The 212231-nt window shown below is 49.9% G+C and carries 184 protein-coding genes, 1 tRNA gene, 1 other RNA gene and 2 pseudogenes; 84 read left to right on the forward strand and 104 right to left on the reverse strand.

The features are described 5' to 3' along the window. Positions 1–128 precede the first annotated feature (128 nt). Both H6G21_RS26190 and H6G21_RS09895 read right to left on the reverse strand, forming a co-directional pair. A pseudogene (locus H6G21_RS26190) lies at positions 129–609 on the reverse strand (signal transduction protein); the annotation flags it as partial. Positions 610–951: 342 nt separating this feature from the next. Beyond that, a complete protein-coding gene (locus tag H6G21_RS09895) occupies positions 952–1530 on the reverse strand; it encodes a thioredoxin family protein (protein ID WP_190573244.1) in 579 nt (192 codons plus the stop codon). A 211-nt stretch (positions 1531–1741) separates the two neighbouring features. Here H6G21_RS09895 and H6G21_RS09900 point away from each other — a divergent pair, with 211 nt between their 5' ends. The 3 genes from H6G21_RS09900 (at position 1742) to H6G21_RS09910 (ending at position 3813) form a co-directional block, all read left to right on the forward strand. After that, positions 1742–2146, forward strand: a complete 405-nt coding sequence (locus H6G21_RS09900; protein WP_190573245.1) for an NIL domain-containing protein — start codon at positions 1742–1744, stop codon at positions 2144–2146. Between the two features lie 130 nt (positions 2147–2276). Further along, positions 2277–3056 (forward strand): DUF6816 family protein, encoded by a 780-nt coding sequence (locus H6G21_RS09905; RefSeq protein ID WP_190573246.1) that lies wholly within the window; start codon positions 2277–2279, stop codon positions 3054–3056. Positions 3057–3495: 439 nt separating this feature from the next. Next, the gene (locus H6G21_RS09910) at positions 3496–3813 is read left to right on the forward strand and encodes a hypothetical protein (protein WP_190573247.1); all 318 of its coding nucleotides are present in this window, start codon (positions 3496–3498) and stop codon (positions 3811–3813) included. Positions 3814–3883: 70 nt separating this feature from the next. Here the strand turns inward: H6G21_RS09910 and H6G21_RS09915 are convergent, their stop codons facing one another. The 13 genes from H6G21_RS09915 to H6G21_RS09975 all read right to left on the reverse strand — a co-directional run bounded on the left by H6G21_RS09915 (position 3884) and on the right by H6G21_RS09975 (position 17947). Beyond that, a complete protein-coding gene (locus H6G21_RS09915) occupies positions 3884–5998 on the reverse strand; it encodes a DNA polymerase III subunit gamma/tau (RefSeq protein WP_190573248.1) in 2115 nt (704 codons plus the stop codon). Between the two features lie 70 nt (positions 5999–6068). Next, positions 6069–7316, reverse strand: a complete 1248-nt coding sequence (locus H6G21_RS09920) for a glycosyltransferase family 4 protein (RefSeq protein ID WP_190573249.1) — start codon at positions 7314–7316, stop codon at positions 6069–6071. Beyond that, a complete protein-coding gene (locus H6G21_RS09925) occupies positions 7313–8143 on the reverse strand; it encodes a methyltransferase domain-containing protein (RefSeq protein WP_190573250.1) in 831 nt (276 codons plus the stop codon). Before H6G21_RS09925 ends, H6G21_RS09920 begins: the two co-directional genes overlap by 4 nt. Before the next feature lie 80 nt (positions 8144–8223). Next, on the reverse strand, positions 8224–9210 hold the full coding sequence (locus tag H6G21_RS09930) for a hypothetical protein (protein ID WP_190573251.1): 987 nt from the start codon (positions 9208–9210) through the stop codon (positions 8224–8226). 89 nt (positions 9211–9299) lie between these two features. Then, positions 9300–10358 carry a pseudaminic acid synthase gene (gene pseI, locus H6G21_RS09935; protein ID WP_190573252.1) on the reverse strand — a complete coding sequence of 353 codons (1059 nt, stop codon included), beginning with the start codon at positions 10356–10358 and terminating at the stop codon, positions 9300–9302. A 40-nt stretch (positions 10359–10398) separates the two neighbouring features. Beyond that, a complete protein-coding gene (locus H6G21_RS09940; protein WP_190573253.1) occupies positions 10399–11088 on the reverse strand; it encodes a WbqC family protein in 690 nt (229 codons plus the stop codon). A gap of 20 nt (positions 11089–11108) precedes the next feature. Further along, positions 11109–11708: a class I SAM-dependent methyltransferase gene (locus H6G21_RS09945; RefSeq protein ID WP_190573254.1), complete on the reverse strand. Its 600-nt coding sequence runs from the start codon at positions 11706–11708 to the stop codon at positions 11109–11111. A gap of 67 nt (positions 11709–11775) precedes the next feature. After that, positions 11776–12387: a class I SAM-dependent methyltransferase gene (locus H6G21_RS09950; RefSeq protein WP_190573255.1), complete on the reverse strand. Its 612-nt coding sequence runs from the start codon at positions 12385–12387 to the stop codon at positions 11776–11778. A 27-nt stretch (positions 12388–12414) separates the two neighbouring features. Continuing rightward, the gene (gene pseG, locus H6G21_RS09955) at positions 12415–13479 is read right to left on the reverse strand and encodes a UDP-2,4-diacetamido-2,4,6-trideoxy-beta-L-altropyranose hydrolase (RefSeq protein WP_190573256.1); all 1065 of its coding nucleotides are present in this window, start codon (positions 13477–13479) and stop codon (positions 12415–12417) included. Further along, positions 13476–14219, reverse strand: a complete 744-nt coding sequence (locus H6G21_RS09960) for a glycosyltransferase family protein (RefSeq protein ID WP_190573257.1) — start codon at positions 14217–14219, stop codon at positions 13476–13478. Before H6G21_RS09960 ends, pseG begins: the two co-directional genes overlap by 4 nt. Beyond that, a complete protein-coding gene (gene pseC, locus H6G21_RS09965) occupies positions 14216–15382 on the reverse strand; it encodes a UDP-4-amino-4,6-dideoxy-N-acetyl-beta-L-altrosamine transaminase (RefSeq protein ID WP_190573258.1) in 1167 nt (388 codons plus the stop codon). The genes H6G21_RS09960 and pseC overlap by 4 nt, the downstream gene beginning before the upstream one ends. After that, complete coding sequence (gene pseB / locus H6G21_RS09970; RefSeq protein WP_190573259.1) at positions 15379–16368, reverse strand: UDP-N-acetylglucosamine 4,6-dehydratase (inverting); 990 nt, start codon at positions 16366–16368, stop codon at positions 15379–15381. The genes pseC and pseB overlap by 4 nt, the downstream gene beginning before the upstream one ends. A gap of 409 nt (positions 16369–16777) precedes the next feature. After that, positions 16778–17947: a type IV pilus twitching motility protein PilT gene (locus H6G21_RS09975; RefSeq protein ID WP_347278005.1), complete on the reverse strand. Its 1170-nt coding sequence runs from the start codon at positions 17945–17947 to the stop codon at positions 16778–16780. Between the two features lie 747 nt (positions 17948–18694). On the opposite strand from H6G21_RS09975, the gene H6G21_RS09980 reads away from it, so the two are divergent. Next, positions 18695–19843 carry a DUF58 domain-containing protein gene (locus H6G21_RS09980; protein ID WP_190573261.1) on the forward strand — a complete coding sequence of 383 codons (1149 nt, stop codon included), beginning with the start codon at positions 18695–18697 and terminating at the stop codon, positions 19841–19843. Between the two features lie 96 nt (positions 19844–19939). On the opposite strand, the gene H6G21_RS09985 is transcribed toward H6G21_RS09980, so the two are convergent. Beyond that, positions 19940–20488, reverse strand: coding sequence for a Uma2 family endonuclease (locus H6G21_RS09985; RefSeq protein WP_190573262.1), 549 nt, complete (start codon positions 20486–20488; stop codon positions 19940–19942). A 108-nt stretch (positions 20489–20596) separates the two neighbouring features. Here H6G21_RS09985 and H6G21_RS09990 point away from each other — a divergent pair, with 108 nt between their 5' ends. The 9 genes from H6G21_RS09990 to H6G21_RS10030 all read left to right on the forward strand — a co-directional run bounded on the left by H6G21_RS09990 (position 20597) and on the right by H6G21_RS10030 (position 30713). Further along, positions 20597–21055 (forward strand): DUF309 domain-containing protein, encoded by a 459-nt coding sequence (locus H6G21_RS09990; RefSeq protein WP_190573263.1) that lies wholly within the window; start codon positions 20597–20599, stop codon positions 21053–21055. 188 nt (positions 21056–21243) lie between these two features. Then, positions 21244–21813, forward strand: a complete 570-nt coding sequence (locus H6G21_RS09995; RefSeq protein WP_190573264.1) for an LptA/OstA family protein — start codon at positions 21244–21246, stop codon at positions 21811–21813. 158 nt (positions 21814–21971) lie between these two features. Further along, entirely contained in the window at positions 21972–22697 is a 726-nt protein-coding gene (gene lptB, locus H6G21_RS10000; RefSeq protein WP_190573265.1) for an LPS export ABC transporter ATP-binding protein, read from the forward strand. Positions 22698–22884: 187 nt separating this feature from the next. Beyond that, positions 22885–24048 carry an LptF/LptG family permease gene (locus tag H6G21_RS10005; RefSeq protein ID WP_190573266.1) on the forward strand — a complete coding sequence of 388 codons (1164 nt, stop codon included), beginning with the start codon at positions 22885–22887 and terminating at the stop codon, positions 24046–24048. A 369-nt stretch (positions 24049–24417) separates the two neighbouring features. Next, positions 24418–25566, forward strand: coding sequence for a hypothetical protein (locus H6G21_RS10010; protein ID WP_190573267.1), 1149 nt, complete (start codon positions 24418–24420; stop codon positions 25564–25566). A 354-nt stretch (positions 25567–25920) separates the two neighbouring features. Further along, the gene (locus tag H6G21_RS10015) at positions 25921–26241 is read left to right on the forward strand and encodes a DUF2605 domain-containing protein (protein ID WP_190573268.1); all 321 of its coding nucleotides are present in this window, start codon (positions 25921–25923) and stop codon (positions 26239–26241) included. A gap of 164 nt (positions 26242–26405) precedes the next feature. Beyond that, a complete protein-coding gene (locus tag H6G21_RS10020; RefSeq protein ID WP_190573269.1) occupies positions 26406–26744 on the forward strand; it encodes a DUF2973 domain-containing protein in 339 nt (112 codons plus the stop codon). A 36-nt stretch (positions 26745–26780) separates the two neighbouring features. Next, a complete protein-coding gene (locus H6G21_RS10025) occupies positions 26781–28454 on the forward strand; it encodes a GTPase (protein ID WP_190573270.1) in 1674 nt (557 codons plus the stop codon). 342 nt (positions 28455–28796) lie between these two features. Further along, positions 28797–30713: an ATP-binding protein gene (locus H6G21_RS10030; RefSeq protein ID WP_190573271.1), complete on the forward strand. Its 1917-nt coding sequence runs from the start codon at positions 28797–28799 to the stop codon at positions 30711–30713. Positions 30714–30817: 104 nt separating this feature from the next. Here the strand turns inward: H6G21_RS10030 and H6G21_RS10035 are convergent, their stop codons facing one another. The 4 genes from H6G21_RS10035 to H6G21_RS10050 form a co-directional block, all read right to left on the reverse strand. Continuing rightward, positions 30818–31300 (reverse strand): anthrone oxygenase family protein, encoded by a 483-nt coding sequence (locus H6G21_RS10035; protein WP_190573272.1) that lies wholly within the window; start codon positions 31298–31300, stop codon positions 30818–30820. 127 nt (positions 31301–31427) lie between these two features. Next, on the reverse strand, positions 31428–32279 hold the full coding sequence (fghA, locus tag H6G21_RS10040; RefSeq protein WP_190573273.1) for an S-formylglutathione hydrolase: 852 nt from the start codon (positions 32277–32279) through the stop codon (positions 31428–31430). Between the two features lie 49 nt (positions 32280–32328). Then, on the reverse strand, positions 32329–33438 hold the full coding sequence (locus tag H6G21_RS10045; protein WP_190573274.1) for an S-(hydroxymethyl)glutathione dehydrogenase/class III alcohol dehydrogenase: 1110 nt from the start codon (positions 33436–33438) through the stop codon (positions 32329–32331). Between the two features lie 351 nt (positions 33439–33789). Beyond that, complete coding sequence (locus H6G21_RS10050; RefSeq protein ID WP_190573275.1) at positions 33790–34860, reverse strand: fatty acid desaturase; 1071 nt, start codon at positions 34858–34860, stop codon at positions 33790–33792. Between the two features lie 496 nt (positions 34861–35356). Between H6G21_RS10050 and H6G21_RS10055 the strand changes: the two genes are divergently transcribed. After that, positions 35357–35683 carry a Uma2 family endonuclease gene (locus tag H6G21_RS10055; protein WP_190573276.1) on the forward strand — a complete coding sequence of 109 codons (327 nt, stop codon included), beginning with the start codon at positions 35357–35359 and terminating at the stop codon, positions 35681–35683. A 167-nt stretch (positions 35684–35850) separates the two neighbouring features. Beyond that, positions 35851–36918: an ABC transporter permease gene (locus H6G21_RS10060; RefSeq protein ID WP_190573277.1), complete on the forward strand. Its 1068-nt coding sequence runs from the start codon at positions 35851–35853 to the stop codon at positions 36916–36918. Between the two features lie 34 nt (positions 36919–36952). On the opposite strand, the gene H6G21_RS10065 is transcribed toward H6G21_RS10060, so the two are convergent. After that, on the reverse strand, positions 36953–37870 hold the full coding sequence (locus tag H6G21_RS10065; protein ID WP_190573278.1) for a response regulator: 918 nt from the start codon (positions 37868–37870) through the stop codon (positions 36953–36955). A 398-nt stretch (positions 37871–38268) separates the two neighbouring features. On the opposite strand from H6G21_RS10065, the gene pip reads away from it, so the two are divergent. Further along, on the forward strand, positions 38269–39219 hold the full coding sequence (gene pip, locus H6G21_RS10070; protein WP_190573279.1) for a prolyl aminopeptidase: 951 nt from the start codon (positions 38269–38271) through the stop codon (positions 39217–39219). A 475-nt stretch (positions 39220–39694) separates the two neighbouring features. After that, a complete protein-coding gene (locus tag H6G21_RS10075; protein ID WP_190573280.1) occupies positions 39695–39994 on the forward strand; it encodes a ferredoxin in 300 nt (99 codons plus the stop codon). A 181-nt stretch (positions 39995–40175) separates the two neighbouring features. Here the strand turns inward: H6G21_RS10075 and H6G21_RS10080 are convergent, their stop codons facing one another. The 3 genes from H6G21_RS10080 to H6G21_RS10090 form a co-directional block, all read right to left on the reverse strand. Next, entirely contained in the window at positions 40176–41762 is a 1587-nt protein-coding gene (locus tag H6G21_RS10080) for a glucose-6-phosphate isomerase (RefSeq protein ID WP_190573415.1), read from the reverse strand. Positions 41763–42048: 286 nt separating this feature from the next. After that, positions 42049–42381 carry a cytotoxic translational repressor of toxin-antitoxin stability system gene (locus tag H6G21_RS10085; protein WP_242041754.1) on the reverse strand — a complete coding sequence of 111 codons (333 nt, stop codon included), beginning with the start codon at positions 42379–42381 and terminating at the stop codon, positions 42049–42051. Beyond that, positions 42378–42629: a hypothetical protein gene (locus H6G21_RS10090; protein ID WP_242041755.1), complete on the reverse strand. Its 252-nt coding sequence runs from the start codon at positions 42627–42629 to the stop codon at positions 42378–42380. Before H6G21_RS10090 ends, H6G21_RS10085 begins: the two co-directional genes overlap by 4 nt. Positions 42630–42864: 235 nt before the next feature. On the opposite strand from H6G21_RS10090, the gene H6G21_RS10095 reads away from it, so the two are divergent. Together H6G21_RS10095 and H6G21_RS10100 are read left to right on the forward strand one after the other, a co-directional pair. Further along, positions 42865–43971, forward strand: coding sequence for a branched-chain amino acid ABC transporter permease (locus tag H6G21_RS10095; RefSeq protein WP_190573418.1), 1107 nt, complete (start codon positions 42865–42867; stop codon positions 43969–43971). A gap of 131 nt (positions 43972–44102) precedes the next feature. Continuing rightward, on the forward strand, positions 44103–44861 hold the full coding sequence (locus H6G21_RS10100) for an ABC transporter ATP-binding protein (RefSeq protein ID WP_190573281.1): 759 nt from the start codon (positions 44103–44105) through the stop codon (positions 44859–44861). Positions 44862–44885: 24 nt separating this feature from the next. Here H6G21_RS10100 and lpxD read toward each other — a convergent pair whose 3' ends face one another. From lpxD to H6G21_RS10125, 5 genes are all read right to left on the reverse strand, one after another. Continuing rightward, complete coding sequence (gene lpxD, locus H6G21_RS10105; RefSeq protein WP_190573282.1) at positions 44886–45923, reverse strand: UDP-3-O-(3-hydroxymyristoyl)glucosamine N-acyltransferase; 1038 nt, start codon at positions 45921–45923, stop codon at positions 44886–44888. A gap of 72 nt (positions 45924–45995) precedes the next feature. Beyond that, on the reverse strand, positions 45996–47879 hold the full coding sequence (locus H6G21_RS10110; RefSeq protein ID WP_190573283.1) for an ATP-binding protein: 1884 nt from the start codon (positions 47877–47879) through the stop codon (positions 45996–45998). A 471-nt stretch (positions 47880–48350) separates the two neighbouring features. After that, a complete protein-coding gene (locus H6G21_RS10115; RefSeq protein WP_190573284.1) occupies positions 48351–48836 on the reverse strand; it encodes a hypothetical protein in 486 nt (161 codons plus the stop codon). Between the two features lie 207 nt (positions 48837–49043). Beyond that, positions 49044–49487 (reverse strand): hypothetical protein, encoded by a 444-nt coding sequence (locus tag H6G21_RS10120; RefSeq protein ID WP_190573285.1) that lies wholly within the window; start codon positions 49485–49487, stop codon positions 49044–49046. A gap of 411 nt (positions 49488–49898) precedes the next feature. Next, positions 49899–50993, reverse strand: coding sequence for a hypothetical protein (locus H6G21_RS10125; protein ID WP_190573286.1), 1095 nt, complete (start codon positions 50991–50993; stop codon positions 49899–49901). A 1209-nt stretch (positions 50994–52202) separates the two neighbouring features. Here H6G21_RS10125 and H6G21_RS10130 point away from each other — a divergent pair. After that, a complete protein-coding gene (locus H6G21_RS10130; RefSeq protein WP_190573287.1) occupies positions 52203–52481 on the forward strand; it encodes a hypothetical protein in 279 nt (92 codons plus the stop codon). Between the two features lie 192 nt (positions 52482–52673). Here H6G21_RS10130 and H6G21_RS10135 read toward each other — a convergent pair whose 3' ends face one another. From H6G21_RS10135 to H6G21_RS10160, 6 genes are all read right to left on the reverse strand, one after another. Continuing rightward, positions 52674–53261, reverse strand: coding sequence for a hypothetical protein (locus H6G21_RS10135; RefSeq protein WP_190573288.1), 588 nt, complete (start codon positions 53259–53261; stop codon positions 52674–52676). A 459-nt stretch (positions 53262–53720) separates the two neighbouring features. Further along, positions 53721–53939, reverse strand: coding sequence for a hypothetical protein (locus H6G21_RS10140; RefSeq protein WP_190569303.1), 219 nt, complete (start codon positions 53937–53939; stop codon positions 53721–53723). A 521-nt stretch (positions 53940–54460) separates the two neighbouring features. After that, the gene (locus H6G21_RS10145; protein ID WP_190573289.1) at positions 54461–56080 is read right to left on the reverse strand and encodes a cyclic peptide export ABC transporter; all 1620 of its coding nucleotides are present in this window, start codon (positions 56078–56080) and stop codon (positions 54461–54463) included. A 309-nt stretch (positions 56081–56389) separates the two neighbouring features. Next, positions 56390–56941 carry a hypothetical protein gene (locus H6G21_RS10150; protein WP_190573290.1) on the reverse strand — a complete coding sequence of 184 codons (552 nt, stop codon included), beginning with the start codon at positions 56939–56941 and terminating at the stop codon, positions 56390–56392. Positions 56942–57011: 70 nt separating this feature from the next. After that, positions 57012–58424 carry an aminopeptidase P family protein gene (locus tag H6G21_RS10155; protein WP_190573291.1) on the reverse strand — a complete coding sequence of 471 codons (1413 nt, stop codon included), beginning with the start codon at positions 58422–58424 and terminating at the stop codon, positions 57012–57014. 121 nt (positions 58425–58545) lie between these two features. Next, complete coding sequence (locus tag H6G21_RS10160; RefSeq protein ID WP_190573292.1) at positions 58546–58827, reverse strand: acylphosphatase; 282 nt, start codon at positions 58825–58827, stop codon at positions 58546–58548. A gap of 137 nt (positions 58828–58964) precedes the next feature. On the opposite strand from H6G21_RS10160, the gene H6G21_RS10165 reads away from it, so the two are divergent. After that, complete coding sequence (locus H6G21_RS10165) at positions 58965–59339, forward strand: DUF1823 family protein (RefSeq protein ID WP_190573293.1); 375 nt, start codon at positions 58965–58967, stop codon at positions 59337–59339. A gap of 152 nt (positions 59340–59491) precedes the next feature. On the opposite strand, the gene H6G21_RS10170 is transcribed toward H6G21_RS10165, so the two are convergent. Further along, the gene (locus H6G21_RS10170) at positions 59492–60583 is read right to left on the reverse strand and encodes a glycosyl transferase (protein WP_190573294.1); all 1092 of its coding nucleotides are present in this window, start codon (positions 60581–60583) and stop codon (positions 59492–59494) included. 993 nt (positions 60584–61576) lie between these two features. Here H6G21_RS10170 and H6G21_RS10175 point away from each other — a divergent pair. The 3 genes from H6G21_RS10175 to H6G21_RS10185 all read left to right on the forward strand — a co-directional run bounded on the left by H6G21_RS10175 (position 61577) and on the right by H6G21_RS10185 (position 69214). Beyond that, complete coding sequence (locus tag H6G21_RS10175; RefSeq protein ID WP_190573295.1) at positions 61577–66796, forward strand: PAS domain S-box protein; 5220 nt, start codon at positions 61577–61579, stop codon at positions 66794–66796. A gap of 362 nt (positions 66797–67158) precedes the next feature. Next, entirely contained in the window at positions 67159–67377 is a 219-nt protein-coding gene (locus H6G21_RS10180) for a hypothetical protein (protein ID WP_190573296.1), read from the forward strand. Between the two features lie 94 nt (positions 67378–67471). Next, on the forward strand, positions 67472–69214 hold the full coding sequence (locus tag H6G21_RS10185) for a phospholipase D-like domain-containing protein (protein WP_190573297.1): 1743 nt from the start codon (positions 67472–67474) through the stop codon (positions 69212–69214). Between the two features lie 98 nt (positions 69215–69312). Here H6G21_RS10185 and H6G21_RS10190 read toward each other — a convergent pair whose 3' ends face one another. After that, complete coding sequence (locus H6G21_RS10190) at positions 69313–71736, reverse strand: tetratricopeptide repeat protein (protein ID WP_190573298.1); 2424 nt, start codon at positions 71734–71736, stop codon at positions 69313–69315. Between the two features lie 191 nt (positions 71737–71927). Between H6G21_RS10190 and H6G21_RS10195 the strand changes: the two genes are divergently transcribed. Further along, positions 71928–72701, forward strand: a complete 774-nt coding sequence (locus H6G21_RS10195) for an HAD family hydrolase (protein WP_190573299.1) — start codon at positions 71928–71930, stop codon at positions 72699–72701. A gap of 41 nt (positions 72702–72742) precedes the next feature. Beyond that, entirely contained in the window at positions 72743–73138 is a 396-nt protein-coding gene (locus H6G21_RS10200) for an MGMT family protein (RefSeq protein ID WP_190573300.1), read from the forward strand. On the opposite strand, the gene H6G21_RS10205 is transcribed toward H6G21_RS10200, so the two are convergent. Beyond that, the gene (locus H6G21_RS10205; protein ID WP_190573301.1) at positions 73135–73560 is read right to left on the reverse strand and encodes a hypothetical protein; all 426 of its coding nucleotides are present in this window, start codon (positions 73558–73560) and stop codon (positions 73135–73137) included. The two genes, H6G21_RS10200 and H6G21_RS10205, sit on opposite strands and share 4 nt — an antisense overlap. Positions 73561–73853: 293 nt before the next feature. On the opposite strand from H6G21_RS10205, the gene H6G21_RS10210 reads away from it, so the two are divergent. Beyond that, a tRNA-Gln gene (locus H6G21_RS10210) sits at positions 73854–73925 on the forward strand. Positions 73926–74087: 162 nt separating this feature from the next. On the opposite strand, the gene H6G21_RS10215 is transcribed toward H6G21_RS10210, so the two are convergent. Together H6G21_RS10215 and H6G21_RS10220 are read right to left on the reverse strand one after the other, a co-directional pair. Then, a complete protein-coding gene (locus tag H6G21_RS10215) occupies positions 74088–74756 on the reverse strand; it encodes a hypothetical protein (protein WP_190573302.1) in 669 nt (222 codons plus the stop codon). A gap of 4 nt (positions 74757–74760) precedes the next feature. Continuing rightward, positions 74761–75810, reverse strand: a complete 1050-nt coding sequence (locus H6G21_RS10220) for an ImmA/IrrE family metallo-endopeptidase (protein WP_190573303.1) — start codon at positions 75808–75810, stop codon at positions 74761–74763. Between the two features lie 371 nt (positions 75811–76181). On the opposite strand from H6G21_RS10220, the gene H6G21_RS10225 reads away from it, so the two are divergent. Genes H6G21_RS10225 through H6G21_RS10235 form a run of 3 tightly spaced genes read left to right on the forward strand, consistent with a single transcriptional unit; the run spans position 76182 to position 80566 of the window. Beyond that, positions 76182–77150: a site-specific DNA-methyltransferase gene (locus H6G21_RS10225; protein ID WP_190573304.1), complete on the forward strand. Its 969-nt coding sequence runs from the start codon at positions 76182–76184 to the stop codon at positions 77148–77150. A gap of 17 nt (positions 77151–77167) precedes the next feature. Beyond that, positions 77168–79180 carry a DUF87 domain-containing protein gene (locus tag H6G21_RS10230; RefSeq protein WP_190573305.1) on the forward strand — a complete coding sequence of 671 codons (2013 nt, stop codon included), beginning with the start codon at positions 77168–77170 and terminating at the stop codon, positions 79178–79180. A 30-nt stretch (positions 79181–79210) separates the two neighbouring features. Continuing rightward, positions 79211–80566 carry a NurA domain-containing protein gene (locus tag H6G21_RS10235; RefSeq protein WP_190573306.1) on the forward strand — a complete coding sequence of 452 codons (1356 nt, stop codon included), beginning with the start codon at positions 79211–79213 and terminating at the stop codon, positions 80564–80566. A 140-nt stretch (positions 80567–80706) separates the two neighbouring features. Here the strand turns inward: H6G21_RS10235 and H6G21_RS10240 are convergent, their stop codons facing one another. The 4 genes and pseudogenes from H6G21_RS10240 to H6G21_RS10255 form a co-directional block, all read right to left on the reverse strand. Continuing rightward, positions 80707–81417 (reverse strand): response regulator transcription factor, encoded by a 711-nt coding sequence (locus tag H6G21_RS10240; RefSeq protein WP_190573307.1) that lies wholly within the window; start codon positions 81415–81417, stop codon positions 80707–80709. 58 nt (positions 81418–81475) lie between these two features. Beyond that, a pseudogene (locus H6G21_RS26195) lies at positions 81476–81658 on the reverse strand (histidine kinase dimerization/phospho-acceptor domain-containing protein); the annotation flags it as partial. A 594-nt stretch (positions 81659–82252) separates the two neighbouring features. Further along, the gene (locus tag H6G21_RS10250; protein ID WP_190573309.1) at positions 82253–83512 is read right to left on the reverse strand and encodes a GAF domain-containing sensor histidine kinase; all 1260 of its coding nucleotides are present in this window, start codon (positions 83510–83512) and stop codon (positions 82253–82255) included. 114 nt (positions 83513–83626) lie between these two features. Then, entirely contained in the window at positions 83627–84610 is a 984-nt protein-coding gene (locus tag H6G21_RS10255) for a DMT family transporter (protein ID WP_199307142.1), read from the reverse strand. Positions 84611–85076: 466 nt separating this feature from the next. Here H6G21_RS10255 and H6G21_RS10260 point away from each other — a divergent pair, with 466 nt between their 5' ends. Then, positions 85077–85559 carry a DM13 domain-containing protein gene (locus H6G21_RS10260; RefSeq protein ID WP_199307143.1) on the forward strand — a complete coding sequence of 161 codons (483 nt, stop codon included), beginning with the start codon at positions 85077–85079 and terminating at the stop codon, positions 85557–85559. Positions 85560–85971: 412 nt separating this feature from the next. Here H6G21_RS10260 and H6G21_RS10265 read toward each other — a convergent pair whose 3' ends face one another. Continuing rightward, the gene (locus H6G21_RS10265; protein WP_190573311.1) at positions 85972–86565 is read right to left on the reverse strand and encodes a peroxiredoxin; all 594 of its coding nucleotides are present in this window, start codon (positions 86563–86565) and stop codon (positions 85972–85974) included. A gap of 365 nt (positions 86566–86930) precedes the next feature. Here H6G21_RS10265 and H6G21_RS10270 point away from each other — a divergent pair, with 365 nt between their 5' ends. After that, positions 86931–88313, forward strand: coding sequence for a tetratricopeptide repeat-containing serine protease family protein (locus H6G21_RS10270; RefSeq protein WP_190573312.1), 1383 nt, complete (start codon positions 86931–86933; stop codon positions 88311–88313). Positions 88314–88371: 58 nt separating this feature from the next. On the opposite strand, the gene H6G21_RS10275 is transcribed toward H6G21_RS10270, so the two are convergent. From H6G21_RS10275 to H6G21_RS10300, 6 genes are all read right to left on the reverse strand, one after another. Next, the gene (locus tag H6G21_RS10275; RefSeq protein ID WP_190573313.1) at positions 88372–88866 is read right to left on the reverse strand and encodes a hypothetical protein; all 495 of its coding nucleotides are present in this window, start codon (positions 88864–88866) and stop codon (positions 88372–88374) included. Positions 88867–89024: 158 nt separating this feature from the next. Then, positions 89025–90359, reverse strand: a complete 1335-nt coding sequence (locus H6G21_RS10280) for an O-antigen ligase family protein (RefSeq protein ID WP_199307144.1) — start codon at positions 90357–90359, stop codon at positions 89025–89027. A gap of 10 nt (positions 90360–90369) precedes the next feature. Next, positions 90370–91659 carry a glycosyltransferase gene (locus tag H6G21_RS10285; protein ID WP_190573315.1) on the reverse strand — a complete coding sequence of 430 codons (1290 nt, stop codon included), beginning with the start codon at positions 91657–91659 and terminating at the stop codon, positions 90370–90372. Beyond that, a complete protein-coding gene (locus H6G21_RS10290; RefSeq protein WP_190573316.1) occupies positions 91656–92810 on the reverse strand; it encodes a glycosyltransferase in 1155 nt (384 codons plus the stop codon). Before H6G21_RS10290 ends, H6G21_RS10285 begins: the two co-directional genes overlap by 4 nt. 57 nt (positions 92811–92867) lie before the next feature. After that, a complete protein-coding gene (locus tag H6G21_RS10295) occupies positions 92868–94178 on the reverse strand; it encodes a glycosyltransferase family 4 protein (protein ID WP_190573317.1) in 1311 nt (436 codons plus the stop codon). A gap of 336 nt (positions 94179–94514) precedes the next feature. Continuing rightward, a complete protein-coding gene (locus tag H6G21_RS10300; RefSeq protein ID WP_190573318.1) occupies positions 94515–96323 on the reverse strand; it encodes an ABC transporter ATP-binding protein in 1809 nt (602 codons plus the stop codon). A 1386-nt stretch (positions 96324–97709) separates the two neighbouring features. Between H6G21_RS10300 and H6G21_RS10305 the strand changes: the two genes are divergently transcribed. From H6G21_RS10305 to H6G21_RS10335, 7 genes are all read left to right on the forward strand, one after another. Next, a complete protein-coding gene (locus H6G21_RS10305) occupies positions 97710–98711 on the forward strand; it encodes a glycosyltransferase (RefSeq protein WP_190573319.1) in 1002 nt (333 codons plus the stop codon). 575 nt (positions 98712–99286) lie between these two features. Then, positions 99287–100522 carry a class I SAM-dependent methyltransferase gene (locus H6G21_RS10310; RefSeq protein ID WP_190573320.1) on the forward strand — a complete coding sequence of 412 codons (1236 nt, stop codon included), beginning with the start codon at positions 99287–99289 and terminating at the stop codon, positions 100520–100522. A 194-nt stretch (positions 100523–100716) separates the two neighbouring features. Then, a complete protein-coding gene (locus H6G21_RS10315; RefSeq protein WP_190573321.1) occupies positions 100717–101880 on the forward strand; it encodes an NAD-dependent epimerase/dehydratase family protein in 1164 nt (387 codons plus the stop codon). Next, positions 101880–103217 carry a UDP-glucose/GDP-mannose dehydrogenase family protein gene (locus H6G21_RS10320; protein ID WP_190573322.1) on the forward strand — a complete coding sequence of 446 codons (1338 nt, stop codon included), beginning with the start codon at positions 101880–101882 and terminating at the stop codon, positions 103215–103217. Before H6G21_RS10315 ends, H6G21_RS10320 begins: the two co-directional genes overlap by 1 nt. 68 nt (positions 103218–103285) lie before the next feature. Then, complete coding sequence (locus tag H6G21_RS10325; protein WP_190573323.1) at positions 103286–104599, forward strand: DUF4910 domain-containing protein; 1314 nt, start codon at positions 103286–103288, stop codon at positions 104597–104599. Positions 104600–104734: 135 nt separating this feature from the next. Beyond that, on the forward strand, positions 104735–105517 hold the full coding sequence (locus tag H6G21_RS10330) for a glucose-1-phosphate cytidylyltransferase (protein WP_190573324.1): 783 nt from the start codon (positions 104735–104737) through the stop codon (positions 105515–105517). 65 nt (positions 105518–105582) lie between these two features. Continuing rightward, positions 105583–106236, forward strand: a complete 654-nt coding sequence (locus tag H6G21_RS10335) for a PIG-L family deacetylase (protein ID WP_190573325.1) — start codon at positions 105583–105585, stop codon at positions 106234–106236. A 79-nt stretch (positions 106237–106315) separates the two neighbouring features. Here the strand turns inward: H6G21_RS10335 and larE are convergent, their stop codons facing one another. From larE to H6G21_RS10370, 7 genes are all read right to left on the reverse strand, one after another. Then, positions 106316–107170, reverse strand: a complete 855-nt coding sequence (gene larE, locus H6G21_RS10340; protein ID WP_190573326.1) for an ATP-dependent sacrificial sulfur transferase LarE — start codon at positions 107168–107170, stop codon at positions 106316–106318. 314 nt (positions 107171–107484) lie between these two features. Beyond that, on the reverse strand, positions 107485–109788 hold the full coding sequence (locus H6G21_RS10345) for an ATP-binding protein (protein WP_190573327.1): 2304 nt from the start codon (positions 109786–109788) through the stop codon (positions 107485–107487). 87 nt (positions 109789–109875) lie between these two features. Then, the gene (locus tag H6G21_RS10350) at positions 109876–110655 is read right to left on the reverse strand and encodes an ABC transporter permease (protein ID WP_190573328.1); all 780 of its coding nucleotides are present in this window, start codon (positions 110653–110655) and stop codon (positions 109876–109878) included. A gap of 166 nt (positions 110656–110821) precedes the next feature. Next, on the reverse strand, positions 110822–111877 hold the full coding sequence (locus H6G21_RS10355) for a DUF5357 family protein (RefSeq protein WP_190573329.1): 1056 nt from the start codon (positions 111875–111877) through the stop codon (positions 110822–110824). Between the two features lie 316 nt (positions 111878–112193). Then, positions 112194–112757 (reverse strand): filament integrity protein FraC, encoded by a 564-nt coding sequence (gene fraC, locus H6G21_RS10360; RefSeq protein ID WP_190573330.1) that lies wholly within the window; start codon positions 112755–112757, stop codon positions 112194–112196. Between the two features lie 167 nt (positions 112758–112924). Next, positions 112925–114208 (reverse strand): glycoside hydrolase family 10 protein, encoded by a 1284-nt coding sequence (locus tag H6G21_RS10365; protein ID WP_190573331.1) that lies wholly within the window; start codon positions 114206–114208, stop codon positions 112925–112927. A gap of 281 nt (positions 114209–114489) precedes the next feature. After that, the gene (locus H6G21_RS10370) at positions 114490–114699 is read right to left on the reverse strand and encodes a hypothetical protein (RefSeq protein ID WP_190573332.1); all 210 of its coding nucleotides are present in this window, start codon (positions 114697–114699) and stop codon (positions 114490–114492) included. Between the two features lie 262 nt (positions 114700–114961). Between H6G21_RS10370 and H6G21_RS10375 the strand changes: the two genes are divergently transcribed. Together H6G21_RS10375 and H6G21_RS10380 are read left to right on the forward strand one after the other, a co-directional pair. Continuing rightward, the gene (locus H6G21_RS10375; RefSeq protein WP_190573333.1) at positions 114962–116095 is read left to right on the forward strand and encodes a cob(I)yrinic acid a,c-diamide adenosyltransferase; all 1134 of its coding nucleotides are present in this window, start codon (positions 114962–114964) and stop codon (positions 116093–116095) included. A 409-nt stretch (positions 116096–116504) separates the two neighbouring features. After that, complete coding sequence (locus H6G21_RS10380; RefSeq protein WP_190573334.1) at positions 116505–117194, forward strand: hypothetical protein; 690 nt, start codon at positions 116505–116507, stop codon at positions 117192–117194. A 369-nt stretch (positions 117195–117563) separates the two neighbouring features. Here H6G21_RS10380 and msrB read toward each other — a convergent pair whose 3' ends face one another. Together msrB and cax are read right to left on the reverse strand one after the other, a co-directional pair. Beyond that, positions 117564–117974: a peptide-methionine (R)-S-oxide reductase MsrB gene (gene msrB / locus H6G21_RS10385; protein ID WP_190573335.1), complete on the reverse strand. Its 411-nt coding sequence runs from the start codon at positions 117972–117974 to the stop codon at positions 117564–117566. A 128-nt stretch (positions 117975–118102) separates the two neighbouring features. Then, the gene (gene cax, locus H6G21_RS10390) at positions 118103–119221 is read right to left on the reverse strand and encodes a calcium/proton exchanger (RefSeq protein WP_190573336.1); all 1119 of its coding nucleotides are present in this window, start codon (positions 119219–119221) and stop codon (positions 118103–118105) included. A gap of 313 nt (positions 119222–119534) precedes the next feature. Between cax and H6G21_RS10395 the strand changes: the two genes are divergently transcribed. The 3 genes from H6G21_RS10395 (at position 119535) to H6G21_RS10405 (ending at position 121992) form a co-directional block, all read left to right on the forward strand. Beyond that, a complete protein-coding gene (locus H6G21_RS10395; RefSeq protein WP_190573337.1) occupies positions 119535–120590 on the forward strand; it encodes a DUF1611 domain-containing protein in 1056 nt (351 codons plus the stop codon). A gap of 141 nt (positions 120591–120731) precedes the next feature. Continuing rightward, positions 120732–120908: a hypothetical protein gene (locus tag H6G21_RS10400; RefSeq protein ID WP_190573338.1), complete on the forward strand. Its 177-nt coding sequence runs from the start codon at positions 120732–120734 to the stop codon at positions 120906–120908. A gap of 121 nt (positions 120909–121029) precedes the next feature. Further along, entirely contained in the window at positions 121030–121992 is a 963-nt protein-coding gene (locus tag H6G21_RS10405; protein WP_190573339.1) for a DUF362 domain-containing protein, read from the forward strand. 86 nt (positions 121993–122078) lie between these two features. Here H6G21_RS10405 and H6G21_RS26005 read toward each other — a convergent pair whose 3' ends face one another. Next, positions 122079–122201: a hypothetical protein gene (locus H6G21_RS26005; protein ID WP_277875277.1), complete on the reverse strand. Its 123-nt coding sequence runs from the start codon at positions 122199–122201 to the stop codon at positions 122079–122081. A 412-nt stretch (positions 122202–122613) separates the two neighbouring features. Here H6G21_RS26005 and H6G21_RS10410 point away from each other — a divergent pair, with 412 nt between their 5' ends. Next, positions 122614–122853 (forward strand): hypothetical protein, encoded by a 240-nt coding sequence (locus H6G21_RS10410; RefSeq protein WP_190573340.1) that lies wholly within the window; start codon positions 122614–122616, stop codon positions 122851–122853. An 88-nt stretch (positions 122854–122941) separates the two neighbouring features. On the opposite strand, the gene H6G21_RS10415 is transcribed toward H6G21_RS10410, so the two are convergent. The 3 genes from H6G21_RS10415 to H6G21_RS10425 form a co-directional block, all read right to left on the reverse strand. Further along, positions 122942–123526 (reverse strand): hypothetical protein, encoded by a 585-nt coding sequence (locus H6G21_RS10415; protein ID WP_190573341.1) that lies wholly within the window; start codon positions 123524–123526, stop codon positions 122942–122944. A 107-nt stretch (positions 123527–123633) separates the two neighbouring features. Beyond that, positions 123634–124758 (reverse strand): bifunctional diaminohydroxyphosphoribosylaminopyrimidine deaminase/5-amino-6-(5-phosphoribosylamino)uracil reductase RibD, encoded by a 1125-nt coding sequence (gene ribD, locus H6G21_RS10420; protein WP_190573342.1) that lies wholly within the window; start codon positions 124756–124758, stop codon positions 123634–123636. 87 nt (positions 124759–124845) lie between these two features. Next, positions 124846–125346: a hypothetical protein gene (locus H6G21_RS10425; protein ID WP_347278004.1), complete on the reverse strand. Its 501-nt coding sequence runs from the start codon at positions 125344–125346 to the stop codon at positions 124846–124848. Positions 125347–125744: 398 nt separating this feature from the next. Between H6G21_RS10425 and H6G21_RS10435 the strand changes: the two genes are divergently transcribed. The 3 genes from H6G21_RS10435 (at position 125745) to H6G21_RS10445 (ending at position 126708) form a co-directional block, all read left to right on the forward strand. Then, positions 125745–125999 carry a 2TM domain-containing protein gene (locus tag H6G21_RS10435; RefSeq protein WP_190573345.1) on the forward strand — a complete coding sequence of 85 codons (255 nt, stop codon included), beginning with the start codon at positions 125745–125747 and terminating at the stop codon, positions 125997–125999. Positions 126000–126164: 165 nt separating this feature from the next. Further along, positions 126165–126470 carry a DUF3181 family protein gene (locus H6G21_RS10440; protein WP_190573346.1) on the forward strand — a complete coding sequence of 102 codons (306 nt, stop codon included), beginning with the start codon at positions 126165–126167 and terminating at the stop codon, positions 126468–126470. A 46-nt stretch (positions 126471–126516) separates the two neighbouring features. Beyond that, positions 126517–126708, forward strand: coding sequence for a hypothetical protein (locus H6G21_RS10445; protein WP_190573347.1), 192 nt, complete (start codon positions 126517–126519; stop codon positions 126706–126708). Here the strand turns inward: H6G21_RS10445 and H6G21_RS10450 are convergent. Next, positions 126679–127734, reverse strand: coding sequence for a dipeptide epimerase (locus H6G21_RS10450; protein WP_190573348.1), 1056 nt, complete (start codon positions 127732–127734; stop codon positions 126679–126681). The genes H6G21_RS10445 and H6G21_RS10450 overlap by 30 nt on opposite strands. Before the next feature lie 79 nt (positions 127735–127813). Then, positions 127814–128587: a DUF362 domain-containing protein gene (locus H6G21_RS10455; protein ID WP_190573349.1), complete on the reverse strand. Its 774-nt coding sequence runs from the start codon at positions 128585–128587 to the stop codon at positions 127814–127816. Between the two features lie 185 nt (positions 128588–128772). On the opposite strand from H6G21_RS10455, the gene H6G21_RS10460 reads away from it, so the two are divergent. The 4 genes from H6G21_RS10460 (at position 128773) to H6G21_RS10475 (ending at position 132166) form a co-directional block, all read left to right on the forward strand. Continuing rightward, positions 128773–129273, forward strand: coding sequence for a hypothetical protein (locus H6G21_RS10460; protein ID WP_190573350.1), 501 nt, complete (start codon positions 128773–128775; stop codon positions 129271–129273). Further along, positions 129263–129880: a shikimate kinase gene (locus H6G21_RS10465; protein WP_190573351.1), complete on the forward strand. Its 618-nt coding sequence runs from the start codon at positions 129263–129265 to the stop codon at positions 129878–129880. Before H6G21_RS10460 ends, H6G21_RS10465 begins: the two co-directional genes overlap by 11 nt. Before the next feature lie 101 nt (positions 129881–129981). Next, a complete protein-coding gene (gene argB, locus H6G21_RS10470; protein ID WP_242041757.1) occupies positions 129982–130860 on the forward strand; it encodes an acetylglutamate kinase in 879 nt (292 codons plus the stop codon). A 262-nt stretch (positions 130861–131122) separates the two neighbouring features. Further along, on the forward strand, positions 131123–132166 hold the full coding sequence (locus H6G21_RS10475; protein ID WP_190573352.1) for an alpha/beta fold hydrolase: 1044 nt from the start codon (positions 131123–131125) through the stop codon (positions 132164–132166). A 3-nt stretch (positions 132167–132169) separates the two neighbouring features. Here the strand turns inward: H6G21_RS10475 and H6G21_RS10480 are convergent, their stop codons facing one another. Continuing rightward, a complete protein-coding gene (locus tag H6G21_RS10480; RefSeq protein ID WP_190573353.1) occupies positions 132170–133651 on the reverse strand; it encodes an alpha-amylase in 1482 nt (493 codons plus the stop codon). Between the two features lie 249 nt (positions 133652–133900). Between H6G21_RS10480 and H6G21_RS10485 the strand changes: the two genes are divergently transcribed. After that, entirely contained in the window at positions 133901–134491 is a 591-nt protein-coding gene (locus tag H6G21_RS10485; RefSeq protein ID WP_190573354.1) for a Uma2 family endonuclease, read from the forward strand. Between the two features lie 39 nt (positions 134492–134530). Then, on the forward strand, positions 134531–134821 hold the full coding sequence (locus tag H6G21_RS10490) for a hypothetical protein (protein WP_190573355.1): 291 nt from the start codon (positions 134531–134533) through the stop codon (positions 134819–134821). 43 nt (positions 134822–134864) lie between these two features. Here the strand turns inward: H6G21_RS10490 and ssrA are convergent. The 4 genes from ssrA to H6G21_RS10510 all read right to left on the reverse strand — a co-directional run bounded on the left by ssrA (position 134865) and on the right by H6G21_RS10510 (position 140653). Then, positions 134865–135253, reverse strand: a transfer-messenger RNA (tmRNA) gene (gene ssrA, locus H6G21_RS10495). A 79-nt stretch (positions 135254–135332) separates the two neighbouring features. Next, the gene (locus tag H6G21_RS10500; protein ID WP_190573356.1) at positions 135333–136040 is read right to left on the reverse strand and encodes a hypothetical protein; all 708 of its coding nucleotides are present in this window, start codon (positions 136038–136040) and stop codon (positions 135333–135335) included. 166 nt (positions 136041–136206) lie between these two features. Beyond that, entirely contained in the window at positions 136207–138957 is a 2751-nt protein-coding gene (locus H6G21_RS10505; protein ID WP_190573357.1) for a DEAD/DEAH box helicase family protein, read from the reverse strand. Between the two features lie 31 nt (positions 138958–138988). Continuing rightward, on the reverse strand, positions 138989–140653 hold the full coding sequence (locus tag H6G21_RS10510; protein ID WP_190573358.1) for a site-specific DNA-methyltransferase: 1665 nt from the start codon (positions 140651–140653) through the stop codon (positions 138989–138991). Between the two features lie 75 nt (positions 140654–140728). Here H6G21_RS10510 and H6G21_RS10515 point away from each other — a divergent pair, with 75 nt between their 5' ends. Then, positions 140729–140929, forward strand: a complete 201-nt coding sequence (locus tag H6G21_RS10515) for a type II toxin-antitoxin system VapB family antitoxin (protein ID WP_190573359.1) — start codon at positions 140729–140731, stop codon at positions 140927–140929. A gap of 8 nt (positions 140930–140937) precedes the next feature. Further along, the gene (locus H6G21_RS10520; protein WP_190573360.1) at positions 140938–141330 is read left to right on the forward strand and encodes a PIN domain nuclease; all 393 of its coding nucleotides are present in this window, start codon (positions 140938–140940) and stop codon (positions 141328–141330) included. Between the two features lie 7 nt (positions 141331–141337). Here the strand turns inward: H6G21_RS10520 and H6G21_RS10525 are convergent, their stop codons facing one another. From H6G21_RS10525 to H6G21_RS10550, 6 genes are all read right to left on the reverse strand, one after another. Further along, a complete protein-coding gene (locus tag H6G21_RS10525) occupies positions 141338–142015 on the reverse strand; it encodes a hypothetical protein (RefSeq protein ID WP_190573361.1) in 678 nt (225 codons plus the stop codon). 57 nt (positions 142016–142072) lie between these two features. Beyond that, positions 142073–143824 carry an AIPR family protein gene (locus H6G21_RS10530; protein WP_190573362.1) on the reverse strand — a complete coding sequence of 584 codons (1752 nt, stop codon included), beginning with the start codon at positions 143822–143824 and terminating at the stop codon, positions 142073–142075. Then, entirely contained in the window at positions 143824–146688 is a 2865-nt protein-coding gene (locus H6G21_RS10535; RefSeq protein WP_190573363.1) for an SNF2-related protein, read from the reverse strand. Before H6G21_RS10535 ends, H6G21_RS10530 begins: the two co-directional genes overlap by 1 nt. Before the next feature lie 92 nt (positions 146689–146780). Then, positions 146781–148991: a GAF domain-containing protein gene (locus H6G21_RS10540; protein WP_190573364.1), complete on the reverse strand. Its 2211-nt coding sequence runs from the start codon at positions 148989–148991 to the stop codon at positions 146781–146783. Positions 148992–150097: 1106 nt separating this feature from the next. Continuing rightward, the gene (gene dusB, locus H6G21_RS10545; RefSeq protein WP_190573365.1) at positions 150098–151132 is read right to left on the reverse strand and encodes a tRNA dihydrouridine synthase DusB; all 1035 of its coding nucleotides are present in this window, start codon (positions 151130–151132) and stop codon (positions 150098–150100) included. Between the two features lie 4 nt (positions 151133–151136). Further along, positions 151137–152180 (reverse strand): DUF2325 domain-containing protein, encoded by a 1044-nt coding sequence (locus H6G21_RS10550; RefSeq protein ID WP_190573366.1) that lies wholly within the window; start codon positions 152178–152180, stop codon positions 151137–151139. A 491-nt stretch (positions 152181–152671) separates the two neighbouring features. On the opposite strand from H6G21_RS10550, the gene H6G21_RS10555 reads away from it, so the two are divergent. Further along, positions 152672–153856 carry an aldo/keto reductase gene (locus H6G21_RS10555; protein WP_190573421.1) on the forward strand — a complete coding sequence of 395 codons (1185 nt, stop codon included), beginning with the start codon at positions 152672–152674 and terminating at the stop codon, positions 153854–153856. Positions 153857–154032: 176 nt separating this feature from the next. Here H6G21_RS10555 and H6G21_RS10560 read toward each other — a convergent pair whose 3' ends face one another. The 4 genes from H6G21_RS10560 to H6G21_RS10575 all read right to left on the reverse strand — a co-directional run bounded on the left by H6G21_RS10560 (position 154033) and on the right by H6G21_RS10575 (position 157514). Then, positions 154033–154644, reverse strand: a complete 612-nt coding sequence (locus H6G21_RS10560) for a M23 family metallopeptidase (protein WP_190573367.1) — start codon at positions 154642–154644, stop codon at positions 154033–154035. Between the two features lie 439 nt (positions 154645–155083). Beyond that, positions 155084–155803, reverse strand: coding sequence for a DNA/RNA nuclease SfsA (gene sfsA, locus H6G21_RS10565; RefSeq protein ID WP_190573368.1), 720 nt, complete (start codon positions 155801–155803; stop codon positions 155084–155086). An 89-nt stretch (positions 155804–155892) separates the two neighbouring features. Beyond that, positions 155893–157314, reverse strand: coding sequence for a caspase family protein (locus H6G21_RS10570; RefSeq protein WP_242041758.1), 1422 nt, complete (start codon positions 157312–157314; stop codon positions 155893–155895). A 59-nt stretch (positions 157315–157373) separates the two neighbouring features. Continuing rightward, positions 157374–157514, reverse strand: coding sequence for a hypothetical protein (locus tag H6G21_RS10575; RefSeq protein WP_190573369.1), 141 nt, complete (start codon positions 157512–157514; stop codon positions 157374–157376). Positions 157515–157844: 330 nt separating this feature from the next. Between H6G21_RS10575 and H6G21_RS10580 the strand changes: the two genes are divergently transcribed. The 3 genes from H6G21_RS10580 (at position 157845) to H6G21_RS26200 (ending at position 158766) form a co-directional block, all read left to right on the forward strand. Next, positions 157845–158063 (forward strand): hypothetical protein, encoded by a 219-nt coding sequence (locus H6G21_RS10580; protein ID WP_190573370.1) that lies wholly within the window; start codon positions 157845–157847, stop codon positions 158061–158063. A 188-nt stretch (positions 158064–158251) separates the two neighbouring features. Then, on the forward strand, positions 158252–158482 hold the full coding sequence (locus tag H6G21_RS10585) for a hypothetical protein (protein ID WP_190573371.1): 231 nt from the start codon (positions 158252–158254) through the stop codon (positions 158480–158482). Then, positions 158479–158766: a putative toxin-antitoxin system toxin component, PIN family gene (locus H6G21_RS26200; RefSeq protein ID WP_190573372.1), complete on the forward strand. Its 288-nt coding sequence runs from the start codon at positions 158479–158481 to the stop codon at positions 158764–158766. Before H6G21_RS10585 ends, H6G21_RS26200 begins: the two co-directional genes overlap by 4 nt. Before the next feature lie 57 nt (positions 158767–158823). Here H6G21_RS26200 and H6G21_RS10595 read toward each other — a convergent pair whose 3' ends face one another. From H6G21_RS10595 to H6G21_RS10610, 4 genes are all read right to left on the reverse strand, one after another. After that, the gene (locus H6G21_RS10595; RefSeq protein ID WP_190573373.1) at positions 158824–159105 is read right to left on the reverse strand and encodes a helix-turn-helix domain-containing protein; all 282 of its coding nucleotides are present in this window, start codon (positions 159103–159105) and stop codon (positions 158824–158826) included. 63 nt (positions 159106–159168) lie between these two features. After that, positions 159169–161544, reverse strand: coding sequence for a tetratricopeptide repeat protein (locus H6G21_RS10600; protein ID WP_190573374.1), 2376 nt, complete (start codon positions 161542–161544; stop codon positions 159169–159171). Between the two features lie 11 nt (positions 161545–161555). Next, positions 161556–162047, reverse strand: a complete 492-nt coding sequence (locus tag H6G21_RS10605) for a hypothetical protein (RefSeq protein WP_190573375.1) — start codon at positions 162045–162047, stop codon at positions 161556–161558. Between the two features lie 93 nt (positions 162048–162140). Next, positions 162141–163004: a DMT family transporter gene (locus H6G21_RS10610; RefSeq protein WP_190573376.1), complete on the reverse strand. Its 864-nt coding sequence runs from the start codon at positions 163002–163004 to the stop codon at positions 162141–162143. On the opposite strand from H6G21_RS10610, the gene miaE reads away from it, so the two are divergent. The 3 genes from miaE (at position 162989) to H6G21_RS10625 (ending at position 165040) form a co-directional block, all read left to right on the forward strand. Next, a complete protein-coding gene (gene miaE, locus H6G21_RS10615) occupies positions 162989–163615 on the forward strand; it encodes a tRNA isopentenyl-2-thiomethyl-A-37 hydroxylase MiaE (protein WP_190573377.1) in 627 nt (208 codons plus the stop codon). The genes H6G21_RS10610 and miaE overlap by 16 nt on opposite strands. Positions 163616–163653: 38 nt before the next feature. After that, positions 163654–164148, forward strand: a complete 495-nt coding sequence (locus H6G21_RS10620) for a GNAT family N-acetyltransferase (protein WP_190573423.1) — start codon at positions 163654–163656, stop codon at positions 164146–164148. Positions 164149–164293: 145 nt separating this feature from the next. After that, positions 164294–165040, forward strand: coding sequence for an SDR family NAD(P)-dependent oxidoreductase (locus H6G21_RS10625; RefSeq protein WP_190573378.1), 747 nt, complete (start codon positions 164294–164296; stop codon positions 165038–165040). 42 nt (positions 165041–165082) lie between these two features. Here H6G21_RS10625 and H6G21_RS10630 read toward each other — a convergent pair whose 3' ends face one another. Further along, a complete protein-coding gene (locus H6G21_RS10630; protein ID WP_190573379.1) occupies positions 165083–165883 on the reverse strand; it encodes a Coq4 family protein in 801 nt (266 codons plus the stop codon). Between the two features lie 268 nt (positions 165884–166151). On the opposite strand from H6G21_RS10630, the gene H6G21_RS10635 reads away from it, so the two are divergent. The 5 genes from H6G21_RS10635 (at position 166152) to rppB (ending at position 171843) form a co-directional block, all read left to right on the forward strand. Further along, positions 166152–166829 (forward strand): DUF305 domain-containing protein, encoded by a 678-nt coding sequence (locus H6G21_RS10635; protein WP_190573380.1) that lies wholly within the window; start codon positions 166152–166154, stop codon positions 166827–166829. A gap of 112 nt (positions 166830–166941) precedes the next feature. Continuing rightward, on the forward strand, positions 166942–168123 hold the full coding sequence (locus H6G21_RS10640) for a cysteine synthase family protein (protein WP_190573381.1): 1182 nt from the start codon (positions 166942–166944) through the stop codon (positions 168121–168123). Between the two features lie 38 nt (positions 168124–168161). Beyond that, positions 168162–169661: a hypothetical protein gene (locus H6G21_RS10645; RefSeq protein ID WP_199307145.1), complete on the forward strand. Its 1500-nt coding sequence runs from the start codon at positions 168162–168164 to the stop codon at positions 169659–169661. A gap of 7 nt (positions 169662–169668) precedes the next feature. Continuing rightward, the gene (gene rppA, locus H6G21_RS10650; protein WP_190573382.1) at positions 169669–170370 is read left to right on the forward strand and encodes a two-component system response regulator RppA; all 702 of its coding nucleotides are present in this window, start codon (positions 169669–169671) and stop codon (positions 170368–170370) included. A 114-nt stretch (positions 170371–170484) separates the two neighbouring features. Further along, positions 170485–171843, forward strand: a complete 1359-nt coding sequence (gene rppB / locus H6G21_RS10655; protein WP_190573383.1) for a two-component system sensor histidine kinase RppB — start codon at positions 170485–170487, stop codon at positions 171841–171843. Positions 171844–171871: 28 nt separating this feature from the next. On the opposite strand, the gene H6G21_RS10660 is transcribed toward rppB, so the two are convergent. After that, positions 171872–172525 (reverse strand): DUF4231 domain-containing protein, encoded by a 654-nt coding sequence (locus tag H6G21_RS10660; RefSeq protein WP_190573384.1) that lies wholly within the window; start codon positions 172523–172525, stop codon positions 171872–171874. Positions 172526–172714: 189 nt separating this feature from the next. Here H6G21_RS10660 and H6G21_RS26205 point away from each other — a divergent pair, with 189 nt between their 5' ends. From H6G21_RS26205 to H6G21_RS10680, 3 genes are all read left to right on the forward strand, one after another. After that, positions 172715–172981: an IS1 family transposase gene (locus tag H6G21_RS26205; protein WP_190573385.1), complete on the forward strand. Its 267-nt coding sequence runs from the start codon at positions 172715–172717 to the stop codon at positions 172979–172981. Between the two features lie 215 nt (positions 172982–173196). Then, on the forward strand, positions 173197–174156 hold the full coding sequence (locus tag H6G21_RS10670; RefSeq protein WP_190573386.1) for an orange carotenoid-binding protein: 960 nt from the start codon (positions 173197–173199) through the stop codon (positions 174154–174156). Positions 174157–175196: 1040 nt separating this feature from the next. Beyond that, positions 175197–175523, forward strand: coding sequence for a hypothetical protein (locus H6G21_RS10680; protein WP_190573388.1), 327 nt, complete (start codon positions 175197–175199; stop codon positions 175521–175523). Positions 175524–175670: 147 nt separating this feature from the next. Here the strand turns inward: H6G21_RS10680 and H6G21_RS10685 are convergent, their stop codons facing one another. From H6G21_RS10685 to H6G21_RS10695, 3 genes are all read right to left on the reverse strand, one after another. Then, on the reverse strand, positions 175671–177890 hold the full coding sequence (locus H6G21_RS10685; protein ID WP_190573389.1) for a tyrosine-protein kinase domain-containing protein: 2220 nt from the start codon (positions 177888–177890) through the stop codon (positions 175671–175673). A gap of 229 nt (positions 177891–178119) precedes the next feature. Then, entirely contained in the window at positions 178120–179208 is a 1089-nt protein-coding gene (locus H6G21_RS10690; RefSeq protein WP_190573390.1) for a glycosyltransferase, read from the reverse strand. A 325-nt stretch (positions 179209–179533) separates the two neighbouring features. After that, entirely contained in the window at positions 179534–181024 is a 1491-nt protein-coding gene (locus tag H6G21_RS10695) for an SLBB domain-containing protein (protein WP_199307146.1), read from the reverse strand. Positions 181025–181860: 836 nt separating this feature from the next. Here H6G21_RS10695 and H6G21_RS10700 point away from each other — a divergent pair. After that, positions 181861–183660 (forward strand): hypothetical protein, encoded by a 1800-nt coding sequence (locus H6G21_RS10700; RefSeq protein ID WP_190573391.1) that lies wholly within the window; start codon positions 181861–181863, stop codon positions 183658–183660. 247 nt (positions 183661–183907) lie between these two features. Here H6G21_RS10700 and H6G21_RS10705 read toward each other — a convergent pair whose 3' ends face one another. Continuing rightward, positions 183908–184642 (reverse strand): nitroreductase family protein, encoded by a 735-nt coding sequence (locus H6G21_RS10705; RefSeq protein WP_190573392.1) that lies wholly within the window; start codon positions 184640–184642, stop codon positions 183908–183910. 409 nt (positions 184643–185051) lie between these two features. Between H6G21_RS10705 and H6G21_RS10710 the strand changes: the two genes are divergently transcribed. The 4 genes from H6G21_RS10710 (at position 185052) to dusA (ending at position 187968) form a co-directional block, all read left to right on the forward strand. Further along, entirely contained in the window at positions 185052–185231 is a 180-nt protein-coding gene (locus H6G21_RS10710; RefSeq protein ID WP_190573393.1) for a hypothetical protein, read from the forward strand. Next, positions 185191–185619, forward strand: a complete 429-nt coding sequence (locus H6G21_RS10715) for a SufE family protein (RefSeq protein ID WP_190573394.1) — start codon at positions 185191–185193, stop codon at positions 185617–185619. Before H6G21_RS10710 ends, H6G21_RS10715 begins: the two co-directional genes overlap by 41 nt. Positions 185620–185684: 65 nt before the next feature. Then, complete coding sequence (locus H6G21_RS10720) at positions 185685–186803, forward strand: alpha/beta hydrolase (protein WP_190573395.1); 1119 nt, start codon at positions 185685–185687, stop codon at positions 186801–186803. Positions 186804–186975: 172 nt separating this feature from the next. Further along, positions 186976–187968, forward strand: a complete 993-nt coding sequence (gene dusA / locus H6G21_RS10725) for a tRNA dihydrouridine(20/20a) synthase DusA (protein WP_190573396.1) — start codon at positions 186976–186978, stop codon at positions 187966–187968. Here the strand turns inward: dusA and H6G21_RS10730 are convergent. From H6G21_RS10730 to H6G21_RS10750, 5 genes are all read right to left on the reverse strand, one after another. After that, the gene (locus H6G21_RS10730) at positions 187942–189051 is read right to left on the reverse strand and encodes a tetratricopeptide repeat protein (RefSeq protein ID WP_190573397.1); all 1110 of its coding nucleotides are present in this window, start codon (positions 189049–189051) and stop codon (positions 187942–187944) included. The two genes, dusA and H6G21_RS10730, sit on opposite strands and share 27 nt — an antisense overlap. 56 nt (positions 189052–189107) lie before the next feature. After that, the gene (locus H6G21_RS10735; RefSeq protein ID WP_190573398.1) at positions 189108–189842 is read right to left on the reverse strand and encodes a 16S rRNA (uracil(1498)-N(3))-methyltransferase; all 735 of its coding nucleotides are present in this window, start codon (positions 189840–189842) and stop codon (positions 189108–189110) included. Positions 189843–189875: 33 nt separating this feature from the next. Beyond that, a complete protein-coding gene (locus tag H6G21_RS10740) occupies positions 189876–190148 on the reverse strand; it encodes a YciI family protein (RefSeq protein WP_190573399.1) in 273 nt (90 codons plus the stop codon). A gap of 74 nt (positions 190149–190222) precedes the next feature. Continuing rightward, a complete protein-coding gene (locus H6G21_RS10745) occupies positions 190223–193330 on the reverse strand; it encodes a CHAT domain-containing protein (RefSeq protein WP_190573400.1) in 3108 nt (1035 codons plus the stop codon). A gap of 54 nt (positions 193331–193384) precedes the next feature. Beyond that, the gene (locus H6G21_RS10750; protein WP_190573401.1) at positions 193385–194104 is read right to left on the reverse strand and encodes a hypothetical protein; all 720 of its coding nucleotides are present in this window, start codon (positions 194102–194104) and stop codon (positions 193385–193387) included. 1 nt (position 194105) lies between these two features. Here H6G21_RS10750 and H6G21_RS10755 point away from each other — a divergent pair, with 1 nt between their 5' ends. Further along, a complete protein-coding gene (locus H6G21_RS10755; protein WP_190573402.1) occupies positions 194106–194321 on the forward strand; it encodes a hypothetical protein in 216 nt (71 codons plus the stop codon). A gap of 12 nt (positions 194322–194333) precedes the next feature. Here H6G21_RS10755 and H6G21_RS10760 read toward each other — a convergent pair whose 3' ends face one another. From H6G21_RS10760 to rppA (H6G21_RS10770), 3 genes are all read right to left on the reverse strand, one after another. Further along, the gene (locus H6G21_RS10760) at positions 194334–194930 is read right to left on the reverse strand and encodes a hypothetical protein (RefSeq protein ID WP_190573403.1); all 597 of its coding nucleotides are present in this window, start codon (positions 194928–194930) and stop codon (positions 194334–194336) included. A gap of 82 nt (positions 194931–195012) precedes the next feature. Further along, on the reverse strand, positions 195013–195906 hold the full coding sequence (locus tag H6G21_RS10765; RefSeq protein ID WP_190573404.1) for a hypothetical protein: 894 nt from the start codon (positions 195904–195906) through the stop codon (positions 195013–195015). Positions 195907–196225: 319 nt separating this feature from the next. Further along, the gene (gene rppA, locus H6G21_RS10770; RefSeq protein WP_190573405.1) at positions 196226–196933 is read right to left on the reverse strand and encodes a two-component system response regulator RppA; all 708 of its coding nucleotides are present in this window, start codon (positions 196931–196933) and stop codon (positions 196226–196228) included. Between the two features lie 46 nt (positions 196934–196979). On the opposite strand from rppA (H6G21_RS10770), the gene hisG reads away from it, so the two are divergent. Further along, positions 196980–197630, forward strand: coding sequence for an ATP phosphoribosyltransferase (hisG, locus tag H6G21_RS10775; RefSeq protein WP_190573406.1), 651 nt, complete (start codon positions 196980–196982; stop codon positions 197628–197630). Positions 197631–197702: 72 nt separating this feature from the next. Here the strand turns inward: hisG and H6G21_RS10780 are convergent, their stop codons facing one another. Then, positions 197703–197954, reverse strand: a complete 252-nt coding sequence (locus tag H6G21_RS10780; RefSeq protein WP_190573407.1) for a Nif11-like leader peptide family natural product precursor — start codon at positions 197952–197954, stop codon at positions 197703–197705. A gap of 319 nt (positions 197955–198273) precedes the next feature. On the opposite strand from H6G21_RS10780, the gene H6G21_RS10785 reads away from it, so the two are divergent. Both H6G21_RS10785 and H6G21_RS10790 read left to right on the forward strand, forming a co-directional pair. Beyond that, a complete protein-coding gene (locus tag H6G21_RS10785; protein WP_242041760.1) occupies positions 198274–199158 on the forward strand; it encodes an alpha/beta hydrolase in 885 nt (294 codons plus the stop codon). A gap of 967 nt (positions 199159–200125) precedes the next feature. Further along, positions 200126–202288, forward strand: a complete 2163-nt coding sequence (locus H6G21_RS10790) for an EAL domain-containing protein (RefSeq protein WP_190573408.1) — start codon at positions 200126–200128, stop codon at positions 202286–202288. A gap of 59 nt (positions 202289–202347) precedes the next feature. On the opposite strand, the gene mutS is transcribed toward H6G21_RS10790, so the two are convergent. Then, positions 202348–205152 carry a DNA mismatch repair protein MutS gene (gene mutS, locus H6G21_RS10795; protein ID WP_190573427.1) on the reverse strand — a complete coding sequence of 935 codons (2805 nt, stop codon included), beginning with the start codon at positions 205150–205152 and terminating at the stop codon, positions 202348–202350. A gap of 241 nt (positions 205153–205393) precedes the next feature. Between mutS and H6G21_RS10800 the strand changes: the two genes are divergently transcribed. Next, on the forward strand, positions 205394–206044 hold the full coding sequence (locus tag H6G21_RS10800) for a GNAT family N-acetyltransferase (RefSeq protein WP_190573409.1): 651 nt from the start codon (positions 205394–205396) through the stop codon (positions 206042–206044). After that, the gene (gene lnt / locus H6G21_RS10805) at positions 206044–207729 is read left to right on the forward strand and encodes an apolipoprotein N-acyltransferase (protein ID WP_242041761.1); all 1686 of its coding nucleotides are present in this window, start codon (positions 206044–206046) and stop codon (positions 207727–207729) included. Before H6G21_RS10800 ends, lnt begins: the two co-directional genes overlap by 1 nt. 259 nt (positions 207730–207988) lie before the next feature. On the opposite strand, the gene H6G21_RS10810 is transcribed toward lnt, so the two are convergent. From H6G21_RS10810 to H6G21_RS10820, 3 genes are all read right to left on the reverse strand, one after another. After that, on the reverse strand, positions 207989–208201 hold the full coding sequence (locus tag H6G21_RS10810; protein ID WP_190573410.1) for a hypothetical protein: 213 nt from the start codon (positions 208199–208201) through the stop codon (positions 207989–207991). A gap of 131 nt (positions 208202–208332) precedes the next feature. Further along, a complete protein-coding gene (locus H6G21_RS10815; RefSeq protein WP_190573411.1) occupies positions 208333–209256 on the reverse strand; it encodes a bestrophin family ion channel in 924 nt (307 codons plus the stop codon). A gap of 55 nt (positions 209257–209311) precedes the next feature. Next, positions 209312–209746, reverse strand: a complete 435-nt coding sequence (locus H6G21_RS10820) for a hypothetical protein (RefSeq protein WP_190573412.1) — start codon at positions 209744–209746, stop codon at positions 209312–209314. A 338-nt stretch (positions 209747–210084) separates the two neighbouring features. Here H6G21_RS10820 and H6G21_RS10825 point away from each other — a divergent pair, with 338 nt between their 5' ends. Further along, positions 210085–211524: a phosphoglucomutase/phosphomannomutase family protein gene (locus tag H6G21_RS10825; RefSeq protein ID WP_190573413.1), complete on the forward strand. Its 1440-nt coding sequence runs from the start codon at positions 210085–210087 to the stop codon at positions 211522–211524. A gap of 253 nt (positions 211525–211777) precedes the next feature. Further along, a complete protein-coding gene (locus tag H6G21_RS10830) occupies positions 211778–212041 on the forward strand; it encodes a DUF1049 domain-containing protein (protein WP_190573414.1) in 264 nt (87 codons plus the stop codon). The last annotated feature ends 190 nt before the right edge of the window (positions 212042–212231 follow it).

Consider the following 212231-nt stretch of genomic DNA (forward strand, 5'->3'; position numbering starts at 1 on the left):
ACAATGAGTTTGATTAACTGAAGCATTGGTTAGATCGATCTCTTTTGATCTATGAGCTAGCTGAGCTCACGTTACACTTAGAGCTTAACTTTCATTAGATCTTGTCCAAACACTTGGGTCCACCGCAAGGTTTGAAAGGCCACGTAACTGAGGAGATCCTCCCGCCGCTGCACATCGAGTTTCTTATAGATTTGATCGCGTTGAATATTTCGCTTTGCATCCCATTTCTTGAGGAGGATCCGAACCCCTTCTTCGTAGAGGTCTGCCCGTCGGCTCGGAAAGTCGCCTTATTCCCCAAACACTAAGCACAGCAGGGTTAAGAGGAGCGGACTACTCGCCAGTTCCCAAATAGGTTCGCTCTCCTCTAGTCGTTGAATAAATCGAGTCGCTTTGGGGAGATCCTCCTTGGCTCGGAACCAGTTTTCAACAAAGGTGGTGATTTGGTCATGGTCAAAATCGGCGATTTCGACTTCTGTAAAGCGTTCAAAAGTGTACTCCTTTTCCTGCACTTCATCGAGCCCATCCAAGAGCACTAATGCGCGTCCCATGGCCAGGAGTTTTTCCACGTATGGCCAGATATTTGAGAAAGGTGGTTTTGCCTGCACCGGGTTTGCCGAGAACGATTAGCCCTCGCATCATGCCACAGTAATCCTGAATCAGCGGATGGATTGCGTCACGGAGTTGCTGAACCAGTAGATCTATGGTTTAAATTGATAGTTTTACTGTTACTTAAACTTATTGGTTGAATTATTTGCACTGTTGGTTTAACCGTTAGTTTTAACGTTGTTTACATACTGTCAGGTGGTTGTGTATTGCTAGATGGTTGCATGTTGCTAGATGGTTACATATTGCTAGATCCATATTGTTCGCCCCATACCATGTCCGATGACCTTCGTTGTCTTTTTGGGAAAGTCTTTGCTATCGAAGAGTTGGTATAGGGCTATGTTGGATCTAGGAATTTTTGACCTGTGCGCCGTGGCTGCGGGGATCGTCCTGAGTCGATTTTGTAGCCGCAGCGGGTGGTTTATAGTCACTAGTCTGACCAATGCCAGCTTGCAGGTAGGGCAGCGGCTGACCTTCTGATAATGCGACGAGGTTAGCTTCCATCACACCCTTGGGTTGCTCGCCGATCGCCTCAGCAACGGCATCCCCTTGATCACTGAGGTAAACAAAATGGGGAATGCCATCGACTTTATAGTGAACGATTTCCGGCAGCCACTTGTCGTTATCTACGTTCAGCATGACAAAGTTGACGCGATCGCCGTATTCCGTTTTTAATGCTTGCAAATCCCCGGCCATGGCCTGACAACTTGTGCACCAATTGGCATAGAATTCCACCAGCGTTGGTTTGTGATTACTCAAGGCAACTTCGTAGGAAATTGCGGTTTTGGCCATGCCATCGAGGGAAGCTGGGGTGGTATTCGATCGTAATCCCAGAGCGACCAGGGTCGAGAGGACGATCGCTACGATCGCAACTATAATATTGCGTAGTTTGCTCCCGGTGTTGGTTTCAGAGGGTGTACTAGTCATAATCCTTCCAGAGTTTGCGCTAAGCCTTTCCATTGCCCAGTTTAGCTGACGACGGAAAGCATCGCCCGGTTTATCCCAAAATGGAGATCGTGGTTGTGGAAGAATCTCGTCGCTCCGGGTTGCCCCAGCGTTTTATTTCTACGTTCTGTTTCTACAATAGAGACAACTGACTCCAGTCAGGTCTGACCCCGCCGACCTATCCAAAACTACTGTGAAAAAACGAGTCACCCTTACGTTCCCTCGTCGTTATGTTCAGATGCCAGTTACCTATCGTCTGGCGAAGGATTTCAACGTTGCCGCTAATATTATTCGGGCGCAGGTGGCTCCGAACCAGGTGGGCAAGTTGGTCGTGGAGCTATCTGGAGATATTGATGCCCTGGATGCCGCGATCGACTGGATGCGCACACAGGAGATTACCGTTTCCTTTGCGAGCAAGGAAATCACGATCGATGAGGATGCCTGTGTTCACTGTGGTTTGTGTACGGGGGTGTGTCCGACCGAAGCGTTAACGTTAGATTCACAAACCTATTTGTTAACCTTTACGCGATCGCGTTGTATTGTCTGTGAACAATGTATTCCGACCTGTCCCGTTCAAGCAATTTCCACTAACTTCTAATGAGTCTATAACGGGTTACTCGAGTCACGATAAATTATTTTTGAAATTTTCTTTTAATATGGCTTTCAGTGATTTGTATGGATAGATCGCCTACGATTAAAATTGTGTTGTTTTAAATTGTAGAACTGCCATGAAGCACATTGTGATTGGAGTCCTGATTGTGATAGCTAGCTTGGGCTGGGTCGATCGTGCGTTGGCGGAAAGCTTGAGCGATCGGGTGGTAACCTTTCCCCAATGGCAGCACTTGCCCACCGTTCAAGCCCCCGATCGGGAAATTGCCTTTCCCCAGTGGATCGCTGGAACGTGGCATGTCAAAAGTACGCTGGTGGACTTAGCTGCGCCCCTCGCGCCGGACATTGTGACGCCGGGGTTTGAAGGGAACCGGGCGTCGCTCAATCAACCGATCGAATTTGATGTGCGGTTTGTTGAGCAATCAGTGATCAAGACAACCGGCCCAATTCCATCAACGGCAAATCAAATTGTGGTCGATCGGGCCTTTAATGGATTAAATATTGCTCGGGCTTATCTGGGAGATAACTTTGTGAAATCAGTGACGGTCAACCCCAAATCTCCCAATGAACAACGCACGCTGTTACAGGGCGATCGGGACTTAATTTCCCGCATCACGGGCCGCAATACCGAGCAACCCAATTCTGAAGAATTCATTACGACAGAACTCTTTCAGCAAATTTTTCGCGGTAGTTCCTCTCCCTACCTCAATCAAGTGGAAACCACCACAGACTATCGCCTTCAGCCTTCAGCCGCGATCCCAGAGACTCCAACGATCGTGGCGGATCAGTTTACAGCGATTTATCTCTCTCCCCAGGATCCCCAATATTTTCGTGCTCGGGAAACCCCCGTTGCCCTCTATCGCTACCGCCTCGAATTATTCCCAGTGACGGCAAAATAGTCGGGTCGATCGCCACGGCTTCCTCGATTTTCTCTGAGATGGCGCAATGGATGACTTAATGAGTTGCGGTTGGGCAATAAACTTACAGGTGATGCTTGCCCAGCCTGGTTTACCAGCTACCTGACTTTAGTGACATATCGCAATGGTTTCCGTATAGATACGTAAACTTTAATATATTTGGTTGTGGAGAGGGCTTGTCCTTTGCTACTCTCTTGCAATAATAGATTTAAATCAAAGCATCGAATTAATTAGTCACATTCTTAGGTAACCAAATTCGCGAGTTATAGGATGGATTGGGAGAGACGAATGGGCTGATGAGGCTCTGTTCCCAGCCGCATAGCTAGGCTAATGAAGGGTTACTTGATGGCGTTCTAATTGGTGTGGCAGTTGCCACGCAGGGTTGCTTTATCCACTTTTCTAAGGCTCAGACAATTGCGCTATGAATCACTATTGCGAACAGTGGATCGCCGACTGGTGTTTGGAAAATGGCTGGAGTGATTGGTTTCGCGATCGCTCCCGTTATTGGGCCTTTCCGCCGAATGCCGTCATGCCTGTGCCGATTCCCCAGCAGGTCTTACAAGCTATCAAAGCGGAAAAGGGTCTGAGCGCCGATGAACGATTTTGGTGCATCTTGGCAACCAGCGTTTTTGTGGTCTCGTTAGTCCTCAGTTGCGCGATCGCGGCTCCGATCCCCTTGGTGGCGGGGTTCGCCTTTTGCGCGATCGTGGTAGGCAGCTTAGATGACGAAGAGATTTAGCCACACAGCTCCCTCGAAGTAACGGATTCCTCGAATCAAAATCGCGGGATCTCCTCCTGCGCTGAGATCCCTAGAAAGGCACATCATCGTCGTCCTCCGAACTCTCTCCATCCTCAGCCAAGATCTCGGCCACCGTTGGCGTGGTTACTGTTGGCATAACAGGCATCACAGTCGGCATAGGTGCTGATTGCCTAGGATCTTGGCTGATTTGATCCGGAGGCGTCTGAGTTTCTGGCTCCTCTACCTCATCTTCAAGATTGACAACCTGGCCATTGAAAGCTTCGGCCAAACTTTTAGTAGCGCGGCTCAATTCATCTAAGTCATAGCCGGTTCCCGCAGCTGAGGGCAGATCTCCAATGGGCGCGGTTCCGCTGGATGGAGCCGTTCTGTCCGCTGGGACTGGGGCAGAGCTAGGGATGCGGGGGGCTGGAGCTGCTTGGGGGCTGGCTGGCTGCGATCGCGGGGGAGGTGCGATCGCGGGGGCAGACGGGGCTGAAAAGCCTGGAGATCGGGGTTGGCTGGGTGCGCCGGAATCCTGGGGCATCCCTGGGGGGGAAGACATTAATTTGCCATCCACGGCGACCCAAACCAGCTTGACATTGGCTTTACAGGCTTTAGCACAGGCTTTGCCCAGAGCGGGGGATTGTTTTTTGACGATCGCCAGCATGGTTTTGACAACGCCGATCGTAATTTCTTGGCCATCGAATTTCAGCAGTTGGCAGTTGGGCCGAATCATCCCCAAGGCCGGAGCCGAATCAATGTGCCCCAGAATTTGCTGCCACAGCGTTTCTAGATCGGGGTTTGTGAGTGGCTGACTAGCTGACGAATCAGCTGACGAATCTGAGTGTGCAGCCGACTGGTGGGCTGATGGGGCAGGTGCTGGAGAGGGATCGATCGCTGAGACGGCAGGGGGCGGTTCTGGAGTCGGTGTGTTAGGGGGAACTGCTGTGGGAGCCACTGTCGATCGCGGGGGCGTCGGAGCGGCTGTGGGTTGAGGGCTGGGTTTGGGCGCGGTTTTGGCGGAGGGCTGGGGCGCGACCGATCGGACTCCCTGCTGCACCGCAGAGGTTTGGGTCGCAATGCTGGAAGTCGCGATCGCTGAAGGCAACAGGCCCATCAGGGTCACTTCTAGCCAGAGCCGGGGTTGGGTCGTGTTTTTAATTTGGACTTCGGCGCTGCGTAGATGTTGCTGTCCGGCCAGTAACCAGCCAATGTCCACCGATTGTACAAAGGCGGTCATTTCCGCCCAAGTGGGGGGCGTGATGGCCACTAGATCATTGCGCTGGGGGGCCGTTTTGGCGATGAGTAAATCCCGGTAGAAACTGGCTAAATTTTGCAGCACAATTAACGGCTCGCGACCCCGATCCATTAGGCGACGGGTGTGATCGAGCATGGTTTCGGGATCATCCGTCGCGATCGCCTGCACCAACGCCATCAAATCCCGCTCCGGTACCGCCCCCACCAGATCCCAAACTTTTTCGACGGTGACTTCGCCTGCGAGCAAGCTGAGCTGATCCAGCAAACTTTCGGCATCCCGCATCCCGCCCTGGGAAATCTGAGCCACCAGTTGCACCGCATCGGGGGCGATCGCGATCTGCTCCTGTTGGGCAATTTGCCCCAAGTGTTGCACCATCGCTTCCAGGGGAATGCGCCGAAAATCGAAGCGCTGGCACCGGGAAATAATCGTCGGCAAAACCCTTTGGGGATCGGTGGTTGCCAAGACAAAAACGACCCGTTCCGGCGGTTCTTCCAACGTTTTCAGCAACGCATTAAAGGCTGCATTGCTGAGCATATGCACCTCGTCAATGACATAGACCTTATAACGGCAACGCACTGGAGCAAATTGTGCCCGTTCAATCAGTTCACGAATGTTATCAACCCCTGTATTGCTGGCCGCGTCGATTTCGATCACATCTAAGGCAGACCCTTGCGTGATTTCGCGACAGGTTTCACATTGGCCGCAGGGGTGGGGCGTCGGTTCTGAGCCTGCAATGCAGTTGAGGGACTTGGCCAAAATGCGCGCACTGGAGGTTTTTCCGGTTCCCCGTGCGCCCGTGAACAGGTAGGCCGGAGCAATGCGTTTTTGGGTCAGGGCGTTGCTGAGGGTGGTCGCGATCGCTTCCTGTCCCACCAATTGCGCAAAGGTTTGAGGGCGATATTTATGGTGCAGAGGAATGTAGGACATAGGGACGATCGCGACTCAAGTCAGGGTGAACCGGGATCTATTGTAAGCCCCATTTCCCCTTTCCCTGGAATTAGGACAAAAGTTCTTGAAACAGCTTCTGGTAGCGCTGGGCTTGCTGGGTCAGGGCGAAGGATTTTTCAGCATGGGCACGGGCTTGGGGCCGCAACGGTTGATCGGTCATCAGCACCCAACGAATCCCCTGGGCTAAGTCCTGGACGCGATAGGGTTGGGCCAGATATCCCGTTTCACCGGGAATAATCATATCCGGCATCCCACCAATTTTGAAAGCCACGCAGGGGGTACCACAGGCGAGGGCTTCTAAGACCGTATTGGGCAAATTATCTTCCAGGGACGGTGCGACAAACACGTCCGCTGCGGCATAGGCCAGGGAGAGGGAAATTTCATCGCCCAAGGTGCCTAAGTAGTGGGTGGGAAAGCCCAAATCCGGCGGAACTTCGGGCCGTGATGCACCAAAAATCACCAGTTCAGGCCGTTGGGGCCACGATTGTTGGCTCAAACTTTGCAACGCAGCTTGCAATACATGGAACCCTTTACGTCGATCGCGGGTCGCATCCGCCGCACCAAAGAGAATTAATGGTACATCCAACGGTAAATTCAAGATTTGGCGAACGAGGGCGCGATCATCAACGCGATCGTAGGGGCGATACCGTTGTAAATCGAGGCCATAGGGAATCACGGTAATGCGGGAATTCTTAAGCAAAGAACTTTGGGCAGCGCATTGGGCTAACCAGCGGCTGGGCGTCACGACCGTTAGATTGAGTCGTTGCCAAGCCCGCTGCTTCCGCTGCCAAATCCAATGGGAGAGATCTCGTTTTTTGGAGCTACTAAGCTTTGGGCAAGCACCACAGGTCTGCTCGTAGCGATCGCAGCCATCGCTGTAGTGACAACCGCCGGTGAAGGCCCACATATCGTGCATCGTCCAGACGATCGGTAGCCGGAGTTTACGCAACGTTTCCAGCCGCAGGAAGCCACTGCCCACCCAATGGAGATTGACAATATCCGGTTGAAGGGCGGTAATTTGCTGGTTGAGAGGTTCCGGTAACCAAGCGGGGGAATAGCGATCGATCTGCCGTTGCCGGTAGAACCCTAGGGGCAAGCCATCAATCCCAGGCCGCAGGAAGGCAATAGTTTTCTGCACTTTGCTGCGGGGGGCAATCACGGTTCGATCGTCACTGGCTTTGTTTTGTACCAGCATTTGGGAGGCTAAGCCGATTTCCTGCAAACCCTGGTGTAAGCGATAGGCCGCCCGTGCTGCGCCTCCGGTGATGTCGTACGTGCTGAGCAAGAGCGGTTTCATGGTTTGACCGCCTCCATAAACAATGAATCGGGTTTGCGGATCTGTCCTTGCAGAATGTCTAGCCCAAAGTCATTAAAGTTAGGAATCCGACTTTCCGTTGCCTGACAGACCTGAATTTCTATAAATCCCGTTTGGCTGAGTAATTGCTGAAGGGAAAAGCGATCGTACATCCAGCGGTGAAGTTCTCCGGAATTACGAAAGAGACCTTCCTGGAAACCTTTCTGAGCCTGCTTTCCGGCAATGAGTAAGACGAACAATTCAGCAATTTTGATCCGAATTTTTTGAAGATACCAAGCAGGTCGTTTAGATTTAATTTTTTGCCATCGAGTTAGTTGTTTTGCTTGATAATAGTTATCGATTTCTGCGCCCATGCGCGATCGCACAAAGTCTAGGGTTAAGTCTGCATTGGGAGCATTGAGTCGATCGAGATACTGTCCCATCTCTCCCCCGCCATGGGTCCGGGTCATTTGGTCTAATAGTTCCAAAAGCATCCAATCATACTGCGCGATCGCTTGAGAATCACCAGATAGAGATTGTTCTAACGTTGCTAAGTATAACCGTGCAATCTGTTCTAAATCCGGTACTATGACTCTCAAAATTCCACCGGGTTTCAGTACTCGAAAGGCTTCAGCAATTAAAAAACTTGCTTGGGCTGGCTGCAAATGTTCCAAAACGTGGGAGCTGTAGCACACGTCACAGGTTCGATCGGCAAAGGGCAAGCCGCGCCGAATATCAAACGATCGAACGGCTGACGAACTGGGGACTAAGTCGAGATTAATCCAATCTGGGTGTAAAGTTTGGCCGCAGCCAATATTAATCAGTTTCATAGAACCAGGGGAATTCTCAAATATGTCAATCTAACTTCCCCGTCTTTTTCAGGGGGAATCGGATTGATAGCATTGATTAGTCAATGGCGGTTAGCGAGTTTTGCAGGAAACACCGATCGAATCTTTCTAGTAACCCGCGCAGTATAGCCTGATATTTGCTGTTTTGGTCGCCAACCCAATAACAGTACTAATTCCTCCGGTGTTTTCTGATAGTTAGAACCCACGGTTTGCCTGCCCCAAGCTTCATGGGAGGTCGCCTCCATCGGTGAGACAAAAAACTGAGGAAAGCGTTGGCGGATTTGGGTTTCGTGGAAGATTTCTAGATGTTTTTGTAAGAGTTCTGGATATAAGCGATACCAAGGATCATGCTGGAATTCGCTCATCTGGGGGGATGCATATTTGCCATCGATCGACACCCGACAACCAGAATAAGCAGCATAGGCAATGTGAGAACCGATGACATTGGAAGTCACGCAATCAAAGCTACGGAAAATAATATTCATCCGAATTAGTGCATTGCGATCGTCGGTAGTTGCTCCGGTAATCCAAGGAATTTGATAGTGATCTAGAACAGGAATCCAATATCCTTTCTCTATGCAGGAACCATGGATGCAAAATACAATATCTGAAAAATCGGTTTTCCATTGTAAGATATGTTTTACATAGTCTTCCTGATCAACCTGCTGTTCCGTATAGGCAGAGGAATGGGAAGGCATGACCAGTAGGGTGTTAGGCTTGCGATCGACGGCTTGTAAGTTGCCGTAAATGAAGGGTAAACCGGCTGCATAAACCCGCTGAAAGCCGAATTTCTGAAGGATTTGGACTTGGTCTTGGGTGGTCACTAAAACGGTGTCTTGCGGCTGCCCCCAAAAGGTGAGTTCGCGGGGATGGGTAATCGGATCGGTGTAAATCCAACCATGGAGCCAGTGGGCAAAGCTGCGGGGTGGTTTGGGCCGATCGACGGCCTGGGCAATCAAATGGCTAATGCCGTAATAATCCGGTTCGCTGCGGAGCCGAATCCGTTCAATAGGAGGTAATTGTTTTGTTAACCATTCGATCGAAGCCATGATTCACATTCCTTGCCCTACTGCCTAGCCAATTGATACCGCCGTAATTGTGATACCGCCGTAATTGTGAAGCCTCTAAGCTAAGAGTTCTAAGCTAAGAGTTCCCAATTCATCGGCGTTCCAGCCTTGACTGCGCAACGAAGGGATTTGCCTAAAAGCTGATCGTAGTATTTGGGCGGCAGACCTAAACCGGGGCGGATCGATCTCAGGTTTTCCGGCGTTAAGACCGCTCCGGGTTGCAAGTCCTGGGTGATGTAGAGCGATCGACGAAACTGGAGGGACTTGGTTTCTGCTGCGGTGGGGCCGTAGCTGATTTGACCGAGGGCCAGGGCGGCTCGCTCCGTTTCAGTGACGAGTTGTGCCATCTCCTCCGGTTCCATGGAAAAGGCCGCATCGACGCCACCGTCCGATCGTCGCAGGGTGAAATGTTTTTCAATCACCGTCGCGCCCAGGGCCACACTGGCCACAGCCACCCCAATGCCCAGGGTGTGATCCGATAAGCCCACTTGCACGTTAAATAACTCCCGCAGGTGCGGAATCGTGAGCAAATTAGAATTTTCGGGGGTGGCGGGATAGGTGCTGGTACATTTCAGCAAAATTAAATCCTGACAACCCGCCTCCCGCGCCGTTCTGACCGCTTCATCCAATTCCGCGATCGTCGCCATGCCCGTGGACATAATCATCGGTTTTCCGGTTTGGGCGACTTTGCGAATTAATGGTAAATCAATATTTTCAAAGGAGGCAATTTTGTAACAGGGTACAGCAAGCGATTCCAGAAAGTCCACCGCAGTGGCGTCGAAGGGTGAACTGAAGCCAATCATACCCAAGTCGCGACAGCGCTGAAAAATTGGCTCGTGCCATTCCCAAGGGGTGTAGGCTTGCTGGTACAGGTTGTACAGGGAATTGCCCTGCCAGAGGCTGTCGGCGTCGTGAATCCAGAATTCCCCCTCCGCCAGATCCAGGGTCATGGTATCCGCAGTGTAGGTCTGGAGTTTGAGGGCGTGGGCACCGGATTTTGCTGCTGCTTCGACGAGTTCCAAGGCCCGATCGAGGGATTGGTTATGGTTGCCCGAGAGTTCGGCAATAATAAACGGCGCGGTGTGCGATCCGATCGACCGACTTCCAAGGTAAATTCTTTCTAGTGACATTTCAGATTCCATTTGTTCAGAAGGACTTATGAATGGCGTGTTACGGGTTCATAGTTTTTCCTGTGAGCACATATTCTGAGGCTCGCTCCCAACCCAAATTAGCAATCACATCAACTATGGATAAGTGACTGATAAAATGAGCTGTTTTCAATTGTGGATAGGGCTGAGGATTATAATCTTGGAAAATCAATCGAGTTGATGATGCTTCAAAAACCCGGTCTGCAATAAGATACTCTTGAGACCCAATCGGACTTAAATATTCATCACATTGACAAGCTTCACACAGGTTGTAGAGATGCTGTGATCGTTTTCCAGATACTCCAACTTCACTAGCACGGATGATTTTAGGATTTAAATTTAGTTGATTTGCAATCCAGGTAATAATCTGAACATTGAGATCCACCAAAAGTTTAAATGATTCATTGAGAAGAATTTCTGTCAAACCGATCAAACAATCAGCATAGGGAGCTTTGGAATAAGCTTGACTAATTGTTTGAATATGTTTTTTTCGCCATTTTTGTCCATTATCTAATTGAATCGTCGAAATAGATTCAACTCCATACTGAGAATGAACAGGAACGGTAAGCCAGCATTCTTGACCGTTTAATAAGATCCGATTCCGACTTTGCCAGGATCTCCGCTCAAACTGAACATCATCCAAAATGATGAATATATCAGCCTGAGTCATCAAGTTAAAATAACCTGCCCAAGGAAGATAAGTTGGCTGCATAATAACGCATCGCATCATTCTTACCGACGATAGATATAAGTTGTGAACTCAAAGGGGATGATACCTGGTTTCAGTTGGTAGTCATTGCGTAAGACCACGTAGGGAGATAGGTGCTCCTTAGCGAACTTAAAAACGACCTCAGGATATTCATAAAAAAGTCCTTGATCATAGTAGTCAACATAATGACTTAGTAAATTAAATGCCAATCCTTTACGAGCGCGGGAAAAACATTCTGTGAGAGTGGACTGGTAAAATAGACGGTTATTTTCAACCAAATTGTTGAAAACGCCACTAATCAGAACATAATCAAATTTCTCTGAGGGGGTAATTTCATCCATCTGACAAAAACGAAACTCAGGATATTTTTTCTGGCCACACTGAAGTACTTCAGACACAATATCCACACCAGTATAATTAACGGAAATCTCTCTGGATTTTAAATAGTTTGCTAGATGTCCTGTCCCACAGCCAAAATCTAGAATGCTTTGGTCATGGAGGTCAGCAATTTCTGTAAGAATTGCAAAACGATTTTCTTGAGTCTCTCGATCGCGCCATTGGGATGCTTCTGGTGAATCTCCATACTGGAGAAAAAGGTTGCGATAGTGTTCTACTAGATTCATACTACCTCAATAATGAATTGGATTTTTGAAGTTTATATTTGCTGGTTGAAAATCCACTTGTTAAAGTTTACTTTTTCAAGGTGATCAGAAAATCATTGGATTGAAAGGTCTGATTTTGAAATGTTGTGATGTATCTATCTATGTATAAAAAATTAAGATTCAATGGTTTGAAAATTGACTCAACCTCTACTTGAGAGAAGCCATGTAATCCCAGGGTATTGTTCTGCTGAATCCTAAAATCAACCTCGCTAGCAAACAGAAAAAATCCTAGTCCCCCCGATCGAAGAACTCGATAAATTTCCCTAATGCCTTTTTGTACAGTTGCTAATCCAGCAGCTTCAAATACGCTACAACTGATAATTAGATCGAAAAAATCATCCTCGTAATTGAGTTGGTCGAGGCTAGCTACCTGTAAATCTGCCACAAGACTAGCAGACTGCAGCCGCGATCGAGTGTTGGCGACCCCAACCTCAGAGATGTCACAGCCGTAGGCTTGAAATCCCTCCGATGCTAGGAAATGGGTATGGACTCCGCTGCCGCAGCCAAGATCTAGGACGCGGGTCTGAGCACGATCGGCGATCGGAAAATTCCGAAATACGAATTGAATTACTTTTTCATGGGGGTACTTAGGCCCTTTTGACTGATTCCAGGAATTCCAGATATGCTGATGTTCTTTCATTAAACTTTCCATTGAAAACTCTCCAATTTATCTAGTTAGTTGGTGAATCTTTTCGATTACTCGTGTGACTCCTAATCCATCAATAAACTGCTGGCCTTGAATTGACATCGCCCCTAGATGAAGTGGATCACTTAGAAACTGAGTGATTTGCGCTGCTAAGGATGGAACAGTTAAGCCAGAAGCTTCTCCCAAAAAATAGTTAATCCCGTGATTATGCATCGCTTCAGCGACCCGAATTTGTGTAGGATGAGTCGCAATAATCATTGAAGGAACCCCTATGCAGGCTAACTCATATACTGTAAAACCACCTGCACTGATAGCTACATCTGCCCAATCCATTTGTGATGCCATATTAGAGATGTCGTGCAGGCAGGTTATAGTATGTTGAGGAGCTGCATTAATTTGTAATTGAATGTCTTCCCAGTATGGACAACCAATGCCGATAACAACTCTAACTTCTAGCGATTGATTAATAGATTTCAGTGCTTTTATAACAAGAGAAGTCATGTTGCTGGGATCGCTGCCGCCCATAGTAATTAATAGTGTCTGGGCGACATTGCAACGATTTTGTCTGTGATTTTGTCTTTGAGATCGTGTTTGCCAAAACTCCGATCGCAGTAAAAGATAGTCGATTCCCAAGAGTTGGAGACAGTGACTAGGTAACAGCGATTGGTATTGGGCATGGCGATCGTCAGCAAGATTTTGATCTAGTAGTAAGTCACAGTCATGATCACGATCTGCCAAATCATCCAGGACTAAAATCTTTTTGATATAAGGACGAATCAGTTGTTCCCACGATCGACCAATTTGATAGTGATCAACAATCAGCCAGTCAATTTCGCTTGAGTATTGCTGAATTACTGAAATGGTGGCTTGTGCATCGACAGAATGATTCCAGGCTACGCATCCTCCTAGCCGAACTACCTGAAAACCTTGATTTCTGATTTTATGCTCAAGATTTTCCAACAGTGTTTTACAGATAAAAAAGACCTCAGATCCCTGGAATTGTAATGCTGTTGCTAGTGTCAGACAGCGCATAATGTGCCCTGTTCCAATTTCTACAGAAGCGTCTGCACGAATTGCTACTTTCACACCACAGTCTCCATCAACGGCTTTTGTCTAACATGAGCATTAATCGCCACTAATTCTGGCTTTTGCTGAAGTAAATCAATGATGCTATGTAAATTAAATTGAGGCTTGGCTGAATACAAGTGTTCTAAAATGCAGCGAATTAATTCAAAATCTTCTGAAGTATCTACAGTTAATCGATAGGGGGCGAGTAAGCAATCCTGGATAACGGTATAGATATGATATCGAGAGGGCTGTTGGTAGATAAACGGTGTGACATGTTCTCGATGAGTAGGATGGGTTGCTTCTTTATAGGTTCCTTCTAGAACCCGCATTGAAAAAACTTCGACATCCATTCCCCGTGGATAACTCACTTCATCGGTTACAATATAGTCCAAGTTGGGAGCGTTTTGTTGATAAATGGCAATTACTCGATCGATCAGTTCTGGATCAATCAACGGGCAATCTGAAGTCACTCGCACAATGACCTCTGCGGCAAATTGCGTAGCGGCTTCATAGTAGCGGGCTAGGACATCCTCTTCTGAACCACGATATGTGGGGATGGAGAGGCGATCGCACAGATCAACGATCGGCTGATCCGTTTCATTGACCGTCGTCGCAATCACGATCTGATCCGCCAGAGAAACCCGCTGAAGTCGCTCCAGTTGATACTCCAGTAACGGTTTCCCCAGCACTGTTTTCAACACCTTACCGGGCAAGCGGGTTGAAGTCATTCGAGCTTGTACAATGATGACGGTTTTCATTGCAACACCTCGTGTAAGATGCGAATGACCTGATCCTGCATTGCATCCGTTAAGCCTTGGTGCATTGGTAAGCTAATCGCCTCGCGGTAATACTGCTCTGCCTGCGGGAAGTCGCCCCAGTGAAAGCCTAACTGTTGATAATAGGGCTGGGTATGGACGGGAATATAGTGAAGTTGTACGCCAATGCCCCGATCGCGCAATGCTTGGAAGACTTCTCGATGAGACTTTTGCAGATGCTCTAGTTGCAATCGAATCACATAGAGATGATAGCTAGAGTGCGTATCTGGATGTTGATAGGGGAATGTAATTGGTAAATCTTGTAATTGCTGGCTATAACGCTGAGCTAAATACCGCCGCCGATCGAGGAACTGCTCTAAACGCTTCAACTGACTATATCCCAGCGCCGCTTGCAGATCGGTCATGCGGTAGTTAAAGCCTAGTTCCTGCTGTTCGTAATACCAAGCTCCAGGTGCGTCCTGGAGTAACCGATCGGGATCCTGGGTAATGCCATGGGAACGGAGTCGCCGCAACTTTTCTGCTAAATCCGCCCGATTGGTTAAAATCATGCCGCCCTCACCCGTCGTGATCATTTTGACTGGGTGAAAGCTAAAGACCGTCATTTCTGAAAATTGACAGTTGCCGATCGGTTGGCCTTGGTAGCGTCCGCCGAGGGCATGGCTGGCATCTTCAATGATTTGAAACCCATATTGGTCAGCAAGTTCTGCTATCTCTGCCATCGCACAAGCTTGGCCGGAAAAATGCACGGGCACCACCACCTGGGGTAAGCGATCGCCCTTGGCCGCCTGTTCCAATTTTTCCCGTAGTGCGGCAACACTGAGGTTATAGGTGTGCGGATCAATATCCACAAAGTCAACCGTCCCCCCACAATACAATCCACAGTTCGCCGACGCCACAAACGTATTCGGCGAAGTCCACAACCGTTGTCCTGCTTGCAAATCCAAGGCCAAACAAGCGATGTGCAGTGCTGCCGTGGCATTGGAAACCGCGATCGCATACTTCGCGCCGCAGTAATTCGCCACCGCCTGTTCAAACTGCGCGATCGCGGGGCCTTGGGTCAGCCAATCGGAGCGCAGCACCGCAACCACCGCCTCAATGTCCTGCTCGGAAATGCTTTGTCGCCCATAGGGAATGTAAGCACTCACGCTGTGAGAATGTCTAAGAGTTGTGCTGGAGTTAGCCATTGCTCGTTGTTATCTGAACTGTATTGGAATCCTTCCGGCACGGGCCGTCCTGTTTCACCGATCGCATTCACCGAAAAATCGTGAGCGGCACTAAAGCTAATGGCCGGACAAATCACATAGTGATCGGCAAATTCCAAGGTGAGGTGATAGTCATCCGCCGGACACATGACCTCGTGTAGCTTTTCCCCAGGCCGAATCCCCACCACCTTGGTCGGCACCCCCGGCGCGATCGCCTCTGCCAAATCCAAAATTCGCATGGACGGAATCTTCGGGACGAAAATTTCGCCCCCCTGCATCCGTTCAAAGCTCTTGAGCACTAAATCCACCCCTTGGGGCAGGGTGATCCAAAAACGGGTCATGCGGGGATCCGTTACTGGAATCTCTGTCGCACCTTGATGAACCAGCTTTTGAAAAAAAGGAACGACGGAACCCCGCGAACCCACCACATTGCCATAGCGAACCACCGCAAACCGCGTCACCCGATCGCCCGCAATGTTGTTCGCTGCAACAAATAACTTATCCGACGCCAGTTTGGTCGCACCATAGAGATTAATGGGACTAGCAGCCTTGTCAGTGGAGAGGGCAATGACTTTTTTAACGTCATTCTCCAGCGCGGCATCAATCACGTTATTCGCGCCGTTAATATTGGTTTTGATGCATTCCATGGGATTGTATTCCGCTGCGGGCACCTGCTTCAGCGCCGCCGCATGAATCACATAGTCCACCCCCCGCATCGCCAAGCGTAGGCGATCGGCGTCCCGCACATCCCCAATAAAAAAGCGCATCACCGGATCGGGGAATTCCTGTGACATCTCATACTGCTTCAGTTCGTCGCGGGAGTAGACAATCACTTTCTTCGGCTGATAGCGTTCCAACAGCGTTTTGACACACTGTTTCCCAAAGGAACCCGTACCACCGGTGATTAAAATCGTTTGCTGATCAAACACAAGGGACTCCAACAAATTCGGCAAACTAGGGGGCAAGCGCAGGCGTCAATGCACGGGCGACAGCCCAGACCGGAGTCACGATCGTGACTGTCCAAGAGCTTTGCAGCCAATCTCAGCTGCCAATCCCGGTGCAAGGTATCTCTAAGATGCCCCTGCCAATGGCCAAACCCATCATTTTGCTACCGGGTAATTTACGCTAAATGTTAAGATTTTTCCGCCAAAGTGATGAGTTGGCCCCACACCCTACAGGCTGGCCCAACCAGCCCAAAACCCTGTCAATCGCAAAGGCTCATCAAGCAGATGCGACTTACAGGGTTCTTAGGATCAGGGTTCCTAGGGCGAGTGGTTGAAATTAGACTGCGATACTAGGTCGATCGACGCGATCGACCTAGCCCGACGAGATTGATCCCTAGACTGGGTGATAATCGCGAGCATTGGTGCCTTCAAAGGCATCCCGCGTCGAAGCGCGACCGGGATCGAACCCTTCGTTCCGCACTCGGCGGCGCAGGTCGCCCGCATCGGGACTGGATTTCACTGCGTCATCGGGGCTGATCCGACCCAACAACACCAGTTCACACAGCGCTTGGTTCATGACCTGCATACCTTCGGAACCATCGGTTTCCATCAGGCGGAAGGCTTCCGTTTCATCCCCCTTCAGGAGGTAGTCGGCCATGGCTGGGGTATTCACCAGAACTTCGTGGACAGCAGTCCGACGACCGTCCGTGGTGGGCAGCAGTTGCTGGGAAATCACGGAAATTAAGGATTCCAGGATTTGCACCCGCATCGAGGCTTGCTCATCTGGGTTGTAGATGTTGAGCAGACGGTTGAGGGTTCCGATCGCGCTCTTGGTGTGCAGGGTTCCCAGCACCAAGTGCCCCGTTTGAGCCGCCTTCAACGCGGTATCCACCGTAACACGATCGCGCATTTCCCCAATCAGAATCACGTCGGGATCTTCCCGCAACACGGCTCGCAGCGCGTGGGCAAATTCCTTGGTGTGCAGTCCCACTTCCCGTTGGCTGATCAGGCATTTATCAGACTGGTGCACGTACTCAATCGGGTCTTCGATCGTCACAATATGGCGCGTATCTGACTCATTGAGGTGACGGATCATCGCCGCGATCGACGTCGATTTCCCTGACCCCGTTGGCCCGGTTACGAGAATTAATCCTTGGGGTTGGGCAATAAAGTGCTTCAGCACCTGGGGCAGTCCCAAACCATCGATCGTCGGGACATCCAAGGGAATCAACCGGAACACGATCGCGCCTCCGGTCAAGCTATCAAAGCAGTTGACCCGACAACGTAGGAAGCCGGGATAATAAATCGCCGTATCCAGTTCCTGGGTCTCCTCAAAGATTTCTCTTTGCCGAGGATTGAGAATTTCGTTTAAATACTGTTGAAAAATTTCTGGCGTGACTACGGAATATTCCCGCTGCTGCACCATTTGTCCCCGCACGCGGAAGCGGGGCATTTCACCCACCCGGATGTGAATATCTGAAGCGTTTTTGGAATGGGCATCCCGCACCATCTGCTCGATCGTATCCACCGTAGCCGAAGCTTTGACGGTTGCAGGGTCTGGCATGGGAGGGGCTGGCCGAGTGCGCGGAGCCATGGGATTGACAGGAGGCGGGGGCGGCGCAACGGGTTCAGCTTGGGCACGCGGAGGCGGGGGAATGGGGACAGTCCTCGAATATTCCTGTTGGTTTTGCTTGTCCGGAGAGTTAAATTGATTCATAGAAAGCCTATTCCAGTAATACGCCCCTAACCTCAGTGACTAAGAGACTGGTTGGATAGAAACCCAATTCAAATCCTGCTTACAAGGAAATCTTGACTGGGCATTTGCATAGAAACAAAGATAACCAATGGGTATGACGGTTAAGTTCGGGTACAACCGACGACTAGGCTGAACCCACGGCGATACCTAAGCGACAAAACCTAGGCTGCAAAACTTAAGGTGTAAAGCTTAAGGTGTAAAACTTCAACCGTCACGGTTCCCTATATATTAACGGCTTCCTAAAAATGTACCTAAAAATTCCTGCGATCGCGGAGGATGGATGGGGATTCTTCATGTTTGATGAGTCTAATTGAGCTCAAATTTCTTTCAGGTTAATGATTTCATTAAAATTTTGGGCTCTTTAAAACCAAGACATTTTAGGAGGTGGAATTTCTGCTTTTTTTGGGATGTCTCCAGTCGCATCTATCGCAATCTAGACATTACATGTTGAATTTGAGAGTTGAGTTTGCGAATAGGTTGTTGCCATCTGCATTAAATGTTGCAGTTTGTGAATTTTTGTAATTTTTCTGTTTATCCACCTGCCAACCAAAACCTATGTATCTGGGTCAGCAATGGTTCGATCGTCTAGAACGTCGTTGGGCAAAGCCCGCCTATAGTGGGGGTTTACTCGGCTGTCTTGCGATTTTCTTTTTTATCGCTGCAACAAATACGCTTTCCGGCTGGCTGTATGTGATGAGTGGCGTACTGTTTGCGCTATTAGGATTGGCAGTGCGGCTGGTTATGCAGAATGTGCAAGGAATTCGGGTCGATCGCCATGCCATGGAACCCGTGACCGCAGGGGAACCCTTGCAGATCCGCCTAGAGGTTTGTAATACGACGCGCCGACCTAAGACGTTAATTAAGGTGGAAGACCGCATTCCCCCCGCATTAGGTCAGATCCAAGCACAGGTTCTGGAAACCTTAGCCCCCCGATCGAGCCAGACCCTGACCTACGAGCAGCCCACAAGCCAACGGGGAATCTATCGCTGGCAGGCTGTGGATCTCCTGACGGGTGCTCCCTTGGGGTTGTTCTGGGCAAGGCGACCCCAACCCTGCCCCACGATGGCGATCGTGCATCCGATGGTGCTGTCCCTACAACGCTGTCCGATGATCGATCAACTGGGGCGTGACATGAGCCTTCAGTTTAATAGCGATCGACGGATCCAATCTGCCAACGAAGGTGTGACGCGATCGCTGCGGCCCTACCGTTGGGGGGATCCCATTCGGCTGATCCACTGGCGTACTAGTGCCCGCTATGGCGAACTACGGGTGCGGGAGTTAGAGCTATTTACCGCTGGGCAGGAAGTGGTGATTTGTTTGGACAGTGCTCGATCGTGGTCTCCCGAAGACTTTGAGCAAGCGGTGGTGGCTGCGGCTTCGCTCTATTTCTACGGGCAACGGCAACAATTGCGGATGTCTCTGTGGACCGCAGGCACGGGGCTAGTCCAGGGCGATCGGGCGGTTCTGGATACCCTAGCGGCCACCAATCCCAATGAACTGGTCTACGCGGAAAGTCTGCCGGATTGCCCGATTATCTGGCTAACGCCCAATGGGGAGAGTGTTAGTACCTTACCCCCCAGTAGTCGCTGGATCCTCTGGTCTAGTCAGGCTGCTTCCTCAAGCCAAGTGCCAACTGCTGCCCATCCGGGGCTTTGGGTACAGCCCGATCGGCCGCTGGTTCAACAATTGCAGGCGGAGCTATAGATTTATCGCAAATACAAATAGATTCATTACAAATAGATTCACGGCAGAACCGGGGATGCTCACTCCACCAGCGCTACTCATGCTCCAAAAGCAGTCCTAACTAAACAATCGAGGAACTTCGACGGCGATCTCAGGAAAGGCTAGAGGCGCGATCGTCCCTTGGGTCAGCGTTAGGTCAGTGGCGTACTGCTCTGTTTGGAGATCTCGAAAGACCCGCAGATGAAAATCCTGGAGATTGACCACCCAGTATTCTTGAATGCCCGCTGCTGCGTAAATTTGTTGCTTTTGCCCCAAATCCTTTGCCAGGGTCGACTGGGCATATTCAATTACCCAAAAGATATCCTCAGGATAGGGATAGTGGCTACGATAGACCGAGCCCAACGGTTTGACGATCGCTAAGTCTGGCTGAGGTTCAGACGCATTCGGCAAGGTGACGGGTTTGGCATCTCGAATCTGGGCTCGATCGCCGAGTAACCGCCGGAGATAGTCTGCGGCATCGCTACTAAAGGCTGCATGGGCGGTTCCTTCCGGTGCCATATCAACCAGATCTCCTTGGAGTAATTCCACCGACTGATCATCAAAAACCCCCGCCGCGATCGCGGTGTGATAGCGTTCGATCGACCACTTGTAGAGGCTTCCTGTCATACTGGCGAGGGTTTCACCTAATTTAGGGTTTTACCTAGTTTCTAAATTTGACGCCATCTTCCCAGGCGATCTATCCTGCATCCATTACAACACGAGGCGGTTTTTCCCATGGGGGATGCATTTCCGGCGGAACTGTGGCAAGGGATTGAGGCGTTCAACCAGGGACATTTCTATGCTTGTCACGATATCTTAGAGGCGATCTGGTTTCAGGCGGAAGAAGAGGACAAAAAGTTCTATCAAGGCATCTTGCAGATTGCCGTGGGACTGTACCACTTCGGCAATGGCAACTGGCGTGGTGCAGTCATTTTGATGGGAGAAGGTCTGAGTCGGCTGCAAGGCTATCTACCGGACTATGCCGGGTTGGACTTAGAACAGCTCACCCAGGACGCTGGCGACCTGTTGAGTACCTTGCAAAACCTAGGGGCCGATCGGGTTGGAGATCTGGTGCTGTTGGCTCCAGAGGATGATGCCGCGATCGATCCTGCTACAACGGATAAAACTTTACAAGAAAAGGTCATTCGATCTCGCCCCATCATCCAGAAAGTAGCCCCCCTTGGGGAAGAATGAAGATAGGATCACTCAGCCATATCCATTATCAAAGTCCTCATATAAAGTCCTCATCTGGCACCTTTATCCCGGAGAAACTTTATTCTCAAGCGTCGCGTCTCAGGGAATCAGTGGCTGTGTTAGTATCCCTTTGTACTGAAATTGCTATGCAATCGCTTCCTCACCCGTCGCCATCGCGTCAAACCACCATGCTGTCAAAGCTTCGCTCAATCTCCACTCGTTTTAGCCTACTGCTCCTCCTGCCGATCGCTACATTATCCACAGGAGTCGTGCTGCCTAATGCGATCGCCGCATCCCAAACTGCGCCCGCCAGCAGTGGCCCGCAAAATCCCCAGGCCATGCAGCTCAAAGCGAACGTGACCGAAGCGAATGCCAAAACGGGGGTTGTCGTAGCCCGAGGCAATGTGCAGATTAACTACCCCGCCCGAAAAATTCAAGCCACCGCAGCCCAAGCCGTGTACTTCAGCAAAGAAGGACGGATTGTCCTTAGTGGGGATGTGTATATCCTGCAAGAAGGAAATAGTCTCCGAGGGGAAACGGTGACGTATCTAGTCAATGAAGGACGATTTGTTGCATTACCGGAACAAAATCGCCAAGTCGAAGCCATTTACCTCGTTCCAGAAACCGCCAATGCGGCTCCGGCTCCGGCTCCGGTTCCCGTCAACCCAGCTCCTGTCAAACCTGCAAAAATGCCGTTCCCAACCGCGCCCAAGGCAACTCCAGTGACGCCCGCAACCAAACCGTCTCCTAACTCCTAAAGATGGATGGGTGCATGGGGTAACCCGTGGCGGATTGATGGCTAAACCCATGCCTGAGTCGGCTAGTTGTGCCTATACCCTCTCGTTCAGGGGGGATATGGGGCATAATCAGAGACGTGTGGCGGCCCTTAACAGCACGATCCGTTTAGGAGCGAGACTTGAAGCTAGTACTCGAAAATGTCCATAAGTCCTATGGCGCACGGTCGATCGTCAGCCGTGTTAACTTGTCCGTTGCCCAAGGTGAAGTGGTGGGTCTCCTAGGCCCCAATGGAGCCGGAAAAACGACGACGTTCTACATGGCGACCGGGCTGGAAAAACCGGATGGCGGCAAAGTTCTACTGAACGATGCAGAGATTACTCAGTTACCGATCCACCAGCGAGCTAGGTTAGGCATTGGTTATTTGGCCCAGGAAGCCAGTATCTTTCGTTATCTCACCGTTCAAGAGAATATCCGCCTAGTTCTAGAACAAACCAATGTGGGACGGAACCGGGAGGCTCGCCTCTGGGAACTGATTCAGGAATTTCGGCTGGAGAAAGTGGCGAATACGCTGGGGATCCAGGTGTCCGGGGGAGAACGACGACGCACGGAATTAGCCCGCGCTCTGGCGGCTGGCCCCGATGGCCCTAAATTTCTGCTCTTGGATGAACCGTTTGCTGGGGTAGATCCGATCGCGGTTGCGGAAATTCAAGACATCATTGCTAAACTGCGCGATCGCCATATCGGCATTCTGATCACGGATCACAACGTGCGGGAAACCCTAGAAATTACCGATCGGGCCTACATCATGCGCGATGGGCAAATTTTGGCCTCGGGGAGCGCTGAGGAACTTTATGCCAATCCCTTGGTTCGTCAATATTATCTGGGGGATAACTTTCAGCCGTAGGCGATCGGCCCTGTCGAATATCTATCACCCATCCATCGTCTGCAAGTTGTGTTTTCGCAGTATCCCGTTCCGTTTAAGTCTAGGGGGAACTCACTAGCGTAGTTCTGGCTGGTACCCTATCTAGAATCCCTTTGATCCTCCCTGCCCATCCTGTGTGCCCTATTTGTCCTGACTTGTCCTGCCAACCATGACTGCAACTCCGTCTTTTCGTCCTGCTTTTCCGGGCATTGCTGTCCTCGATCGCTATTTAGCTACCCAGTTGACAATGCCTTTCCTGTTTGGAGTGGGGGCATTTTCTTCGATCGGGGTCTCCGTCGGGACACTCTTTGACCTAATCCGCAAGATGACAACGATGAACCTGCCGTTGGATATCGCGGTGCAGGTGTTCTTTTTGCAGTTGCCCTACTACATTAGTTTGGCGCTGCCCATGTCTACCTTGCTGGCCACGCTTATTCTTTACAGCCGTTTGTCTACGGATAGTGAATTAATTGCGCTGCGCAGTTCGGGGATCAGCCCCTATCGCTTGGTGCTGCCTGCGGTGGCGTTAAGTTTTTTCATTACAGGTATGAGCTTTGCCTTCAGCGAAGCGATCGTGCCAGCGGCGAAGTATCGCGCTACGGTGACCCTGGAACAGGCTCTGAATGAAGATAATCCTAAATTTCAGGAATCGAATATCCTCTCACCCCAATTTGAAGAGGTCAAACAACCGGATGGCAGTAAAGATCGCATCCTGACCCGATTATTCTACGCCAGCAAATTCAATGGCCGGGAAATGCAGGGGCTCACGGTGCTCGACTTTTCCAAAGAGGGCTTAAACCAAATTATTGCAGCCCAGTCGGCAATGTGGGATAACAAGCAGGGAACTTGGGATTTCTTTAATGGGACGGTGTATCTCGTGGCCCCGGATGGCTCCTACCGGAACATCGTTAAGTTCCAGCAGCAGCAATTACAACTGCCTCGCACACCGTTGGATTTAGCCAACCGCAAGAAAGATTGGGAGGAAATGACGGTTACGGAATTGCGGGAAGCGCAGGATCTGTCTGCCCAAAGCGGAGATGATAAACAAGTTCGTAAGTTTGATTTACGAATTCAGCAGAAATTAGCGATCCCGTTTATTTGCTTGGTGTTTGGGTTAGTGGGGGCAACTTTAGGGATGCGGCCTCAGCGGCGATCGGGTAAAGGCGCTAGCTTCGCGATCAGTGTCCTAATTATTTTTGGCTACTATATTCTGCTGTTTCTCTGCGACGCCATGGGAAATTTGGAAATCTTAGCCCCTGTGGTCGCAGCTTGGTTACCGAATCTGATTGGTCTGAGCATTGGCGGCTTTCTGCTAACTCGCACTGCAAAATAACATTATCAGGTAGCACTTTTCTGAATCTTGTTGCTGAATTCCACTGATTGTAATTTCTGGATTGTTTCAATGAAGTTACATCATTCACCAAGACATTCTCTAGGATGTCATTAATGTACTAACTATCCCATTGTTTAATTTGAATGGTTCTCACAAATCGCTTGAATGATTGAACGATCCCTTGACTACATTTGACTTGTCTCTCCGTGCAATGGGCCAAGCTTGGGCGAAGGGCACGATGGCAAATGTTGCGGTGATTCAGCATTGGGGGTGGAAGTTGGAGACTGGTATGTTGTTTGATGCATCGCTGGCGGGCAAGCTAAGATCAAACTAACCGGGCTGCCGGAGTTCGTTATCCTAGCTTCTCCTATGCGTTCACCCCAATCTCCCAAAACAGTACGGTACTGGCAAGCTCGGCTACGATCGCTACGAGATCCACGGGTTTGGGGGACAGCGATCGCCGTAGGACTCGCAGCCACCTTTGGTTGGATAGCGTGGCAAAATCCAGAAACCCTGGAATTCTCCCAATCCCCTCGTTCCGAGACTGATTCAGAACAACCGATGACGGATGCTGGAGAAACGGAAGACTTAGCGATCGGGGCAGATATTGATAACTTGTCGGTCTTGTTCAATCAAGTGAACAATCCCAACGCCCCAACCCTCAACCTTCTCCAGCCCCCCAAAAAAGCCGCAAACGCTCCTCAACCCAGCAGCGATTCCGAAATCTCCTCTACCCTCTCGCTCCTTGCAGCCGTCTCCCCTCCCCCCAAGAATCCTAGTCAAGCGGAACTGAATATGAGTCAGTTAGCGCTGTTGGGAAGTTTACCCGGCGATCGAACTCGCCCTGCTGCTCGGGATGGGTTAACAGGGCGGCCCGTGCTGGATATGTCGATCGTGCCTGGGCAGAATTCTTTTGCGCCCCTGGGTTCTCTGATCGTGCCCAGCTCCGGCAATCCGCCCCAAAATGTGTTGGCCGATGCCCTGTCTCGCTACACCAATTCCCCCAATCAGGGTTCACCCTCGGCTCCCGCTTCGGCTAGTTTTTACAATCCCAGCAATCCGTCCTTTGCAGGCAATGCTATCACCAACCCGCCGATCGAAGGGATCCGTCCTTTTTCAGGCACTGCTTTGCCAACGAACTCCCCCCTTCAAGGCACTACGGGGATACCAGCCACTCCCTATCCTGCCAATGCCTATACTCAAGTGCTCCAACAGGCCCCAGCTACAGGACTTGATCCCCGATCGCCTGCCTTTGGGGTGCCCGGTATTCCCACAGGAGCAGTTCCTAATTCTGCGATCGAGACGGGCGCTGGCATCGGCAGCCCCTCCTCTGGAAGCAATCCTACGGGGATCAATCCTGGTGGGATGAATCAAACCGTTCTGCCGGGTGTTGCTGGAGCCACCAGTAATCAACCCCAGTTTGGTGGCATTCCCCCAACGGAGTCATTTACAACGCCTCGCATGACTCCGGGGCGCTACATCGGCGGTGGGCGCATTAATACCTTTTCCAATCCTTAGCCTGCTGATTCGAATTCCTCCCCCGCTCCCTGCAAGGGTGGGATGGGGCATTAGAGAGACCTTTAGAGAGCGCTTCTGTTCGGATTCTCTCGGCCTCGTTCTGGGGAGCCACAGCTCAGGCGCAAGGCTGCTGCCACGTTCGATGGGGACAGCAGCAATTTGCCATGCGTGATCTCTCACCCTCGTCGAACAACTTGGCCAAATGACTCGGCAAAACTTAATGAGCATTTCTACCGAGTTGGGGATATTATGAAAATGTGTTACAAATTGTAAAGAGTCAATTCAGATCTCACAGTCAATTTAGACCTCTGAGTCACCCGGAGTTTAGCCTTTAGATTAGATCTTTCAAAAAGCATGTTTAACTCACCCCTTCCTTCTGATCCAGATTTGCTGAAAAGCCTTTTGGAACCTCTTTTGGAGGATTTTCAGTACTGGTTTGGCCGATCGCAGGCACTCCTAGAAAACGAGCGCATTACTTTCCTTGAAGAATCCCAGCAGGCCAATCTGTTAGAGCGGGTTCTGACAGCCCAGAAAGAAGTCACCACCACCCAAACCCTCCTGAACGCAACCGATGGGAAGGTTGGTGTTGAGACGGATGTGTTGATGAATTGGCATCGCTTAGTCCATGAATGTTGGGGGGTCAGCATGAAGCATCGATCGAACCAAGTTCAGTAAGGACGCCAAGCTCGCTGGGAAATCGATCCGAACTCATTTGAGAAAGGATTTAAGGTTTGCCAGAAATCTGAGACACTATAATTTAATGAATTGACCAGGGATCCCCCCACGAGCAAGGCTTGAACCTTCGTGGTGATCTCAACAGTTGGCTGGGGGAAAGCGTTATGTGGCTCCACATTCTGTATATTATTGCCTTCACGATTGTTGCCTTCCTAGCGGTGGGAAATCTCATTCGCAGTATGTTGACCCTTGGGTTAGAGTCGCAGCGCGAGCTCACGAATATCATTAACGGATCGGGAAACAACCCCGCCGCCGCCGGGACTGTCAGACGGCAACCTATGCCCACCCATCCAGAAATGTTGGATGCTGATGGCAAAGTGATTAATGAACCGCTCCTAGTTATGCGATCGATGAGCGTTGAAGATGCCCGCGAACAACTGGATGCGATTTACCGATCTTCTCCAGGCGGGGAATCCAGCAATCCCAGTGATGAGGACAGTTGATAGGATTGAGGCAGCTGATTGACCCCCTGCTGTCCCATGACTGACCCCACATCCGACTCCCCCCTATCTGAATCTTCTCAAGAAGTGACTGTTCAGGACGCGAACAGTCAGGAGGCGAGCGCCCAAGATCCTAATACCCCAAAGCCGCCGGTTAAGTTGCCCCTTGATGGTTCCTTGGGTAAGTTTCCGTTGAATAGGCTAGTTCCAGATAAGCACTCTCTTCAGCAAATTAGTGAGACTTGGCAGCAATGGACCCAGGGATCTAGCCAATGGGTCAGCCAATGGATTAAAGAGTTGCCCACGCCCCAGGTTGTTGACCAAGTTGCGGGCTGGTTTCGGGTAGATGATGCAAAATTGCAGGATATTCTTCACAGGATCCGCAAAGATTTACCGACTACGCAAGCCATCTTAATCGGGAAACCCCAAGCGGGCAAAAGCTCGATCGTTCGCGGTCTGACGGGGGTTTCTGCGGAAATTATTGGCCAGGGGTTCCGTCCCCACACCCAGCACACCCAACGGTACAGCTATCCCACCGATGAGCTCCCGCTACTGCAATTTGTGGATACGGTTGGCTTGGGGGATGGCATTCAGGAAATTGCCGATGTGGTGCGCGATTTGTTGGGTGAACTGTCTCCTCCCGCTAACGCTCAGCCAGGGGCTGTTGCTGCTACCCAGGCAGGCGATTCTCCCCCTTTAGCCGATCGGCTTGAGCCATTAGAAGCCCAGCAGTCTAGGGCTTTGGAAACATCCCCCGCTGCTAAGGTGATTCTCCTAACGGTTCGTGTCGGCGACTTTGCCACCGATGCCCTGAGGCAGATTGTCCAGCAAGTCCGCCAGAAGCACCCAGAAATCCCTTGTCTCTTGGTCGTGACCTGTCTCCACCAACTCTATCCGCCCAGTCTGGAAAACCATCCTGCCTATCCCCCCCCAATAGGCGAGATCGATCGCGCCTTTGCCCAAATTCAACAGGATTTCCAAGGTCTGTTCGATCGGGCGGTGTTGATTGACTTCACCCTAGAAGAAGATGGTTTTGATCCGGTGTTCTATGGTCTGGAAGCGCTGGTAACGACTTTGGCGGAACTGCTGCCGGAAGCGGAGTCACGGGCGATCGCTCAATTGCTGAACGATCGAGAAATGGGCAACCAAGTGGGTAACCTCTACCGAGAAGCCGCTCGCCGCGCCATTCTGCCCTTTGCCATTATGGCGGGTACCCTGGCAGCCGTGCCCCTGCCCCTGGCAACCATGCCGGTGCTGACAGCGGTGCAAATTTCGATGGTGGCCTTCCTGGGACAACTGTATGGCCAGAAACTGACGGTTTCTCAAGCCGGTGGACTGGTCAGCACGATCGCAGGGGGATTCCTGGCTCAAACGATTGGGCGAGAATTGGTCAAGTTGATTCCCGGTTTTGGCAGTGTGATTGCTGCTTCCTGGGCTACGGCCTACACTTGGGCCTTGGGCGAAACGGCCTGTGCCTATTTTGGTGATCTCCTAGGTGGTCGGAAGCCTGACCCAGCCCAAATTCAAGCGGTGATGAAGTCTGCCTTTGCCGAAGCGCAAGATCGCCTCAAAGGAAAAGCGGTGGACCCCATGTCTACAAACGTGGGCGCAATGTCTGCGAACAATGAGTCTGCGAACAATGACTCTACAAATAATGAGTCTGCAAATAATCACAAACTGAGCCATTCACGAAGCGACAAATTCAGCCAATAACCATCGGCAAATAACCATCAGCCGATAACCAATTAGCCAATCACCAATAGTCTTCTGATAGCGTTTTCTCAATAAAATCTTGAGGCTGCTGTATATCAGCATAGTCTCGCTTGGGTTGGCCGATCGGCGCAGAATACCTGACATCCTAGGGACTGATCACAGTGACTGAATGTGTAAGATCACCTGCGTGGGTGAAGTAAAAACTTGACAATATACGTCAGGATGAATTGGTGGAGTAAGATTCTCCGGTATTTAGCCAGATGATCTCTGAATCCTCCGCATTTACGGCATCCTCTTAAATCAGTGCCCTATATCAGTGCTTTTCTATCTGGTTGAGGTTCTATGCGGTTTGCTCCCTTCCAATTTTGGCAATGGCTATCCTCAGGAGGTTGGTTTGGACAACAGCCTGATCGATCGACCCATTTGGAAATGGCTCAAACCATGGTGGGTCTTGGCAGTTGGCAAATTAAGAATTTGGGTTCTTCCCAGGAAACCTTAGATTGGTCTAACCCGTTATATGGTCTGTTGGGATTGGTTCCCGCAGAGGTGGTTCCTAGTCCGGCTCGTTATTTGGCCCATGTTCATCCCGACGATCGCGATCGGGTACGCCAAGCCCACGCAACCTGGCGAACTCCGCAGAACTTAGTAACCCCAAATTTAGTCGCCCAGAACTTAACCCAACATTTAGTCACCCAACATTTAGTCGCCCAAAATAAGTTAGTCGCCCAGAATTTAGAGGCCATAGAGTATCGTCTCCTGAGTCAGGATGGGCGGGAACGATGGGTGAGAGAGCAGGTCTCTGTGGAATGGTCGGAGCAAGGAGATGGGGTCCATCTGACGGGTGTGGTGCAAGACATTACCTCAGAACGGCAACAGGCGGACTATCATCGGTTGATTGCAGAAACTAGCCAGCGAATTCGTCAGTCCCTCCAAGTGGACGAAATTTTGCAAACGGCGGTGGCGGAGGTTCGTCGGCTGTTGGGGGTCGATCGGGTGTTTATTGCCCAAGTGAATTCACAAGGATGTGGTTACATTGCCGCAGAATCTAACGATGCAATGTGGGGTTCGATCGCGACAGAAGAGTTTCCGGTAGAAGTCATTACTGAATTACAAACGGTTTATCAGCAACGGGGAACGATCGTTCACCACAGTCCAGCAGATCAGCCCCAGGCAGGTTTTCTCCATTACTTGTATCAAAAATACGACGTGCAGGCTGGGATCAGTACTCCCATTTCAACCTCTGGAGCCACGATGGGTTTACTGTCAGTTCATCAATGCAGCAGAACTCGCCAGTGGACAGCAAAAGAGCTGCAATTATTAGAAGAATTAGCGGCTCAAGTTGGCATTGCGCTACACCAGGGCTATCTCTATCGCCAGGTTCAAGAAACGGCGATCGTCTTAGAGCAACAGGTGCAGGAACGCACACAGCAATTGAAACAACAAATGTTATCTTTGCAGATTCTGAATCAGCAACAGGAACGATTAATTCATGCCATTAGCCATGATCTACAAACACCAATATTAGGTATGGTGATGGTTTTACAACGTTTGGCGAAACATCCTGAGAAACCACTATCGCGCACGATGTTGGATCTAATGCTAGACAGTAGCCAACGGCAACTCAGTTTGCTCAAGTCATTGCAAGAGGAGGCAGCGGCTAGTTCACCGATGCTCAAGCTCGATCGCAAACCCACTCAAATGATGAATGTAATCGATCGCGCCCTGAACGACCTGCAACCACTTTTGGCCAATAGCAACACCCAGGTCATCACGCAGTTTGAGGATGGTCTTCCTGTGGTTGCAATGGATGCCAGTCATATTCACCAAGTTTTGGAACATCTAGTGACGAATGCAGTCCAGCACAATTTGCCCGGGACTCAGATCACGATCGAAGTTGGCATGGATGATGGCAGAAGCTCAATGATGTCGCAAAATAACCGACGTTACAGCAGCGATCGTGAAGCCCCTGGGAGCAGATACCCCTGGCAGCATTCCCCTTGCTTATACTGCCGAGTGCAGGATAGTGGGCGCGGTTTGCAACCTGAACAAATTGCTCTGATGTTCCATCGGCCCTACCTCCGCAGTACTCACAATCCCCACATCACGGGGCTAGGATTGGGCTTGTATCTCTGTCACCAGACCATTAAGGCCCATGGTGGAGAAATTGGCGTGACTAGCCAAGCAGGCCAGGGAACGACCGTTTGGTTTACGGTGCCCATTCCGACTTGTGTGACTTCGGCGATCGATCTTGCGAGTTGAATCCTGTTAAATGGAGCAGGCGACAGAGCAGGATTGGCTAAGCATCCAAGCATCCTTACTGAGTACACATCAGACTGGGTACACATCAGAAGACTGGTCACACATCAGAGTGTGAGTGCAAAGAGAACAGCAGCGGCTAGGGATGAGATCGTTCGTACATGATTCCAAAATGTCCAATCCGTCAGATATTTTGCCCAAAATATAGCGCCTTCTGGACTCTCAGGTTTCACTTTGGCCAATGAATCGTTTAAGGGAACATTACAGGCGATCGTGACTCCTAGACTGCCGAGTAAATATAAAGCACTCCCGAGCAGCAGGTAGGTGGAATCTGAATAAGGCCACTTGAGAAACACACCGATCGTCAGTAAGAGACAAACTACTGCGGTGCCGAAGAGGGCAAGCATAAATAGGGGGGTGATGGCAGTTATATTAATCGATTGCATGGCTGCAATTCCTTGAGAGGGCTGAAGCCGAGCTAGAGCAGGCATGACAAAGGTTGAAAATGCGAAGAAGACGCCAGCTACTAAGCCACAGCCCAAGGTTGCCAGTAGCCTTAAGACAAACCATGCCGAATAAGTTGGTGACATATTTCTTGGCTAGAAGTTTTTGCTAGAAGTTTTTGCTAGAAGTTCTCTGTGAAACGTAACATTTGGCAGGCTGTGATCTTACAGACACGAAATTAATTGGGTTTACCCAAGATTTTGGGCCAGGGTGTTACGGCTGACAGAGGGCTTGGGCGTGGTGGCGAATGTGATCCTCCACGAAGGTTGCAATGAAATAGTAACTGTGGTCATACCCCGCCTGCATTCGCAGAATAATTTCTTGGCCCGAAGCTTCGCAGGCAGTTGTAAACGTTTGGGGCATGAGTTGGTTTGCCAAAAACTGATCCGCGATGCCTTGATCGATCAAAATCGGGTGATCTAATTGCACTGTCTGAACCAATTTCGTAGCATCATACTGACTCCAGAGTGCTCGATCGTCGCCCAAATAGAGGCTAAATGCCTTCTGCCCCCAGGGACATTGCATCGGTGCCACGATCGGCGCAAAGGCGGAGACCGATTGATACTGCAATGGATTGCGCAACGCACACACCAATGCGCCATGGCCGCCCATGGAATGGCCAAAAATGCCACTCCGATTCGCCTGTACCGGAAAATGTTGCGCAATCAGTTGAGGCAATTCTGCGGTGACGTAGCTATACATGCGGTAGTGCGATCGCCAAGGTTCCACGATCGCATCGACATAAAAGCCTGCCCCGGTACCAAACTCCCAATCATCATCTTCCCCCGGCAAATTGAGCCCCCGAGGACTGGTATCAGGAGCCACCAGAATTAAACCGTACTCTGCGGCGTAGCGTTGGGCTCCAGCTTTCACCATGAAATTTTCTTCCGTGCAGGTCAAGCCAGAGAGAAAATACAGCACCGGAACCGCTCGTTCCTTAGCTTGCGGTGGCACATAGACGGAGAAACGCATCTCACAATCGCAAACCATCGATCGATGGCTATAAAATGCGACCGTTCCACCAAAGCAAGAAGATTGAGACCGCTGTACGATCGCCTCTGACATACTGACCTCACCAGCAAACGAAATCGATTTATAGGTAAATGGGAAACACTTAAAACGTAATTACAGTGCGGATACCATCTCCTTGTTTCATGATGGTAAAGGCATCGTTAATCTGATCGATCGGTATCACCTGCGTAATCAAATCATCAATATTGATCTTGCCATCCATGTACCAATCCACGATCGTGGGCACATCTGTCCGTCCCCTCGCGCCCCCAAAGGCACTGCCTTTCCACGTCCGTCCGGTCACTAATTGGAAGGGCCGCGTACTAATTTCTTCCCCTGCACCGGCTACCCCAATAATCACACTCACTCCCCAGCCTTTGTGACAGCATTCCAACGCTTGCCGCATCACATTGATATTGCCAATACATTCAAAGCTGTAATCCGCCCCACCCTTGGTCAATTCCACTAAGTAGGCCACGACATCCCCCTCGACTTCCTGGGGATTGACAAAATGGGTCATGCCTAATGTTTCAGCCAACGCCCGCTTGCTCGGGTTAATATCTACGCCCACAATCATGTTTGCGCCAACCATTTTTGCGCCTTGGATGACATTTAAGCCAATGCCGCCTAAACCAAAGACCACCACATTCGATCCCGGTTCCACCTTGGCGGTATTCACAACGGCACCAATCCCCGTCGTCACACCACAGCCAATGTAGCAAACCTTATCAAACGGAGCATCCGATCGAATTTTTGCCAGGGCAATTTCCGGCACCACAGTGTAGTTAGCAAAGGTGGATGTGCCCATATAGTGATGAATCATTTGGCCATCGATCGAAAACCGGCTGGAGCCATCGGGCATGAGGCCGCGCCCCTGGGTGACGCGAATGGATTGGCATAAATTCGTTTTGGGATTGAGGCAATATTCACACTCACGACACTCGGGAATATAGAGCGGAATCACATGATCCCCCGGTTTGAGGGACTTCACCCCTTTCCCCACTTCGACAACCACCCCTGCCCCTTCATGGCCCAGAATGGCAGGAAATAAACCCTCTGGATCCCGACCCGATAACGTGTATGCATCGGTATGGCACACGCCCGTTGCCTTAATTTCAACCAGAACTTCACCATCTCTAGGAGGGGCAAGCTGTACTGTTTCAATGCTCAAGGGCTTCCCAGCTTCAAAGGCAACTGCCGCTTTAACATCCATTCCTGACTTCTCCCGTAGCGTAAAACCTGGTGAAATACCGATGTTCTAATCTTGACACTATCTCCCAAACATTCCAATGGAGTTACATAATGTTCCGTTACATTTGATTGCCAACAGCAACGCTGAATTACCAACAGCAATGCTTGATTGCCAGCAGTCATACTATCCCAGAAGCTGCGTAGTCATCTGCATCAAAAATCTGCAAAAAAAAGATGACAGGTAATGCCCCATCATCTCGCTTTTACCGTTTATTTCTTTGTTTGAACAAATGAATTCACTGGATTAATTGAATGGATTCGACCTCGCGAGTGTAAAGCTGTTAGCTCGGTCAAATCTGCCAGTGGAAGCCGGTTAGTTTAACCCCGCTGCCTTTTTTGCTTTGTATTGCGCAAAGGTTTGGTAGAAGGACGTTTCCGGTTCGTACAGGTGGCAGTTATCGGTGATTTCCTTCACCAATTCCCAGTTAAAGCGCCGTTCAACGAGCTCATCTCCCCAAATTTCCTTCAGGCGATTGTGGGCCATGCGCAGGTTGTAGGAGGGAATCGCGACAGACAAGTGGTGGGGAATGTGAACGTTAATCTTATGGCAAAGGAACTCAACGCCAAAGGGGTAGTCACAATGTACGGTGCCGAACAGTTGAGCCTTCGCTTCGTCCCACACTTCCGGTTCTTGGAAGGGAATTCCGGGCAGGGTATGGTGCACGATCGTGAAGGTGCTCATCCAGAAGTGATACACCATCCAAGGCATCAACCAGAACTTGACCAATCCCCAAGGGCCAGTGAAGGCGAGTAACAGAGATAGCCCGATCGCACCGCCGATGATCACAAACCAGTTGGAGAAATTGGCCTTGGCCCGATCGCGGGGTTTGTAGTTCTCCAAATCAAAGTGAATCAACGCCCAGTGGAGAATAGAACCGATCCACCAGAACTTACCCCGCATCAATTCATAACCCGTCCGTTTTACCGGATCCAAGCTATCATAGTATTCCGTGCGGAAGGGTTGCCAAGCGTTGTCCACATCCATTTTGTTGGTGTAGCGGTGGTGGACATCGTGGAGCAGACGCCAACTGTGGAAGGGGTAAATCAAGGGCAAGAAAACGAGGTGGCCCACGAGATCATTGACCCAGCGCCGCTTTGCAAAGGAGCGATGACCGCAATCATGCCCAATGACAAAAAATCCCGTCAATGCGGTGCCTGTAAAAATCCACGCCAAGGGCAGCAAATACCAAGGAGACAGCGCGATCGCGCAATATCCTAGGGCGACCATGGCGATATTGACCACGACCTGAGTCCAGGCTTTACGCGCATTTTTCTGGAAGCATTCCCGGGGCAAAGTTTTGATAATATCCTTGAGGCGCAATTTTGTTCCCGGCGCGGTTAGCGGATGGGGTGTGGGTTGGGTTGGTTGGACAATTGCGGTCATTGTTACTCCATAAAGACGCACAAAATCTGCCCACAGTAGATACCGCAGGCGGTTTCAAAGATGATCAGCGATGCTCAAAAACATCACCGCAGTTTAGCGGCCCACCTGCACAGCCCCCACAGAACGCAACCCACGAACACAAATCCCACGAACACAAGCCATTAGACAGAAGCATTAGGTTGTTTTTCGGCATTTGGCGTGTTTTTTTGGGCAATCACAAGTGAACTGATGAACGGATTAAGTAACGAATTAAGAAATTTGTTACGAAACCTAAACCTTTATATCATGATTGGCCCCTTCTGCAAGTCAGAATTCCCCTCGGTTTTTCTAGGGAAGTTCAGCTGATTGAGAATTTTTCGCGAGTTGGCATTGAGAAGAAACAGGGGTATCACGTGAGTGTGATAGGTGCCTAGTGGAAATCGATCGGCTCGATAGAATGGAGATACCGTAGCGGCAGATAAGGCAAGATTCCATTAAAGGGCGATCTCAGGCTTGTTTGTTCCTGCATGAACCCAATCCGGCGATCGTGATTGAAATTGTCTCACCGGGGAGCGAAGCCACAGAAAGCGACCAACGGGATTACGTGCAAAAGCCCAAGGAATATGGCGATCGCGGCATTCCAGAGTTTTGGCAAATTGATCCAGAACGGGCCTGGGTGCGAGTTGGGCGTTTGGTCAGCGACCGGCAGGACGATCGGCAGGAGCACGATCGCTATGAGTTTCTGACGTTTCAAGGGGATGCACTGCTCCAGTCGGCAGCTTTTCCAACGTTGCAGCTAACGTTGCAGCTAACAGCGGCACAGGTACTGAGTGCGGATGATTAGCGCCGAGATGGTTAGCGCCGAGATGGTTAGCGCTAAGGGCAATCACCCCCCCACTGAGGCTCAACTCAGGTGGCTCAACTAGGAAATTCCAGACGTTTTCTAGAAAACCATAGACAATAGAAACTAATTTTAGTCACTTCAATTGTTTTCTAGAAACAGAGACTGCTATGGATTGGTGGCAACGGTTACAGAAAAATAACCTGGCTCGCTGGGGTGGCCTGATTTTGGCCTTGTTCTACATCATTGTGATTTTGGCTGAGTTCATTGCGCCCTATGATCCCTACGATTCCCAGGTCGATGGGGCACTCTTGCCACCGACTCAAATCCACTGGGTTGATCAGTCCGGCAAATTCATCGGCCCCCATGTCTATCCCACCACCCAAGGCCCGATCGATGTGCAAACTGGCCAGCGGGAACTGCGGGTCGATCGCAGCCAACCTTCCCCCCTGCGACTGTTTGTCCAAGGGGCGAACTATAAGCTGGCTGGCTTGATTCCCAGTAATCTCCATCTCTTGGGCACCGATGGCAACGGCAAATTGAACCTGCTGGGTACCGACGAGCAAGCCCGCGACCAATTCAGTCGCCTCGTCTATGGTGGGCGCGTCAGCTTGTTTATCGGGCTGGTGGGGATCGCCATTTCCTTCCCGATCGGGATGCTGGTGGGTGGCATCGCAGGCTACTTTGGTGGTTGGATCGATGTCATCCTGATGCGGTTAGTGGAAGTCTTGATGACGATTCCTGGCATTTACCTACTGATTGCCTTGGCTGCGGTTCTCCCACCGGGCCTCACCAGTTCCCAACGATTTTTGCTCGTCACGTTCATCACCTCATTGATCAGCTGGGCTAGCTTGGCACGGGTGATTCGGGGTCAGGTTTTATCCATCAAGGAACGGGAATTTATCCAAGCTGCGCGTGCCATGGGGGGTAAACCGCTCTACATCATCCTGCGGCACGTCCTGCCCCAGACCGCGACCTATGTGATTATTTCCGCCACGCTGTCTGTTCCGAGTTTTATTATTGCGGAGGCAATTCTTAGTCTGATTGGCCTAGGAATTCAACAGCCGGATCCATCCTGGGGCAACATGCTGTCCTTGGCAACCAACGCCTCGATTTTGATTTTGCAACCCTGGTTAATTTGGGCTCCGGCCTCTCTCATTGTGGTGACGGTCTTGGCGTTTAACCTCCTGGGGGATGGGTTGCGGGATGTACTGGATCCCAGAAGCTTGGAACGCTAGTTCTAGGGTGAATCGTGTGATTTCTATAGGATGTTTACGATCGCTGGCCTAATTGGGCTAGGGACAAACGGTTCAGTTCTTGCTGAATGGCCTGACAGGTCGTTTGGTGGGACTGAACCAAATCCTGAATACTGCGCTGAACACTCTCAGCCTCGATCGTGCCTGTGTGGCTGCATTGTTCTACTGCTTCTGCAAGACCCACCAGGGGATAGGCTCCGATGCTGGCGCTAATCGACTTTAATCCATGCAGAGCAAACTCCAAAGCGACTTGATCCGCTTCTTGCGCGGCGTATTGAATTTGTTGAATTAACTTCGTGCTGGTTCTCCAGTAGCTTTGCAACATTTCACTCAAAAAATCATCTTCTTCCTCCAGTTCCTGCTTTAACTGTCGGAGATTTTGGAAATCGATGGGAGCTTGGGCCGTGGGAGCTTGGGCAGTAGGAGCTTGGGCAGTAGGAGCTTGGGTAGGGTGGGCTGGTGGAATGGGAGAAGGGACGGACTGCGCAGAACCCTTGAACGTAGAGGCTTCTCCCGCAGGGGGTGTCGATCGGTGAAGGCATCGTTCAGCATAGCGATCGATCATTCGCCCCAAATCCACCATCCGAATCGGCTTACTCAGAAAATCATCCATTCCAGCCTGGAGACAGCGATCTTGATCCTCCAGGTGACTGTTGGCGGTCAGTGCAATTAACACCGGACGAGGTTCCGGCATCTGACAAATGCGTGTAGCCGTTTCTAAACCATCGAGGCGAGGCATTTTCAAGTCCAACAGCACGATGTCATAGGACTGCTGCTGCAACGCCTCTAAAACGGCGATCCCATCCCCCACGGCCTGCACTTGATGACCCAGCCGCTCTAGCATTTGACGAAATAGGTCTTGGTTGATGGGGTTGTCCTCTGCCAGCAAAATGGAGAGGCTGGCACGAGCCGTGGGTGGAGAGTTGGGATACATAATTCGTGATCTAAATTTCGTGATTCGTAATCTGAATAATGGCTACAGATCCATGATGGTTATAGAGATTGGCCCCGCAGAGAATCTAGTCGATCACTCAGTGAAATTTGGACAATGGCAAATCCCTGCATTCAACAACCCTGAATCAAAATGAGGAAAATTTAGCGCGAGATCCTCTCAAAATTGCACCCAAACGATCGGCTGGCTACTGTAAATTCAACTAGTGTAAATTCTAGGCTCCCTGTGGATTGAAGGGAACGATCGATTTCCTATTCCTAGCTGGAAGTCACTTTGCCTGGGTGGCTTGCAATTGGTTACTGGTGGCCTGAAATTGACTCATTGACTCATTGACTCATTGACTCATTGACTATTGAAAGAAGATTGAACTAGGTTTTGCTATGCGTCAGCCCTATCCTGCGATCGAGCCCTACCAATGCGGGTTTCTGCAAGTTTCGGATTTACACCGAATTTACTACGAACAAGCGGGAAATCCGGAGGGAAAACCGGTGGTGTTTCTCCATGGAGGGCCTGGAGGGGGCAGTTTGCCGATTTATCGCCAGATGTTTGATCCAGCCCAATGGCGGATTGTGTTGTTTGATCAAAGGGGCTGTGGACGCAGTACCCCCCATGCGGAACTACGGGAGAACACCACCTGGGACTTAGTGCAGGACATTGAAACCCTGCGAGACCATTTGGGGATCGATCGCTGGACGGTCTTTGGCGGCAGTTGGGGCAGCACCCTTTCCCTGACCTACGCCCAAACCCACCCCGATCGCTGTACGGGATTAATCCTGCGGGGCATTTTTCTGCTGCGTCGCCAGGAAATCCTCTGGTTTTACCAATCGGGGGCTAGTTACCTGTTCCCCGATGCTTGGGACGCTTACCTGGCACCGATTCCGCCAGAAGAGCAGGACGACCTGCTGACGGCCTACTACCAACGCCTCACCAGCGAGGATCCCCAGGTGCGTGCCACCGCTGCCCGCGCTTGGTCTGTTTGGGAAGGTTCGACCAGTAAGCTATTTGTGGATCCCGATTTCCTCACGAAGTTTGGTGAGCCCGAATTTGCGGAAGCCTTTGCCCGGATTGAGTGCCATTATTTCGTTAACCGAGGATTTTTTGACACCGATGATCAGCTTTTGCGCCAGTGCGATCGCATTCAACACATTCCCACGGTGATTGTCCAGGGTCGCTACGATGTGGTCTGCCCCATGCGATCGGCCTGGGATCTCCACAAAGCCTTACCCCAAGCAGAATTTATCGTGGTGCCCGATGCGGGCCATTCCATGACAGAACCCGGCATTCTGACCGCATTGCTGGAGGCAACCGATCGCTTTGCCGAGTTGCCATAGGTTTGCCCAGCCTCCTAGGTCGTCTAGGCCAACCTAGGAGGCTGGGCAATCTGACCAATCAATTGCTTGGATAAGAAAAACAAATCATTCCCCTGAAAGACATAAGACGAACTTCAGGAAATGCCTCGAAATGAGTCTTTGTAAGGATTCGTTCGCGATGGAGAGGATTTCTTCGAGGTTGTTTACAGAGAGAGTTCTATCCTCCGATAGCGTCCGAAACCCTTGTCCAATGTTGGCTCCAATACATCAATCGGTACATCTTCTCACCGTCCTATAAGTATAAGTAGATCAAATCGCCAAGTCTGATTACGAATCCCATTCACCCAACGTCGATCTCGATCGTCATAACTCAGGTTTTTCCCGTAGTATCTGATATTGAGGCTATTTCCATTTGCCGATTCCCATTGGTGTATGGTTTCGCCATCCGAAATATTTGGCGCATTCGCCATTTTTGTTTAATAGAGAGGACCACTGCATGGCAACTTACAAGGTCACGCTAATCAATGAAGCTGAAGGTTTGAACACCACGCTGGACGTGGATGACGATACTTATATTCTTGATGCAGCAGAAGAAGCAGGCATCGACCTGCCCTACTCCTGCCGTGCAGGTGCTTGCTCCACCTGTGCTGGTAAGATCACCGCTGGTACCGTTGATCAGTCTGACCAGTCCTTCTTGGATGATGACCAAATCGAAGCTGGTTATGTGTTGACCTGTGTCGCATACCCCAGCTCTGACTGCACCATCCTGACCCACCAAGAAGAAGCTCTGTACTAATTTGTACAAGTTCTAAACTTCTTACAAACAAGCAACTGTACGCTTCTCATAGTTGCAAAATAAGCGGGGAACTGGATTCCAGTTCCCCGTTTTGCTGGGTTATGTTTTGCTGGGTAGTATCGCAATTAGGCCAGTGTAACTAGGCCAGTGCAATTAGGCCAGTGCAATTAGGCCAGTGCAATTAGGCCATCGACACGAGTAAGCTATTGGGACGGGCGAGGTCACCTTGCAATTTCACACCCCGATCGTTGGCAGCGAGGTGGCGAACAATTTTGTAAACTGTTTCCACGTCATTGGCCGCGTTGGCGCGAATGGCTAAATCCATCAGGGGCATCGGCGTCTTATCCTGGGACAACACCGTTAACAGGGCGCGTTGCAGTTCCAAAACCTCCGCAGCGGCTTTTTTGCCCGCTTCCACTCCGGGTTGGTGGTAGGAATTGACATTCACCAAAAAGCCGTACAGCCCCACTGCCCGTTCGTAAAGAGCAATCAGCGCCCCCACAATTTCCGCTGTGACTTCCGGAACGGTGACGGTGATGGAATCCCGATCGTTGTCGTAGATGGCCTTACGGGTGCCTTGCAGCAGGCCACAGAGGTAGTCCCCTGAAGTCACATTTGGTTCCACTTCGATCGACCCTTGGCGGCGATCCTTGAGGACTTCAATGAACGTAATGAAGAAATTGGGGACGCCCTCCCGCAACTGCTGCACGTAGGCGTGCTGGTCGGTTGTACCCTTGTTGCCATAGACGGCGAGGCCCTGGCAGACGAGATTGCCATCCAGGTCGTACTGCTTGCCTAAGGACTCCATGACTAACTGCTGGAGGTAGCGGCTGAACAGGAGCAAACTGTCTTTGTAGGGCAGCACGACCATATCTTTTTCGCCCTTACCGTTGCCTGCAAAATACCAGGCCAGGGCCAACAGGGCCGCAGGATTGTTTTTGAGTTCCGCTTGGCGGGTGGCGCTGTCCATGATGTTGGCTCCCTTCAGCATGGCGCGAATGTCTACGCCTTGCAGGGCAGCGGGTAATAACCCTACGGCAGACAGTTCCGAGGTGCGGCCTCCCACCCAGTCGTACATGGGGAATGTAGCTAGCCAGCCTTCCGATTGGGCCACCTGATCTAACTTGCTGCCGCCGGTGGTGATGGCGATCGCGTGCTTGGCAAAGTTGAGCCCCAGGGTTTGGTAAAGGTGCTGCACTTCCAACATGCCGTTGCGGGTTTCGGGGGTGCCACCGGATTTAGAAATGGTAATGACCAGGGTGGTACTGAGGCGATCCTTGAGGCGATTTAACACCCGATCGAACCCGGCGGGATCCGTGTTGTCCAAAAAGTGAAGGGTGAGGGGGGGAAAGTCAGGAGCGAGGGCTTCGGAGACAAATTGGGGGCCCAGGGCTGATCCGCCAATGCCGATCGACAGAACATCGGTAAACTTGGGCGCGTTGGGCGGCTGAATCTCACCGCGATGCACCTTAGCGACAAAGGCATCGATCGCATCCAACGTGGTTGTAATTTCTGTTTGCATTTCCGGGGTGGGGGCCAGTTCTGGCGTGCGCAGCCAGTAGTGACCTACCATGCGATTTTCGTCGGGATTGGCGATCGCGCCGCCTTCCAAATCCGCCATGGCTTGAAATGCTTGGGCAAATTTGGGTTGCATCTGGGCGACGAAGGCCTCGTCAAAGCGCATCCGGCTGATATCGAGATAGAGTCCTAGTCCTTCATGGTAATAAAGCCAAGCTTGATAGCGTTGCCACAGTTCAGTAGGATCCAGTGCAGTATTATGCATTGTTTGTTATCTCCTTCTCTCACTCCACTGACCAGTGTATTCGGCCTCCAGCCTATCGACTTAACAGGAGCGGGAAAGTTTAATGTGAGCAAAAAGTCATCAAATCTTGAAAAAGTGTCAGCGAAACGACATCCATGGAGGGGATCTTTGTGAATGGCTTGCACAGGTGATGAAGGGTGGGATGCAGGGTGGGATGCAGGGTACATCGCACCACCACCAATTCTCTCGCATTCATGATGACCCGAATTGAACCTACCGATCGGATTCGGGATCAGACCTGGGGCTTGGGCAAGACGCGCAAAAACTTAATGATTTGGCCGGTGACTTCAATGCTAATTAGATGATCCGCTAAGGTAAAGCGGTAAAAAATTCCGCTGTTGCCCATTTGCCGAAAGTCGGGCAAAAACTGGAGGTGATTGGTTTGAAAAAAATCACTGAAGACAAATTCCTGAACCTGTTGGCGGACAACGGGAGGTAACTGTTTCAGGTCAAGCAAAAAGGAACGTTCGTAAAGCACTTCAACGCTGGCGTTTGAGGGTTTCAGGGGGGTGGCTTTGGCGCTGGAAACAATACTCCCTTGATCAGATGGGGGATTACTGTTCATAGGGACTCAGGAATTTCAGTAGGTTGGGTCAGGAGGGCGATCGCTTCGTCACGGGTCAACATATCCCCAGGCTGAAAGGTTTCCTTGGCGGCCTCGATCGCGCTCAGCATATAGAGATCGTAATAGTGAGTTCTCATAACATCCCACATCACAAGAAGCTGATCATCGGTCAGCCCGTTGAGAAGATGATGGGCGCGATTGCGAAGGGACTGCATGGTTTCAAGCGGGAGGATCGTCTCCTTCAGCATACCCACTTTTTCCGTAGACCTACCGCAATTTACCCTAAAATCAACTCTACCTGCGCTTGCAGTCCACTGCTCTGAAAATCCCCGGTTTTACGGTGATGCTAGACAGTTCTTCAAGGCCGTTTTTCAAGGCCGTTCAAGGGTGCCGGTGCAATGCCGACTCTTGTCTCGATTCTGTGTCACTCCGTGTTACTTTGTGATCCCTATGCTCAATTATCTGTTCTCCTTTGATCCTGGAATTTTGAACTATGTGGCGTTCCTGCTGACCAGCATGGCGATCTATGGCTTGATGGGGCTGGGGCTGAATTTGCAGTGGGGCTTCACGGGGCTGATTAATTTTGGGATTGCGGGGTTTGTGGCGGTGGGAGCCTACGTGACGGTAATTTTGAGCTTGACGAAGGTGCCGATCGTGCTGGCCATGCTGGGGGGAGGCTTTGTGGCGGCGCTGTTTGGGTTACTCATGGGCTTTTCGACCCTGCGGCTACGGGAGGATTACCTGGCGATCGTGACGATCGGGTCATCGGAACTGGTTCGTCTGGTGTTCAACAATGAGGAACTGTATGACAATCGGCCCGGTTCCATGGGGATTAATGGCTTTCCGTTGCCGTTGGAAAGTTTTCGTCCCAATACCTTCACGCGGGTGGGCATGGTTGCGATCGTCACGGTGATTTTTGGGCTGGCGCTGTGGAAGCTATGGCAATGGGCCAGTCGGCGCTTAAAGTCCGCTGCCCAACGGCAAAAGGTGGGCATTACGGCGGTGGCGGTGCTGGCGGGGTTGTTGGGGTTGCGGGCCTATGTGGTCACGGCAATTTCCCTATCGAATTTCAAAGCGAATCAGGCGGGGAATGGCTTGCTGTTTGTGGCATTGATTGTGACGGCGATCGCCTTTTGGGTGGTGGAGCGCTTGATTCGATCGCCCTGGGGGCGGGTGCTGAAGTCAATCCGGGAGGATGAAGAAATTGCTAAAGCATTGGGGAAAAATGTCTTTGCCTACAAACTTCAGTCCTTAATGATTGGTGGGTTTTTGACGGGTGTGGGAGGTGCGCTATACGCTTGGCAACAGAGCAATGTTTATCCGGATAATTTCCGATCGGATTTGACCTTTAATGTTTGGATCTTGATGGTGTTAGGAGGAGCCGGAACGAATCCTGGGGTGTTATTAGGAGCGGTCATCTTTTGGGTATATACCGCGCTGACGCGGGATTTAAATCAAATTTTGCCCTTCCCAACGGTGCAAATTGATGCCTTTCGGATGGTGTTTATTGGGTTGCTATTGATTGGTCTGATGGTGTGGCGGCCCCAGGGTATTCTGGGCAATCGTGATGAACTAACGCTGGGAAAATAGGTGTTGTCTAGAGCAGTATCTAGAACAATGTCTATAGCAGTATCTGGAGCAGTATCTAGATCCCTCTCGATCGATGCGATCGAACGTTCAACAAATGACTTAACTTTGGATGTAATAGATTTTAAAAGCTTATGACTGCACTGCTTTCTGCATCGGGTTTAGTGAAAACCTTTGGGGGGGTCACGGCTGTTGACAGCGCTGATCTTGAAGTGGCTACCGGCAGCATTACTGGACTGATTGGCCCCAATGGTGCAGGGAAGACGACGTTATTTAATCTGTTGTCTAACTTTATCCCGCCCGATCGCGGCCAAGTAACCTTCAACGGCCAATCGATCGAACGGTTACAGCCCCACGAAATTGCGCGATTGGGCATGGTGCGTACCTTTCAAGTGGCCCGCACCCTATCCCGGTTATCGGTTCTGGAAAATTTGCTCCTTGCGACCCAACAGCAAACCGGAGAGAAGTTCTGGCAGGTCTGGTTGCAACCGGGCAAAATTGCCACAGAGGAAAAGCAAGCCCGCGATCGCGCGCTGGAAATCCTGGAGTCGATCGGGCTGGCTCATAAAGCCTACGACTATGCAGGGGGACTCTCCGGCGGGCAACGGAAGCTTTTGGAAATTGGCCGTGCCCTGATGACCCGTCCTAAGCTAATTCTGTTGGATGAACCCGCAGCGGGCGTCAACCCAACCCTGATTAATCAAATTTGTGAATACATTACCTATTGGAACCAGCAAGGGCTGTCTTTCCTGATCATTGAACACAATATGGACGTGATTATGTCCCTGTGCGATCGGGTGTGGGTGTTGGCCGAGGGCAAAAACCTCGCCGTCGGCACGCCCCAGGAAATCCAAACGAATTCCGCCGTCTTAGAAGCCTACTTGGGGAACTAGGAACTTACAAGTCTGCCTGAACCACTAGTCCCCCTCACCGAGGCCCAGCCGTTTTTTCACTTGTCTCAAGACCTGGTACATATCCGGTAGACGGCTGTAGATTGCGGAGGATTTGAGGTAAATCTTGTGATCCACCGCAGGGTACCCCGACACGATTTGCCCTGGTGCCACGTTGGCATGGATCCCTGACTTGGAGGATGCGATCGCGCCATCGCCGATCGTCACATTATTAGCCACGCCCACTTGTCCCGCCAGTGTGACCCGATCGCCCAAGGTGGTGCCCCCGGCAATGCCGACTTGGGCGGCCATGACACAGCTCTGACCAACCGTCACACCATGGCCAATGTGGATCAGGTTGTCTAACTTGGTGTCGCGCTTCAGTCGCGTTTCTCCCACCGCAGGCCGATCGATCGTGCAGTTGCAGCCAATTTCCACCAGATCTTCCAGCACCACATAGCCGGACTGATTCATCTTGTACCAACCGTTCGGCGTCGGCACATAACCGAAGCCTTCGCTCCCAATCACAGAGCCGCTATTCACTAAACAATCATTGCCAATTTGAGTGCGTTCTTGAATGGTGCAGTTGGCATGTAAGGTGACTCGATCGCCAATGGTGACGTTAGGATAGATGACGACGTTGGGATGAATAACAACATCATCGCCAATCACAACGTTTTCACCAATGGCAACGTTCGCGCTAATGGCTGCATTTTGACCGATCGTAGCGGTGGCATCGATGACTGCGCTGGGATGGATGCTGGGTGTGGGTTTGTACGGTTGATAGAACAGCCCGATCGCTTGGGCAAAGACGAGACGGGGATGTTTGACTGCGATCCAGGCAATGCCCCGATCGCTGGCTTGGGTTTGCAGGGCTTCCTGGGACGGCAAAATTAACACAGTGGCTTGGGTGGTGTTGATTTGGGCCGCAAATTTTTTGCCTTCAATGTAGCTTAGGTGACCCGGTTGGGCTTGGTCAATCGCGGCAACGCCAGTGACTTCCAAGGTGCGATCGCCGTTGAATTGCGTTGCCCCTAACTGCTCAATAATCTCGCCAAACTTCATGGGTTTTTCTATCTCCCCTGTGCCATAGCCCTAACTGAGTAATCTACCAGCGATCTAATCCCGCGATCGCATTTATACTCTAGCAGTTTTATACTTGAGTGCTGCGGCGATGGAGCGAGAAATCTGATTTTGGGATTGGTAAATCGGCAGTTGTACGACAAATTCTGTTCCTTGGGCAGGCTTGGAGTAGCAGTGCAAGGTGCCTCGGTGCTTTTCAGTCACAATTTTGTAGCTAATGGACAGCCCTAAGCCGGTGCCTTTCCCCACATCCTTAGTTGTAAAAAACGGATCGAATAGTTTGCCGATAATGGGTTCTGGAATGCCAGGGCCGTTATCCTGAATGCGAATTTTGACCTGATTGTGATCGACGACTTCTGTGTAGATATTAATTTGATTGGGATGACTTACTATTTCCTGATAGGTGCGATTTTTGTTGCCTTCTTCCAGGGCATCGATCGCATTGCTGAGGATGTTCATGAAGACCTGATTCAATTGACCTGCATAGCATTCAACTTGGGGCAGGTTGTCATAGTGCTTAATGATTTGAATCTCGGGATGGTGATTGTTGGCCTTCAGGCGGTGGGCCAAAATGATCAGGGTACTATCAATCCCATCGTGGATGTTGACGCACTTAATTTCAGCTTCATCCAGACGAGAGAAGTTACGCAATGCTAATACAATGTCACAAATCCGATGGGTTCCCATGCGCATGGATTTCACAATATTGCCAATGTCTTGAATCAGGTAATCTACATCGATATCTTTTAGCGCTTGTACAGTGCTTGGAGGGAGTTCGGTGCAATGTTGTTGATAGATCTCTAGCGCATGGCACAAATTTTGCACATAGTCATTGAGATGTTCAAGATTGCCATGGATAAAGGTGACTGGGTTATTAATTTCATGGGCAATTCCCGCAACCATCTGCCCAAGGGCAGACATCTTCTCACTTTGGAGCAAAACGGACTGGGTTGCTTGAATTTCACTGAGGGCTTGTTCTAGGGATTCAGTTTTGGCTTGTGCCTGCTGTAAGAGTTGGTTGACTTGGATAATCAAGCGATTGAGGGAAAGCGATAACTGACCGATTTCATCGGTACTGGTGACGGGTACCTGGAGATCAAAATTGGCAGTTTCAATCACTTCTTCTGCAATGGCCGCGGCTTTTTCAACGGAAGCAGAAATTTTCCGACTGAGGAGCGAAAGAAGCAAAAATGCGATCGCAATGGACGCGATCGCACTTGTGGCCAACATGATGGTTCGTAAAACATCTGCTTGATTTAACGCTATTTTTGCTTCTTTGAGTTTTATCTCCTCAATATCACTGAGTTGTTGGACTAGGCTAAGAACCTGATAAGCATCTTGCCGTAGTGCTTCATTGTTAAATCGGGTGAGTTCTGCTTGCAAAGCTTGACGCTGCGAGTCAGATAATTGAACAAGGTCTACCTGATTTAACTTGACCGTTAGGGTGTCGAGATCTGTAGACAACGTTTCGTAACTAGCCTTGAGAGATTCAATTAACTGTTGCTCCTGCTGATCGGAGGAAGTATCGCCCTCGACAATCCCGTGGGTGGCTATGTAGGTCGCCCAGCTTGCATCGAATTGGTTGCGATCGGCAAGAAAAATATCGTATACACTTTTCCACTGGGATATATTGTTTAGGGTCAGAATGCTGCCTTTTTGGTGCAGGTGCATTTTCAGTAGCTTCGCTTGTAGCTCATTGAGCATGTGGTGCTCGGCTTCGCTCTCTGCGATCTCTGCCTTTGCCCGGTTGAGATGAACTTCTGCAATGCCCCAACCTGTGGTCATACCTACGATCGTCACACTGGCGACTAAGCCCATGCTCCACCCAATTTTGTGTTGGAGCTTCAGACTGTTAAACCACTGCAATAGGTTAGATACGAAACTGAGGGAAGCAGGGGACGGTGAGCCAGACTTGGGAACAGGAGCATCAGGAAACATGGGAGGTGTTACGACTGTGATTTGTATTCTGCCCAAAGACAGTCAGGTGGGCTAGCGTTAATATGCCCATTTTGGTCTAAGGTGCCTCATCCATCTATAATCTGCTTCGGTTCTGTGCCACCGTAATTACCGCAGGCCATCTGGTGACCTCGGTGGACTCAGGGGGGATTGATGTGGCCGATCGCTGAAGTCGTTTCCAATAGGGTTGCCTATTCTATTGAATTTCCTGAATTTAATAATGTAGTTTCTGCTTCTGCCAAGCTGTAATATATGGTGTCGATCGTCTTTGTTTGAATGGATTGGCGCGATCGCCCCCAATCATTCGACTAACGTTTGCAGTGAGCGACTCCAAAGCTACGTATTGCTATATAGAGTAACTCTTGCGAGTCTGCTCTGGCACAAGGTTCTACGGGTGGTCATAATTTGGACGGTGCGCTGCAAGCTATCTTGCAAACCTGAGAATGACGCCCCTCATGCTGGCCTCCCTAAGCATCTCTTCTGCCGCTCAATTTCTGCTCGCATCGTGGGGTCACCCAGCATGTTATCGAGGGAATACTCATCACTATTCGTGTTGTAATCTGCCCAATTGATCATGCTAATACAGAGATCAAAGATCTGATCTGCGCTCTGGGTAACTCTGTATTGGAGGAAGCTCTCGATACAGACCAGTAGTTCAACCAATTCACAAGAAAACTCGCTCGCTCGGACATCATCTTCGGTCATGCTGACATCTAGCGCGTCGAGGTGCGATCGCACTTCCTCCACAGATCCACATTCAAACTTACGTAAAATATCGTTGAGCAAATCACGCTCTGAATCTTCAAGTTCGGCTTCGATAGCCTCGGCACTGGCTAAACGCAGGATTTCAATGGATTCGAGTGAGAACTGAATTATATTGTTGTGTTCAGCACCAGATATCAGAGTTTGAATCTCCTCTTCAAGCTGTTTGTAGTTCATTTTTTACTCATCCATGGGGTAAAGTCTGTCTAAAAAACATGCCCAAAGCTCAAAGGATCATTAACATTTGGGGTATGGATCTAAGCTGCAACCTATCCTGTTGTGCAAGATTGCAATGTCATTCAAAACTGTAGAACGTTGCCATCACCCGCCGCAGATAACCTTTGCATCATAGCGATTCACTTTCGGCGGTCGGTGTGCATGGCCTTATGCGGGCACCCGCTGTAAAGTGATTAAACTGAGTATTGAGTCACGAAACTCATAGTGGACACTATAAGTTTCATACTCAAATCGAATCCATTCTCTTTCTTCACCCCGAAACCTTGCTTTCCCATTTTCAAATTTCATCCTTTTTTCTTCTGCATATTGCTGTGCAAGAGCAATTGAACCGAAGTTTGACACCCCATATTCATCAGGTTTAGCCGCTGAAAATCCGTTCTGATCTGTTACGTAAATAAATAACGTACTTAACATCTGATTCTCGTCAAATAGGAACTCAAGCCCTAAGCTCTTGATACTGGCTCTGTATTCATCTTCTTCACATTCTTGGTGGCGATCATATTTATACACTACAGATACATCGTTATATTCAAATAAATCAATAAGCTCTTCTGACTTTAAAGCTTTATTGAGTAATGGTGTGAGATTCATTTTTGCCTAATCTCCTAATAAGGAAAATAAGTACTAACACACTGGATGTAAAGATTTAAAGCCATATTCCTATAAAAGTTGCATGAATTAGGTATAGCCTGCTCCACTACAGGGCTTTGGCTCCATAAATCTGTCCGGACTATTGATTAAGCAACTTTGGAAGAAAGCCCAAGGTTACGCTTAAGTCATCAGTGTTGTCTGTGCATCGACCTGATCCGCCCATTGCGGACCCGCACGATGGGTGGTGTGGGAGGGGAGGGTTAAATTCCCTCATCAACCCGATTCTACGAGTAGTAATCATGAACGAAAGCGCTTCGCACTCATCATGATTGCTCATATAAAACCATGCCGCTATATTCCTCTTAATTGGCCAACTTATCCTTTACTCTAGCGGCAATCTACCACTTTATATCAGCGTTGTGGGGGTCGTGAGAAAATCAAGAGTTTCTTGGTGTTTACTACAACAAAGCTCTGGCCCGTTGGAGAAAATCCACAAACGGCTGCATCATAGCACTGGGCAACTTGGATAAACTGCTCCAGATTCTCCTGCAAGCTTGCATTAGGGGGTGAAAGCAGGATGCGATAATCTGGCCAAGTGGGTGAAATCTTCCAAAGGACAAAGCCATCCTCGGTATAGTGCCTAAATTCTCCTCTTTGGATGTCTGTATCTGTTCCCGACATGGCGATCGCTTGATCTTGCAATGGCCCAATTCCGGTGGCAGATAAAGTTACAGGATCAAACCAAGAATCATCAGTATCATCATGCCTGACTTCTGCCAATTGATTTCCTGTAAGACCATCGTAAACCTGACGTGATGTACTGTTAATTAATAAAATATCATCACTGCCTCTTCCATACCCCACGGAGTCTAGCATCATGAAGTCTAGTTGAGCCACGAGCTGCCAAGGTGACATCGGGGTTTGTGTGATCATTTGCCGAATTTGCCGCCGCAGTTTTCCCTGGTACTGCACTGGGCTAAGATAGTGTTCAGCGTAAGCCTGTTGCGCTGCTAAAAGCGGGTCTTCTCTATGAGGTGCAAATCGACGTGGCGGTTGTACTTTGAACCAAATTTCATTCTCAACCCAAAATCGATAAATGAATTCCTCAAAGCTAGAAGCACAGAAATGGAAGTGGATGGCATCCCACTCTTCATCCCAATCTTCACCTAAGTTTTCTTTTTCTGTTTGCTCATCTTCAAAAATACCAGGGTAGAGACGACGATTGCTACTAATGATGCAATGTTCACCGGCTGGATTGATATAAAGATACCAGAGAATACAAGATTGGGAATCAGATAAAAACAACATTAAATAGCCGTTTTCTCCAGTTTGTTCAACCGGGAATGGAATAAAGCTTTCGCCTAACTCAAAGTAACAGCAAGTGACTGAGCGGATACGACAAAAAAGTTCTGCGGATTTCAGAAATTGCACCCAGGCTGGTGGCAATCTCAGCCCTAACTCAGATGCTTTCTCTTCTATGACTGCAACTTGGGCGGGTAAGGGCAATGCTCCTTGAGTAATATCGGTTTCCCCCTGGGAAATGGCAAGATTAGTATCGTGATAGGGAGGGTGTGCTTCAATGAGCCACTCAAAGTTGCCCTGAAATTGTTCAGTCGGCACTTCTGGCAAAAATGCATAGGGAAAGGGAGAATAGGTCGCACAGTCTTCTATATGCTCCCGGTAACCAGGAAGATCGATTGAGTACCAGACGGAGCCTAAAGAGAGGTGGTTAGCATCCATATTGTTTATTGGCTAAAATCATCTGAGTCCAACTCATTATTCCCAGCGATCGGCCTTTCAGTGACATTTGGAGCATGACAATACTCAATCAACTGGTCATTTCAACCCATAAGATTCCCCTAAATTCCCGCTTATTTAGAGCGAATTTTGCCGAATTTCTCCTTGCTTGAAAATCGGTTTCCATGGGAATAATTATGCGCTTGGCAGCGGTTTTCTACCATGATTAACTAACAAGGATCTCTATCAACCAAAGCTGACCAGGTTGGGTAATCACATAGACAAACCATGTGTCGTGATATACCCCATTCAGATACTTGAGGTAAGTCATCAATCATGGATGGAACGCCCTCTGGGAATTCAATCACACATACTGTCTTCCACCCGTGCTGTACGATTGGCCATGGTACAGCCATTTGTTGGGTGACTGCAACAACACGGCTTTTTGCGTGAATGACACTGGCGAGATGGTGAGGTCGAAGCGATGTGCAATCATCACGATCGTTGGAACGTACACACTCGTTACGGTTAACCCAAAACATCATACTAAACTCTTTGGGTAGTTCAAGATCTGCATAGGCATAAGTTACGAAGACTATTCTACTGTTATGAGAAATTTGTGCTGGTAATCCTGTCTGAAGCTGTCTTTGCACTCTGACTGAGACTCTTGCTTCAATACCCAGATAGCGTTCCCAAAGTTCAGCATCGTTCTCGTTCAGCAAATCATCTGCCCTCAATCATGAAAACTGACATACAAGCTTCAAAGACTGTCTCAACTATTGAACTCAGCGGTATAACGCAAAGTTCATCTGCTGCGAGTTGATTTTGCTGGAACCAGTGTAGCATCACCAGTCAGGTGCGATGACGGGCTAGGCGGGGCTAATCATGAAGTTTTTCTAGATTTTTGTCTGAAAACGACTGCCCATGAAACAATCTGAAAAGCCGATCGAACTTTGCATCCCACAAATGAGGGAGGAAATGAACGATCGCTCTCAATTACCCCGATCGCTGCTTTTGCGGACGGGTTTCTGGGTGAATGAGCTGACTACTTTTGCTAAAGCTTCGATCGAATGCTGGGAAAACAAACGGATCAATGTTGCAAAAGCCTCTCGATCGATGAGTTCGCGCCGAGTCTCGAATAACATTGATGATGCGATTATGGGAGCGATCGTGATTGCCAGAGTTCTGAAACGTAAGCTGAAATGCTGGAAAGACAGAGAATGGAAGGGAGTTTTTCTCTCTGGGCAGTCAGCATAACGACTAAGTTGAGCGGCGATGAAAGAACTGAAACGTAGACGAGAAAATCTCAGATCGCCGCTCCAACGACTGGTTAGCTGGCTGCCCCACCAAGATCTCTCAACTACGATCGCAATTTCCTGCAATTACCGATTTTCTCTCAATACGCTGATGAAACTTAAAACTAAAAGTGAAGATGTTAGAGCAGGCGACTTAACAAGGGCGAGGCTCACCCGCTTTCACTCGGACTTCGTAAGGTCTATTGGAGCCATCAGGCCCATATTCCCAACACGTAACATAACGGTCTCCTGCTTGCTGGCTTGAACCGGAGCCTCCTATAAGAAATATCGACATCAGTCCAAAAAGTGCAGCAGCTCGATCATTAGCCTGAATTCTTCGGGCTTCCTGCTCAGCTAAGTACGCTTTCTTATCTTCTGGAGATAAACTTTCAAAATGCTGACGACGACGTTCTGCCTCTAATCGCTGTTCCTCAGTCGCTGCTTGCCGAGCAGCCTCCAGTTCTTTCTGCCTTTGCTCCAATCGCTCCAATTCTTGTTGACGTTTTAGCCGTCGCAGCTCGCGTTGTTGTCGTCGAAATTCATTGCGTTGCTCACGTTCCCATTTACGTTGCTCACGCTCCAGTCTACGGCGCTCGCGTTCCAGTATTCTCACGGGATTAGAAGCGATCGTTTGAGTCGATTGAGAACCCTGCTTAGAGATTATGTCGATCGCAGCAACTGAATTAACACTGATGCAATAGATGAAAGCAGTAGACAAACAGCCAACAAGCTTGAATCTCATTCGACATCTCCCAGGTAGTTTATGTGGCAAGGTATATCAGAAAAATCACTTAGCCAATCAGTCAAAAGAATTTTATTCTTCGGCATTTTGCAAGTCAATACCTTTGCGAAGAATTCACGAAAGAAAACTAGAGTAGTTTTGAACTGGAATTTCTCACAACCGTTTTGCCTTGTCCCATCTTCACCAAAAAGCGAAGCCAGCTAACAACTAAATTATACGGAAATTTTCCGTATATCTCCCCGATTTGGGTGGATACCCCGAAAATTTCCGTATATCTCCCTCCGTTTCCCATAAGCTATCCTGATTTTATCGGGAGATATAAGCCATTTGGTTTAAGAAAAGTGAATTATTATGGAAGCTTGTCACCAACTGTTACTCGCAGCAGATTGTGTCCTGAGATTGCAGTGTCCGCAGTCCATGAGAGCATTAACAAACCTGCGGACACCGATGCTTTAACCGTTAACGCAGCCGTTCACGACTGAGGATGCTGATGTATTGCCCGTCGGAATGCACGATCTTCATCGGTTGACTCCAGTGAATCCTGTCTGCGATCCGATGGGCATGGAATTGATTAATCGTGTCCTGCACAAACTCCTTGTGACCGATTAAGTGAATCTGTAAGCGTTGCTTCTCGTGTTGAACTTCACGATCGCTCCGATCGCTAGAACCTTTCGCCATACTGTGAGCTTCTCCTGTTTGTAGTGAGTCTTTGCCCTCACCCTAACCCTCTCCCAAAGGTAGAGGGAACCCGATCTCTTGCTCCCTTCTCCTGCGGGAGAAAGGCCGGGGATGAGGGCAGTCTTAAGAAGCCCAAAAATTTAGAGCCACCCCGTTTGACATCACAAACAAGAGTGGCTCGATCGAATGTTAAAATTCTCAACAAGCCTCCTTGCTGCTTCCTCAGCGAGGGGGAATAGCTACTTGGGCTTGTTCCAGCAATCCCAGGTAGTGCCCTAAATTTTCGGAACCCGGCGACCCCACGCTTCATACCAACCCGTAACTCGAAAGAAGGATGTCCGTGGACTCGCTTGAGAAACTAGCCTACGGAGAAACTAGAGGCTCTGTCAATCCGTATTGCAAAAAATATTGAGGTATCATTAATCACCTCACTCCACGGAGATCCCGCTTCCCACCTCGATCGAGCCTGGAACAGCATGGCCCGCCCTTCCGCTGACCCAATCCCCAGGCGGACAGGAACGCTATAACGCTTTGTCATACTCAATTTGACCGTAGTCCAACTTGATAATCCGATCGCCCAGATGGAAATAACGATCGTCATGGCTGATCACCAGAACCGTTTTGCCCCGTTGCTTCAGATCAAACAAAATGTGGTTGTAGAACAAATCGCGAAATACCGGATCTTGATCCGAAGCCCATTCATCGAATAAATAAACTGGTCGATCGTCCAAATAGGCATGGAGCAAAGCCAATCGCTTCCGTTGTCCCGTTGACAATGCCGTTGTCGATAGCAATCCATCCTGCACTTGCACCTTGTGGGCAATTTGCAATTTTTCTAAATAATCCTGGGCTTGGCGATCGAGATCGTGACTCTCCTGCCCCACCACCCGTTCAAACAAATGAAAATCTGCAAATACAACGGAAAAATTTTCCCGATAGGCACTCAGCGTTTCCGGAGTAATGGTTGCGCCACCATACTTCACCGCGCCCGTTTCCGCCCGATACAATCCCACCAATAATTTCGCCAGCGTTGACTTCCCACTCCCATTCCCTCCCACAATAAACACCATTTGTCCCGCAGGAATGGTCAAATCCGGAATCGTTAGACGGAACGGCTCTTCATCCCGATCGGTGCGGTAGGTATGGACAATGTGGTCAAGCTGAATCTCCTGGGGGGCAAGCTGTCGGGTCGGGACAAAGGTGTCGCGGGCGACTGGAATTTCCTTATTACTTTCCAGCGTCAATCCCATATATTCCACCTTCTGCAACGCCACATTTGCCTTAAACAACAACGGCAGACGTTCCAACAAATTCCGAAACGGCAACATCAAAAACGTCAATGTCAAGATAAAAGCAGCCAGAGTATTGGATGGAATATTAATCAACTTTGGCAATGCAAACAGCACCATGCCAATAATCATAAAAAAGAGTAAATTTCCCCAACCCGTCGCCAAGGAAAATAGCGTCAATGCCTGTACATTGTAGCGTTTGGAATTCAGCGCACTGGCTTCTAGATCCTGTTTGATGAACGATCGCCGTCGCTCATAACTCAGTTTCAGTTCCTTAATGCCATCGGTCAAGGTACGGAAATGCTTAAACAGAAAATCATCCTCCGCCCGTGCCAGCTTTAAATACTTCCTCGCTCGCCCTAGGAAATACTGAACACTCACGATCGACAATGCCATGAAGACCAAAAGCCCCAGAAAAACAGGAATCGAAATGAATCCCAAATAAATCATGCAGGACACAATAATGGAAATGTCCACGCAGAGAAAGGGAATTGCAAAGACGGTATTGGCGATCGTTTGCACATCTTCCGTCAGTGCGGCCAGCAGCTTACTGGGGCCGAGGGCTTCCAGTTGGGAAAGGGGCGTCGTCAGAATGGCATGGCTCAACCGAAGTCGCAGCCGATAGATGGAAGTTTGCGCCAACCGGATCAGCAAAAACTGCGCCATCACCGTGGTCAACAGAGATAGTAGCGTGAGGACAATAAACAGCCCGATCGACACTGACTTTCCTGCGATCGCTTGGTTAATCAAGGCAATTAACTGCGCACTGCAACCGCCACTAATTAAACCCGTCAGGATCGCGATCGTGACGTTTTGCCAGGAGGCTTTGAGCAGGAGCCAGAGAATGTTCATGGAGGATGCAACAGGTGACAGGGAGTGAAGGCGTGAAGAATCTCGATCGACGAAGTTTACTGATACCAAATTGATTTACTACCGCTACAGATCCGATCCCCCTAGCCCCTCTTATTAAGGGGGGAATTTGACTAAATTTTCTCAAAGTCCCCCTTATTTCTAGCGCAGCGGCGCGTAGCGCGGGGATTTAGGGGGATCGTTATGTGTGGCAATTACAAGTTGATTTGGTATTAGCCTATCGAGAAAACGGGGCGATCGACAAGCGATGGTGAGATCCATTGCTACTTGGAACCAAAGACATAACAACCACTAATCCAATATCTGAAACGACTGGAAAAAACCATCCACACTGCGGGTCAAATTTCTCTCCCGATTCGTTTTGACTACCAAGGTATACACCCGCTGTTTTGCAATAAATACCCGCGCCCGCCCCGTCGAGCCTTCCTTTGGAAAGGTCAGTTTAAACTCAATACCGGGGTAGCCTTTCAGCGTCATGCGACTTTCCGCCAAAATTTTGCCATTTTCCTGGGCGATCGTGCGGCGCAATCCCGCAAAGGCGTCTTCTAGTTCTGCCGTTGTTTGATAAATGGCCACCGCAAAATCTTCATAGGCCACCGAATAGCGCACCTCTTCTTGAGTCCGCTCCACTTCAAACAAATGCAACTCCCGCTCGGCCTGTTCCTTCACCTCTCCTGGCATCAGCACGCTAAATTTACCCGTTTCCGAGGTGAACCGCTTCCAGACGGATGGAGTTGCAGTGGGCGCAGCTTCTTGGGCAAGGCTGGTGAGTTGCAGGGTGGGTAGGGTCGGCAACCCGATCGCTAAAGACACAACTAGAGTGATTGGATAGAGTTTTTTCATGGATAACTTTCCCATTGACGGAATGATTAGCGAAGGGAGATGAATAGCATTCCAAACAAGATGAATAGGCTTAGATTGAGAGTAAGGCTTCAATTTCCGCAACCGTTGTTGGCAGTGATGCCGTGAGGACTTCAGAACCGCTATCTGTTACGAGCACATCATCTTCAATCCGAATCCCGCGCACATCGGCAAACTCCGCTAACCGCTCCCAATTGACTTGCTCGTCGTATCGTTCGCGACGGCTGGAATCCTTCAACAACGCGGGTACTTGGTAAAAACCCGGTTCGATCGTGACTACCATGCCCGCTTGCAAAGGCCGATCTAAGCGCAGGTATCCCAGGCCAAAGCGATCGCTGCGGTTTCGTCCTGGGGCATAGCCTGCCAAATCGCCCAAATCCTCCATATCATGGACATCCAGCCCCAACAAATGCCCCACCCCATGGGGAAAAAATAGGGCATGGGCATCGCTTGCGACCAAATCCTCCGGCTTGCCCCGCAGAATGCCCAGGTCAACCAGTCCCGTCGCCAACGTGACACAGGCCAGCAGGTGAATGTCGCGATACTCAACCCCCGGCTTGACCGCTGCGATCGCCGCATCATGGGCCGCCAGTACCACGTCATACACCGCCCGTTGCGTCGGTGAAAATTTGCCCGCCGTTGGCCAGGTGCGTGTCACATCTGCCGCCCAACCCTGCGCCGTTTCCGCGCCCACATCCGCCAGCAATAAATCCTGGGGTTGCAGGACATGGTGATAATGCTCGTTGTGCAAGACTTCGCCGTGAACCGTGACAATGCTGTTGTAGGCCGTTGTCATGTTGTGGGTCAGAATCACCTGTTCCATGGCGGCCCGCACCGCTGCTTCTGTTTGGGCGAATGTTTGGGCCGATCGGGTGGCGGCCATCCCGGCTTTGTGGGCTTGGACGGTGACGGCAGCAGCTTGGCGCATTTCCGCGATCGCGGCGGCATCCTGACACAGCCGCAGTTGCACGATCGCCTGGGCTAAGGCCAGATCGCGATCTTCAGGGCAGTTCGGCGCATTCACGCTGCGATCGAGGATGTAGCATTGGTCGCTGCGCTGTTCGTTGCAGAGTCCGATCGTCGCCGCATCGATCGTCCATTGGGAAGGTTGCAGAACCGTCTGCGCGTTGGGCAATTCCGTGGGCAACAGGTCTGTGAGGGGATAGGCGGCATCAGCTCCGATTTCAGCGGCGATCTGTTCCCGCGTGGGGGATTCGCCATGCCAGAGGGCCGCTGCCGGGGGCGCATCGTCCATAAACAGCGTGAGTCGTCCATGCTCTAGGTGAATCGCTGCGTTGGGAAGGGGCAAGCCTGCAAAGTAGAGAAAATGGCTACTGGCGCGGAAGGGATACTGATTGGCTGGAAAGTTGCGGGATGGCCGATCGCCCGACCACAGGAGCACTGGAAAATCCACCAGCTTGGCGAGTTTCTGGCGACGTTGTTGCAGGATTTGGGCGATCGGCATGGTGGTTGCAAAAAGGAGAAAAATGGCTAGCAGGGCTGAAAAATGCCCTCATCACCATCATAAGGCGGTTGAAACCGTGCCTACACAAACCGCCGGATGGGATCGTGGGATTCGATCGGGGTTAACGGCGAATTTCGAAGCCTTCAAAGCCTTGGGGGGCTTCATCGTTGACAATAACCTGGTTCACCTTGGCGGAGAGTGGCCCCTGGTGGCACCAACGCAGCATGGCCTCAACTTGAGCACGATCGCCCTGAAAAACGGCTTCTACGCGCCCATCGAGCAAGTTTCTGACCCAACCCGTTAGTCCAAGAATATTGGCTTGTGCCTTGGCTGAATAGCGATAGCCGACGCCCTGTACCCGGCCCGAAATCCACACATGGACACAAACCACCGATTGACTCATGACAACCTCCCTACGCAACCTTCCTGGAATGAATTTTAAATCCCCAAATATTTCAATTTATCCTATGCATGACGCTCCGTAGCCCTGTAATCTACGAATATTGGCAACAAAATCGTTACAGAAAGTTGACAAATTCTATGACTGAGCTACCCCCCCTGAATGCCGAAACCCTTTGGGGCATCCTACGGGACACGATCGAAGATGCCACGGCCAATCAACTGGTCTGGTATTACTTGGGCTATCGCTTTGATGCAGCCACGGCCCAGTGGGACAATTCCCAGGTGGCGGAAGACTGGCGCGAAGCCTATCCCGAACCGCCGGATTTCATTGAAAGTCGTCCGGCGACGGTGAAGTTGACCCGATCGATTCCCGCAGAGAATAAGCAGTTGCTGAAGGAACAACTAGGGTTTGAAGGCTATAAGGTCAATGAACTGGTACCCCGCAAAACTCGCCGCGCAACCCTGACGAATTGGCTGTTAAGCTACATGGCCCTGCACCAGTTACCGCTTTGATGAATCCCCCCTTTTTCCTGCCGTAGCCGCTTTGTAGAAGATAGTTTGTCGGAGATAGCTTAGGAGATAGGGGGGCTCGGATCGGTTGCATTAATCAATCAGGTTGGTCTGCGCAATCAGGTTGGTCTGCGCAATCAGGTTGGTCTGCGCAATCAACTTTGAAAATAATCAACCACAGCTTGGGCGATCGATTTATTCCCATCTTTCGCTAATGGTTCCGCCTTGCGCGGTGGCGTCATCGGTTGGGCCAGAAAGCTCCAATCCCCGGTGAAAAAGTCCTCTGCTTCGACAATTTGGTGCTGGGCGTAGTCCTGAATACCCTCTAACAAAATGGGGGCTTCGGCAAAGCCTTCGCGGGTGATGCTGATGATGGGAACATCAAAACGGCAGGCTTCAGAAAAGGTGCTGTATCCCGGCTTGGAAATTAATCGTCCCGCCAATGCTGCAAAGTCGATCGGACGATAGAATCGATCATCTACACGAATCAAGTTTGGTAATTCTGGCGCAGACAAATCGAAACAAATAAAGATATAGTCTGGGAAATGCTTGACATTCTCGTAGGGAATTCGGTTCAAACCCAGTCCCCCAAAGGTTAGCAAAACGATCTTTTCCTGTGGGATTGCCCCTAGGTTAAATGCTTCTTGTACTTCCTCTGGCGTAAATCGCGACAGGACGCCTGTTAAGCCTACGTCGATCGTAGAACTGAAGGCGGGCATCGGTTCACTGAAGGGCATGCGAAATAGGCGATCGGCTTGGCTAAAACAATCGCCAATCCAGTCCGCTAGGTCGTTGAATTCTGGGTATTCATCTCCCCAAGCTCGGTAGATAAAATCCCAGCCGAAATTACCCATCATCCAGCAGGGAATGCCCGCTGCCTGGGCGATCGGGGCGGCGAGGGGCGGAATATCACCCAAAACCAATCCCACGCGATTTTGCTTGAGAAAGTTGGCCTCCGATCGAATCAACGCTTGGGCTTGGGCGCGAATCTCTTTGAGCTTGTCCAACGTGGCGGGTAAATCCATGGTCAAGCTATCTGCCTGAATTACGCCCACATCAAAGGCGCGGGGCCGATGAATCCAATCCCCCGGAAAGTAGGCTTCCAAGACCGATCGCGGGGCGGTGGTGGCCAAAATAATGGTGATCTCGGGGTTGAGCGTTTTGATTTCTGCCGCGATCGCAGCTGCCCTTGTCGCATGACCGAAGCCATGGTTCGTAATTGCGAGATAAAGGATGGGTGAAGCCATAGAAACCTGTCAGGGATAGCCTTTCTCTCCCAGTCTAAAGCCTTCAGGCGTGACTGAGGCGGTCTAGAGGTAGTCTATGGGTATTAGTCGAATGATATGAGTCTATTCATACTAGTCAAAGGCTATGGATTAAATCACCCAAATACATCCATCAAGATTCATAAGCTCAGCGACAATTCTTGTGTTTTTCTATATCGTTTTCTGATAATTGTTTCGCTGAATGCATTGATTGATACATTAATCAATGCGCCTATTAATTATGTATTAGCTTGGTAGAGAGGAACCCTGTTTCCTATATGTTTTTCTGATGTATTTTCTGCGCGATTTTAGGAAATTGCGAGATTTTTTGGCTGATCTAATCTATGCTGAAGTGTATACTTGAGTGACAGTTTGTCGAGTTGGAATTTTTGAGTTAGAACCTTTTCCTGAAAAGTCTTGCATTAGTATAAATGATCGGTTCTAATGGCTTGTTGTTTGATCTGATTAGGGGTAAGCTCCGAATCAGAATCGATATCTGAATGCTAAAAAGTGTGTTTCCTCTAGTGTTGTCCTCGGATTCCAAAATTTTTATCCATATAGAGTGATTTTATAGAGCGATTCTGAAAAGTTACAGTTAAAACTATAGAAACTGTGAAAAATGTGTTTTGTTGAGGGATCTACTCCCTTGTTTCTCTGTTGGTTTATTCTTTCTTTGTAAGTCTAAATTTGTAGGTCTAAATTTGTAGGTCTAAACTGGTCAGCTGAAGCTTGCAAGTTTGAATGAATCTAGCTTGTTGAGTACTGCTTTGCTAGCAGAGTATTCAACTTCTAGATTGAATGACCGTTAAAGTTTCTCTTTGAAATTTCTCTTTGAAATACTGACTAAGTTGCTGCCGTGGGCTTGAAGAGAGTGCTGTTTACCCCAAGGCCGCTTTTGCTGAGTCCTCGTGCGCAATTTCAGCAATATTTTCAAAATTGCAAAAACTGTTCAAATTATTTAAGGCTTGTTGGACTATGCGATCGCCAACCGCATCTTCTTCATCGTTTCCCCCCACTTCGTCGATCAAATTATTGTTGATTGAGGCTTGTGAGGCCGATCGCAGAACGTATCGCCAGTATCTCCAGTCGCACAGGGATCGCACCTACGACGTAATAGAAGCAAATAGCCTCGTGTCTGCACTGGAAATGTGGCAGGCCCACCAGCCCGATGTGGTGGTGCTGGCGTGGAATTTCCCAGACGGGAATAGTTTGGAATTTTTGCAAAGACTGGAGGGGCATCCCGTCCAAAACCCTCTGCCAGTCATCATGCTCACTGACCCGAAGGATGAACCTGGGATCATTCAGGCGATGCAGTTGGGGATCGCTGACTATTTGATTAAAACCGATCTGACACAGACTGCCTTTGTGACTTCAGTTCAGCAGGTCTACCATCGTTTTGCCCTAGCCCGTCGATTGCAACGTTTCCAGCAACAGCAAGCAATCATTGCCAATATTGCGTTGCGGGTTCGGCAGTCCCTCCAATTGCAGGAGATGTTGGAGGCGATCGTGCTGGAGGTGCGGCAATTTTTGCACACCGATCGGGTCATCATTTACCAATTCAACCCAGACTGGTCGGGCACCGTGGTTGCAGAATCGGTGGTTCCGCCCTGGTTGCCCAGTTTGCAACAGCAGGTGGCTGATACTTGTTTTCAGGATCCCATCGTTGGCTTGTCTTACCGTGAAGGCAAGATGTTTGTTGCTAATGACATCTATGACGCGGATTTAACCCCATGCCACCTGCAATTACTGGAGCAGTTCCAAGTCAGAGCCAACTTAGTTGTGCCCATTTTGTTGCCCGAGGATGATCCCTCGTCGCTGTGGGGCTTGTTGGTGGCCCATGAATGTACCGCTGCACGTATTTGGGAAGACTCCGACCTGAACTTGGTGCAGCAACTGTCTGTGCAATTGGCGATCGCCATTCAGCAGGCGACGCTTTACCAGAACTTGCAAACGCTCAATGCCTCCTTGGAACAACAAGTTGAGGAACGCACCCAAGCTCTGGCAACTAGTGAGCGGCTATTTCGAGATATTTTTAACCACAGCTTTCAATTGCTGGGGATCTTGGACTTGCAGGGGCATCTGTTGGAAGTCAATCAAGCCGCGTTGGCGATGAAGGGTCTTTCGTGGGAGGCCGTAGCCAATTGCCCCTTCTGGGAAACCCCTTGGTGGGACATTTCCACCACCCTGCGCCAGCAAATTCGATCGGCGATCGTCCAAGCCAGCCAAGGCGAACCATTTCGTCAGGAAATCGAAGTGTTAAATCGGGATCGCCAAGTGATTGCCGTTGATTTTTCCCTTAGACCGCTTTTGGATGCTTCCGGTGCAGTCCGTTTGCTGATTGCAGAAGGGCAAGATCTCAGTCAGGCCAAACGCACTGAAGCCACCTTACGGTTACAGGCCCAAACTCTGGATCAAATTAGTGATGCCGTCATTTCCACAGATGGCATGGGAACCATTTGCAGTTGGAACCAATCCGCAGAAACGTTATACGGCTACACGGCTTCTGAGGCGATCGGGCAAAATGTTGAATTTCTCTATGACGATCCAGAGGATGTCAGAACTCAAGTCTTGGGGCCGCTCCTGGCCAACGGAAGCCACGAAGCGGAAGTGCGGGTGCGCACCCAATCGGGAGAACTCCGTTATGTCAGTGTACGACTCACGGCGGTGTTAGACGATCACGGGCATTTAGTGCGTTTGCTGGGCTGTGCTAACGACATCACCGATCGCAAACAATCGGAAGTGTTGCTGCGCAATAGTCAGGAGTCCCTGCGCCGGAGTGAAGAATTCCACCGCTTGGCGATCGAGGCAAGTGGCATAGGAACGTGGGATTTGGTATTACCAGCCAATACCTGTTTTATTTCACCGCAAATGGCGCGATTGATGGACTATCCAGACACCCAAACGACGGTGCCAGCCTCGCAATGGCAGGAATCCATTCATCCCGACGATCGCGCGAAGATGACGATCGCGCTGAATGCAACGATCGAACAAGATCTCCCCTTTCAGGTGGACTTTAGAATTCAGCTTCAGGATGGGAGCATCCGCTGGCTGTCATCGCGGGGGTCTCTGAGTTGCAATGCAACAGGAGATCCGGTGCGGATTCGAGGCGTTTCTGTGGATATCACCGATCGCAAAGCCGCCGAAGCTGTACAACAGGAAGCTGAGCAAAAACTGCAACAACTGAATCAAGAACTTGAAGCCCAGGTTGCGCGACGCACGGCTGAATTGCAAGCCCTCTCGGAACGCCTGAAACTTGCCTTAACATCAGGAGCCGTGGGGTGTTGGGATTGGGATATTACGAGCGATATCGCATTTTGGGACGATCGAATGTACGAAATGTACGGTATCGATCAAGCTGCAACCACCGAGTTACCCTACCAAATTTGGGTGAGTTGCCTGCATCCCGACGATCGTGCGGCCACAGTGGAAATGCTGAATCAAGCCCTGCGAGGGAATGCGGTCTATAATCCCCAGTTTCGCGTTGTGCTCCCCGATCGTACGATTCGCTATGTCCAAGCCTATGGAACTGTTTTACGCAATGCAGAAGGCATTCCCCAAAAAATGATTGGGCTGAATCTTGACATCACTGCGCAGAAACAAGCCGAAGCCGAAAACCTGCAATTAAAGGAACGCCTACAATTTCTTCTATCGGCCAGTCCCGCTATTATTTTTACCCTTCAGCCGGGGGGAGCTCAAACTGTGACGTTGGTGAATGATAACCTGCGTGAAATTTTGGGCTATGAACCTGATGCGTTGATGGTGGAGGCTAAGGTTTGGAAGCGCTATCTCCATCCAGAGGATGCAACGCGGCTGGCTGCGGATCTGGAGCAGTTGTGGGATAGTAACTCCCATGTTCTGGAATATCGTTTTCGCCATCGGGCAGGGCATTATCTCTGGTTCCAGTTGGGATTGCGGTTGGTGCGTGATGCCCAAGGGGAACCGATCGAAATTGTGGGCTATGCGGTGGATGTGAGCGATCGGAAACAAGTAGAAATCGCCTTAGCCGAGAGCCAGCATTTTATTCAACAAATTGCAGATACCTCCCCCCATATTCTGTATTTGTATGACATTCAGGAACACCGCAACATCTATGTCAACCGCGAAGTGGCAAGTACTTTAGGCTATTCGCCAGCGGCCATCACAGCCATGGGCGACCAGTTGCTTCCCCAACTGCTCCATCCCGAGGATCAGGACTACATCCTGCATCACTTGCAGCAAATGCAATTTATCCAGGATAACGAAGTTCGAACCACGGAATACCGTCTTAGACATGTCAATGGCGATTGGCGTTGGTTCTACACCCGAGATGCTGTGTTTCTGCGGGATAGTGAAGGGCTGGTGAAGGTTATCATTGGGTCTGCCCAGGATATTACTGACCGCAAACAAGCAGAACTAGAATTACGCAAAAGCGAAGAATTTCGGCGACGGCTCATTGAAAGCAGTAGCGATTGTATTAAGGTGATTAGCCTGGAGGGGGAACTGATCTATCTCAATGCAGGGGGCGTTTGTCTCTTGGAACTGGATAGTGCGGAGGATGTGCTTGGACAGGACTGGATGAGTCTGTGGCCGCAGGATTTTCGCCCCTATGTAGAGCGTGCAATGATTGCGGGACGATCGGGGGATGCTTTCCGCTTTCAGGGCTTTTGTCCCACGGCGAAGGGAACCCCTAAATGGTGGGATGTGGTTGTTACACCGGTTTTGGATGAGGATGGTCAGCCCTGCCAAGTGTTGTCGGTTTCCCGAGATGTGACGGAACGGAAGACTGCGGAGGAGCAACTCCAGCGAGCCAACGAACAACTCCAAATGACCAACGCAGAACTCGATCGGGCCACGCGCCACAAGGACGAATTTCTGGCCAATATGAGCCATGAACTGCGGACACCGCTCAATGCTGTGTTGGGGATGACAGAAGGGCTCCAGGATGAAATCTTTGGCCCTGTTAATGAAAAACAGATACGGGCACTCCGCACGATCGAACATAGTGGAGTTCATCTCTTGGATTTGATTAATGACATTTTAGATGTCGCTAAAATTGAATCTGGTCAAATGACCATCGATCGTCAGCCGGCCTCGATTCATTCCCTGTGCCAGAGCAGTCTGACCTTTGTGAAACAACAGGCGTTAAAAAAGGAGATTCAATTAGTTCTCCATTGTCCGAAAGATTTGCCTCAGATTTGGTTGGACGAACGCCGGATCCTTCAGGCGCTGATTAATTTACTCACGAATGCCGTGAAGTTTACCCTGCCGGGGGGCTGCGTCACCCTGGAGGTTACCTGTCCCGTGATTGATTTCGATCCTCACCTAAGACTTGATGAAAGTCTAGAGATTAATGACAGTTCATTGAATGCAAATGTTGATATAAATGCAAACGTTGATGTAAATTTAAACGTTAATGTAAATGACGGGTCTGTGAATAATGCTACGGTAAATGATGAGACTGTGAACGATGAGACTGCACCCCGATCGCTCAAAATCGCCGTAATCGATACGGGTATCGGAATTACCAAGGCTGATATTGCCAAACTCTTCCAGCCGTTTGTTCAGGTGGACAGTGCCCTCAATCGCCAACAAACCGGCACAGGTTTAGGGTTGGCCTTGGTGAAGCGCATTGTGGAACTCCATGGCGGCACCGTTAGACTGACCAGCGAAGTGGGAGTCGGGAGTTGCTTTGCGATCGAACTACCCTATACACCAACTGCAACGGAGGAGGAGTTATCTAGTGATGCGGCTCGCGAAGCCTCTAATCGCCAAAGATCTCGGTCAGTTTCTGGCGCAACTCCGGACACTCAGCAAGAAAAGCGCATCTTGCTCTGGTCAAAAGCCCATGGCCCAGAAAGCACGATCGTCAACTATTTAGAGGCGAAAGGCTATCGCGTTTTCTGGTGCCAAACGCAACAGGCCGCGATCGCACAAGCCCAGCACAGTCCTCCAGCACTTCTGGTTGTGGCTCTGAAGCAGTTGGAAGAACTAACAATTGCAGGGCAAGCCTCCGCCCCGGTGTCCACCGCCATTCCCTTCATTCGGCAAATCGCAGAGTTTGCAGACCTCCCGATCGTGGTACTGGGTCAACCCACAGCGATCGAAAATGCTGCGGAGGATGGTGTACCGCAGGACGATCGGGGTGTGGTTGAATATCTCCCAGCGTCCCCCCGGCCCCAGGACCTCGCCCAACTGCTCCACACGTTGCTCCGTTAACCGTTGCCGCAGCCTAGTCAAACGTTGTCGGAGCCTAGGCTGCAATGTTGCTAAACATCACAGGATTGCAAACAATTGCAAAACAGTTGACAGCGCCCCAGTTTACCCCTAGGCTTGTTTTTCATAGCTGACTGCAACCGTGTTTTTTAAGTCCCGATTGATCAGCTATGACCCCAAAAATTAAAGCGCTACCCAGCGTTGGTTCCAAGCAACAAAGGGTAGCTAAACCCCAAGCTGTTCTAGGCAGCTAGGCGGTCTGACACGGATTGTAACATTCGATCGGGCCACCCTACTTGTCCTGCGCAAAAGGGTGGCTTTAATTTTTGGGATTTCTTCCCACCCCTACACCTAGGAGAAATCCCATGTTTATTGGCTTTGACGATTCCGATCGCGCGATCGATCCGGAACAGAAACCGTTGCAATTTTATTTACTCGGCACTCGCGAAGAAGTGCAGTCAGCGATTAATCAGTTACACGTTTTGCGATTTAGCGATCGCGTGCGTTGGAGTCCTCCCATTCCCGTCCTCGGTTCCGATTGGAAATACATCAGCATGATGGAGCGCGATCGGGCAACGGAGTAAGGGCGATCGCGCTTCAAAACCGGGATTTTCAGAAAATCCCGGTTTTTGGAAAATCCCGGTTTTGGGGACAGGCGCGATCGCATACGAAGTAGGAGTGATACAACTAAAGGGCGATCTGGTGATTCACTCCACAAACTCGAAAAATTCCCCCAGCATTACCGAGGCGTTTATGAGACAACAGGCAAAAACTTCGGGTCTTTCCGTACAGGCGATCGCCGGTTCCTACGTCGTCCTGTTGGGCATGAACATGCCAAAAAGCGCGGTCAAAGGGGTTCTCGGCTTCGCGATCGAACGCATTGACCACACCGAAGATGAACGCTACTGGCTCAAGGGCTTTAAGACCTTTGAAGAAACCGACCCCGGCGTTCCCACCGGGAGCTTAGTCTCCAGCTTAGAACATCCCATCCAAGCCTTTCTCTGGGGGGACTTCACCGCCAAACCCAACCATCGCTACACCTACCGCGTTGTCGCCATGCGGGGCAAACCCAAAAAACTAGAACCCGCCGAAACCGTTGAACTGACCATCCAAACGGAGGACGAAGCCCAGGGAACCCATGTGGTGTACTTCAACCGAGGGGTGGCCGGATCCCAAGCCTATGCCCGCAAGTTCAAAAACAAGAAACCCGATCAAGTGGCCAATGATGCGGCGTGGCAATGGTTGTCGCGGGGGCTGGTGGAAGCGCTGCTGGCCTTCATCGCCCAGGCAAAAGGGTCGCGCTACAGTCTCCGAGCGGCGCTCTATGAGTTTCACCACCTCCCCGTTTTGCAAGCCTTTGGGGCCGCCGCCCAGTCCGGGGCAGAGGTCAAGATTGTCTACGACGCCAAGGAAAATCAGGGAAATTATCCCAACAAAGCCAATCGGAAAGCGATCGCCCAAGCAGGCATTGAAGCCCTAACCATTCCTCGACAGGCCAATTCCAGTTACATCGCCCATAACAAATTTATTGTGCTGCTGAAGGATGGGCAGCCTGTACAAGTCTGGACGGGTTCAACCAATATTACCGACGGCGGACTGTATGGCCATTCCAACGTGGGGCATGTGGTGCGGGATGCCAAGATTGCTAGCCAGTTTCTCGACTATTGGACGGCCCTCAGCCAAGATACCCCTGCCAAAGCCTTGCGCCCCCTCAACGACGATCGCACCCCCGTTCCCCAGAAAAAGTTAAAGTCCGGTGAGATGCATCCCATCTTCAGCCCCCGATCGTCCCTAGAAGCGCTGGATTGGTATGCCCAGCAAATGGATACCGCAAAATCCGCTATCTTCTTCACTGCTGCTTTTGGTGTGAACGATCAACTGGAATCGATTCTCTCCCAGGACAAAGATTATCTACGCTATATCCTGTTGGAAAAAGATGGAGGAGACATAGAAAGTTTACGCCGAGATCAAGATAATCGCATCGCAGTAGGGAGCGTGATGAAAGACAATCGCGATCAGGAAGATAAACCTTCGGGCGAAATCCTCGATCGTTGGAACTACGAAAAAACAACGGGGCTCAATACCCACGTTCGATTTATCCATACGAAATATCTGTTGGTTGATCCCTTGGGCAAAAATCCCTTAGTTGTTACAGGTTCCGCCAACTTCAGCGAAGCCTCCACCCGCAATAATGATGAAAATATGCTGCTCATCCAAGGAGATACGCGGGTTGCAGATATTTACCTTGGGGAATTTATGCGATTGTTCAACCATTTCTATACCCGTTACTGGATGCAGGTGAATCGCACCGCAGAAACAGTGTCCTCTCGCTATCTAGTCCCCAATGATTCTTGGACAACGGAGTACTATGTCAAGGATTCCCCCAAGGCAAAGGAACGCCTGTATTTTTCTGGGAAATAGCCACTTAAATAGCTACTTAAGAAATAGCCGCTTAAGTAGCCGCTTAAGTAGCCACTTAAATACCGCTTAAATAGCTACTCTTAGAAACAGCCAACTTCCTAACTGGTGCGTGCTGCGCCCTCTCCGTGGCCATCAATCACGAGGGATTTTTGCAATTGCGCGATCGCGGTGAGAGACTGCTGATGGCTGGTTTGATTACCTTGGGCATTAAACAAGCGAGCGGCTTCTTTGAGATCGCGAATGGCACTAATGCGATCGCCTAATTTTGTCCTTGCCATGCCTCGGTAGAAATAGGCGGAAGCCTCTTGATCATTCAGCCGAATTACTTCGCTGAAGTCTTCCACCGCACCCATCTTGTTCCCCATCTGGAACCGCACGAGCCCCCGCTGGAAATAGGCGGGCGTGCAGTTGAAATCGGCGTGGATGGCGTAGCTATAATCTTCGATCGCGCCCATGGGATTGCCCAATTCCGCCCGAATCACCCCGCGATTGCAGTAGGCCAAACTGTTACAGGGATTAATCAAAATCGCTCGATTCAAATCCGCGATCGCCCCTTCCTTATTGCCCAACTCATAGCGCACGAGACCACGATTGTTATAGGCGACATCGTGATCGGCATTCATTTGAATCACTTGGGTGTAATCCAAAATGGCACCCTGTTTATCATCCAATTCGTAGCGAGTTAAGGCGCGATTGAAATAAGCATCAGTATCATTTTCAGCCAGGACTGGATTTTCAAAGCGATCGATCAACCCTTGCATCACTTCCGCCGCCGTGGTGCGCAACCCGACCGCAACCTTGGGAAACACCACACTGCGGGTTGCAATCGGGTGGAATCCTAGCAGGGCATATTGTCGATCGCAAACCAGGAAATTTTCGTCCGTTCCCAGAACTTTAAACCGGAATTGTTGGGGATATTTCCGTTTGAGTTGGGTGAGTTGACTCAACGTGTTTTGTAAGAACGACTTATCCGCCGGATTGGCGGTAGGCCGTTGGTGGATATAACGCGGTGAATGACTATGTTGAGCATCATTGAGATAGCCCCAGCCGATATCGAGTTTGCCACCGCGTTCCAGGAAGCCCCGAAACTGATGCAGTAAAGCGCTATCAAAGAAAGCCCGATCGGGGTAGGGAAAAACAATAATTAAACGGGATTGGGCTGTTTCCAGGGCTGTTTCGATCAACGCCCGACTGTTGGACGCCTGTTCTCGACCGGCCTCGCCTTTGGCCTGCACATCAAACACCAATTCGTAATCTAGTTTAGGTAAGCTCTCCTGAAGGGTTTGATCGCTGACGGCCACCAGTTGACTGCCCAATTCTTCCAATTGTGCTTCTTGGTGATCCATGCGATCGGCTAAATGACGCATCTGGTTTTGTAGTGCACTAAAATCCAGCATTTCCGGGAGCCGAGTCATCCAGCTCCCCATATTTTTTTGCTGGTGGTCTAACTGATGGGTAGAGCGATGCAGGCTATTGAGCTCTTGCTGAATCGGCTCGAGATGCTGGGCAACGAGGGTATCCAGTTGGCTCTGTAACTGGACCAAATCTGCTTCTGAAGCCGTATTGTCCAGTTGCTTTTCGATCGCAGCGATCGCGGTTTTCAATTCCTCAAGGGCAAGCAGTTGGTTGGGCTGCGGCTGACGGGATTGATGCGCTTCTTGTTCGTTGCTACGGACGATCGCGGTTAACGTCATCACTTGCTGGCGCAAAATTTTGCTGGTGACGCGCAACGGCCCCACATTTTCATCTAGCTTGACCTGTTGTAGCCGCAATTGCGTAATTTCTTCCACCAAGCGCATCCATTCCCGCCGGGGCACCAGATCGGTCACAAATTGCAGGAGGCTGTCCACGTCTTGCTTCAGGGTGGCGGTGTCGATCGGGTTGGGCATGGTGTTAAACCGCCGACTGAGATAGTCAATCTGGCCTTGCAGCACTTTCAGCGTGCTGGGTTTATAGGCTTTGGCAATTTCATTCACGTCGCCCCGCAGGGAGTCCATATTCACCTGCAACTGGAGCACATCTTTTTGGGATTCTTGCAACTGTTCCACCGTCGCGGTGCGATGGAGTCCGGCGGTCACTCGCTCGATCGCTGCCATCAAGCGGGTTTGCTCGGTTTGGAGATCTTCTACCGTTTGTTTGACTTCACCGACATGGTGACCTTCCAGAATATCGAGGCGATAGGATAACTGTTCATGCAGCGCGTTGAGGTTGGCCCGATTTTTCTGCATCACCGTTTTGCGCAGGTTGGCCAAGTCCCAAAAGGTGGGAAGTCCTTGAATTCGCCGATCGAGAATTTCTAATTGTTTATTGATCCGTTGATCGAGCTGGACAACATTGTTATTCAGTCGATTTTGTACCTGTTCATCCAGCCGATGACGGTTGACCACATTCAGAAGCATCAGAAACGAAATGGGCGCAGCACTGTAGGCAATTTGCTGCGTTGCGATCGCGGCAATGGAGCCGACCCCCGATCCCGCGAGCAGCGCATACTCGGTGACATCTAACCACTTTTCGTTCTTCATGTTGTCGGCCCCTGATGAATCTAACTTCCTTCTAAAATCGAGAACATCTCTCCCTCCTTTACACCGATTTTTTTGATTCATCAGGACTGCTTCAGCAGATCCCAAGATTTACTGATTATTCAGGCATTGTCTTTTCCTAGGAACCTTCGCTACAGTTGTTGCAGAGCCGTTAATACAATGGGAAGTGCGATATGAAAGGTGTTCGCGCACTGATTTTTGATGTCGATGGAACCTTGGCAGAAACAGAGCGCGACGGTCATCGCTTAGCCTTTAACCGAGCTTTTGTGGCCGCAGGTCTGGATTGGGTTTGGTCTGTGGAACTCTACGGGCAATTGTTGGAGATCGCAGGTGGGAAGGAACGCATGGCCCACTACATCCAGCACTATCAACCCGATTTTGTGCCCCCGATCGAGCTCACTGAATTTATTGCAGGTTTACATCAATCCAAAAGTCGCTTCTATCAGCAATTACTACAGGGCGGTGAAATTAAATTGCGGCTCGGTGTGCGTCGTCTCATCCAGGAAGCGCGGGAAAGCGGTGTGCGACTAGCGATCGCGACGACCAGTTCCCTAGAGAATGTCATCCCCTTGCTGGAGACGGCCTTGGAACCGGATAGCCCCAGTTGGTTTGAGGTGATTGCCGCTGGCGATATTGTGCCCCGCAAAAAACCCGCTCCGGATATTTACCAATACGTCTTGGACACCCTAGCCCTGGAACCTGCGGATTGCCTGGTGTTGGAAGACTCCCAGCAGGGGCTGCGGGCTGCGGTGGCAGCAGGTTTACAAACCGTGGTGACCTGTAACGATTACACGCGGGATCACGAGTTAACCACGGCGACATTAGTCGTAGATTGCTTAGGGGATGTGGACAATCCCTTCCAACTGATTCAGGGCGACCTGCCAGAGAAAGCCCCCAATGCACAGTTTTTTGACCTGGCCCTGGCCAATGCGCTGGTTGCTGCTTAGGCTAGTTGCTGCTTAGGCTAGTTGTTGCTTAAGCTGGGGGAATGAACGCCTACGAGAAAATCTATGCCACGGTGCGCCGGATTCCCTACGGCCAAGTCGCCACCTATGGCCAAATCGCAGAACTCAGTAACTTACCCCGCCGCGCCCGTTTGGTGGGGTATGCGTTGTTTCGGGTGGCACCGGAGGCGGATGTGCCCTGGCATCGGGTGATTAATGCCCAGGGTGCAATTTCAGAGTCTCCCTTTCGGCAGGGCAACGATTACCTGCAACGATCGCTGCTGGAAGCGGAAGGAATCAAATTTAGTGCAGCGGGTAGGGTTGATTTACGGAAGTACCGCTGGCAACCGGATCTTGATCATCCGATCGCCGATGACCCGATCGCCGATGAACCGATCGCAAATGACCCAATCTCCCCGTCGGAGTCTGACCGTCTCTAGGCTTCACCATTAAACACTTGGAGTAACTCGCGGCAGAAGGTTTTGAGGTTTTCCTGGGCGTCCTCTGCGGGGTGGGCATTGCCTTCAAAAGTCCAGCTTTCGATCGTAGACATCCACCATTGCTTGCCCGCGTGGCTAAATCCCGCCAGTTCCACGCCGATCGATCGCTTCACCCCAGAGTCGGGATCCTTGTAAAAGCGAATCTGCACCAAGACGCTACGGCACTGAAACCGCCGACTCCAACCCGGAAAGTGAAATCCAATGTCGATTGATTCCGGATCCATTTGCTCGCGGGTGTCAGGATCGTTGGCCCAGGGTTTCAAGTCCGACTTGGCATCGGGAAACGATCGCTTAAAACAGTTCACCACCGTTGCAATCTTGCTTGCTGTTTCCAGGTTGGTTGCCAGTTCTGCCGCGTTCACGCCGCCCACTCCCTCGAAAAATGATCTGTCGAAAATGATCTGTGCTGGCTGTGCTGTAGCCTACACTTTACGTCCGTAACTGCATCATATGCAACTCCTGGGGGGGAATGTCGTACTGATTGATACGGTCAGGTAGGACTGGGCGGAAAATCGGTTGATTGCCCAAACGCTTGGTTTGGTGGGGCTTTAACGGTGTTCAGGGGCAGGCGATCGAAAAATAGCGAAGAAATTCTAAAAAAAGTGTTGACACAACCCGGGGAGTACCTGCTACTATTATTCTTGTGGTTGCGCGATGGGGCGTCGCCAAGCGGTAAGGCACCGGGTTTTGGTCCCGGCATTCCTAGGTTCGAATCCTAGCGCCCCAGTTAGAAGAATTTGATAGTTAAGTGGATCTAGTCTAAAACGCAAGTTTTCAAACTTTTTGTCATTCTCAACGTTCCAGGCTTCGTTGTTAGTTCAGATTTATAGGTCGCAGTGCCTCTGAAGGTTGTATGTGAATCCTAGCTTCAGTTTTTCTTTTCTGCTAATCAGATATTTCCTTCTGTTGGATCGTTCCCAAGCTGTTCAATGTTCGCCAGTAGTCCTGGAACTTGTCGTTGCAAATTTGTAATGTATCCAGTCAAAGTCTCCAAAACATTGCATTCTTGAGCCTGTTCCCCTGACCCGAAACAAGCCTGTATTGCCTTATCGTACTGTCGCATCGGCAGTACCCGCGTCTTGACAACTTCAAATCCTAGTTGCTGAATCAATAACCATACGACTTGCTCCAAACAAATTACTCGCCCTTCTAATCGTTGATAAATTTCCTCTGACAATTTTGGCAATGCTGCCAAGCAGACTTTATCGCCAGTCAATAACAAAAAATCTGGCTGTGATCGTGTTGCCAAAATTAATTGCTGCTCGCCTTCATGAATCACATTCCGAAACTGATTCAAATACTCCAACTCACTCAAAGAGTCCTCATCCATTATGATTGAAATGGGCCGACACGCATTCACTACAGCAATTGCCATATCCCACACTACATCGGAATACTGTTGCCGCCGCTTTTTCTGACTAGAAAACCAATAGCGAGCTGTGGGTAAAATTTGCAAATTCGATCTCTCAATATGTAGCACATCAATCGCCTCGTAAAATAGACTCATTGCTACTAGTTTATGAATAATATCATTATCAAGAAAGCAAACACGATCCACAAACTTACTCAAACCATTGTCGATCCAAATCTAACATTGTAACTAAATAATCGATTGTTTCGTCATTCAATTGACTCCAATCTAAATGCTGACATAAAATTTGGTTAATTAAATGAGGAGCATGGACAGCCGGTTCTAAAGTTTTCAATGCTTTGATCCCTATCCGCCAAATCATCTCTTTGTCTGCTTTTGTATAAGCCCGTCCTGCTCGGTTCCAAGCAATGTTTAAGGCAACAACACCTGGTGCGACATGGTCTTTCTTGGCTAATCTTAAGGATTCTTGTGCTAGTTGTTCACCTGTAATGTATCGTCGCCAAATATCATAACTCATCGCTGATCGACCAATTAGCAATTCTTGTGCTACCTGATTAGCTTCATCTTCATCAGCATCATCCGTAGCGACTGCTACCCGCTCATCAACTAATGGTTCATCTTGCCTCACATGACCGCACAACAAGTGTCCTAGTTCATGGGCTGCAATAAATAATAAGCGTGCTGGAGATTTATCTTTCAAACTTACAATAATCACGGGACGATCAACAAAATATGCCACCATTCCCTGGAAGCGGTGTACGTCAGGTGGAAAAGCTGAAAAATGCAATACTGGAATTCCGATTGACCAACAGAACTGGACTAATCCCAATAAATCAACTGCATCTTGCGATTGCATAATTTGTTGCCGAATGCGATCTATTGACCAATTTGCCAGTCCTAAATAAGGCTGCTTGCACCCGTAGGCTACTACTTCTGCAACCCTGGAAGCTAATGCACGTGGAATGGTCAGTCGATTCGTATCTGTTCCATTTTTCAATTTAAACTTTAGTTGAAATGCAGATGCAAAACTTACCTCTGAATTTTCCGTTAGTAGAGATCTAAGATTGACGTTCAACCGATTTGCTAAGTAGGCTGCGCCTTCTAACAAAACATCGGGATCTTGGTCAGCCTCATCCGTCCACCAATCCGGTAACCCTACTTGACGGATATATTTTCTGGAAAAACCTACATTCACTAGACGATCGTAGAGGTCAGCCATCTTTATCTGAACTTGCGTCATGGCATACCTCCTATCAACCTGCAATTTCCGAGCAAACCGTTGATTGTCTCTCTCAATTATGGCATACGGATCCGAAAACATAATAATGAGGAGCAAGATTTTCAAAACTAGCCTGAATTATGGCTACTAAGTGGATTCATAATACAAGAGAGGGAATACAGCCCTTTGCTTGACTGATCGATACAGCAACCCACAGCAGAAAAGGTTTCAGGTGTTGCATCTGTTTCTTGTCGTTACGCAATCCGCTGTAGTAGACCTCAATATATAAGGTTGATGAATATAATTTTACAGAAGACTGTAACCCGAGTCTGTTCAAGCAGCAGCCGATTATCAGTACTGCATACAACGAACTAGTAGTGAGTTAAAATTTCGTGAAACCTGTATACCGAAATAAGTCAGGGCAGTACTATCTCGGCAAATGTGAGGAAGTTTTGCTGCATAAGAAGCTACAAGATATTCAAGGAAAGGTAAACCTTATACTTACGTCACCACCTTTCCCTTTGAATAAAAAGAAAAGGTATGGCAATATGAAAGGTGAAATTTATCTAAAGTGGTTTACGGATTTAGCACCTCTTTTTGCAAACCTGTTAGCTGATGATGGTTCTATAGTTATTGAATTAGGAAATGCCTGGGAACCTAAACGACCCGTTCAATCATTGTTGCCACTTCAGTCTTTACTAGGTTTTGTTTCACATGAGAAAGCTAATCTACGGCTTATCCAACAATTTGTATGTTACAACCCTTCTCGGCTGCCATCTCCTGCTCAGTGGGTCACAATTGAACAGATTCGGGCTGTAGATAGTTATACAAATGTTTGGTGGATGGCAAAGAGTGATTTTCCTAAGGCGGATAATTCCCGACCAGAAGTGCTACGCCCGTACAGTAAAAGTATGCAAAGGCTGCTGAAATCAGGAAAGTTCAATGCTGGCAGAAGACCTTCACAGCATAAGATTAGTGATAGTGGTTTCTTAAACGATAGAGGTGGTTCTATTGCTCATAATTTCATTGAGTTAGAAAGCCTTACACCGGGATGTGAGCCACGCCTACCAAACGCCTTTTCCATGTCTAACACCTCGTCCAATGACTTCTTCAGCCGGATATGTCGTGAGAAAGGTATAGAAGCACACCCAGCTAGAATGCAAGTGGGGCTGGCTAAGTTTTTTATTGAATATCTGACTAATCCTGATGACTTAGTTCTTGATCCGTTTGGTGGGAGTAATACTACTGGCTATGCAGCAGCCCTTTGTGGCCGTCGATGGCTAACAATTGAAGAAAGAGAGGACTATGTGGAGCAATCACGGCTCAGATTTGAAGATCCTGCGCTAAGGTATAAAAAGTAGCTTCTATTTATAGAATTATGGGAATTAGTTCTCGGATTATCCAACCCGACTTTTTCAAGCGAGATACTAACGGAGAGTGGCAAACAGGTCTTTTTGTAGGTAGGCCATTTCGTCTCAGTTATAGCAAAGCAGAAATTTTAGTTGCTGATTCGTGGAAGGAGCGTGCCAAAGGAATTCCCCAAGGCTGCTTTCTCCTTGCATATTATGACAATGAACTTGATGACAAGTCAAATGCTGAAGCAATGCTGCTGAGGGTTCTTCAACCTGCCAAACTGCCAACTGATCAAGATGTGATCAGCAGTATGGTTGAGTACTACAAAGATGGACTACAGACAGGTTCAACCAGTCGCTCCCAATTAGATACATTCACACGTTATGAGTTTTCATTCAGTGGCCTTGAGTGCTCTGTTTTAGGTTCTTTCTATCTAGATCAGAATGATAAACTTCGTTTCGGAGCCGACTTAGAAAATTTCTACAGTGCTCATCATTATAAAGTTATAAAACCTTCAGCCGATATTTTAAAATTTATTGTGAATTACCGTGAAGATTCTGTGCCAGGTGGAGCAGGAGATGTTCCAGTTGGTAAAGTTCGTTACAGTTCTAGCCAGCGTTTCCAACAGCAGGAATTGGATGTTCCAGTCTACGTACAAGCTCCCGATTTTGCGGGAAAACGAACTGCATTATTTGGGATGACTCGAACAGGAAAATCTAATACTGTCAAAACTATTATTCAAGCCTGTGTGAAAATGAGCGAGCAGGCAACGCTCATCTTAGATCAAGGAGAACAAGAGCCTCCTGACGAGATTCTCGATCCTTGGAATGAGAATAAGTCGCCCAAATACCCCATTGGGCAGATTATTTTTGATATAAATGGTGAATATGCCAACCCCAACCTACAGGATCAAGGTACAGCCATATTTCAGCTTTACAGAAGTCAGACTCAGCGATATTCAACTGTTCCTAGAGAAGCCGATGTTAAAGTCTTAAAGGTCAACTTCTACCGAGAAATTGAAGAGGGCTTTGAGTTGCTTTGTGGTCATCCAAATATTGTGGCAGACTCTACTAAATACATGATTAACTTCAAAAATATTAGCTTTTCAAAACCTGAAGATTATGACGCGAACAGATCTGCGGCAACTCGATATGACAGACGCATAGCTGTGTATCTTTGCTGTCTGTATAGAGCAGGCTTTCCTTTGCCAATCAACCTCAAGACTATTAGGTTCTCTGCCAATGCAGAAGTCAGAAAAGCTATAGGAACAGTAGATCCAAGTAAGGGTATATCTTTTGAGGAGGCATGTAATTGGTGGGAGAAGCTGTATGAAGTCTATGATACAGATCCCTGCTTTGCAAAATATAAGCAGGATAATGGGAAAGAGTGGGCTGATGATGAACTCAAGGCTCTGTTAGTCATGTTAACTCGCAAGAGTGATGGGCGGATGGTTACAGGCTATCGTAATCTGAAGAGTGTTATTGAACAACATACAGATCGAGATCAGACACCATTTGATCAAGACATTCTACAGCAATTGAGACGTGGGAAAATAGTGATAGTGGACTTATCACTGGGTGATGAAGGAGTTCAGAAAATGTTTACCGAAAGAATTACACGGAAAATTTTTTATGATTCCTTGGCAAGATTTGTCCAAACTCGGCCTAATAATTTTATTCAATTCTACTTTGAAGAGGCGCACAACCTATTCCCAAAAAAAGACGACAAAGATCTATCACAAATCTACAATCGTCTTGCCAAGGAGGGTGCGAAACTTCATCTTGGGTTGGTTTACGCAACCCAAGAAGTGAGTTCGATTAGTAGTAACATTCTGAAAGCAACTCAGAACTGGTTTATATCACACTTAAACAATGAAGATGAAACAAGAGAGTTACGTAAGTATTACGACTTTAGCGACTTTACGGAAAGCCTAATACGCTTTAGTCAGGATACTGATAAAGGATTTGTCAGAATGAAAACTTATAGCAACCCTTTTGTTATTCCCGTTCAAGTTAATCGCTTTCCTATGGAAATGTAAGTTCATACATGTCGTTAATGGCATCACGATATGGGATATATTAGTCGTAACGATCGCCGTCCCTTTGAGGGCGCAAGCAAAGCCTCACATCAACACATCATCAACGATCCTGAAGTTCGAGCATTAATGGATCGTATTTATAAGCCTGACAAGAATTCTGGGATCACAGCAGCTGATTTAGTCGTTGATTTTGAGCCACCCGATAAGAATCCTATCCAATTTGTGATAGCTGTAGATGGTGGCTATACCGAATCAATGATTGAGATGAATTTTCCATCTCGAACAATTCATTTTATGCAATTTGGCGCACTTTTCTTTGAGCAAAAAGAGCTCGAGTGTATTGATGCATCTCCTTTTATTGCACCAGAAGATATGGCGAAGCTGAAAAACATTGAACGATTGAAGCTGGCCTTGCCCACAAAAAATATTTGTTTCAAAGATCAACCTAGCCTGAAAGCTAGTGTTTTGAGAGCTATTTATGAGTTTTTCAAAAATAATACGATGGATGAGGGCAATAGTTTGTTAGATACCTTGGCATGGTTTGTCTTCCGCAGATATAAGCCACCTGCTCAACAAACTCAACAAGATGGCAAGTGGAACCTCGCGACAAATCCACGTAGCCCGGATCTTAATCAAGTTACTCTCAAGCTGGAGGAGATGGATTCAGAGTTCACATTTCCTTGCCCTGAAACTGGTGAGAGAATTTATTTGACTGATATTTTTCGTCTTCATGAAGTGATTGAAGAAGAAATCGGAGCAGGTGGGATTATGGGATATCTGACCAATGTAATTGAGCATTTAATTATCATTCATATTATCAGACAACTTCTGAAGCGACAGCCAGAAATGCTACGTCGTTTGTTCTTTATTAAAGATGGTTCAGCTGGGTTCTTTGGCCAAACGGCGCGGCTACACGAACCAATGCTTGATTTAATGAACTGGCTGATGAACAAGCACGGTATCTTTTTAGCTGCCTTAGAAAAAAGTGGTGCATTTGTTGAACATGCACAAGAAATCCAGCCAAAGCTCAATCCTGGCTGTGCGCTTGTGTTGACTGATGAATACATTTATAACCATATACTCCCTGGCCCTGGGGATCCATCTCGTCCCTATGCATCAACCAGTAATTATGGGCACAAAGTAATTTTTAAGACGCGTAAAGGACAGATGCATGTTCTCTCGGTTCCTGTGAGGGGGCTTCAGAAATCACCTAGTCCTGAAGACTTACCGAATCTACAAATCATTCTTGCAAACGTTGAAGGCTTGCACTGTGATATGTACGATTCTGCTCTATTTCCAGTGGCTCTAGTGAATAAGTTAGTCAGTCTATCAGCTCATCCTAGCCAGCGTATCCTCAACAAATTTGCCAGTCAAGCGATTGGGTAATTATCTGTAAAGATTACGGTATCCATCCTTGATCTCTCATCTATTTCATCTTCTGAAACTTCCATCTGATGGATGTATTTCAAACATTCCCCATATTTCCTGAATCGATATCCATCAAATTGTCTTGACTACTGCTGTTGCTACGGAGTATCAGAATGGCTACTGGATTCCCGTAGGACGTATCCGACGCTGCGAACAGTGTGGATTAGGCGTTCCTCCTGTTGTTCCTCCAATTTGAGCCGTAGGTAGCGGATGTAGACTTCGATGATGTTGGAATCGCCCATGAAGTCATAGCCCCAGACATTTTCGAGAATTTGGTTACGGGTGTAGACTTGCCGGGGGTGACGCATCAGGTATTCCAACAGGTCAAATTCCTTCGCTGTTAGTTCGATCGCCCGATCGCCCCGCTTAACTTGCCGAGTGCGCCGATTCAGAACCAAGTTGTCAAATTGTAGGACATCCGGATCGTCTTCTTGGGTGCGGCGCAGATGGGCCCGAACCCGCGCCAGTAATTCCTCAATGCTGAAGGGCTTCACCACATAGTCATCGGCTCCGGCGTCTAATCCAGCCACCCGATCGCTGATGTCATCCCGCGCCGTTAAGAGAATCACGGGCACCTTGCTACCCGTACTGCGCAACCGTCGGCAAATTTCGATTCCCGTCATCCCCGGCAACATCCAGTCCAAAATCAGTAGATCTAACGTTTCATTGCGGGCTAGGGTCATGCCAGTCATCCCTTCATGGGCAACGCTGGTTTGATATCCCTCGCTGTCCAGCTCTAATTGAATGAACCGAGCTAATTTTTCCTCATCTTCGACTAAGAGGATATGGGGAATGGATTTGTTTTGCATAGAACTGCTGGGCATAGAGCTACCTCAGGGAAGAATGGGACGACTGACCTCGTAGGTCATCTAATAGGCGTTGCAGGATTTCGATCGTATGTTGGGTTTCTGCGGTGGCAATTTCTAGGGCTTCCCGTTGATCTAGGGTTAGGTTGGGACTACGCCGCAAAAGGCTTTGTAAGTAGCCGTACACGATCGTTAAGGGAGTCCGCAATTCATGGGAAACGTGGGTGGTAAAGTGGCGCTGACGATTGCGAATGTTGTAAAACCAACGACCGCTGATACTGAGTAGCAACAGAACGATAAAACTGAGGGCGATTGAAAAGCCAAATTCCAAAGTATGGACGTAGTGATACAAATCATTCATGCCCAACATAATCATAGAATTCCCAGCAGTAGCTGCATCAGCTGGATTCATTGCCTTTTGCATTAAATGTTCCATCATGAGATGGTTCCAGTAACGAATACTGACCCACCCGATCGCAAGGACAACAGACAATAACAAGAGGAGTTGAAGAAATAATGACGAAGGGTGATTCCAACGCAAAAAGGACTTAAGGTGCCTTCCCCAGTTGGCGATAACAGGTATAGACATGGGTACGGTTCAGTTGCTGAGTCATGTTTCTATTGAACGATAGGAAACTGAGTTTTTCCTGAGAATTATCTAGAAAATAGCGAAGGATTTCTACCAAAGGATTTCTACAAATTGAGCAATGGCTGGAATGGTGCCGATCGTGGATGACAAGCTGTAATGGAACGGCAGGGGCATTAATGTTTATGCGAGTTTTGCCACAAGTTTGCCGCAAGTTTACCGTCAGTTTGCCGTCAGTTTCTAGACAAGCGGCTACACCAAGGTTGAGGTCGGTAGGGGAAATTGGATGGTCACCCAAGTGCCCTGCTCAGTGTTGGAAGTTATGGTTAACGTCGCCCCATGGGCATCGAGAATGCGCTTGGAGATTGCAAGTCCTAGCCCCGTGCCACCGGATTTGGTAGAAAAGAACGGTTGAGTCAGTTTGGCTAAGACTTCGGGCGGAATTGGGGGGCCAGGGTTGTGTACCTGAATTTGCTGAGTGTGGGCGATCGGATCAACCTTCAACCAGCAAGTAACCGTTCCATTGGGTTCTGTCGCTTCGCAGGCATTGCGAATAATGTTAATCAACACCTGTTTGAGCTTATCAATATCTGCGACTTGAAATAGGTTCGGCACCTCTGCAATTAGGTCGATCGAACGGTCTTCTGCTTCCGGCATTTCTCGTAATGTAGGCAGCATTCCCCGGAGCAATGCCACTAAGTCTAATTGCACCAGTTTCAGGGTTTGGGGTTTGGCATAGAGCAAAATTTCGCTCAACAGGTTTTCTAAGCGTTGTGATTCCCCTAAGGCAAGGCCCAGACGCTCGTGATAGGCGGGAGTGAGCTCTAATTTTTTAAAGGCATTTAAACCCATTTTGACTGTGGTGAGGGGATTGCGAATTTCGTGAACAATAATGGCGGCAAATTCTCCGATCGCGGCCAACCGTTCCTGTTCCATTAGCTTGGCTTGGGCTTCCCGCAGTTCCTCGGTACGAATGGCAACTTCCGCTTCCAGCCGTTCGTTAAATTCCAATTGTTGTTTATACAGAAAATAGTTGTCGATCGCCGTTGCGGCTCGTTCTGCAAAGAGTTCCGAGACTTTGACTTCCCGTTGGCTAAATTGTCGTGGGGTTTGATGGAAGGAGCAAATGGTGCCAATCACCAGATTTTGTGCTGTGCGTAAAGGCACTCCCAAGTAAGAACGATAGCCTTCAGGTGCTTCGCCCAGTTCAGGGTGCTGATCGGTATCTTCTACGACCAGGGGACACCCCCGTTCAATCACCGTACCCGTTAGCGTGCCATGGACTTCATAGACATGATCTTCTTCACCCAAATCAACGCTGCTGGCCAGTACTCGCTCATAGCCATCCTTGCACAGGGTCACGACCGACCAGTCCAGGTGGAGCAAGCTACTGACGCCTAGGGTGATTTCCTGTAAATAGCTTGTCAGTTCACCCGATCGATAACTCAGCGCAGAAATATATTCCAAAACGCGCTGATAATGCTGAATCTCTTGGGAATCGAAGGAGGACATGGGAAGGGGAACACCGCGACCATGGCTTCTATCTTATTTTCAGCAATAGGACTGAAATATTAATTTTTACTGAGTTCCTGCTGGATGCCTGCTGAGAAAAGTCAGATAGCCTGACTAAAACCCTCTAAAATTGACCACGCCCATCATTTCATCAATCCAGTTAATTGCGCGATCGTGCTTGCGATTTTGCTGTAGTAAATCCCAGAGGCTAATCAAAATGCTAATAAATACAATGCTACCCCCCACATATTGCGCGGGCGTTGGGGTTTCGCCCAGGATTAAAAAGGCCATGGCGATCGCGGCGATCGGTTCCAGTAGATGCGCTAGGGTAATTTCAGCGGTAGAAGCCTCTTTGAGGCCATTCAGCCAGCAAATTTGCCCCCCGACGACAATCAACGCGCTATACAGCACCATCCATTTCCACAGAAAGGGGGAAAATGCATCGGTGAAATGCTGACTCCCGTAAAGCGTTTGAGCAATTAAAAAGAAAATAATTGTGCCTAAAAACGTACGAATTAAGTTAAACAGACTAACAGGGACAAGTTGTAGACTGGCTTTGCTTAAATTGCTGGCGATCGCGAGAATGATGGCAGCGGCGGTTACGAATACAATGCCCCGATCGAACTGGAATGCGGTGGTATAGCCCAGGACCGCAGTCACGACAATTCCGATAAATCCCACGATCGCGCTTAAGGCCGTCCATCGCTGTACCCGACTCTGGAAAAAGAGCACGCCGATTAACAAAGAAATGGGGGGTTCTAACCGACTAAAGAGCACCACATTGGTCACGCTAGTATTGTCTAAGGCTGCAAAAATCAGTGCAGGAGCAAGGGCACCGGAAAGCAGTCCGATTGTTCCTAGCTGAATCCAATCCTGCCGCTTTAGCTGACTCAAAAGATGGCGATTCCACTGGCGGCTGAAGAGGCAAGCCATCAAAATTAAGGCGCATAGATTACCAACAAATAGAACATTGCAAAGGGAAATAGGATTTCTGCCATCTACTAAATGCTGTTCTCCCAGTAATGTGATTTGACGAGTAACAGAATTAGAGGCTGCAAAAATGAATGCGGCAATCCAAAGGTAAACACGATGATGCATTATAAGACGAAGAGTGTTCATGCTGAGTCATGTCAATTTCCGCGATCGATGCTAATCCACAAGATTGCTGCACCAGTGCTAATTCACCAGTGCTAATTCACCAGTGCTAATTCACCAGTGCGAGATTATATCTGTGAATTATATCTGTGAAATTACATCATTGCATGGTGAGTGCGGCAAAAGATGAGCGATCGCTAGCAGTTGGATAAGGCTAGAATCATGGCTTTTTTACGCAGCTTACAGCCTAGACTCAGCGGATTCTCATCTGGAGATGCCAGCAGGTAATTGAAGCTTTTCTCAGAGAGTTCTCAGGTGAACTCAGCCAAGGTTTATCAACCCATCAGCTAGATGTAGGCTATCCCCGCAACAATGGCAAACAGTTACACCACGGCAAACAGTTACACCACACACAACTCGTTCATACATCACAGTTACACCCATCAATCCACACACAAGGAATGACACCATGATGAAACTCAACCTGAAACTGAACCACTGGGCCACGCTAGGTGCCATGTCTGCAATGCTGACGATCGCGGCTCCGGCGGTCTATGCTTCAGCTCCGGTTCTACTCCCACCGGGGTGGCAGTCTTCAGCGATCGCGGCGAAGCCTGAAGGTCTGATGAAGACCGGAAAATTTGTGGCAGCAGAAAAAGCAACGACAGGAACGGCCCGCATTGTGCAAGATAAGGGTCACTACTACCTGGAACTGGATAGCGCGTTCAGTACGAGTGAGCTTGGCCCCGACTTACATGTCTTACTGGATTCCCAGAGCAAGCCGCCCCAAGCCTACACTGCAATGAATGGCTATATTAACCTAGGGAAACTCCACAGTTATAGCGGGATGCAGCGCTATCCCATTCCCGATGCGATCAACGTCTCAAAAGTGAAATCCGTAGTGATTTGGTGCCGGATGGCGAATGCCACCTTTGGCTATGCATCGCTGTAATGGTTCTAGTTGTAATGAGTCTAGTTGTAATGGGTCTGGTTGTAATGGGCCTGTATCACTGTGATGGGTAGGTATCACTGTAACTTTGGCCCCTGAAAACTTGGCCTCTGGAAACTGTCTAAAACGGTATAAAAGGGTACCGATACCAGGTAAACTAAGGATCTTACTAGCTGCTCAGCCCCACTCGGATGAAAGAGTTGGGGCTATTTATTATTTTTGGGGTGATGGGTTTCACCCGTGAATTAAATATCCAGTTCAACTAGATGTATCCAACATAGGCTAGCCAAATACACCCTAAGCATAACAAAGGCCAAGCAAAAAGTGCGTTAGCTTGCATACTGATCAGCTAACGCACTTGCTATCTATCGATCGCTTAACACGATACGACCCAGGGAAATCCCATCACAGCAAGTTACACTGCGGCGAAGTATTCCTTCGACTTGACGGGGTCGGGGTTCATCGTAGCGGCACCGGGCTGCCAACCGGCGGGGCACACTTCATCGGGGTGGGACTGGGTGTACTGGAAGGCTTGCAGGGTACGCAGGGTTTCATCTACGCTACGACCCACGGCCAAGTTGTTGATGGTGGCGTGTTGGATGATGCCGTCTTTGTCGATGATGAACAGGCCGCGCAGTGCTACCCCTGCGTCGGGATCGAGCACGTTGTAAGCGGTACTGATTTCTTTCTTCAGGTCAGCTACCAGAGGATAGTTCAGGTCACCCACACCACCGCTCTTACGATCGGTTTGAATCCAAGCCAAGTGAGAGAATTCGCTATCGACAGAGACGCCCAAAACTTCGGTATTCAGCTTGCTGAACTCTTCATAGCGATCGCTGAATGCAGTGATTTCAGTAGGGCACACAAAGGTGAAGTCCAGCGGATAGAAGAACAGGACAACGTACTTACCGCGATAGTCCGACAGCTTAATCGTCTTGAACTCTTGGTCAACTACGGCAGTGGCAGTAAAGTCAGGGGCCGCTTGACCAACCCGGAGGAATTCAGACATGGGAAACTTCTCCTGAATAGCAGTGATGTAATCGGTTCAAAATCCAATGAGTTCTCAGAATCCAGCCTTAGACTGCACTAGGGCATAATTTAAGAACTGTTACAACTATATCATAGTCATAACGATTTTGATTAAGGGGATCCCGATAGGTAATCATCCTCATCAGTCACCATCCTCAGTCAAGATAGCGAATTTTGCCAAAAGATCAAGATCGATCGAGATCACAACAGGATCGATCGGGATCACAAATTGAGTGACTGGGGAAGGAGAGTTGTATAAGGGGTTGACTTTTGTCCTGAATCTTGGCAATTGGCTGGAAAACTAGAACATCTCTAATTTGTGGGGCAAAGGCCTAACGGGGTGACATGGATCGTTGGTGGGTTCCTGGAGTATTCGCACTATTGGTTGGCCCAGGCGTGACCTTCGGGGTGATGGCTCCCGCTCAGGCATTGCCGATCGATCGCCTCAACGAGATTGCACAGTCTGTAACAGTGCGCATTCAGGCCGATCGCCCCAGTTCGGGCGTTTTGATCGATCGCCAGGGGGATTTGTATACGGTTTTGACCACCCATCACGGCGTACAAGTCCAGGATCGCTATACGGTGGTGACGCCCGATGGTAAGCGTTACCCCGTGGAATGGCGCAGCATTCAGCCCTTGCCGAATTTAGATCTCGCCTTAGTGCAGTTTCGCAGTGCGGCCAACTATGCCACGGCCAAACTCGCCAACTATGTGCCCACAACCCAGCAACCGTTGTTTATTTCTGGGTTTCCGGCTCCTAGTGCGGCGGTTTCCGAACAAATTCGCCTATTTATTCCCGGCCAAACCGTCCCGACAACCCAGGCGATCGCCCTGGCGCAAAACCCCTTTTCCCAAGGCTATCGAGTTTTCTATACCAACCTGGCGGAGGCGGGCATGAGTGGCAGTCCGCTGTTCGATCTGAATGGCCATGTGGTAGCGATCCATGGGAGATCGGAGGGGGAAGAGACCTTTGATCCACAGTTACAAGAACCTCGGCGGCTGCGCTTGGGCTACAGTTCGGGGATTTTGATGCGGACGTTGTTGCAGTACCAGCCCCGACTTTCGGTACAAACCAAAGAGACGCCACCACCTGCACCAACGCCTGTGGAAACAGCGGCCATGGCGAAACTTCTACAGAATTGGGTGGTGACGCCTGCGGGGGCACCCAGTGCCATGACCTGGGTGAATTACAGCAATACACTCTATCGCTTGGGGCGTTTTCCCGAAGCGTTGGCCGCGATCGATAAAGCCTTGGAATTGGAATTTAATGCCCCCCAGTTTTGGTATTTCCAAGGGGTGATTTTGCAGGCAATGCAGCGGCCTCAGGAGGCGGTGAATGCCTTCGATCGGGCAACACAATTGCAACCGAATTTCTATCGCGCATGGCAAGCTAAGGCATTGGTATTATCGACATTGGGCCGTTCGATCGAAGCGATCGGCTCCTTGGATCAAGCCTTACAAATTGATCCCCAAGCCTATGTTGCATTGTATCTACGGGCCCAGGTACTGGGTCAGGCATTGCAGCAACCCCAGGCTGCGTTATTAGATCTCGATCGGGTACTTCAGTTGCAACCAGAGTTTGTGGAAGCTTGGGTGTTAAAAGGACGGGTTCTCCAATCGTTAGGCAAATCGGCGGAGGCATTGGTGGCGGTCAATCAGGCATTGGCGATCGAACCGCGCGATCGGGATGCCCAAGCCTTGCGAGTCAGTTTACGATCGGGCCGTTAGGAGTGGATTGACTGGCGTGATTCACGATTGACTAGCGTGATTAACTAGCGTGGATTGGCTAGAAGCGAGGCGGGCGGGGGGCGGCGGGATGAACATAGATGAGTGTCCAATTGTCTGGATTTTGAATCAGGTCAGCTTTGCCCAGTAGGAGAAACCAGAAAGCAGTCCGAGTGTGAATGTGATCGACCATGAGGAAATGATTACGTTTGGCAATCACGCCTTCCCGTTTGAAACCACTGCGATTAACTACATCACAGTAAACACCAATGTGTTTAACTTTGAGAATAGCTGGTTCCCTAGACTGAACCGCTTTGGGTAACATGAAAATGCCGTAGACTTGGTGTTTGCCTTGCCAGGGCTTCATGATGATGGTTTCTGGATGGATTTCGACGAGGGGCTGTCGGGAAGTCAAAAGGGCTTCTGCATCGCAGGCAGATTCTGGCCGCTGGACGATCGGTTGGGCCTCACAGACGATTCCCAGTCCGAGTAGAAATGCGATCGTGGAACAAATGGGTTGACGCCAGTGGAGAAGAGCCTGAATTACGAGTTGCACAGAGATGGGATGCGATGAATTGATTCCTGGATGCAATCTCATAGTACCCACAATCATGTTGGGGAATGAAACTTGGCTACCGCCATCATCCCGCCAAAGCCTTGGCAATCATGGGGTTCCCCGGTTTGAGCGGCCCACTGACTCTAGGGTTCTAGGGACTAGCCTTTGGATTCTGTGAATACAGGTTGTAAAGCGAGAGCTTCCTCATTAGCTGGGACACCTACTGGTTGTCTCCCAGAGAAATCCAGCAATTCAGGGGTTGTTCGGTAAATTTGAATGGCAGCCATCCCAACCCCATAAATTGTCCAAATCCAAATGGCTCCCGTTGGACCTTCAATAATGACCTCGAAGGTTGTTGTTGTCATAAACGCGATCCAGTAGGTTAAGAGGGTCATAAATAAACCCGACCAATGCTGTAACCCCCGTAGCCGACTATGCACATAGGCTAACAGCATGGTGCTTCCCCAACTCAACTGAGCACACAACCAGAGAATAAAACCTGGCACTCCTGTTCTCGCCAAGAGGTTGATATGGCCGTTGTGGGGACTGCGTAGAATGCCATCCTGAAATGGATCAAAGCCATCCACTGTCGCTAGATTAATTCCAAATCCCCGCCCAGTCCAAAAATATTCGCCTCCAAACGTATAGTTAATAATCTTAGTCCACCATCTTTGTCGCCACTCTTTTGTTCCTTGATAGCGGGTAGACCCTTCATCGGAGAAAATAGTTCCGACTTTGGAAGAGACAACTTCAATTAAATTGGGATTTAAAGCAACGATTAAAGTCAATGCTATGCCAACTACAATCAAAATTTTCCACAGTCGTTTACTCTGGATTTGATTAATTCCAACAACAAGGAATGCAAGTACAAAGGCAACCGTTCCCGATCGATTAGCTTGACTCCCCACATAGCCTACATTCATTAGAAATAAAAACAAAAATGAGATGACTCCTGGAGGTTTTAGCGCTACAAAAAATGCTAAACAAGCCGATAGATGGGCCATCACATCTGCTACCTTCATATCAATCATGGTTGCAGTTGTTCCCGGAATATTGGGAGAAACTCCTGCCTGATAAATAGTCCAGGTAAAGGGCAAAATTAGTAGAAAAATTGTGATGAAACTACGATATCTTCTTAAGAGAAAAATTAATAACTCTGGTCTAGCAGTCAAAACAACAGCAATGATAAATGCATACAAACTGTAGTAATACATGGCAGCATCTCTGATTGCATTGATGCCGTATACGGGAACATAGGGAATGGTATGGAAGACACACCAAAGGAAAAAAATAACTAGAAAACAGGGTGCGGGTTGACGAAAAAGCTGGGGTAGGTAATGGCCGATAAGTTTTGAGAAAGAACGATTGAGTATTAGGGTTATAAAACCAAAAAATAATGTGATTTCACCAATATAAAGTGGAGCCACACCCACATAGGAAAACCCACGCCCAAAGAGCGAGTATCCTAGCAAAACCCAAGTATGCCAACCCAAAAATCGTCTGCTAAGTCCTAACTTTCTCATTGTTCTGTCTTGTTACCTTCGAGGATTGAGATTGGAGAATCTTGCTGTAGGTTTGTGTCAGTAATTCTGCCCGATTTTCCCAGCGGTAATGCTGCTGAATACGCACTCTGCCTGCTGCTCCCATCCGTTCCCTTAGGGGGGGATTGGTGGCTACCTCTACCATAGCCTTGGCTAGGTCTTGAATGGCTTGTTCGGGGGCATGGGCAGGAATTTTAAATCCCGTTTCTGAGGTGACTTGCGTTCCTGGGCCTCCCAAATCCAAACAAATCACAGGTCGCCCCGTGGCCATGGCTTCTAGACAAACCCAACCGCCGGAGTCATGGAGACTGGGATGCACTAAAGCATGGGATTGTGCCAATTTTTGGAGTCCTTCGGCCCGAGGTAATTTTCCTAGAAATTGCACCCGATCGCCTAATCCTAGGGATTGCACCAGTTGCTTGAGTCGTCCTTCCTCAGGGCCTTCCCCTAAAATCCAATAGGTGGCATTGGGCAGGTTGGCCTGGGCAAAGGCTTGAATCCCCAGATGAAATCCTTTCCAATGCAGTAAGCGGCCCATGCTAATGAACTGGATCGGTTCCTCGGATGGTAAACAGTATTGACATAACTGATCAATTTCAGAATCGATTAATCCAGACTCGCTCAGAGTTTCCACCCTGGGAGCTGCTAAGGCTTGGATACGTTTCTCCGTATCTTGAGTCGTGACCCATACCAGGGCACTCCGTCTGATCGTCAGCCACAGAAAGGGATCCCATTCACCCATCCGTTTAGCGAGCGCCCGAATTCGCTCAAACCATTGATCCTTGGATTTAAATGTGGTCAGAAACGGAGGGGGAGTCACTTCAGCTCCGCCCACTGGCCCAAAGATAAAGGGAACCGGCAGCAAGGCTAAAAAACTAGGGTTGTAATACCGTACATAGGTAACATGTTGGGCAATATCAAACTGATGCAGCTTATGAAGGGATCGCGCCACTAGGTAGGCTTTTACTTGCCAGAGATAATAATGTAAGTTGACAGCCCATGTGTAATGCTTCCCTTCCTGACTCCAGTCATACACCCAATCGAAGGGATCTAAATAAATAACTGTGAGGTTGGGCTGAGGATTGTGAGCGAGTTCAGCTTCAATTCCCGATCGGTGCGCGGCGGTGGTGAGTACATACACTTGGTGGTGGGTTCCGGAATACTGAGCCAAGGCCAAGGCCACGTTCCATCCCACGCCCGGTTCTGACCCCCGGTTTGGTTCACAGGCATAGGCAGAGAGCAAAATTTTCATACCATCTCCAAACGACTGTACTGTTGAAGGGCTTGTTGGGCAATTTTGTCCCACCGAAGATTGTCTAAGGCATATTGGCGACCCTTTAATCCCATTTCTGGCCAGCGATCGCGGCAATTCCAAAGCTTGGTCATTCCTTGGGCAATACTCTCGGCGGTTGCTTGTACGACTACACCACAGCCACTAGCTTGGACGTGGGTTGCAATGCCTGCGACCTCCGAAACAAGTAAAACCCGACCGGCTAACATCGCTTCTAGCGCCGAAAGACTAAACCCTTCAAAGCGCGAGGGCATACAGAACACATCATACTGAACTGCTAACTGAGACGGACTGGTGTGATAGTCCGGTGACAGAAACTTCACAGTTTCCGATAAATTTAATCGTTTAACTTGCGCCTCTAGGGTGGCTCGATCGCCCCAATCCGACCCTTGAAGCGTTAAATGGCTGGCAGCAGTTGCAGATTGTTGATATTGGGCAAAGGCATCCACGAGGAGATCCAAGCCTTTGTTATAGGCATCTAAACGGCCTAAAAAGAAAAAGCGCGCCGTTGCTGGGTTATGCCATTGCAAGTCTGCTTCCGGCAGCACATCTTGGGGTTCAAAGCCATTGGGCAACGCCACGATGGGGGTGCGAATGCCTAACCGACTTAGCCATTGTTGATGCTGGGCATCCAGTACTTGGATGGCGGTGGCCTGTTGTAGTAAGCGTTTTTCCACTAAAAACCAGTAGGGCCACTTCAGATGGGCATTTTTTTGGAAAATCGTGGGGTGATAGGGATCGTGGGGAGCCACGATATAGGGAACTCGCAACTTGTGCAGTTGCTGGGCAACGGCGGCGACACTGCGGTGGAAAATGCCGTTGAGGATGACGATCGCCGCCGTTGCATCGGCTCCGGTGAACTGTGTTTGAAGAAATTGCTGGAGTTCTGGGGCTAGGTTCCAACTGGGCGAGGAACCTTCGCTGGGAAAACATTGAATCTCGTAGCCAGCAGGGGTGAGGCGTTGTCCTGACGGTGTTCCCTCACACAGTACGGTGACGGAGGCACCCTGTTGGACTAAACCCGATGCCAGACCATGCACTGCTTTGCAGACCCCTTCGGAATGGGGATCTTTCTCGAGGGGAAAATGCTTGAGATAACAGTAAATCTTCATACCGGTTCTATAGCCAATGCTCCATAAATCTCTAGCGCAACCAGCCCGACCACCCAATTATCCTTTCCAAGGATGAATGGCGGGTAAAGGGGCAAAGGACTGGGCGATCGCAGGTGCCCCTTGGCATTGGGGCTGTTGTTCCAATAACTCCTGAAAAAGATGGGAGTAGTAGACAGCTTGTTTAACATGGTCAAACTTTGCAACAGCCTGCGATCGTGCTGTTTGCCGTAATTGGGTATGGCGCTCTGGATCCTGAAGAACCCAGGCAATTCCCCGCGCCAAATCATCAATGTGATAGGCATTGGCAAGATAACCGCTTTGTTGATGATCGACAATATCTTTGATGCCCGTTGCATTGAAGCCCACCACTGGGGTGCCACAGGCGATCGCTTCACAGGCCGTATGGCCAAAGGCTTCCTGGAGGGAAGGGACAATCATCACATCCGCTGCTGCATACAATAAAGCTAAGGTGTGATCGGAGTGGATATGGCCGAGGGAGGTCACTGGGCAGTTGAGCTGGATGGGCATCTGGGGATCCTCGGCCCCAAAAATGACTAAGTGAATTCGTTGGCCCCAATCATTGGCAATCAGTTGCTGCAAAGCCGGCAACAGGTATTGAAAGCCTTTGCGAGGATCCTCTAGGGCATTGGGTGCCCCAAAGACAATAATTTGCTTATCTAAGGGGAGTTGTAGGGCTGCCCGAGCCAGCTTGGGATCCGTGGGCTTAAAGATGTTGACATTGAGGCCATGGTGAATCACTTCAATGCGATGGTTCTGAAACAGCGTACTTTGTTGAGCACAATCCGCTATCCAATGACTGGGAGCGACCAAGGTCAGATTTAAATTTCGCCAGGCTCTCTGCTTACGGGCCCAAATCCAGCGGGATAAATCTTGAGCGCGGGAACTGTCAAGGTGGGGGCAACGACCACAGGTTTGTTCGTAGCGATCGCAACTTTGACTATAGTGGCAGCCACCAGTAAAGGCCCACATATCCCGTAACGTCCAAACCATGGGCTGACGCAATTGCCCGATCGCTTCCACGGTGAGATAGCCACTGCAAATCCAATTGAGATGCAGAATATCAGGCTGCAACCGACGAATTTGCTGGACAGTTCCGTTAGGAAACCACTGGCTTGAAAATAACCCCACTTGGCGATTGGGATACCGCAGCAGGGGCAAATTTCCCATCCGACGCGAGATTGTAGTCCACAGGGTTCGCTGGGCAAACACGCCAGGATCATCCGTATGTTGATTCCGAACCAACATTTTGGCATCAACCCCTAGTTGCTGCAAACCTTTGTACAGACGATAGGCCCCTCGTGCAGCGCCCCCCTGGTTATCGGAGTCATTGAGTAGCAGAACTTTCATGAAATTTGGAGTGTCGATAATGGCGGATGCTTCAGTAAATGGATCTCCCTGATATTGTTCCTTGCTGTCAATGATTTTAGGGAATTGCCCGTTTGCCCTAGCCTGTTATGGTTGCAGAATTTAGATTGTCCATGGGTTGCATCTCAAGGTCAGCCTAAAATACCCGACTAAAACAAGGGATTCCAGAAGAATGAATTCTCAAAGAATCAATTCCAAAAGAATGAATTTTAGAAGAATAGGTCACCCGTGGTTGGTCGGGTGACCCGCCAGATAAAGATGAAGTAGATGCAAGAGTCATCGCAAAGCGAGCGGTCAAGGGCAAAATCCTCGCTATTCTTAGGATTGTTGAGGAGTCGTGGTGGGGGCTTTGAGAACCACTTCCTCGTAGCTACCGGACTTCACCACTTGTCCCCGTTCCATCATGTAGATGCGATCGCAGTGTTCTACCGTCGTTAGTCGGTGGGCAATGATAATCATGGTTTTTAGACCACCTAAGGCTTTCACGGCTTCACTGACTAAGCTTTCGGTCTCGTTGTCGAGGGCAGCGGTGGCTTCGTCAAACACTAAAATTTCGCGATCGTGGTAAATGGTTCGAGCAATGCCGACCCGTTGCCGTTGTCCCCCAGACAAGCGCATTCCCCGCTCTCCCAAGACGGTATTAATGCCCTCGGGCAAACGCTCTACTAATTCTGTCAGTTGGGCAATTTCGATCGCTTTTTGTAACTGATGTTGGTCGATCAGGTGATCCGGCACCCCAAAGGCAATGTTCCTTTCTAAGGTATCGTCCGTCAGAAAAATCGTTTGAGGCACATAGCCAATTAAGTGTTGCCAAGAAGCGAGGTCCTCATAGATGGAAACGCCATCGACGGTAATCTGTCCTTCCTCTAGCTCCAACAGGCCTAAAATGACATCAACCAAGGTGGTTTTACCTGCGCCCGATCGACCAATGAGTCCAATGGATTCACCTTTTTTCAACGTGAGAGAAATTCCTTTCAGGGCATACTCAGCGGATCCAGGATAGCGATAGGTGACCTGATCGAGGATCACCTCGCGATCGAAGTTCATTGGAGAAATTACTTTATCCTTGCCGACGCAGTCAGGATCGTAGGGTAATGTCTTGGCCTGTCCAGAGATTTGCTCCAACTCCTGCAAGCTAAAGTAAATGCGATTGAGGGCGGAGGTGGCGTAGCGAATATCACTAGTTCCATTAATCACCAAGGTGATCGCAGGCAACATGCGGATGGACGCCATTGCGAAGATGCCTAGAATGGCATTAAGATTTTCAGAACTTCCGCCGCTGAGTTGTAAGAATAGGAATGTAAATAACACCAAAAATGTCACCAAAAATGCCTCCATCGTGTATCGAGGCAAATTGGTGAAGGCAAAGAAGGATGAGGCAGAGTTGGCGTAGCGCATCATTTGGGTGTTGGCCTGTCGTTCAAAGTAAGGTTCACAGCCAATCACCCGAATTTCCTTAAGTCCTCCAAAGCTATGGTTAATAATTCGAATCATTTCTTCATAAGCTTCCGATCGATCCTTGCCCCAGCCAGAAACACGTCCCTTGAAACGTTTGATCAGTAGAAAGGAAACCAGGAAGACACCCCCCACAATGACTACAGCAATAGCATTGGTGGTGATTAGCAGAATGACGATCGCGGTGATGACTGCGACATTTGCACCAACAAACAGCAGAGGAAGCAACACCCGGTTTGTGAATAATTCTGTCTCACTCAGCATATTCTGCGTCAGTTCAGCGGAATTGTGGCTGAGATGGTAGGTGTAGGGTGCACGGGAGTAGGCATACATCAGCCGGGAACAGAGGAGACCCTGTTGGCGATAGCCGTACTGAAAAATGTAGCGCTGAACGCAAAAACTCACAAATGTCTTGACATAGAAAATCAAAACAACGGCCAGCCCCAAGCAGAGTACAACCTTCCACTCCTGCCCCTTGGGTATGGCAAAACGTTCCTGGAACCAACCCAAAACGGCTGAGTCGGGATTGGTTGCCACTGCAATAAAGGGGCCTACCATGCCAATCCCAAAGGCTTCCAGAATCGATGCAAGCGTAGCCAGCGCCATCAGAAGACCGAGTTCCTTCTTGCGCCCTGATAAAACGTAGAAAAACTTGGATAAATATCCCTGCATCCAGATTATTCCTCTGCGAGTCGATAGCAAGATTGTGTCCCACAAGAACCGGGCTTGACTAAGACACTACAGGCTGAGAATAGACAGGCTGAGAATAGACTTCTCTCCAAAAGTATACTCAGGCCAGAGCTGCCTTAAATCCTACACCTAAAGGCAAAAACTTAAAAAAGTAACAATTTAAGGTTAAACTAACCCTCTGGCAACACCTAGATCACGCCACCTCAATTCCAGGGGGGCAATCAGGTTGTGATTATCAAACTTGTGATCATCCAATTGGGAAGCTTGGGCGCGAACGAGGTAGGGAACACAGAAAGTTAATGTAAACCTGTGATTCAGCATCTGTGATTCGTCATATTGGTTAACAGTAGGTAAATTTGATTCATAGTAGATAAATCTAAGACTCTATCTACAACTCATTGTTTAGATGCAATTATTTATACGTTTAGAGGTATCTAGACATATTTAAAGATCTATATAAGCCCACACGACTTGCTAGCACTCTTTGATAGAGCATTGTTTAAATTTCTCCGAGCTTAAACTTATTTTCCGGATTTCTGATGGAGTCTCTAGAAGCGGGTTTTGGAAGATGGGTGAGATTTCCAATGGTTCAAAGCCATGGGATTGGTTTAAAGCCATAGGATGCTGGCGCGTTGATGCTAAGTCAGTAGTGCTCAGCAATAACTGGTCTTGCCAGAACTTGTATCTCCAGCAGAATTATTTCGAGATGGCCGCGATCACAGCGTCTCTCCCGAGAGAGTTGGGGTTGCTAGGGTTCAAAAAATTTGTACATTGCCTATTACATTTCTTAAGTGTTAGAGCCTAAGGTTTAAAGCCTCAGTTTTGGATAGTTAGCACTTCAGGTTAGTTGCTTGTGCCCCTAGGGTTAGTAGTACGCTAGTACACCCAAGAGACGGTTTAGACCAACCTTTATGCATCGTTACACCAGTATATTCACTCAAGAGAATGCTGAAAAAGCTTTATTTAATCTTCAAGGTTAACATGGTTTATTCTCTGATTGGGGATATAAAGTGGTTTATTTGACCTCATGGGATGGTTTAAGCCTGTTGTCCCTCCATCTGGGAGCTCTATTGCTTCCATAACAGTTGCGAGGCAGGCTGTTAGAGATCAGAGTCCATAGATTCTCTAGAAATCGAATATTTTATTTTAGTGAAGAGCGAATCCAAAGACTGGTAATTTTCTAGGTCCCTTTGGTACTAGTATTAGGAACTCCTGTGGAATGAATTTGATTAAGTTTGCTGCATGAGTTAAATGGGCATCGGACTACGTGGGAGCCAAGTACTGGCATCGCCCTTCGATCCAAGATCGGTCGTCTTCCGTTGTGCGTACAGTTAACCCCATTTTTATGAATATTGGAAGTGCTAAGCTATGGCAGAAGCCTTACCCCGTGTCAGTATTGGCGTTCCCGTCTACAATGGTGAAGCTTTTTTAAGAGATTGCCTGGACTCTCTTTTGGGGCAAACCTTTTCCGATTTTGAAATTATCATTTCGGACAATGCCTCGACGGATAGCACCGAAGCTATTTGTCGAGAGTATGCTGCACGGGATGCCCGGATTTATTATTATCGGAATGACTATAATATTGGGCCTGTGGCAAACTTCGATCGGGTGTTACGGCTGGCACGAGGTGAATACTTTAAGTGGGCTGCCCATGATGATGTCTCTGCCCCTGAGTGGCTCGCTCGGTGTGTAGAAGTTCTCGAACACCATCCCGAAGTGGCTCTATGTTATACCCGCATGGGGGTGATTGATTCCCAAGGCCAGTTGCTCAAAGAGTATTGCTACGATATTCAGTCTAATGTTGCTCAAACACCACGACGTTTTCGCAACTTGATGTGTGTGGATCACCGCCGCCATTCTGCGATTGAAATCTTTGGATTGATGCGACGTGAAATGATGCTGAAGATTCCACCGCAGGGACTGTATGCCCGGGGAGATAGTGTTTATTTAGCTCGGGTGTCCCTATTTGGCCGTTTTTATGAAGTGCCCGAGGTTTTATTTTTTAACCGTGATCACGGGGAACGCTCTTCACGGCTGCCCTCCAACACGATTCGCAGCTATACACGCATGGCGGCTTGGCTAGGAGTTGGACCTCTCCCCCCAACAGAATGGTGGGACTCGAGTAAACGTGGCAAGCTGACTTTTCCTGAATGGAATTTGATAAGAGAGTATTGGAGATCGGTGAGATTAGCTCCTTTATCACTGCGAGATAGAATGGCTTGCTATCTTGCGGTTGGATACTGGCTAATTGGGCACGGTCCAAAATTATTACGTGATGTCTTGATCGCTGCAGAGTTGGTTCTCAGGAAATTTTTTCTTGGAAGTAATACCTGGCAAGCCAGTGGTGAAGTGAGTAAGGGCAGCGTATAAGTAATTTGTAGCACAATTGATCCTGTGTGCTGGTGTTGGATATTCTGCTGTGAGATATTATGCTTCTGTGTGCTCATCACCATTATTTGTAAGTTTTTCAGAATTTTCACTCAAATAAGCTATGGACTCGATTACCCCAGTCAAGATTGGATAAAGTTATCGAGTTGGCTGGCCCCCCCGACTACTTCTCTTGCCTGTAACTTTTCTATTACAGGTGATCGATAGTACCCGAATCCTCAGTTTTATCTCCATTACTGTAGATTTTTAGTGAAGCCTATTTTAATTTGAGTGAAAGTAATATAGAACTACTGATAATTGTCAACATGATGAGAGGCATCAAGTAGTTACATTTCGTAACTGTTATCGTTGTTTTTCGTTGTCATTTCGGTAATTTTCTACCTTACATCAGCAGTGCACTAACAGGACTTTATTGTATGGAGCATTACTCGGTATCGCTGCGACAGCTACATTGCAAGGTGGGAGGTTTTGAAGAGAGTTCGCTGAAGTTAGCGCTTCCATGTTTTAGGTGGCAGGATTTGAAGGATTGAGGTTCATTAATTTCTAGATGCAGATCTATGAGTAAATCAAATTGTCGATTTTGTGATGCTCCCTTAAAACACACTTTTGTCGATTTGGGAATGTCTCCCCTCTGTCAAACCCATATCACGTCAGAACAGCTCAATCACATGGAGCCGTTTTACCCCCTCCATACCTACGTGTGCGATCACTGCTTGTTGGTGCAATTGCAAGAGTATGTGAGTCCCCAAGAGATTTTCACGGAGTACGCCTATTTTTCGTCCTATGTGGATGCGCTACTCAGGAATGCCAGCAACTACACAGACTTGATGGTGGAGCGATTTAAACTGAATGCCCAGAGTCAAGTGGTAGAGGTGGCGAGTAACGATGGATATTTGTTGCAGTATTTCCTGAAAAAAGGGATACCGGTTTTAGGGGTAGAACCTGCAGTGAATGTGTCCCAGGTGGCGATCGAAAAGGGCATTCCGGTGGTCAACAAGTTCTTTGGTCGGCAAACGGCTACGGAGCTTGCGGCTGAACGGGGACAAGCGGATTTGCTCCTCGGCAATAATGTGTTAGCGCACGTGCCTGATATCAATGATTTTGTCGGCGGTCTCAAGATTTTGCTCAAGCCAACCGGCGTGATCACGATGGAATTTCCCCATCTGATGCAGTTGATGCAGGACAATCTGTTTGACACGGTTTACCACGAACATTTTTCCTATCTCTCCTGTTTGGTGGTGGAGAAAATCTTCGCAGCCCACGGCTTGACGTTGTTTGATGTGGATGAGATTCCGATTCACGGCGGTTCCCTGCGCATTTACGCTCGCCATACGGAAGATGCGTCTAAGCCCGTCAGCGATCGGGTGGCGGCCTTTATTGAGCGGGAGAAGGCGTTTGGACTGACCCAACTGGAGACCTATTTCACCTTTACCGAAAAGGTCAAAGCCACGAAGCGGCAGCTCTTGCAGTTTCTGATCACGGTGAAGGAAAAGGGCAAAACCATTGCGGGCTATGGTGCACCGGGTAAGGGCAATACCCTGCTGAACTACTGCGGCATTCGTACGGACTTTCTCGATTACACCGTCGATCGCAACCCCTACAAGCAAGGGAAGTTCACGCCCGGAACCCACATCCCAATCTACTCGCCGGACAAAATCCAAGAAACGAAGCCGGATTATCTGCTGATTTTGCCCTGGAATGTGAAGGACGAAATTATGGAGCAGATGTCCTTTATTCGCGACTGGGGTGGGCAATTTGTGGTACCGCTGCCGGAAGTGAAGGTGTATTCCTAGGCCGATTTGCTACCTAGCGGAATCGGTGGTCTGCTGTATGTGCTAAACACAATGCTATGCGTATCCATGCGGTGAACGGGCCATGACTTTATAAATGGAACCTAGGATTGCAGGATTGCATAGCTCTCAGCCGTACATTTGATTTAAGTTTTAGTCGTTCATTTGCAACTGCAATTATTTTTGGAAATCGCTCTATGGGTGGAAATATCGATGCGATCGTCCTCGACGATCGGCAAACCAATCCAGTGCAGACAGCTCAGGATATTATCCAGGAAGATTTAGATTACATCTGCAAAAATCTTGCTGAAGAATTTGGCACCATGGCGGGTAAAAGCCTACTGATTACCGGTGGGGCTGGTTTTCTGGGCTACTATTTTGTGCAATCGGTGCTGCATTGGAATAAACAGGTGGAGGCCGCTCGCCAAATTCGCTTGACGGTTTTTGATAACTATTCCCGAGGGGTGCCCACCTGGCTGACTGATCTCGAAGGCGATCCCACCCTGACCCTGCGCAAGCAAGATCTCAAGGATCCCCTGCCCGCCGACATGGGTGACTTCCAGTACATCATCCACGCCGCTTCGATCGCCTCGCCTACGTTCTATCGTCGAGACCCGATCGGCACCATGGATGCCAACGTCAACGGCCTGCGCAACCTGTTGGAATACTTCAAGCAGCAGCGCGATGCGGGTAAAGAAGTGGGCGGCTTCCTGTTCTTCTCCAGCAGCGAAATCTACGGCGATCCCTCCCCCGAGAACATTCCCACCCCTGAGGATTATCGCGGATTTGTCTCCTGCACCGGCCCCCGCGCCTGCTACGACGAAGCCAAACGCTATGGCGAAACCCTCTGCGTCAACTTTGCCCAGCAGTACAACCTGCCGATTAAGTCCGCCCGTCCCTTCAACAATTACGGCCCCGGCCTCAAGATCACCGATCGTCGTCTGCTGCCGGATTTTGCCCGCGATATTTTCTCCGGGCGGGATATCACGATGTTGTCCGACGGCTCCCCCAAACGTACCTTCTGCTACTCCGCCGACTCGATTACGGGCTACTACAAAGTGCTGGTGAAGGGTCATCCCGGTGAAGCCTACAACATCGGCATCGAATCGCCGGAAATCTCCGTGGCGGAACTAGCGGAACTCACCGTAAAGTATGCCCGTAATCTGTTTGGCTACCAGGGCAAGGTCGTGCGTCAAGTCAGCGAAGACAAAGACTACCTGGTGGATAACCCCAACCGTCGCTGCCCTGTCATCACCAAGGCCCGTACCCATCTGGGCTATAACCCGACCATTCTGATCGAAGAAGGACTACGCCGATCGCTGATCTGGTACCACGACAACCAAGTTGCGGAGGATGCATAATGCAGGTTTCAATTATTGGCACCGGCTATGTCGGACTGGTTTCGGGCGTTTGTTTTGCGGATAAGGGCCATCAGGTGGTCTGCGTCGATATCGATCCCAACAAAGTTGAAAAGATCAACCAGGGCTTCTCGCCGTTCTATGAACCGGGCCTGGATGAACTGTTGGAGCGCAATATCCACAGCCGCCTCAAGGCCACCACGGATTTCCGGCAGGCGATTTTGGACACGGACGTGTCGCTGATTGCGGTGGGAACCCCCTTTGATGGGCGCGAAGTGGATCTGACCTATGTCAAACAGGTGGCCCAGCAGATCGGTGAAGCGCTCAAGGACAAGTCCACCTATCACCTCGTCATCGTCAAGAGTACAGTGGTGCCGGGAACGACCGATCAGGTGGTGCTGCCCATTCTCGAGGCGGCCTCGGGCAAAAAAGCAGGTGTGGACTTCGGCGTCGGCATGAACCCGGAATTCCTCACAGAAGGGGAAGCGATAAGCGACTTTATGTACCCCGATCGCATTGTCCTGGGCGGCATTGACGATCGCAGTATTGATCTGCTGGATCAGCTCTACGAAGGCTTTGACGGTGTCGATCGGCTGCGGACGAATAACTCCACCGCCGAGATGATAAAGTACACCTCCAACTCGCTGCTGGCACTGTTGATCTCCTTCTCCAACGAAATTGGCAACCTCTGTGCGGCGATCGGAAATACCGACATTGTCGAAGTGATGCAGGGGGTTCACAATAGCCGCTATCTGACCACAGTAATGCCCAACGGAGATCGGATCGTGCCGCCGATTACCAGCTTCTTGGCGGCGGGCTGTGGCTTTGGCGGAAGCTGTCTGCCCAAGGACGTGAAAGCGCTGATTGCCCACGGCGAAAAATACGGCAGTCCCATGCCCCTGCTGGATGCGGTAATTCAGGTTAACCAAGCCCAGCCTAAACAGGTGATTGCCCGACTGCACAAGCATTTCCCCTCCCTCGAAGGGGTGCGGGTGGCGATCCTGGGGCTGTCCTTCCGACCCAACACCAACGACATGCGCGAATCTCCTGCGATTCCGATCGTGCGAGATCTCCTGGCGCAAAAAGCTATCCTGAAAGCCTACGATCCGGTCGCCAATGCAGAAGCCCAGCACATCCTGGGAGCCGATGCGTTGGAATACTGCGACAGCCTCAATCAGGTCTTAGAAGGGGTGCAAGCCGTGGTGCTCGTGACCCGCTGGGATGAGTTTCGATCGGTGCCGGAACTGCTCACCAAACTCGATCCGCAGCCTGTGTTTGTGGACGGTCGTCGTCTGCTCGACCAGCACAGCATCGCGAAGTACGAAGGCATCGGCTTGTAATTTCTGAGTGCATCGGGAGGTGGAGTCCTAAGCTGGCTCTGCCTCCGCTGTCATCCCCCTAAACTGCCATGAATATTAGCGATCTCCGACAAACGCTGGATCTGGCGCAAACGGTGCAGGAGATGGAGTTCCTCGTGCGCGCACTCTACCCAATCTGCCGCAGCATTACGGGTGAGGGCTTTCGTCAGACGCTCCAGATTCTCCAAACCCAGATTCCCTTGACCCAACATCAAGTGCCCTCGGGAACTCAGGTCTTTGACTGGACGGTGCCCCGCGAGTGGACGATTCGGGATGCCTATGTGAAAAACTCCCAGGGCGATCGGGTGATTGATTTCCAGCGATCGAACCTGCACGTGGTCAACTACAGCATTCCGGTTCACACGAAGCTCTCCCTCCAAGACCTCAAACCCCACCTGTTTAGCCTGCCCGATCGGCCCGATTGGATCCCCTACCGCACGTCCTACTACAAAGACACCTGGGGTTTTTGTCTGAGTCACAATCAGCTTCTGGCCCTCCCCGAGGATGAGTATGAAGTGCGGATTGATTCGAGCTTGGAACCCGGTTACCTGTCCTACGGCGAATATTATCTTCCCGGAGAAACTCCCGAGGAAGTGCTGATTTCCTGCCATGCCTGCCATCCTTCGTTGGCCAATGACAATCTCTCGGGCATCGCGATCGCCACGACCCTAGCGAAACATCTCAGCGAAATTCATCGGCGCTATTCCTATCGATTTATCTTCATTCCGGCCACCATTGGCTCAATTACCTGGCTCAGTCGCAATGAGGAAATCGTCGATCGGATTCGCCATGGGTTGGTGCTCAGTTGTCTAGGGGATCCGGGCCATTCCACCTACAAAAAGAGTCGGCGGGGAGATGCGGAAATCGATCGAGCCGTGTTGCATATCCTGCAGCATTCGGGGAAAGACTATAAAGTGATCGATTTTTCACCCTACGGCTATGACGAACGGCAATATTGCTCGCCAGGATTTAATTTGCCCGTGGGCTGCTTTATGCGGACACCCAATAGCCAATTTCCTGAATATCATACTTCTGCAGATAATTTAGAGTTTATTCAACCTTGGGCCCTGCAAGATTCGTTCACAAAATGTCTAGGCGTTCTTTCGGTTCTCGAGCACAATAAGACCTATCTCAATCAAAATCCCAAGTGCGAACCTCAGTTAGGGAAACGCGGACTATACAGGGCCGTTGGTGGGCCGGCTGGAACTGGCATCAATGAAATGGCCATGCTCTGGACGCTTAATCTCTCCGATGGGTTACATAGTTTGCTCGAGATTGCCGATCGATCCGGATATGCGTTCGACGCGATCAAAAAAGCAGCGGATGCCCTCGAGGAAGCGGGTTTACTCAAGGCACTTTCTTAGGAACGGCTGGCTGACTGGAGAGATTGCCCGCAGGAAGTGTTCTCGCGATCGCATTTTGACAGAATTGAGTCTGTTTCTGCCTTCAGCAGTTTTCAATTAACTGCGATTTATTCATCATATCTCAGGAGAAAAATCATGAAAGTAGTTCTCTTTTGTGGCGGTCTAGGGACTCGGTTACGGGACTATTCTGAAAGCGTGCCCAAGCCGATGGTGAACATTGGCTACCGTCCCATTCTCTGGCATTTGATGAAGTACTATGCCCATTATGGTCATAAAGAATTTATCCTGTGCCTAGGCTACAAAGCGGATTTTATTAAGGAGTATTTTCTCAACTACAATGAGTGCCTTTCCAACGATTTTGTTCTATCAGGGGGCGGTAAGCAGCTCCTCATGCTTGGCAGCGATATCCAAGACTGGAAAATCACGTTTGTGGATACGGGGCTGCACTCCAACATTGGTCAGCGTCTGAAGGCGGTGGAGAAACACCTAGCCGGGGAGGAAATGTTCTTAGCTAATTACAGTGATGGCCTCACCGACCTGCCCTTAGATCATTACATCAATAATTTCATTCGCCACGATAAAATTGCAAGCTTCTTGTGTGTGAAACCGACCCAGACCTTCCATGTGGTATCCACGCAAGAGGATGGGGTAGTGACCAGCATTCAGCACGTAACTGATTCGGACACACGCATCAATGGTGGCTTCTTTGCGTTCAAGACGGAAATCTTCAAGTACATGGAAGCCGGTGAAGAACTGGTTATAGAACCGTTCCAGCGGCTGATTGAAAAAGAGCAATTGCTGGCCTACAAGTATGACGGCTTCTGGACGTGCATGGATACCTTCCGGGATAAGCAAAACCTTGATGATATGTATTCCCAAGGAAAGGCTGTTTGGGAAGTGTGGAAACGTAATGCTTAAGTCTCCTGTTAATGCTTAGTCCAAGTTCTGGTTGTTTAGGATAGCAATTACGAGGAAGCATCAGCGTGCTGAAACTAAACTTTGAAGCAAAATCGGACTCTGCCTATCGAGTTCTTTGTCTCGGAGCCCATTGTGATGATATTGAGATTGGCTGTGGCGGGACGATCTTAAAGTTGATTGAAACCTATCCCAATATCATTTTTTATTGGGTGGTTTTTAGTTCTAGCGAAGTGCGATCGAAGGAGGCATTTGCTGCGGCAAATCGCTTCTTGCAGGGAGCTACGATCGAGAATATTGTTGTCAAAAACTTTAGAAACAGCTTTTTCCCCTTTGTTGGAGCGGAGATCAAGGAATACTTTGAGGAGATTAAGCAAGCCTTCTCTCCAGATTTGGTTTTGACTCACTACAAACAAGATGCCCACCAGGATCATCGCCTGATTTCTGATCTCACTTGGAATAGCTTCAGGGATCATCTGATTTTAGAATATGAGATCCCAAAATATGATGGCGATCTTGGTCAGCCTAACTGTTTTGTCCATCTAGATGAATCAACTTGTCAACGCAAGATTCAGACCTTGATGGAAGTTTTTGATACGCAAAAGAAACGCCAGTGGTTTACAGAAGATACATTTCTCTCACTGCTACGCTTGCGCGGTGTTGAATCTAATTCCCCCAGTCGATATGCAGAAGCATTCTACTGTCGTAAGTTAGTTCTCTAATCCTGTGTTGAGGTGAAGAAAGTTTTCGATCTTTGCTGAGCCGCGACATTGGTTGCTCCGCAGCAAAGATCGGGCTACATCACGAATGTGTTGAACTTACATTAAGTGGGTGTTGAGTTAAGACATCATTTAACTTACCGCTGCGGTAGCCTTCTAAATCTAAGGTGACGTAGAGAAACCCATACTCTTGAAAGATCTGAACCAGGGTTGGCAAATCGGTGTCCATGACAAATTGTTTGACTTGCTCTGGTAGGACTTCAATGCGGGCGGTTTCTCCCTCCGATCGCACGCGAATATTTTGCCAGCCTAATTTCCGCAAATACAGTTCTGCCCGACCGACTCGCTGTAATTTTGGAATCGTAATTTCTTCGCCATAGGGAAACCGGGAACTTAAGCAAGGTTGAGCGGGTTTATCCCACCAAGGCAGTCCTAGGGATTTGGACAGTTCCCGCACTTCCAATTTTGTAATACCCAATTCGGCTAAGGGCGATCGGGCACCCCGTTCCTTAGCGGCTTGAATTCCAGGTCGATAGTCCCGCAAATCATCGCCATTGACGCCATCCACGACGTAGGGGTAGCCCCATTGCAACGCTAAGGGTTTCAGTGTGTCGTGCAGTTCACTTTTGCAGAAGTAACAACGATTGATGGGGTTGGCGGTGTAGTTGGGATTATCCATCTCATGGGTTTGGACAACCTGATGGGGAATGCCGATATAGGCTGCCTGCATCCGAGCGTCTTCCAAGTCTTCCGGGAGCAGGGAGGGGGATTCTGCCGTAACCGCCAAGGCCCGATCGCCCAAAACATCGTAGGCAATCTTGGCCACTAAGGTGCTGTCAATGCCACCGGAGTAGGCAATTAGAGCTTTATCCATCTCGGCAAACAGGTCACGGAGACGATCGAGCAGTGGTGAGCGATCAAGAGTATCTATCAGCATAGTTCTACGGAGATTAACTAAATACCACGGGAGAAATGGATAGGAAACACCAACAGTAAAACCCTAATCATGCTTCTATGATTCCTGGAAACATGAATGAACTAGCTATTAATAACATGACTGATTGTAGTTTCTGAAACATATTCTGCATTATCGATAGATTCATCTGTCAATTCATCTGTAAATTTATCAATATTCCTATTGTGATTATCGGCAAACATGGTTTTCAACTGATTTTTCAACTGGTTTTTAACCTGGCTTTTAACCTCTAGTGTTTTACACAGAATTCCAACGCCTTAAGTCAAATCGTGAATCTAGTGTGTTGTGTACTGGGCAACTAAGCTCGCTAGTTTTTTGAGATCGATCGGTTTCGCAATATACTCTGTGGCCCCTGCGGTCATGCAAGTCTCCCGATCGCCCGACATTGCCATTGCAGTTTGAGCGATAATTGGTAATTCCTGATAGGAATTCTGCGATCGTAACTGACGGATTAAGGTTAAACCATCCACTTCGGGTAAGTTAATATCCATCAAAATCAAATGCGGTAAGGCATGATGTAGAGATTGCCACATCTCCTCAGCATCCTTAGCCCAGACGATGTGATAGCCCAACCGACCCAAATAGGCCATGAGCAACTGACCATTATATAAGTTATCTTCTACCAACAAAATTTCACCCCGCATCTGTAGAGTCTCTTGGGGCTGGGTGGGGGCTATGGGTTGAGATGCGGCTCGACTGCCTAAAGCAACCGGTGGCTGACCTCGATCGGCAGTACTTTCTGAACTCGCTTCTGAACTCGCTTCTGAATTACCTTGTGAATTACCTTCTGAACCTTCTGGCGGAGAGATGGCAGAATTTATAGCCTGAACGGGCGCTGGGGCACAGGCAGAGTCGATCGGAATCACGACTGTAAAGGCCGAACCCTGATTCAATTCCGATTCCAACTCCACCCAACCCCCATGCAGTTCGGCTAACTTTTGAGTCAGCGCCAATCCCAATCCTGTGCCTTCCGTTGGGCTTGCCACTGCGTTGGGCAGTTGCTGATAGGGCTTAAAGAGCAAACTTTGCTGTTCTGGAGAAATGCCAGTTCCCGTATCCCACACCGTTAACCGCGTCCAACCGTTCTCCTGCACCACCCGCAACCCTACAGTACCGACCGCCGTAAACTTGAGGGCATTAGACAGTAAGTTAAACAGCATTTGCTTCAGTCGCAGGGGATCGGCCTTCAGGGGCAGCAAATCTGCCGGGATGTTCAGTTTAAGAGACAAGCCCCGATCGCTGGCTTTTTCCTTGACTAGCAATAACACAGTTCGACAGAGCGGTTCAATCTCCACCGACTCCCAATTCAAATCCAGTTGATTGGCTTCAATTTTGGAAAGATCGAGAATGTCGTTAATCAAAGCCAAGAGATGTTGGCCACTGGTGAGAATAATTTTGAGATATTCCTGATGGCGTAGACTGCCGGGGTTAAACCCCTGTTCCCGTAAAAGATGGGTAAAGCCCAGAATGGAACTTAAGGGGGTGCGAATTTCGTGGCTGGTATTGGCTAAAAACTCACTTTTAAGTTGACTAATCTGTTGCAGTTCCTGGTTTCTAACTTGCAGTGTTTGGGTCTGTAATTGCAGTTGGTTATACGATCGATAACGACCTAAACCTTGCCCAACCAACTGAGCAACCCGTTGAATAAATGCCTTTCTACTGGTCTGAGGAATGGCCTCTAGAAGAGCCGTATCCATAATCTGCGGACGCCCAATCAACCAGCCAATTTCCTGGCCTTGAGCCATGAGCCGCCAAGCCCAGCAGCAATCTTGCGCTTCCCACAGTCGTAACGTTTCAGAGGCGATCGCTTGGTTCAGCGTCAATTGAATTGTTCCAGGGCGTGAGTTCTCGCTATAGGGATTAGGGCTGGAAGGATTAAGACTAGAAGGATTAAGACTAGAAGCGTTAAAACCAGTGGCGTTAAAACTAGTAGCGTTAAAACTAGCCGCGTTAAAAAAACAGGAATCCAAACAACAGGCGTCAATTTTGTAATCTATTGTATTGCCTGATGTATTGGTATTGTCTGATGTATGGGTATTGCCTGATGTATTACCTGACGTATTACCTGATGTATGGGTATGGTCTGATGGGTTGCCTGGGCTGCTATTGGGAGTGCAGGGTGGAGGAGATGAATAATTTGAGTCTGAACTATTTGGAGTGTAATAGGTAGTGGCTCGATAGTGGTTGCCCGAGGAAGGGAAGGGTGCCAGGAGACTCCGAAACGTAGGATCTAGGGCGATCGCCACCTCTTCTCCGGTCAGAAATCGGGCAATTGCCTCGACTAGGGTTTGGAGCAGAGGTAACTCGTGATCACTATCGCCCTGCGGTTCGTTGCTTTCGCTCTCGGTACTTTCCTGGGTTAGCCCTTGGTCAAGATAGCCTTCTAGCCAGTCATCCAATGCATCCCGAAAGGCATGAAATCTTGCTGCGAGCTCCATAGAACCCAGTGCCTGCGTGCCCCATACCGTAGAGCCTAGAGCCGCAGAATCCCGAGAGTCGGCAACCTTATTGGAGACTTCAGGGTTGAAGTCAACTTGAATTAGGGCAGCCCCCCAGTAACACTGAGTCGAAAGGTTCATAAGGAAACAATCAGACGTACCAACGCTGTCGCATCAACTCTGTCACCTTGAAGTTGCTTACTCTCCCTTGCTTGGGATCAGTTGATCTTAGAACTCTCGGCGCTCAAAGATTAACGAAGCCAATGCCAGTACAAGAACTATATACAGTAAACCATATCCAGCATTGGCCAGCAGAATATCCGTGCCAGGGATGAGATTGTAGTTCAATTGGTTCTTTAAATCGAGCCGAGATAGATCGGGCAACACCATGTAGAGATAGCGGGTGACTTGCTCGATCGCGGGATTTTTGGACAGCTTGCCAAGAGTCACCAGATCTCGACTGAGGGATCCCATCAAATAGACCGAGAAGGTCATCAGCACCGCTAACAAAGAACTGGTAAAGACCCCAAAACCAATGGCGATCGCGGTGATTAATGAAAGCTGAAGCCAGAGAAACGCAGAATGGCATAGGAGGGCAAGCCCATTAAACTCCACACGCCCCAACAGCATCACCCCCGCGTAAAGTGCGGTCATTATGGCCACTAGAACCGCTAAGACCCCCGACAATCCCAAGTGCTTCCCCAGGATAAATTCCGATCGACTGACAGGCTTCGCAATCAGGACAAAAACCGTGCGTTTTTCAATTTCTTTATTCACTAGCCCAGTGCCTACAAACACGGTCAGCAACAGACCCAGAACTTGCATGGCCGCCAAGCCTAGATCGGGCAGAATTTTTTGCTCGGTGGAAGCAGCAATCTCGGGCAGCAGGCGTTGGGCTAGGATGAGGGTAATGCCATAGAACCCAACCAAATAGAGGACGCGATCGCGAATCACTTCCCGAAAGACATTCGATGCAATGACTGTAATTCTCGCGATGGAACCGAACATGATGGGATTGGCTGAGAAACGGCTAAAGTTTTGCGACTCCCCTTGCCTAATCAATTTGCCTGATTAATCAATTTGACTCAGAGTCACTGAACTTAGAGCAAAGAGAGATGCAAAGGGAGAATAACACAGTCTAGCTCGCTTGGTGCAGTTTCTCAGCCTCCCGACGTTAAGCACCCACAGGCTTAGAATCTGGCTTAATCTCGATCGGACGGCTGACATCGTTGCATTTCAAACGGCCCACCACACGACTTGCGGGTAGGGCTGCCCCTGCCTTGCGATAGAACTGGCGATTGGGCGTAATTTCGCAGGTTTTGGTGAGGTAATAGCCAGCCTGCTGGGAACTCGGCCCTTGCCAAACAGCATCCAATTGCACGTTGTACATTGCGCCCGTATCAAAGCGATCGGTGGTGACTTTACCCTGGAGATCCCACAGTTGCCCTTCAAATAGTCGCCAACGCTGGGACAATTGTTTTTTGACATCACTTTCGAGATCGTTGACCCATTGCTTTTGGGCTTTGTTTTCAAATAACCAGCGTTCAATCTCGCTCCAATTCTGCTTCTCTAGGCGGCTCCGCAGCTGAGACTCGGCAGTATTGAGCACATCTTTGCCCAAGGGAGCGCCCCGATCGAAGTTGGAAACCCGCACGACAAAAGAGCTACTGGTAAAGTCATCGGCAAGCAAACTGGGATAAATGCTAAGCCACCCCTGTAGCAAAAAGTAGAACTGGAACCAGCAGGCTACCAACACATGACTAAGCAAAAACAGCACCATGCCTTGGCGCTTATCCTTACCGGGCCAGGTAAATTCGGGGGTTTTGCTGCCACCGTTGGTTTTAATAAAATTGGGAATTAAGCCAATGAAAGCCGCTAAGATCGGCCAGACAATGAATGCAGGGGGGGTAATGGCGGTCAATTGCCCAAAGTTGCCCCAACTGCCAAAGAGAAATAGACAAATCAAGGCAGAGATAATCCAAGGCCCCAAAAAGATCTGGGTGAAGACGCCCGGAAACGTGAGAGCCTTCTTGACCGGCGGTTCATAGACAAACCACCAAGCCGCCAAAATCAAGAAAATCCAGCCACAGGATGAAATGATGTTTTGCGCGATCGAGGTGGTGAAAAAGGCAATGAATGACGAAAACAAACTCAGCAATAACAAAGTTTGCCAGGATGCAGGCTGTTTAGGGGTCAGAAAGTTACGAATTTCTTGAATAAACTCTTTCATGGCAGCGCGTTCATGGCAACTTTGTGAGGCAAATTAGCATTTAGCAAGTTAGCGGCAAGCAGTTGAGCTAAAGCTGTCAATGGAGCAACGAGATGAAGAAGACTGACCAGATATTGACCAGATACTGGCGAAAAGAATGGGACAGATTCTGAAGGACGAGTTTTCAGTCAATGGAGCTGTAACGCTTATCGCAATAACGTTGGTCAATGGAAGGACAGGAACTCCGAACCGTTCAGACCTAAGAGGCCGTTCACATACCGTACTGCTCGCATATGCTTGTGATAGATCATCTGCGAGACCTTAGCTTGTGCAGAGACTAGCGCGGCAACGGCGGCTGAGCCACGAGGATGCGAATCGCTAGAATAATGCTGATGGCCGTAAAGCTAAAGGCGTTGGCCCAAAGTACCGCCAGAGGCCGATTGGACTCCGGGGCAAAGATAGGATTTGTCTGTTGTTGACGAAGCCGACCTTTAAATTTGGGTGACTCATCCCCTTTTTTCTCGGGGAGTGTACTTTTTTCCAAGAGCAATTCTAGCCACTCAATGCCCTGGAGCTTCAACAGAAAGGTGACTAGGAAGATCCCAAACCCTAGGCCAATCATGATGGGCGGAATCGATCGAATCCCAAAGAAGACATAGTCGATCACGAGGATGCGATAGGGCTCTGGGAGTAGGGGTTCCGCGACGAAAAAAGCTACCCAACCTAACACCGTGGTGAAAAGGTTGATGGAAGCAGCATACTGCATACTCACTTTGCGTCCCAAGTCCAGCCGCACGTTCAAGACGGCAGCTTCGATAGCGATCGCCAAAATCAGAAAGAGGAGCTGAAAGGCGATCGCCCGTAGGGGCAAAACATCGGTAAAAGTGGTGATCGGTGGCATTGCGACCCAACTTAGCGCTCTGTCCCCACGATTTTACGCGCGTTCTCTCCATTTGGAACGGAAACTTTGACCCAGAAAATATAGCCCTCGATCAAGTAACGGATCGAGGGCTGTGGTTGAGGAACCTGCCAGGGATTCCATGGGCACTTAATAGGCAGGAGGCAAGCTTATGGCGTGGCTGAGCCGGCGATCCGGGTGGCTGGATTTGGGAACAGTGCTTGAAAGCCTGCTAGACGATCGGCCAAGGGATCCGGTGACTGATCCCAGAGGGTTTCGTAGTAGAAGAAGGAGACCCCCAGCCCCGCCTGTTGCGAGGCCCAGACCTGGGATTGAATTTGCTGGATGGAAACGGGTTTGTTCCGTAGACCTGTCAGGATCCCGATCGCGGTGGGAATTTTTTTCTGGGTTTCCTGAATTTCGGGACGCGATAATTTAGCCGCAAAGCTTTGCAAGTCCGATCGATACACCTGCATGACCAATTCGTCCACGATCCCCTTACGGACCCAGTTCAGCCAATCCTGGAGATGGAACTTGTAGGCGTGGTCGTAGTAGTTGGGCGAGACGGAGAAAATGGCTTGGGCTTTCTTCGCCTTGACGGCCTGATTCAGTTGGGTCATGAAGGCGGTGATCTTATCGGCCCGCCACTTTACCCAGGCTTCGTCGGCGGGATTGGCGGGAGGGGCTTTTTTCGTTTCTTTTTTGTAGAGTTCGATGGTGTAGCGATCGTAGCCAAACTCGCGGGGTAGGCTCATATTGTCATCGAACTGGATCCCGTCTACGTCGTATTGCTGCATCACTTCCATTACCAACTGGGTGATGAACTGTTGCACCTCAGGATGGAAGGGATTGAGCCAAGCCACTTCCCCCGCAGGCCCCACGGAGGTTTGGCTGCCGTCGCGTTTTTGGGTGAGCCAGTCGGGATGGGCTAGGGCGAGTTCCGAAGTTTCCGGTGTCATAAACCCAAACTCAAACCAGGGGATCACTAACAGGCCCTGACGGTGAGCTTGGTTCACCACATCTTGCAAAATATCGTGACCGTCGGATCCTCGGTATTGGAAGGGCTGGATCCCCATCTGCTGGGCGAGGGGACTGGTATACATGACATAGCCTGAATTCCAGATAACGGGATAGATCGTGTTGAAGTGGAGGCTGCTGAGTTTACCCATGGCGTCTTGGGTGCGTTGGCGATCCTGCATGATGTCCATGTCGTTCAGGGTCATCCACACGCCCCGAATTTCCTGCCGGGGGGCTTGGGGCGGCGGCGCGATGGGAAAAGCGTCCAACTGGGCGATCGCGGGTATCCCTGACAGCAGGACAATCCCCCAGGACAGTAGAAAGAGGATGGGCCACAGCCATCGCAGCCGAAGACGCGATCGCCCCAATGAGGTAGACCGATGGGAACGGCGGGACGCTGAAGGATGGAGCAAGGGAAGGGAGGAGAAGACGCTCATGGGTATCTACAGAAGTGCACGATCAATCAGGAGAAAGAAGATTTAAGCGAGCTAGGCAGCGGTACTTGCTAGGCAGCCGGGATCCATGTTGATCACTCTGGATAGATTGCTCTCCAGTCTACAAGGATCCTTTTTCTCTGCTTAGGAACTCGATCGCAGGCGGTGAATGGGAGAATTCAACGGCTGGGGCAAGTGATAGAACAGACGCTGGAGCACGCTACTGTTGATTGTTGAAATGACAATCGTCCAAATTGTTCCCTGCAACGGTTATTGCCAACAGGTTATTGCCAACAGGTTATTGCCAACCCTGCTTTCAAGCTTTCAACCCGTGATTCCCCACCGGTAGGACACAAGGGGCGAAATGACCTATCCTCTGGTTTCACCGATCGGGGCTTAGCTTCAGGATAAACCTGGGTTTGGCTGGCATTTGCCTGCCTGTGGCCATCATCGTGTACCGTCCCCGCTGCAACGTTCATGCCTGCAACGTTCACGCCTACAACACCTACTTCTGTCCTGGGTTGGCAAAATAGACACTATATCTAGTGTTGATTTCAATAAAATCCTGTTCCAAAACGCAAAAGTTCGCTAAGATATGCTCACATTTCCAATCACCCTTGCTCTGGTCGGTTTCGCCTAATTCTCTGAGCCTTCCTCCGGCTTGGGAACCTCTTGCTCTAGCCGACTGAGCAATCTTTCTCAGAATGCGACGGTTCTGAATTTTCCCTTTCGTTGGCCCTTCTCGTTAATAGACCTATGGTTCGGACAGGCATTGGCATTCGTACAGCACAGGATCGGACGGAACGACTGGTCGGGCAGATCCATGTCTATGACGGGGCGGGCAAAGGGAAGTCCCAGGCAGCCTTGGGGGTGGTGCTGCGATCGATCGGCCTAGGCATCCAGACCTTTTCCCAAACGCGGGTATTATTGTTGCGGTTTTTGAAGGGGCCGGGGCGTACCTACGACGAAGATGCCGCGATCGAGGCTCTGCAACGGGGCTTTCCCCACTTGATCGACCAGGTGCGTACGGGGCGGGCAGAATTCTTTGGGGCTGAGGAGATCACCAAGTTCGATCGCCTAGAAGCGCAACGGGGCTGGGATGTGGCTAAGGGCGCGATCGCGTCGGGGCTGTATTCCGTGGTGGTGATGGATGAACTGAATCCGGTGCTGGATTTGGGACTGCTGCCCGTGGATGAGGTGGTGCGGACGCTGAAACGCAAACCGGAGCATATGGAAATTATTGCGACGGGTCGGGGGGCACCCCAGGCGCTGGTGGATATTGCTGATCTCCATTCGGAAATGAAGCCGCACTACCACACGCTACCGGAAGGGCAAGGCATTACCGGGATTGAGATTTACACCGGGGAAGGAAAGGGGAAATCAACCAGTGCGTTGGGCAAGGCGTTGCAGGCGATCGGGCGAGGCATCAGTCAGGACAAGTCCCACCGGGTGCTGATCATGCAGTGGCTCAAGGGTGGCGTGGGTTACACAGAGGACAGTGCGATTCAAGCCCTGCGCCAAAGTTACCCCAATTTAGTAGACCATCAACGATCGGGGCGGGATGCGATCGTTTGGCGGGGGCAGCAGCAGGATATTGATTATGTGGAGGCGGAGCGGGGCTGGGAAATTGCCAAGTCCGCGATCGCGTCGGGGATGTATAAAACGATTATTTTGGATGAGTTAAACCCCACGATCGATCTGGAGTTGTTGCCTGAGGAACCGATCGTGCAGGCGTTGTTGCGCAAGCCCAAGGATACCGAGGTGATCATCACTGGGCGTTGCAAAAATCATCCCGCCTATTTCGATCTAGCCAGTGTCCATTCCGAAATGGTCTGTCACAAGCATTACGCAGCACGCGGCGTGGATCTCAAGCGCGGCGTTGATTTTTAGGAGGCGTTGATTTTATCGACTGAGTTGCCTAATGATGCAGCATCCAGGGCCTATTATGCTGTTTTCCACGCTGCATCCGCTTGATTGTTGGCACAAAACTTAGAGTTTAAGAGTCACGCCGGAGTTTTGAGATCTATCAGCTTAAACTTTGTGAAACCCGGAATCCTTGAAACTAGCGTTGGACGCGATCTGAATTGGCTAGCCGAATTGCGTCAAACAGCTGACTACGGAGAAATACGCAACGTTTCTATGCTTCACTGCCTAGGGAGGGGTAAGCCATCGCCGCCTACGAAGGAGCTGAAGCGATCGCCTTGCATAAATCGATCGGGTCTTCCCTATCGAGAAGATGTCAGAGGTTAACCCCTCCACACAATCTTCCAATAGACCCAAACATTCAAGGAAATTCGCAATGAAACTTGCTCAACTGACCTCCTCCCTCGTGATTGCTTCTACCCTGTTTGCAGCCTTTGTTCCCACTGCCAAAGCTGATGATCTTGCTAGCCAAATGGTGGGTAAAGTTCAATGCAGCACTGGCGATGTCGCTCTGGGAAATAATATTCAAAATAATGTGAATAAGAGCGATCGTACCTGGGACTTGTCTAAGTCTGGCAACAGCGCTTCTTCCAGTAACTCCAACAGCAGCAAATCAAGCAATTCTAGCAGCAAAGCCGGTGGTGGCGGTGGTTTCAGCGTCTTTGGTATTGTTGGTGCCAATGGCAATGGCAGCTCTGCCGACAGTAAATCCTCTAGCTCCAATCAATCCAGTGCCTTCAGCGGCAAGAGTGCCTTCAGTAACCTAAACAAAGGTACCTCTTCCTCCTTCAGCGATAAGAGTTCTTCCACCGTTGTGGTTGGCAAAGTCAGCAATTGCGATTCCAATAACGCGGCAATGGCTGATATGTTCAAATCGCAAAAAGCATCCGAAATGAATGCAGACAACAACCGAACGGATATTCAAATCAACAACACCAACAATGAAACCTCTCGGAAACGAATTGACGCGGAAGTTAACATGAATCGTGACAATAACAAAACTCAAGTGGAAATGTTGGATATGCAGCGCCGAGGTGGCCAAGTGCAAAACCTAATTAAGTGGTAAATGGAGTGGTCAAAGTGCCAAACACCAGTCCGCTGAGTTCCTGAAACCTTTGTCAGTCTGTCGTTCCCTACCATTGCTTTACTCAGTCATCATTCAACCGAGCACCTCTGTATCTATTACTACCTTGATAAGGTCATGTAGAACGTCTTGATGCAGCAAGTCTAAGCAATTCTCACAGCATTTTCATCTTGCACAACTTGCACAACAAAGGGACATCGAATCGATGTCCCTTTTTCTGATTTCTGCCGCAATTACTCTGCCGCAATCCGTGGATTCTTCCAAAGGAAGATGATAGGTTGGGCAATGAAGCCGCAATCAACCCGATCGCCCGTGCTGAATTGCTTAATTCGACTGAGCGATCGCCCAGTCCTAGGGATTGGCTGGCTTAAACTCAAGCGACACGCCATTCATACAATACCGCTGTCCCGTCGGCTTTGGCCCATCGGGAAACACATGGCCGAGGTGTCCCCCGCAACGGCTGCAATGGACTTCGACCCGCGTCATAAAGAACGATCGATCGACTGAAGTCTCGATCGCCCCTTCGATCGGAGCATAGAAGCTTGGCCAACCCGTCCCGCTGTTGAACTTAGTATCCGAAGTGAATAGGTCTTGCCCACAGCCAGAGCAAGCATAGGTACCGGGTTCATAGGTTTTATCTAACGGACTGGTTCCGGCCCGCTCGGTGCCATGTTTACGGAGAACCCGAAACTGCTCCGGCGTCAGAAGTTGCTGCCACTCCGCCTCTGTTTTTTGGACTTCAAACACTTTGTCAGTTGCCATGGTGGATTCACTCCGCCTAACGCTAAAAAAAGGGACAGAGCGATCGCCCTGTCCCTATGATTATGCAATGAATTTTAGGGAGTCGGTTGCTAGGCAGGCGTGGGATGAGCGGACTGCCTAGCCAATGATTAACCCATGCCCGGAACCACCGGATGGAAATAAAACGCTAAGCCTAAGACTGCATAGGCTGCCAGCAAAAGTGTCCCCTCTAGCCAGTTAGATTTACCATCGGAACTGATGGAGTTCGTAATCAGCACGGCTACGGCTACAGCCACCAGTTCAAAGGGATTAAAGTTCAAATCCATGGGCTGCCCCAGGAACCAGCCCGCAATTACCAGCACCGGAGCTACAAACAGCGCAATCTGTAGGCTGGATCCAACTGCTACGGAGAGTGACAAATCCATTTTGTCCTTCATAGCGACGGTGACGGCAGTGGCGTGTTCTGCGGCGTTACCAATAATCGGCAACAAGATCACCCCGGTAAACAATGCCGTCAGCCCCAGCATCGAAGTTGCTTCTTCCAGGCTATCCACCAGCAACTCCGACTCGATCGCGACGCCGATCGTGCAGCAGAACAAGACAAACGTCCAAAGCGGCAGATTGGGTTGGTGGCCTTCTGATTCCCCCGCAAGACTCGCTTCGGCCATCTCGATCGCGCTCTCTTCCACCGTAGCTGCGTCATACAGATAGGTATGGGTTTTCATGGAGAATAACAGGGTCAACCCATAGACCCCAATCAACACGATCGCCACGGCCACGGAGAGCTTTTGAATCGTGACCTCATCAATTCCGGCAGACGTGTAGTTCACCGCCGTCGGCAGCAGCAAGGCAATCACCGCCAAGTTCATCGACGATGCATTGACCCGCGCCACCACCGGCTGGAATTCCTGTTCCTTATAGCGCAGCCCCCCGAGGAGCATGGACAGCCCCATGACCAGTAGAAGGTTGCCAATGATCGACCCGGTTAAACTCGCTTTTACCACGTCGATCAAGCCTGCATTGAGGGCAACGATCGCAATAATCAGTTCCGTCGCGTTGCCAAAGGTGGCGTTCAATAGCCCCCCGAGGGTCGGCCCTGCGACCACCGCAATTTCCTCTGTCGCGGTTCCCATCCAAGCGGCCAGAGGAAGAATCGCTGCTCCCGCCGTCAAGAAGACCACTAACGAGCCCCAGTGGAGGAAATGAGCTGCGATCGAAATTGGAATAAAGGCTAGTAGCCCAAGAAAGACTAAATTTTTTAGTGACATCAGACTTCGCCAGGTGGATATGTGACGGGGTAATGGAAAAGGTGAATCGCCTTCGCTGTAGGAGGCAACTTAAGAATACCCATGGCGATCGGTTTTAGCATGGATTTTCCCAACAGGCACGGAGAATTGCGATAGGCTGAGACAATTAGGCTAAGGCAAGGGGGGCACCTAGGGAATACCTAGGGGGTACCTAGGGGATACCTAAAATTCCCTCCTGAAATGGCCCCTACACTAATCTCTTAAATTAGCAATCCCTCAAATTAGCAATCCCTCAAATTAGCAATCCCTAGTCAAATTAACGCCTCCGCTTGCTATGTCCGACCTGTCTTGCTTTGCTAGCCCCGATCGCCGGATTGCGGTTCTCCTCCATGAAGGGATTCGTGGCACCCATGGAAAAACGGGATTGGCTCTCATCCGCTATCGCCCCGAACAGATTGCCGTGGTCATTGACAGCCAAACCGCAGGGCAATCCTTTGCCCAACTGACGGGAATTCCTTGGGATGGCCCGATCGTCGCGTCCGCTGCCGAAGCCATGGCCTACCAGCCTGATTGGTTGGCGATCGGCATTGCGCCCTCCGGTGGGGCCTTACCCGAAAGCTGGTTCCAAGAGATCCACCAAGCAGTCGCGGCGGGTTGCTCGATCGCCAATGGCCTGCATACGCCCATGGCCGCTCATCCTGACCTCAGCCCTCTGCTACAACCGGGGCAACTCATTTGGGACATGCGCCAGGAACCCCCCGGCTTGGCCGTAGGTCGCGGAGCGGCTCGCTACCTTTCCTGTCGTCGGGTTCTGACCGTCGGGACGGATATGAGTGTCGGTAAAATGTCCACCAGCCTGCAACTCGATCGGGCCTGTCGCCAACGGGGACTCAACTCCAAGTTTCTCGGAACGGGGCAGGCGGGCATTATGATTTCTGGGGAAGGCATTCCTTTAGATGCGGTGCGGGTGGATTTTGCCTCCGGCGCAGTGGAACAACTGGTTTTGAAATTTGGTAACCACCACGACATCTTATTGGTCGAAGGTCAGGGATCATTATTAAATCCGGCTTCGACTGCAACCCTGCCCTTAATGCGGGGAAGTCAGCCAACCCATTTAGTTTTGGTACACCGGGCTGGGCAGACGCATATTAGGACGTTCCCAGATACCCCCATTCCACCGTTGCAGAATGTAATAGAATTATACGAGTCCGTTGCATTTGCTGGTGGTTCGTTTAATTCCGCAAAGGTTGTTAGTGTTGCACTCAATACAATTCACTTATCCGATGAGGAGGCGAAAATCGAAATCGATCGCGTCCAACAATCGACAGGGTTACCTTGTAGTGATCCCATTCGTTATGGCGTGGATAACTTGATCGATACTTTTCTCTAGAAAATCACATTTCTTTTAACAAAAACTTAACTTGATCCCATTGCAGTTCTGGGATCTTCGGGGCACTCTATTTCTATAGGCAATTACTTGATCCCAAGGAAAAGCCTAAATTTTTTTAAACCACTACTAGAGGAAACACCTATGCAATCCGTCAAACAAATGACCCAGCGCAAAGTCACCGAACTATTGAACTGGCTCCATGGCGATAGCTCCCAGTTACAACAGTTGCTGGAGCAAACTCAGCAGCTGAATCCTGATAAAGATACTTCCTGGTGCATCGACAAAGTCTGGTCAGAACAACGGGCGTGGCGAGTTTGACTCGATCGTTCCCTAGCCTCCTTGTCCCTCTCTACTGCAACTTGCCCGGTGTCCTTGCTGGATTCTTAATATCCAAGTTTTAATAGAAGGCAGTTTTACCGACTCGGTTGAGAGTGTTAAGATGCAGCCTTCTGTCAGTCTCCTTCGTGTAACGTCCTACAATCACCAGCAGCTACGCCACAGCCTGGAAACCCTGCTGGATCCCTTGGGTGGCATCTCAAACTTTGTCAAGTCCGGCGATCGGGTTCTCCTAAAGCCCAATCTCCTGACGGGCGCTCGGCCTACGAAAGAATGTGTGACTCGACCAGAGGTGGCCTATTGTGTCGCACAAATGGTTTTGGAAGCGGGCGGACAGCCCTTTTTAGGCGATGGCCCCGCCTTTGGCAGTGCACTAGGGGTTGCTAAGGCCAGCGGCTATGCCTCGCTGATTGAAGACCTCAAAGTTCCGATCATCGAATTCAAGGGCAAACGCTATGAAACGGTGAGTCAGGAATTTAACCATTTGTTGTTGTCGAAGGAAGCCATGGATGCGGATGTGGTGATTAACCTACCGAAGGTCAAATCCCACGTTCAGCTCACCATGACCATGGGGGTCAAAAATCTGTTTGGCTGTGTTCCCGGTAAGATGAAAGCCTGGTGGCATATGGAAGCGGGCAAAGATGCCGATCGCTTCGGAGATATGTTAGTGGAAACGGCACGGGTCATTAGTCCTGACCTGACGATCGTCGATGGAATTTTGGGCCATGAAGGCAACGGCCCCAGTGGCGGTGAACCGAAAGAACTGGGCATTTTGGGCGCATCCGCCGATGTATTTGCCCTCGATCGGGCCATTTTAGACATCGTGCAAGTTGATCCAGCGCTCGTGCCAACGATTCGAGCGTCCCGGCGATTGGGTCTCTGTCCTGAACTTGAGGCGATCGCGTTTCCCTTGATGACACCCAAGGAACTCCAAATTGCCGATTGGCAGTTACCCGTTAACATGATGCCGATCGACTTTGGGGCACCTCGGGTCATCAAGTCTACGTTTAAACACCTGTATATTCGGTTTATTAAGGAACCCATGGCAGCCTACGCTGGACGCTAGCCCTTCAGCCAATTTGCTGCGATTAATTGCGCTGCTGTGACTCTACGGCTGCAATCTTGTTGCACCTGAGTCCATGGCTCCTAAGACTAGATAAGTCCCATCCCGATCACCATGGCTCCCATGGTGATCAGGTGTAGCATGACGCCTCCCCAGAGATTTTGGGTTTTGAGGATGAGCCAACCATTGATCACCCCTAGGGGCAGCCCCATTCTTTGAGGATTGTGAAGTGTCCAATCCCCCCTATCACCCAAATGGCTACAATCAACCAGAGGGTCTGTCGGAGGCGATCGGGGGCTGACGCGGCATGATTGACTCTGGATGGATTCAGCACCATAATGCTGCGCCTATTGCTTAAGTATTGCGCCTGTTGCTGAAACTTACCTAGAAGAAAATGCTTGCTGTCAAGCGGTACACCCTGATCCTAATGAAATCCTCAGTGGAAACGCCCAATCTTGAGTTAAGCGTTAACTAAGAACAACCGCCATTTCCGTATCACTCCCCCCAGTTTTATGTCTTTTTTGTAACTCTTGTATCGCCTTGTTACTAAGCTGTTCGATTACCATGTCAGCTAGGTATCTTAAGAAAGTCACCTATTTTCTTAAGCTTTTGCTAAGAGTTACCATGACACCTACAATGCTTCGACAACTGTGGTCTCTGGTGGAAATGAATCAGGCCACGCTGCTTCTCAATCTAGATGATGCTTCCCTCGTACAATGGCTGCTCAAGCAATTTCGAGCAGAACAATCCCTGAATGCTGAAGAAGCTTCCATGGTGGGCCATTATATTCAGTCAAAAATTCCTTTAATTCGTGATCTAGCGGGACAACGCATACCACACATGGCGCTGAGCCGTTCAGTGTAGTCGTTTGCACTGGTTGTGCGGTCTAGGTTCTCTCCATTGCGATTCAAAAGCGCTTATCGAGGGCTGTTCAGAAGTCGGTGATTCGGCGCTAGTTGGTAGACGGACTAGTTGGCGGAAGATCGATGGGTGGCTGGGATTGGGACGATCGCAGCGTACTGGAAACTAAGACAAACCCTAGATAGGCCGGCAGAATCAAAAGAATCAGGCCAATTCCTGCGACGGTAGCCCATTTCAAATTCGCGGGTTTACCGTAGACACTCCGATAGGGATCAATGGGCAGTAGCTCAGACTTCACCACTTCCCGCATCGCGATCGGACGCTTAAACCGGACTCGTCGATCGTCGAGCTTTTCTAACAAAATCCAACCGGCATATCCTTCTTCTTCGCACAATTTTTGCAGCACCTTGGGATCCCGAAACACATCCTGGTAAGCCCGCACAATTTTAAATTCCCACCCCACCAGTCGAGGGTCTGTGCTGCCCTTTTGAGCTTTCGTCACAACATTTTCATCCATCGGATCGATCGTAGTTTTGGAATCATAGGGCGTTAATTGCTCTTCTTCGGTCCAATCTTGACGTTCCTTGAGTTGCTGCCACCGCAGTCCGAGACCCAAAACGAGGCCCTGTAGCCCAAGGCTCCCCATCAATAAACTTAGTAGAGCCAGTTCGCCCATCCTGCCCTTACACCCATGCAGACCACATTGATTGCAAAATCATTGATTGCGAAACCATTGATTGCGAAACCATTGATTACGAAATTAAGTGCGAAATTGATTGCGAACTAGAATTTAACATATCCTTCAATCAACCAATCGGTGTCAATTGATTGTAGTCGCAGTTTTTCCAGTTGTAGCGCTTGGGTCATTGCTTGGAAGCCCAAATCGCCCACGGGGGTCGGTGCATTGACGCCGCCAATGATTTTGGGGGCAATGAAGGCCCAGACTTTTTGGACAGCCCGATCGGCGATCGCCCGTGCCGCCAAGGTGCCACCACATTCCCACAACACCTGCATACAACCCCGATCGTACAAATTTTGCATGACTGCGGCGGGGCTTAAGTCCGCTAGGGCAATCACTTCTACGCCCTGGGCTTGTAGTTTGTCATTGACCTCAGGATTTGCGCCAATTTGGGTAAAGACCAGGGTAGGAGCGATGTCCGTCTGCCACAAATTGGCGATCGTCGGCAGATCCAAGGTGCGACTCATCACCACGCGCAGGGGATTGTGATCCGTGAGGCCGTGGGTGGTCAGGTTGGGATTATCTTGACGAACGGTGTTGCCGCCGATAATGACCGCATCACAGGCCGATCGCAGTTGATGGACTTTTTGCCGTGCGGCTGGCCCCGTAATCCAAGCACTGTGCCCCGTCGTGGTGGCAATTTTGCCATCGATCGTCATGGCATACTTCAAAATCCCAAAGGGCTGATGGTGCAAAATACGATGCGCAAACGCTTCGTTCAATTCCTGGCAGGCGGCAGCTTCCACCCCCACAACGACTTCAATGCCCGCCTCTCGCAGCTTGGCAATGCCCCGTCCCGCCACCTGGGGGTTGGGATCTTCCATGCCAATCACCACCCGATGCAATCCTGCCGCCACGATCGCATCGGCACAGGGCGGTGTCCGACCAAAATGGCTACAGGGTTCCAAATTAACGTAGAGCGTCGCTCCCTGGGCTTGGTCTCCCGCCTGTCGCAGGGCAAAGACTTCAGCATGGGGGTCTCCCGCCCGTGGATGAAACCCTTCCCCCACCACCACTCCGTGCTTGACAATGACAGAACCCACGAGAGGGTTAGGTGCGGTTTTTCCCAAGGCTTGTTTGGCAAGGTCTAAGCACCGTTGGAGATATTGTCGATCGATGTCATTAAACTCAGATGGCGGGAACTCAGGAGATAGATTACGACTAGACATAGTGGTGACGATGGACTGTTTCCATCCTCCCTTTAGGAGGTTGTGTCGTCTACTATACCCAAGCAGGATTCAATCCCCAAGCAGGATTCAATACAGGCGAGAGGTTGAGTAATGTCCCAGAACTTCTTGGCCCCACCGCACTAGATTTTCGGAGCCTTCCATCAGGAGTAAATAATGGCCTCGGCTGATGTGGTGGCGATACAAGCTAGCGACGGTTCCCCCGCCAAAGGCTCCTAAAAAAGTTCCGATCGCAGCGCCTAACAGTCCGCTGGAAAAGCCCACCATGGGAATAATCATCATCGAGGATCCCACCATGGCCCAACTGGGTTGGCGCAGGAATGCTAGGGCTTCGAGTTGACTGTGAATCAGCCAGAATAAGGCCGTGGCAACGACGGTTCCCACGATCGCGCTGACGATCGCCCAGCCCACGGCCTTCCGCACAATGATCTGAATTGGACGCAAGAGGCCAATTCGCTCAGGGCGGCTATACCCTTCACCTACGATCGTTAAATGTTCGGGAGAAATTCCGTGATAGTTCAACAATCGGTAAGCTTGAAATGCAGATACTTCATCTGGAAAAACTTTCACGACCAGATGTGTATTTCGAGGCACCAACCCTTTTTGTCGCAGGAATCGCCTTACCACCGCAGCTATGCCCAGTTTTATAAAAGCTATATTGGCAATTCTAAACGCTCAAACTGAAATTCCCTAGTAGCCACCCATCTAACTTAATCATTGTTTGATGAATCATCGGGTTATGACATGAATCATCAGGGTATGACCAAGGTCTCTCCTGTATTCGATCGCTCAGGGGCGGCAGTGTGAAGGGGGCGTTTGGTCAAAGGGGGCTGGGGCGAACTTGGTTGGGGCGAACTTGATTGGGGCGAACTTGGTTGGGGCGATCGCCCTAGGACCCCTGTGCGTACTATGTGTGTGTACTATGGAAGGATTCAGGTTTTGTTGAAATTATTGTTTGGTGGATCCCTATGCCTCCCCGTTGGTCTCGTGTTCCCACTCGTCAAGATCCGGAGTATCGCAAGCTCGACGATCGTGTGACGTTTGCCACCCATGTTGCTGGCTTTCTTGCGGTGAATTCTGGCGTATGGTTTGTGCGACAGGTGCAGTATGCCGATTGGCCTTGGACACTTTGGCTGACGGGCCTATGGGGTTTAGTTTTAGTCGGCCATGGTGTTTACGTGTTTACGATCGCCGACTACAGCGATGCTCCTAAGGATTCCTAACCCTCGGGATTTGTCCATGGGACTCATTCGTTCGCCTAATTCATTCACTGAATGAGTCTTAGTTCACCGAACCAGTCTCAGGTTATTGAAGATTTTTGCGGTTCAGGATGCTACATTCTGGACTCGCTCGCTAAATTCTCTCTTGCTGAATAAGGAGTAGAGCCTATGGCACGCAATTCATCGCAGGCGATCGAATCCCTTGCTGCGGAGATTGGTGAAAATATTTACATCGATATCGCCAAGTGGCACCTTTACCTAGCAGAGGCTAAGTTGCATACCGTGTTGGCGGAGCAACTGTTTCCCCTTCTGGAAAGCGGTAGGGTGGATGAAAGTGCAGTCACCCAGGTTTTGCAGCAAATTTCTGTGAAGGTCGGTGGGGGCAAGCGGGAACTGCCCTTGAGCGATCTGTTGCCGATGCAATGCCAGGTAAATTTGCTCGATCTGCTGGAAGAGTTTCAGCGGAATTTGTAGACAAGGAATTTGTAGACAAAAATTTCTAGCCAACTCGGGAAAATTAATGCTGGGAAATCAACGCTGGGAAGTCAACGCTGACAAGTCACTCCAGCAAGTCACTCTGGCATTACTCCTTCAGGCAGGGCAGTGGCTACAGCGACACCTCGATCGATCACGATGGTGTATGCGATCGCGATGGTGTATGGGTAGTCCATCATTAAATGCCCTATGCCGTGCCGCGAATGGTGACACCTAGACCGGGCTGCAAATTGGGTAACAGACAACCATTCTGGAAACTTGCTCCCACAAACGGATCATCCTTCAAATTCAGGTGACTATCCAAATCCAAATGATCCGCCAAGGGTGACAGGTGGGCCAACGCCGTATTCATCAAACTGCTATCGGAATAGCAACCAAACATGACCTTCAATCCCGCTGCTTTGGCTGTGTGGATCATCCGTAACGCTTCCGACAGCCCCCCGCACTTATTGAGCTTGATATTCACCCCATGCACCCGATCGGCCAGGGGCAAAATATCCCGACTGGTAAAACAACTCTCATCCACAAAAATCGGCAACGGCGACTGACGATAGAGCTCCAGCAGATCCCCCTCATGGCCCTTGGGTAACGGCTGCTCCAGGTAGGTAATGCCCTGATCCGCCAGCCATCCCGCCATGGCGATCGCATCGGCCAACTGCCAACCGCCATTAGCATCAATACTGATCTGCTGGATGTGTGGAGCCGCCGCCTTCACCGCCAACAGCATCGCCCGATCGGCCTCGATTCCCGCCGGACTGCCCAGCTTCACCTTCAGCACCCGAATTTCCCGGTTGAACTGCAACCAATGGCGCACCCGTTCCTGGGCGGCTTCCGGTGTGCTAATTCCGATCGTCACCGACGTGGGCACAATGCGATCGCGGTTTAAGCCCAACAATTGCCATAGGGGTAAACCCGCCTTTTTACCCAGCCAGTCATGCAGCGCCAAATCCAACGCCGATCGTGCCGCCGAGGGCACCCCCGCATCCTCCATCACCCGATCGAGGCTTTGTCGTTCCAAGGGACTGTAGGGGGCTAGTAGGGGCGTGATCCGTTGTAGCGATCGGGCAATTTGGTCGATCGATTGGGACTGTTCTCCGATGGAAAATGGGGAGGCTTCCCCCCAGCCCTCAATGCCGTCGTGTTCAATCCGTAGAAATAAATTAGTGGATTGGCTGGTTGTGCCTCGGCTGATCGTTAGGGCAAAACGCTTGTGAACGGTAAAAGTTTGCAGACGGATTTGCATAGGAGTGTATTAAAGAATCGCAATCTAGTTCCCTCTCCCCAGGGAGAGGGCTAGGGTGAGGGCCGAGAGGCTTAAGGTGCTAAAATCCCCGGTCTCGCAGACATTCGATCGCCTCAATATACCGTGGAATCGCTTCCCCCGTGACCTCGCAGGCCGTCCGATCGACCGCGATCGGATCCTCGCCGCAAAACACCTTACCGCAGGGCAGAGCAGTCCCGCGATCGGGTTTCCAATCCCGGCTGACAAAGCGTTCCGTGGCATCTACCACCGCCCCATCAAACAGGTAGCCAATGGAAAAATAGACATCCTGCAACACCTCCGGCACGCTGGGGCGATGTAACTGACCGCGAGAATTGGCACTGCGGGCTTTATATTTCGCACGGGGAAAGAGCCCATAGAGATTTTTCAACGAAGCCGAAATCAGCGGTTCATCCTTCAGAATTGTGCGCTTGAAGGCTCCGATCGTAATGCGGCAGTCCACTTCTTGCAGTAGCTTGGGTGCCCAAAGGGTTTTGAAGCGCACGGGTTGGGGCGATCGATTCTCATATTCCGCCAGTTCCAACGTATCCGCATCCAACAGCCGCATTCCCCCGTCCAACACCTGATCTAGCCCCCGTTTTGCCGCGATCGTGGCTAGGCTCACCGGCGAACAGACCCCCTCCACAATCAAAATTTCCGCCGTGGGGCTGGCCTGCCGTAATCCCTGTAACACCTGCCCCAACACCGCTAGGCTCACCGTCACCGGGGGCGCTGCGGGATACCCCAAATTCGGCTTGACCAGAATGCGCTGGGCACCCTTGGCCCGATCGGGCGGTTGATAGACAAAAGCAGCCGAATCCAGAACTTGAACCATCGAAATTTAAATTACCGTAACGACCATTGAGCATTGTAGCGATCGTCTCTGGCTCACTAACTTTGTAAATGTTGCTGTAATGTCGCCGTGAATTCATGGGTCGTAACGCTAGGGTTATCCCCTCTGGGCTAAGCTGGAAGATGTTCGATCGAGGGCTGATGCAGATCGGCCATCAGCTAGCTACCATGCCCATTGTCCGCTTAGTTTCCCTCCTAGTGCTGACCCTGGGGTTAGCCATTTTCACTTGGCAAAACTTCAGCACGAGCTTGCCGCTGGTCTTTTTTGGTGTGGCGCTGGGGCAATGGCCGCTTTCCCTGTGGTTGCTCCTAGCTTTACTGTTGGGCAGTGGAACCAGCTTCGCCATCACCGCCCTGCTCAAGCTATCCACCACAGCGGTGAAGTTACCGCGCTGGGGGCAACGATCGGGCGATCGAACCCGCGATCGGCAGCAAAATCGTCAAGCTTCTCGTGATCAAACCCGCGATCGGGCAGATTGGGATGATGACTGGGGTACAGAAAATCCTGGGGCTGAAGATTGGGACGATGATTGGGATAATGGCCCTGTGGTCGATCGGCCCCAACCGGCCCGTGAACCCCAACCCCGCCAGCCCGTGCGTCAGGATGTTGTAGACGCAGAATTTCGAGTGATTGTCCCTCCCTCCCGCAACCTAGAAGATGATCGTTAATCCCACCACCGTCCACCAAGCCCTGCAAGGCACCAACCTCTATCTCATTGGCATGATGGGATCCGGCAAGTCCACCGTTGGTCAAGTCCTAGCCGATCGCTTGGGTTACCAGTTTTTTGACAGCGATACGGTGATTGAACAGGTAGCCCAGCAGCCCGTGAGCCAAATTTTTGCCGAATCTGGAGAAGCGGTGTTTCGGGAACTGGAAACCCGAGTGCTGGCGGAAATTGCGGGTCATGGTCGCAAGTTGGTAGCCACGGGGGGCGGCATCGTCCTGAAACCGGAAAATTGGGGTTACTTGCGCCATGGGGTGATTATCTGGCTGGATGCCTCGATCGAGATTCTGAAAACCCGTCTAGAGGCAGATACCACCCGTCCACTCCTCCAGGGCACCGACCTGGAAACCAAGCTGACATCGCTCTACGCCGATCGCCAAGCCCTCTATGCCCAGGCCGACCTGAGAATTATGCTAGGGGAAACGGATACGCCGGAGGAAATTTGCGATCGCATCCTCCTTGCCTTGGCCAAAGCCTGCCAGGAAAAGCGGGATCAGGACGCCACGATCGAAGAATTGAACCGCCAAAAGCCCTTTCGCTTAGAGGAGTAATTTGAGAAGAGGAATCTCATCAGTCCCTCACATCTCACGTCATCCTCCATATCATCTTGTAATCTAGATAACGTTGTTTTTTTAACCAGCGGTCGATCGCCATGTCCATGCCCCTTGATAACTGCCTTGCTGATGCCTCGGTTCGGGTCAATATTCTGAGCGAGGCGTTGCCCTATATCCAACAGTTTGCAGGGCGGACGATCGTGGTCAAGTACGGCGGTGCAGCCATGAAGGACAGCACCCTGAAGGATCAGGTGATTCGGGATGTGGTGTTTATGGCATCGGTGGGCATTCGTCCGGTGCTGGTTCATGGGGGTGGCCCGGAAATCAATACCTGGCTGGGTAAACTGAACATCGAACCCCAGTTCAAAAACGGCCTGCGCGTCACCGATGCCCCCACGATGGATGTGGTGGAAATGGTGTTAGTGGGTCGGTTAAATAAGGAAATTGTGGCCCTGGTCAACCAAGCGGGCGGCTCTGCGGTGGGGCTGTGTGGCAAAGATGGTAACCTGCTGACGGCACGCCCTGCCGATGAAGAAGGGGTCGGCTTTGTGGGGGAGGTGTCCACAGTGAACCCGCGACTGCTTGAAGTGTTGATTAATGATGGGCACATTCCGATCGTCTCCAGTGTGGCGGCGGATGAGATGGGTCAGTCCTACAACATTAATGCTGATACGGTGGCCGGGGAAATTGCGGCGGCTTTGGGGGCGGAGAAGTTAATTCTGCTCACGGATACACCGGGACTGATGAAGGATCCTAAGGTGCCGGATAGCCTAATTCCGCAACTGACGATTCGGGAAGCCCGCGCACTCATCGATGACGGTACAGTTTCTGGGGGCATGATTCCTAAGTTGAGCTGCTGTGTACGATCGCTCGCTCAAGGGGTGCGGGCTGCCCACATCATTGATGGTCGGTTACCCCATTCGCTCCTGCTGGAAATTTTCACCGACTCTGGAATCGGGACGATGGTGGTGGCGTAGCAGTTTTTGGGGCATTGCCAAAGTTTGAGGGATTGGTCAAATTCGATCGAGAGAGCGTCATTCTTTGATGGTTGATCTCCGCAAAATTTCCAGCCACGGATGTATCCATTTGAGAATTCTCTGGTTACCCTTAATGAGTAATCAGAAATGAGTAATCAGAGAATTCCCACTCAGAGTTCTCCCCAGCTACTTGTTGGTGGGATGCGACGGGTCTCAATCTCTGAGTGCTTTGAACATCGGTTACTTTGTGCATCTCTTGGCTATGGCAAATCTACTCACCCATCTCTATCGAACTGCTATGACTAATTTGCTCGTTCAGCAGACCAAGTTCCGAGAGGATAGCATTGGACTTCGTAACGAGCAATGCCGATCGCGATTTTTAATTCAACCCAAAGACACTGGTAAAGTCTGTCTATTTTTTCATGGGTTTACGGCAGCTCCGTTTCAGTTTGCTTCCCTAGGCCAAATCCTTTACCAAGCAGGCTATAACATTATGATTCCTCTTTTGCCCGGTCATGGCCGAGCTGGGAATTGGGATAAAAATAATCCGCCGCCGCTGCCGCTAGAGTCTCAGGTCTATAAAGATTTTGCGATCGACTGTTTGAAAAGTGCCAAAACGTTGGGTGATGAAGTGGTTGTGGGGGGATTATCGGGGGGCGGTACGTTGGCTACATGGCTTTCGGTGGAAAAAGCAACAGACATTACTCGATCGCTGTTGTTTGCTCCCTATTTAGGTAATAGTCGGTTTGTCTTGGATTTGCTAGCAACTTACTCCAAGGACTATGTGGAATGGAAAGATAAAGCCGAAATGGATCGGGTTGGCTATTCTGGTTTTCCCATACCTGCCACCAAGGCTATCTTACGGATAGGCCAAGAAGCTGTAAATCGTGCCCAGTCGGAACCTACGCCACCGATGTTTATTCTGGCCACTGATCTAGATGCAGCGGTTAATAATAATGATCATCTCACGTTATTTGATGCTGTTCGCAAAAGAGAACCAAGTACTTGGTACTACCGTTTTCCGAAGGAATTAGCTGTTCCCCATGCCATGTTGATCAAGGAAGAAGGAACACAGTGGGAAAATTTATTAAATGTGATGGTGAAAGCTTATTTGCAAAGTGATCTGGCTTGGGATGATGTGGAAGAAATTGCCTACCGCATGACCGAGGGGAAAACCTTCCCACAGGTAGTGAATGAACTAAATCTTGCGGATAAAGTTTCCCCAGATGTGCCAACGATGATTACGATGATTGATAAACGGTCGATCGTGGAAAAACGTAATCCGAACGCAATCAACAACGATTAATCATTAAGCGCTTTCAACCCAAACGGAAACGGAGCCGCCTTTACAGAAGAACTGACCCCAACCATCGTGATTGGTTGTGACGGGGTGGGAAATGTGCTGGGTTAGGTCATGAAATACCATGTTAGGTTTGCCCACCCGCATCCACTTATAACCATCGGTGCCATTACTCATTAACACCGCCATCGCTTTAGGATGATCCCGATCCCCTAGGCGCGACCAACCAATGCAATTGGGATGATCGAAATAATTAATCTGCTCACCATAGGCGTACTGTTGACGAGCTTGTAGGAAGCGATCGATCAACCAACGGTGGGACGGCATCACAATACGGTACTGATTGCCATCCCGACCCCGATCGGTGTATTCCGCGCCATAGTAATCGGCATAGAACACACAGGGATATCCTTCCTGACGAAGCAGAATAAAAGCATAGGCCAACGGCTTAAACCACGGTTCCACCACGGATTCCAGTGCTTGTAGGGGTTGGGAATCATGGTTTTCGACAAAGGTGACGGCATGGGTTGGACGCTGCTGCATCAAGGTTCCATCCAGAATGCGGCGGAGATCGTAATTGCGTCCTGTTTTGCTGGCGTAATGGAAATTGTAATGTAGCGGTACATCAAAAATAGCCATGCGGCCACCCGTTAAGTCAATGTACCAATGTAAGGATTGAATATCTGGGGACCAATATTCACCAACGACAAAGAGATCTTTCCCCGCATATTTTTCTAATGCATCAATCCACTCTGGAAAGAACCAAGCAGAAATGTGTTTAATTGCATCTAAGCGAAATCCATCAACACCTGTGGTATCGAGATACCATTTGCCCCAGTTAATTAATTCTCGACGCACATCAACATGCTGACAATCCAAGTCACAACCCATGAGATAGGCAAAATTGCCTTTTTCTAAGGCAACGTAATCATCAAAGACTTTGCCTTCAAGAAGATAAACCGTACTACGATCGTTGGGGTTGTAATCGTTGTAATCCACCGCATCAAAATGCCACCAATGCCATTCAAAGTTGGAATATTGGCCCGATCGACCGGGGAAAGTAAAGGCGGTATAGCTTTTAATGTCTTGCATGCCCCCTTTGGGCGTGATGCGATTATCCTGGGAAAAGGGCGTGGCTTTCATGGTTTCTGCGGTATCCCCCCCCATTTTGTGGTTCAAGACGCCATCAGCATAGACTTGCATGTTGGCCTGTTGCAGCGATCGAATGGCATCTAGGTATTGTGGTTTGGTGCCGTATTTAGTGCGGATAGAATTTTTCTGATTAAATTCGCCTAAGTCGTAGAGATCATAAACGCCATAGCCCACATCATACTGACCGGATAATCCTTTGTAGGCGGGTGGTAACCAAATGCCTGTAAACCCGTTGGCTGCCAGTTCCGCTGCATTTGTTTTCACTTCGTCCCATAGAATGCCCTTGTCGGAACTATACCAATGGAAATATTGGATCATCGTCCCATTTGTGAATGCCATACCAACCTCTGAAGAAAATGAATCAACCAAAATTCTGAAATTGAATCGATGAATGCGACTTGATGGGTTAATGCTACAGACCCGATCGCCTAAAGAACGGAAATTCCACTAAATTCTTTCAAATTCTTTCAAAGTTTGTCTTTTTTGGGAGAATACAGTGATCCGATTTCTCTACACTAAGATTACAGAGTAGAAATAAGACCGATATAATGGAACTTATCTAGAAGTTCAATCAGGGAGCTGGTTCCCATGACTGTTGCCATTCCCAAAAGAATCAGTCTTGAGGAGTATCTGACCTATGACGACGGGACAGAAGTCCGTTACGAGTTGGTTGATGGCATTCTAGTCAATATGGGTACCGAAAGTACGATTAATACTTTGATAGCAGTGTTTCTAATGAACTGCTTTTGGCAGTTAGGGCTTCCTCACTACCGCATTGGAATCAAACAAAAGATTCAGGTTGCAAGAACCCATGCCAGTGCCCGGGAGCCTGACTTAATTATTCATTCGGAAGAATCCTTGGCTGCGCTCATGGGCAGATCGGAAGCTTGCCTAAAGCTGAACGAACCGAACCCGCTCATCGTCATCGAAGTTGTTTCCCCAGGCACCAAGTCCTCTGAGAATTACCAGCGTGACTATCATCAGAAGCCGGTTGAATATGCCGCTCGAGGGATTTCCGAAATGTGGATTATTGATCCCGATCGAGCCGTGGTGAAAGTAGGCAATCTGACTGATGGCACGTATCGGTTCCAAGACTTCAGGAGCGATGATACAATTGTTTCTCCCACTTTCCCAGAGCTTTCCTTCTCTGTAGGGCAAGTTTTGAGTGGTGGTAGATAATCGAGTTTTGTCAGTAAAAATTGAGTCACTTCTAACTATATGAATCAAGAAATGGTGAAATGCACTTGTCGAAGTGATGATGGCCTTTTCTGTCAAACAGATACCAATGGAGCTATTCGCCCTCTGCCAACAAAAACTAACATAGGTGGAGTAACATTAGAAGGCTTATTGGAAATTGTTGAGACGCTTTTAAAAAGCCCTGATGTGATTGCTGTCAGGATTGTAAAAAGTGTTTGGCGTGAGCAAGAATTTTTTGATCTGGAATTCCAAACAAGGGAGGGAGTTTGCGCTAATAGAATTGCTTCCTACCTAGTATTTAATGAAGGATAGAACTCCAGATCAATATAAGATGAACCCTAAAGTTTTATGAATTGAATGGAGCTGACGGGAGTCGAACCCGTGTCCAAATTGGGTATTAATACATCACTCATTCACAGGTTTAGTTCTTCTAGTCCTCAGAACGGGAACTCGTTATTATCCCAACGAGTAGGATGCCCTGGTTAAGTCTTAGCTAGGGTATAACCGGAGAGAATTTCCCTAGAGCATCCGTTGAGGGTTTGCCAGCAACGCTTAACGGAGTCACGTCGGTGGCGCTCGAACCGATTAGAGGTTAATTAGGCAACTACAGGAGCTGCTTTACGAGCAAAAGGTACGATGTTGTTTGCATCTATTTTGTTTGAGCCTAGATTTACGAGAGTGGACTCCCTCTCGACCTGCATCACGACGTAACGTTCGCCAACCTGTCGAAACCGTTACAGCCCCGTGGTCTGTTACCTCAATTATAGCGTGGCAGATCCTTAGCCGCTAGGAAAACTTGAGAATAATATTTTGCTTGTAAAGTTTAAGGGGAAGGGCTGGCTGACGGGTCCGCAGAGGGCTGTGGGCTACCGGGTTTGGCCTCCTGATTCCCAGACTTGGGTGATTTGGGTTCTGCTTCACCGCCCAAAATAATCGTTCGGCCAGCGGCTTTAGGATCCCGTTGAATCACGATCGGCCCACTATTCTTCGGCGTCAAGGCTGCTTTTGCTTCTGCCTTCACTTGAGCTAGCTGTTGTTGATATTCTGCAAGCAACTTGGGGACAGATTGCGCACCGGGGCTCTTGGGTGGAATGGATCTCAGTAACGAGATCGCCCGTTCCCAACGGAGAAACACCAAGTTCCAATCGTCCTGGGACTGGGCAACAACTGCAACGCTCTTGGCACTCTCCGCCTTATCCTGTGCGTCCTGCAAGCGAGTGTTCACCTCTTCTGCTGACAGGAGGGCTCCCGATTTTGGGGATTTGGCAGGATTCTTAGTTGTGCCAGGTTTCGCCAATTCAAACAATTTTTTTTGTTTGAGTTCGTTAGGATCCACAATGGTACCCACTTCCCCCGCGCGACGCATGGGGGAAACGGAGGGGGCTGGAGAAGGTGTACTGTAGTTACCCAGGGGAACCGTTGCACACCCACTCAGCGTTAACGCAATGGTGAAAAAAGTGAGCGATCGAGCCATGATTGACCTCCCAGCAAAACACCAACCCAAACTATAGCCCACTTTGATTCTAACCATGCTTCTAACCGCTTCATGGTAGATCCTAGGAATCTACGCTGGATTGAACATTAAGCGGTTATCGAAATCAAGCACACAATTGTGATCAATATTTATAACAGAACGATAGTGCTGGGTACCTGCATCGGTCTAATAATTAGGTCTTATGATGATTGTAAGTTGGAGCCTAGTTCTCACTGGTTTGTTTTACGAATTTAGTTGCCAACCCTTGCAGGGTCATATTTTCCTTAATGTCATCATGGGGAATGAGGATATACTTCCAGGGCTTTCCACCATTTTTTTGAGTGTAATCTGAGGCATTTTTGCACCACTGCATTGCAGCGATCGCTTTAGCTTTTACGTCACCGGAATCCATATCCTTCCGTGCCTTTGGTTCCAACATATAGATAGTGTCATCGGTTTCAGCAACGAAATCAGGTTGGTATTCGGGTTGAGTGTTTTGCCATTGGTAATAGATTTGGAATTGTCCTTTGACGGGTTTGAACCACTTGAGTGATTCACGATCGAGGATGATCGACAAAATCCGCTCAGCATCTGATTGGAACTTTTGATGACTATATAGACAGCGTGAGAAACCACCAAATAGATATTTAGACATATTGCTTTTATCGCTGGGAGATTGGCGATAATCCAACACAGCATCAGGGGCAACTGTATAGCTTGGCTGCTTCAGCTCAGTAAAACCGCGACTGACGGTGGCTTCATAACTAGTGGCTTCTTCCCAGAAGTGAGGCTGCATCTGGGTGTGGATGAGATTGGCGATCGCGCTTTGGTGAACAATCAGAATTTGACGAATATCGTTATCGTCATTGAGGTAGCTGCGGAAATGCTGAAGTACTTGTCCGGCAAGGTCGTAGAGTAAATTCGATTGTTCACTGTAGGAAATATCGTCAAAGTCAACGAGTTTTGCGACGATGTAATCTTCTAATCGATTTTCCTGGATGCCTTGGTTAGTTGTTTGCAAAATTTCGACTTCTTGATCGCGGAGGGTTTGAATCCAGAGGGCACTGTCTGGGGTTTGATAGTTGAGGTTGCTGAGATCGAGTGTGAAGGGATGAAAGCCCGATCGGATCTCACCAGTGGGTAATACTACAATTTTAGGGATATCGATCGTTTGCTGAATAAACAGGTCTGTAGTTTTGGCAACAATTTTGTCAATTTGAGCAGGTTCTAATTTTGGGGTAATTCCTTCTAGCTCAAGCTGTTTATCAGGGATTTTTTGCTGCACTTTGTAGGCTTGTGCAACAGCCGCTTTGACTCGTGTTTGAATTGCGGGAGTGGCCAAAGTTGCACTGGTAGGCACTTCGTTCGGTTTATTTTCTAAATCCCTTAACGCTTTGTAGGTGAGGTGGGCGACTGTTTGCTCAGCAGGTGTTTTGAAGATGGGTTCGATCGATGGACTGAGCGTTGTTACAGGATTAATCGTGGGTTGAGTGCCTGTGGTTTGACCTGTTGAGGGTTGGGTTGGGAGACCTAGTTTAGCGTTTAGATTAGGAATGATGGTGACGGTGTTGGGTTTCGGTTGGGGCACTTCGGAGATGTAGCGAACTTGAACCTGAATCTGGGAATCTGTTTTTTTGGCTTCATCGACGATTTCTTGGAATTTATCGTGGGCGACGATGTTGAGTCGATCGACTGCGGATTCTCCGGTGCGTTTGCCGTAGGGAAGGCGCAAGCCCCGTCCGATCGTTTGTTCGATCAGGATTTTGGCGTTGGCGGCACGTAGGGGAATGATGGTATAGAGGTTGGTGACGTCCCAGCCTTCTTTGAGCATGTTGACGTGGACGACAATTTCGGTGGGTTCGTCGGGGCTTTCGACTTTAAGGAGACGTTCGATCGTTTCGTCTTCTTTGGCTCCGGTTTTACTGGAATCGACTTGGAGTACTTTATCGCGATATCGGCCTTCAAAGAACCGATCGGATTGCATCAGTTCGACCAGGGCAGCGGCATGGGTGGTGTCGCGGGCAATTACGAGGACGAAGGGTTTTACGGTTTTGACGTTATTGTTACGGGCGTAGGTATCGAGTTCGACTTTAATTTCTTCGTGCAGGCGGATGCCATCTTCAAGTTTTATCTGTTCGATTTGTTCGGCAGATAGGCCCAGTGCTTTGAAGTTTCTGCGGGTGGCGACAGCGGGTTCTTTAACGAAGCCATCAACTAGGGCTTTGCCTAGGGGATAGTCATAGATGATGTTATTGAAATCAATTGCGCCTTTATTGGTTTCGACTTTGGGGGTGGCGGTGAGTTCGAGGCCGAGGATGGGTTTGAGTTCGTTAATGGCGCGGAGTCCGGCGGAGGCGCGGTAGCGGTGGGATTCGTCCATGAGGATGACGAGATCATCTAGTCCGGCGAGGTAATCGAAGTAGCTTTCACCGATGTATTCGGAGAGGCGTTTGATTTTGGGACTTTTGCCGCCGCGCACTTCGGAGTTGATTTTGGAGATGTTGAAGATGTTGATTTTGCAGTTGTATAAGCCTTCGATCGTGGAGGCGGATTTTTCGTAGTTGTCACCTGTAATGATTTCAGGTGCGTTCATTGCAAATTCGGAAATGCCTTTGAAGACGTATTTGGTCGTATTTGGGGTGAAGTCGGTGATGAGTTTGTTATAGATTGTCAGGCTGGGGGCGAGGACGAAGAAGTTTTTGATGCCGTGGGCGAGGTGGAGGTAGGTGATGAAGGCTCCCATGAGGCGGGTTTTGCCGACTCCGGTTGCGAGGGAGAAGCAGAGAGAGGGGAATTCCCGATCGAAGTCGGTGACGCTGGGAAATTCGGCTTGGATCGTGGCGAGGGCCGTGTTCCGATCGATCTCTTTGCGAAGTGGGAGGATTTCGCAGACTCGATCGAGGATGGTGAGGGAGTCACGTTGGGGTTGGCGGAGGCTGAGGCGACCGGAGATGGCGTTGACGTGACGGTTCATGGGGATAGTGATTGAGAATGGGGAGCTAATGTTACAGTCCTAGGTCGAGTTGGCCTTCGACTTTTACTGTTTTAGCGCGTTTTTTGGGTTGTGGTTCAGTGGGGGTTGAGTTTTTGGGTGGCGATTGTGGCAGGTTTTCGATTTGCAGGCTGTAGTCGTCTTTGCCCCATTCGCAGCGATCGAGGACTTGTTTGGGGATTTTGCGGACGGTGAGGTTGGGGAATTGGTCGGTTTTGCCGCGAAAGGCGCTACAGAGGACTAGGAGGGTGCGGTGTTGGCCGACTTCTTCGCTGAGGTGGGCGAGTTGGGTTTGGCTGAGGGTTTGGGTGGTGACGTAGAGGTAGTCGGTTTCGGTGGAGTGGCCTTGTTGCCAGTAGTGGGTGTCGGAGGGGGCGTAGGTGAAGCCTTCGAGTTTGCAGAGGGCTTCGGCGAGCATGGCGGCGTTGTAGCTGGGGTTGATCACCCAGTTGTCCCAGTTGTCTTTTTGCAGGAGGGAGGGGGCGAGGTGGTAGTAGCGGAAGCCGCCGCCGCCTTGCCAGTGGGTGGCTTTGGTGATGCCGCCGGGGTCTTGGCCGTCGATGACTTTTTGCAGGCGGGGGATGATGTGGGTGTGGCAATGGTCGCCGAGTTCGATCATGATCCAGCGGCGGCCCATTTTGTGGGCGACTGCGCCTGTGGTGCCGGAGCCTGCGAAGGAATCGAGGACGAGATCGCCGGGGTTGGTGGCAATGTGAAGAATTCTATGTAGAAGTCTTTCAGGTTTCGGAGTGTCAAACGCCTGATCTTTACCAAATAATAAATGCATTTCCTTTTTGGCTTCATCTGTATGACCTGTCTCTTCGTGGTTCCACCAAGTATTTGGAACAATGTCTGAAGCATCTTTTAGATACTGCTTGAAAGATGGGGCACCATCTCCTGATTTTCCAAAATAAGCTAATCCTGACTCCACTATCTCCAACCACTGAGCCTCAGTTCGAGACCAGCATCTACCGGATGGTGGCATTCTGACTTTCCCTGTTGGCGTTTTGATTGGATAGGACAAGTTAGGCCGGAGATTGGGGGCATCCCAGGGAATCGCTCGCCAAGGGCCATTAGGGTCGTTGTCGGGGTTTTTGTATTGTCCAGCTTGTGTCTCTGTTCGAGCTAATCTATTACGTATTTTTTTCCACCGTTCAGGCTCATGAGCATAAACGAGTACTGAGTTGTGGGAAAGGGAAAGACTTGCATCATTCGATCTAGAATATCTATTTTGCCAAACTACATTAGCAACAAAATTAGGTCTTCCAAATATTTCATCACACATAACTTTGAGGTAATGCGCTTCTGTATCATCGATCGTTATCCATAACGATCCATCTTCCGATAACAACTTCCGAATAATTTCCAATCGGTCTCGCATCATCGACAGCCATATCGAATGCTCTAATCCATCGTCATAATGGGTAAACGCACTGCCTGTATTGTACGGTGGGTCAATAAAAACACATTTCACCTTCCCCGCAAACTCCGTCTCCAACGCCTTCAGCGCCAGCAAATTATCCCCAAAAATCAACCGATTATCAAAAATATCCTGCTCCGTCACCCGCTGGGCCGCATGGTAAGACTTCTCCGGATCTTCCAGCAAAATCCGCGGCTCCAACTTAGGCCGCACATCCTTGCCAATCCACGTCAGTTCTAGCTTCTGCTTCTTACCCACGATCCCAACCGCCTATAATCAGAAATAGACCCGCACTAGTTTACACGTAAGTCAACCAACAATCACCCCAAACCCATGAAAACCAACATCGAAATCGATGATACCCTCGTCACCGATGCCCTCAAAGCCACCGGACTCAGTGCCCAACAAGAAGTCGTCGAACTCGCCCTCAAACTGCTCATCCAAATGAAAAACCAAGAAGCCATCCGGGCTTGGCGCGGCAACCTCCCCTGGGAAGGCAACCTTGACCAACTGCGCACCGACATCGAGCAGTAAAACAGTACATGATTATTGTAGATTCCAGCGTCTGGATTGACTACTTCAACGGCCAATCCACCCCACAAGTCGATCGCCTCGACCAACTCCTTACCAGCCAACCGATCGCGATCGGCAACCTCATCCTCACCGAAGTCCTCCAAGGCTTTCGCCAAGATGCCGACTACAACACAGCCAAGCGCCTGCTGACCAACCTCACCGTCTTTAACCTGCTCGAAGCCGACCTCGCCATCAAAAGCGCCGATAACTTCCGCACCCTCCGCAAACAAGGCATCACCATCCGCAAAACGATCGACGTAATCATCGCCACCTTTTGTATCGAAAACAATCACGAACTGCTATTCGCCGATCGGGATTTCATCCCATTTGTTGATCATCTTGGCCTTCAGTCCGTAATATAATCCACCATTACGAAACTCCTGTCACCATATCCAAGTTCTGCACACACAAGCCAAAGAACGATCGCAACAGCCCCAACAAAATTGACATCTCCCCAATCCCATGGAGCAAGGTCTCCGAAACCGATCCATCGATCGCTAACCGATAAAACTTCCACCCCTCCCCATTCGTCACAATCCCATAAATCGGCACAGATCGCCCCAACTCCCGATTACTCCACTGACAAGCCTGCATCTCCACCAAACACTGCGCCGTCCCCTGCTCAAAGTCATCCTTCTTCGCTTCTATGACACAAACAAACGGCCCTTCCAAATAAGCCCGCCGTTGGGCAATCAAATAATCTGCATTCCCACAAGTCTTCTCCCCCTCTAGATAAGCCCCCTTCCACACCTTCAGCCGTTGGTGAAACCTCTCGCCACGAGAATCAAACCCCTCTAACCCCTCCTCACAAATCGCATCAATCAACAGCGTCTTCGACACCTCCAAACTCTCCAAATCAAACCGCTGCAACCGCTCCAGCCGCTGCCGAAAAAAATCACTAATTGGCACAGGCTCCGCCTCGATTCCCGTTCCGAGAGGCTCCGCCAACGACCAGCGAGACAACTCAATAATCCCCAACTGCTGAAACGCCTCTTTGTAGGAGAAACTCGAAAAACTCTTTTTCCGTTCCTGGGTAGCCTGAACCATCCCAATACCTCCACAATCACAATAATTAATTCAATAGTTCTATTTTAAAGAGGTTACTCAACTAAGAATCGGATCATCCGCCAACTGCTTCAGCAAACCCGCCCGCAACCTTCGACAATTTCCCACATCGCTAAATACCAATTGAAGCTGCTCCTGCGATGTATACCCCTGCTCGTCGCACACCCTCCACAGTCGTTCCGCCAGTTCAACGGTGTATTGCGAGACTTTAGTCTTCTCATCATCATTGAGTTGGATGTCATTACCTTGCTCCAGTTTAAGTTGAATAAAGACGACCGCCAGCAGCACCCAACATGCATTCTCAAAAAATGCCTTCCGCACCCCAGTACTGGCCTTCCCATTCTCCTGCATCACTTGACTCACCAACCGATGAACTTGAACCGCCCGCCACACCGTCCGCGCTGACCGATCGGCTCGAAACACCAGAGAATATCGAGAAACTCCAGCATTCTTCGCTGTATCAATTACTTCCATCGACCAAAGGGAAGCTCGATTTGCGACAATTCGTGCACAGAAATCATCTAAATTCTCCCCCTTAGTCAAACAAGCCGACGCAACAGTCGCCTCTTGCAAGGTAAAGTTTGACTCATCTGGATCGGGCGTATCAGCAGCATCTTTATAGTGGTAAACAATGCCTGACAACAGTAACTGCTGGGCGATTCTCGCTTGTTGCTCATCCAGCGCCACAAAATCCCGTGAACTAATCTGGTTTTGGAAATTGGTACTGCGCGTAATCCGCTCTGCAAAAGCCCGATCGTTCTCACAGCGCTGAAGTGAAATCATCTTTACAAATACATACCCCTCTGGCTCCGCATCACCCGAATTTTGGAAGTACTGTGCCACAGAACCCAGAGTTTGAGCTCCATTTACAATTGAAACTCGATAAGCCGTAATACGCTTGAAGTCAGGATTTCCTCGATCGAGATTATTCACAACAAGGCGATCGCAATAAGCCGTCAACCCATTATTCAAATAGAAAAAACTCTCTGGCTCTTCCTGAATCGTCGTCAAAATTTGCTCATTGACTTCTGTACTTCCCTTATAAGCCCGAATATTCGCCGCAACCAGTCGTTTGCCGTGTTGCATATAGAGATTGGCCAAATCCTTCAGCGGCAGTAGGCCAAATACTGTTTCATAAGGCTTTTTCAGCCAGCCTGGTTTCAGCAGTGTTAATTCCACCTGCTCCGCCCCAAAGCCCAGATCTGCCCCCGTCAGCCAGTCATACACCGTCGTTAGATTACACAGTCGCACATCCAAATAATCATCTTCAGCCGAAAAACGTTGCTTCAAGTCCTCAAATAATCGCAGCCGATCCTCCGATACCGTCTGAATCCCCGAATAGACTAACACCGGACAGACCTGAACAGTCTCTTTAATCTGTACTTCAATTTGAGGTAATCGTTTACGCCATTTTTCATTCTGCTTAAATGCATCAAACTTCCCCTGAAGCAAGTTCTCCAGCCCTGTCTTAAACTTAGTCACATCCCCCAGCTCTGGCTCTCCTTGACCATTGGCAACATACTTTGATTGCACTACAAAGAATGTCGAACTAGTCGCCGCATAGTAAATGGCATCAATCCCACCATCACCACCGCCATCCACCACAGAATTTGCAGCATCCTCTATTGAACACCCAGCAAGTTTATGCACTGCATAGGCTGCTAATGCACGCGACAAAAAATTAGATTCTCGCTGTTCTTGTTGATCAACAACCGCTTCTGGAAGCATACCTGTAAATAACTGCCGTAACTGCTTGGGAAGCTCTAAAATCTCAACCGGGATCTCACTCATTACGCCAAACTCCAACGAATCTCAAACAACGACTGCAAGCTGCTTGTCTGTTTCAACTGCCCCTCAATCTGAGCAATTAATTCATCCCGCTTTTGATCAATCTCATCCTGTGCATCAAACAACGATCTACGCTTCTGACTTCGCTGCTGTTCCAAAGCCTTTACCTGCTTCTGCCCTTCCAACTTCGATTGCAAATCCACCGCCGCTGTTGCTGCCCGTTTTGCCTCCTTAATCTGTCGATCCATCTCCCTAATATCCCGCTCCAGCATCACCTTCAAATCTTCTGCCCAGCTATCCAGCTTCTTCGCCTCCTCCTCAAAAAACTTCGCATTCCGCTCCGCTACTTGCTGTTGAATTTTATTCACTTCCGCTTGGATCGATCGGCTTAAATCCTCCACCGCCACTGCTAAACTTACTACCCGCCCCGGCAACGACATCAACCGTTTTGCCTGCTCTTGGTCAAGCACTGCACCATCATCTGTCACCGCCGCAAATACCAAATAATCCTCCGTCTGTTCCAGCGCCTTAACCGTAAACAAAGACAACTGTAAACTCCCAGCCATCCCCACAAATGGCTCCAAAATTGCTACTTTCCCTTCATAATTTGAATAGTCAAACAAAACCTGGGCACGATCGAGCTGTCTCTGTTTCGCCCGCTCAATCAATAACTCCGCCAGTGGGTGTCCCATTCGATAAGCATGGGCATTATCGGATTGACGTGGCAACTCGTAGAGTCCTAACTCTATTTCGCCAGCCTCTGCCCCTGTTGGCAACCGATGTAAGCGAAAAGTACTTTCCCCTGTAAAGTCCGCTGCATCTGCTAGTTCATGCTTTGTTAGCTGCATCAACCATCGCTCAAACTGACCTAAAAGCTCGCGCGAATTCTCAGCCCGTACTTTCAGCTTTTCTCGTACCTCATCATCGAAGTTTTCCAATAACTTCTGGCGCGTTTGCACCATCGCTTGATCAATCTCCAAACTCAACTCTTGCTGGAGCTGATTAAATGCCTGATTAATTTCTTGTGGTTGCCGACAACGTTGATAAATATCCGCAATCCGCTTCTCAAAGTCTACCCCCGACTCGATCGCCCCCAATACCTCATCGCTACTACCAAATACCCCCTCAAACAACCTGAACTTCTGATCTAACAACTCATAAACCCGCTGATCCGCTGCATTTTTCTGATTTAAGAAGTTCACCACCACCACATCATGCTTCTGCCCATAACGATGGCATCGGCCAATTCGTTGTTCAATACGTTGCGGATTCCACGGCAAATCATAGTTCACAATTAACGAGCAAAATTGCAAGTTAATCCCTTCCGATCCCGCCTCCGTTGCAATCATAATTGTCCCTTGATCACGGAAATAATCAACTAAAGCCGATCTCATATCCGCCGTCTTAGAACCCGTTATTCGATCTGTTCCCTCATATCGCTTTAGCCAATTCTGATAAATTTCTCGTGATTCGGGATCATTATTTGTTCCATTAAATAGCAATAACCCCTCATTCCATTCACTCTCTCCAAGCAGCTTGAGCAAATATTCCTGAGTCCTACGCGACTCTGTAAAAATTATTGCTTTTCGCGCACCACCATAGCTTTCTGCCCGTTCAAACGCTGTTTTCAAAATTTTGAGTAATGCTTTACCCTTTTCATTTTGTTCAATCGAAGTGGCCAACTCCGCAAAGGCATCCAGTTCCTTGATTTCCGCTTCGATCGCCGATCGTTCCGCCGCAGAAATCACTACCGCCAGTTCATCTTCATTCCACTCATCGGATGTTTCCGACAGCCCTTCATAATCCTCATCCAGTTCATCCGTCAGGGGCTTGACAATTGGCTGCTCCACCAACTTCGCCTTCAAACGATTCGACAATGACTGCAAAGTGCCTGCGATGGCGAAGGTTGAAGAAGCCAATAACTTCCGCATCACTAAAGTCGTCAATCGCCGTTGACTTGCGGGCAAAGCCTGCAAATTATCACGACTCAAATATTCCGACACCAACTCATATAACTCTTGCTCATCAGGGCTTGGTTCAAACTCTTGCAGGATCGCATGACGCTGGGTAAACGGAACATAGGCCGTCACCTGCCGCCGCAATGTTCGATGGCACAAAGGCTTCAATCTTTCTTTCAAGACCTCCGCTGCCTGCGACTGATTTAGCCGAGAAAACTGTTCACGAAAACTCTTCAAGTCACCAAATGCTCGATCGTCAATAAAACTCACTAACCCGTATAGTTCAAGTAATGAATTCTGAAGCGGTGTTGCAGTCAATAACAGCTTATTGCGCTTTTGCAGCGCCCGCTTCAAAGTATTGGCAATCACATTGGATGATTTATAGACGTTTCGCAGACGATGTGCCTCATCAATTACAACCAAGTCCCATGGTGTAATTTCCACATCATCTGCCTTATTTCGTGCAAACTGATAGGAACAAATAACTACTGTATCCGCTAGATCAAAGGGATTGTCTTCACCTGCCTTGACCAAATTCTTATAAGGTTCAGATTCCAAAATTCGACAGGGTACAAAAAACTTCTCCGTTAGCTCTTGCTGCCACTGCTTTCGCAGATTCGATGGCGTAATCACCAAAATGCGCCGCTTCCGCTCCGCCCACTTCTGCGAAATGACTAACCCTGCCTCGATCGTTTTGCCCAAGCCTACTTCATCTGCTAACAAAGCTCCCTTGGACAGCGGTGACTGAAATGCAAACAAAGCTGCATCGACCTGATGCGGATTCAAATCCACCTTGGCTCCTGCCAAAGTTCCAGATAACTTTTCCAGCGTCGCTGCTGAACAGCGACGCGTCAACTCATACGCATAATACTGTGATTGATAATTTGTAGACAAATGAAAATACACCATGAGCTAGACCGCCTGCTACATAGTTTTATTCAAGCACAGTCAGTGGTGCGACATTAACGCAGTATTAATCAACTGCTATTTCCAGATACCATTTAACTGCTATGTAAAGTACAAGCTTCTTGGGTCATGACCCGATCGCCCTCCAGGGGCAAGTCTTCGTGGGCATCAGGTTTTGTAGAAGGGATGTGGGGCGATCGATGGGCTGAACCATCGGTTTCAGATTCCACCATGACTGGAATTTCAATGACGAACTCAGCCCCTTGTCCGGCTTGAGAAATCAACTTGAGTTGGCCTTGGTGCTGATCCACAATAACTTGATAACTCACCGTTAAACCCAGGCCAGTTCCTTGGCCCACGTCCTTAGTGGTAAAGAATGGATCAAAGATTTTGGATTGCAGATCCGGTGCAATACCTGGGCCGTTGTCCTTAATCACAATCCGTAAAATTGACTCAATTTCTGCGTGGGACTCAGCAAAGTCAGCCTTATCTGAAGCCCGATGGACTAAACTGGTGGCGATCGTGATCTGTTTATGTTCGATCGACCAATCCGTTAATGCCTCCACTGAGTTTAATAAGATATTCATCAAAGCCTGATTTAACTGACGGGGATAGCATTTCACTTTTGGCAAACTACTGTATTGTCGATGGATGCTAATTTCTTCATTGATGTAGCTTTGCAAAATCATCAACGTGCTTTCAATGCCTTCATGGATGTGCACCGCTTTATAATCGGCTTCATCCAAGCGAGAAAAGTTGCGTAACGACAGAATAATACTGCGAACTCGCTCAGCACCACTGCGCATGGATTTGAGTGTGGGAGGTAAATCTGTCAAAAGAAAATCTAGCTCTAATCTGTCCTGCAAATCCTGTAACTCTAGGGCAGGATTGGGATAGTGGGCTTGATAGGCTTTGATCAGAGTCACGAGGTCTTCCATGTAGGTGTTGACATGGGTGAGATTCCCCAGCACGAAATTGATGGGGTTATTAATTTCGTGGGCAATCCCTGCGACCACGCGCCCCAGACTGGACATTTTTTCGCTCTGAATTAACTGAGCTTGGGTCAACCGGAGCTCTTGGAGTGTGGCTGCCAAATGGCGAGCTTGGGCAGCACTCTCGATCGCCTGTTGTTGCGTTTTGGCATACAACCGCGCCTGTTGAATGGAGATTGCCAGTTGATCGGCCACCGCCTGCGCTAACTTTTGATCATTTTTTGACCAGAAGCGTACGTGGGAACATTGGTTCAGATACAAAATAGCGTGCAGCGTTTCCTTGGTTTGCACTGGAACCACCAACGAAGATTTAATTTCCGCCCGTTGGTACTCTGGATTTTCTGGGCCAATCCGGGGATCGATCGCCACATTGGAAATCACCACCCGCCGTTGATTGGCCATAACCCACTGGGTGATCGGGCCGTTCAAATCAAATTCATCGGTGGAGACTGCAAACGGAGGCCGACAGACTTCGTAGAGGTGTTTTTCCCGAGAAACCGCATACCTAGAAGCTTGAGTCTTTCCCACCCCCGCTTTTGCAGAGGACTCGTCATGGGGAATTTCATCCACCAAGTGCACAAGACACCGATCGACCTGCAACACCTCCAATAACTGTGCGATCGCACCTTTGAGGATGGTGGGGAGTTCAAAGCTTTGGCGAGTTTGTGCCGTAATTTGATTGACTAACTGTTCTCGTTGCGCCTGTTTTTGAGTTTGCTCGTACAGTTGGGCTTGTTCGATGGCGATTGCGAGTTGCTGGGAAATGGTTTGCAACAACTCCACCTCTGTAACCGTCCACTGTCGAGGTTGGTTCGATAGACAGCCAATAAAGCCCAACGTTCCATCCTGCATCGGACAGGGCACCATTAAATTGGCTTGAGTGCCCAAAATGGGGGATGCTTCAGAGGGCGTGAGACGGGGGGACGCGGGCAACCAACGGCTCAACCACGCGAGTGGGGGCGGTAATGAAATCGGGCTGGGTTGAACTAATAACTTGCCTTGGGTGATGGCCTGGGTAAAAGGCCCAAACAGGTGAATGGGATAGTAGCCCAGTCGTAACATGGGTTGCGGCGTTCCGGGCTGGGCGGGCAAGTCCGAAGGAGACAGCGGGTTTGCAGGACTTTCCGGCGAACTCCTTTCACAGACTAACTGAATGCGTTGGGTATCCTGGAAGTACCAGAAAAATGTACACCGATCGAGATTCAGCAAGGCTGCAAGTTCATCAACTGCCGTTTGCAGCACAACTCGTAGCTCTAGGGAACTTCGGATGCGATCGATAATTTGCCGCAGCGCAGCTCCTTGTTGATCAATCATTGGAAATGGCTTCACAAACAAACTCAAATAACTGAGAGAACACAGGACATTACGGAGTCACTCAAGATTGCTTTTCGGAGAAACGATCTAAGATCACCCTGAGAAACTCCCATTAGATCCCAGTTCTTTCGTTTTACCCAAAACAATTGGTTGATTGGTCAATGAATCGTTTCACCCAAGAGAATGAAACTGTAAATGCACCCATGCGTCGTTAGCTGACTCCAGTGGTTCAAGGTGATTTATCCACTTACAAGATTCAGCCTCAATTGATCCCTTTACGGATCTAGTATTCACTAAAACCAGACTTTAGGATCAACTAAAGTTTAGTAACTCTAGTATTTGTTTTGGTTTGAAGTAATTCTTTGTTAAAAGAGATGGTCTATGGAGGGCATCCACGGGCATCTCAACGTTTAAGGAAGCCTTAACTCAGGTAGTTGCGACTCTATATTTAACCCTATAGTAGATTAGCAGGTTATATCCTCAAAACCCACCATTGGAAGATTTTTGGCTTTGACCTAGTCGCTTGATTCGTAGATTTTGCCCCCATAAAGTGTTGTACTTTACCAAACGAAAGAGAAGCATTCATCAAAAGCAATTAAGCCAAAATTAAGCCAGAATCGATGGTGATCCAATAGTTGCTTCATCCAATAGTTGCTTCAGTAGTGTCAAACTGTGTGTCACCCTGCCTATCAACTTATGGGTCAACCTGTGTGTCAACCTATGTGTCAACCTGTGTGTCAACTTGGCACTCCGCTTGCTTGGAAGTTCAAATGAAATCTCCTTTTTCAGCGGATTGGCCCATCGATGAATTCTGATTGCTTGAACCTGATTGCTTGAACCTAATTGTTTAGTCTTTGTAGACAGGCGTCATTTTATTTATTTTTACCAAATAAATATTTTAAGGGATACAGGGGACTAAAATTGTAGTCAAATCTACCAACGAGATTCCTAACTTGAGTTATCCAGTCTAGTGAGTCGGTCTAGTGAATGGCTGGGTGATCCGTCGCTAGCGTTGCAATGATGGGTGGGTGGATAAATCAGAGATATGATTGGAAGCTATCATTTCTGCGCCGATCCCTGAGCCACGGTTAACGCCTGAGCTACGGTTAACGAATGGGTTCTAGCATCATCTCGGCTTGAGCTAAGTCGATCGCGCGATCGAGGAATGCTAACCCTTCCTCCAGAGACTGAATTTGGCTCAACTGACTGCGCAATTCCGATGCGCCGCTAAAGCCCTTGCAGTACCAAGCCATATGTTTTCGTGATTGATAGACCCCACGATCGCCCTTATAGGCCACCAGCATTTCTAAATGGTCGCGGGCACATTCTAACCGTTCCACGAGGGTGGGCGTGGGTTTCAGTTCTCCCCGCTTCAGAAAATAATCGACTTCCCCCACCAAAAAAGGATAGCCCAACGTGCCTCGGGAGCACATGACCCCATCGGCCCCCGTTTCCTCCAAACATTGCACCGCCGCTTCCACCGAGAAAATATCCCCATTGGCAATCACGGGGATGGACAGCACGGATTTCACCCGTCGGATCCACTCCCACTTAGCCGATCCCTGGTAGCCCTGGGCCCGGGTACGACCATGAACCGTCAGCATTTTTGCACCTGCCGCTTCCAGTTTCTGGGCAAAGTCTAGGATATTAATTTCGTCCTCATCCCAGCCAATCCGGGTCTTCACCGTAACCGGAACATGAACCGCTGCCACCACTTCCCGGACGATCGCTGCGGCCAGATCCGGTTGCCGCAGGAGTGAAGATCCCCCACCATTCTTCGTGATTTTATTGACCGGGCAACCCATGTTGATATCCACGGTATCCGCCCCCTCGGCCACCGCCTTTTGGGCCGCTTCCGCCAAAAAATCGGGCCGACAGTCGAATAGCTGGATGCTAATGGGCCGTTCCTGGGGATCAAGTTCCATGATGGTGGGAATGTCCCGCAGGTGGCGCAGGCTGGAGGCTTGCACCATCTCGGTATACATCATGGAATCTGGGGCAAAGCGCCGCACCAGCCGCCGAAAAACGAGGTCGGTTACACCGGAGAGGGGAGACTGCAAGACCCGGCTCAACAGCGTCACATCGCCAATATTCAGGGGCTGGGCCAGCCGAGCTTGGAGTTCAGGGGAGAGAACGGGCATGGCGTTAGGAATATTTAGGCCGCTTCACCAGGGATTTAACCTTGAGATTGTAGGCGATCGCCTCCAGCACCGTCACTAATCCCGTCGTGTTAATCATTTCGATCGGTTTACCCGTTTTCTGGGCGGCGTTCTTGGCTTTTTCTGTCAACTTGTGGCTGGCATAGCCCGTCAGAATCATCACCAGGTCAGCGGTGGGAATGTGGGATTCGATCTGCTCGGCTCGGTTTAGTCCTTCCTGGGCTGTACACCACACCAGTTCGACTTCCGATTCCCGCAGGCGGTTGCGGACGGCGGTATAGAGCCGATCGTGGCCGCCAAAAATAACCACCTTGCCTGCCAAATCCGTATAGGGGTTGGGGCGTTTCTCCGTTTTGCGGTGGCGGACTTGGGGTTGGAGATCGGTGTTGCGGGGACGATTGCCTCGGTTTTCCCAAGCTTTGTTGTAGATAAATTGCAGGGCGCTCTCGTGGGTGCCTTGGATGCGGGCAACGGGGCCACGATCGCTGTTGTCGTTGATTTGCTTAACCAGCGCTTCCACCACTTCTTCCAGGGCACCGGGAACGGCCTTCAGGTCATGGCGATACCCATAAATGGTGATGGCTGCATCCGTCGCGTCGTAAAAGTCGTCCTGCTCAGCAATTAGCTCCAGTAAATCTTCCTTCAACTCCTGTCGCCACTGGGACAGATCGATCGCCGATCGCTCATCTAATCTTCGTTCTTCAACTTCTAACAGCTCTTGCTCAATTTCCTCATCAACGGCTGCTTCAGCCAATTCATCTAGGTGGTTTAGGTGTTCTTTGACTTGATCGGCTTGGGTTTTCAGGGCGAGGTATTTTTCGTTGTCCGCCATTTCCGCTTTGGAAAATGCTGCGATCGCGGACTCTACCTTTGTTAACAATCCATTTAATCGTCCTGCAATTTCCTCCCTCCGTTTCTCAATCCGTTCCGCTCGTTGTCTACGCAATCGTTGTCTTTCTAATTCCTCTTCGGCCTCTGACACCAGCGATGTAACGGAAACTTCTAGTTGATCAAGATCTGCAAGGTTCATAGCAAGTTAACTAAGCTAAAGGATAAACAGGAAAAAAACGAACTGGCAGGCTGAGACCCCAAATCTGACTTTTATTTGTGAAAGATTCGTGAATATAAACCTGTTCTATCTATAATTACGCCAAATTCACGCCAGATGCTAGGACTGGATGGAGAATTCATCCAACCGGATAGCTGATCCAGTGTTCGATTGAAGTTGCCTATTGTCATAGTATCTGGTGGAGGGCGTTGCATCCAGTAAGTGATCTGAGTCGTCTGAGTTGTCTGAGTAAGCTCAGCCTGAGTAGTCTAAGTGATCTAAGGGTCTAGTTGAGCAATCTAACATGTTCAGCATTCCCAATCCGTTCTGATCAGGGTCACCCAGGTGGGTGATTTTCATCATCTTCATTCTAGATTGCTACAGTTGAGTTGAAGAAGTAAAAAAAAATTGTTGTTGAAATGAGTGTGAGTCCTAGGTCTCAATCGGAACTGAGTGCTATGAATCTGCCCACTATGCAATATCGACGATTTGGACGCACGCAGCTCAAAATGCCGGTCTTTTCCTGTGGGGGGATGCGCTATCAATACAAGTGGAATGACGTTCCTGCCCAGGAGATTCCTGCGGAGAATCAGCGCAATGTGGAGCAAACTGTGCGCCGCTCCCTGGAATTGGGGATTAATCACATCGAAACGGCACGAGCCTATGGAACTTCAGAAGTCCAGCTGGGGCAAGTACTGCCCCTGATTCCGCGTGATCAGTTTATTCTACAGACAAAAATATTGGTTCAGGAGCTTGGACAATCCTTTCTGGACACCTTTGAGCAATCCCTGGCGAGCCTGAACGTCGATTATGTGGATTTATTGGCAATCCATGGGTTGAATTCTGCCAGTCACTTGGAAGATTGCCTGAAACCGGGGGGATGCCTTGAGATGGCCCGATCGCTCCAGGCCCAAGGGAAGGCCCGATTTATTGGTTTTTCGACCCATGCGCCCACGGAGGTGATTATCCAGGCGATCGAAACCGATGCCTTTGATTACGTTAATCTCCATTGGTATTATATTAATCAGAACAATTGGCCCGCGATCGAGGCGGCGACCCGCCATGACATGGGTGTTTTTATCATCAGCCCCTCGGACAAGGGTGGAAAACTATATGCTCCCCCTAAAAAGTTGACGGATCTCTGTGCCCCCCTCAGCCCGATCGTCTTCAATAACCTGTTTTGCCTCAGCCATCCCCAAATCCATACCTTGAGCATTGGAGCCGCGAAGCCGAGTGATTTTGATGAGCATTTGAAGACACTCCCCCTCCTCGATCGGGCGACGGAGATCCTGGAACCCATCCTCCAGGGATTGGAGCAGGCGGCGATCGAGACGCTGGGGGCAGACTGGTGGCAGCGTTGGTCGATCGGGCTACCAACGGTCGATCAAACCCCTGGGGGATTAAACATTCCCGTGATTCTCTGGCTGCGTAACCTGGCGTTGGCCTACGACATGACGGACTATGCCAAAATGCGTTACAACCTGCTGGGGCAGGCGAGTCATTGGTTTCCTGGTTCCCGCGTCGATCGGGTTGATCCAGAGGGGCTTAAACCTCTGCTGGCCAACAGTCCCTTTGCCGATCGGATTCCGCAACTCCTGCGAGAGACCCATGACTTGTTAGCGGGTGAAGAAGTGCAGCGACTTTCCCAAGCGGACTGATGCAAACTGGAGTGCAATCAACCTGCTGAGTGATTAAAAAAATATGGGTAAACCGTCATTGCCAGCTCAAGTCATTGCCAACTCAAGTCATTGCCAGCTCAGTGACGGTTTACCCTTGCTTGTTTCAGTGTTCCCAATCCACTAATGCTCCAAATCCACTAGCACTCCAAAGCCACTTAAGGTTGGCTGGAAATCGTCTGGGTTTGGTTTTGCTCAGCGTACATGGCACGGAGAACCAAGGCCGGATCAACCCATTGCTTGGCATATTTCAAGCCCCAATGGAGGTGTGGCCCTGTGGTTCTGCCCGTCATGCCCACCCGTCCAATGCGGGTGCCAGCGCTGATATCTTGGCCTTCATAGATTTGCAGACCGCCCCCACGATCGATCATGTAGGGTCGGCCTTGGCCATCTCGATCGACATAGCCTTGCATATGGCAGTAAATGTGTTCCCATTCCCCCGATTCGATCACCACGGACGTGCCACAGGCGGAATCATCGGACACTTCCACCACTTTGCCTGTCCACCAACTGCGGATGTAGCTGCCCTCGGGGGCGGCCATATCCAAGCCCCGATGGAACTGGGTGCCGTCTCCGGTGGGCGAAGCCCGATAGCCAAAGGGGGAGGTGTAGCCTTGGAAATTTTCTACTGGGAACGATGCGCCCCGCCAAGTGCTGCTTCCAGTCGCGTACTGATTGACTTCAAAGGCGTTAACAGCATGATGGCCTAACCAAGACAGCCCCAGGGTGACGACTAGCCCCAGCCCCATGAGAACAATCTGACGACTCATCGAACCTAACTTGCAGCAACTTAACTTGCAGTATTGTCTAAGTGCTTGGATCACTTGCTTCATGGTCTTTCAACAAATCTTGTTCGCAATCTTGTTCGCAGCAAACTCTGCACCCTGTAAAAAGGGCGGTTCGTACGAGAAAAATGGGGATCGATAAACGGTGGAACCGAAGATATTTAGGGAATCTCCGCCCATTTAAACACACAAACTTTTTTTTGAACCCACTTGTTTTAAGTTGTCCAAGATTTAGTGTTTCGAAGCCCTGATTTAGGTATTCTCACTGGCGATCGAAAATCATGAATAAAAATTAATTTCGTCAGATTTTTTTGCTGTTACGGTTGCTCCAGGGGTGTGATGCTGGATGATTCAGCAGATTGCAAACGCAAATTAGAAGCGTAAATTACAGGCGTAAATTACAGGCGCAGATTACAAACTCAGATTACAAACTCAGTTGTGCTAATCCTTGATAACGAATGCCCTCGGGACTGATGTCAAAACAACAGGGTAAGACTTCTAAGCCTTGGCCGATCGCGGCTCGGAGTAATTTGCCGTAGAGGGGGTCTTTGCTGTCTCCCGGCGCAAAGCGATCGCAGTCACCTCGATTGATGAAATACAGCATGACGGCGCGGGCATCGGGGAGCAGGGCCATCAGTTCCCGAATGTGTTTTTGGCCACGGGTGGTGACGGTGTCGGGAAAGAGGGCAAGGCTACCATCGGTCCAGGTGGTGTTTTTGACTTCGACGTAGATCGGCTTGTCGGAAGTTGTTAACAGAAAATCAATGCGGCTTTTTTCTTGGCCGTAGGGGACTTCGTGGCGCAGGGTGTCGTAGGTTTGCAGGGTGGGGAGGAGGCGCTGTTCGATCGCGAGTTTGACGACTTTGTTGGGCAGTCCAGTATTGACCCCGACCCAAACGGGTTGATCTTGCTCGATCAGTTCAATCATTTCCCAGGTGTAGGGCAGTTTCCGGGTTTTGCTGTCGCTTGTGGAGAGTAAAACGCGATGGCCGGGGCGATAGATGCCTGTCATGGGGCCAGTATTGGGACAGTGGGCCGTGACGATTTCGCCAGAGTCCAGTTCCACATCGGCGAAGAAGCGTTTGTAGCGGGTGAGGAGGGTGCCGGAAATTAAGGGTGGATAGCGGTAAATCAAATCGGACATGGACGCGATCGAGCCAGAACTGCCCCCCAAGATTACCGCAGATTACTGCGATTTGGGTTCCTGGAAAAAATAGGCGGCAAATAGGTCGCCTAGGAGTTTAAGGATGCATCTTCGCAGTTCAGCAGCTTTTCTAGAATGACGATAGCGGCTGGGGGTGCGGGTTTGGCTGTGGGTTTAGCTGTGGGTTTGGCTGCGGGTTTGGCTGCGGGTTTAGCTGTGGGTTTAGCTGTGGGTTTAGCTGTAGGTTTGGCTGGGGGTTGGGATTGCGGCGGAATGCTTTTTGTTTTGCGGGATGATTGGCGGATTTTTTGTTCTGCGCCCAGGTTCCAGAGTTCCATGGTTAACCGTCCAGCGTAGGTCTGCCTGAGTTCATCCTCGGCTGGGAGGGGTTGGCGTTGCAGGTTGGCCGCGAAGGAAAGTTTGGGGTTGAATTTCAGCCGTTGGACTAGGGTGGTTACGACGTGGCGCTGTTCTGGACGGGCCAATTTGAGCCCTTGCAGGATGGGGCGTTCTAGGATGCGATCGCGATCGGCGTCGGTCAATTGTTCCTGCAACCAAGCTTCGGAGGTGGAAATGGGTAAGTCGGCGGCTTGTTCATCGACTTTGGCGAAGGCGTGGGCTTCTCGGAAGGAAATGCGTCCATTGCGATCGTAGTCGGCGGATTCAACGGGTTGGCCTACGCGATTGATGCCACTTAGCCCCGCAAAGAAACTGGAGCTGTAATCTTCGTAATCGGCTTCGTTGACTTCTGGGGTGCAGCCGACGGAGGGGAGTTGTTTGACGGTGGCGAAGAAGCCACAGCGATCGTGGGGTGCAATGGGGTTGTCAGGATTGCCGCCTTCGTAGATGAGGTTGGCGAATGCGCCTGCATAGCATTGCACCATGACGGAGACGACTGGTTTTTTGGGGGGGAGTTGATCCAGGAGTTGGGTAAATTTCTGGACTGTGAGAAATTTGTCTTTCCAGAGGATCATTGCGTTGTCATTTTCGTTTTCTTGGTTGTGGTAACCGTGACCTGTGAAGTAGAAGAAAAGGGGTTTTAAGTTGCGTTGCTGTTGTAATGATTGCTTGAGATTGTTGACGTTGGATGCACCGTTGAGGTTGGGAATTTCTGGAGCTTTAAAGGTTTCTTCGTTCTGGTTGTTTAAGAAGCGAACGTTTTTTTCTCCAGTGTTGCCGTTTGCGAACCAGATGACGGCTTGTTTTGGGTTGAATCCTAAGGTTTTTAGGGTGCGTTGGAAGTATAAAACGTTTTTTTCGATCGCGATTTCGTTGGATGCTGGAGAGCCGCCCCCGGAGAGGACGAGAAATTGTTGGGGGTTGGGGGATTTTGGGGGTTGGGGGGCAGGCGATCGGGGGGTTTTGGTGGCATGAACAGTGGGGACGGTGGGTTGGGCTTGGGCGGTGGTGGAGCGGGTGGCTTCTCGGCTGGGATCGAATTTTTCGGCGAGACAGCCACAAAACAACATACTTCCTGCGATGCCTGCAATCCAGCGCCAAACTTGAGTCATGGGAGGGGAGAGTGATGGTTAAAGCTAGCTTCACCATAACGATTTCTATGCAGACCTGTCTAGGGTTGTTGCTGCTGGAGAAGTTCAACGAGGACAGGGGGGATGGTTGGATGTTTTTGGATGCGATCGTATTTCTGCCTGCGATCGAGGGGCAGGTTGCAGGGTTCACCGTTAGTAGAGATCACGTTGGCAGATATCATGTTGACAGATATCACGTTGCCAAATATTACAGGATCGCAAAATTTTGAAATACGGTTGACAGAACCTTCGTTTGTCCGTAGGCTTGTTTCTCATAGCTGAGTACAACCGTGTTGAACTGCCCGATTGATCAGCTTAAGCTCCCGAAAATTAAGGCGCTACCCAATGTTGCTACGAACAACAAAGGGCAGCTAAACCCCCAAGCTGATTCTGGCAGCTAGGCGGTCTGACACGGATTGTAACATTCGATCGGGCCACCCTACTTGTCCTGCGCAAAAGGGTGGCTTTAATTTTTGGGGTTTCTTCCCGTTTCTACAATCAGGAGAAATCCCATGTTTATTGGTATGAGCGACCACGATCGCCCGATCGATGATGCCCGCAGACCGTTCCAAATTTACCTCCTCGGCACCCGCGAAGAAATTCAATCCACGATCAACCAACTACAAGTGGTGCGGTTTTGCGAACGGATTCGTTGGAGTCCACCCATTCCCGTCCTTGGTTCCGATTGGAAATACATCAGCATGATGGAACGCGATCGGGCTACGGAGTAAATGCTCTCTTTAAAAACCCGGTTTTTCTAAAAAACCGGGTTTTTGGAACCCGCGCGATCGACGAACAAACCCTCACTTGCCATCGATCGATCATCTTGTAAATCAATCGAAATCGTCGTCTCGATCGGGTGTACCATGGAATGCGATCTCAAGACTACAATGAAGGAAGTTGTTTCTGGAAGACGGCTATGGCTCAAGCTCCGGCAAATCTAAAGTTAGTAGATTCATTGGCTCAGATTATTTTGACCCTGAGTGCTGAGGAGCGACGGTTGCTTGAGCAGAAAATTCAGGCTCCTCAGATGGACTTAAATCTTTTTTTTGCAGAGTTGGTAGCGCTGCCTGCCGATCCGGAGCAACCTTCCCTTGAGGAGATTAGCCAAACTGTGCGTGAAGTGCGTCAGGAACTCTGGGCATCATGAAAACAACGCTCGAACGCCCAAAGTTTCAAGCTCAGCTAACGAGGTGTAACCAAACGCCTGATCGCTTGTATGCGATTGCCCAACAAATTTCCAGTTGCATTGCAATTAATAATATTAGTATTCCTCAACTACGAGATCAAAATGATACCAAGATTTTAGCCACTGCGATCGTGGCTGAAGCAGAGGTTTTAATTACAGGTGATTTGGATTTACTGGTTTTGAATCCTTTTGAATCGATTGAAATCATGAATCCGATCGATTTTCAAAGGAATTATTGCAGATGACGATCGCCTTTCTTCCCCCTCAATCCAAAATCTAGAATTCCATCTTCTCAATTCTCACTAAACCAATTCAACCCGTAATCGCTTTCCAAGCACGATCGCGGCTTGTTCTAAGGTGTTGAGGGTGGCTGAAGTATTTGTTGGATCGAGGAGTCGATCGAGGGCGGCACGACTGGTGTTCATTTTTTTGGCCATGTCGGTTTTGGTTAGGTTTTGTTCTTCCATAAGTTGTGTGATTTGGAAGGCGATTACCCGTTTCCATGCAATGCTTTCGACTTCCACCAGGATTCCTTCTTCTTCTAAAAAGTCATCAAAATTACTACCCATATGTGGATTCATCATTTGTGTTTCTCCAAATTAGATCGATGAACTACCTATTGGTCTCTGCAATCCCATCGCCCAATGCTAGAACCCCATCCTTTTGCCTTCTGCCTCGATTTTTTCTAGGTCTTTGATTGCGCCGAGTTGGCTGTACAGTTGGTGGGCTGTGGTGTAGTGCTGGTGGGCGAGTTTGGGGTTGTTTTTAGCGTGGTAGAGTTGCGCGAGATCCCAGTGGGTTTCGGCAATGCTATCGGTCATGCCAAGCTGTTGCATTTGCGCGAGGGCATCCTTGAGGAGCACTTCGGCTTGGTCGAGGTTGCCGCGTCCTAATTCATTTTCACCCAAGCAGCCGATCGAAACTGCCATGCCCGATCGGTCACCCAATTCTTCGCGCAGTTGTAAGGATTGTCGAAAGAGCCGTTCCGCCGCGTCCCAGTTGCCGCGATTGCGTTCGATATCGCCCAGTTGCCCCCAACTGGTTGCCATGCCCGATCGGTCACCCAATTCTTCGCACATTTGTTGGTATTGTCGATAGAGCCGTTCCGCCGCGTCCCAGTTGCCGCGATTGCGTTCGATATCGCCTAGGACGCCCCAACTGCTTGCCATGCCTGATCGGTCACCCAATTCTTCGCGCAGTTGTAAGGATTGTCGAAAGAGCCGTTCCGCCGCGTCCCAGTTGCCGCGATTGCGTTCGATATCGCCCAGTAGTCCCCAACTGGTTGCCATGCCCGATCGGTCACCCAATTCTTCGCACATTTGTTGGTATTGTCGATAGAGCCGTTCCGCCGCGTCCCAGTTACCGCGAACGTTTTCGATGTAGCCTAGTGATGCCCAACTGGTTGCCATGCCCGATCGGTCACCCAATTCTTCCTCAATTTGTAGGCATTGTCGATAGAGCCGTTCCGCCGCGTCCCAGTTGCCGCGCTTGCATTCGATATCGCCCAGGACACCCCAACTGGTTGCCATGCCCGATCGGTCACCCAATTCTTCGCACATTTGTTGGTATTGTCGAAAGAGCCGTTCCGCCGCGTCCCAGTTACCGCGATTGCGTTCGATAATCCCTAATAATCCTAAACAGCGGGCTTTGTTTTTACTTTTGAGATATGGCAGGATTTCTTCCAGTAAACTTTGTAACAGAGACCAGTGTCCCCATAAACTCAAATACTTTTCAAGCTCCCAACTCAGTAATGACCATGCCTCCTGATAGTTTCCAAGTTGAAATGCAAAATGCTGAGCTTCTAGCAAAGTAGATAAATCTTTTAGCGTCTTTGGAGATTTTACAGTTCCCCCTGTTCGATAAAAAGAATATACATTAGAAAGTAGTTCAGGCAGTTTATTTTCATCACTACAGCGAACGGTTTCAGACACTACGTTATGTAGCGTATAAAATTTTTTATCACTATCTATTTCTGATCTAACTTCTACTAAACAGCATTGGTTTAGTGAATCTAAAATGTTCTGAGTTTTTGCAATTTCCTGCGGCGTAAACTGAATACTGCGTTTCCACCATTTCAATCCTAAAAAACGAATGTCCTGTCTCAATCCACGATTGTATAAACGCAAGAACGTCAATCCTCGGACATCAATTCCCATCCTCAGCACACACATTTTTCGTAACAGAGCGCGAGCCTCTCGGGTCTGTCGAGATAACTGACGATTGACAATCACACTCCCCTGCTGAACAACGAGTTCCGGATTCCCACGTAAATATCCAGGAGGCTCTGTAGTTGCAAGATTTCCTAAAAACGTCAAAATCTGAACATGTCCGCCTACCCGTTCAGCCACCCATTGCAAATCTTCCGCTGAATCCTGTAATCCTTGTTGGCGCAGTAATTGCATTCCATCCGAAATAGCAATACCCCCTACTTGCTGACTTCTCACCATTGCTGGATTAAATTGGCCACTTTGATCAGCCAAATCGATCGGCAACTCCCGACTCGTCACAATCACCTGTGATTGATGCACGCGATCGACCAACGCCCACAACAACTCACCCCACCCCGCCGACACCGCCTTCCCCGCCGTCAGCACATCCTCCAAATTATCCAACACCACCAAACACCGCGATCGTTGCAGCCCCCCAATCACCTCCCCAACCATCTGCTCCGTCCGCAGCCCCTCCGAGAGCGATCGATCCAACCCCCGCAGCAACTCCGCCACCACCCCATCAAAACTCATCCCCTCCTGCACCCGCACATAGATCACCCGCTCAAACGGACAATCCCCCCGCAACCGCTGGTGCCGCGCCTCAACCCCACAAGCCTCCAACAGCTTCACCGCCAAACTCGTCTTCCCAATGCCCCCCTGCCCCACCAGCACCAGCACCTTCCGCCGCCGCACCAGCAACTCATCCCGCAACTCCACCAGCAACGCATCCCGCCCCACCCACAGCGGCACCTCCCGGATCTGCTCCGCCCCAAACAACCGCCCCCCAAACAACTCTCCTGACGCAACGGGCAACGCACCAGGAGCTACAACTTTTTTGCACCCTTCAACAACCGCGTAAACGTTGGGAAATACTTACGACAGAAATTCTCCGTATCCAACTGCGCCTCATAGGACAGCCCAATAAACGGCGGAAAAATCGACAACGTCCCCTTCAACTTCGCATCCGCTGTCACCCCAGGCTCATTCAGCTTCGCCTCAATCCGCCGCAACAACCCCAGCATCTCCTCGTCCAAATCCGGCTGACCTTGAAGCTGCTTCACTTCCTGCGCAATCACCTCGATCGTCGCCTGAGCCTCCGCCTCCCCAAAAATCAACCCAGCGCTTTCCTGCTGAAGCAGCGTAAATAGTTCCTGCTCAAACTGACGGATTTTGGGCTTGAGATCAGTTTCAATCTCCTGCTCATACTTGGTCTTGGCAACCGTGCTCTGAGCCATAATAGCCCCTTCCTCAGCAGCCCCAAGCTGTGCATAAAGTAACTTGAGATTTTTCTCGATTTGCTGGATACGATCGGCCATAATCAACTTCAAGCAACTAGATACCACTACCCCTAGTTTACCCATCCGCAACAGCAAATTCCGGCAATCTCCCCACCCACCGACTCTCCCCCCCTAAAAAACCGTCATAATCACTACCCCACTCACCATAATCGCCGCCCCCAAAAGCCGCTCCCTCAACCCATCCTCCTTAAACAAAAAATGACCCAAAATCACACTAATTAATGCACTCATCCGCTTCACCGCAATCACCTGCGTCACCGCTGTCATCCCCACCGCCAACATTTGACACCCCACCGCGATCGCAAACATAAGGCCAATGCTAGCCAGCTTCGGTAACTGCGGTGTAATTTTCGAGATGGGTGTCCGGGAACGCAACAGCGCGATCGGCAACATCCCCAACGCAATAAACGAAAACAGCGAAACACACCAGAAAAATGGCGAAGAACTCATCACCCCCACTTTGTCAAACGCTGCCGTAATACTCCACAGCGCCGCCACCACCAGCATCAGCCGACTGCCTGGATTGGTAAACAGCGCCTGCAACGGTGCAAAATAGCCCTTGTGCTTTTCCCGCAGGTTCAGCACATAGGAACCAATGACAATGCAGAAAACGCCGATCGCATCCGCCCCGTTGGGAAACTCATGGGCAATGAGCGGCGAAGTCACCAACAAAAACAATGGCGTCAACGTCACCAACGGCACCGTCAGCGACAAATCCGCCAACTTAATCGCCTTGATGTACAGCAAAAACGAAACCACATTGATACTGCCCCCGATCGCCAAGGCCCGCCAATAGTCCGGCTGAATCTCAGGAATCCCCACAATTCCCAGCACCGGTAACAAAAACACCACCGCAAAGGCTTGGCTCAGAAAGGCAACCACATATTCATCCACCAGCTTGAGGCTATGTTTGCTGATCACATCCTTCAAAGACTCAAAGAAAGCCGTTAAAATTGCAAATGCCAACCAAATCATTCGAGTCTCCCGTGATTTCTGAGACGCTGCCAAGAATTCGCTTTTTAACCACACCAACGTCCGATGCGTGGGTGGAGCAAGCCCTAGCCCATCTGGATACGATCTTGCTAGACCACTCCCACTGCGAACGCAAAGCCGCTAGTGTAGCGCTAAATCTCATGTTTCGCTATCCCTCCAGCGTCAAATTGGTCAAGAGCCTGACCGCGATCGCCCAGGAGGAGTTGCAGCATTTCGAGCAGGTCAACGCCATCCTAGAGCAACGCGCCATTGCCCTGGCACCCCTTGCCCCGCCCCCCTACGGAGCCACCCTCAACAAGGCTGTACGGCGGGATGAGCCCGATCGCATGCTGGATTTGCTGCTGGTGTCTGGCTTAATTGAGGCGCGCAGTCACGAGCGTTTGGGCCTGTTGGCCACCCATTGTCCCGATCGGGAACTGGCAGAATTCTACGGCAGCTTGATGGCATCGGAGGCACGGCACTATGGCGCGTACTGGCTGTTGGCGGATACCTACTTCGATCGGGCGATCGTCATGCAACGCTTAGAGGAACTGGCCGAGGTGGAGAGCAATATTTTAGCGACTTTACACCCAGAACCCCGAATCCATTCATGACGCCAACCGATCCCACCCCAGAATCCATCCCCACTCCCATGCCTTTGCACTACCGCGACTGTATCCTACGCCCCTGGCAGCCCCACGATCGCGCAGCCGCTGCAACGGTCATTGAGACGGTCTTGGCGGAATATGGCTTGGGCTGGGAGCCGCAGGGGGCCGATCGGGATGTCCTGCAAGTGGAGGATTGTTACCTGAAGCGGGGTGGAGAATTCTGGGTGATTGAGCAGGCGGGCACGGTGGTGGGTACGGGGGCCTATTATCCGATCGATCGGGGCAACCAAGCCGTCGAACTGCGCAAAATGTATCTGCTATCCACGGTGCGCGGCCAAGGCTTAGGCAAGTTTTTGCTGCAACAGTTGGAAGCAGCCATTCAGGCTAAGGGGTTTCAGGAAATCTGGATCGAAACCGCCAGTGTGTTACAGGAAGCCGTCAAGCTCTATGAGACCCATGGCTATTTGCCCAGCACTGGGGTAGAAACAGCCCGGTGCGATCGGGTCTACGTCAAACCCTTGGTAACCACCCATTATTGACACTAAATTGATTGATCAATGCCATGGATTTGCCACCCCACTACAGCCCCCAAAGCTAGAAACCAGGGGGGACGTTGCAACTTTTAGGAGCGGGTGATTAGAATCTGACAGACAACACCACTGCTCTGAAGCACAAGACCGATCGATGATTCAAGCTCCCTCCCAAACGGCATTAATTGTTGGCGCAAGTGGCGGCATTGGCCTGGGCTTTGTCCGGCATTTGTTAGCCCACGATCGCTGCGATCGCCTCTATGCCACCTACCGCGATCCCGATTCTGAACTGTTAACCATTCAAGATCCCCGTTTGATCTGTTTATCCCTAGATTTGACGAACGAAGCCGAAATCGCCACCACAATGCAAAGGATTCAACAGGAAACGGCCTGTTTGCATCTGGTGATTAACTGCGTGGGCTGGCTCCATCAAGGGAGTTTACAGCCGGAGAAAAGTTTGCAGCAATTGAATGCGGAGCAACTGGTGCAATATTTTCAGGTGAATAGTATTGGTGCGGTCTTGCTGGCTAAGCATTTGCAACCGTTGCTCAAACACGATCGCCGCAGTGTGTTCGCCACCATTTCCGCCAAGGTGGGCAGTATTGGGGATAATTTTCTGGGTGGGTGGTATGGCTATCGCGCGTCCAAGGCAGCGTTGAATATGTTGATGCGGACAACGGCGATCGAATATAAACGACGGGTGCCTCGCGCGATCGTGACGGTTTTGCATCCTGGCACCACAGATACGGAATTGTCGAAACCATTTCAGCGCAATGTGCCAGCGGATAAACTATTTCCAGTCGATCGAACAGTTCAGCAATTGCTGGCGGTCATCGATGAGTTAAAGGAACAGGACAGCGGCGAATTTTTCTCCTGGGACGGAAGCCGACTGCCCTGGTAAGTGTCACAGTGCTTAAATATTGCTTGAATATTGCTTGAATATTTACCTTGCTCGAATATTGAGTTCTTGTCGCCAAACTTCCACGGGCTTTTCCCAGGCTTCTTCCCACTTTTGGGCAAACACCGATTGGGCTTGACATCCCATCTCCCAGCCGATCGCGATCTGTTGCATCATGGCGTTCAGTAACTCCGGTTGGGCAATGGCATGGACGATCGCGCTAGCCATCAGGGCAATGGCCAAGGGCGATCGCATTTGAGCCAGTTGAAAGGCTTGCAAGCCAATTTCGCCTGCCAGATCTGTTCCAAAGCCTGTAATAACATGGTGAATATCATGGGTTTGGCTGCGACGCAGAGTCAGATAACTAATGTCATCTTGGGCCTCTCGTTGGCGATAGAAAACGGGTTCGAATTGGTGATCGCGTAAATGTTTAGCGTAGCAATATCCCAGTGAATTTTTAGGATAGGTGAGTAATTGGTCTAAATCTGGGGGGGCTGGAAGATAGCGCGTTTCCAGAAGTTCCGCCATCCCTGGTTGGGCTTTGAGATAGGCACAGGCGATTTCACTAATCGGTTGCTGGCGCAGGACTTCATCGAGGTCGTAAATTGCAGTGAATTCCGCTGGATTTTGGGTTAAGCGCAGAAACGCAAAAAAGGCTTTGGTGACTTCAGGAGAGACTGCCATGGAATCGCTACATCCCAGTGATTCAGGAATTTCAGAGATACCCAAGCGAGACTCCTCTGTCATCCCACAGGTAGCCGTTGGGCTCGTAGAAGGCAAGGCTTGAGCGATCGTATCCGTGGCAATGGCAACTACATTGTCAGAAACAGAATGATTAAGCAGCATAGAACGCTTTAGCAAATAGTTGAGGACGTTGGCGAGAACAGGGTTAGGAAGGATTCCGACATCGTTGAACCCCGTCTGTTACTGAGAAATACGGCAGCGGACCTCGATCGGATTTCTCCCCATTGCAAAAACTTTCTCGCCCCTCAATCTGGCCTTCAGTCCCTAGATGCCCTCTTAAATTTCATTTTGATTTCATATAAATATGTCACACTGAGAATCAAATTCATGATTGACCCGTGATGACGGTCTGCTAGGCCGTTACTTGCCCATGACAAACCCATTCCTAACAAATTCCAAGCTGATTCCCCTCGCGATCGCCCTGACGATCGGCCTGACCGGATGTCCCTCTACCTCTCCGCCCGCCAATTCCAGTCCGGTTAGTTCAGATCCCGCCACCTCCCGAACGCCATCGCCCCAAGACCATGGCATGATGGGGCACTCGATGGATCTGGGGCCAGCGGATGCCGAATTCGATTTGCGGTTTATCGACGCGATGACGCCCCACCACCAAGGGGCGCTAGAAATGGCCCAGGACGTGCTAGAAAAATCCCGGCGGCCTGAGCTAAAAAAACTGGCGCAGGACATCATGGCAGCCCAAAATCCAGAAATTCAGCAAATGCAGAAATGGCGAACCGCCTGGTATCCTAAAGCGCCTAAAGCACCGATCGCTTGGCACGGAGCCATGAACCATTCCATGCCCATGTCCCAGGAACAGATCCACGGAATGAAAATGACGATGGATTTAGGCAAAGCCGATGCGCAGTTTGATCTGCGGTTTCTCAATGCCATGATTGTGCACCATGAAGGAGCCGTAACGATGGCCCAAGAAGTGCTTAAAAAATCAAAGCGGCCTGAAATGCAGAAACTGGCCAAGGCGATCGTGGGCAGCCAAACCAATGAAATTGAACTGATGAAAACCTGGCGGAAGCGTTGGTATTCCCAGTAACTTTGGTATTCCCAGTAATTTTTGAGTGGTGACCGTGGGAGGATTTCATCTTGATTTCATTTCGAGTTGTCATCCTAGTAACTGTAGAGAGTTTTGAATCTTTGAAACAATCATGGCTTCTCTCAGTTCACTACCGGGAAATCGATTCAATGCGGGGTTAGGCTCGCCAGTGGCGGCATCTGCATTTCCTGCTGCGCTGTCTTCTGCGCCTTTAGGAACTGCGCCTCTAGCATCTGCACCTCTAGCATCTGTACCTCTAGCGACTTCAGTGACCGATGCCTTGGGTCGAGTTCCCATTGTTCGCTTAAATCGCCTGCATCCAACCTGTAACCAGCACGATCTGTACCTGAAATTGGAATCCTGCAATCCGGGAGGCAGCATTAAGGAAAAAAATGCTGCTTACCTGGTGCATCAAGCGGAGCAGTCTGGACAATTGCGCCCTGGGGGAACGATCGTAGAATCTAGTTCAGGGAATTTTGGCATTGGGTTAGCGATCGTGGGGGCGACCCGTGGCTATCGTGTCCTGATTGTGATTGATGCGAAAACCTCACCGACCATTCGCCGGATGCTCCAAGCCTATGGTGCAGAGTTGGTGGAGGTGCCTTTGGAGGCCGCCGATGCCCATGGATCGATGCAGGTGGCGCGGATGCAAAGGGCGCAGGAACTCGAACGCACTCTTCCGGGGGCCTGGTATCCCGCACAACACACCAATCCGCAAAATGTCGAAGCCCACAGCCTTTGGACGGCCCAGGAAATTGCAGCGGCCTTTCCAGTGGGGCCAGACGCGATCGTCGTTGGCGTGAGTACAGCGGGCCAACTGACGGGAATCAGTCGCTATTTCCAACAACACTCTCCCAAAACTCGCATCATTGGCGTGGACGTAGCGGGATCGGCGATTCTGGGAACCCCACGCCATGCCTACAAAATGACGGGGCTGGGACTTTCGTTTATTCCGCCCAACTATGACCCCCAGGTTTTAGATGCGGCCTACAGCGTCTCTGATGCATTGGCGTTTTCCGTGTGCCATGCCCTAGCCCAGCGGGAAGGGATGTTACTAGGAGCTTCGACGGGGGCGATCGTGGCGGCGGCGCTGGCGGATGTCCAACGGTTTACGCAACCCCAAACCTATCTGTTGCTCAATCCCGATCGCGGCGATCGCTACCTAGAAACGGTTTATGATGCGGATTGGTTAAAACAACACCATCTCACTATTTTGCAGGATCAGGATCTCGTGCAAGCGATCAATCATCTTCAACCCGTGCCCTTAGATTTAGTTCGGAGGGCGGCTCAGTGACATTAGACCAGACACGATCGCAGACGTCTCAGCCGCAGATGTCTCAGCCGCAGATGTCTCAGCCGCAGATGTCTCAGCCGCAGATGTCTCAGCCTTCTTCTATCCCTTCCCAGGAGGCGCAACCGTCCCAGGAATCACACCCGGAAATCTCTCAGGAAATCCCTCAGGAATCGCCCCAGGCAACCCCTCCAGTGCCCCAAAACATTACCCTTGCCCAGCTATGGCGAGAATTTTTGCCCCTGTCGCTGAGTGATGTGACGATGGCCTGTGGCGATCCAGTGATTACGACCACCTTGGCCCACTTGCCAGAAGCACGACTCAACTTGGCCGCAGTCGGGTTGGCAAAATCCTTGGCGATCTTTTTTGAAAGTCCGATCATCATGATCTTGCACGCCTCCAATGCCTTGGCAGGGTCAGCGGCTTCACGGCAAGCCCTTTGGCGCTTCACCTGTTTGGCGGGGGGTGGGCTGAGTCTGTTGCTAACGGTTTTGGCGTTGCCGATCGTGTTTAACCAGGTGGGGCCAACAGTTCTAGGCATTCCGATCGAGTTATTGACGACCGTGAGTCAGGTATTGCTCCTGATGGGCGGATGGGCGTTTGCGATCGCGTGGCGGCGCTATTTTCAAGGCTTACTGATCTACCATGGCCAGTCCCAAGCCCTCGCAAAAGCCAGTGTGGCGAGATTGACCACCCTGATTGCCATCATGGCGATCGGCTTTTGGCTCAAACTGTCCGGGGCTCTCCTCGCGGGTGCGGCATTGATGATCGGCGTCTTGGTGGAGGCGATCGTCGTAACGATCTTTGCCTACCGTTCCGGCGCGACGTTGCCGCCCCCCGATCCCCTGACTGCAACACAACCTGCAACACAACCCGCAACACAGTCTGCAACGCAACCAAGAACACAAACAGCGAAGCAACTGCCCCAGACTCTCAAAGCCGTGTGGCGATTTTACTTTCCATTGGCCAATTCCATGCTGGTGGTTTGGGGCGGACGGGCGATGTTGATTAGCCTTTTGGCGCGGGCCCAGGATGCCACCGTGGCGATCGCGGCTTGGTCGGCGGCCTGGGGGTTGGTGTTGGTGATTGCCAATTCCACCCGTATGGTGCAGCAAATGGTGATTAAATACCGTCGCCAAGTGGCCGATCGGCAGTTGTTGATCTTTGCGGTGACGGTGGGGGGCGCTTGTTCGGCGCTGTTACTGCTGATGAGTGCGACGCCGGTGGGTGAACAAATTGTTCGGAGTTTCATTGGCAATGATGTCATCTTGGCCGATCGCATTAAGCCGGTGCTGTTGGTGTGTGCGGGTGTGCCTTTGCTGGTGGCGATGCAGAATGCAACCCAGGGCTTTTTGGTGAGTGAAGGGCGCACGGGATCGGTGAATTTTGCTACTTGGATTGGTACGGGGTTGTTACTTCTGATTGCGATCGGGGCGATCGATCGGGGGGTACCGGGATCCCTCGCGGCGGCGATCGCCATGGTGGTGGCAATGCTGTCGGAGGTGCTTTGTCTGCTGTGGAAACGGCGCACTAGGGCGTAATCGCGTTATGAGAATTTTACTCGTGGAGGATGAACCGGATCTGGGCACGGCCATTGCGAAATCTCTGACGCGGGAGCGCTATATTGTCGATTGGCTGCAAGATGGCCGGGAGGCGTGGGATTGTTTGATGCAGCTGGAGGTGCAGTATACGATCGCGGTGATTGATTGGATGCTGCCGGGGCTATCGGGCATTGAGATTTGCCAACAACTCCGCAAGGCCCAGAGTGCGCTGCCAATTTTGATGCTGACGGCGCGGGATAGTTTGACCGATCGGGTGACGGGGTTGGATGCGGGGGCGGATGACTATTTAGTCAAGCCCTTTGGCATGGTGGAACTGCTGGCACGATTGCGGGCGTTGCAACGGCGATCGCCCCAATTGCAATCCCAAAGTTTACAGGTGGGGGCACTGACGTTGGACTATGGAACCTCGACAGTGAAAGTTTCCCTGCCGGAGACAGTGCTCACCCTGTTTCTGACGGCGAAGGAGTTTCAATTGTTGGAGTATTTAATGAAACATGCCAATCAAATTGTCAGTAGCGATCAAATTCGCAATCAGTTATGGCCGATCAATTCTGATTCTTCTAGTAATGTGGTTGCCGCCCAAATTCGGTTACTACGTCGTAAATTTTCCGATCAAGGGGTTGATTCCGCGATCGAAACGGTTCATGGACTGGGCTATCGATTAAATATTGCCCGTTCTCCGGGATAAGATTGCCGTAGCCAAGATTGCTGTGGCCAAGATTGCTGTGGCTAAGATTGCCAGAATCCTTCTCTTTTTGCTTGCTTGCTGCCGATTTTCCCTTAAACCCCATTACCTCTCTTCATGCGTCAGAGTCAATTGTTCAACCGAACTCGTTTGCAGTTGGCAGCCTGGTATGCCAGCGTCATGGGGGTGATTTTGAGTGTGTTTGGGGGGATGGTCTATGTGCATATGGCGCATAGTCACTTTGAGGCGATCGACGGTGAGTTACAAACCATTGCGGTCAGTTTACGCGATCGCATTCAACCAGTTTTGGACACGCCGGGAATGTTGCCGTCTACAGGCATTCCAACGGTACCCGATCTATGTCTGGTGGGTCAGCCCTGTCCGAGTTCCAGCGGGAGTTCCCATCTGCATGTATTTGGCAACGATCAACCTGAACCCTATTATGTGCAGTTGATTAATTTATCTTCCCACGTCGTTGCCACGATTCATACGCCTCCGCATCCCCCTCGGCTTTCCTCTGCATTCCCCCACTCCGAAGCCCAGATTTCCCTCATTAATTTTCTGAATCCTTCGGTGCATCAATCGGCTATTCTGCTGAAAACCACGACGGGCCAGCCTTGGGGCTATTTGCAGGTGGGCCGATCGCTGGCGGGTTATAACCAACATTTAACGACGCTAAAAACAATTTTGTTGGTTGGACTGCCGATCGCGACGTTGGTGATTGGGGGGGCGAGTTGGTGGTTGGCGGGGTTGGCAATGCGCCCGGTTTATCTGGCCTATCACCAGATCCAACAATTTACTGCCGATGCTGCCCACGAGTTGCGAACGCCGTTGGCAGCGCTGTGCAGTACGGTGGAGGTGACGTTGGCGGATGCTGATTTAACGCAGGACAATGCCAGGACGACTTTGCAAACGGTGGAACGCCAAGCCCTACGGCTGTCGCAACTGGTTCAGGATTTGCTTTTGCTATCCAAGATCGATCTGCAAGCGTGGCCTCAGAAGTTACAGCGGTGTTGTTTGAATGATTTAGTGAGTGATTTGGTAGAAGAATATTCTGCGTTGGCGTTGGCGTCTCAGGTGGATTTACGATCGGAGTTACCTAGCCAGCCGATGTTATATATCCAAGGAGATGAGGAAAAGATTTATCGATTATTGACGAATCTAATTGTGAATGCGATTCATTACACTCCTGCGGGGGGAGTGGTGACGGTGATTCTTGATAAACAGGATCGCTATGGGGTGATTCAGGTGAAGGACACGGGCATTGGCATTCCGATCGCCCAGCAGGCGCGGATTTTCGATCGGTTTTATCGGGTTGAAACCGATCGATCGCGCCGGACGGGTGGGTCTGGGTTGGGGCTAGCCATTGCCCAGGCGATCGCGCAAGACCATCGGGGTTCCATTCGGGTGACGAGCCAGGTGGGTCAAGGCAGTACTTTTAGGGTGTTTCTTCCGTTGGCCAAGGATGGGGGATAGGGGCTTAGGTTAGGGTTGGAGGCGTGGGTTAATCGTTGTTGTCTTTACGATCGGGGCGTCCGTCGGGCTGTTGGCCTTGGATGACTTGGGTGGAGTAGATGGCGACATCGCGGCGGATGATGTCTTCGACGGCTTCGTGGAATTTGGGAAAGCCTTGGCGATGGTTACTGTTGCTGTAGGGGCCGCAGAGTTCAAAGTATTGCCAGCCTTGGCTTTTGAGTTCTTCAGCGGCGCGGCGATAGTTACGCCAACGTTCTCCGTAGTTGAAAAATTGTTCGATCGCGGTGGCTCCGGCGACGACGGCGCTAATGCCAGTTGTCAAGTAACGCCATGCATCTTTTTGTCCCCCTTCTAGGCCGGGGTTAATGCCAACGAGAATGGGAACGAGAACGCTGCCGATAATGGCGGTGACGCGCAGGCGATAGTGCCAGTCGCGGGATTGGGAGGCGCGGCTTTCGATCCAGAGGACTTGGTCGAGCCAACGGGCAGTGAGATAGTATTTTTGGAGTTCGTCGAGGTCGATCGTGCCCATCATCTGCTTGAAGTCTTGCTTGAGTTGCTCGCGGTAGTCCTTGGACACTTCGGGCGGGGCGGCGGGGGCAGAGGGGACGACTACGGGCTCTGAGGCGGTTTCTGGGGCGGTGGATTCTGGGGTGGTGGAAGATGCAGACGGGTTGGTCATGGTGGTTTAGAGCAGTAGTTGGGTGATAACAGTCTGCGGAAATTTTAGCAAGGGGCTGGGGAGTTCAAGCGGTTTTGGAAGATTTTGATACTTGGGTAGGGTGGGGTGGGAGTCCCAAAATCCGTCAGTTTGAGCAGGAGTATGCACAACAGCTTGCTCAGCCGGTGAAACGAGTAGAGTTGCCGAAAGATGACCATACAGACCTGTCCAAGTTGTGAGTCCCAAGAGGTTAGTCGCAATGGTCTCACCCGGCATGGCAAACAAAATTATCAATGTCGGGACTGTGGTCGTCAGTTTGTCCTTGATCCCGTCTGGAAAGCCATCACCCCACAGCAGTATGGACTGATTGAGCGGATGCTCCTCAATCGCGTCTCCTCTACCCAAGCAACGTCATCTACCCAAGCAACGTCATCGCTATCGATGTCTTGCCTTTCAGGAGACCACCCTGCATTGTAACGCTTTTACAAAATGGGCGATCGCCACTCACGACTCCCTCCCCAAGAGCCTCAAACCCTCGGCTGTACAAGACAAAATACATTTTTTCCAGATTGTCGTTACGCTGTGTTATATTACGATATGTAAACAAAAATTGCGTCTTTGTTACAAAACAGATCGGTTGACATGAGACAACCGTGCAGTGAGTGCAAACATTGAACTATTACGAGGTTTTCATGTCATTTACGATTGATTCTGCTCGGAACATTTTTCCTGGAACCTTATCAGCAGATGCGGTGCCTGCAATTAGTGCCCGTTTTGGGCAATTGAGCGCCGAAGATCAACTCGCTCTGATTTGGTTCGCTTATCTGGAAATGGGTAAAACGATTACGATCGCAGCTCCTGGTGCCGCCAGTATGCAGTTTGCAGAGTCTACCCTGGCTCAAGTCAAGCAAATGTCCTATCGTGAGCAAACCCAGTTCATGTGCGATTTGGCCAATCGTGCCGATACCCCCCTCTGCCGGACCTATGCAACGTGGTCTCCGAATATTAAATTAGGTTTTTGGTATCAGTTAGGGCAATGGATGGAGCAAGGCTTAGTGGCTCCCATTCCTGAGGGTTATCGCTTGTCTGCCAATGCAGCTGCCGTTTTGCAATCTATTCGAAATGTAGAACCCGGTCAACAAATTACCGTTCTACGGAATTCCGTTGTAGACATGGGATTTGATCCGGCTAAGCTGGGGACTTATAACCGCGTCGCTGAGCCTGTTGTGGCTCCCAAGTCTGATGATCAGCGTCGCAAGGTGACGATCGAAGGCGTGGATAATCCTACGGTGTTGTCCTACATGGATAATCTCAACGCGAATGACTTTGATGCATTAGTGCAACTATTTACCCCGGATGGAGCGATTCAGCCTCCCTTCCAGCGTCCGATCGTGGGTAAAGAAGCTGTGCTGCGCTTCTTCCGTGAAGAGTGCCAAAATCTCAATTTGATCCCGGAGCGGGGTGTGTCGGAGCCTGCGGCGGATGGCTACACCCAAATTAAAATCACCGGTAAAGTGCAAACCCCTTGGTTTGGCGGTGGTGTGGGGATGAATATTGCTTGGCGTTTTCTGCTCAATCCTGAAAATCAAATCTTTTTTGTCGCGATCGATCTTCTCGCGTCTCCTAAAGAGCTGCTGAACTTGATTCGGTAAAGTTTAAATTGGTTGAATTAAGCGCCCTCTCTAGGGGGGCGCTTTCTTTGTATGCAGACAACATCAGGAGGCCAAACGATCGGGTGAATACATCACGTTGGACTGGACTGAGCATTACCATCATACTGGTGGTTCTGTGGGGGATCAGCCTGGGTTGGCTGCTACAAAGCAAACACTTACCTTGGTTCGCAACGATTCTTGGGATTCTAGGTCATACCTTTTTACAGACAGGATTATTTGTTCTAGCCCATGATGCAATGCATGTAAACTTAGTTCCCCATCAGCGTACTCTCAATCATTCAATCGGTCGATGTTTAATCTTGCTCTACGCTGGTTTATCCTACGATCGCTGTCGTGAGAATCATTACAAACATCATCGTATACCTGGACAGGGGAGTGATCCTGATTTTCATACTGAAGGTAATAGTAATCCCTTTCATTGGTATGTCAAATTCATGCAGGAATATCTTTCATTGAGTCAATTGGCTCGATTATTCATGGGACTCAGTATTTGCATGCTGTGTCTTGGCATCTCTATAACCACGCTGACCCATCTCCTGCTATTCGAGTTATTGCCCCTCTGGCTGAGCTCTCTACAGCTCTTTTGGTTTGGGACCTATCTGCCCCATCGCCATCCAATCCTAAACCAGCGACACCAGGCTACGAGCAGTTACTATCCAGTGTGGCTATCCTTTCTGACGTGTTATCACTTTGGTTACCATTGGGAGCACCACGAATATCCCCGTACTCCTTGGTACCAGTTACCCGATCGCCGCCCTCAAAATATCGATAATCTTCAACCCCTATCAAAGCACTTTGCCAACATCGGCTGATCCTAGACCACTCCAGATGAATAAGTATAAATTACTATTTTGATTAGAAATTTCAAAATATCCTACTGAATAGCTTGTTTCCGCAAAAGGTGAGGCGTTAAGATACCTATACTTTCTGACTCAACAGTGGTGGCTGACGGTTTCTCCCAGTCAGTAGCCATTTCAACGAGTAGCCATTTAAGCCATTTAACAAGTTAGGTTTAAGCAATGCAAGCGACTGGAATTAGTTGGGCACCGACAGAGAAAACCATTGCAAAAGCTGCATTGGATTGTGCCTATGAACGAGAAACAGCCGCTCTTTTGCAGGAAGTGCAAGATCGGGCTAAAAATGTTTTGTGCTTAGATGATTTGTGGCAGTTACACGATTTTCTGAGTGCCCGTCGTCACGACATTGAAGGGAAGTACGAAGAGGATTGTGCTAGCTTACTGTTTGGGCTCGCTCGATTGGTGAAGGAAGGTTGGCTGACCGGAGATGAACTGACTGGGTTGTCTCCAGATAAGCGATCGAAGGTATCGGCCCTCGCTCGGATGTAAGTCCATTGCTGCAAGCAGTTTGGTTAAATGGGCTGCTAAGTTCTTCGGACATCCAACACAGCCCAATGTTAGGAGATTTGAACCACTCCAGATTTCCAGTTACTGATTTCTAGTTGCTGTAGTTAAATTATTGCTTAGACAATTGGTCTAGAGGGCAGAAGCTGCAACATAGTCAGGATTGCTAGTAACCGATTCTGTCACAGCATTGGCAACAACCCCAAGAACGTTAAACTGCTTCATGGATTCCATCGCCTTAGCAATATCCGATCGGGTCACTTGATCCAATCGTCCAACCATTAAGACACTGTCGCAGTGGGAGGCTAACAACATGGCATCCACCATGCCCAATACAGGTGGTGCATCAACGATCACTAGGTCATAGCGATCGCGGAACCGCTGCATTAATTCCTGCATTTGACGGGAACTCAATAACTTAGCGGGATCATTGGTATTGGCTCCTGAGGTGATGATTGAAATATTATTGCGATCGTCCTCATCCATGAAACTGGTTAATCCCACCATCTCCTGACTGGTGAGTAAATTAACCAATCCCTGTTCATTGGGCAAACCCAGTAACCTGTGCAAACTAGGGCGACGTAGATCTGCATCAATAACTAAAACACGACGATTTAGTCGAGCCGCACTCAGGGCTAACCCTAGAGCGATCGTAGATTTCCCTTCCCCAGCCAATGCTGATGTTAGAACAATGGATTTTAACGGACGATCGCGGCTGGCCAGCAATATTTTTTGATACATCAAATCCATGGCCTCCCGGAAGGGCTGCCAACGCATCAGTTCACCGATATCCGGCACAAGGGATTGTTTTTTCTGAAACGGCAAACGCATCGCCAAACTGGGTTCCGCTTCAATATAGAGCCGAGGAATCATCCCTAATAGGGGGAAAGCCGTCTGACGTTGCAGATCTTCTGAACGATGAACCCCATCATCCATCGCTTCCCGAGCAAAGGCCGATAAACCCGCCACAAACAGTCCTGCAACGGCCCCCAAGAGCAGGTTACGGTTTAAATTGGGACCCGTTTTAACGCCAACTAAGGGGGCTTCGACAATTTGCCAATCAAATCCCCCCTGAGCGATCGACAATCCAATGTCCTGCCGAGCTTTTAGTAGCTGCTGTAGCGTTTGCCGTTGTAATTCTACCTGCGGCTCCAGTTGACCATAGGCCGATAATAGTTGAGGATAGCGGCTGAGTTCAGATCGGAGTTGATTCTCGGTACCCACTAGGGAAAAATAACGGGCCTGCGCTTGGCTTAAGTTGACCTGCGCTTCCACCAGTTGATTGACTAAGGTTGTATCTAAATTGCTCAGTTGCCCCCCAGCAATCAGTCCTTCCGGACTGGCTCCCGCCGTTCGATCGCCTAAAATCCGTTGAGCCTCTGTGCGCAGAAGTTGTAATTGCTTTTGACGTTGTTCAGCAACCTGCTGGACAAAATCTGTATTATTTTTAAAGCGCAGTTGTTGTTGCGCTAGCGCTAATTCCGTTTTTTGAATCTCAGTTAATAACGTTTGATAGCGGCCAGATTGACTCAATCGAGCCATCAGCGCAGCTTGTTGTGGTTGGGTTAGGAGCTGCTGCTGCAATCCGGCATAGCGACTTTGTAATTCGCGAATTTGGCTCAGATTTGCTTGCAAGTCTATTTGAATTTTACTGAGTTGATCGGATTTTGCTTGGGCTTGGATTTTGGGATCAACTAACTCTTGATCTCGGCGAAACTGTTCTAATAACTTTTCTGCATTTCGTAATTCTCCATTCACATTCGGTAACTGGTCATCAATGACTTTTAAGCCACGCTTTAACCGAGCTTCTTGCTGCTGGATATTATAATCACGGTAAACCGTTTGCAATGCGGTCAAAACATCCTGGGTTTTAAAGGGATTATCCGAGGTATAGGTAATCTGAAAAATTTTAGTTGGACTAGAGGATTTCTTCTCACCCGAAGCAACCTGGATAATGCTGAGTCCTGATTTTAGGGCAAAGACACTAGCCGGATTTTGTGAACTAAATTCTGGATATTTTCCCTCTAATTTAACGATCGCCTGTCTGAGTAAATCAGAACTTTGTAGCAAACTAATCTGCGTCGCAGGATCGATCGATACTTCAGGATCGGTAAACTCATCCTGTAACTTGGCCCCTTGACTTTTACCTTGGTAGGTTGGCTCAATTAGTAATTGCATATTACTAACATACGTCGGCGTTTGTCGGAGGGTAACCAATCCGCCCATTCCTAAGCCAGCTAACAATCCTAGGAATATCAGAATACGGTTACGCCAGAGAACCCCAAATAGTTGACCGTAGCCAAGTTCTGGTTCAGCTGTGGTAGGTGTGGAATTCAACTGGATAGAAGTCATACGCACCAAGGAAGTTCGATAGATTAGCTAGACAACTGAGACGGTATCTACTCTTTTCTGCACCATTCACTCCATGCATTCCGGTCATTTCCACTGATCGCCATCAGAATATGAATTGCAGTCCCATTCATTTACCAAGGCTTCACATTCTTCCCAGAATTCACAGAGTATCCATGCCCAATGGGCTTTATCGGGCATAGCCAAGACGACCCTTTTGCTAGAGGATTCCTCAAGCCGCGATCGGTAACTGATTCAACACTTTTTCGACTTGCCCAAAGAAGGCCGTTTCTGAAAAATGCTGCACTGCATGGTCACGAATTTTGGAGTAATTCCAACGAATTTCTCGAGATTTGAGTAGAGCTGTTTGCAACGACTCCGGGGTTTGGCGACGGAAAAAGAGCCCCGTTTGTCCTGGAATTTGGGTATCCAGTACCCCACCTGCTCCGTAGGAAATGACGGGTGTTCCGCTAGCATTGGCTTCGATCGGCACCAAGCCATAATCTTCCAACGCCGCAACGACTACGGATTTAGCCGTGGACATTAGCTGTTTCCGCTCAGCATCGCTGACATGACCAAGAAATTCAACATTTTTCAATGCTTGGGACTCCAGCCGACTCCGTTCTGGGCCGTCTCCGGTAATCAGCAATTTCCAACCCAACCAATTAAAGGCCTCAACAATTACATCTAACCGCTTGTAACTAATCATGCGGGCAGAGGCTAGGTAAAAGTCGTCTTTGCTTTCAGAAAATTGGAATTGGCTGGTATCGATCGGGTAGTTAATCACCATGGCATTGCGGTGATAAATCTGTTGAATCCGTTGAGCGACAGTGGTGGAATTAGCAATATACAAATCGGGTTCTTGGGAGTATTTTAAATCCTGCTCCCGCATAACCCGAAAAATCTTTTCAATAAAGGGATATAAATTTTGATAGTCACCATATTCCCGTAAATAGGTTTGGGTATCCCATAGGAATCGGGTTACATTATGGCAAAAACAAATATGATAGGCATCCGGACGTTTCCGTACTGCCTTTGCAAAACTGGTACTGCTACTAATAATTAAGTCATAGTCCTGAAGATCGAGCGATCGAAAAGCTTGATAGTAGAACGGAGCCATTAAACGAAAATACTTCGTGGCCCCTGGCAGATTCTGTAGAGCTGTTGTTTTTACCAAGCGATCGCTGAGATCAATACTTCTTTGGGGGTCGTACAAAGAAGTAAACACATCAGCTTCCGGGAAGCGTTTGCACAGCAGTTCAAAAACACGCTCTGCACCACCACGCTGAGTTAAGTAATCATGAACAAGTGCAATTTTCATCACCAAATACCAGTAATTGATAAATATATTTTCAGAAACTGTGATACCTAGAAAATTACGAGAAAACGCAAATCATGGAGAAAGCATTGCTAAAAACGTTGAATTTATCACATTAAAAGCAATAATCTTCATTCACAGTTTTGAAACTCTTGAGGATGCGTAAAACTGGTAGGTGACCCACAATTAGTATTATCAGGGATTACAATCTAACTAAACTGTATTTTTTGAGTTATTTATAAATTCTTTAAGATAAAATGCTCGCGGATAGTTAAGTAAATACAGCATCTAGAAAATTCTCTCCTCAGGATAGATAGTGTGTAGAGGGTTATCGAATTCCAAACAAGCGGAGGAATCCAAAAATTCCACTGAAAGGCGACAGCACACTGCCAACTCCTTGGGAGAAACTGGCAAATCCTGATTTACGGACCACCACAATGTCATTGGGTCGCAAGGCTGGATTGCCTGCCTCATTAATACCCTGGGCTAGATCGATCGGGATATCCCGTTTCGTCACGCTGCCATTGGGATTGAGTCGAATCAGTGTGACGGATTTTTTCACGGCATCGCGGTTAAACCCACCTGCGGTCAAGATCGCTTGGTTGAGCGGTGTACTGGGCGGAACAGAAATGGCACCCGGTCGCTCCACTTCCCCAACCACATTGACCGTAATTTTATCGGGTGCAAAACTGGGATTACCTAAATCCGGCAGAACACTCTCACTCAAGGATGTCACCGTTGGAATGCTAATCGTATCGCCATCTTGAATGGGTAAATCCTGTAAAATATCGCCCGACTTGAGTAATTTCCAGAAATCGACTTTGACTTTTTGTTCACCCCCCGATCGGGTCAAACGGATAATTTGAATGTTACGCAGGTCAGCCATTTGCGTAATTCCCCCAGCCGTTTGGATCGCTTGGGTCACACTAGGCGTCAACGACCCAGGGCCATTATTATTGCTATTGTTGACGCCTTCTGCCAGGGTGTAAGGGCCAGGACGATTAACTTCTCCAATCACCGCCACCTTGAGGGGCCGACTGCTCCGGGTTGCAAAATTCGCCGCCGACAATTGTCGCGACTTAGCCAAATCAATACTAGACGCCGTAGGAATCATAATGCTATCGCCATCCCGTAGCCGGAGATCTTGCCGGGATTCGCCTGACTCTAACAGTTGCCACAGGTTAACCGTAATTAACTGGTCATAGCCTGGATTCATCGGGAGACGGCGACGAATTTGAACGCGCTGGAGATCGGCTGCTTGGGTGGAGCCTTCGGCTAATTGAATAATGCGAGTTAAGTTGGGTACCCCATCCGTTGCACCAACGGTGTAGGAACCCGGGCGGTTGACTTCCCCCGCGATCGCCACTGAAATGGGTCGAGCAGCGACTAATCCCATGGTCACGACCGATCGGGTCAGAATGGACTGGAATCGGACTGCAATCAAGTTGGATGCCTGTTTAAGAGTGCGGCCCTGGACGACCACTGCACCCACTTGGGGTAAATTGACGCTGCCATTGGGCAGGACGGGATATTCGCCACTAAATTCTGGAACGTTGAAAAAGTCAATGCGAACACGATCGCCGGGGCCGAGGAGATAACCATCATCGTCTGCAATTCCCAAGGATGCGGGGGTTACCCTAGACGGTTGATTGACCCAGCCCGATCCAGTGGTAGCCTGAGCCGGTAGAACCATCATCCATCCGGAAGCCGTCACGCTGAAAATACTGGTTAACGCTAAGGTGATCGATCGAGAATGAATGTATCGAGTACTAATGTCTAGAACCAAGGACAGAGATTGGGATGAACTGCTGTAATGCATAACCGAACAGATCTAAAAACTGAGTGTTTGTTCGCAGTAAGATAACTGTGGTGGTAGATCAACCCTCTACCAGGGACGAGTAGATAGCAACTGAGTGCTGAATACAGAAATGAAATCCAGAGGCCAAAAACAGAGCCTGAATAAACAGAGGTTGAACTGAATAAACAGAGAATTAATCCAACAGAAAGATCCGAGACTGGGGGCAATTCGCTCTACATTCAGGATTTAGATGAAGTTAGAGGAATAAAAAGCATATTCTAAAGTTAATTAACTGGACTGATTGAGAGACCTAGATTGAGAGACCTAGGTAGACTGAAAAACTAGAGTCAACCGAAAAACTAGAGATTCTGAATCTTGCTTTCCAGGAATTGTTCCAAGAACAGTTCGCGAGGGAGACAACCATCCCATAGAACTCTCTAGCCAACACACTCTTTAGAAAAAACCTAGGACTATCTAGCAACAGGACACTTTCGGGTAGATTTCAGGTAAATGAATTCGGAAGAGTTGATAGGTTCCAAGGAACCCATGGGGCAACGGCAATCAGGGGAAAATCCTTCTTTGCCTTCCCCATAAGTCATTACTGGGCTTTCCGTAGGACTCCGGACGGTTTACTAAACTTCCAACTAAGGGTTAATAAGGGTTAAGTGGTTTCGCTGGCGACAGGACTACATCTATGCCAGATTCCTGAGCAAAGTGTCCTGATATTCGGAGGATTTCTTGCTTAATGTAAAGGAGTTCGATCGCAGCTTAGCTCCCACGATCGGATTCAGCATGCTGGCCTTGGCTATTCATTCCCTGGTTGTATCCCGGCCTTAATCCATCAGGAGTAATCACCCATGATCCACAACCTTAATCTGGACGCCTTCTCTCGGGCGACAGAATCCCCTACGCCTCCTACAGCCCCGGACACTGCCGTTTCACCAGAGGAAACCCTAGGCACAGAATTTCGAGAAGGCATGGCGACAGAAAACAGTTTGACAGAAAACGGTTTGACAGAAAACGGTTTGACAGAAGGCATGGCTGCTACCGAGTCTGGCGCACTGATCCCGATCGACCACAGCCTCAATGAGGAATTTGACGGAATCTACCAGCCTAGCCCAACGGCTGAATCTGTTCGCATGACGGGTGAATATAACGGGCAACCGGATTCTACAGAGCAGGATTATGTAGATGTTCCTGCGACAGAAATCCCTGACCCTCCCCAAAATCGCTACGACGTTCATCAAGACGGCTCGTTAACCTATTTCCAGTATTACTTCGACGAGACTCCACCTAACTCCGCCGGGGTGGACTATGCCCCCCAGACCTTTTCTACCTCCAAATTTCCGACTGGCGTTGTGGGTGCAGGCGTTCTTGCAGCCACGGTCGTCTCAGGATTTATGATCGCTGAGGCGGTCAAACAACCCACCCGACCGCTCAACACCACAGCCCTCAAAACCGATACGCAGACCCAAGCCAAGGATGCGTCTAAAACACTCACCCCGACTCCGAGTCAGCCGGAACTGTTAGCCCCTCCTAAGACGTTATCGGTACCGCTACCACCTCCCATGCGAACTTCAGTGGCTCCGACGGCTTCCAACTTTGCAGCCTTGCCAAACGCAATGGGGATGTCCGGTGCAGGCTTAGCGGCCAATCCCCAAGGCGCGATCGCCGCTAATACCCCCCTCCGTCCAATTTCCGTTGCCCCACCGGAAATTGTCATGGACGCTGCTGCGGGTGGACGGTCAGGGACGCCAATGGCCCAAGCTCCTGCCAATGCAGCCTCAGGGGAGGGAACCACTGGCAATACGGCGTTAACCCCAGCGACGCCGGAATCCTTAGCCACAATTGTGAGTGCCAACCCGACGGGTTCAAGCCCAACAGGCACAAACTCAATTGGCACAAATCCGATCGGCAATCCTAATGGGCTGAATAACGGATCGATCGCCCAAAATCCCAATCCCATTGCCAGCAATAATCCAGCAATTTCGATCGAAACTGTTCCATCGCTTGACAATTCCGCAAATCGTTCTGGGATGAATCTAGCACCGGGTTCTCTGCCCAACCGTCCCAGCACGAACTTTCCACCGACTGAAGTTCCTACAAATCGTTCAAGCAGCACCCTAGAGCAATCTACTTTGAGTCAAACATCTAGCGCTAACAGTGGCACTGACAGTGGCGCTAACAGTGGCCTTAACTCGAGAGATCGTGGGATACCTAGATCTGCCATGAATGAGGTCTCTAGTCAACCCCCATCAACCACAATGATGCCACCCACCCAGGAGCCTCAGGCATCTGCCACCCCGAATCATTCCGCAATTTCCAACCGTACCCAAGTCCTCAATGCCCTCCGCAATCTCCAAGATTTCCTTGTTGTCCCGCAGAAGCTAGCCAGCACTGACCAAATTGAACTCCTTCCCCTGAATACGATCGCGGCTCAAGAAGCCCAATCCTCCCAGACGGCAGGTATGTTTTCGGTGAGACAGTTGAGCCAAGCAGATTATGTAACGGCTTGGAAGGTTCGCAATGCCTCAGATGAGGGTGCTACGGAAGCCCTAGGCTTTCCACCCCATGGGTTTATTGATTACAAGCAGCAACAAATTGTGTTGCCCAAGTTAGTGGTGGCAGACAAGGCCGTCATCAGTTCAGCAAACTAGAGCTCAGCAAGCTAGAGCTCAGCAAACTAGAGTCCAGACAGCCCGCTTGAGTTGTACCTGTTGCCGCCGCTCTATTCCATACCATCCCTATATCTATCCCCTCCCTATATCTATCCGCCATATATCACACTGCGGGCAGGAATCAGGACTCCTGCCCGCAGTTTCTTTGCGTTGAGAAGTAAATTGGGTGGTAAAAGAGGGGAAAAAAGTGTGAGATCTTCCTTGGTTTATCCCTTGTATACCTGATTTATCCCTTGTAGGAGTTGCCAAATTTGTCCAGGAAGACGTTATAGGCAAAGGGCAACCGACCGGGATTGGCACGAACTTCCGACGCATAGCCCACTGGAATAATGACCGCGATCGCTAAATCAGGATCGTGCTCCATTCCGATCGCTGCCTTAATTTTGTCCTCTTCCCAGCCATTCATGAAACAGGTGGATAGCCCTAACCCTTCAGCAGCTAGCACCAAGTGGGTCGCTGCAATCATGGCATCCTTAATGGCATACTCCCGACCTTTATCTCCCAACCCCATTTGGAAGCGGGGAATGGCGAGCTTGAAGTATTCTACGGTTTCTTGGGTCCAGGCCCCTGTTGCAATTCCTTGTTGATAGATTGGGGTTAAATCCTGCTTCCAGGCATTGGGATCAGCCGCAAAGACGAAGGTTACGGGAGCTTGTAGCACCTGCGGCTGGCCATAGGCCGCGTCAGAGAGGGCTTGCTTCTGGGCTTCATCCTGAATGATGATAATTCGCCAGTCTTGAAGGTTATAGCTACTGGGAGCCGCAACGGTTAATTCCACAAGTCGGCGAAGGATTTCCGGGGCGATCGGCGTTGATTTGAAGGATTTAATCGATCGTCGCTTGAGAATCGTAGTTTGGACATCCAGAACAGTTCCCTGCTGCGCGCCTTCTGGGGTTCCTTGGATCGCGCTGGCTGGGGAATTGCCGCTATCAACAGAAACAGTTTGGTCAACTTGGGTCATGAGCCGTTCATTCACGCCGGGGAGAGAGTGCCGAAGCCATAGCTACCAAGTTGCTGAATTCAGCGAACATCGGTATCCTATGCAGGTTCATGGCAAATCCTTCACGCAGCTTAACATTTTCATTCTCATTTTGGCTGTGCCTTAACGGAGATTTTTAAGGAAGCTGCGCACACATACAAACATTTTTGACACAAATTTTGGCAATTTTGGTGATTGATTAGCGATTGATTGGCAAGTCAGTCATCCATTCTTCTGAGTCATCCATTCTCAGGGCATTGAGGTTCCACCTCCCTTTCCCTTTCTCTATTAATAGAAATTATTTGCAATAAGAAAGTTTGTCAAGCCCTGGATTATCCCCCTATTCAACCGGCCTGCCCCAAATCTCATCCCCTAGCCAAGGAAGGGTTTTATGACGTTTTATAATGAGGGACGGCTCAATGACTGGATGCCCTGCTCTTTGTACCGATCGACTTGTATCGATCGACCCTGTTTGACCGATCGATCATCCCGTTCTCCCACCTTCTTATCCCGCAAATTCCTCACCCGCTATGAGTACACCGACCACCCCCCTGCCCGAGACCCTCGCTAAAATTGTGCAGCGGTTCCAGCGAGTTGCCGACCCCAAACGCAAGTACGAACAACTGATCTTCTACGCCAAAAAAGTCCCCCCCTTTCCTGAAGCAGACAAAACCCCTGAAAACAAGGTTCAGGGCTGCGTCTCTCAGGTGTATGTGACCGCAAGTTTGGTAGAGGGTGCGGTGCAATTTGCGGGGGACTCGGATGCCCAACTGGTCAAAGGGCTGGTGGGCCTGCTCCTAGAGGGACTCAATGGTCTATCGCCCCAGGAAATTGCCAACCTCACCCCAGATTTTATTCAAGACACAGGGCTGGATGTCAGCCTGACCCCTTCCCGTGCCAATGGGTTTTACAACATGTTCAAGTTAATGCAACAGAAGGCGATCGCCCTGCAAAATTAAGCACAGCCTGCAAAATTAAGACACGGAACGCGAGGGAGCCAAATCAAGGGGGAACGGGCATGACCATGAAGGACACAAACTGGGATGGGGAATCGTTGACCAACGGGGATCAAGCGGAGGCCGTAGCTCAGGATCAACCAGCTCAGGAACTAGCGCTGGAAACTCAAACACCAGAAATTCCAGCACTAGAAACTCAAGCACTAGAAACTCAAGCACTAGAAACTCAAGCGCTAGAAACTCAAGCGCTAGAAACTCAAGCACTACAGGCCCAAGAGTCCGCCGGTTCGCCCTTCGGAGAGACGCGAATTTACTATTGGCGTTGGGAAAAACAAACGATCGGGGTGCACTATGAGGTGTTTGGCCAAGGTTCTCCGATTTTGCTGTTACCTGCTTTGAGCACCATTTCCCATCGTGATGAAATGCGGCGGTTGGGAGAACTTCTGGCAGAAAAATATCAGGTCTACCTATTCGATTGGGCTGGTTTTGGATCCAGCGATCGACCTAAGGTGAAGTACAGTCCCAAACTGTATCAAGCACTCTTACGGAACTTTGTGCAGGAAACCTTCCAGGAACCGATCGTCGTCATGGCGGCGGGGCACGCGGCGGGGTATGTGATGGAATTGGCTCGCATGGAACCGAGTCCCTGGTCGTGGGTGGTGTTAGCGGCTCCCACTTGGCGCGGTCCATTGCCAACGATGATGGGTGAAACTAAGCGGGCTTGGTTTAAGTTGCTACAAGGGCTGATTAACTTACCCCTAATTGGCCAGTTCCTCTATCGCCTAAACACCACCAAATTTTTCCTCAGCTTCATGATGGGGCGACATGTGTACGCCGATCGCGCCCGGATTACCCCGGCGGTGCTGCAAGAAAAATTTAAAATTACACAAGTGAAGGGAGCACGATTTGCCTCCGCTGCCTTTGTGACAGGTGCCCTCGATCCAGTGCGATCGAGCCAAGATTGGCTAGCCTATTTCCAAGGTCGGCGGATTCCGGTGTTACTCGTAATTGGGGAAAATATGCCGCCTAAATCCCGTGCAGAAGCGGAGGTCGTAGCCCATTTTGGCGGAGTGCAGATTTTACGGATGCCCGGTTCCCTAGGCTTACACGAGGAGTATCCAGAACAGTTATTTGAAGGCATTGCACCGTTTTTAGCCAAGTATCTCTCTAAGCGCAAAGACAATTGATTTCATACAGTTCTTTGATCCAGTAGGGCAAGATTCAGGGATTTTGGGTGAGATATTAAATATTCGTTCTGTGCTCTGATCTGTTTTCAACAATGATTACTTTTATATTATTTTTCAATCTTATTTCTAACTCTAAGCCTGAACATCACTTTCTTAATTTCCAGTTTTCACCATGACGATACCGAGAGCCACTACGTTTCCCTATCCCTTGAGTGTTGCGCCCATGATGGATCGCACCGATCGGCATTTTCGGTACTTCATGCGGCTGATAACTCGACACACATTGCTGTATACAGAAATGGTTACGAGTCAGGCGATTTTGCATGGGGATTTAGATCGCTTGTTGGGCTATGCCCCGGAGGAACATCCGATCGCGCTGCAAGTAGGGGGCGATCGGGCTGCGGATCTAGCAAAGTGTGCAAAATTGGCAGAAGACTGGGGCTACGACGAAATTAACCTCAATGTGGGCTGTCCTAGCAGTCGGGTACAGGATGGCAATTTTGGGGCTTGCTTGATGTTGCAACCGGAGCAGGTCGCAGATTGTGTAGCGGCGATGATGGCTGCAACGAAAATTCCAGTGACGGTTAAACATCGCATTGGCGTAGACGATCGGGATAGCTACGAAGACATGGTGAATTTCGTGAAAACCGTGGCAGCGGCAGGATGTACACGCTTTACCGTGCACGCTAGGAAGGCATGGCTCAAGGGACTCAGCCCAAAGGAAAATCGCGATATTCCGCCCCTGCGCTATGAGGATGTCTACCGCTTGAAACGGGAATTCCCAGACCTGACGATCGAAATCAATGGCGGAATTACAACCCTGGAAGCAGCTACAGAACAATTACAAACTGTAGATGCCGTCATGATTGGACGGGCTGCTTACGATCATCCCTACCTATTCGCAACCGCAGATGCAGCGTTTTGGGGTGAGACAACACCGCCCCTCACACGCCAGGAAGTGGTTGAGGCAATGCTACCCTATATCGATCACTGGACAGCGAGTGGACGCAGGCTCAATTCCATCACCCGTCACATGCTGCTCTTGTTTAATGGTCAGCCGGGAAGCCGGATCTGGAAGCGCATCTTAACGGAAAAATCCTGCATTCCAGGCGCTGGGATTGAAGTCGTTCAAGAAGCATTAGCCGCGATTCCGAAAGAAGGCTAGGCTGCTGTAGATATGAAAGGCAGGATTCCAGGGACTATCATCTTGACCCATGAGGTAAAACTTGGGATCTAACTGTTTAAGCAGATGGGGGAATTCGATCGCGGTTTCTGCAAAGGGGGAGAAATCGTGATAGATAGGTTTATCGGATAATTGCTGTTTGAGAAAACTCAACAACGTATTCCAGTGAATGCGGAGAGTCGTTTGGACATCGCTATGATTAGGGGTAAAGTCAATGCCTTGGTGGAAATCGTAGGTACGATCGCAGAAACGCAAAACACAATTTCGCCGAGGTAAATGAAGATCGCAAACTAAAACGAAGTCTTGGGTTTCGGATTTGCGTTGTCGTTCGCTACCTTTGCGCAAAATATCCGTTTCCAACACTTGCTCAAAAATAGGCAAATGGCCTTCCACCAATTGACTCACCTCTGACCAATGGAAGGCGAGGTTCCCGATTTGACCTTCACTATTCTGGCAAATCACTACCGCTTGGGGTTCGTAATCCTGAATATAAGTGACTTGGAAAATTTGTAATTTTTCCAGAGAACTCACCGGAACCCAAAAGGCCGGCAATCCGTTTTCCTGTAATTGTTTGCCATAAAACGCCATTTCACCGATCGGCCCCATGCGATAGATGCGCCAGCCTCGGTTGGGAATGTGCACCCGCGCCGTGTAAACATCAATGCCAATGATGCGACTGAGGGTTTTCGCGGCTTCTTGACGTTGTTCCAGTTCGATCGCCTCTAGCACCAAAATGCCCGGTTCCGCTTGGTCCGGGGCTGCCGTCACTTGAGCGATCGCGATTTGCCGTTGAGCTTTTTCGAGATCTTCAACTCGCTGTAACCCTTGCCTCGCCTGGGTAATCAGTTTGGGAATCGTGATGTTTTGCAAGAGTTGTCGATAAACCTGGGTTGCCGCTTCCAAATTGCCCCCGACTTCGTATAAGCGTGCACGGTAAAGCTGTACCCAAGGATTTTCGGGATGGGCTTGCCAGAGTTGTTTCAGGATCTGGGTGGCAGCGCGATAATCCTGTTGCTCAAAGGCTTGGGCCACTTGATCGAGGAGAATTTGGGGATTAGTAGACATAAGAGAGGACTGCTCCCAGCATTACCCTAGAATTGACTCTTGCCTTTAATTGTGCATTATTTCTCAAAAATGGCTGCAACAATTGCCATGGCCACCACGGGAGCCGTTACCGCTCGCAGAATACGCGGCCCCAATGAAACCGTTTGATAACCGGCTTGGATGCCTTGGTTAACTTCGCCTTCTGTCCATCCCCCCTCTGGCCCGATCGCGATGACGAGTTCAGTGGGTAGTTGAGTATTGGATCCAGTCTGTAAAAGGGGCATCAGATGCGGCGAGTCACCCCGGCTCCAGCAGAGGTAATGGAGGCCCTGAGGTTCTGTCTGAACTGCCTGTAAATGCTGCTTCCAGGAGACTGGATCAGCGATCGTCGGCACGATCGCCCGTTCCGATTGTTCAGCGGCTTCCTGGGCAATTTTGCGCCAGCGATCGAGTTTATTAGCACTGGGTTGCAGCAGGGTGCGATCGCTCAGAATTGGCAGAATGCGGCTGACGCCCAGCTCTGTGACTTGGCGCACCACATCATCAAAGGCGTTGCCCTTGGGTAAGGCCAGGGCGAGGGTGACGGCAATGGGCAACTCCGATCGCACATCCAACAGTTCCAGCAGCGTTGCCCCATCCCGTTGCTCCAGTTGCACGAGCCAATTTTCCCCCCCTCCCGTCATGGCAATGAAGCGATCGCCGGGTTGCAGCCGCAGGACACGAGTGAGGTAGTGGGTTTGGTCTGGGGTGAGGTGGAGGGTTGGTAGCTGGAGTTGATCAGGGGTGATAACAATGCGCTGGATCTGACTCATCGGTAAGAAGGGCAACTATCAATAACTCATGCACTACCCGATCGCCTGAATCCATTCTTTGACTTCATAGGCCGTCCAAATGCCGTTTTGCCAGTAGGGGTCGGACTCGATCAATTGACGCACTGTAGCCTCATCGGGGGCGTCGTAAATGCCAAATACTTGGGTTAAGTCCTGGGTGGGGCCGAGGGTGATCAACACACCGGATTCCTTTTGTTGGTTAAGTCCCGCTAAATGGGCTTCCCGGTATGGGGCGCGGCGCTCCACCACATTTTCGCAATAGGATCCAAACAAGACATACTTCGCCATGGGACTCTAACCTGAACAGATACCAACCGTTAATTTACAGCTTTCTCACAATAACGTAAAACGGTCTTTTGACTTCACCCCCCATTGACAATACCTACAGCGGTTTGCTGCCGATCGCTTTCTCCTATTAGGGTAAAGGCCGCCCAGTCCCTGGGTTTGGGATATTGCTTCATCGTGTCCAACATCGCCTGCCGCAGGGCTTGGGCCTTATTGGGATTAATGGTGAGATTGCGGTAGAAATGACTCATAAATACGCTAGTAGACTGATCATTGACCGCCCAGAGGGAAACCACCACGCTGGGAACTCCAGCCGCAATCAGCGATCGCGACAAGCCAATCACGCCATCGCCTTTAATATCTCCCCGGCCTGTGTCGCAGGCACTCAATACCGCTAAATGGGCATTTAACTTGAGATCGAAAATTTCGCTGGAGGTTAGAAAGCCGTCGTCTGAACCACTGGGTGCCAGGGCGATCGCCCCTGGCACTTTGTCTTTATTTTGGTTGAGTAACCCATGGGTGGCCAAGTGGATCATCGAAGCGGATTTCATTTGATTGAGAACCGTGGATTTTGTGGCTTGTTCTCCGATCAGTGGTTGGGTGTTCAGCAATTTGGCAATGGCGATCGCTTCTTGTCGGGCCCCTGGGAGATTCGTTAATGGTGCACCTTCAAAGAAGGGCATTTTGGGATCACCCACCACCAAAGGATTGCCGTTTACCTGTACTTTTTTCGCCTGCTCACGGGTCAGTTGCAGGGTTTGGATGGAAGGTGCAGTGGAAATCATGTGTTTTTCAATTAAGTATTGTCCCTGCTCGTCTTTGAGCGCTGGGAATGGCACAAAAAAGAGTTCGCCCTGGGGCAGGAAGGTAACTCGTTGGTTTGGATCGGTTGGTAGGTCAGCCACGATCGGGGCCACGAGGGCTTGATAGAGGCGTTGAAGGTCTGTTTCTGGCTGGGTGGTAGATCGAGTCGTTGTTGGTGCAGTGGAAATCACCGCGATCGACCCTCGGCTCTCTGCCACCATTTGTTCGATCGGGGCCATTTTCGCCAATTTAGAAATCTGGAATTTGATTTCTCCACTAGGTTTAATCACCCAAATATATAATTGCTCTGTATCAATTAGCGAATACTGAACTAATGTGGAATTTTGTGTTTTAGCAATTTGACGAATTTCAGCTAACTTCAGAGGCTTAGGCAATGTTTTAAAATCGGGAATTTGGCGACCTTTCATCCGCGCAAACAGCAGTTCTACCAACGTTTTTGCTCTAGCTTCTTCTGCAACTTCCAACGCATCTTCAATGCGATTTTGCAGAACTAAAATCTTTTGGAGTTCTCGATAATCCGATGCTTGTAACTCCGCCATATTAACTCGTCTAATATCATCTTCTGGCTTGGACGAGGAACCATAACCAATGGAAACCCTAAATTCTTCATCTGAACTTAAAATCGCACGAAATATCGATGCAGCTTGAGGTAATTGATTCGATCTCAAAAATGCATAGCCCATCTTACGACGAATAGCCGTTTCAATACTACTGTAAATCGGATCATTCTTCTTGCGCGGATCTAATGCTGCTTCATAAACCTCGATTGCTTTTGTGTAATTTCCGCTTTGTTGATAGGTATCTCCTAAATACATTAATAACCAATTTGGTTTTCTTCCAGACGGTGCTTGATAAAGGTCAAGGGCCGCTTGATGATGCGCGATCGCCATTGAAAATTCACCACGAGCTGCATAGAGACGTCCCAACAAGTTCAGAGTTTCCGCTTCTGCGGTGGTGTCTTGGTATTCGCGAGTAATGATTAACCGTTGCTTTTGGCTGTCGATCGCTTTTTGATGTTCTCCGAGTACACCATAGGTTCTGCCCAAGTTGGCCAAGGCACGGGCTTCCCCCCATCGGTTTTTAGCTTCTTGGGCAAGTTTTAGCCCTTGTTGCGAGTATCGCAGCGCTTTAGTCGCTTGTTCGATCGACGCTGGAGATTGACTAAAATCAGTGGATAAGATTCCGCTTTTCCAGCGGTTGTTTTTCCGTTCATCCAATGACTGATAGGACTTGCCCAAGGATGTTAAAATCCGACCTTCTGTCCAACGATCGTTGACTTCACGGGCAAGCGTTAACCCTTGATTTAAAACTTCAAAGGCTTTTTCATTGCCTGCATGTTCATCGGCATAGCATTGACCCATCCCTGCTAAGGCACGGGCTTCACTCCCACGATCGCGCAATTCTCGAAAAAGTGGCAAACTGGGAGTATAGGCTTCTTCGATCGCCCTAGAACAATTACCATTCCACAAAGCATAAAAGTCGCCCATCTGAAGCAATGTATTGGCTTCCTGCTGACGATTTTTCAACTCGCGCCATAGTTTGAGGCTGCCTTGAAAGGCGGTATAGGCTTTGCTGAAGTCTGAAGACTGATAAAATGTGCCTAAACGCCGGAGAACTTTGGCTTCATTGACTTTATCATTGGCCTCACGAGCGACCTTTAAACCTCGTTGGTAATATTCAAGAGCCTGATTGTTTTGGTTTTGTGCTCTATAGGCAATGCCAATGTTAATTAATGTATTAATAACATCACTTTGATTTCTTAATTCCGTATAGATCGTTAAACTCTGTTGGTGAAATTCGATCGATTTTTTATAATCTTTAAGGTTGTGGTAAATAATTCCTAAACCGGACAATGCGTAGGCTTCTTCCTTACGGTTCTTGAGTTCGCGCATAATGGCCAAACTCTTGTTGCTATACTCGATCGCCTGATCAAAGTTGCCCTGTAGACGATAGATATCCGATAAGCCCCCCAAGGCTTGCCCCTCACCCAAACGATGTTTAATTTCAATCGCGATCGCTAAACTTTGATTTTCAAAGTCCAGTGCCTGGGCATATTGACCCAATTTGGTGTAGATAAATCCTAAATTACCCAGCGATCGTCGTTCGCCATTGCGGTCTTTGATTTGACGGTAAAGCGCTAACGCCTGCTGTAAGGGTGGAATGGCTGCATTCAGTTGATCGTTTTCATAGAGCTGAATCCCTTGGTTGAGTAAACGATCGGCTTCAGCTTTTCGTCCATCTACCGTTTGCGCAATTACTGGTGGAGTACCAAATAGTTTGGCAATCGGTAATCCTTCACTCACTGCCACGATCGACAGGAATGCTAATACAAAGTTGAGTGATTTAAATGTTACAGACATGCTCCAAACACCACTTTAAGTAACGAAAGCAGGAACGATTTGCGATGAATAAATTTAGTATTGTGTGGGCTGAAGTTTAACCCCTTGTAGGTTACTTGTTACCTTGCTCGCACAATTTACCGTTACAGCAATCTTATCGTTGTTTTTCACACGTACCCCAGCCTCGATCTCCGATGTTTTAGACAATCGATCGACACCCCAAAACACGCTGTACGTTGTGTCGCCATTGGGGACATCCACCGCATAACTCATCCACCGTCCCACGCCCTTCCATTGCCAAGTCGAAGCCCGATCGCGCGGTACCTGTAGCGCTAATTCCGGGGTCTCATCAGGACGACCAAAGGAATACTCGATCGTTGTATCAGTTTCATACAGCAAAATCTCTTTACCATTGTCCGTCAAACAGGAAAAGAGTAAGGCACGGTTCGCGCCGGATGGTGGCATGGGCTGAGTTGAGGCGCTAGCGGACTTCGTGACCCAACCCTTCTCAGAACAGCTCGCAATGCTCCCCTTCGGCTTCATGGACGCGAGACACCAGTAGACCCGACCATCGTAAACCACTCCCGCTTGCATTGCTTTCAATTCGTCGATCGATCTCCAAGGTTGTTCACCGCCCTCGGAATAATAACGATAGCGATCGCCCTGCACTTCCAACCCTTCATCGGTATGGCCGAGCCAGTAATTACCCTCAGCAATTTGAGTTGTAGTCCTTTTTTCAGCCTCAGCATTGGCCCCTTGGGAATTCTCTACCGTTGCTGAAGGGGATTCTTTCACATTGCCGTTTGATTTTGTAGAGGTTGTTGGGGCTGGTGTGGAAGTAGTTTCTGAACTACCAGAATTATTAGAACCTATCCCTGAACCACAACCCACCATGATCAAACCAATGCAGCCAGCCAATAAAAGACTCGCAATACTGAAAGAATTAGATTTGGGAGTGTTGGGTGTCATAGAACCTGAGGTGATTTGGGCAGAATTCAACTTGAGAACATGAATCCAAACTCCTTCAAAACCAATCGAACTCGGTTTGAATTGCGCCATCCTGACCGGGTGAAATTTGGATAATTGTCTGATCTTTCATCGAAACAAAGGCAAAGGGCCAATTTCCGTTGGCGGATTTCATCGCTGCGTACAAAGGATAAAAATAATCCTTCGTTTGACCTTGGGGATCATATGGGAAATTGACATAGAAAATGGGATAGGTACGATCGCTACACAATTGCACAGCAATAATCTCTACCCCTCGTTGAATCATCACATCTTTCGTCGGGTGCTCCCAGGTGCTTAAGTCCAGCCTTTCACACCCTTTGGAAAGGATCGGGAAGAGTTTCGTATGGGGCATATAGGGCAGCGCAACCTCCTGGAGTGACAGCTTTTGGGGAGCAGGCGTCTTGGCAGAGTGGGCTGCCGGAGACTGCGTTGAGGGTGCAGCCACGATCGTGGAAGATTCGGTTGGCGGTGGAGTGACAGCGGTAATTGTAGTAAAAGATGAGTTCAGAAATTCTGAACGGGCACAACCCAGGGTCAGAAAACTTGTGCAACTGACAACGCTAGCGACTAAGGTTAGTTGAATGACGGATTGAATGCTGGGTTGATGATTCATACAGAATAAAATTCTCTTGAATGGCAAGGTGTGGAGTTTTCTAGATCTGCTTGCTTAGAAAGTTCAATTTCAGAGCCTGCATCTAATCCCCCGGCAGTTCTGGAGCACTGCTGCGAACCTGCTCAATGTCGATCGCATCGATCGGCTGTAGTTGACGGGATACTGTTAAAGTTTGGGTGCGGATGAGTTTTTTGCCGCCCCCGTCTGGATTACCTCGGTATTCTTCAATAATGCGCTTGCCTGTTAAAAAATTACGACTGTCCCGAATTTCATTGCCGTTAGCTCGATCGTAGGGATTGACATCTTCCCCAATCAGAACCAGTTGGCCAGAAGGTCGATCGATCCAAAAGCGATGCACAATTTCCACCGCACCACGACTACCGGAAATTTGCTTCACGACTAACACATCATCCTCGATCTCGATGCGGATGTGTCCCCCCTGGGCAGTGCCTAACATGCCAGCACATCCGCCACAGAGAAGTAAATTCGGAGCATGGGCCAGTTGCTGCCAACCGGAAGAGGTCGCCCGTAAAACGATCAAATCGAACTGCCCATCCCGTGACAGCTTCAGCACCGCATCTTGACGACGATCGCCATTCAAATCCCCGGAAATTTGTTGCGCCACTTGCCAGCCTGCGGGAATGAACGCCTCGATCGTAGCTTGGGTCGGACTGGAAGAAGAGTCCTTCTGGGCAACGGTTTGGGTCGTCTGGTTAGCCTCTGGTGGAGTGGCGGCTTCCGGGGACTCCTGACTGTCTGAATTCGTCGATGGTGACGCTGGCGTATCGCTGCTAGTCGCTTGGCGATTCAAATTCTTGGAACTATTGGACTGGGATACCGGAGTGGGTTCTTGAGGATTGGAACTGACAGGCCCCCCACAGCCGATCGTCAGCAGCCCTACCATGACTGCCAACAACCCTCCTCGAACGATCGAGCCCCCAGACGCAAACTTTAGTTGTGTAGCTTCTACAGCCATTCCCTTCCTCCCCATAACACCATCCTTCAGTGGCCCTAATTCGCAATTTGATACACCTTAATAGCGTGCTAATCCGGATTGATAGAAGCACGATCGGCAAAATCTTATAATTTAAGCGCTTAAACCTAGGGTTGAGCCGATTTTTCTCAATACTATGTTCTCAATATTACTAGTTTAAAGAAAAAATCTTCTCCCTAGAATCCGCTGAAATATAGTGCCTCTTCCAGGAAGACTTATGCAGATGAAGGTTGTGTTGAAGAGACGCAGACTTAATGCATCATTCAGCGATGCTTCTAAGCTACCCTGTTGCAATGATAGTCTAATCTTCCATCAGGTTGCCAAACCGATAGCCTTTCCCATACACCGTGTGAATTAAAGAATCTTCACCCGGCGCTTCAATTTTGCGACGCAGTAATCGAATTTGTGCTGCTAATGCATTACTTGCGGGCTTTTCTTCTGCGGCCCAAAGATGTTGAGAAATTTGCTCATGGGTTAGCAATTGGTTGGGCGACTCCATCAGATAGGCCAACAACTGCGTTTCTTTTTCAGATAGTTCGATCGACCGTCCGTTCCGTGATGCCAGTTGATTGAGCACATTGAGTTCCAAGCCATCTACGCTTAAGGTCGTTGGAGTCAACGGTGCTGCTGCAACAGGCTCCACGATCGCCGCAGGCCGTCGTAACAAAGCCCGCACCCGCGCTAATAATTCCCGCAATTCAAAGGGCTTGACTAAATAATCATCCGCCCCTGCATCCAACCCTTCGACCCGATCGTCGATCGTATCCTTCGCGGTCAGAAATAAAACAGGCGTCACATCCCCGCGCGATCGCACATGCTGACAAATTTCTAACCCCGACTTCTGGGGCAACATCCAATCCAAAATCAGCAAATCATACTGCCCTTGCATCGCCAGCCGATCGCCCCGATCGCCATCGTAGGCCACTTCGACCTGATATCCTTCTTTTTCCAACATCCGACTCAGCGGTTCTGCCATTTCCGCTTCGTCATCTACCAGCAGAATTCTCATCTTAGGCTAGGATCATTTTCTATACCCTACACCTTAATTTCCCCCTATGCTCACCATTGCGCTGGCCAAAGGCGAACTTCTCAAAGAAAGTATCCGACTGCTGAAATCCGTCGGCTTGGACTTTAGCGCATTCCTGGAGCCCGGATGTCGCCAATTACAGATTGAGGATCCAACCGGAACTGCCCGTGCCTTGCTTGTGCGCAATGGCGATGTCCCCGTTTATGTGGAGTATGGGCAAGCTCAACTGGGGATTGTTGGCTACGACGTGTTGCGGGAACAAAACCCGAACGTCGCCCATGTGGTGGATCTCAAGTTTGGCGGATGCCGCATGTCCGTCGCGGTCAAAAAAGACAGCCCCTATCGATCGCCCCTGGAATTACCGATGCACGGGCGAGTGGCTTCCAAGTTCGTCCACTGTGCGCGGGAATATTTTGAGAGCCTAGACTTACCCGTGGAAATTGTCTATCTCCATGGCTCGGTAGAATTAGGCCCCATCACCGGAATGTCTGAGGCCATTGTTGACCTGGTAGCCACGGGCAATACCCTACGAGAAAATGGGCTGATCGAAATTGACACGCTATTTCAGACCACCGCCCGTCTGATTGCCTATCCGCTTAGCTATAGACTCAACACAGACAACATGCATGAATACATCGATCGTCTGCGGGCAAAGGTGTCTGAACCCGTTGGAGTTTAATCTGAACCCATCGGAGTTTCAAGGGTTAAAACCATCTTGGGACTAAGCGTATTGGGACTAAGCGTATTGGGACTAAGCGTAGACAGGACGATTAATCCAATTGACGGTGCGGAGCCAAGGCCAAATTCCCGTTTGACGGCGAATCACAATCCCTCGGCTGCGGCGACTGACCACTTTTTTCAACTCAGTGGTGGTAAAGCTGTAGCCGAGTTGGTGGGAAATTTGAATAAACTCATCCGGAGATTGAACCGCCACAAACTTATCGCGCATTCCCTGATCCTGAGCGACCGCATTCAAAAACCGAGTAGCACTCTTAACAGACATTTGAAAAGCTCTCCTACGTCAATTACCGGGGTATGGAGGGATCGTTTCCCAAAGGTATCGAATTCGTTACAGTATCTTCTAAGTAATTTAGCTGAGTGCAATTGTGCTTTCAGCGTCATTCCTTGAAAGTACTAAATTGGTATAAAAACAGTATGCCCAATCTACGTAAGTAGTAGCATTTTCTTTGAAAAAAGTTTATGACACCTTCGTAAAGCACCGATCGATTACACGCTCAATTTGTTAAACACACGGACGCAACCAATAATCAAAATCAATCCAAAGATAGATAGACAAACTTTCTGAAAAAAGAATCGATTTAATGATGTTAGAGAATTTACGGAAGCCACCCCAACAGTTGCAATTACATCAAATTGAAATCGAGTTGGAACCTGGCCAACGCACCTACCAACCAGCAGCTTATTTCGCTATGGGGGAGGGGCCAGTTTTATTGATGCTCCATGGTTTTTTGGGTGATCATTCTTGTTGGTTGCCCACCATGGAAAAATTGTCACCGCACTTTCGCTGTATTGCCTTAGATCTATTAGGCTTTGGCGCGTCGGGAAAACCCGCAATTCGTTACGACATTGCGAAGGAACTTCAATTTGTCCGCCAGGTGGTTGAACAGCTTTCCCTTGATCCTTGCTATATCCTGGGCCATTCCTTTGGAGGGTGGGTGGCAGCGGCCTACGCGATCGCCTATCCCCAAGCGGTGCAAGGGCTGTTTTTAGCTGCACCTGCAGGAATTCGAGATGATGAATTTTGTGGTCGCTATAACCACCTACGACCGCTCCTGTGGCCCCATCCGGTGGTGGATTGGGTGCTTGCAGGGGTACGCCCGATCGCCGGTCTCATCAATCAGGAAGCGGCAATTACCACGATTTGTTGGGCCAGAAAGGAGCTACAAGCGCAACCTGCGGCCCGATCGTTTTTACTCGATCGCCTGCGCCCAGAAGATGCCATTGATACGGTGGAAAACGCAATTCATCAAATTCAATCCCCCACCTTGGTCATTGCAGGCGAACAGGACGACACTATCCCCCTGTGGCATTGCCAAACCTACGCCGATCGCATTCCCCAAGCGCAACTGGTTCGACTCCCTAAGGCAGCCCACAACCTTCCCCAAGCCCATTCAGCCACGATCGCTGAGTTAATTCACAATTTTGTTGGGAATTTTTCTGCCTCTGAAGAAACTAAACTTCCATGACACAACTTTTAGAGACATTTGCTAAGAGTTTGAGTGAGGGATTGCATTTAACCGTTACTGTCTGAGAAGACTGTCTGAGAAGTACGATCAGCGCTTACCCTGCACCCAGGGTTCTAACGATTGTCCGTAGCAACCAGCCCATTGATCCGTATATACACTGATTACCTGAGGTAATTTAACCCTTTCTGGGGACAGAGTTTCCGCTGATTATAGTCAGAAGCCATTGGGGCATACTAAGCTGTAAGCAAGAGAGCGATAGGCAATAGAACAATATTTCTCCTTAGACAGAGAACAATATCGTTCAGTTCTACGTTCCCCATTGCACACCATCTCATTTCATGGATGAAACCTGGGTTTAATAGGGTTGCCTCACCATTACTTCAGGGACCTGTACCATTGTTGGGTGCTATTAACTAAATTGAGTGCGATTAGCCTCTTAAGTGCGATTAGCCTCTGATATTTTTGCAGGATTGAACAAGGCGGCGGGCCATTCGTTGTGACAAATACTGCGTTTTGGCATTTGCACCGGCATAGGTCGCTGTATTAACTTCTTTAGGGTGTTTGGGTAAACTACCTTTTATAGAGAAGCTGACTAACCTTCTACAAAAATTTCTACGGAAATTTGATCCAGAAGTCTAGAGTAGGTGAAGGTTGAACTACAGTCATGATGAATTGAGTGCATGTTTAATGATGGGTTCACATTGCTGGTTTTGTCTTAATGTCGCTTTTTGAAATCTACCAACGATCAATGTAGATCCTGTAAGTAGATCCTGTAAATCTTGACCCTGCAAATCTCGCCCCTGTCAATCCTGACCGTATTCACAGAAAGAAATCTACGATCGTTTATTGAATTTTGTCCATCTACTGTAAGAATTCATGCAAGATATATGGGTCAAGAGGTTGAGCTTGAATTCCTTGAAGCTAAATTCATTGATAAATTTTAACTGGTGCATGGAAGGAGCCAACAATGGCGACTGAAAGATGGAGAAGTCACTCGGAAACACTGGGTCTACCAGTTAAAAGTGAAAATGATTGGTTATTAAAAACAGTTCTGGAAAACCTAAACGATGGCATTATCGTGACTGATTTGGATAATCAGATACTGCACGTCAATTCCAGAATTGCTAAGCTGGTGGGCTTCTCTCCAGCCGATATGGTAGGTCAGTCTGCCCAAAAATTCCTATCCATGATTGAGGGTTGGCTGTACTTCTGTAACACGCCGGATCAAGTAACGGCTAACCGATGTGAATGGAAAGAGGGGCAACTGCGTCGAAAAGATGGCCGACAATTTTGGGCTGAGGTTAATTCAACTCTGCTCTACGACAGTAGCGGGAAAACGATCGGGAACTTAATCACCGTCACAGATATTACCGAACGCAAATGGTTGGAAGAATATTTGCGGCTGCTCGAATCCGTTGTTGTCAACGCCAATGAAATTGTCATGATCACCCAATTCGAAGCGGAAGAAGACCCGCTCGATTTGCGGATTGTCTACGTGAATGAAGCGTTTCTCAAGGTGACGGGCCATCGGGCTGCGGAGGTAATTGGTAAAACACCGCTGATTCTGATGGGGCCTGAAACCGATTGGGACGAAGTCAATCGGGTACGGTCTGCCATGATGCAGTTTGAGTCTGTGAAAGCAGAACTGTTACTCCATTGCAAGGATCGAAGTTCTTTTTGGGCGGATAGCAATACCGTGCCCATTCGCAACGAGCACGGGCAAGTCACTCACTTTGTCTCGGTGATGCGGGAGGTCACCGAACGCAAGGAAGCGGAAAATCAGCTCCGTCGCAATGCCTTCCATGACTCGCTGACGGGTTTGCCCAATCGACTCATGTTTATGGAGCGTCTGGCCCAAGTGGTGGCCCGACGGGATGCTGATCCAGCGTATTTGTTCGCCGTCCTCTTTCTCGATCTCGATCGCTTTAAGGTGATCAACGATAGCCTGGGGCACATTGTGGGAGATCAGTTACTGATTGAGATCGCCCGTCGCCTAGAGAGCTGTGTGAAGAAAACCGATTTGGTGGCACGGTTAGGGGGGGATGAATTTACCATTCTGCTAGATAACATCCAGGGCGTGGAATCAGCCCATCACGTAGCAGAACGCATCCATCAAGAATTGGGCCGATCGTTCCTGCTGAATGGCCATGAAGTTTTTACCACCGTCAGCATTGGCATTGCCCTCAGTACCACAGCCTTTGATCACACTGAAGATTTGCTACGGGGCGCGGATATTGCCATGTATCGCGCTAAGGCGCTCGGCAAGGCTTGCCATGAGGTCTTTGATACGGAAATGCATGGCCATGTCATGGCGTTAATGCAACTGGAAAATGACCTGCGGCGGGCGATCGAGCGGGAAGAGTTCCAAGTGTACTATCAACCGATCGTCTCCCTGACCACGGGGCGAGTGACGGGATTTGAAGCGTTAATTCGCTGGCAGCATCCCGATCGGGGCTTGATTTCCCCGGCCCAATTTATCCCCTTGGCAGAGGAAACGGGACTAATTATTCCCATGGGGCGCTGGGTACTGCGGGAAGCCTGCCGTCAACTGGGGCGTTGGCAAACCCAATATCCCCATCATCAACCGCTGTCGGTCAGTGTTAATCTCTCAAGTCGCCAGTTTTCCCAGGCCGGTGTAATTGAGATGATTAATGAGATTTTGGAGGAATCGGGACTACCGCCCGCCTGCCTCAAACTGGAAATTACCGAAACCGCCATCATGGAAAACACGGCTTCGGCCATGGATACCCTATCAAAGCTGAAGGCGATGGGCGTCAAGCTCTCGGTGGATGACTTCGGTACAGGCTATTCTTCCCTGGGCTATCTCTACCGCTTCCCCATGGATGTGCTGAAAATCGATCGCTCTTTCATCAGCCGCGTAGACATTGACGGTGAAAAGTTAGAACTGGTGCGCACCATTATTACCCTAGCCTGGAATCTGGGCATGGAAGTGATTGCAGAAGGCGTAGAAACGACGAAGCAGTTAGCCCAGTTGAAGATGCTGAAGTGCGAGTACGGCCAAGGCTATCTCTTCTCCAAGCCGATGTCTCCCCAGGATGCTGAACAATTCCTCGCCCAGGAAAATCCCTTGGAGCACCTTGCCCAGCTCTTTCCTGGCGACCATCGGTAAGCGAGTCGATCGCGGCTCGCCTCGGTCGGTCAGTTTCGGTTAGTTGTGCTCAGGTTCGGTCAGTTACCGAAGATATCCAGTTGATAGTCCGGGGCTGCTGTGTCAGACACCCGATCGGCGCGATCGCTGGGTTTAATGGCAGATTTCCGAGATCGGGGAGCCTTGGTTTCTGGAGTCTGGGGCGTGGGGCCTTGGCGTAACCCGACGGCAATTTTGCTGTGTTGTTCAATCTGTCCCATGACTTGCTTGGCACGGGTAATCACCGACGGCGGCAATCCAGCAAGGCGACCCGCTTCGATGCCATAGGAGCGATCAGCCCCCCCTGGTTGCACCTGATGCAAAAAGACGATTTGATCCGGCAGTTCCTTCACGGTGACCTGGTAATTGGCCACGTTGGACAGAATCGACGCGAGCTCATTCAACTCGTGGTAATGGGTGGCAAAAATCGTGCGCGCGGTAATTTCCTGGGCCAGATATTCCGCCACGGCCCAGGCGATCGACAGACCGTCAAACGTCGCCGTCCCCCGACCAATTTCGTCCAGCAGCACCAGGGAGCGATCGCTGGCATGGTTCAAAATATTGGCCGTCTCGTTCATTTCCACCATAAAGGTCGATTGGCCCATCGCCAGGTCATCCACTGCGCCCACTCGGGTAAAAATGCGATCGCAAATCCCCAACCGCGCCGATTGGGCGGGCACAAAGCTGCCCACCTGGGCCATGAGTTGAATCAAGCCCACCTGCCGCAGATAGCAGGATTTGCCACTGGCATTCGGCCCGGTCAGGATGATTAAGTCCGGTGCAGTGGCTTCTGCAGGTTGGGATTTCTGCGACTTTTGTGACTTCTGGCCTTGGGAAGGACGCTGATCCGTGACCTGTCCCAAGGTGGTGGAATTGGGGACAAAAAAGCCAGCGGGCAAGGACTGCTCCACCACCGGATGGCGACCCGCTTGAATCACCAGCGTGCGATCGTCGGTCATTTCCGGGCAGCAATAGCCTTGATAAACCGCCACCTCCGCCAGCCCTGCCAGCACATCCGCCGCCGCCACCGCCCGCGCCACCTGCCGAATCTCCTCCGCCTGTTCCCCCACCTGCGATCGTAGACTGACAAAAATTTCATACTCCAGGCGGCCCAGTTCTTCCTTGGCGGTGAGCAGCCGATTTTCGCACTCCTTCAGGTCGGGGGTAATGTAGCGCTCCTCATTGGTCAAGGTCTGCTTGCGGATGTAGTCCGGCGGCACTTGGTCGGCCTTGTTGCGGGAGATGCTGAGGTAATAGCCAAAGGTTTTGTTGTAGCCCACCTTGAGGGTGGAAATGCCCGTTTTTTCCCGCTCCGTCAGTTCCAGACTGGAAATCCACTGCTGATCCTGCTCCACCTGCTGGCGACGATCGTCCAGTTCCAGATTCACCCCAGGCCGAATCAGTCCCCCTTCCGTCAAGCTCAGGGGCGGCTTTTCCACCAAGTGACTGCGGAGCAATTGGGCCAATTCTTCTAAGATCGGCGGCACCGTTTGCAGGACTTGCAAGTAGGGGGATTTTGCCTGGGCTACGAGGGCCGCGAGGGCGGGCAATTTTTCCAAGGAATCCGCCAGCGCCACGAGATCGCGCGGTGTGGCTGTACCGGAACCCGCCCGTCCTGCCAGCCGCTCCAGGTCGTAAATTTGCCGCAGTAGTTTTTGGATATCCTCCCGCAGCAGGCCGTCGTCTACCAATTCCCGAATCGTGTCCTGGCGAGCCGCAATCCCCAGCCGATCGAGCAGGGGTTGCTGGAGCCAGCGGCGTAGGGCACGGGAACCCATGGGCGTAATCGTGCGATCGAGGGCCCAGAGTAAGGAGCCGTGGAAGGTGCCATCCCGCTGGGTTTGGGTAATTTCCAAATTGCGCCGGGTCGAGCCATCCAGTACCAGAAATTCCGTCAGCGTATAGGTGGCCAGCAATTGCAGGGGTACCTTTACCTGGGTTTGTCCGGCTTCCCACTGCCGTTCTGATGTGGTTTCTAAATATTCCAGCAGGCCGCCCGCTGCCCGCACCGCCAACGGTAACGTTTCGCAGCCCATGGCCTCCAGCGATCGCATCCGGAAGCGTTGCAGCAGCCGATTGCGCGCTTCTGCCTGGACGAAGCCACTCTGGGGCCGCAGGGTGTAGCAAAATTGCGGCGGCAGACAACTGGGGATTTGCTCGTTTTTTTCCCCCGGTCGCAGCAGGCCCACCAAGTCGGGGGCATTGGTGGGATAGAGCACCTCCGCCGGTTGTAGCCGTTGCAATTCGTGGGTCAGTTGTTCCAGGCCGGTGGCTTGGGTCGTGAAAAATTCTCCGGTGGAAATGTCGGCATAGGCCAAGCCCCAATGCTGATTCGCCACCACAACGGCGGCTAGGAAATTATTGCGCCGCGCATTCAGCATCCCCTCTTCCAGCAAGGTTCCCGGCGTAATCACCCGCGTCACTTCTCGCCGCACCAGCGTCCCCTGGGCCTCTGCCGGATCTTCGACCTGATCACAGACAGCGATCGCGAAGCCCTTTTCCACCAATTGGGCACAGTAGCGATCGAGGGCATGGTGGGGAATGCCAGCCAGGGGGACGCGCCCTACTTCCTTACCGCCATCCTTGCTGGTCAGCACCAGCTCCAGTTCCCGCGCGATCGTCACCGCATCCTGAAAGAAAGTCTCAAAAAAATCGCCCACCCGATACAGCAGCAATGCCTGGGGATACTGATCCTTCATGTCCGCATAATGGCGCATCATCGGCGTCAGGGAATCCCGATCGACCGATCGATGATCGGCATATTTCACCGCATGTTTGATCAACCGTTCCGGTAACCCTTGGGTGGGATCGATCGCATTCGAGGAATCAGGAGGAAGCTGGGACATAGCAAGGCAGGACAAGGATAAAAACAGGACAGAACTCAGCCAAAAACGAATCGTGACTCCCACGATCGGCATTTTCACCACTCTAGAACAATTCCACCAGCAGCCAAAACCCAGTTACCAAAAATGCCCCCTCTACCCTCCCATCCCTCTACCTTCCCACTCTTATTACTCTCCCACCCGTTCCCTAGAATTTTCTCCACTCACCCCCCGAGCAAAAACCGCGTGCGGTAGGATAGCACCTATGGGTTTACAGTTTCCGGTTGAAGCCATTACCGTGCGGCCTGCCGAAGCCAAAGATGCAGCTTGGGGCGCAGATTTACTCTTTTCTGCTGGAAAGGGGCTGTTTAGTTATGTCTTTGCTTCCACCCCAGAAAAAGCTAAAGAAACGCTCTACCAAGCATTTACTGAGCCAAACCACGCCTTTAGTTATGAATATACGCAGATTGTAGAAGTCAACGATCGGGCGGCGGGTCTGATTCTGGGTTATCCCGGCGACCTGAAGCGCAAGCTAGAGGAAAACGTTCAGGGGATCATGGCCCACCTGTTACCGATTAGCCGAGTTCCACGAATTTTGGTGAATTTGGCCGATCTCAGTCGAATTAAGCAAGAGGTCGATCTCAACGACTATTTTGTTCTGAGCCTCTGCATTGCGCCAGAATTTCGCAACCATGGCCTTGGCTCTGCCCTGCTCCAGGACACGGAATTAGAAGCCCAAGATCTCGGCTGTCAGCACATTTGTACCGATGTCACCTATCACAATCTGCGGGCTCGCAAGCTCTTTGAACGGCTGGGCTATACCATCACTTGCAGTAAAACCAGTCACCGCTTTGAGGCCATGACCGATGCGGGGGGACTCCATCGCCTAGAAAAAAATTTGGAGAAGCGATCGTAATGGGGCGTCAGATGCCGTTAGACCGGATTGTGGGAAAACCGCTGCCGTTCCAGACTCGAGTGGGGCTAAAATCCCTGGGTCTTGCTCTCTTGGCGGGGCTGTTGATGAGCTTGGCCCCTGCACCGCTGAATTACTGGCCGATCGCTTGGATCGCCTTGGCCCCGCTCTGGGTTTTGGCCGTGCAGGACCGTTGGAAGGTTGCAGCGTTATGGGGCTTGGCCTACCACGGGATTTCCCTGTTTTGGATTACGGGCTTGCATCCGTTGACTTGGTTGGGGCTGTCCTGGGGGACCAGTGTGGCGATCGTGACCGTGATCTGGCTGTTCATCACGGGCTGGGGCGTGGCGACGGTACTGGCTTGGGCTGGGGCCATGGCCTGGATGGGGCGACGGCAGTTGCCTACGGGTGTTCGAGTCTTGGCGGGAACGGCCCTCTGGTGTGCCCTGGAAACACTACGAAACTACAGTCCCCTCGATTGGACGACCTTGGCCTATACCCAGAGTCCCGGCAATCCTGTGATTCTGCACTTGGGGCAACTGGCGGGGCCGATGGCTGTTACAGCGGCGATCGTGGCCGTCAATGGGTTACTGGCCGAAGCCTGGTTAGCGGGCAAACCTCAAACGGGGATCCCTTGGCCTGCGGGCAGTTCCCTGAAAAGCTCTCTAAAAGCGCTACAAGGTATCCTAGGCAATCCCTTACCCCCCAGCCAAAACGCTAAGCTCCTGCGCGCGATCGGACTACTTCTCACGAGCCATGGGATCGGCCTCTGGCTTTACCTGCAACCCTTGAATGAAGCCCCTGCCACGGCGATCGAAGTCGGGGTGATTCAAGGCAATGTCCCCACTCGCATTAAATTATCCGCCCAGGGTATTCGCCAGGGACTGCATAACTATTCCCTGGGATATCGCCTGTTGGCGGATCAAGGGGCTCAGCTCATCGTCACGCCGGAAGCAGCGATGCCGTTTGTCTGGGCCGATCGCACCTGGGCCAAGCGCGAGCCGACGGATCTGGAACGGGTGCTGGCCGATCGGCAAGTGCCCCTCGTGCTGGGATCCTTTGGGCAACGGGGCGATCGCACGACCCAAGCAATGCTCATGCTAAATTCCCAAGGACAAATCCAGAGCCAGTACGACAAGGTGAAAGTCGTGCCCTTGGGAGAATCCTTGCCCTTTGAAGAGATACTGGGAAAATTTATCGGTCGTCTGTCACCGATTAAAAGTTATCTACTGGCTGGAGCGGCCCATCAACGGTTTGTCACGCCCTTTGGCAATGCCGCGATCGGGATTTGCTATGAGTCAGCCTTTCCAGAACTCTTTCGAGATCAGGTTCAGGGGGGAGCGCAGTTTTTAATTACAGCATCCAACCTGGATCCCTATAGTTCCGTCCTCATGGCGCAACACCAAGCCCATGATCTGATGCGGGCGATCGAGACCGATCGTTGGATGGTGCGGGCGACGAATACGGGCTACTCCGGTATCATCAATCCCCACGGTCAGGTGCTGTGGCGATCGAATTTCCACGAATTCACCCTCCACCGAGCCACGATCCACCGTCGCCAGACGCAAACCCTCTACACCCGCTGGGGCAATTGGCTCACATCTGTCCTACTGATCTTGAGTAGTATGTGGATTCTGCGGCAACTGAAATTTGGCCCGATGCCATTTAAGGCACCTAACCATTCTTAGAATTAACTTTGGTTGAATGATTATGCAATGGACATGGGCACAATGATTGAGTCACCGGGATTTGAGTCACCGGGATTTGAGTCGCCGGGATTTGAGTCACCGGGATTTGAGTCACTGGAGGTTGAATCATTGCAGCCCGATCGACTGGGACGATCGCCGATCACAATCCCAGTTCCAGTTTCAACCGTTTTCCTAGGAGGATGGCTGAGATCAGGAAAATTTCATCCCAGTCACGATCAATTCATTAGCCCGGTCACAATCAAGACAAGGGAGACTGGTTAGACAGTGGGGGGTTAGAGAGTAGCTGGTTAGATAGTGGAAACCGATTGTCCACCCAGCGATCTAAGTCTGCGATTTGAGATCGAATCAACCGATCTAATTCTTGGATCTGTTGCTCATCTTGCTGTTGTCGCCAAGAGGCCCAATCCGCCTGTAACACGTTGAAGTCCTTCGGCCATTTCCAAAGTTTCATACCCCAATCCTCCTCGCCACGATCGCGCAACTTTAGGTGTTGTTGGCAACACTGGTTGTTGGCAAACCCTACTGTTGGCAAACCCTATTGTTGGCAGGGGAAGACAGGAACTACTCAGATGGATGACTGATTTATTTCAGCGACTCGACCGAGGCGTCTTCCCAAACAATTGGAGCCCAGTGGGGAGACGAAAAGCGGGTTAAATCCATCACATTGCGTTCGATCGTGGCACAGAAGTTTTCCAGGGGCAGGTCATTGGCATCCTTGCCAAAGGGATTTTCAATTTCGAGGCCAATTTCTTCAATCCCCAGCAGTGTAAAGCTCACAATAATGACCACTGGCACTACTAACCAGCCCAAATCCTTGACCATCTGGAACGGTAACACCAGGCAGTAAATCAACAGAAGTTGCTTCAGGTGAATCGCATAGGCCAAGGGCATCGGAGTTCTCAGGATCCGTTCACAGCCGCTCAGCGCACCGACTAAATTATCGAGGTGTTCCGTCATCACATTGAGACGGTGGATATTCAGCCAGCCGCGTTGATACTGGGCTTGGAGATAAGCCCCGATCCAGAAGGTAATTTCCAGGGGAACATTATCGCTACTCCCTAGGCTCTTTGCCTGTTCCGGAGACAACAGAGAGGCCAAGGCTTGTCCCACGGGTTCTTGGCGCAGGTGCTGCTTGGTCGCGATCGCAAAGGCCGGGAGCAACCGCAATGCCATAATTTTTTCCTGGCGATCGTGTTCGTTCTGTTCCTCTATTCCCACCCAAATATGACGGGCAAGGTTGCGGGCACTAATAATGATCGTTCCCCAGCATTTTCGGCCTTCCCAAAAGCGATCGTAGGCAGTATTTGTCCGAAAAACGAGGAGTAACCCCAGAACAATGCTGGGAATCAGGCTGTCTCTCAAGGGCAGTGAGATCGGCTTAAAGTCCTGATAAATCCAGGCAACAATCAAAGCAACCAATCCACACAGCAGCGATCGGGGCAGCACCAAGGGCAATACCGACCCTCGCCATTGAAAAACCACTTGAAACCAGCGCTTGTTGGACATAAGCATTATTCAGGCGAAACAAAACGGACTCAAGGCAAATAGCTATCGCTTGTAACTAGCGCCGCACCTTTCCAGTAAAGCCAGCAGCTTTAAACTGTTCCAACTTCAATGGCTCGGGTTGACTTTCTGGCACAGAAACGCGAATCTCGAACTCACTGATTCCCGGCGGAAACTCATCGACGGATCCTAAACGGGCACGGTTGCGCAGAATCGCATCGCCATTGGCATCATAAATGCGACCGAAGACATCCGCATTGACAACCGTTTTGCCAGAGGTGTTGTTGGCTTTGCCGGTGATGATAAAGCAGTTGGCGGGGCGTGCCACTCCACCACTCGTGATAGCTCCTTCTGACTGATCCGGCGGGCAGACATGGTAGGTCAAATCGGATAGCGCCACCTGGGTTAAGGCCCAAGCACTGGGAGCAACGAAGGTTAAGAGGCCCCAAAATAGTAAGGCGCAACCCGCAATGAGCAACGATCGCAGTTTCATATATCCCCTCTCCAATGAAACCCAACGAGGTAATCTAGAAACGATGTCACAGAAAAGTGTGATGAGAGCAACAGCAAGATTCCCCATTGGGATCAAGGCTAGAACTCATCGCAATCTCTTGCAATCCGGTGTTAGCGGAGACTTCAGGCAAGTTCATCCTAAGCTTACCCTGAAACAAGAAGGATGCAGAGGCTCGATCGGGCGGCCAGACCGGGGACAAGACTGAGCTTGTCTCAGCAACCAGTCCCAGTCGGTACGGCTTACCCCCACTTCTTGTCCGCTGCGATCCATTCAATGGTTACGATTAAAAACAAAATGTTGAGAGCATTGGTGACGCCATGGGTACTGGGATAAATTTTGGAACAAATCCCCCAATCAAATTTGGGACGGATGGCTGGCGCGGCATTATTGCTGACGATTTCACCTTCAGCAATGTCTGTAAAGTGACCCGTGCGATCGCAATCTATTTGGAAAAGGCTTACTCGAAGGATCGCCCTGTTCTGGTTTGCTACGATCCCCGGTTTTTGGCCGATCAGTTTGCCTACACTTCGGCAAATGTACTGGCGGATCTAGGCTGGACGGTGAAGATTGTCGATCGCGATTGCCCGACGCCGGTCATTGCCTACAACGCCAAGCACCTCAACTCGGCGGGAGCCTTGATGTTTACCGCCAGCCATAACCCAGCACCCTACTGCGGTATCAAGTACATCCCCGACTACGCAGGCCCCGCAACAACGGACATTACCGACACGATCGTGGCCGCGTTAGATACCGCCTCCGATGCACCCCCCACGGGCAAAAATAGCGGCCAAATTTCCACCTTTGACCCCAAACCGGATTACCTCACCTTCCTCTACTCGATTCTTGACGTAGAGCGGATCCGTAGTGCCAAGCTGAAGGTGAAGTACGATGCCCTCTACTCCACCTCGCGGGGCTATTTGGATGAAGTTCTGCAACACTGCGGCTGTGATGTGGAGTCCTTCCATACCCATCGCGATGTGCTATTCGGGGGCGGCATGCCGGAACCCAAGCCGGAATTGCTGGGCGAACTCATAGCCGCCGTCAAGCAAGACCAAGCGGACTTAGGTTTAGCGACGGATGGTGACAGCGATCGCTTTGGTGTGATTGACGAGCAGGGCAATTACCTAACGCCGAATACGATTTTGCTGCTGCTGGCTCGCCACTTGATGAAAAACAAGGGCAAAAAAGGCGCGATCGTGCGAACCGTCGCCACCACCCACCTCTTGGATAACTTAGCCAACAAGTACGGTTTGGAATTGATCGAAACCGCAGTGGGCTTTAAGTATGTGGGGCAACAAATGCGGGAAACCACCGTGCTGATCGGTGGGGAAGAGTCCGGCGGGCTGAGTGTGATCGGCCACATTCCTGAAAAGGATGGCATTCTGGCGGACATGTTGGTGGCGGAAGCGATCGCCTACGAAGGCAAAGCCCTTAGCCAACTGGTGGCCGAAGCGATCGCCGATGCCGATGGCCCCTTGTACAACAACCGTCTGGATCTACACTTGACCAACGAGCACAAGGAAGCGGTGCTGAAAGCCTTTACGGCCAATCCTCCCAGCGAAGTGGCTGGCGTTGCGGTGAAGGAAGTTGGTCGTAAAGATGGCATCAAGCTTTACCTCTCCGAAGGAAGCTGGGTGCTGTTGCGTCCCTCCGGTACTGAGCCGCTGATTCGGGTGTATCTGGAAACCAACAGTGCCGAGAAGCTGACGCAAATGGGCCAATTTATGGAAAATCTGATCCATCAGATCCAGCCCTAGCCCAATGCTGGGGACACCCAATTCTTAGCAGATCTAGGCGGGGTAAAGCTGGTAAACCACTATCGGTAAAACGTTATCGGTAAACCACTATCGGTAAAACGCTAGTAAACCACTAGTAAACCATTGTCGCCGAACCGACCCATCCCCTAGGATACGAGGGACGATCGATCTGATCGTCCCTTTGCTGTGATGACGATTTTGCCCAATAACTGTTGCCGTTTTTTATGGTCAGAGGAAATCGATGAAACCCACCATGCGACAAACTATAACTGCACTCCTCAGCACGATCGTGGCCCTCTGGACGATCGTCATCGCAGTCATTGCCATGCAAAATGCCGAGCCCGTTTCCCTCAAGTTTTTGGGTTTGGAATCGATCCCCATGCCCTTTGGGTTTGTCTTTGCACTCATGGTCGCGATCGGCATGGTGGGCACTGCACTGCTCTGGCCTTGGTGGACCAGTGGGCCATGGCTGCCAAAGGCCTGGAATACTAGCAAAAAATCTCGTCGGTCTCCCTAAGTTCCAGTGCCATCAGTTCCAGAGGGGCGATCGGCTATTGGACTATTTCAAACCCGGCACCTAACTGGAGTTTGGACTAACAAAATGAGAAAAGGGCAGTCCTAAAACACCGGGGCTGCCGTAAGGTCAATGATGATGTATTGCATTGACCTTATGATCTTCGAACAACTGAGCCAATTTCGTCAAAGTT

Source organism: Alkalinema sp. FACHB-956, assembly GCF_014697025.1.
Lineage (GTDB): Bacteria > Cyanobacteriota > Cyanobacteriia > Leptolyngbyales > Leptolyngbyaceae > Alkalinema.

Excerpts from the sequence above, each read along its gene's own strand:
- H6G21_RS10475 (WP_190573352.1), top strand. The coding sequence starts at position 131,123 with ATGGCAAATCTACTCACCCATCTCTATCGAACTGCTATGACTAATTTG.
- H6G21_RS10155 (WP_190573291.1), bottom strand. The coding sequence starts at position 58,424 with ATGCCGATCGCCCAAATCCTGCAACAACGTCGCCAGAAACTCGCCAAG.
- rppA (WP_190573405.1), bottom strand. The coding sequence starts at position 196,933 with ATGAGAATTCTGCTGGTAGATGACGAAGCGGAAATGGCAGAACCGCTG.
- H6G21_RS10455 (WP_190573349.1), bottom strand. The coding sequence starts at position 128,587 with ATGGTTCAAGTTCTGGATTCGGCTGCTTTTGTCTATCAACCGCCCGAT.
- msrB (WP_190573335.1), bottom strand. The coding sequence starts at position 117,974 with ATGGCAACTGACAAAGTGTTTGAAGTCCAAAAAACAGAGGCGGAGTGG.
- H6G21_RS10145 (WP_190573289.1), bottom strand. The coding sequence starts at position 56,080 with ATGAACATTCTCTGGCTCCTGCTCAAAGCCTCCTGGCAAAACGTCACG.
- H6G21_RS09975 (WP_347278005.1), bottom strand. The coding sequence starts at position 17,947 with ATGCCAGACCCTGCAACCGTCAAAGCTTCGGCTACGGTGGATACGATC.
- H6G21_RS09985 (WP_190573262.1), bottom strand. The coding sequence starts at position 20,488 with ATGACAGGAAGCCTCTACAAGTGGTCGATCGAACGCTATCACACCGCG.
- H6G21_RS10505 (WP_190573357.1), bottom strand. The coding sequence starts at position 138,957 with ATGAACCGTCACGTCAACGCCATCTCCGGTCGCCTCAGCCTCCGCCAA.
- H6G21_RS10300 (WP_190573318.1), bottom strand. The coding sequence starts at position 96,323 with ATGCAGGGATATTTATCCAAGTTTTTCTACGTTTTATCAGGGCGCAAG.
- H6G21_RS10535 (WP_190573363.1), bottom strand. The coding sequence starts at position 146,688 with ATGGTGTATTTTCATTTGTCTACAAATTATCAATCACAGTATTATGCG.
- pseI (WP_190573252.1), bottom strand. The coding sequence starts at position 10,358 with ATGTCACTAGAAAGAATTTACCTTGGAAGTCGGTCGATCGGATCGCAC.
- dusA (WP_190573396.1), top strand. The coding sequence starts at position 186,976 with ATGACGATACCGAGAGCCACTACGTTTCCCTATCCCTTGAGTGTTGCG.
- H6G21_RS10530 (WP_190573362.1), bottom strand. The coding sequence starts at position 143,824 with ATGAGTGAGATCCCGGTTGAGATTTTAGAGCTTCCCAAGCAGTTACGG.
- H6G21_RS10200 (WP_190573300.1), top strand. The coding sequence starts at position 72,743 with ATGAACGCCTACGAGAAAATCTATGCCACGGTGCGCCGGATTCCCTAC.
- hisG (WP_190573406.1), top strand. The coding sequence starts at position 196,980 with ATGCTCACCATTGCGCTGGCCAAAGGCGAACTTCTCAAAGAAAGTATC.
- fghA (WP_190573273.1), bottom strand. The coding sequence starts at position 32,279 with ATGTCAGAGGCGATCGTACAGCGGTCTCAATCTTCTTGCTTTGGTGGA.
- H6G21_RS10380 (WP_190573334.1), top strand. The coding sequence starts at position 116,505 with ATGAAACTTGCTCAACTGACCTCCTCCCTCGTGATTGCTTCTACCCTG.
- H6G21_RS10680 (WP_190573388.1), top strand. The coding sequence starts at position 175,197 with ATGCAAGCGACTGGAATTAGTTGGGCACCGACAGAGAAAACCATTGCA.
- H6G21_RS10610 (WP_190573376.1), bottom strand. The coding sequence starts at position 163,004 with ATGATTTGGTTGGCATTTGCAATTTTAACGGCTTTCTTTGAGTCTTTG.
- H6G21_RS10660 (WP_190573384.1), bottom strand. The coding sequence starts at position 172,525 with ATGACCAACCCGTCTGCATCTTCCACCACCCCAGAATCCACCGCCCCA.
- H6G21_RS10815 (WP_190573411.1), bottom strand. The coding sequence starts at position 209,256 with ATGTCCAACAAGCGCTGGTTTCAAGTGGTTTTTCAATGGCGAGGGTCG.
- H6G21_RS09910 (WP_190573247.1), top strand. The coding sequence starts at position 3,496 with ATGAATCACTATTGCGAACAGTGGATCGCCGACTGGTGTTTGGAAAAT.
- H6G21_RS10035 (WP_190573272.1), bottom strand. The coding sequence starts at position 31,300 with ATGTCACCAACTTATTCGGCATGGTTTGTCTTAAGGCTACTGGCAACC.
- H6G21_RS10450 (WP_190573348.1), bottom strand. The coding sequence starts at position 127,734 with ATGCAAATCCGTCTGCAAACTTTTACCGTTCACAAGCGTTTTGCCCTA.
- H6G21_RS10355 (WP_190573329.1), bottom strand. The coding sequence starts at position 111,877 with ATGAAAGAGTTTATTCAAGAAATTCGTAACTTTCTGACCCCTAAACAG.
- H6G21_RS10765 (WP_190573404.1), bottom strand. The coding sequence starts at position 195,906 with ATGGCTGTAGAAGCTACACAACTAAAGTTTGCGTCTGGGGGCTCGATC.
- H6G21_RS10715 (WP_190573394.1), top strand. The coding sequence starts at position 185,191 with ATGAGTACACCGACCACCCCCCTGCCCGAGACCCTCGCTAAAATTGTG.
- sfsA (WP_190573368.1), bottom strand. The coding sequence starts at position 155,803 with ATGTCCGATTTGATTTACCGCTATCCACCCTTAATTTCCGGCACCCTC.
- H6G21_RS10405 (WP_190573339.1), top strand. The coding sequence starts at position 121,030 with ATGCAGCCTTCTGTCAGTCTCCTTCGTGTAACGTCCTACAATCACCAG.
- H6G21_RS10560 (WP_190573367.1), bottom strand. The coding sequence starts at position 154,644 with ATGAGTCGTCAGATTGTTCTCATGGGGCTGGGGCTAGTCGTCACCCTG.
- H6G21_RS10670 (WP_190573386.1), top strand. The coding sequence starts at position 173,197 with ATGTCATTTACGATTGATTCTGCTCGGAACATTTTTCCTGGAACCTTA.
- lnt (WP_242041761.1), top strand. The coding sequence starts at position 206,044 with ATGGGGCGTCAGATGCCGTTAGACCGGATTGTGGGAAAACCGCTGCCG.
- H6G21_RS10085 (WP_242041754.1), bottom strand. The coding sequence starts at position 42,381 with ATGAACAGTAATCCCCCATCTGATCAAGGGAGTATTGTTTCCAGCGCC.
- H6G21_RS10395 (WP_190573337.1), top strand. The coding sequence starts at position 119,535 with ATGTCCGACCTGTCTTGCTTTGCTAGCCCCGATCGCCGGATTGCGGTT.
- H6G21_RS10520 (WP_190573360.1), top strand. The coding sequence starts at position 140,938 with ATGATTATTGTAGATTCCAGCGTCTGGATTGACTACTTCAACGGCCAA.
- H6G21_RS09945 (WP_190573254.1), bottom strand. The coding sequence starts at position 11,708 with ATGAATCTAGTAGAACACTATCGCAACCTTTTTCTCCAGTATGGAGAT.
- miaE (WP_190573377.1), top strand. The coding sequence starts at position 162,989 with ATGCCAACCAAATCATTCGAGTCTCCCGTGATTTCTGAGACGCTGCCA.
- H6G21_RS10490 (WP_190573355.1), top strand. The coding sequence starts at position 134,531 with ATGAATCAAGAAATGGTGAAATGCACTTGTCGAAGTGATGATGGCCTT.
- H6G21_RS10075 (WP_190573280.1), top strand. The coding sequence starts at position 39,695 with ATGGCAACTTACAAGGTCACGCTAATCAATGAAGCTGAAGGTTTGAAC.
- H6G21_RS10525 (WP_190573361.1), bottom strand. The coding sequence starts at position 142,015 with ATGGTTCAGGCTACCCAGGAACGGAAAAAGAGTTTTTCGAGTTTCTCC.
- fraC (WP_190573330.1), bottom strand. The coding sequence starts at position 112,757 with ATGCCACCGATCACCACTTTTACCGATGTTTTGCCCCTACGGGCGATC.
- cax (WP_190573336.1), bottom strand. The coding sequence starts at position 119,221 with ATGTCACTAAAAAATTTAGTCTTTCTTGGGCTACTAGCCTTTATTCCA.
- H6G21_RS10740 (WP_190573399.1), bottom strand. The coding sequence starts at position 190,148 with ATGGCGAAGTATGTCTTGTTTGGATCCTATTGCGAAAATGTGGTGGAG.
- H6G21_RS10690 (WP_190573390.1), bottom strand. The coding sequence starts at position 179,208 with ATGAAAATTGCACTTGTTCATGATTACTTAACTCAGCGTGGTGGTGCA.
- H6G21_RS10485 (WP_190573354.1), top strand. The coding sequence starts at position 133,901 with ATGACTGTTGCCATTCCCAAAAGAATCAGTCTTGAGGAGTATCTGACC.
- H6G21_RS09895 (WP_190573244.1), bottom strand. The coding sequence starts at position 1,530 with ATGACTAGTACACCCTCTGAAACCAACACCGGGAGCAAACTACGCAAT.
- H6G21_RS10760 (WP_190573403.1), bottom strand. The coding sequence starts at position 194,930 with ATGAATCATCAACCCAGCATTCAATCCGTCATTCAACTAACCTTAGTC.
- H6G21_RS10710 (WP_190573393.1), top strand. The coding sequence starts at position 185,052 with ATGACGTTTTATAATGAGGGACGGCTCAATGACTGGATGCCCTGCTCT.
- H6G21_RS10220 (WP_190573303.1), bottom strand. The coding sequence starts at position 75,810 with ATGACGCAAGTTCAGATAAAGATGGCTGACCTCTACGATCGTCTAGTG.
- H6G21_RS10230 (WP_190573305.1), top strand. The coding sequence starts at position 77,168 with ATGGGAATTAGTTCTCGGATTATCCAACCCGACTTTTTCAAGCGAGAT.
- H6G21_RS10315 (WP_190573321.1), top strand. The coding sequence starts at position 100,717 with ATGGGTGGAAATATCGATGCGATCGTCCTCGACGATCGGCAAACCAAT.
- H6G21_RS10180 (WP_190573296.1), top strand. The coding sequence starts at position 67,159 with ATGTTTATTGGCTTTGACGATTCCGATCGCGCGATCGATCCGGAACAG.
- H6G21_RS10830 (WP_190573414.1), top strand. The coding sequence starts at position 211,778 with ATGCGACAAACTATAACTGCACTCCTCAGCACGATCGTGGCCCTCTGG.
- H6G21_RS10305 (WP_190573319.1), top strand. The coding sequence starts at position 97,710 with ATGGCAGAAGCCTTACCCCGTGTCAGTATTGGCGTTCCCGTCTACAAT.
- H6G21_RS10720 (WP_190573395.1), top strand. The coding sequence starts at position 185,685 with ATGAAGGACACAAACTGGGATGGGGAATCGTTGACCAACGGGGATCAA.
- H6G21_RS10365 (WP_190573331.1), bottom strand. The coding sequence starts at position 114,208 with ATGAGCGTCTTCTCCTCCCTTCCCTTGCTCCATCCTTCAGCGTCCCGC.
- H6G21_RS10190 (WP_190573298.1), bottom strand. The coding sequence starts at position 71,736 with ATGAAGAACGAAAAGTGGTTAGATGTCACCGAGTATGCGCTGCTCGCG.
- H6G21_RS10290 (WP_190573316.1), bottom strand. The coding sequence starts at position 92,810 with ATGAAGATTTACTGTTATCTCAAGCATTTTCCCCTCGAGAAAGATCCC.
- H6G21_RS10110 (WP_190573283.1), bottom strand. The coding sequence starts at position 47,879 with ATGTTTCCTGATGCTCCTGTTCCCAAGTCTGGCTCACCGTCCCCTGCT.
- H6G21_RS10260 (WP_199307143.1), top strand. The coding sequence starts at position 85,077 with ATGATGAAACTCAACCTGAAACTGAACCACTGGGCCACGCTAGGTGCC.
- H6G21_RS10415 (WP_190573341.1), bottom strand. The coding sequence starts at position 123,526 with ATGGGCGAACTGGCTCTACTAAGTTTATTGATGGGGAGCCTTGGGCTA.
- rppB (WP_190573383.1), top strand. The coding sequence starts at position 170,485 with ATGCGTCAGAGTCAATTGTTCAACCGAACTCGTTTGCAGTTGGCAGCC.
- argB (WP_242041757.1), top strand. The coding sequence starts at position 129,982 with ATGTCCATGCCCCTTGATAACTGCCTTGCTGATGCCTCGGTTCGGGTC.
- H6G21_RS10540 (WP_190573364.1), bottom strand. The coding sequence starts at position 148,991 with ATGATTGATCAACAAGGAGCTGCGCTGCGGCAAATTATCGATCGCATC.
- H6G21_RS10460 (WP_190573350.1), top strand. The coding sequence starts at position 128,773 with ATGCCCATTGTCCGCTTAGTTTCCCTCCTAGTGCTGACCCTGGGGTTA.
- H6G21_RS10620 (WP_190573423.1), top strand. The coding sequence starts at position 163,654 with ATGCCTTTGCACTACCGCGACTGTATCCTACGCCCCTGGCAGCCCCAC.
- H6G21_RS10700 (WP_190573391.1), top strand. The coding sequence starts at position 181,861 with ATGATCCACAACCTTAATCTGGACGCCTTCTCTCGGGCGACAGAATCC.
- H6G21_RS10060 (WP_190573277.1), top strand. The coding sequence starts at position 35,851 with ATGGATTGGTGGCAACGGTTACAGAAAAATAACCTGGCTCGCTGGGGT.
- H6G21_RS10330 (WP_190573324.1), top strand. The coding sequence starts at position 104,735 with ATGAAAGTAGTTCTCTTTTGTGGCGGTCTAGGGACTCGGTTACGGGAC.
- H6G21_RS10160 (WP_190573292.1), bottom strand. The coding sequence starts at position 58,827 with ATGAGTCAATCGGTGGTTTGTGTCCATGTGTGGATTTCGGGCCGGGTA.
- H6G21_RS09990 (WP_190573263.1), top strand. The coding sequence starts at position 20,597 with ATGGGGGATGCATTTCCGGCGGAACTGTGGCAAGGGATTGAGGCGTTC.
- H6G21_RS10165 (WP_190573293.1), top strand. The coding sequence starts at position 58,965 with ATGACTGAGCTACCCCCCCTGAATGCCGAAACCCTTTGGGGCATCCTA.
- H6G21_RS10285 (WP_190573315.1), bottom strand. The coding sequence starts at position 91,659 with ATGAAAATTTTGCTCTCTGCCTATGCCTGTGAACCAAACCGGGGGTCA.
- H6G21_RS10015 (WP_190573268.1), top strand. The coding sequence starts at position 25,921 with ATGTTTAACTCACCCCTTCCTTCTGATCCAGATTTGCTGAAAAGCCTT.
- H6G21_RS10555 (WP_190573421.1), top strand. The coding sequence starts at position 152,672 with ATGCAATATCGACGATTTGGACGCACGCAGCTCAAAATGCCGGTCTTT.
- mutS (WP_190573427.1), bottom strand. The coding sequence starts at position 205,152 with ATGTCCCAGCTTCCTCCTGATTCCTCGAATGCGATCGATCCCACCCAA.
- H6G21_RS10785 (WP_242041760.1), top strand. The coding sequence starts at position 198,274 with ATGATGTTAGAGAATTTACGGAAGCCACCCCAACAGTTGCAATTACAT.
- larE (WP_190573326.1), bottom strand. The coding sequence starts at position 107,170 with ATGCTGATAGATACTCTTGATCGCTCACCACTGCTCGATCGTCTCCGT.
- H6G21_RS10320 (WP_190573322.1), top strand. The coding sequence starts at position 101,880 with ATGCAGGTTTCAATTATTGGCACCGGCTATGTCGGACTGGTTTCGGGC.
- H6G21_RS10735 (WP_190573398.1), bottom strand. The coding sequence starts at position 189,842 with ATGAGTCAGATCCAGCGCATTGTTATCACCCCTGATCAACTCCAGCTA.
- H6G21_RS10270 (WP_190573312.1), top strand. The coding sequence starts at position 86,931 with ATGGATCGTTGGTGGGTTCCTGGAGTATTCGCACTATTGGTTGGCCCA.
- H6G21_RS10265 (WP_190573311.1), bottom strand. The coding sequence starts at position 86,565 with ATGTCTGAATTCCTCCGGGTTGGTCAAGCGGCCCCTGACTTTACTGCC.
- H6G21_RS10550 (WP_190573366.1), bottom strand. The coding sequence starts at position 152,180 with ATGAACCTTGCAGATCTTGATCAACTAGAAGTTTCCGTTACATCGCTG.
- H6G21_RS09930 (WP_190573251.1), bottom strand. The coding sequence starts at position 9,210 with ATGGCTTCGATCGAATGGTTAACAAAACAATTACCTCCTATTGAACGG.
- H6G21_RS10630 (WP_190573379.1), bottom strand. The coding sequence starts at position 165,883 with ATGCTGCTTAATCATTCTGTTTCTGACAATGTAGTTGCCATTGCCACG.
- H6G21_RS09940 (WP_190573253.1), bottom strand. The coding sequence starts at position 11,088 with ATGCAGCCAACTTATCTTCCTTGGGCAGGTTATTTTAACTTGATGACT.
- H6G21_RS10175 (WP_190573295.1), top strand. The coding sequence starts at position 61,577 with ATGCGATCGCCAACCGCATCTTCTTCATCGTTTCCCCCCACTTCGTCG.
- H6G21_RS10820 (WP_190573412.1), bottom strand. The coding sequence starts at position 209,746 with ATGAAACTGCGATCGTTGCTCATTGCGGGTTGCGCCTTACTATTTTGG.
- H6G21_RS09995 (WP_190573264.1), top strand. The coding sequence starts at position 21,244 with ATGCTGTCAAAGCTTCGCTCAATCTCCACTCGTTTTAGCCTACTGCTC.
- pip (WP_190573279.1), top strand. The coding sequence starts at position 38,269 with ATGCGTCAGCCCTATCCTGCGATCGAGCCCTACCAATGCGGGTTTCTG.
- H6G21_RS26200 (WP_190573372.1), top strand. The coding sequence starts at position 158,479 with ATGAAAACAACGCTCGAACGCCCAAAGTTTCAAGCTCAGCTAACGAGG.
- H6G21_RS10500 (WP_190573356.1), bottom strand. The coding sequence starts at position 136,040 with ATGGTTAGAATCAAAGTGGGCTATAGTTTGGGTTGGTGTTTTGCTGGG.
- H6G21_RS10295 (WP_190573317.1), bottom strand. The coding sequence starts at position 94,178 with ATGAAAGTTCTGCTACTCAATGACTCCGATAACCAGGGGGGCGCTGCA.
- H6G21_RS10800 (WP_190573409.1), top strand. The coding sequence starts at position 205,394 with ATGGGTTTACAGTTTCCGGTTGAAGCCATTACCGTGCGGCCTGCCGAA.
- H6G21_RS10170 (WP_190573294.1), bottom strand. The coding sequence starts at position 60,583 with ATGGCTTCACCCATCCTTTATCTCGCAATTACGAACCATGGCTTCGGT.
- H6G21_RS10400 (WP_190573338.1), top strand. The coding sequence starts at position 120,732 with ATGCAATCCGTCAAACAAATGACCCAGCGCAAAGTCACCGAACTATTG.
- ribD (WP_190573342.1), bottom strand. The coding sequence starts at position 124,758 with ATGTCTAGTCGTAATCTATCTCCTGAGTTCCCGCCATCTGAGTTTAAT.
- H6G21_RS09960 (WP_190573257.1), bottom strand. The coding sequence starts at position 14,219 with ATGAAAACCGTCATCATTGTACAAGCTCGAATGACTTCAACCCGCTTG.
- H6G21_RS10625 (WP_190573378.1), top strand. The coding sequence starts at position 164,294 with ATGATTCAAGCTCCCTCCCAAACGGCATTAATTGTTGGCGCAAGTGGC.
- H6G21_RS09980 (WP_190573261.1), top strand. The coding sequence starts at position 18,695 with ATGTATCTGGGTCAGCAATGGTTCGATCGTCTAGAACGTCGTTGGGCA.
- H6G21_RS10790 (WP_190573408.1), top strand. The coding sequence starts at position 200,126 with ATGGCGACTGAAAGATGGAGAAGTCACTCGGAAACACTGGGTCTACCA.
- H6G21_RS10435 (WP_190573345.1), top strand. The coding sequence starts at position 125,745 with ATGCCTCCCCGTTGGTCTCGTGTTCCCACTCGTCAAGATCCGGAGTAT.
- H6G21_RS10635 (WP_190573380.1), top strand. The coding sequence starts at position 166,152 with ATGACAAACCCATTCCTAACAAATTCCAAGCTGATTCCCCTCGCGATC.
- H6G21_RS10465 (WP_190573351.1), top strand. The coding sequence starts at position 129,263 with ATGATCGTTAATCCCACCACCGTCCACCAAGCCCTGCAAGGCACCAAC.
- H6G21_RS10030 (WP_190573271.1), top strand. The coding sequence starts at position 28,797 with ATGCGGTTTGCTCCCTTCCAATTTTGGCAATGGCTATCCTCAGGAGGT.
- H6G21_RS10640 (WP_190573381.1), top strand. The coding sequence starts at position 166,942 with ATGGCTTCTCTCAGTTCACTACCGGGAAATCGATTCAATGCGGGGTTA.
- H6G21_RS26205 (WP_190573385.1), top strand. The coding sequence starts at position 172,715 with ATGACCATACAGACCTGTCCAAGTTGTGAGTCCCAAGAGGTTAGTCGC.
- H6G21_RS10810 (WP_190573410.1), bottom strand. The coding sequence starts at position 208,201 with ATGAAACTTTGGAAATGGCCGAAGGACTTCAACGTGTTACAGGCGGAT.
- H6G21_RS10090 (WP_242041755.1), bottom strand. The coding sequence starts at position 42,629 with ATGCTGAAGGAGACGATCCTCCCGCTTGAAACCATGCAGTCCCTTCGC.
- H6G21_RS10100 (WP_190573281.1), top strand. The coding sequence starts at position 44,103 with ATGACTGCACTGCTTTCTGCATCGGGTTTAGTGAAAACCTTTGGGGGG.
- H6G21_RS10310 (WP_190573320.1), top strand. The coding sequence starts at position 99,287 with ATGAGTAAATCAAATTGTCGATTTTGTGATGCTCCCTTAAAACACACT.
- H6G21_RS10705 (WP_190573392.1), bottom strand. The coding sequence starts at position 184,642 with ATGACCCAAGTTGACCAAACTGTTTCTGTTGATAGCGGCAATTCCCCA.
- H6G21_RS10375 (WP_190573333.1), top strand. The coding sequence starts at position 114,962 with ATGGTTCGGACAGGCATTGGCATTCGTACAGCACAGGATCGGACGGAA.
- H6G21_RS10350 (WP_190573328.1), bottom strand. The coding sequence starts at position 110,655 with ATGTTCGGTTCCATCGCGAGAATTACAGTCATTGCATCGAATGTCTTT.
- H6G21_RS09915 (WP_190573248.1), bottom strand. The coding sequence starts at position 5,998 with ATGTCCTACATTCCTCTGCACCATAAATATCGCCCTCAAACCTTTGCG.
- H6G21_RS10195 (WP_190573299.1), top strand. The coding sequence starts at position 71,928 with ATGAAAGGTGTTCGCGCACTGATTTTTGATGTCGATGGAACCTTGGCA.
- H6G21_RS10130 (WP_190573287.1), top strand. The coding sequence starts at position 52,203 with ATGAACGATCGCTCTCAATTACCCCGATCGCTGCTTTTGCGGACGGGT.
- H6G21_RS10605 (WP_190573375.1), bottom strand. The coding sequence starts at position 162,047 with ATGGCCGATCGTATCCAGCAAATCGAGAAAAATCTCAAGTTACTTTAT.
- H6G21_RS10695 (WP_199307146.1), bottom strand. The coding sequence starts at position 181,024 with ATGCATTACAGCAGTTCATCCCAATCTCTGTCCTTGGTTCTAGACATT.
- lpxD (WP_190573282.1), bottom strand. The coding sequence starts at position 45,923 with ATGAAGTTTGGCGAGATTATTGAGCAGTTAGGGGCAACGCAATTCAAC.
- H6G21_RS09920 (WP_190573249.1), bottom strand. The coding sequence starts at position 7,316 with ATGAAACCGCTCTTGCTCAGCACGTACGACATCACCGGAGGCGCAGCA.
- dusB (WP_190573365.1), bottom strand. The coding sequence starts at position 151,132 with ATGCCCGTTCTCTCCCCTGAACTCCAAGCTCGGCTGGCCCAGCCCCTG.
- H6G21_RS10120 (WP_190573285.1), bottom strand. The coding sequence starts at position 49,487 with ATGAATCTCACACCATTACTCAATAAAGCTTTAAAGTCAGAAGAGCTT.
- H6G21_RS10570 (WP_242041758.1), bottom strand. The coding sequence starts at position 157,314 with ATGACTCAAGTTTGGCGCTGGATTGCAGGCATCGCAGGAAGTATGTTG.
- rppA (WP_190573382.1), top strand. The coding sequence starts at position 169,669 with ATGAGAATTTTACTCGTGGAGGATGAACCGGATCTGGGCACGGCCATT.
- H6G21_RS10585 (WP_190573371.1), top strand. The coding sequence starts at position 158,252 with ATGGCTCAAGCTCCGGCAAATCTAAAGTTAGTAGATTCATTGGCTCAG.
- H6G21_RS10580 (WP_190573370.1), top strand. The coding sequence starts at position 157,845 with ATGTTTATTGGTATGAGCGACCACGATCGCCCGATCGATGATGCCCGC.
- H6G21_RS10115 (WP_190573284.1), bottom strand. The coding sequence starts at position 48,836 with ATGAACTACAAACAGCTTGAAGAGGAGATTCAAACTCTGATATCTGGT.
- H6G21_RS10730 (WP_190573397.1), bottom strand. The coding sequence starts at position 189,051 with ATGTCTACTAATCCCCAAATTCTCCTCGATCAAGTGGCCCAAGCCTTT.
- H6G21_RS09905 (WP_190573246.1), top strand. The coding sequence starts at position 2,277 with ATGAAGCACATTGTGATTGGAGTCCTGATTGTGATAGCTAGCTTGGGC.
- H6G21_RS10595 (WP_190573373.1), bottom strand. The coding sequence starts at position 159,105 with ATGATGAATCCACATATGGGTAGTAATTTTGATGACTTTTTAGAAGAA.
- H6G21_RS10020 (WP_190573269.1), top strand. The coding sequence starts at position 26,406 with ATGTGGCTCCACATTCTGTATATTATTGCCTTCACGATTGTTGCCTTC.
- H6G21_RS10325 (WP_190573323.1), top strand. The coding sequence starts at position 103,286 with ATGAATATTAGCGATCTCCGACAAACGCTGGATCTGGCGCAAACGGTG.
- H6G21_RS10645 (WP_199307145.1), top strand. The coding sequence starts at position 168,162 with ATGTCTCAGCCGCAGATGTCTCAGCCGCAGATGTCTCAGCCGCAGATG.
- H6G21_RS10410 (WP_190573340.1), top strand. The coding sequence starts at position 122,614 with ATGACACCTACAATGCTTCGACAACTGTGGTCTCTGGTGGAAATGAAT.
- H6G21_RS09950 (WP_190573255.1), bottom strand. The coding sequence starts at position 12,387 with ATGAAAGAACATCAGCATATCTGGAATTCCTGGAATCAGTCAAAAGGG.
- H6G21_RS10050 (WP_190573275.1), bottom strand. The coding sequence starts at position 34,860 with ATGACCGCAATTGTCCAACCAACCCAACCCACACCCCATCCGCTAACC.
- H6G21_RS10250 (WP_190573309.1), bottom strand. The coding sequence starts at position 83,512 with ATGTCCTCCTTCGATTCCCAAGAGATTCAGCATTATCAGCGCGTTTTG.
- H6G21_RS10240 (WP_190573307.1), bottom strand. The coding sequence starts at position 81,417 with ATGCAAAACAAATCCATTCCCCATATCCTCTTAGTCGAAGATGAGGAA.
- H6G21_RS26005 (WP_277875277.1), bottom strand. The coding sequence starts at position 122,201 with ATGGGGCTGCCCCTAGGGGTGATCAATGGTTGGCTCATCCTCAAAACC.
- H6G21_RS10445 (WP_190573347.1), top strand. The coding sequence starts at position 126,517 with ATGCTGGGAAATCAACGCTGGGAAGTCAACGCTGACAAGTCACTCCAG.
- H6G21_RS10235 (WP_190573306.1), top strand. The coding sequence starts at position 79,211 with ATGGGATATATTAGTCGTAACGATCGCCGTCCCTTTGAGGGCGCAAGC.
- H6G21_RS10515 (WP_190573359.1), top strand. The coding sequence starts at position 140,729 with ATGAAAACCAACATCGAAATCGATGATACCCTCGTCACCGATGCCCTC.
- H6G21_RS10140 (WP_190569303.1), bottom strand. The coding sequence starts at position 53,939 with ATGGCGAAAGGTTCTAGCGATCGGAGCGATCGTGAAGTTCAACACGAG.
- H6G21_RS10825 (WP_190573413.1), top strand. The coding sequence starts at position 210,085 with ATGGGTACTGGGATAAATTTTGGAACAAATCCCCCAATCAAATTTGGG.
- H6G21_RS10255 (WP_199307142.1), bottom strand. The coding sequence starts at position 84,610 with ATGCATCATCGTGTTTACCTTTGGATTGCCGCATTCATTTTTGCAGCC.
- H6G21_RS10005 (WP_190573266.1), top strand. The coding sequence starts at position 22,885 with ATGACTGCAACTCCGTCTTTTCGTCCTGCTTTTCCGGGCATTGCTGTC.
- H6G21_RS10150 (WP_190573290.1), bottom strand. The coding sequence starts at position 56,941 with ATGAAAAAACTCTATCCAATCACTCTAGTTGTGTCTTTAGCGATCGGG.
- H6G21_RS10065 (WP_190573278.1), bottom strand. The coding sequence starts at position 37,870 with ATGTATCCCAACTCTCCACCCACGGCTCGTGCCAGCCTCTCCATTTTG.
- H6G21_RS10010 (WP_190573267.1), top strand. The coding sequence starts at position 24,418 with ATGCGTTCACCCCAATCTCCCAAAACAGTACGGTACTGGCAAGCTCGG.
- H6G21_RS09925 (WP_190573250.1), bottom strand. The coding sequence starts at position 8,143 with ATGAAACTGATTAATATTGGCTGCGGCCAAACTTTACACCCAGATTGG.
- H6G21_RS10345 (WP_190573327.1), bottom strand. The coding sequence starts at position 109,788 with ATGAACCTTTCGACTCAGTGTTACTGGGGGGCTGCCCTAATTCAAGTT.
- H6G21_RS10685 (WP_190573389.1), bottom strand. The coding sequence starts at position 177,890 with ATGACTTCTATCCAGTTGAATTCCACACCTACCACAGCTGAACCAGAA.
- H6G21_RS10575 (WP_190573369.1), bottom strand. The coding sequence starts at position 157,514 with ATGATATCTGCCAACGTGATCTCTACTAACGGTGAACCCTGCAACCTG.
- H6G21_RS10745 (WP_190573400.1), bottom strand. The coding sequence starts at position 193,330 with ATGTCTGTAACATTTAAATCACTCAACTTTGTATTAGCATTCCTGTCG.
- H6G21_RS10025 (WP_190573270.1), top strand. The coding sequence starts at position 26,781 with ATGACTGACCCCACATCCGACTCCCCCCTATCTGAATCTTCTCAAGAA.
- H6G21_RS10045 (WP_190573274.1), bottom strand. The coding sequence starts at position 33,438 with ATGGATGTTAAAGCGGCAGTTGCCTTTGAAGCTGGGAAGCCCTTGAGC.
- H6G21_RS10480 (WP_190573353.1), bottom strand. The coding sequence starts at position 133,651 with ATGGCATTCACAAATGGGACGATGATCCAATATTTCCATTGGTATAGT.
- H6G21_RS10135 (WP_190573288.1), bottom strand. The coding sequence starts at position 53,261 with ATGAGATTCAAGCTTGTTGGCTGTTTGTCTACTGCTTTCATCTATTGC.
- H6G21_RS10780 (WP_190573407.1), bottom strand. The coding sequence starts at position 197,954 with ATGTCTGTTAAGAGTGCTACTCGGTTTTTGAATGCGGTCGCTCAGGAT.
- H6G21_RS10440 (WP_190573346.1), top strand. The coding sequence starts at position 126,165 with ATGGCACGCAATTCATCGCAGGCGATCGAATCCCTTGCTGCGGAGATT.